A 230,686-nucleotide genomic window follows, 5' to 3' on the forward strand; every position below is an offset into this window, starting at 1 on the left:
GCAAAGAGTTCAACGTACACAGTTTTTGTTAAAAAAATTATTGGAGATTTATAACGGTTAATAAACTTTCATGAAAAAATAAGAGTGTTTTTTCATTAATTTCACGAATTTAATTGATGAATTATTTGTACATTTTTTTGCTAAATAATATTAAAGATATTACATGGTAATATAAGTGCATATGAGCGTTACTTGACTATTATAGTTTTATTAATATATATGATTCTTTATCGTTTTTATTTTGTAAGATACTATTTATTTGTTGAAATAAATATGTTACTAATAGTTATTAATTACAACTATAGGTTGGTTTATTCATATGTTGCAAAAAAATATTAACGATCTTTTAGTCTTTTTAAGCGTAGCAAAAGAACGCAGTTTTACCAAGGCAGCATCTAAATTGGGTGTGTCGCAATCTGCTTTAAGTCATACGATGCGTAACTTAGAGGGCCGTTTAGGAATTCGATTGTTAATGCGCACCACGCGTAGTGTTGCCCCAACAGAAGCGGGTGAGCTATTGTTGAAAAGTATTGCTCCTAGAGTAGATGAGATGGAGCAAGAACTGAGTCGCGTTATTGAATTTAAGCAGCAACCTGCTGGGACTATTCGGTTAACAGCGGATGAACATGCGGCCAATTTTATCTTATGGCCAAAATTACGGAATTTTTTGAGAGAGTACCCTGATATTAAACTCGAAATTGATGTGGATATTGCTTTGAAGGATATTGTATCAGAACAATATGATGCTGGGGTACGATTGGGAGAGTTAGTTCATAAGGATATGATTGCTTTGCCAATTAGTCCAGAAATCCGTATGGCTGTAGTTGCTTCTCCGAATTATTTAGAAAAGCGTTCTCTTCCAAAAAAACCTAAAGACTTATTAAAACATCAATGTATTAATCTACGTTTACCTACAGCAGGAAATTTATATGCATGGGAATTTGATGTTAATCAACGTGAAGTTAAAGTTCATGTTGAAGGGCAAGTTATTTGTAATACGTTAACGCAAATGTTACAGGCTGCATATGATGGGTTTGGTTTTGTATATGTGCCAGAAGATGAGGTTCGTATTGCGATACAACAGGGACGTTTGATAAGAGTTTTAGAGGAGTTCTGTCCGTCTATTCCTGGGTATTATTTATATTATCCTAATCGTCGTCAACATAGTTTTGCTTTTTCATTGTTTTTAAAGATTTTTCAACAACAAAATTAATTTAGTTTATGTTATAAATTTTATGCAAAAGTTAATACTTTGATATCGAATGGGTTTGTAATAATTTTACAACCTATAAATTCAAAATATTAACGATATTTTATGCTAAAGTTATTAAAATAATTTTAAGGATAATATATTTCCATTTGAAGGAGCATAAAATGTATGATCTTGCTATTGCACGGGCAATACATGTTTTATCTATTGTTATTTGGATAGGTGGAGTATGTATGGTCACGACAATTTTGTTACCTTCTTTTAAACGCTGTTTTCCAATCCAGGAAAGATTAAATTTATTCAATAAAATTGAAGATCGTTTTGCATGGCAAGCTAGATTTGTAGTCTTACTAGCAGGATTATCTGGTTTCTATATGGTATGGCGTTTGGCTGCATGGGACTGGTTTGCACATCTTTCTTTTTGGTGGATGCATGCCATGTTGTTCGTATGGTTAATTTTTATGGCGATGTTATTTTTGCTAGAGCCATTCTTTCTAGATAAAAAAATTCAAAAATTATCTAAAGAAAATCCAGAAAAAATATATAAATTAGTGCAAAAATTACATTGGTTCTTGTTAATTATGAGTTGTACTACCATTATTGGAGCCGTTATTGGTAGTCATAGTTATTTTTAGTGTATGCTACCGTTGATAATAGAAATAAAGGCTTATAAATGAGTGAAATTATTCAAAAATTATTGATGTTTATCAAAAATATGCCAAAAGCATGGTGAGAAGCATGGCATCATTATTTTTACTTCCAAGGAAGGACAAATAATGTGGATTTTTGGTCTTTTGCGATTATTAATAGTTTCATAGCTTTTATTTTATTTTTAATTAATGATGCTTTTGGATTAGTTTATCGTATTCAATACGAGAATTATTACCTTGAGTGTCATCTTTTATTTACGATTTATATTTTATTAAGTTTTATCCCATCTTTTTGTTTATGTATTAGACGCTTGCACGATCTTAATTTAAGAGGAATATGGTTTTGGGTTTGGTTGCTTTGTCTGCTTATTTCGCTGCCTTATATGTATATTAATTTTATTTGTCAGTGGATTTTATTGGTTATTGCAAGTTATCCAAGTGGCGACAAGAATAGATTTGGTGAGAAGCCACAAGGTGAATCTTCTATATAAATATCTATAATAATAGATTTATTTATAGATATTTATAGTTTTACCAAACAGGAATCGGAACACTATTTACCTTGAATAGGTTTCCTTGCCATTGAATGTCCCATTCTAATTTATCGGTACCTACGGAGCGTCCTGCAAATCTAGCCAAAATCAAGCCGGTTTTTAGTTTACTATTATGTGTAGCACTAGCAGCATCAATAAGCGTTTGCATATTTGTAATTTGTAACAGGCCGTTAGCAGAAGTAAGTGAAGCTTTATTATTAATAGTTACATTTCCGTTTGCAGAAATAGTAGTATGAGCGTTCTTTATATTTAGCGTATTAATTTTAATAGGTAATGTTGTATTGGAAGATGTAGTATCTGTATTTCCACTCGTTGCTGCTAAAATTAAAGGATAGACTTGTGGAGTTGTCGTGACATCAATTACTCCTTGTTCGGGAATTAAAGCAGTAGGTGTTTTTTGTTGAGCTGTTGTAGATAAGCCTGAAAAGCGAATAATAATATGAATATTACTACCTTGCCCACTAAGTTGCATGGTTAACAGTTTAGCTTTGTAAGAAGCTTTTCCGTTTTGGATATGCACATTATTCCATGTAAAATTAACATTATTTCCTTGTTGAAGACTATTGACTAAAGGGGTTAAGCTATCCGTATAATAACTTTTATTACATTGTTTCATTTGATGATTTAGAACGAGGTTTAAAATACCTGTCGATGTAATGTTAGAGACCCTTTTAAGCTGATCGCTTGATAATGTATTATTGGTTTTACTTGCAGTTAATTGTTGTGCCGTCATTTTGATAGCAGGATTATCAACTGCTTGAACTGTATAATTTGTTGCTGATGTGTTGTTGTTACTAATCTTGCTGCTACCTGTGGTCACGGTAGAGCAATATGATTGCCATAATTGTGATGCATGGGCAGTGTAGGGCGTTGTTGAAATAATTACAGAAAGTCCAAATAGAGTAAATAAAGTCGTTTTTTTGTACATGATGATTAATTTTATATAATAAATTATTGATACTATTTTTTAAAATATATAGAGATTTTCTGATATATCAAAGAAAGAATTGTATGTTCTCTTATATTTTACCTGATTTTATTGAAGGTTATCTTTTAAAATGTTTAAATTTGTCGATCCTTTTTTAGCATCATTAATCTCCACAGTTTTATTAGCTTCTTTCTTTCCTTGTTATGGAGACGGGGTCGCTTTCTTTAATCATTTAGCCATTGCGGCCATTGCGCTAATGTTTTTTTTGCAAGGTGCCAGACTATCTCGTCAAGCAATGGTGGAGGGGTTATTGCACTGGCGGTTACATCTTTTAATTTTCTTGTGCACATTTGCTTTATTTCCGATTCTTGGTCTAACACTTCGTTATTTTTTTCCGCATTTATTGATTCCTGGTTTATGGACAGGTGTCATTTTTTTGTGTTGTTTACCGTCTACAGTTCAATCTTCAATTGCATTTACTTCAATTGCAAAAGGAAATGTTCCAGCGGCTATTTGTTCTGCGACAGCTTCTAATCTAATGGGGGTTATTATTACGCCTTTATTGGCAGGATTTATTTTTAGCAGCCAAGGTCATATGAAGCTCGATGGTACGTTAGATATTGTTTATCAATTATTGCTACCTTTTATCGCAGGGCAATTATTACAACCTTGGATAGGAGAGTGGGCTATTCGAAATCGACGTTTATTATCATTTTCGGATCGAGGCTCTATTTTAGTCGTGGTTTATAGTGCGTTTAGTGAGGCGGTAAATATGCATTTATGGCAGAAGTTGAATATTGAACAATTATTGTATGTTGTTGGGATGGATGTTTGTTTATTATTGTTAGTGTTACTCATTACTGCCATTATTAGTAAAATATTAAAGTTTCATACAAAAGATCGGATTAGTATTATTTTTTGCGGATCTAAAAAATCTTTGGCTTCAGGTGTACCAATTGCAAATGTTCTTTTCCCATCCAATATGGTGGGAATTATTGTTTTACCATTAATGATTTTTCATCAAATTCAACTTTTTATTATTGCGATTATTGCGAGGTATTGCGCCAAATTAATGGATAAAAAAGAGGATGCAGAAAAAGAAATTTAAATTTATAAAAATTCTACTTGCCAAAGAGATATAAAATCGTATATACGTTTTCTTACAAAATGGAGGGGTGGCCGAGTGGTTGAAGGCAGCGGTCTTGAAAACCGCCGTGCGTTAATAGCGTACCGTGGGTTCGAATCCCACCCCCTCCGCCATTAAGATCAGTTGATATATTGATTTTATTATGTATTTCATCAAAAATTAAATCTTACCCATCATAAAACATATCGGATGTTTTAAATAGTATCAGTGTTTGTTGTTTTGATGTTTAACGCAATATAGAGTTTTGAGCATTTATTATAAAATATTTGATCTTTTGATAAAAAGAACTCTCAATATTTTTACTGTTTAAAATTGCTGATCAAGTGATTTTTATTTAAAATACGTTATTATTATATAGATCAAATCAACTGTTGAAGTTGGTAATAACCAGATTATCAGCAACAATGTGATTAGTGGCAGCGGTGGTGTGCAGTTTGTGAGGGAGATAGGTTTTAAACAGATTTATATTTTTTTTTAAATTTAATTTTTGTCTGCTTTATATTCTCTTTTCATCATGGCAGACAGAGTAGGGGCAGGATACTCACCTGTTAGGAGTTTATAGTTTCGTTCTTGTGGTGTTGCATTTTTCCAATCGACCTTGTCTTGTGCCATTTTTTAATATGGTTCTGATACACTAAAGTATGTGCTGGCAACGTTGGCCTAATCCACACTGTTACAATTTGTTAATTCTAATAATAAGATTGGCAAGAGAAATAATAATTTCATGTTAAAATCATTTTGTTTATATCGTTTTGTAGAAATTATTTGATGAGTCAATTAAGGTTAATTTAGTTCAAAAATATAGCAAAAAAATGATTTTCTAAAAATATCTTTTTAATTAGGATAATTAGGTAAAAAGTGTCTTTTAAATACTACATTCATCAAATCCAGGAAACAAGATGAAAGCTTGATAAGTTGTTATATTTTAGAGGATTTTAAACTGCTAGATATTATATAATAAAACTGTTTATATAATAGATTTATTATTTAAGCATAAACCTATTATACCCTTAATATTTATATCGTATAAATATTTTATAATGGAAATACTTTGGTTAAATGTTGTTTATATTCAGAAAGATAGTGTTCAATTTGAGGGTCTTTAATGACATCATTGACCATAAAGGTTGGTAAGTTGTTCATTCCTAAAAATTGTTGAGATTTATGGAATGCAAAATAAACACCATCGACACCTCTGCTATCAAAGAAATTACCAACTTCATTAAACGCTTCGGTTGGCGCATTCCATGTGACGGAGAGCATATAACGGCGGCCTTGTAATAATCCACCAGTGCCATATTGTTTTTTTGGATTGCTTCTGGTTCTGCCGTCGCTTTCATATAAAGATCCGTGACCAGCAGTATAAACTTCATCCATATATTTTTTAAGCTGCCAAGGCATCATCATCCACCAAGCAGGCATTTGATAAATAATTACATCTGCCCACAAAATTTTTTCAACTTCTTCTTGAGGAGTGTAACTATTTTTAATTTGTGTCTCTTGGACATTATATCCAGATTCAGTTAAATGTTTACATGCAAATTGATGGAGTGTTTCGTTTAATTGTCCGCCAGAGTGACCAAAATGAGTACCACCATTAATGAGTAAAATCTTTTTCATTATTAAATACCTTTGATAATTACAGGTTAATTTCGTAATCAAATAGGCTAGCACAGCTTTAGTATTGTTGTAAGTCTAGTCGAATAGATTGTGTAAATGGATGGAGTAGTTTCTTTAAAACTGTTTGATTGTTTTGCACAAATAGGTATGGTATTATTATTGTAATGGTTTTTTGTATATACTAAAAAAACCATTGAAGAATATATATAAAATATAATTATTGTTACTGTATATTTTATTTTAATAGCTAAAAAATCATTAATAAATTTAAGCATACGGCATAAAGTAAGGCGCATTAGCGTCTTTTTTTATGCCTTTTTTATGGAGCGTAAAATTGACTAATATTATAACTTTTTTTGTATCTTTTGCACAAAAATATGTAACGAAGCTGTTTGTTCCGTTGGCGATGTTTGTAATTGGACATCGCTTAGCGAGTAAAAATGCAAAAATTAAAGAGCAGCAACAAGACTTACAGAATAGCAATGCTGCCGTTGCATCATTAAAGAAAATGCAAGAAGCAGAAGCAAAAGCACCATCAGATAAAAGTTCTTTGTTACAAAGTCTCTCTAAAGGAGATTTTTAATGCGGAAGTTTGTTGGCATTGGATGTCTGATACTTTTATGTTCATGCACCAAGACACATTTTATTTCTCTTTGTCCAAAACCTGTTGAATATTCTAAAGAGTCACAACAAAAATTACAACAGGAACTCGTAAATGTTCCAGAGGATAGTCAGGTTATTCAATATCTTATTGATTATAAAAAACAGAGGGATATGTTGAATGCTTGTCATCAGGAGTAGAGTTTAAGAGCTGTTTACTCATTATGTAATGAAGGAGTTTTACGAGTATTTGATCAATATCAATAGCTATTCCGTAACGGAGTAGCTATAAAATAATATATTATAAATTACGTTTTATTTTGGTTGTACAACTTAATGATTAAATTCGTTACTCGCTATCGATTGCAATTGATCTTGATGTGTATGGTCTTGGTTATTTATGTTTTGACCATGCTTTATATTATTATTGGTGGTTTGAAAGATCATTTATTTAAAGCAGATTTAATTGTGGTTTTAGGAACCAAAGTTGAATTGGACGGCACGCCTAGTCAAGGACTTCAAGCGCGTTTAGATGAGGCTATTCATGTGTATCGACAAGGATTTTCCCCACGTATTTTAGTGAGTGGCGGTACAGGAAAAGAGGGCTATAGTGAACCTCGTGTCATGGCGGATTATCTGATTGCACATGGAATACCTCAGCAAGTTATTTCTGAGGATGAAGAGGGGTTTAATACCAGAGCAACAGCGCAGAATACATTACAGTATATGCGTGATCATCATCTAAAATCAGTGATTATTGTGACGCAATATTTCCATATTCCGCGTACGCGTTTAGCCTTTAAAGATGAGGGTATTCAAGACATTGGCCAAGCGTCTCCATTATATATGTCTTGGCGTGATTTTTTTTCTGTGCCTCGTGAGATGTTGGGTTATCCAGCTTATTTATTTCATCTTAAGTAATGTTTATTTATTTTATGGAACGGATAAATGTAATAACCCGATTAAAATAGAAACAGTTACAATCATTGATACGGTTGAAATGGCGAGAATAGAGGCAGCTTCTTCTTGATATTGTTTATAATGATTTCCGAGTAGAATAATCATAGGGCCAGAGGGCATGGCGCATAATAAAAGCCCTTCGTTAAAGATATTTGTGCCTGACTTTAATAAATAGCAGGAAGCAACAATAAAGAATATCGCTGGGAATGCAATATCTTTAATTGCAGCAAAAGTGATGCATTCTATTGTAAATTTAAAACGATTGACCGCTAATGTCATACCAGCGACAAAAATAGCTACTCCAGAAGTGGCTTTTCCGATGAGGAAGCAGGTATCGCTGATAAATTTAGGTAATTCAACGCCACATAATAACAGAATAATAGCGAGTAAAGGCGACCAAACATAGGGGCACTCGACGATGGCATGATAGATGGAATTACCAATCAGTTGATAAATTGGTTTTTGTTCTGTTCCATTCTTTTTTTCAAGATCAATTTCAATCATGATTGTTGCAAGCGGAACTAACGCCAGATTAATGACTAAAGCAATCATACTAATGGCAACATCGCTGCCATGTCCATATAAGGGATTCAGTAAGGCAGGGCCGTAGAAAGGGCCAGCAGAAAAGCTTCCTCCTAATCCAGCGATAGCAGATTGAACAATATTGCGCTTAAAAATAATTCTCGCGATAAAAAAGCAAATGAGATAAAGCGTGATGGTGCTGATCAGCAAGGCAATACATAATAATAATGCACCGTGCAACTGTGTTCTAGATACACTTAATGTTCCTGCAAATAAGACCGGAGGTAACGTTACATTTAAAACTAGCTTACTGATAACAGAAATGGCACTGGCATTATTTCTAAACATATTTCTTTTGGCTGATAAAAAACCAAAGACTAAAATCAATAAAATAGGGATAACGATCCCAAAAGACTGTAATATATTACCCATAAAGGAAGCTGCTTTTTATTTGTGAAGTTTTATACTGCGTAAAAGTAGTATCACTATCAAATAAAGAAAGAAAAGTAATTTTCTTGTTCATGTAATAGATTAAAAGTTTTTATTCGCACCGCATCCACCCAATAACGCGTTGCTGATGAGTATTTAATGGAGCGGTTTGTTGGATTAAAGACAGACTATATTGCCCTTTTGAGGTTGTTGTTAATTGATAGGGAAAGAAGCCGTCTCCTATAGAACATCGTAAAGAAACTGTTTTTGGTAAAGGTAAAGTGATATTCCCTTGATTGACTAAGGTTAATTTAATTGCGCCAGGATTATTAGGATCAGGGATTTCTTGAGTGATTATTTTTCCCTTTAAAAGGGTATGAGAAATTATTGCTTTCCATGTATCAAGGCTCCAATTGCGTTTATCATTGGTAATGGGTAGGCGAAACCAAATAATTCCTTTTAAATGAGATGGTGTATTTTCTTGTAAGGAATCAATCAAAGACCTGACTTTTTTAGGGTCGCTATAAAGTTCTTTGCCCAAATGTCCTGATTTAAAGTCATTTTCCCCTTCGATTGCATAAATATTTCCTGTGGGTGTGGTTTGTATTTTTAAACCGTAAGTGGGAAGGGCAACGTAAAAATTATGACGTGTTAAACGATTCATTTTCTGAATATATGCCAATGCATTTTGAGGGATAAATAATCCAGCTTGTGGATTATCGATGCTATGGACTTGTAAAACAGGATTAGGAATTTGTTCGGTCATTTGAGGAAAAATGGGAGAGCGCATCCAATCAGGGATCATCGTGATATTAAGTTTTATATCTTCTGGTAGTTTTGTTTTCAAAGATTGTAATAATTGAATATAGAGTTTTAATTTAGAAGTTGGCCAATCGAGATCCAGTTCTATATTGTGAATATGATAAGTTTTGTAGGCCGGAGATTGTACGATTAGTGATAGAATTTCATCCGCAGAAGGTAAAGGACGCAAACGATCAAAACGATAAACGGCCGTTAGTGGAAGGTTTGTTTGTTTTAAAAGATCAAATTGCACGGATGGGTAAATGACTTGCCCGTCAGGTTCATACTCACCTGCTAAAAAACGCCATCCAGTGATATACGGTATTGTTTGTTCAATAGCGGGTTTTAAGGTATCGACCCATTTTTTTTGCCAAATATAAACATCTTGACGCAAGATGCGATTAAGATGCGTTGTCTGTGTTAAACAAAAAACAGAAAAAATTACAACAAGTTGTAAAAATTTATATCCGTATTTTAATGTACAGTAACGCAATTCATGCCTTTTTGTTTTAGTTGACGACACGCTTGAATGGCAGCGATTTGGTTTACGCCTGTTAACCGTGCACGATATAAAGGAGAGCCATTTTTATTGACGACTTGAATGGATTGGCTAGCAGAAGATAAAATCCCACCAGAATTTTGTTGAGCTCGAGACGTTGCTTGTTGTGCCAGCCCCGCTGAAGAGTAAGCACCCACTTGAACACCCCAGTTTCCGCTGGTATTTGCACTAGGAACATAAGCCACTTGAACAACCTCAGGAGGAGCTTGACGTTGTACAGGATAAATTGGTGTCATCGGTTTATAACTTGTAGCAACGCTTGTTGTTTTGACACGTCGAGGAGGAGAGACTGTATTTTGAGCGACCATCGTGGTTGGAGTATAAGACTTGGGTCGATAATAAGCTTCTAGAGGTAGAGGTGTTTTACTATTAACGCGTCGAGATGAACTGCTGGCGTATTTAGCAAACGGACCACTCATTGGCACATCATTACCTAATTTAGGAGAAACAGCAGCTAAGTATTGTTTTGTTAATTTTGGTAAAGCAGCACCCCGGTTAATATGATTGCTGAGTGTTCCTGGTCCACCATGATAGGCAGCAACAAATCCTGGTGCACCAAATTGATTGTATAAAATACGAATATAAGCAGTGCCAGCCATAATATTATCATGCGGATTATAGGGATCTTTGCCTAGATTATAACGTTTAGCCATATCAAGATAAGTAGGCGTTTTTAACTGCATTAATCCTTTGGCGCCATGAGGTGAGGTAATGGGGCGTTTATTGTAATATTGATATCCACGAGATTCCTGTAACATCACCGCACGGATCCATTGGTCCGGGACGTTAAAGCGTTGCGAGGATTGATTAATATAAGGTCCCCAAGGGTCTGCAGCAGGCCCTGGTGGGCGCCAATTGGGGTGGCTGTCCATATAATTACTGTAACGAGAGGAGGTAACGAGAGCTCCTTTTTTGCTTTTATTGCCTCCGCCTCCGCAAGCTGTTAGGCATAGTAAAATTATCATTGGAGCAAAACGTAAAAAAGATAATAATGAATTATTTGTGGTGTTGGTATGGAATTTCATTATTATTTTTATCCTAGTTTACTAAACTTTTATATCGTTTATATCAGATGATTATTGTTTTGTTCAAAATATATTCGTGTATTTATAAAAACGATTATAATCAACGTGTTGTTATCTATTATTATTTAAAAAGCTTTTGTGCTATATAAAGCTTATATATTATGGTTGTGATAAAGGATATTAAATGGTCATTTTTGAAGGCGAAGAACTTCTGCTACATTATCACGAAGGAACCAGTGACTACATTTTAATCACTTTTGCATCTGCAGATCAAACAGATCAAGCACATCATCGTTATTTTTTACAACCTATTGCAGAAAAGTATCAGTTGTCTTGTCTCGGAATTACGACAAAAATTGATAATTTTTATCAGCATTCAGATATGCATCATATTATTCCATTATGTAATGAGATAACGCAAAATTATCAAAAAGTCATTATTATAGGACTTTCAATGGGGGCTTATGCTGCTTTGAAATTCTCTGCAGAGCTGCATGCGAATATTGTTTTTGCTATGGGAGCTCGATATACGTTGGATGCATCGGTTGCATCTGTTTGCGGGATTATGCAAAGGACAGTTGATCGATTAGATCCTTATTCTATTCAAGAAACGACGATTCATCCCCACGAGGTTTCTGGAAAACTATATATTGTTCATGATACTTATCAAGGGTTAGCTGGATATAATGATATTGATCATCAACATGTTTATCAGATTATAGAAAAATTACCGAATACCGTCTTGGTCCCTGTGCTATTTGCTCATCATTTAGTTGTGAATAGTTTAAAAGGATCCGAAGAATTTAAGTCTATTTTAGATATTTTGGTTACTGAAGATGATCCAAAGATTATCCGGCAAGTTGTTAAAATTCGTAGGCATCATATTTATAATATTTATAGTAAAATTGTATTATTAATAAATCGTTATCCACTATGGATATATAAATTATTAATTAGTAAAAAATTTTCATATATTAAAAATAACGATTTACTATTTGATGATTATGAAAAGAATTTAACGTTGATTTACCTTTTGAAAATAAAAGGACATCACAAAGAAAGTCGCAATTTATTACAAATATGTTTTTTAAGAATGTTATTAAACTGTAGCTTTTATGAAGCGGATCAAACCCATAAAGAGCATATGGTACCCCCTGATATTCATACTCAAAATTTACCATATTTAATTGCACATAATGGATTTATGCTTGTTTTTGATCAAATACAAAAAAAGATGATCGTAACTCGTCAATTTGTATCGAATATGAATGTTATTCCTGTAAGACTTTGTGAAGCGCAAGGATGCTTTAAATTGGTTTGTATATGGGAAGATATGTTATTTGAGCTCAAATATCGTGAAGAAATAATATATTTAGTCCCTTTACATGTTAAGGGGCAAGCAAAGGATATGATTGTTATAGAAAAGCAAGAGCATACAGCGATGATTTATACACTAGATCATCAGCTTTGTTTTTATGTAGAGTCTCTTGAAAATAATGGTTTTCATCAAACTCAATCAAATAAGCCAGAACAATTTGCTATCGTGTAGTGCGGCAGATGATTATCTTGTAACAATACAAGGAATTTGTTTATGTGTGAGTTCAGAACATGCTTGCGCGGCAGTGTTTTCGCTTACGCCTGTTAGTTTTACACGATATAATGTTTTATCACTTTTAGAAATCGTATCGATTTGTGTTTTTGCAGAAGAGAGCTGTGATGCTCCTTGACGTGCTTGACTTGCTGCACGATTTGCTAAAGCACTAGAAGAAAAAGCTCCGATTTGTACCCCATAATTTTTCCCACTAGCAGAGGAGGTTTGAGGGGTATAAGATGGTGCTGCTGGAGCTGAAATCACTTTTTTCTTTGTATGACGAGAGATAGTTGCACTTGCTGGTGTATATCCGGCATCTCCAGAAGTTGGTGAAAGGATAATAATAGGAGGTTCATTTGGATTGGATGAAGGGATTTCACGCTCGCTAGGTGCAATGGTGACAGGTTTAGAGGCATAATCATCTTTTTTACCGCCACATGCTGTGACACAGAGTAATAGTGCTAATGGTAATAAACGAATTAGAGATAATGGATAGGCAGTCAAAGATTTGTTGATAAAAACCATTATGATACTCTGTATGATAAAGAAATAAACATTCTCTATATATCGAAGAATATCAAGAGCTTCAAACTATATTTATAGTTCCTCTTAGAATATTATAGTAATGCCAGTTCTTCCAGCTCTTTACGTAGTTTCGGAGGGATTTCAAGAAGTTGATTTCCATTAATGCTTAAATCTTGGGGGGTATTTTCAGGTTTGAGATAACGCCACCCTTGAAAGGGGCGCATCGCAATAGATTGTGTACGAATAATTTCTGGCTCTAAAATGATTTGCGTACAAGGATTACCGTTTTCTCGTGTACTAGGAACAAAATCTGTGATGAGCTGCCGACAGCATAAAGATCCTTTGATGACACGATATAACGAGCCTCCGTTTAAAATCTCTTCGGTTTGTTTTGGAGGGAAACGGGTAAGGGTGTAAGGATATCCTTTATTTTCTTTTGCCAAGAGAAGATTGATTTGTTGTAACTCTTCAATATCCGTAATTCCAACGGCAACTTTCATCATATGAAGCATAAATAATCCTTTCTATATACTAAGATATATTATTTCAGGAGGGCTTCCAAGATGGCATTAAGTCGTAAACGACCTTGAGGCGTTGTTTTTAAGCAATGTTGATTCCAAGAAAGGAAATCTTCTTCGACTAAAGCCATGAGCATTGGCATATTAATAGCCTCACTAAAGTTGATCCCACATCGTTCTTCAAATACACGCGTTTGTATGCCTTCCGTTAAACGTAATCCCATTAAGAGCATTTCTTGTGCTTTATCAATGGACGTAAGGGCCTCTTTAACGGATAAAGCGTGGCCTTGGCTCTGAACGGTTTCTAACCATTTCATTGGGTTCTTATGACGCTCTGTTGCGTATAAAGTTTGGTCTAATGTTACGCGACCATGGGCTCCAGGGCCAATACCAATATAATCTTGATAGCGCCAATAGGTTAAGTTATGGCGACTTTCCGCACCAGGCTTGGCATAGTTCGAAACCTCATAGGCTTGTAAACCATATTGGTTAGTAATGTTTTCTGTGATGGTTAATAGTTCAGTGCTGAGTTGATCATTGGGGAGAGTGATCTTCCCTTGCTGATATTGCTTGGCAAAAATAGTGCCTGGCTCAATGGTTAATTGATATAATGATAAATGATCATTGGTAAGTGATAGTGCTTCTTGCAATTCACTTTCCCATTCTTTTGCTGTTTGCCCTTCACGAGCGTAAATCAGGTCAAATGAAACACGATCAAAGATTTGTTTTGCCAAAGTCAGTGCTTCAATGGCTTGAGATACAGAGTGCTCACGTCCTAAGGCTTTTAAAGCGGTGGGATTTAAGCTTTGAATGCCAAGAGATGCACGATTGGCTCCAGCACGGTAAAAATCTTTTAGTTTTTGATTTTCAACGCTGGTTGGATTTGCTTCTAAGGTGATTTCTATATTTTCAGCAACAGGTAATAAAGAGGTTGCTGTATCAATGAGTTTTTCAGCCGTAGAAGGCAACATTAAGGAGGGTGTTCCTCCACCAAAGAAGATAGAGGTTAGAGGAACTTTAGGGATTTCTGTTAAAGCGATGGTGAGTTCTTGAACTAACGCTTTGGCGTAAGATTCTTGTGGAATTTGTTGAGAAACATAACTGTTAAAATCGCAATAAGGGCATTTTGCAAGACAAAAAGGCCAATGAATATAAAGGCCAATGCCTCGTTGCTGATTTTCGATGTTTGTTTTCATCCTTATCAAATAGATACTCGCACGGCTAATTCAACCACACGATCCGCAGGAATACGCAAGAAATCGGTAACTGGGCTAGCATTTCTGTTCATGAACATAAATAGAGACATTCGCCATTTGCTCATTTGAGGAATGGCAGCAGCAACAATTTGTTCTCTGGTGGTAAAGTAAGATGCCTGTAAAGGATCAAAGAAATCAAGTTGAGGCTGTTGTTTTAGCAATTCTAAAACCTTTGGTAAATTAGGCATCTCCATAAATCCATATCGAACAATCACTTGAAAGATATTGGGGGCTAATTGTCGCATTGCAATACGATGTCCGTATTCTGCCTCTGGCTGTTTTAGGTTCTCAATCGTGACGAACAAGACGTGATCGTGCAAGACTTTATTATGTCTTAAATTATGAATTAAAGAATTTGGAATAGAAGAAGGATCTGGCGTCATAAAAATGGCTGTTCCAGAAACTCTGGTAATTTTAGATTGAGGTAAACGAGCCAAGAATGAAGCAATAGGCAATGCTCCTTTCGCACGTTTGGTAATGATGATATTACGTCCTTTGTTCCAAGAGGTCATCATGATGGTTAAGCCAATACCTAGTAATAAAGGTACCCATCCACCTTGAGGAATTTTTAACGCATTTGCGGTAAAGAAGGGAATATCAACACAGAAGAAGAGACCGAAAATAAAAGCAACTTTATAGACTGGCCATTTATATAATTTGCTAAACACAACACAAGATAAGATCGTCGTACAAATAAAGGTTCCAGTCACAGCAATACCATAGGCGGCAGCTAAAGCTTCAGAGGATCTAAAGCTGACGATTAATAATAATGCGCCTAGCATTAACGCATGGTTCACGTCAGGAATATAGATTTGCCCTTCTTCTTCAGCATTGGTATGTAGCACGCGAAGTCTTGGGAAATAGCCAAGTTGTGTTAATTGTCTTGCTAAAGAGAACCCACCAGAAATTCCAGCCTGACTTGCAATCACGGTAGCAAAGGTGGATAAAATAACGAGCGGAATATTGAGCCAATGCGGAGCTAGATAAAAGAATGGATTATTAACGGTTTCTGGATGGCTAAGAACCAGTGCACCTTGTCCCATATAGTTTAAGGTTAGGGATGGTAAAACAAAGAAAATCCATGCATATCGAATAGGATTGCGTCCGAAATGTCCCATATCAGCATAAAGGGCTTCTGCACCAGTAACAGCCAATACGACGGAGCCTAATGCTAAGAATGCCATCCATTCATGGTGAATAACAAAAGAAATAGCATAATGAGGGGATAGGGCGGCAAGAATAAACGGATGTTGGATAACTTGTAATAATCCTAAAACACCGATACTGCTGAACCATAAAAACATGACAGGACCAAAGACCTTACCAATTTTTTCTGTCCCTTTGCTTTGCATACTAAACAAAGCAACAAGAATAATTAAAGCCATTGGGACAATGAATTCTTGGATTCCTGGAATGGAAACTTCGAGCCCTTCAATAGCCGAGAGCACCGAAACTGCAGGGGTAATCATTCCATCGCCAAAGAAAAGGCAAGTTCCAGCAATTCCGACAATTCCTAATAAAACTTTACCGCTAGTTTTTTTTGTAACGCGTTGTGCCAAAGACATTAACGCCAGAATTCCGCCTTCGCCATTATGGTCAGCACGCATGACTAACGTTACATATTTAAGCGTTACCACCAGAATTAATGCCCAAAAGATTAAGCTGACAATTCCAAAAACTTCCCAACGTTGCAAATCGTTATGATGGTTAGAAACCACCATAATCGTAGAGCGAAATGCGTAAATTGGGCTTGTCCCGATATCTCCATACACAACCCCCAGAACCGTCATTAATATCGCCGCATTTAAGGGTCTGATTTTATGTTCTGGTTGATCTGTTCCGAATTCGGTAACTTCTTGGCTTTCTTCATCTAAAGAAGGTAAAACAGCAATTCCATTTTCTATATCTTCTGTTGGTTCGTCTTGTGTTTCTTCAGAAGAAGTAGAGGAAATGGGTTCTTTATTGTTAGAAGCGTCAGAAGACGATTCGTCTTTGTTATGAATATCTTCTTCGTTGGAAGAGTCAGTCATGTAGGGAAACTCCGCGTTCATTCATAATCTTAACAGATTATCTAAAAACAGCTGTAATTTAAAATACAAGACAAGAGACATATAGCTTTTTATAGTTTTTGAAAAGTTTTTTATGTATTGAATTTTTTATATTTTTACAGGGCGGTTGCCAAAAATCGCAGAGCCTACGCGAACGAGTGTAGCACCGCAGGCAATGGCCTCTTCAAAATCTGCGGACATTCCCATAGAAATTTCTGGTAACTGATAGGCATGAGCAAACGAGGCTAATCGTTGAAAATAAGGGGTGGGATTTTGATTAACAGGAGGGATTGCCATGACTCCTTGCACTTTTGATCCAAAGCGCTTTAAGCATAACTCAATAAAATTATTTGCCTCAGCTGGGAGAATACCAGCTTTTTGAGGTTCTTCCCCGATATTAATTTGAATGAATAACTTAGGGGAACGTCCTGTTTTGTTGATTGCTTTTTCTAATGGAGACAGAAGAGCTTCTCGATCAACGGTTTCTATCACATTGGCAATTTTAACTGCATCAATAATCTTGTTTGTTTGAATAGGGCCAATAATATGAAGCAGAATATTAGGATTTTGCTCAATCAGAGGGATAAATTTTTCTTTGGCTTCTTGTATTCGATTTTCGCCAAAGACAAACTGTTGTTGATTTAAAGCGGTTTGAACGGCTGTTATTGGATGGAATTTAGAGACTGCAACCAATTGAATATTTTTTTGATCACGACCACAACGTAGAGCTGCTTGCTCTATACGTTGTGTAATGATTTGTAAATTATGGTGTATATCAGAGCAGTTCATTGAATTGTTCAGTATAAAATGGAAATAACGTCCTATTATACTATGATGAATAGTGTGCTTTATCCATCATTTTTTTCCCATATATGTTCCCTTAACTGCGTAATTGTTGCTTTACGTGCTTCGAAACGCTTTCTTAGAAAACTATAAAAAAACCAGTCTTTTAGAAAAAATGGTGTATATTCATAAAGGTATTTTTCTAATTTATTCCATTTGACCTTGGTACGATCTTTACGACGTTCAGAGGGCATACACCAATGTTTAGAAGAATAATAAGTTTTTCCTACTTTTAATAAACGATGGACAACTTCGTGATCCATTAATACATATGGCCAGATATATTGATCAAACCCTCCGACATCTCTGAGACTTTCAGTGCGGAAAGTTTGTGCATATCCACCAGCATGGCATTGTTTGCTAAAGATTTTTGATTTTCTTAGGATTTTATGGCATCTTTTTTGGCTTTTATAGTCCTCAAAAGGTGCGTAAATATCACAAGCCATGACACCAACAACTTCTGGTTGGTGTTCAAAAACGTCATGACAAAACCAAAGATAATAAGGGGGATAATAGGTATCTGCATCGATTGTAGCGACGTAAGGGGTGGTAACAGTTTTTAATCCTGTTTCTAAGGCGTTGGTTTTCCCAGGTTTAGATTCATTTAAATAAATAACGTCTATTTCAGGATAAGCAGCTAAGGTCTTTTTAGCGATTTCTTCTGATTGATCTGTCGATGCGTTATTAATTAAAATTAACGTAAAATCTTTAAAATGTTGCGAGCAAATTGATTCCAAGGTGCCAGGAAGGAATTTTTCTTCGTTATAGTATGGAAGAAGGATTGACCATTTTTTCATTGTAAAAAGTAATGTTTCTTGTAGTAAGATGGGAAAATAAAAATACTATTATAAGGGAAATTATGGCATATTTAAGAGTTGTAGGATTGCAAATATGTATTTAAAGAGTAAAACCAGACAGAATCCCGTTAAGTAGTACATTGTAAAATCAAGTCAGAGATAATGAATAAAGAAAAAGACGATACACGTCAAATTGCTTTTGATGCAATTTGTCAAGTTTTAGAACGGAACCGCTCTTTAGATGCTGTTTTAGACCTTTTACTTTCCCGTCAGGCAGACGGTCGGGATAAGGCTGCGGCTTATCGGTTAATTATTTGTTGTTTACGACAAAAAGGAGTTCTAGAAGCGATTATAGAACCTTTATTGCGTAGGGCTCCGCCTCAACGTGTTTTATGTATTTTACTTTTGGGGGCTGCACAGCTTATTTTCTTGGACGTTCCAAGGCATGCTGCGATTAATACAACCGTTAACCTTACTCGTAAAAGTGGTTTTTCTGGTTTTACAGGGCTCGTTAATGCAGTGCTTAGAAAAATTGCAGATCAAGGGCCTGAATGTTTAGAAGGTTTAGATCAAGAACGTTCCAATTTACCTACTTGGTTATGGCAAGAATGGGAAAAAGCGGGATTTAACCCTAGAAAACTAGCTCAATGTCTTTCTTATGAGGTGCCGTTAGATTTGTCGGTAAAGTCTGGTGTAACAGCACCAGAAGGTGGTGAGTTCTTATGTGCAGAGAGTTACCGTTATCCTGTCGGAACAAAAGTCAATCTGTTGCCAGGGTTTGAAGAAGGGCAATTTTGGGTACAAGATGTAGCGGCATCTTTGCCTGCTTGGCTATTACGGGTTCAGAATGGAGAGAAAGTTGCTGACTTATGTGCTGCTCCAGGTGGAAAAACAGCGCAATTAGTTATGGCTGGCGGGCAGGTTGTTGCTGTTGAGAAAGATCAAAAGCGGACGAAACGCCTAAAAGAAAATTTAACACGTTTACAATTGCAAGCACAAATTGTGACTTCGGATGCTGCTCAGCTGCAGTATAAAAATGAGTTTGATGCAATTTTGCTTGATGCGCCTTGTTCTGCAACTGGAATTTTTAGGCGTCATCCTGATGTGCTGCATATTAAAAAACCAAAAGAGATTAGTGGTTTAGTTAAAGTACAACGTGAATTGATTCAAGCAGCATTAACGTATTTAAAACCAGGTGGACGGTTGATGTATAGTGTTTGTTCCTTACAAGCTGCTGAAGCTGAAGAACAAGCACGATATATTGCAACGTTGCCAGGTGTTGAGTTAAAACTTTTTACTGTAGACGAAATTCCTTTTTTACCAGAAGCAGTGACAAAAGAAGGTTGGATTAGAACGTTACCTTTTATGTGGTCAGATAAGGGCGGAATGGATGGTTTCTTTATGGCGAGATTTATTAAAAAATAGTTAAAATATGGTATAAAAACTCTATTTTTTTACAAAATGAGAAAAAAGACTATTTTTAGATGAATATAATATTTCTTTTTCTATAATTTAATGCCATCTATATTAAATATAGATGTGAAGTCATTTGATTTTGAAAAAATGGAGTAGATATGCCAGCATTAACCGTTCCTTTGATTGCCCCTAGTATTCTTTCTGCAGATGCTGCTCGTTTTGGTGAGGAAGTCAAGGCGATTGATGAACAAGGTGCAGATTGGGTTCATTTAGATGTTATGGATGGTCATTTTGTTCCTAACATGACGTTTGGCCCAGTAGTTGTCAAAGCATTGCGTCCATACAGCAAGTTATTTTTCGATGTTCATTTAATGATTGAACCTGTTGATCTTTTTATTGAACCTTTTGTTAAAGCTGGTGCAGATCAGATTTTATTTCATATTGAAGCTGGTCCTCATGCACATCGTACATTGCAAACAATCAAGTCTTTTGGAATTCAAGCTGGGATTGTGTTATGTCCAGCGACTCCAGCAGAAGCAATTTCTGAAGTGCTTGATATGGTTGACACTATTCTGATTATGACAGTTAACCCAGGCTTTGGTGGTCAAAAATTTCTTTCAAGCCAACTTCCTAAAATTCAGAAAATTCGTCAAATGGCAGACGCAACGGGACGAGATATCCGTGTGAGTGTTGATGGGGGAATTACTGAGGAAACAGCACCGTTAGTGATTAAAGCTGGTGCAGATGTTTTGGTTGCTGGAACTTCAGTTTACGGTCAAAAAGACTATCGTCAGGCGATGAATGCGTTGCGTGGAACAGATAAAAAGTAATTCATATCGTATTTCTGTGAATTAAAGAAAGGAGCTGGTTAGGATGGTGCGACAAAGCATGCTGAGAAAGATGCGGCTTTCTTTGGCGCGTTTGCCTGCGTTAGGTTATGCTAAACCTCCTGAAAAACCAGCATATTTTTTGCGTGATTTATGGAAAGGAAATTCTATTTATGGAATGCACCTTGTAAAAGGCGAGCTCATCTATAAAGATTATATTATTCCTTTACAACCTGGATCATGGGGAAAAGAGAATATTCCTGTTGATGGATTATGCAAAATTTACGACTTTTCCTGGCTACGTGACATGAGAGAGCTTGGAACAGATAATGCCAGATTATGTTCTCGCGCATTAATGGTCGATTGGATCAGTCGTCCCCCCACAGCACAACATAAAGTTGCTTATCGTGCTGATATTTTAGGCAAGCGATTAGTAAACTGGTTGGGGAATTATGATTTTTTTGCAGCTTCGGCAGATGGGGATTTTAAGCAACAATTTATGAATCGGTTGATGAAAGAGGGGCGATACCTTGCTGCTATGTTACCGCCTGCTGCATCAATTTACTATGCTTTTGCAACCCTTAAAGGGGTAATGGCAATTTCTTTGTGTTTGCCAGAGCAGTTCGATTTGATTCCTAAAGTTACGCGCTGTTTGAAGGCAGAACTAGCCAATCAGATTTTAGAAGATGGCGTTCATGTCGAGCGTAATATTGAAATTCAACTGATGGTCTTACAGGATTTAGTTGAAATTAAGTTGATGTATCAACTGATTCAGCAGCCTCCACCGAATGAGTTAATCAGTGCGTTGGACAATCTCAGCAGAGCATTACGTGCGCTGCGTCATGGTGATGGTGGGCTGGCCTTATTTAATGGTTCAAATGAATCTGATCCAGAAATGATTGATCGTGTTTTATTTCACGCGACACAAAAACGTGTTGCAATGACGAATATGACCAAAGGGGGATATGTTCGTTGTTATGCGAACCGGGCGACCTTATTGGTTGATAGTGGAACCCCTGCGGATATTGGTCGTAGAAGTAAGCACGCGGGATGTCTATCCTTGGAGTTTTCTGTTGGAAAACAAAGAGTTTTTGTGAATTGTGGTGCAGGGGAAACGAAACAGTGGCGTTCTATTCTGGGATGTACTGCTGCACACTCTGTTCTTGATTTGAATGGAACAGATTCAGCTGAATTTGTGCGTGGGCAGGTATCTTCGGATTTTGAAGCTGTTTCTAGGCATCATATGGAAGATGGTGCTCATTTATTAGAAATGGGTCATAATGGGTGGCTGAAACGATACGGCGTTATTTATCAGCGGAATATTTATTTATCTGGAAGTGGTCAGATTTTAAAAGGTGAAGAACGTATTGATGGGCCTCAATTATTTCCTTTTATGGTGAGATTTCATTTACATCCTTCTATTATTATTGAAGAAGAATTCATCGAATTTACCAAAGGGAAACCAGAACGTATTTATGCATTAATGGCAAATAATCCTCATGAGGGGCGTCAAATCTGGTGGTTTCGTTTTTCTGGGGCTCAGGCTAAAATTGAAGAAAGTGTCTATTTTGGTAAAGGTAGCCGTGTTGTTAGTAAGCAAATTGTTTTATACGCAACGATGCCAGAGGTAATAGTAAAAGAAGAGCTTTCTTCTTCAATTAAAGAAGAAAAGCTGTTACAAACAGAGACAGTTAAGGCCCATGCAGTCTTAACCCCACAAGAAGAGGAAAGTTTTGATTATGTGGCTATTTTTCATCATAAAGACAATGATCAAGGAAGTGGGGAGGAAGGCGATCCTGTTGTATATTCTGAAATTATGCCTGAAGCAACTTTGTCGGAAGCAACCGAAAAAGTAGAATCGTTAGAAGATAAACAAATATTATCTGAAAAAGCAGAAGAATCTCAATTAAAAGATGCTGTTTCACCACAAGTCGTTCGTTGGGCGTTACATCGTAAGTTATAAGCCATTATTATGAAAATCCTTGAAGTTACAAACGTCGATTTCTCTTTATATCAGTTTTTACTTCCTTTAATGCGTTCTTTGAAGGAGCAAAAGCATGAAGTTATTGGGGTTTGTGCTGAAGGCGAGTTGCTCAATAAAGTGCGTTTAGAGGGGTTTGAAATACGCACAGTGCCTTTTGTGCGTTCTTATGCGCCAGTTGGGCAAATCAAGGCTTTGTGGGCGATTTATAAAATTATTAAACAAGAAAAACCCGATATTGTTCACGCACATATGCCAATTAGTGGATTTTTAACAAGGATTGCTGCTTTTGTATGTAGAACACCAGTGATTGCTTATACATGTCATGGTTATTTATTTAATCAAGCAGGGCAAGGGGTTAAATCTTGGGTTCGGCGAGGTTTGTCGTTTATTTTAGAATGGATTGCAGGAAAGGTTACAAATCTTTATATGACAGTCTCTCGGGAAGAGGCTCAAGATGCAAAGCGATTAAAGATTCATTCTCAACCTGTTTATATTGGAAATGGCAGAGATCCATTAAAATTTGCTCCTGATTTAGAAGTTAGAGCTCAAATACGAAAAGACCTTAGTATTAACGACGATAAAACAGTCTTTTTAATCGTATCTCGATTAGTGCGGCATAAAGGATATCCAGAGTTACTTGCGGCTTTTATGGCTATTGCAGCACAAGATAAAAATGTTGAATTATGGATTGTTGGGGAAAGGTTGTCTTCTGATCATGGTCATGCTTTAGATCGTGCTTTTGATCAGGTTAAAGAAAAATTAGGTGATCAACTACGTATGTGGGGATATCGAGAAGATGTTGATCAATTAATGAAAGCAGCAGATATATTTGTGTTACCCAGTCATTTTGAAGGGTTGCCGATGTCGATTGTAGAAGCCATGTTATCAGGGATGCCTGTGATTAGTACTAATATCAGAGGTCCTAGAGAGCAAGTTGAACATCAAAAAACAGGATTGTTGGTCTCTGCAGGTTCAGTCAGAGAACTGACGAAGGCAATGGCTTGGATGGTTGGATATCCTGAAAAACGTAAAGAAATGGGGCAACTTGGTCGTCAACGTGGGTTAGAGAATTTTACAGAGCAGGCTCAGTTAAATAAAGCGATGAAAACATTATTAACGCATTAATTTATTTTATTGATGCTTTTGTAAGTCTTTGACTAGCCAAGAATGGATGATTAATAAAATATAAGCTTGCTCATCTTTGGTTAAAGGCTTTTTTTTAGCAATTTTATACCATTTTTCTAAACAGCCTCTGCAGCATGTGGCAGTGGCATGTTGAGCAATAAAGACTGGATGTCCTTTCCAAGGTGTTTGTTTTCCGTCGTTTTTTGGCTCTGCTGGCGCGAGACGTTGAGCAATAAAGTCTCCAGCATGGGACATAATCTTTTCTATACCTTGTTGATTAAAGTAAGAACGTTCCTTTGCTCCTAAGGTAAAGCGTGAGCGAAAGGAAGAGTGGCTAAGGCGGTTTAAAATCGTGTCAGGAGACGGAAAAGACATAAATTACCTTTAAGCTATAATGAAACTTAAATGAGATATATTGTTTTGATTTACTTTTTACAATGTTGTGTAATCCCCTGATAAACAGGTTCAGCACCTTGCTGTAAATAAGGTAAAATTTGATCACTTTTGTAAATATCAAAACGTGGCATATCTGATAATAGTTGCAAGCGTTTTATAATCGATGAAAAATTTAAATAAGCCGTTAATCCGTTGACAGGGATTGTTTTGTCCGCGATTACTTCCGATGGGTTTTTATCTAAAATGGAAAGATCAGCTTTCTTTTCTTGGATTAAAATTTTTGCTGTTGTGATATCTCCTAAGATGCACATATCCATCGTAACGCTGCTATCACTGGTATTTTGATAACATTTTTCTACAGCAGTGGCTAATCCTTGTACGCCATTTTGGCAGAATGCAGGTGCGAAACGTTTAATAGCGGTATCTATTGTAATTTTAGGAATTGCAACAGGCGCAGGAACAGCCCTAGCGGTTAAAGGAAACGCAAGTAAAGCAGAGAGAAAAATAGTTTTTTTTATCATTATTTTATATTTCAGCGATTATACAAGGCTAAAAGATTTTCTATAATAGTGGCAGGAAATCTTGAGGAATATCCATTAAAGGGGAGCTAACACTATCCATATTTGGTAATGTTTGTAAGAAATCATCTAATGTTCCATCTGCACGATTATTACGTAGGTTATTCAGGTGCCTCTTCATTACAAAGTCGGGAACTCGATGGGATCCACCAAAACCTGCTTTTGTGCTTTCTGCGCTCCAGTTGAATTGACGTGTCATTGATAGTCTTTGCATTAAATGCGTTTCATCCGCATATTTTAGGTGAAATAACCAAAAATGACTATCAATTGTTGAGGATGAATTTGTTGTATGAAAGCCAGGATTCCAATTATTTGCCACTGAGCTAATTAGTGCTTTACATGACCAGTTTGAGAGTATCCCTTTGGAGCGTTGTGGTAAAATTGGCTGTGTCCAATTAATAGTAGGAACATTGCCAGGATCAATCACATCGATGCCGATGCAACGGATAATTTGGGCTGTTTGATTTTTTAAGTAGTCTTGTAATATTATTTGAGGAGAGGGATGGCGAAAGATGATAAATTCATCTGTATCTGAAAAAATAACCCAATCGTAAGATTCTAGTAATTTTTGTTGCCACGCTTTGATCGCATTTAGTCGAGTAACTTCGTCATAGTTAGGGCGGGGGATAGCTATGCTCTTAATATCATTAATAGTAACGGGAAGATCATTAGTATGATCAAGGATAAATAAATTCTCACGTCCAACGAGTTTGCTGTAATGATTGATCCAAATCGGTAGCATCACATGCTCTTTGTAACATAAAGTAAAAGCAGCAATACGAGGCATTGGATCTTGTGTCATTGTATTCACTCTTTATTGTTAAATAATTGATTAGGGTTTATCAATTAAATTGGTTTGTTGTCCTAGTACAGAATGTTTACGACCATAGCAGTAATATCCTAAGAACCCAACAATAGCATAACTTAATAACAATATGATAGGGATAGGATTATTATGAAAGATAGAAGCAACCATATCGATTAATAAAGGAATAATCATTGCTAGGCAGCAAATAATTCCCAGTAATGGTGTAATTCCAATCCATATGCCTTTGATTTTAAAGCCGCCTAACGGCACTTTAAAAGGGCGAGGAAGGTCTGGATGTGCATTCCTTTGCCAGATAACAGTAAAGCAGACAATCCCAAAGGCTGTTGAGGTGCCTAAGCTGACCAAATCACTAACGATATCAATGGGTAAGAATGCGGTTGCAATGGAAACACATACACCTAAAATAAATGTACCACGCCAAGGGGTCTGATATTTTGGATGTAATTTGCAAAAGGCTGGTGGTAATAAGCCATCTTTAGCCATGATGAAGAAAATGCGAGTTTGACCATATAATAAAACCAGCATTACAGAGCATAGTCCAATAACGGCACTGATCTTCAGACTCCATGTTAAAAATGGCACGTTGATGTAGGTCGTTGCAATGGCCAATGGATCAGAAACATTTAATAGTTTATAGGGAACCACTCCAACTAAAACAAAAGCAACGCCAACGTAAATTAAAGTTGAAATGATTAAGGATGTAATAATTCCAAAAGGAATATCCTTTTGAGGGTTTTTAGCTTCTGATGCTGCGGTAGAAACGGCTTCAAAACCAATGTAGGCGAAAAAAATAGTTGAAGCGGCTCGGAAAATCCCCGTGATCCCAAAATTCATAGGGCCTGTCGATTCAGGAATAAAAGGCGTTAGATTAACGGGATTAATATAGAAAAAACCTATGCCTACAAATAAGAGAAGAATGCCAACTTTTAACGTAATAACGATGGCATTAATTGTCGTAGATTCAGAAACTCCAAAGAACAAAGCAACAGAGCCAATTAAAACAGAAATAGCCCCAATAAGATCAATAGAGTCAGTAACAATAATTCCTTTACTATAGCCTTCAGGAGCAGGCTGGAACATCGAATGATGTAAAAAATCAGGAATATTGATATGAAAGTTTTGTAATAAAGAGACGCTATAGCTAGAAAAACCAGACGCAACAGAAATCGCGGTGACGCCATATTCTAGTAAAAGTAACCATCCAACAGCCCATGCGAATTTTTCGCCTAGTGAAGTATATGCGTAACTGTAAGCAGAACCAGCAACAGGAATAGTGGAGGAAAGCTCGCCATAAGAAAAAGCCGTAAATAGGCAAGCAATAGCAGCAACGATAAAAGATAAAACCACGGACGGGCCAGCATAGTTCGCAGCCGCTGTCCCAGTCATCACAAAAATTCCAGCCCCAATCGTTGCGCCAACGCCAATGGTGGTTAGCTGCCAAGGCCCCAAACAACGGCGTAAGCCATGTGAGTTAGCCTCTTTTGTAATTTGTTCGAGAGATTTACGTTTTGAAAAAAGGGACATGCTTAAAATATTAAATCAGCGGGGAAAATTAAATCAAAAAATGATTTATTCGCAATATATATTAAGTGAATATAATCGCAAAGATATTGGATAATCTCTTTGCGATTAGACGTAGTATTGATAGTTTATTTAGCGTATTTTGCGGTGTTCTATAATTTCTTTGACATGCTCTTCAATGGCTTGACCAATTTTGTCAGCTTCATTGGCAAAAATATGGTTAGCTTTAGGGAAAACACGGTAATCAACAGAGATACCTTTTTGTGCGTTGAGCTTTTCAACAAGTTTATCAATTTCCCCAACAGGCACAATCGTATCTGCTTCACCAGCAACCATTAACCCGCCACATGGGCAAGGAGCTAAGAAGTTAAAGTCATAATGATTAGCTAATGGTGCAACGCTAATCCATCCTTGAATTTCTGGGCGACGCATTAAAAGCTGCATCCCAACGAAAGCACCAAAAGAATATCCGCTGATCCATAGTTCATTTGAATTGGTATTAGCCATTTGCAACCAATCCAAGGCAGCGGCTGCATCAGAGATTTCGCCAATCCCACCATCATATTCCCCTTGAGAGCGTCCGACGCCCCGAGAGTTATAACGTAATACGGAAAAGCCTAAATTTTGGAACGTTTGATACATCGTATAGGTAATACGATTATTCATTGTTCCCCCTTGTAAGGGATGGGGATGAAGAATTAACGCAAGAGGGGCGTTAGGTTCATGAGAATGATGATACCGCCCTTCAAGACGACCTGCAGGACCTGCAAACATTATCTCTGGCATATGATTATCCGTTAGTTTGACGAAAAATGATTCAATCGCTTGTTGAAAAAAATCACAGAGCTTCTCTCTATAAAACGATTTTATACAAAGGAAAAGCATTTTTCCAGAATTTTATGTGATCTCTATGATGAAATTACACAAAAATGAACTTATTTTGCAATTATATAACATATTATAAAAATATTTTCTTTTTATTAGGGTTCTGTTGATAAAATAGGTAAAATAAAAAATGTATATTCCCATTGAAATAATAAAGATTAGAAATGAATAAGCCTGTTTATTTAGATGCTAATGCCAGCGAGCCAGTTAGAGATTCTGTGATATCAGAAATGATGAAAGCTTTACAAGTGACGGGTAATCCTTCATCTGTGCATGCAATGGGAAGGCGATGCTATCATATGATCGAGGATGCACGTGAACTCATTGCTGATCATTTCGGAGGGGATGTTCAAAATTGCATTTTTACTTCGGGAGGAACAGAGGCCGATATTCTAGCGATTTATGGGCAAAAGCAAGGGCGATCTTTATGGGTTGGTGCGACCGAGCATCCTGCGATTAGTCAGATTGATCTTCCAAAAACAGTTTTGCCTGTTACTCAAGAAGGGATCATTGATTTAGAAATTCTTGAACAAAAACTAAAGCAAGAGGAAATGCCTCCTTTGGTTTGTTTAATGCTTGCCAATAGTGAAACTGGGGTTCTGCATCCGATTGAGCAAGCAGCTAAGTTATGCCATGAATATGGGGCTTTATTACATGTAGATGCAGTTCAAGCTGCAGGAAGAATGCCTATTCATTTGGGAAAGCTAGGTGCAGATAGTTTAGCGATTTCTGCTCATAAAATGGGAGGCCCTAAAGGTGTTGGGGCTTTATTACTAGCGGCTGGTAATATCAGAGGTGCAAAACCTTTAGATCCCGTTTTTGTAGGTGGTGGGCAAGAGCAAGGTCGTAGAGGTGGGACACAAGCTTTACCTGTTATCGTTGGAATGGCTGAAGCAGTTCGCGTTTCTTATTGGCAAGATCGGATACCTATTTTAGCAATGCGTAATACGATTGAAACCGAAGCAAAGAAAAAAGGTGCAATTATTTGTGGGGAAAGTGCTGAACGGTTGGATAATACATCTTGTATTGCTTTTGAAGGTGTTGCAGCACAAAAACAGTTGATGGCCTTGGATATGGCAGGCTTTTGTGTTTCTACAGGTTCGGCTTGCTCTTCAGGAAAAGTAGGCAAGTCCCCTGTGCTTAGTGCCATGGGATTAGAGCATTTGGCTGGATATAGCATTCGTGTTTCTTTGCCTTGGAATATTACGATACAAGAGGTTGATCGTTTTATAGAGGCTTATTGTCGTGTGATTCAATCTTAATGCTTAGAAAAGGGGAGTGAGTTGGATCAATTTATTTATTTAGATTATCAAGCAACGACACCATGCGATCCACGAGTCGTAGAAACGATGCTTCCTTATTTCACAGATTATTTCGCGAATGCGCATTCTGATCATTCTTTTGGACAGAGGGCCAATCAGGCTGTAGAAATAGCACGTGAGCAAGTGGCCTCTTTGTTAGGAGTTTTGGCCCAAGAGATTATTTTTACCTCTGGGGCTACAGAAGCAAATAATATAGCTATTCAAGGGGCTGTTAAATATCGATTGAAACAAAACCATACCGCTAGGCAAGTGATTACAGTTTGTACAGAACATAAATCTGTTTTAGAAGTTGTAAATGCTTTGGCAGAATGGGGTATTGATGTCGTTACACTGCCTGTTAATCGTGAAGGATTAGTTGATCATGAGGCGTTAAAAGAGGCATTACAAACCCCAACATTATTGGTAAGTATTATGGCTGCGAATAATGAAACCAGTATTATACAACCAGTGAATGAACTAGCTAAAATTGCTCATGAATATGGGGCGATATTTCATTGTGATATGGCTCAAATTATTGGAAAAATAGATCACCTATCATTGGAAAATATTGATTTAGCTTCTTTGTCAGGACATAAAATCTATGCTCCTAAAGGGGTTGGGGTATTATATGTGCGCCGAAAACCTCGTGTAAGGTTATCTCCTTTATTTTATGGGGGATATCAAGAAAGAGGGATTCGTTCGGGCACATTGCCGGTTCCGTTGATTGTTGGAATGGGAAAAGCATGCGAAATTATGTGCCAAGAAGGTAAAGAGGAAGCTCAATGCTTAATATATTATAAGAAGCTATTGATTGATGGGTTGAAGCATAATATTGTAAATATTAAAATTAATGGTTCTATCAAAAAATCTTTGCCAGGAAGTGTAAATTTACACTTTCCAGGAGTTCAAGCTCTTGATATTTTGAATAGAATTCCTCATTTATGCTTGTCAACAGGTTCTGCTTGCACGGTATCTTCTTTAATGCCATCTTATGTTTTATTGGCGATGGGACTTTCGAAAGAGGAAGCATTACAAAGTTTTCGGTTATCTTTTGGTCGCATGACGACACAAGCACAAGTGAGAGAAGTTATTGATGCTTTGTCTTGTGCTTATCATGATATTATGGCAGGAAGATAATCATTTTTATTGAAGGAAGTATAAAATGCCTCGTATGACTTTTATCGAACGTGATGGATCAAAACGTGAAGTTGACGCACCTGTAGGGTTGTCTGTTTTGGAAATCGCACACAAGAATGACATTGATTTAGAAGGCGCTTGTGAAGGTTCTTTGGCTTGTGCAACCTGTCATGTTGTTGTTGATGAATCATCATGGGATAAATTAAAACCTGCAGCTGAAGAAGAAGAAGACATGTTAGATATGGCTTTTGGTTTAGAAAAAACCTCTCGCCTTGGCTGTCAAATCATCATGACCGAAGAATTAGACGGTCTTATCGTTCGTTTACCAAGAATGTCTTAAATTAATGCGTATTATGGTTGCTATGTCTGGTGGCGTTGACAGTTCTGTCACGGCTGCCCTTTTAAAAGAACAAGGACATGATGTCTTTGGGGCTACATTACAGCTTTATGATGCTCGAGGTGTGGTAAAAAAAGGGTCTTGTTGTGCAGGGCAAGATATTCGTGACGCCCGCAGAGTGTCTGATCAATTAGGAATTCCTCATTATGTGATTGATGCAGAAGATCGCTTTCATCAAACGGTGATTGATCGTTTTGCACAATCTTATACTCGTGGGGAGACGCCTGTTCCTTGTATTGAGTGTAATCAAGGGGTTAAATTTACTGACCTTTTGAATATGGCTCGGGAACTAGGTGCAGACGCCATGGCAACCGGGCATTATGTGCGTCGGATAGAGGGCGCAAACGGGGCAGAGTTACATCGCCCCGTGGATATGAGCCGGGATCAATCTTGGTTTTTATTTGCGACGACATCAGAGCAATTAGAATTTTTACGGTTCCCTTTGGGAGACATGCCGAATAAAGATGTGGTGCGCCAAGAAGCTGAACGTTTTGGCCTAACGGTTGCTCAAAAATCAGACAGTCAAGATATTTGTTTCGTTACAGATAAATCTTACATTCAAATTGTAGAGAAATTATCTCCTGAAGGTCTAGAACACGGTGACATTGTTGATGAAACAGGTGCTGTGTTGGGACAACACGAGGGAATTGCCCATTATACTGTTGGACAAACTAAACGTCTTGGGAACCTTGCCATGCGTCAAGGGGACAAGCAAATGGTGTTGCGCATTGATTCTCAGACTAGACGTATTATTATTGGACCAAAGCAAGATGCTGGGCGTAAGCAGTTTTACTTGCGTGATTTAAATTGGTTAATGCCTATTCCAGAGCATGAAATGCGTTGTAATGTTCAAATTCGTGCGCGCGAGCATGAGCGTTCTGCAACCATTCGTATCTTGCCAGATCAACGCGTTCAGGTTGAATTAGATGAAGTGGCTAATCCTGCACCAGGCCAAGCATGTGTCTTTTATGAAGGATCGCGTGTGTTGGGTGGTGGATTTATTACATTGGCATAAAATCTTAGGGAAATGATAAGAAGGAAATATTTTTCTTTTCTTCTCTAAGTCGCTGTTGTATTACAGAAAATGTCCTGGAAATGCGTTCTGTGACTATAAATAATTAAACCTTTATTTATTGGATTATTCAATTGTTTTCGAGATCACCATTGTTAACCGTAAAGTCATCTTTTCGTTGTTTCATAGCTGTGTTTATCTTCCTTTGTTGCGTAATAGGGCTACAAGCAGCACATGCTACGGTGCGTATTGGTTGGACAAACCAAGTTGATTTAGCAAAAATTGCTCAGGTTAATGGGATTTATCGCAAAGCTTTAGGTGAAAGTATTGAATGGAAACAATATAACGATGATTTCCAAATTCTTCATGATTTAGCTGTTGAAAAGGTGGATATTGCTCCTGTTGGTTTAATTCCTTTTATTTCAGCCGTAACCTCAGGCCTTCAAGTGCGTATTATAGCAGTTAGTTCTCAATATAGTGCTGATAGTGCATTGGTTACTCGTGATCAGAGCAATATTGCTAATCCACAAGCTTTAATTGGAAAAAAAATTGCAGTTCCTTTTTTGACCTCCTCTCATTATAGTTTATTAAAAGCTCTACAACATTGGCAGCTTGATGATAAACAAGTGCAGCTAGTGAACTTGCCTTTTGACAAAATTGTGGCAGCTTGGAATAAGGGGGAGATTGATGGTGCTTATGTTGACGGGCTTACTTTATTAGATTTAAAGAAAAAAGGTCATGTTTTAGTTGACTCTCAACAATTGGCAGATTGGGGTAGCCCTACTTATACTTTCTGGGTTGTGATGGATCAGACTAGTGCGAAAAAACCTTTTATATTGGAGCCTTTTGTGAATGCTACATTGCAAATGACTAAAGGATTTAACCAACTTAAAGATAGTTTAACTGTTAATTCAAAAGATGTTATTGCTGTTTCTCAATTGTTGAAAATATCACCTGCAGATACACTGACCCTGTTAAAAGGTAAAAAATATTTAGAGCAAAAGGCGCAATCTATTCTTTTTACTCGTAATTTACCTAAATATTTAAATAATACAGCATTATTTTTGCGAAGTTCAAATTTAATTAATAATATTTTATCAGATTACTTGATTTATATTTTTCCTAATTTTGTTGATCAGGCTCAAGTTAAATAGGTTTGTTTTGAAAAAGGCATATATTGTGTGGCGATGAATAACACGTCAAAAATAATGACTGTTTTGCCCCCTAAAGAAGGTTTTTCCCCTAACTGTGTGGGGGCAGTAGGCTTGCTTGTTCATCGTTTAGCCCAGTCTGCAGATTTGATTGTAGGTAGAGCTTTAAATAGTTTGCCTTTTACGGGAGCACATTATTTAGAAGTTTCTAAAACTTGGTCTTCTGTTTTTATGAATAATAAATCTTATGGTTATGGAGTTGCTTGTTTAGTAAAAAAACACAATCCATGTTTAATAGAGATTCATAATCGTCCTGATCTAGCATTGTATATTGCTCAAAAATTTCCACAAATACCAGTCAGTTTAACATTGCATAACAATCCTTTATCGATGAGAGGATTGAAAACAAAAATAGAACGACAAAAGCTTTTACAAAAACTACATGTCGTTGCAGTTTCTCAGTGGGTAAAAGATCGTTTTTTATCTGATGATGTTGTTGGAGATGTTAAGGTTCTACCCAATCATATTGATTTGACCGAGGTTCCTGAATATGTTCCGATCAATCAACGAGAAAAGACCATTTTATTTGTTGGACGTGTTGTTGCGGATAAAGGAGCTGATATTTTTGTTTCTATTTGTCAGCAGTTATTAAAAGAAGATCCAACTTGGAAGATAGAAATGGTTGGGGCTGATCGTTTTGCCCCTAATAGTCCTCAAACCCCATTTATTCAAAAGCTACGTCATCAAATTAATCATGATCAGATTCAAATGACAGGCTATTTGCCTTATGACCAAGTGTTACAGAAAATGTCAAAAGCGTCGGCTGTTATTATGCCAAGTCGTTGGGAAGAACCTTTTGGAATGACGGCTTTAGAGGCTATGGCTTGTGGTACACCTTTATTAGTTTCTGCTGTTGGGGCATTGCCACAGGTGGTTGGAGAGGGGGCATTATTGATAGACCCCCAAAAACCAGAGGAAGCTTTTATTCTTTTATCTTCATTATTAAAAAATCATCAATTACAAAAAGAGTTGTCTGAAAAAGGAATAAGGCAAGCATCTTTATATAATGCAGAAGAAGCATTGTTAAAACTCGTAGCTTATCGAACGAAGATTTGCTCAGCTCTAAATATAAATGGCTATTCATAATGTGCCTCTTAAGGTAAGCTGCCAGTGACATAAGATCTGATATTGTCTTATTTAAAGTTATTCATGTCATTTTTCTCTGAAGTGGTACAATTTTTTATATGTATAAAAACAAAAAATTATCCAATTTTTTAGAATATACTTCAATTGGTGCAACGATTATTCTTCCTATTTTTCTTACACATTTTAGAGGAATAGCAGATGGTTTAATTGCTTATATAGCCGTTTGTTTTTTATTGTATTGTTTGATCAAAAAAGAGTGGGAGTGGACCAAGCAAGTTTGGGTTATGCTTGCTTTTGCTTGGTGGGGATGGTTAGTGATTTGTACAATCCCATTTGGATCATTTTTTGGGTATGATCCTAATGGCAATTTATTACAAGCGATCGGTACTATGCGCTTTTTACTCTTTGTTGTTTCTTTGCAGCAGTGGGTATTAAAAGAGAACAAATATCGTAAATGGTTGGCTTATGTTATTAGTGTTTGTGCCATATATATTTTGCTAAATATGCTTAGTCAGTTAATTATTGGCTATAATTTTTTGGGGATGCCACGTTTTTATGATGGAACATTAACTGGTCCTTATGAGCATCCTAGGGCTGCGGCACCTTTGTCACGAATTTTGCTCCCTGTAACACTGTCTGCTTGTGCTTATTTATTATATCGCTTTAAAGGGTGGACAGGACAGTTTTATACGTTACTTTGTTTACTTTTTACTGTGGCAATTATGATTTTGGCTGGGCAAAGAATGCCATTTGCTTTATTTGTATTTGGTCTAGGAGTGGCAACAGTTTGGTTAAAGCACCTTCGTATTTTGGCTTTGATTACAGCGGTAATTACGCCAGTTATTATTTTAATCACAGCATTTGTATCTCCTGAAAGTTTTAATCATTTAGTTACACATTTTGTTAATCAAATGGCTAACTTTTCATCAAGCCCTTACGGTTTGGTATATGTCAGAGCCTTAGTTATGGGAATTATGAATCCATGGGCCGGGTTGGGATATGATGCGTTTAAACATGCCTGTAGTAATTCAATTTATTTTCATGGCTGGCCTTTTTGGGATATAAATTCTGGTAATGGTGGTGGGGCTATTATTTGTTTAACCCATCCTCACAATCATTATTTACAAGCTTTTATTGATGCGGGTATTCCAGGATTATTATTATTTATTTCAGTTGTTGTAAGTGTGTTAGTTCAATTATCTAAAGGTTTAAATGTTATTGCGACGACTAGAAGTGAAGCTGTTCAAAAAGCATGGTGTGTTGGATTATTTGCAGCTGTTTTTATTCATGAGTGGCCATTTTCTTCGACGAGTAATTTTGTCAATATGCCATTAGGTGGCTGGTTCTTCTTGTTACTTGGAATGGGATTAGCATATAGTTGGGACTATCAATCAAAAATAAAAGAAAGTGAAAAAGAGCATGTCTGAAGTTAAAGATACGGTTCCCGTTACGGTATTAACAGGATATTTAGGCGCAGGGAAAACAACTTTGCTAAATCATATTTTAACGCAACAGCATGGGAAGAAATATGCTGTGATTGTGAATGAATATGGTGAATTAGGCATTGATAATGATCTTGTTGTGGATGCCGACGAAGAAATCTTTGAGATGAATAATGGCTGTGTTTGCTGCACTATTCGTGGTGACCTCGTTCGTATTCTAGGCACGTTGATGAAACGTCGGACAAAGTTTGATGGGATTATTGTAGAAACAACGGGGTTGGCTGATCCAGCACCTGTAGCGCAGACATTTTTTGTCGATGAAGATGTAAAACAAAAGACCAGATTAGATGCTGTGATTGCTGTGGTTGATGCTCAACATGTGATGCAAACTTTGGACGAAAGCAAAGAAGCAGTGAATCAAATTGCGTTTGCTGATGTAATTTTATTAAATAAAACCGATCTCGTGGATGCAGCGACATTAAAAACGGTTGAACAGCGTGTGAAAGCGATTAATCCATATGTTGCTTTGTATCACACACAAAAAGGACAAATTGCTTTAGATAAAATTTTAGATCGTGGTGGGTTTGATTTAAAGAAAGCATTGGAATTAGCTCCAGATTTCTTGGACAATCATCACGATCACGATCACGATCACGATCACGATCACGATCACGATCACGATCACAGGCATAAGCATGACCATGACCATGACCATGAAGCACATCATCATCATGGAGATGGGGTTACTAGTATTTCCTTGCTGGAAGATAAGCCTTTAGATTCAAAGAAATTTGATCTTTGGATTGGTTCTGTTTTACAGCAATTTGGTATTGAGTTATTACGTACAAAGGGAATTTTAAATTTCTCTGATTCTAAAGAGTGTTTTGCTTTTCAAGCGGTTCATATGATGGCTGATGGTGATTTTATTCGCCCTTGGAAAGAAAAAGAGAAAAGATGTTCTCGTTTAGTTTTTATTGGCCGTCATTTAGATGAGAAAAAACTAAGAGACGGATTTAAAAGCTGTATTGCGCGTTAAGAGACGATAGGAAAGTAAAGATATGCAAGCGCCACTTCAATTAATTGACAGCCGCGGAAAGTATAAGGAAGTTGAAGGTAATATTATTGGTTGTGTGACTTCAAAAGATGGCCAATATAGTGCTTTTGCGACTGCGGATGGAGATTTATGGCTTGTTGATCGTAAAAATTTGCAACAGCCAGAAACCTGGCAAATGCTTCAACCTCATGAGGGGGGTATTTTGTGTTTATCACAGGATATGACGCCTTCTGGCTTTATTACTGCGGGGGATGATAATCAGCTTTTACGGATTATTCCTGGGAAAGAGCCAGAGTTGCTTGCAAAAACCAAACGTTGGGCAGAGCATATGGTGACTTGGTTTGATCAATCTGGTAGTGCTTGTAAAGTTGCTTTTACGGTTGGTAAGCAAGTATTCCTTTATCAAGATCATTTTGATGAACCAGTATGTGTGCTTGAACATGAATCAACGGTTAGTGATTTAACATTCAGCAAAGATGGTAAAAAACTAGTCACTTCTTATTATAATGGTGCGGCTTTCTGGTCTGCAGCAGATAAAGTAGGAACAAAGATTAAGGACTTTACTTGGAAAGGTAGTCATCTTGTAGTCGCATTGCATCCAAAGGAAGAGGCTATTGTGACGTCGATGCAAGATCATGATTTACATGGTTGGCGTATTTCTGATGGCCACAACATGCGGATGAGTGGGTACCCTGTTAAAGTAAACTCTTTAAATTTTTCTAATGATGGTAAATGGCTGGCAACTAGTGGTGCTGAATCTGTGGTGATGTGGCCATTTTTTGATGGTGGCCCTATGGGTAAGCCACCTGTTGAATTACCTGGTATCCCAGGAGGTTATTGCACAATAGTACAATTCCATCCGGTTTATGGGGACTTACTAGCCGCTGGGTTTATCGATGGCAGTATTTTATTAATTAGCCCTGATGGAGAAAAGGTATTGCCGATTGTTTTAGGACAAGACAAAACATTTGGATCAATTACAGCGTTAAATTTTGATCCATCAGGAAGCGTATTATGTTTTGGTACAGAAAAAGGTGTGATTGGATTAATTGATTTAGCAGCATCAGAATAGCTTTCTCTGATGCTATTATTATGAACTAATGCTTATTATCGATTATGCTTTTGAATTTTATTCATGATACGGCCCAGCTCATAACGCTCATCACAGATTTGGAAAAGCTCTCTATTTGGAGCAGCTTTTCCGCGAAAAGAACCATGCCATAAGGTGACCAAAATTCCAGCTTGTTTTACCGCTTGAATAGCCGGAATAAGATCACCATCCCCAGTTGCGATAATTAAATGGTCGATTTGTTTGCTTAATGCGAGTTGCATCATGTCGACAACCATCAAAATATCGACACGTTTTTGATGAAAGCTCAAAGCGTTATTATCTTGATCTTCATAGCGAGATAGAGCCCCTAAACGCACTTCAAAACGAGGAAGAAATTTTAAAGCTTCGAAGAAATTCATTTTTCCTTCATATAGATTTTTCTCATCTTCTGGTGTGGAGAAATCTAAATTAGGTAAGCAGTTATAGTAAAAAGTTCTAAATAACAAATTATCCCCTGAAACTTCTTTAACGAGTTTATCATAGTTAATTTGTATATTCGGAAATTCTTGACGTGTAATATATTCAATATATCCAGCATCAAGAAGAATAGCACAACGAGAAGGAAACTGCATTTACTGGCCAACCACTATTATTTTTAATTTTACGACATAATATGCGAATTATATTAAAAAAATACCTTTTAATTTATATTAGTAATATATTTTTTCTTGAAAAGAAAAAATACTACTTTTTTATATTATTCAAGAGCGCTTTTTGATTTCATCTTCGGGTTCTACATGAATATTAATAGAAACTGAGCCGATTGATTTTTTTAAAGCCAATTCGATACGGTCACAGATATTATGGGCTGTATAGACGTTCATAACGCCTGGAACGACTAAATGGAAATCAATAAAGGTGATGGCTCCCACTTGACGGAAACGAACCATATGGAAATCAAGCGCTTCTGGTGCGTTTGTTTGAATGATTTCATAGATATGTTCAATGACTTGAGGTGAAGGTGCTTTATCCATTAATCCATTGAATGATTCGATAATGACATGGAAACCCATTCGAATGACATTAAGAGCAATTAAAAAGCCTAAAATTGAATCTAAAGGGGCCCATCGAATAATTGGAATTAAGGTAAAACCACAAATTAATCCAACAGTGGTCCAAACATCGGATAAAATATGCTCACCTCCAGCAATAAGGGCTGGAGAACAATATTTTTTACCAACTTTAATGAGAGTAATACACCAGATAAGGTTCACCACGCCTGCAGAGGCATTAAATAATATTCCTATAAAGGGTGCGGTAGGAAGTCTGGGATGATACCATCCTTCTATTGATTCATACATAATCAAAATGGCGGTTACTAATACGAGTAACCCTTCAATGGCTGCAGAAATATATTCAGCTTTTTGATGACCATAAGGATGTTGTTTATCTGCAGGGCGAGAAGCAAAGATTAATGCCACGCATCCTAAAATAGCTGCAGCGACATTAATTAATGTCTCAAGCATATCTGAATAGAATGCAATACTGTCAGTGGTATACCACGCGAGATATTTTAAGTACAACACAAGAATGCTGATAAAAATACTGCCAATACTAAACAGTATTTTTTTATCTTGAATAACTTTAAGAATCATAAAAGGCGTTTTCTATTCTTTGTAACTAGTAGTGATGATCGGACATCATACTGTTTCTGTGGATGCTAAAAGACACGATTTGGCTTCATTTAAAAGCTCAATTTGAATGGTTGTATGCCCAATTTTAAACTGATCTTTTAATTGTTGAGACGTCACCGTTAAGAAGTCATCAGAACGATGGTCAACATTGCTGACCAAATGAACTGTTAACGCTGTTTCGGTGGTGCTCATTGCCCATATATGTAAGTCATGTAAATCAACAATACTAGGTAATTCACGTAAATATTTTTCAACATCTTTACGTTTAATATTGGTTGGTACGCCATCTACAGCCAAGGTTACAGAATCTTTTAAGAGCGACCATGTGCCCATGATGATGACAACAGAGACAACAAGGCTGATGATTGGATCCAGTAAGTTAAAGTTGGTAAAGAGGATAATGCCCCCAGTAACAACGACCGCCAAAGAAAGGAGTGCATCATATGCCATGTGTAAGAAAGCGCCTTTGATATTAAGGTCTTCTTTGTGACCAGAGGCGAACATCATCGCGGTTATTCCATTCACGACAACACCGATGGCAGCAACAATGATGACGGTCCATCCAGCAACTGGGGCAGGATGGAAAATACGTTCAATGGCTTCTAAAATAATGCCACCAGTAACGATCAGAAGAATCACAGCATTGGTTAATGAGGCTAAAATAGAAGTTCGGCGATATCCATAAGTAAAATTGTCTGTAGGCTTTTTTTGTCCGAGAATAGCAGCAGCCCAAGCACAGGCTAAAGCTAAAATGTCGGAAAGATTATGTCCCGCATCAGCCAATAATGCCAAAGAATTCCCCCAAAATCCCCATGCTGCTTCAGCAATGACATAAATAATATTTAGAGTAATGCCAACAGCAAAGGCTGTACCAAAAGATTTTGGAACGTGGTGGTGATGTCCATGAGCATGTGAATGACCACCGCAATCATGATCGAGGTTGTGATCATGGTCGTGTTCATGATTATGTTCATGATTGTGATCATGATGGTGGTGTTGATGTTCAGACATCGTCAAGGGATCCTTAATGACAATTTAGTTTGGTTTATGCATGTATGAAAAAGAATATTTTAATTCATTTTTATATTTTGGATATTATATACTGTTTCCTTTTATAAATATAAATAGTTTTCTGTGGCATTGATAAGGTATATGTTGACAGGGTATAGCTTAGTTATCCTTTTCAATTTTAATAGTTATAAAATCGATGATCCGAATCACAGAATTAAAACTTCCTCTTGATCACAGTAATGCTGAATTAGAAGACGTATTAAAACAACGTCTTTTAACAGAGATTAAACAATATCACATTGTTCGGCGAGGTTATGATGCTCGTAAGCGTGGACATATTTTATTGGTTTATACGATTGATTGCGAAGTTTCTGATGATGAGGCTTGTTTAAGCGCTCATGCGGAAGATAAACATCTTCAAAAAGCGCCAGAGGTTAAATATCAATTTGTATTAAATCGAGTAGCTGGTGAAAATCTGGCCAGTCAATCAGGCTATCAGCGTCCTATTGTGATTGGTTCTGGGCCATGTGGATTTATGGCAGGGCTTTTGTTGGCTCAAATGGGATTGAGGCCATTGATTTTAGAGCGTGGTAAGGCCGTTCGTGAACGTACTGTGGATACATTTGCTTTTTGGAGAAAATCAGAATTTAATCCAGAGAGTAATGTGCAATATGGAGAAGGCGGAGCAGGCACTTTTTCTGATGGGAAGTTATATACGCAAATTAGTGATCCGCATCATTATGGAAATAAAGTGTTAACGGAGTTTGTAAAAGCGGGTGCTCCAGAAGAGATTTTATTTGTTTCAAAGCCTCATATTGGTACTTTTCGATTGGTAAGTATGGTAGAGCATATTCGTAACGGAATTGAAGCGAATGGTGGATCTTATCGGTTTAGTACTCGGGTTGAATCGATTTTGACGGATAAAGAGCGTCAAGTGGTTGGTGTGCGCCTCAGTGATGGTACAGAGATTGCTAGTCGTCATGTGATTTTGGCAACGGGTCATAGTGCTCGGGATATGATGGTTTCTTTATATAAAGATGGTGTGTCTATTCAAGCAAAACCATTTTCTGTGGGTGTGCGGATTGAACATCCTCAATCAATGATTGATAAAGTACGTTTTGGTCCTCAAGCAGGTCATGAGAAATTAGGTGCTGCGGATTATAAATTGGTGCACCATGCGGGGAATGATCGTGGTGTTTACTCTTTTTGTATGTGCCCTGGCGGAACAGTGATTGCTGCAGCTTCAGAAGAAGGTGGGGTGGTGACAAATGGGATGAGTCAATATTCTCGTGCTGAACGAAATGCTAACGCGGCGTTGGTAGTCAGTGTTGATCCACAAAAAGATTACCCTGATAATCCATTGGCTGGTATTGATTTTCAACGAGACTTAGAGCGGAAAGCTTTTATATTAGGCGGTTCAGATTATAAAGCGCCAGTGCAAAGAGTAGAAGATTTCTTGGCAGGACGTGCTACGAAAAGATTAGGTGATATAACGCCGTCTTATAAACCTGGGGTAACACCGAGTAATCTGATTGATATTTTACCTAATTTTGTTGTGGATGCGATTAAAGAAGCACTTCCATCCTTTAACCGTAAACTTTCAGGGTTTAGCTTTGCGGATGCAGTGATGACAGGGGTTGAAACGCGAACATCTTCTCCTATTCGTATTCCTAGAGAGCAGAACGGAAATAGTATTAATACGCCAGGTCTTTATCCCGCAGGTGAAGGTGCAGGTTACGCAGGTGGTATTATGTCAGCTGCAATTGATGGCATTAAAATGGCTGAGGCCGTGGCAAAAGATATAGGTAAATAGACCGCCACTCATGAAATAAAGAAAAGGAATATAATCGAATAAATTAATTTAAGAACGTGGAGCAAATAAGATAATACTTGCTCCAAGTAAGCAGATAATAGCACCTGTGATATCCCATTTGTCTGGTGGGGTATCTTCTACAGCCCATAGCCACACCAAAGAGCAAATAATATAAATTCCGCCATAGATTGCATAGGCTCGCCCTGCGATGTCGATATCGACTTTGGTTAAAATCCATGCGAAAAAGAGTAAAGAAATTGTGCCTGGTGCAATCCATAAGGGGGATTTTCCAAGGCGCACCCATGCCCAAAAGGAAAAGCATCCTGCAATTTCGGCAAAGGCAGCTAAGAGATAAAATAGCAGTGATGTCATCAATCTTTCCTTATGTATATTGTAATAATAAATTTAATAAACTGTTTCTATTTTATTAAATATGAATTTTTCTTAAATTATATATCATTTTGTTTGGGATAATATGAGAGTAAGATCTCTGATAGCCAATTAAATACTTTTATCACATGGGGTGAAGTCATTGTTCTTTGCGGTCTGTAAAGATACATAGGCCAGTTTTTTTTCTCAATCTCAGGGAAAAGTTCAATTAATGTGCCATTTTTTAAGTATTCAGAGCATAAATAGTCAGAGATCAATGCGCATGTTGAACCAGATAAAGCAGATGAAAGTTCACTATATTGATCATCCGTTATGAAAGTAATATTTTTAGGAAAAATATGAAGAACATTATTAATCGGCCATCCCCAAGGTCGTCCTGTATTATCATTGATTAAACTACTTGTAGGAAAACGCTCTTGTAAATCATTTAAGTTTTTTGGCGCTCCTAATTTTTGTAAAAGTATGGGAGAAATAACGAGTTTATCTTTGACATGACATATATGCTGCGTAATGATTAAAGGTTCTGGATTAAAACCAACTCGTAATCCAATATCTATTTGATTTTCAATGATATTAAGCTTTGTAGAATTCACACGCCACTCTATTTTTAATTTTGGATAATGAGCCGCTTTTAATAAAAGATCATATAATATTTTATCATTTTTAGGTAAAGAAAAAACAGAGATTCTGACAATACCTTTCAAATCGTTCTGTTCTTTTTTTTCAGATAAAAATAACATTTCTCCATCGAGTAAATATTGTTGTGCTTTTGGTAAAAAGTGCTCTCCGAACTCGGTAAGTTTCATATTGCGTGTGTTTCGCAGGAATAATAAAGCACCTAATTCCCTCTCTAGCTCTGCAATAATACGGGTAACAACTTGAGGTGAAACTGACATTATGATTGCGGTTTCACGAAATTGTAATGTTTCTGCTGCGATGCAAAAATACTTAAGTGCTATTAATTTATCCAATTTATTTATTCCATTTTTCAGAATTAATAATTCAATATTAATTCATTGTATAAGAATAATTAAATTAATAAACTAAAAATAATAAAGAGTTAGAACGGTAGAAATTAATTTCTATGTAATAGCATTGAATGATTTGGAGTTTATATGGCTGCCCATTTATTTCGTAGAAATTTTATACAAACAATTATTGCTTCTAGTGTCACTGCTATCGCAGGAAGCTCCATTATTAAGGCACAATCAACAAAGCAATTGCAAAAAGGAAATCAACAGATGTCTTTCACAGAAAAATGGGATAAAGTCTTTTCAAAAAGTAGTAAAGTTGATCATGAAAAAATCATGTTTAAAAATAGATATGGTATATCTCTAGTTGGTGATCTTTATATACCTAAAAATCGTAGTCATAAAAAATTCGCAGCCATTGTTGTAGGTGGACCTTTTGGTGCTGTTAAAGAGCAATCTTCGGGTCTTTATGCACAAACAATGGCTGAGCATGGATTTATTGCACTTGCTTTTGATCCATCATATACGGGTGAAAGTGGTGGAGAACCACGCAATATTGCTTCACCTGATATCAATACAGAAGATTTTATGGCCGCTGTAGATTATATTGGTTTACATGAACTGGTAGACCGTGAGCGTATTGGTCTTATTGGAATTTGTGGTTGGGGAGGAATGGCATTAAATGCTGTTGCAGCAGATAAACGTGTGAAAGCTGTTGTTACAAGCACTATGTATGATATGTGTCGAGTGATGTCAAAGGGATATAATGATCGTGTTAATCTTGAGGAAAGGAATCAGACATTAGAAAAATTAAGCCGGCAACGTTGGGTTGATGCTGAAAAAGATGTTCCTAGTTATCAGCCTGCTTACAATCAATTAACTGGTGGTGAAGAACAATTTTTAGTTGATTATCATGATTATTATATGACTGCTCGGGGATATCATTCTCGTTCTGTTAACTCGGGAAATTCATGGACAATTACAATGCCATTATCCTTTATGAATATGCCTATTTTAACATATATTTCTGAAATATCTCCACGGCCTATTCTCTTTATTCACGGGGAAAAAGCTCATTCTTTATATTTTAGTCAAACAGCTTATGAAAAAGCCGCAGAGCCAAAAGAGTTAATGATTGTGCCAGGAGCAAATCATACAGATTTATATGATAAAATGAATATTATTCCCTTTAGTAAAATAACAGAATTTTTTAATATACACCTGTTTGTATAGTATTATCTCGGTATTTTCTGTTTATCTTCGTCATTATGACTTTTCCTATTTTAGTCAATGAAGGGCAATGAACGTATTTTGTCAATCATATGATGGGTATTAATATTGTTTATGAAACGACTTTTTTTAGAAATAATTATAGGTGATTTTATGTTCATATGTTTTAAGATGTTATCTATAATAGATGATTAATTCGGTTATTGAGACCAATGCATAAATTTAAGCAGCTTGCCAATAATATTCAGTTTTTGATTGAGAGTGAGTCTTGGCCTGCGCATAAGAAATTGCCTTCTTTGCGAGAGCAAGCACAAAGTTCTGGCTACAGTGTGATGACTGTTTTAAATGCTTATCAAGAGCTTGAAGCAAAAGGATGGATTTATACCAAGCAAAAGTCTGGATATTATGTTTCTGAAGCAATATCACACGTTTCGAAAACGTCTAATAAGCTTGCTTTAAATACAAATATTGAAATTAATTCTCTTGTATTTGATCACTTAAAACACTTGCAAAAAGAGCATGTTATTCCTTTAGGGTCGGCTTTTCCATCAGCGTCTTTGTTATGTAATACGTATTTTATGAAGACGCTTTCTCGGCATGCAAAAATCCCGAATAGTGCTTTAAGCACTGATAGTATGCCACCAGGATATTTACAGTTACGTCAAGTCATTGCCAGTCGTTATAGTTTGAATGGAATATCAACCAATCCAGAGGATCTAGTGATTACTTCTGGTGCGTTAGATGCGTTGAATCTTGCTTTGCAGGCTTTGACAAAACCAGGCGATTTTATTTTACTTCAACAAACAATATTTTACGGTGCTTGGCAAGCTGCTGAACGGTTAGGGTTGAATGTTATTACAATTCCAGAGCATTATCAATATGGGTTTGATTTAGAGGCTTTTGAAAATGCTCTGAAAAATTATCCCATTAAGGCATGTTGGTTGATGTTAAATGTACATAACCCCATTGGGTTTACCGTGAGCAATGAAATCAAAAGTACAATTGCGACGTTATTACACAAATACGAAGTGTATTTAATTGAGGATGATGTTTATCAAGAGCTATTTTATGAAAAACAAAAACCGTTATCCGTTAAATATTTTGATAAAGGGAACTATGTTTTACATTGTTCTTCTTTTTCAAAAATATTAGGAGCAGGGATAAGGGTTGGATGGGTAAATTCAGGTAAGTTTTCTAACGTCATCCAACATTTGCAATTAATGAGCACAGTTTCAGCAAGTAATCTTATGCAACATGCGTTGGCTGATTTTATTTGTAGTCATCATTATGAAAAACATTTAAGGCAATTGCGGTTAAAGTTGCATAAGACGAAAACTACTTATTATAAATTGTTACAAGAGATACTTCCTAAAACCTGTGAGATTTATCATTATGCAACAGGATATTTCTTATGGATAAAGTTGCCTGAGGGAATGGATAGCACTCTTTTATATCAGCGTTTATTAGAAAAAAATATTGTTATTGCTCCTAGTATTTTGTTTCAACAAGATAATTTGCCACAAAATTACATCCGTTTGAATTGTTCTTTTGAATTACATGAAAAGGTAAGGAGAGCCTTACAGATAATGGTTGATATGATTCATGACCTTGTTGAGGGAAAGGTCGTATAAATACAACCAATAATTGCTTTAAACTTTAGCAAAGTAGTCTGCTAAACAACATTCCATGTAAGTTGCATTATCACCGTATGTTTTTAATTTTTTCTCTAGAGCTGTATCAGGGGAGATAACTGAAAACCCATATTTTTGCCAAAAAGGCACTGAGTTTTGAATGGAAATTAATGAAGCATGCTTGAATTGTTTTTGAGTGGCGGTAGTTGCAAATTGTTGAAAAAGTAATTTGCCTACTCCCATGCCTCTGGCATTAGGATGAATAGCCAGGTCATGTAAATATAAACAATTCGGATGTTGATCTAATGTCTGTGTATCACTGTGTAATTGCGGTGGATTTCCTAGGCTTGCAGGAATAGAGAGGAGATATCCTCTGATCCCTTGCGTATCTTTCGCAACGAAACATGTATCTGGACTAATGTTGATTTTGGACACCATTGCTTCCGGAGATTCAGGTTCAATTTCATGATAGCATAGATCTTGGATAGTTAAAATTGCTTCAAGCTCTTGAATAGTCGCAGGATAAATCTTCATTTTTTTCTATTTTTCATAAAATAAATGGTGTATAATTTGTGACATATATATCATTTTATATGACGAGAATAAAGCGTATCGTTTTAATATTTTGACATCAGCATGTTCTTTTGAAAACATTACACAGGTCAATAGAATATATTGCTTAGTCAAAAAGATTTATTATGACGATGTGATTTGATAAAATATAAAAATAAATATCGGTAAGTGAGGATTAAAAAAAGATGAAACGGTTTTTTGGTTTAGTATTTGTAATGGCTGGATGTTTAGCAGTAAATACAGCAATAGCAGATACGGATATTATTGTTTATCCAGCAAAACCGAAAACTGAAATAATTAAAAGACCTCAAGCGGACATTGCTAATTTACAAAAAGAAGCTGATGATGGAAATATTAAGGCTCAGTTTAATTTAGGCGTATTATACTTAGAGGGGAAAAAGATTCCTCAGAGTTATGATAAAGCCATTTATTATTTCGGAGAAGCGGCTAAACAAGGGGATGCACAAGCTCAATTTAATTTGGGGCTGATGTATTTTGAAGGTGTTGGGGTTGCCAGAGATTATAATCAAGCGATGAAATATTATAAAATGGCTGCCTATCAATATATGCCTAAAGCTGATTTTAATTTGGCTTATATGTATGACCAAGGTGTTGGGACTACTCAAGATCATCAACAAGCGATTGCATGGTATAAAAAAGCTGCTGATCAAAATGTCCCTGAAGCACAATATAATTTGGCGTTAATTTATTATAGAGGTCAGGGCGTTCCTGTTGATTTACATAAGGCCTTAGAATTATTTAAAGATGCGGCTCATAATGATCATGCAGATGCTGCTTATAATGCTGGATGTATGTATGAACAGGGTCTAGGAACATCTATTGATAAAGAAAAAGCAAAGTCTTATTTTAAGAAAGCTTGTGATCTTCATAATCAAGATGGATGTAAAGAATATAAAGATTTGTTATGAGGTTTATTTAATTATCAAGTAAAATTCCATGTAGTAAATTTAGTAAATAGCTCATCTAATTCATTTCCTGCATCGTAATTATTTTTGATGATTGATGTATATGGAATATTATATGAGTTGGGGTGAGGAAAAAGATCTTTAGAATCAGATATTTGCCTATTGATAGAATAATTTGTAGGTAATTTATTTTTAGAAATAATTAAGTCAGTGTTAATGGTTTTAAGCCAAGCTAAGCAAATTACTTTTGCACCAGCAGCTTCTAACAACAACTTTGCAGCATCAAAAGAATAACCTGCGGTTACAATATCATCAATTAATAATGTTGTTTTACCTTGATAGTGATAATTGTTTTTACACTCATTGCCATATAAACCTTTTTTAGGTTGATTATTTAACATTAGAGTATTTAAATGATTATATATACTCAATAATGCTTTATTGCCATTGTTTCTAGCATCTTGTGATTTTGTAGATTGTGTATGCCTTATTAAAGCATTGGGTAAGTAAGTAATTCTAAAGCATTTAGAAAAGATATCTAAGGCTTTATCCATTACTTCATTTCCAGATCCGACTTTATGCCCTGGGAAGGCAATAATATTTTTGATTTGTAAATATAAACCTGAAAAGTAAATTTTAGAGATTAATAACATTAACCAAAAATCAGGAAGAGCTTCATTTCCCAATTGTTTAGCAGTGCTTCTTGCTGATGCTGAATATTGTGCTAACTGAGGTTTTAAAGTTGAGAATGGGGATAATGTATATAAATTAATATGATCGTCTTGATAATGATACATGTCTTTTTTATTAGCTTGTATGCAGCAAATATCAATGAAGCGAGCTAAAGCTGGAGTATCTTCAAAATATAGACCATATTTAATATCTTTATTATTAAGAATCCAAGTAGCTTTTATAAAAAGCATTTTTGAGTTAATACAGGCTTTCCAGTCATTCTCGTTTGCTCCGATATAAATCACTTCGTTTGGCTGTAAATTTTCATTTTTTAATATAAAAGGAACCGCATCAGCTCTTGGTTTTTTAGGCATATTCGGATAATTTTTTGAATTATAATCTTGGATGTCTTGTTCTGTTTTAGATTTAAAATAATTGGCTAATGATTGATCTTTATTGTTATCTACATACCAATACGTATTACTATGTATAATTACCTTAATATTACGAGTTGATAAAAAATTAATAAATTTCATTAGTGGATTTGTATATTTGTTCTCTAGTTGTTTTTTATCCAATCTATCATCAAAAAAAACGTTTCTTACAGAAAATATTACAGCTTTTAATTTTGCCATGACTATTTCTCCAAATTAATTAGATTTTGAAAGACATTTGCGTAGGATAATTAGTTATTGTATCGTTATTTTGTATTTCTTTGATGAAAAGATTAATATCATTGGGAAATATATATTTTTTAGCTGAGTATCTTTTTTCGGCATCTTCATTCGCAAGGGCATGAGCTAAATAGTAATTTTGACAGATCGGGGTCTCTACACAAATAATTTTTTTATTCATTTCATAAGCAAATTTTACAGTATGAGCTGTTCCACTTTTTATTTTCCACTCTAAAGGAGTGATTACGTTAGCTAGAGCAGCTTGAATTCTATTTCTATGAATAAATGAATTTTGTGTAGGTTTACTGTTTGGAAAATATTCTGATATTATTGTGCCATCATTTTCAAGAATTCTTGTCCTTAAATAATGAGAATTTTCAGGATAATTTTGGAGTAACCCGTTTCCGAGGACTGCTATTGTTGGAATATGAAGATATAAAGATAAAGTATGGACAAGCTGATCAATACCTGCAGCTAGCCCACTGATTGTAACAAAAGGTTTATCTGTATTTGATATTCCGTATAATAATGTTTCTGTTAAAAACTTTCCAATATTAGTATATTCTCTTGACCCAACAAGTGCTAGTATAAACTGATTATGAAGATTTTCTATTTTACCTTGTACAAACAACCAAAATACAGGATTTTTCATATTTTTTGGAAAATTAGGGAAAGCGTTATCTGTATATAAAAGTAATTGGATATTTTTTGTTCTCAGAAATTGAATATATTCTTGACCTGTTTTTAATAAATTTTTTAAACAATCTTCCCATAAATTTCCAATCAAAAAATCACTATTTATGTGACGCCCTAATAATTTGTTGAGCTCGTCTATGTTATTAGTTTGTAGGATTGATTTTAAAGAATTTTCGTTTTTAATAAAATTGTAAAGAGTTTGATATCCAATACCTTTGATTTGTATTAAAGCTGCAAATATTTGGTATTCTATATCTTGAAAATTGTTATTTGTCATAAATTGATGACCAAAATAAGTTTTAAAATTAGCTTTTATTATACTGTAAAATATAAGGTAATAAAAGAAAAAAATATTATTTTACAATGAAATAAACATTTGTGTAATTTAGAGTTGTTAATATTAAATAGTAAAATAATTTTATAACGCTTATTCCTTTACCCTTATAGTATGGTATAGAATAAAAGTAATTTTTTAACCTATTAAAGAAAAACTATTTAAGTGATGGAGGTTGAATTGACCGACAAGAAACAAGACAGCGTTTTGGACAAGAAAATTGTCCAACGCGTTGCCAAACTTTCTTCTTTGGCAGTCAAAGAAGATGAATTGGCAACTTATGCTGCTGATATAGGTGGCATTATCAATTGGATGGAACAATTGAATGAAGTAGATATTACCAATGTTCAACCAATGGTTGGCACGGAAATCGCGCAGTTACGTTTACGCGAAGATGTTGTGACGGATGGGGAGTGTAAAGAAGATGTTCTTTCAAATGCTCCTGAACGTATTGCTGACTTTTATGCTGTTCCAAAGGTGGTTGAATAATGTTAACTGGAATGAAAATTACTGAGGCAGCCGATGGTTTGCGTCAAAAGAAATTTAGTGCTGAGGAACTGACCAAAGCACATTTGAATGCCATTGATAAACTCAATGCACGTTTAAATGCGTATATTACGGTGACTGCGGATGCTGCGATTAATCAGGCCAAAGAAGCAGACAAAAAGCTTGCTTCTGGTGATGCACCAGCATTAACGGGTATTCCTTTGGCAATCAAAGATTTGTTTTGTACCAAAGGTGTAAAAACTACGGCTGCTAGTCGTATTTTAGAGAACTTTGTTCCTCCATATGAAAGTACAGTAACATCGAACTTATTGCGTGATGGTGCTGTATTTTTAGGTAAAGTGAACCTTGATGAATTTGCGATGGGTTCTGGGAATTTAAATTCTGCATTTGGTGCGGTGGAAAATCCATGGAAACGTAAAGGTGAGGATACATTCCTTGTTCCTGGTGGTTCTTCTGGTGGTTCTGCTGCTGCGGTTGCTGCACAAATGGCAATGGGTGCAACAGGAACCGATACGGGTGGTTCTATTCGTCAACCTGCTGCTTATTGTGGGATTACAGGGATTAAGCCAACTTATGGTCGTTGCAGCCGTTGGGGCATTATTGCGTATGCAAGCTCTCTTGATCAAGCTGGCCCAATGGGGAAATCAGTTGAGGATTGTGCAATTATGTTGCAATCAATGGCTGGTTTTGATCCAAAAGACAGCACGTCAGTAGATAAAGAGGTGCCAGATTATCGTGCGGCTTGTAACCGCTCATTAAAAGGTATGAAAATTGGTATTCCAATGGAGTATCGTGCACCTGGTTTATCTCCAGAAATTGAAGCGGTTTGGCAGCAAGGAATTAACTGGCTTAAAGATGCTGGTTGTGAAATTGTTGATGTTTCTTTGCCTCATACGAAATATGGTTTGGCAACTTATTACATCATTGCACCTGCTGAGGCTTCTTCTAACTTAGCTCGTTATGACGGAGTTCGTTATGGACGTCGTATTGCTGGTGATAGTTTGGATGAACTTTACGCAAATACACGTGGCGCAGGGTTCGGAGATGAAGTTAAACGTCGTATTCTGATGGGCACTTATGTGCTTTCTGCGGGATATTATGATGCTTACTATTTGCGTGCTCAAAAAGTGCGTAAATTGATTTATCAAGATTTCATGAATGTTTTTGATAAAGTTGATGTGTTATTAACGCCAACTGCACCAACCGCAGCATTTGCTAAAGGTGAAAATCAAGAAGATCCAGTACAAATGTATTTAAACGATATTTTTACCGTTCCTGCAAGTATGGCTGGGGTTCCTGGTCTTGCGGTTCCTGCTGGATTAAGCAGTCAAGGATTGCCTTTGGGATTACAATTATTAGGTCGTCCGTTTGGTGAAGAAACTTTATTTGCGGTGGGTTCTGCGATGGAAAAAGCAGCAAACTTTACCCATAAACCAACTCTTCTTGCTGGAGGTTCCCTATGAGTTATGTGATTGAAGGTTCAACAGGCCCTTGGGAAGTGGTTATTGGATTAGAGGTCCACGCCCAAGTCATTAGCCAAGCTAAGTTATTTTCTGGAGCATCTGCGCATTTTGGTGCAGATCCAAACATGCATGTTAGTCTGGTTGACGCTGCGTTTCCAGGAATGTTGCCTGTATTAAACCGTGAATGTGTGGATCAAGCTATTCGCACAGGGCTTGGTTTGAATGCTAAAATTAATTTAATGAGTCGTTTTGACCGTAAGAACTATTTCTATGCGGATTTGCCTCAAGGATATCAAATTTCTCAATTTGAATTTCCAATTGTAGGTGAGGGTACCATTGAAATTGAGTTAGATGATGGTTCTGTTAAAAATATCGGCATTACCCGTTTGCATTTAGAACAAGATGCGGGGAAATCTATTCATGATTTGGCACCTAAAGAAACATGTGTGGATTTAAATCGTTCAGGTGTTGCGTTGATGGAAATTGTGAGTGAACCTGATATGCGTTCACCTGAAGAAGCTGGGGCTTACTTACGTAAAATCCGTGCAATTGTGCGTTATCTTGGCACTTGCGATGGCAATATGGAAGAGGGCTCTATGCGTGCTGACGTGAATGTGTCTGTGCGTAAAGCGGGTGAAGATTATCGTACGCGTTGTGAGTTAAAAAATATTAACTCTATTCGTTATGTCATGCAGGCGATTGAAATCGAGGCTAAACGTCACGTAGAGATCTATGAAAATGGCGGTGAAGTTGATCAAGAAACACGTTTATTTGACGTCGCTCGTGGGGAAACTCGTACGATGCGCAGCAAAGAAAACGCGCATGATTATCGTTATTTCCCAGATCCAGATTTGTTGCCTTTGATTGTTGAGCAATCTCATGTTGATCATTTAAAATCAACTTTGGCTGAATTGCCTGATGATAAACGTAATCGTTTTCAATCTGAATATGGATTGCCTCGTTACGATGCGAATGTTTTGGTTGCCGAGCAAGATATTGCGAACTTCTTTGAAAAAGTTGCAAAGGGTCGTGATGGTCGTATGGCATCTAACTGGGTTACAGGTGAGTTGTTTGCTGTTTTAAATAAAAAAGGCTTAACTATTCATGAAAGCCCTGTTAGTGCAGAAGCATTAGGTGGATTATTGGATTTGATTGCTGATAATACTATTAATGGTAAGATTGCTAAGGAAGTTCTTGAAGATATGGTTGAAACAGGAGACATGCCTGCGGATATCGTTGAACGTAAGGGTTTGAAGCAAGTTACGGATACGGGTGCGATTGAAAAGGTTATTGCAGAAATTCTGGTTGCTAACCCTGACAAAGTTGAACAATATAAATCTGGTAAAGATAAATTATTTGGGTTCTTTGTTGGGCAAGTCATGAAGGTTATGCAAGGAAAAGCCAATCCTGCGATCGTTAATGAATTGCTTAAAAAACAATTATCTTAAAAGAATCAAAAAATAAAATTGACAGCCTCTCAATAAACGACTAAAAACATTTCAGAGCAAACGCCGTGTTACTAAGCAACTCTTCTTGCGGAGGGGTGGCCGAGAGGCTGAAGGCGGCGGTTTGCTAAACCGTTGTACGATGAAAGTCGTACCGTGGGTTCGAATCCCATCCCCTCCGCCATAAATTATTTCATTTACAATTTATTTTATAGTTAAAACATTACCATTTTAATATTATTCTTGTACTTTAAATGCAGGGATGTATAGCGATGAATAGTGATGAGTTAAGCAAGTTATATGGCAAAATTTCAAGTGAAATTGATGGCTATATCCATGCTGGTGATATAGATAATTTAAAAAATATGGATCTGCTATGTGGTCGGTATATTGATCAATATCCATTGATTGCCTATGCATTTTGGTATTGTAAAGCTAACATCGCATCAGCACTCTTTCAACTAGGTAATTTGCAAGAAAAACCTCCAGAACCACAGAATATAGAACCTCAAGATAAACAAAAGAGTAATAAAACCAAGCAATCTTCTACAATTCAAGTTGATCCAAGTTGGAAGCCTCTTTTATATCAACGTCAAGCAATACAGCATGATAGCTTTCAAGCTTGCTCACGTGAATTTAAAGCAATGATTTTAACAAATACGGGCCGTGCGTTTGATAAAATTGGACGTTTTATTGAGGCAATAGAATGTTACGAACAGGCTATTCTTTGCGTTCCTACTTTTGCTATGGCCTTATATTATCGTGGTAGAAGTTTATTTAAATTAGCAAATTGGTTAGCTCTTAATCCTGAGATAAATTATAATAAAACACCTTTTAATTTTTTATATATTGAAGCAAAAAAGAGTTTTAACCGTGCTTTTCAAAAAGGAACAGTTTGGGAAACACATCCTGATAATATAGATACACTGCGTAAAGAATATTATGAATATATATTACCGCATATTCACCAAATAGGGACTTTAGAAGCAATTAAAAGTTATAAATTATGTTTTGTTTATTTTTTCAACAAATTAGTTGGAGGAGTTGTATATAAGTTAAATTTTATGGGTTTTTTAAAAGACTCAGCGGAGAAGGTTGCATATAAAAAATGGTCTCTGAAGGAGCATTTATATCTTGATCCTATTAATTTGGTGTCTGTATATGATATTGGCAGGACAGATTATCTATCTTTTCCTCCTTATTCTTACCGTCAAGGAGAAGAACAACCAGAGTTTTTTAATTGGTTTAGGTTATTAAAACAAGAATATATTGCTGCACGTTATTTATTATTTCAATCTATACAATTAAAAGATAAAGAACATTTTGCAGATGAAAATAGTGACTTATTCCCATCAAATGAAGCAGAATTAAAAAGATCTGACAATTCTGGGGAGATTCGTCAGAATGATTTCTCTTTTGGGCTAACGACATCTTTAATGAAGTCTTCTTTTAGTAAAGCCTATAGTATTTTTGATAAGATTGCTGAGTTTATTTTTGCTTTTTGGGAGTTAGAAGTAAAAAATAAAAAGGGAGAAGTTATTCGTAATCCTATGATTTCAATTGGGAGTATTTGGTATAATAACCTTGATAGTAAACAAGGTGTAAATATAAAATTAATTAATAAAGATAATTGGTTTTTAAAAGGATTATATCATTTATCTTACGATCTCGTTGGTAAAGAAATACCTAAAGCGTATATCCTTCCAGAATTTAAGAGGCTGCATGAAATACGTAATAAACTAGAACATTCTGGGGTAATGATTACCAAAGAGATAAATACAAGTTCTTCACAAAGATTAATGACAATTTCATTAGAAGAGTTTGTTGAACATAATTTGTCTTTGTTACGTTTAGTTAGAAATGCTTTGTTTTATTTAAGTCTCGCCGCGGGTCTAGATCAATGGAATTATGAAAATAGAATTAATAATACGTATCAAGAAAATGATTAAGAGTCAGGAAATTTAATGGATTATTCAAAATTTACATTTTTCTGGGAACATCAAGCAGATGCGGTGCATCCAGAATGTAGTCAATTTTATAAAAGTCCTTTTATAATTGATAGAATAGAGTTCAGTTGCACAGAGCAATGGATGCATTGGAAAAAAGCGATTACTTTTGGAGATCAGGAAACTGCACAAAGAATCTTAAAAACAAAGTCTCCTTTTGATCAAAAGAAATCAGGACGTGAAGTGGCTAATTTTAATGCTCAGATATGGAGTGCGATTGCAGTAGATATTGTTTTTAGGGGTAATATTGAAAAGTTCTCGCAAAATCCAGATCTTTTACAATTATTCTCTCAATCCAAAGGAACTTTGTTGGTAGAGACAGCACCTAAAGATTCGATTTGGGGAATTGGATTGGTTGCTTCTGATCCCAGAGCATTGCATAAAAATCAATGGCAAGGGCAAAATTTATTTGGGAATATCGTAACACGTGTCAGAGATATTCTGTGTGGTGTGGTATAAATTGATTTAAAGATTGAAGTTCAAGGCCTCTTATCATATTTAAAGAAGAAACAAGGCATTTGTGAAAGAGGAACGATCATGCTAGATGAAGATGATGAAAGAGAATATGGGCTTAAAGAAAAATACGAATATGAATTGCCTGGGGAGCCTTTAAATCCTTCTGGTGAGCCATTGGGTAAGGTATTATTTACTAATCCATCTGTTGTTCCTTCTGATATAAAGCCTTTGTCTGACAAAGAGTTTACAGGTTTAGGTTATTTAAAGTATTGGCTTCTTTCTTGTATTATAATGTTAATTTTTGGTTTAACGTTTGAGTTTGGAATTTTGGGAAAAGATGGAAAGGAAGGTCCTTTGTGCCAGTACCTTCCTCAGAATAAAATGTGTTATTATTTAGCAGGCGTAGCCCCAACAACATCAGGAAAACCTGCTCCATTTTCTGTAAAATAAATGATTACTCTTGTGCACTATCTTGTTTTTTGTTTGCTCTTTGTTGAGTCAAACGTTTAATGACAGGTACCATTAGTTCCGTGATTTCTTGATATGCTTTGGCAGCGACACTGTCAGGGTCTTGTGCAACAATAGGAACGCCTGTATCCGCACCACTACGAATAGCTGGAATTAATGGAATCTCGCCAAGGAAAGGGAAGCCTAGATTTTGGGCTTCATTCTTGGCACCATTTTCACCGAAAATATAGGTCTTCTCATCACAACATGGACAGGAGAAATATGCCATATTCTCAATAATACCTAAAATAGGCGTTTTTGATTTTTGGAACATTGCAATGCCTCGTCTGGCGTCCAGCAAAGCAACGTCTTGAGGAGTGGAAACAATAATTGCACCGTCTATTTGCACGGTTTGGGTTAAGGTTAATTGAACATCTCCGGTTCCAGGAGGAGTATCAATTAAAAGAACGTCGAGTTCTCCCCACTGAACATCCGATAATAGTTGCTTTACAGCCCCCATAACCATAGGGCCACGCCAAATCATGGCTTGCTCTTGTGGCACCAGCATTCCGATGGACATGGCTGAGATTCCCCAGGCCGTCATTGGCATCAGTTTATGGTTAACAACTTCGACTTGACCTTCTAGACCTAACATGTGGGGAACAGAAGGGCCATAAATATCGGCATCCATTAAACCAACTTTTAATCCTTGCTTTGCTAGGCTAACAGCAAGGTTAATCGCAGTCGAAGATTTACCTACGCCACCTTTTCCAGAAGCAACAGCAATAATGCAGCCAATGGATTGTAATGTTTCGATCGGGCCATTATTTGCATTGTTTGGTTTTGCAGGTGGATGTTTATGGGCTTGATTCCAAGGAGTCGATACATTCTTCTCTGAAGTTGCAGCAGCAGGTTGACGAGGAGGGAAAACTAACCGTTTACTGGAGGCCGTACCTGAATTTAAAAATACACGAGCTTGGGTAACATTTTCTAAATGTTGTAAATGATGTTCAATTTTGGCCCTCAAGGGTTCCGCAGCATCAGGAGGCACTGTAGAGACATTTAATGTTAAATGAACTTTTTGACCTTGAACGGTAATGCTTTCGATAATATTTGCATCTAACAAACGTATATCAGGCGACCAAGGAAGGGTAAAATCAGATAAAGTCTGTTTAATGGTTTGCTGATCAATTAAATTTGGGCTAGTCATAGATATACTTTCTAAAGATGACAATAGGAATAAAAGCGATCATAAAAGATCTTAGAGATAGTATATAACAATTTTTTAAAAGATTTTTATGATTATTTTCAAATTTCCTTTATAAGATGCAATAGAAAGACATTTTGATTATTCTATTGTAAAGGATTAGAACCCTGTCTACTAAACCTCAAAAACCAGGCAGAGATCATCGTGTGGATGCATTGCGGGGCTTGGCATTAGTGATGATGTATGTTGATCATATTCCAGAGGATCTGTTGAATCGCTTTACAATGCGAAATGCTGGATTTGCTGATGCTGCGGAAATTTTTGTATTATTGGCAGGGTATGCGTCTTGGCTAGCTTATGGAAGGAAAATTCCAAAAGATGGCTTATGGACTGTAACAAAAAGAGTTTGGCATCGTTGTTGGAAGATATATTTATTCCAAATGGGGCTGGTGCTAATTAGTTTACTTAGTATTTATCAATGGCGGCGTTTTTGGGTATTACCTGTTGATTTTCTTGAACCAGAATTAGCACATGGTTACAGTATTGCCAGAGAGAGTTGGCGGTTATTATCACTGGATGCCTTGCCCAGTAATTTAAATATTTTACCATTATATATTATTTTATTAGGTGGTTTTCCTTTGTTTTACTTACTAATAAAGCGCCGATGGTGGCTGGCTTTAGGGGTAAGTGCTTTAATCTGGCTTGGGGTTAATATTGATCCTTGGTTTAATTTTCCGAATTGGTTAGATCCAGATGGATGGTTTTTTAATCCTTTCGCATGGCAGTTTTTGTTTACAATTGGGATTTTTGGATCGATTGTTGCAGGAAAGCATGACGGGAATTTCCCTGCTATTCCATGGTTAAAGTGGGGGATGGGACTCTATTTACTCTTTTCTTTTTTTGAGGCATTTCCTTGGGAATATTGGGGATTACCTGATTTGCGATTGCTTCATGTGCCAGTGCCAGCAAAAGCGTATCTGTCTCCATTAAGATTGCTAGATGTGGTGGCTATTTTTTATTTGGTGCAGTCTTCTCCGTGGGCAAAGCGTTTTTCTGAAGGAAAAATTGGACAGTTTCTGGCTTTATATGGTCGTCACTCTTTAGAAGTGTTCTCTTTGAGCACCGTCTTTGACTTATGGGGACGGTTGATGTTTGCGAGTTGGGGAGAAATTTGGATTTTACAATTTGTGGTCAATTGTATAGGGGTTTCTATTTTATATTTCTTGGCGTTGCATTTAGACAAAAAGAAAAATAGAGCAAAAGAAAAGGCTAAATTAAAAGTGAGTCATTCTTAATTAAATAACTAAAATTAATAGAGTATTTCTAATTTAATTATGATTTGAATAGTTTACTTTTGAAAGATCTTGGTTATAATTTTTCAGCTCTAATATCTGCTATAAATATATCTTGCGTGGGCTTGTTACAATTTTTATAAATTAATCTGAACAGGGAATAATGCGAATGAAAATACGCAAAAGATCTTTCATGCACTCTTGTTGTTTATTATTAGTCGGAACAACATTTTTATTTCCTGTTTCAAAGGTTAAAGCAGAATCTTCTTTTTTTTCATTTCCATTTTTTACAAGAACACAACAAACGCATACACAATATCAACGTGTGCCAGATAGTTTTGCTGATTTAGCAGAAAAATTACTACCTACAGTTGTTAATATATCTTCTAGTAAAACAGTTAAGCCTGGGCAAACAACCGATGATGATGAAGATGATGATAATGGTGATGGAGGAGATGAAGATAATGCGAGTCAAGACCAAGATCCTAATTCTCCATTTGAGAAGTTTTTTCGTAATTATATGAATCGTCGTGGTATTCCTGATGATGGGAATAATCATTTGCAGGCCTTGGGATCAGGGTTTGTTGTTGATCCTGCGGGGTGGATTGTCACAAATTATCATGTGATTAAAGATGCAGATCAAATTACAGTTACATTACAAAATAATCATGTTCTCAAAGCAACCTTAAAAGGGTTTGATGAGAGAACTGATTTAGCATTGTTAAAAATCAATCCCAAGTCTCCTTTAACAGCCACAAGTTTTGGTAATAGTGATCAGTCCAGAGTGGGGGATTGGGTGTTGGCTATTGGTAATCCTTATGGGTTATCAGGCACAGTAACATCAGGAATTATCTCTTCTCGAGGGAGAGATATAGAGCAAGGCCCTTATGATGATTTTATTCAAACTGATGCCCCTATTAACAAAGGAAATTCCGGTGGACCTTTATTTAATATGAAAGGTGAGGTTATTGGTATTAATACAGCTATTTTCTCACCCTCTGGGGGGTCTATAGGGATTGCTTTTGCCATTCCGTCCAATGAAGCCAAGACTATTATTGATCAGTTAAAGCAATCAGGTCACGTAGCCAGAGGTTGGGTTGGTGTTCGCATTCAAGAAGTTAGTGAAACGATTGCGGATAGTTTAAATATTCAACCTTTTCAAGGTGCTTTAGTTGTACAAGTCGATCCTAACGGCCCTGCAGCAACAGCAGGGGTAAAAGCGGGGGATGTTATCCAGACTTTGAATGGGCAAGAGATTACTGCGCATACGATGCCTCGTCTTATTGCGCAAATGTCTGCGAATAGTAAAGCAACTCTTGGAATTTTAAGGCAAGGGAAGAAAATTGACTTGCCAATCTCAATTGCAAGTTTAGTTGATGATGGAGCTACACCCGTAGATACTCATCACGATAATTCTAATGAAAAATCTAAGGTTGTTTCTTTAAAAGATTTAGGCTTTTCTGTTAGTAATATGACGGATATTTTACGGCAGAAATATAATCTTTCTGAGAAACAGCAAGGCGTTGTGATTGTTGCAACAGAAGCTCGTAAAGGTAAGGGGGCAAGTGATTTGAAGGTGGGTGATGTTATTATTGGTACGAGTAAGAATAATATTGCTCAGGTGACAGATCTACAAAAAGGAATTGCGCTCTTTGAGCAAGAAGTAAAGAAAAAAGGACAGAAAAATCCAACGATACTGCTTTTAATTCAAAGTGGTGATACAATGCGTTGGATTGCAGTTCCTGTAAAAGACAAGAAAAAATAGAGGAAATGACAAACAATATAAATATGAGTTTTTATGCGGTATAATTTTAAAAAGCATGAAATCTATTCAGCTGTGCAACAAAGTTTACGTCTGTTGTTGTCTATAGCGTTGGCCAGTTTAATCGCTTATGTCAGTGGATTACATGAGCCTTATTGGGCATTAATTACCTCTGTTATCGTGACGCAAAGTCGTATTGTACAAACATTACAGACTAGTCGAGATCAAATCGTTGGTTCCTTGCTAGGTGGGGCTGCGGGGTTAATTGCAATTGTGATAGAGAAATACTCACAATTGCCCTCTTTGATTGTCTTTACGATTGTGATTATCCCAATGGTTGCCTTTGTTGCGTGGCGACCGTCGATGCGTTTGGGTGTGGTAACTCTTGCTGTCGTGTTTCTATTTCCATCTCCAGGAGGAATGTTTGAGCGTCCCTTTGATCGTATCTTTTCTATTTTGGTTGGAGTGATTGCTGCTCTGATCGCAAGTTATTTTATTTTACGTCCTCAAGCACGATGCAGTGCTTTTCTTCATGCCAGAGTAGCTTTTGATAAACTACATATTTTGCTGCACTCTGTGCTGACATCCCATATTATATGGGAAGAAGTTGAGTCCATGAATGACGAAGTGACCTCGGAATTAAGAGATTTAGCAAGTGAAATTGCTGAGGCGCGGAAAGAGCATCCTAACTATACGTTGGAACATTCAGATCCGACTTTAGTTAAGGTATATCCAATCTTACGACGTTTACAAAGTGATAGTATTTTTGTCGCAAGAGCAATGGATGAGTATCATCAAAAATTACCTGATGAAACAAGGCATGTTTTAAAAACGTCCTTAAATCAAGTTTTTGAAAGATTTATTGAGTTAAGTGATGAGCAAGCAGGGCATAGAGAACCGTTTTTTTGTTCAAAGCAAAAGGATAGTTTTGAAGAAATGATGATTGCTCCAATTTTATCAGAAGCTAAGAAAAATTGCCCACCAACCATACAATTTACATTGCAGGCGTTATGCCAAGATTTGGTTCGTGGGCACGATGTTTTTATGTATTCAAAAAAACTAAGAGCATCTTCTTAAAATTATTTATAGCGATTAACTTCTTCATCTGTGAGTTGTCTTGCTTCATCAACAAGCATGACGGGGATGCCTTCTTTAACAGGATAGGCCAATGCAGCTTCACAGCTGATAAGCTCGTTATTTTCACGATCGTAAATTAGAGGGCCTTTTGTTAATGGGCATACGAGGATTGAAAGTAAACGTTGATCAATAGGAGGAGAAGAGGATTGTTCTGTCATTTGAACCTTGCGATTTTAATTGTTTATAAAATGAGAAATATAGAGCAGAGAGTAAGTTCTGCTCTATATGAATATTAGGTTATGAGAAAAGTATACTAGATAAGTGTCTTCTAGCTTCTAGGGTTGATGGATCATCTAATCCCCATGCTTCGAATAGACGTAGTAGCTGTTTTTTTGCTGCTTCATCATTCCAACTACGATCTCGTTTGATAATTTCTAATAACTCGTTTGCGGCTTCTTGACGTTTTTCAGAAGCATTATAAGCGGTGGCGAGGTCATAACGTGCTTGATGATCATCTGGATTGGCAGCAACTTTATCAAGAAAAGATTGTAGCTCACTTTGTGCTTTTTTACCTTCTATTGCAAGATCAATGGCTGCTTTTGCCCCCGTAATTTCGCCATTTTCAAGAAGTTTCTCTGGAACTTGCTCGATAACTTCTTGGGCTGCTTCTGGGCCTGAATGTGCTAATAGCGCACGAATCATGCCACCCCAAGCTTCTGGTCTTTCTGGTTCCAGTTCAAGAGCTTGAGAATAAGCCCCCATTGCTTCTTCATATTGCTGATTTTCTAGGAACTCTTTGCCTTGCTCGATGAAATCTTCACTTGGCATTGCACTACCAGCAGCTTTTAAAACTTGATCAAGAAATTTTTGAATAGCACTTTCAGGTTGTACCCCTTGGAACAGATCAACAATTTGACCTTGCCAGAATGCAGCGACTACAGGGATTGATTGAATAGGCAAGCCAATTTGCATCAATTGTTGGGTTAACGCTTGGTTTTCATCAATATTAAGTTTCGCGAGTTTAACGCGCCCTTTAGCAGCGGTTACAACTTTTTCTAAGACTGGGGTTAATTGTTTGCAAGGGCTGCACCATTCTGCCCAAAAATCAACCAACACAGGAATATTATTGCTGCCATCTAATACTTCTTGCATGAAGTTATTTTGATTTACATCGACAATGATGCTTTGTGCTGAGGAAGAAGGGGAAACAGAACCATCTTCGGTCAATAGCTGTGCGTTAGAAGTCGTATTAAAAGGCGTTGTCATTGCTGTATTATATCCTGTATAAAAATGAGCAAAATAGGTTTAAAAGATACAAGGTTCTTGTTTAATAAACTTATGAACATCGTATTCAAAACATCAAATTTTGAAGAGTTAAGAAACATTATATCAATAAGGTCATGTAGAAACAAAAATAAAAATATTTTTTTTAAAATTTTATTATTTTTCTCTTGCAAGATTTTTTAGAATCTTTTAAAAGCATCTTACGCAATACAAAGCGGGCGTAGCTCAGGGGTAGAGCACAACCTTGCCAAGGTTGGGGTCGTGGGTTCGAATCCCATCGCCCGCTCCAGATTTTTAATCTGCAGCGATTTTATTTTTCCATTATAATTTAATCTGATATATTAATTTTGATATAGTTATAAGTTTTTTAATTTATATTTCATTTCATAAAGAGTTTTTACTTTTATGGAATAAAACTATTATTGCCTTTATGTGTTTAATAAAGTGAGCCTAGCATGTCTTATAGTAAATTGTTTGAACGAATGTGGTTAACTGTAGAAAAATGTGGAGGATCATACTTTAGGCCACGGATTATCAAGAGGGATGGTAAAGCGCGGCTAGAGTTAGAGGCTTTAGAAAAATTGATGGCCGTTCAAATAGAAAAACGTATTAATTTATTAAAGCAAGATACGACCAATACAAATATAGATATTAACGCTTTAGAACGCATTGTAAATCAAGACCTAAAGTCAATTGATCTCGAAGAGAAAATAAAAAAAGAGCCTTATTTAGAATATACTAAACATATTCATCATCATTTAACCGATAATATCATGCGAAAAGAGTTTCAAAAAGAAGTCAATTTTGCCAAAGCAATTGATATAGCTGCTGGTATTTTATCTCAGGATGAAAGTGAACCACCCAAAGAACAGGTGGAGCAAGATTGGCTGTGTCGTTTTAGAGAGGTTGCATCGAATACAACGACAGAAGAGATCCAACAATTATGGGGCAGAATCCTTGCTGGGGAAATAAAATCTCCAGGGAAACATTCATTAAGAACATTAGAATTTATTAAAAACCTATCTCAAAAAGAAGCCAAACAAATAGAAAAGCTTTTTAGCTTTGTTATAGATGATAATGCAATAATGAAAGGTTTGGAGTTTGGTAGTAGATATGGAAATGATGTATTAAATTCTAAATTATCATATGAACATCTTTATGATATGCAATCTTTAGGGGTAATTACTGGTGTTGGGTGGGTTTTAGGAGTGGAAGTTAAACCAACCTATGATAAAGAAGTAAAATATTATCGAATATGTTTTAAAACATGTAATTGTTTATGGGGCAGTTATATTTTTAAACATAATAATAGTGATGCACAGCTGACGTTTGATAGCTATAAATTAACAAAATTAGGAGAAGAGCTTTATGATTTATGTCATGTTGAAATAGATGGTGATTATTTAAATTATGTTGTGAAAGTAATGGAAGAACAAGGTTTCAAAAAAGTTCCTAAAATATAACTTTTTAATTATTATTTGCTTGCATACCGTTTCAAAATATCGTAAACAGTTTCTACGTTCAGAGCGGGCGTAGCTCAGGGGTAGAGCACAACCTTGCCAAGGTTGGGGTCGTGGGTTCGAATCCCATCGCCCGCTCCAATTTATGCTTTTTATGATAAAGCAATTTTCATATAAAATGTTATTTTACTTATATTGCTAAAGTTAATTACTCTTTCCTCTCTTTTGCTTGTTTCAGCATTTCATAAGAACGAGAGAAATTTTGTTGAAAATAGTCTATTTCTGTTTCTGCGAGTTTATTTTCAGCATAGGCACAACTGAGTAAATAATCTTTAATTTCTTCTGGTAATGGCAACTCTGTTGGGAACAGGTCTTGTGCGGTTAAAGAGGCAAGGGGTGCTTTTTGAATAAGTTTCGTTGCTCTGAATTTTAAAGGATATTCAATCCAATAATGATAGTCTCCGATTTGTGCAATGGCAGAGTGATTATCCAGCAAAGCATTAGTAATCATTGGGTTGGTTAAGTAATTTTGGAAATATAGGTTCATTAATGTGATTTTATCTTCTGCTTCTTGAAAATCTTTAAAAATATATAAAAAATCAGAAGGTTTTTTAATTAAAGAAACGCAGATATAATCAATAAAATAATCACAACAAATACTTTGAGGATTATTGTCGTTGACGGAACATCCTTTGACAGCATTGGATAAAATTGTTGAAATCTTCTCTTCGTCACACCAAAGTTGATCAATGAAATGACTATTTTGAAAAGCCGTATTGATATAATCTTGTGCGTTCAATGATTTTGTTTCCATGATCTTCATAGTCCTTGTGATGACGCTTTTAATAAATAAGAATTTCTTTATAAAATGATCAAAAATGAAAGGAAATCTTTTTTATCAAAAGAATGCTCTTTCTTTGCTTGGTTGTTCCTATATAACTAAAGATTATTGTTGAATAACGAGCAGTTTTAAAAATGAAAAAAATATATACGATTGCAATTTTAGGATTATTGGTTGCTATTCAGGCAAAGGCAGAAGGGACTTGCGTTCATGAAGTGCCCATGACGAGTGGTCATGGTGCGACTGTTACTGATACTGCACCAACGCCATTATCTAGCCAAGCAGATATAAAGAATTGTGATCGTGGATATGCGTGGGCTTTTTCGAATAAAACGAACGTGAATGTTTATTCTGCTGAATATTTAACCAGAGATCAGGTTCAAAGAGCCAAAGAAATGAGGCGGTATGGTAGTTTTGATAATCGAGATCCTTTGATTAAAGATTATCGTAATTCTGGCTATGATCGTGGACATATGACCCCCAGTGGCGATATGGGTGATTATGACTCTCAAGTAAAAACCTTTATTCCTCAAAATTTGGTGCCTCAGACAAAACAGCTTAATAGTGGTAAATGGAATTGGATTGAAAGCCAAGTGCGTCAAATGGCTATTCAATATGGGGCTGTTTATGTGGTAACAGGGCCTTATTTCCAAGGGAGAACGAAGAAGGTCGGGGAAGATCGTTTATGGGTGCCTTATGCGACTTGGAAAGCGGTTTATATTCCTGAATTAAAACAGTCGGGTGTTTATTTTTGTAGAAATATAAAAAGGCCGACTTGTTATATACAAACCGTGGCTTTCTTTACTGAGCATACGGGAATTGATCCTTTTCCAGCACTTGCATCATCAATTAAAGAAACTCAAGCGCCTCTGCCAAAAATGCTTGCCCATAAGAAGAAAAAGAAAAGAGCAACTAAACAGCAAATGGGTTATAATTGGTAAATGGTTATGCAGAGCGTAATGTTAAGGATTAACTATTTTATAAGATGTTATTGAGGCTATTGATTTTATGTCTTTTATTGGAATTTTAATCATTCAATTTTTTGCTTTACTGATCCCTGGGCCAGACTTTTTCTTAGTTTCTAGAACAGGCATTACAGGTAGGGTTGTTGATGTTTGTAAAGTCGTTGCAGGAATTTGTGCGGGGGCTTGTATTTGGATGGTTTTATCCATATTAGGCTTGCATATTTTGTTTCAAACCTATCCTCTATTAAATCAATTGGTTATGTTGGGTGGTGGTTGTTATTTGATGTATTTGGCTTATGGAATTGTTAAACGATCTAGCCAAGAAATAGGTTCTGTTGTCTACAAGGAAAAATATTATTTTTTCAAAGGGGTAATGTGTAATTTATCTAACCCTAAAGCCATTATTTATTTTGCGAGTATTTTTTCTGTTTTACCGTTGGGGTCAGATATAGGGCATATTGTTCTATTGATAGTTTCGCTTTTAATTGAAAGTTTTCTTTGCTTCGTGGGATTAGGCATTATCTTTTCTCATCCAGCGATTAAAAAAGGCTATCAGAAATATAATAAGAAAATAGATTTTATTTCCGCAATGATTTTTGTGTTTTTTGCACTTCTTTTATGGATAAAATTTATATTGTCTTTTGGTGGCTAACATATTTTCAGAAATGTGAGTTGTCATATTATATGTTGGATGATTAACTATAAATTTAGTTTTCTTTAAATAGGGTGGGTTCATGCTACAGGTTATTCAGTCTCCTTCTAAATATATTCAGGGTCCTAATGCATTACAAGAAATTGGGTATTATGGAAAATTATTAGCCGACTTTTATTTGGTTATTGCTGATCAAGTGGTTATGAATATTACACAAGAAACCATTGAAAAAAGTTTAAAAAAAGAAGATGTGCAAGGACATTTTGAACTTTTTAAAGGAGAATGCTCGAAAAAAGAAATTCTACGTTTGGGAGATATTTTAAAAGCCAATAACTGTCGTGGTGTGATTGGTGTTGGTGGTGGAAAAGCTTTAGATACAGCCAAAGCGGTGGCTTATTATAATAAAGTACCCGTATTAATCGTGCCAACGATTGCTTCTAATGATGCTCCGACCAGTGCCTTGTCTGTGATTTATACAGAAAAAGGGGAATTCGAAGAGTATTTAATGTATCCAACCAATCCAGATATTGTTTTTATGGATACAACAGTGGTTGCAAAAGCACCTGTTCGTTTGTTTGTTGCAGGGATGGGGGATGCATTATCGACGTATTTTGAAGGTCGAGCTTGTTTACGTGCCCATGCAAAAACAATGGCTGGTGGACAATCTACATTGGCCGCAATGGGATTGGCAAAACTTTGTTATGATACACTTCTAGAAGAAGGCTATAAAGCTAAGCTGGCGGTTGAAAATGGTGTGGCAACGTCTGCTGTTGAACGTATTATTGAGGCAAATACTTATTTGAGTGGTATTGGGTTTGAAAGCTCTGGACTGGCTGCTGCGCATGCCATTCATAATGGTCTCACCGTTTTAGAAGAATGTCATCATATGTATCATGGTGAAAAAGTAGCTTTTGGAACATTAGTACAATTAGTCTTAGAAAATGCTTCAGAAGAAGAATTAGAAACCGTATTAGACTTCTGTGATCGTGTTGGATTGCCGATTACATTAGCTCAAATTGGGGTCAAAGAGGGGGATGGATTTAAAGAAAAGAAAATTATGGAAGTTGCCAAAGCCAGTTGTGCAGAAGGTGAGACCATTCATAATATGCCGTTTAAAGTTACGCCAGAACAAGTTTATGCGGCGATTTTAACAGCAGATGCGTTGGGTAAGGCTTGGCGAGAATAGGTCATTACAATTTATTTATTATGAATGAATATAGGAATGCACAAATAAATATCATTTGTGCATTTTTTTAGAATTACAGAGTATATATACAAATATAATTTGTTATATTGATATCAAACAAATTACTTGGATTTTATGAATTTGTAATTTTATTTTTTTTTGTTGATTCCTGACAATTTTTAATCAGTTTACTCATGTTGGCCAGGAATTGTTTGCCTTTAACTTGATCTGTTCTAAGGATATGAGGTTTATTATCCGTATCCTTTAAAATAAATTCAGTATAGCCAGAATCATCAACTTGTCCTTTGTCAGGCCAAGTCAGTAAAGAGAACTGATATTGTCGACTAGAGCTCATTGTTACTGTAATAGAGCATATATGGTCAGAATTAACGCTATAGATACGTTTCCCATCGATGGTTACTTTGCTGGGCATTGTTTTTTGTATATTTTTAACAGCGCTTACATATAGCGCTGTATTATCTATAAGGGCGGTATTATCTACCGTTTGTGCAAATGCTTGGCAATTGACTAAGCCAGTTATTATGAGGACGCCAGATAATACTAATTTTTGCATTGATAATCTCTTCAAAAATTATAGTTGATGAGGGCTATAATAGGTTTAAGGATGTTTTTCTAAAGAAATTTGTCTTAGTGATGGAATTTGAGAAAAACTACAGTTTTTAGGATGATAATCCTGACAAGTATCTGTTTCTTGGGGATTACTTAATTCTTGGTTATTTTGAGTGATATCAAAAGATACTTTGCATAATTTATAAGTAATAATTAATTTTTTATTTTTAAGTGCAAAAGGATCAATATATCCAGCTATTTCAGCTGTGCACTCAGGTGATCTGAACGATATCATTCCATAAGCAGGGTAATAGGGCATATATAGCACGGTTGCATATTGATGAGGTGCTTTATGTTCATAGGTGATCATGTTTAGATAGGCTTGTTGTGTCGTATCTGTTTGCGCATTGCTCAATGATGGAAACGCAATGGCAGCACCAAGGATACAAGGAAGAAGGAATGGAAATAATTTCATCTGACTATACCTTGGTTTATTGAGGATAAATACGAGTTAACGGAGATAACGAAGAGAAGCTACAAAAGTCACCATGCCATGCTGTGCAAGCAGATGTTTCTTTGGTTATTTTTAGCTGGTTATTAGCTGTTTTCTGCAAAGTAACCTTGCATAGAGGATCTTCGGTAGAGGTAAATATAATCTCAGACTTATTTTTTGAATTTAGCACGGTATCTCCATATGAATTTGCCTGACATGTAGGAGAGTCATAAGTGATTAATGCTTTTCCAGGTCGATCTGTATAAAGGGCAATCACATAATTATTTTTTTCTTTATGAGCACTGTAGATAGAGATCTGAGGATCAGACAAAACAGGAGCTGTTGGTTTTTCTGTTTTTGTTGCTGTTTCTTTACTATGTTTGGAGGCGGTTGCATGATGTGTTTTTGCACAAACAGACTGGCTGCAACTTATGGCGAGTAAGGATAATACTCCCAAAGAAATTCTTTTTATCAATCGTCATCTCCAAATATGGATTTATGGATAAGAAACAAACGATTGCATTGTAAGGAATTCTTAGTATTGATATCAAGTTTTTTTTAACTGATTAAAAATCCCTAGGTTTTTATAGTTAATTTTAGAAATAAAATAACAAACCTAAGGATGTAATGACTAGTCTATAGAATGAGTAATATGCTTATTAATTAATATAATTTAGCAAATTCTTTTTGGATTTGGGCTGGTGTATTGATTTTATTTGCTAATAAAATTTGGAGGAGTAATCGTGATTTCTGAGGGTTTAGATCTTCTGAAACAACAAAATGATTTTCATCATCGTTAACTTCGACATTACGATTAACAAAGCCACTGCTAATTCTTGTAGAGCGAACAACAATAACACCTTTTTGTTGAGCTTCTTGTAATGCTTTTAAAGCCGCAGCAGAGGTGTTTCCATCACCAACACCGGCAAGGATAATACCTTTTGCACCTTTTTGAACCGCATCTTCGATAAGGTCACCATCCATTTGAACATGAGAGTAAATAATGTCTACTCTTGGAAAAGGTGCTTTAGAAGGTGCTATAAAAGCTGCTTGTGCTTTAGGTTGAGCAGGGATGTAAAAACGAACATGTTCATTATTAACCATACCAATAGGGCCAGCATTAGGCGCTTGGAATGCTTCTAGATTAGTGGTGTTCATTTTTTGTACAGAACGTGCCGCAAAAATCGTATCATTCATGACAACCATTACGGAGCGATCTTTTGCTAAAGGACTACCAGCGACTTTAACCGCATCAATTAAATTAGCGGTACCATCTGCACTAGCATACCCAGCAGGGCGCATGGCTCCGACTAAGACTACTGGTTTTTTGTGAGGTAATACTTCATTTAAAAAGAAAGCGGTTTCTTCCATTGTATCTGTGCCATGTGTAATCACAATACCAGAGATTTTTGGGTTTGCTTCTGCTTTTTGAATGCTATATGCCAAATCAAGTAAAACTTTATCTGACATGTCCTGAGAGCCAATTTGAGAAACGGCTTCAACTTCTATATTTGCATGATCTTTCAGTGCAGGTACTGAAGCAATTAGGGCTTCTCCACTTGTTTTTCCTGCATGATATCCCAAACTTTTATCATCTTGAGCTTGACCAGCAATGGTTCCGCCTGTGGTTAAAATTAAAACAGTTGGTTTCTCTTGAGTAGATTGTTGCATGGGCGTTGTATTTGATGCGGGTTGAGGTTTTTGAGCAAATGAAGACTGAGAAAGACAAGCTAGTCCTAAACAGGTTAGTCCAAAAATAAATTTATGAGTGGTTTTATTTATATTATGATGCATGGTATAAATCGATCATCTCTATTAATGAAGCATAATGAAAATATTATTTTAAATAATATTCTTTGTTTCTTTGTAATCTGTTTTTGTTTTGATTAAAATAGCATAGATTAACGAAGTTGTTTATTTTTAGAAAAATATAGAATTTTTAGTGATAGGCTTTGGGTGTTTTATGGTGTTTCAGTGGTTTAAAAGTAAAAATAAAAAAAATCAGCACATAATAAGTCTCAGCAACGATTGTTGATTCTTCCTGTATTTCAAACTGGGCACCAAATTGATTTTATTTATAAAGTAGAAAGCCACATAGTACAGTACGCTGCTGATTTAACACTTTTTTTGCAACCAGAGGAAGTTATTGAAAAAGTTAGCTATGAGAATAAAGATTCCTCTCTTTCTTTTAGTGATTTTGTCTATCAAAAAGCTAGTTTTATGATGGCAGTTAAAGGAGGGTGGGATAGTTGTAAATCTTCCATTTTATTTACAGTCGAAACAAATATAAAAAGAACTTATCAATTTACAGTTTTAGTGACAGTTATAAGTAATACTAAAAATAAAATAGATATTGAAAAGCAACAAAGAAAAAGTCGTTTATGGGCTTTTGATCAGAATCCAGATATTAGTGTTGCTCAACCTGATGGAAACACATGGATTGAAGGCGATATGATTTTAAATATTCATAATCGCTATTTATGGGAATATCGTCAGGTTGATAACCGTAAAATTTGGACTCCTTTATTTATTATGAATGGTGCGAATGAGCCTGTAAGCACGATATATAGTGATGCACAGAACCCAGGAGAGCGTTTGGTTTTAAGCCAAATCCACTCTGATCAAGGGAAAATCAAATCAAATGCCCAAGGTAGTTTATCGGTTAAAGGAGATATTACAACCGAGAATGTTTATACAAAAGCAATGGTAGCAGGCCATCCTTTAGGAGAAGGAATGTTATTTACTTCTCAAGGGATGATAGCAGGCCATAGCCTCTATGTGGGGTCTCCAGAAGTAAAACCTAAAAATATCTATATTGGCATGCCTGGGGTTGTTTCTTCCAAACTGATTTCTACGGATTATTTACAAATAGCCCCTTTGTCGATTAAGGAAATGCCTACTCAAGTAACAAAGGGGACTTTGGTTTTATGTTTTGATTATGCAGGTTATACAGATTTAGTTTTACTATATGCGACGAAGGATCACCCACAGTCAATTACAGATTGGAAGCCTTTATTTTCATCTGTGATGGTGCCTGCTGAGAAAAAAAATATAACATCTACACCACCACGCCCAACATCAAGACCAAATTTGTATCCAGTTTCATTTAATCCTAATATTAGTGCAGGGAAACCTGTATCAGGTAATATTGTTGAAATGAGGCCCTCTACTAGTTCATCTGATACTGTAGAGACTTCTTCTATAGAAAATTCCTCATCGATAGAAAAGAAACATTATGGAGTTGACACTTATACACGTTTATTGTTTGAAAGAGAGCAGATACCAGTCACAATAGATAAAAAAACACTATGGAAAGCATTGCAGATTGATGAATCTGCTCAGAAAATTACTGGGGATGGACAGCAATATTGCTCAATCGAGGATAATTGCTGGAAGGCACCTATCAGTGGGTTATTGCATATTCAAGGATATTTTATTTTTATGGAAGAGCAAGTGAAGCCATCAGAGCCGATCTCTTATCATGCTGGTGACGTATTATTATTAAATATTGCATGTAATCAAGAGCAAAAAGATGATATTTATCCTTTAACTCAATTAGAATTTCCGTTGGTCCCTTATATGAATGATGTGACGCATTGTATTTGTGCACACCAACAACTTCCTTTTACGATGACCTATCCAGTTAAGAAAGATGATAAGATTACAATTTCACTTGCCTATATGCATCAACAGTCTGCATATGGACAAGCAAAAGATTTGTTAATAAAAAAAGCTGTTATTACATGGTTTATATCTTAATCATTTTCTCTATGATTATCGTATTTTACCCTTTAATATTTTCGGAGTATGCTAAAAACGGAGAGGCTAAAACAACATCCATATTTCGTGTAAGATGTTCTAAAGTAATATCTATACCATATTCGTAATTGATTGCAGAAAGAGCCCCATAAAATTGAATATTATAACAATCAATAGGAAATTGTTCGAGTAAGGCTTTAGCCCCTTTGGGGGTAACGGAGTAACATGGAAGACCAGCAAACATTTTACATGCAATAAGATCAGGGGTAATAGATTGAGATAAATATACTTTCTTATCTATTTTATCTCCATAAGCCCCGATTTGATTGATTGCAACGAATTCCGTTTTTCCTACTTGAATTAGGTATGATATTAAAGATGATGGTAGGCCTTTTGCATTTTGTAAACGGATAGGCCAATCAATATTGTATCCCCATGCAATGATATCATGTTGATGATCACTGTTTGTAATTTTTTGACTTTCTTTTATAAAATCAGGATGAATGATAACATCATCTTCCATAATAGTGATGCCATGTTCGCTATCAGCAGCAATTTTCCATAATTCATAATGAGATTTTAAAATGCCTAAAGCGCGTGCTTTATAAAGGTTTTTTTCAGTGATTAGTCCATCCACGATTAATTGACGACGTGCTAAACGGATGCCTTCATAAGCAGGAAAAACATTGATATGTTCCTTAAGAAATGCATTATTAATTTTAAAATTTTCTAAACGTTCTGTTTGACGTGGTAAATTGATAAGATAAATAGGTAGCATAAAATCCTCATCAGATCGCATCTATAAGGTTAACATTTATATAATGCTTTCTTCATAGCTTATTTATAAACAAAAGTAAAAAATCTTTTTTATTGCAAACTGATATACAGGATTACTTATTTTTATTTTCCTCGGCATTGTGTAATAAGCCAGCTGACCATACGCGGTATGATAAATGAATATTTTTTGGAATATAAATAACAAGAGGTAGTTTACTATTATAATCTATAAAGGGCAGGTTAGTTTGAATAGCAATTGCTTTGTTTTCGATTTTTTGGGGGATACAGGCCATTCGTGTAGAGGCAGGTTCATTGATTTTGCTAAGTACGTAATATTCATATCCCCATCCAGTGAGTGGTTTTGTGTCCATTTCCCCACTAATCATAACGCGATTACAATCGGTTTTTATTGTTTTTTCAGGAATTAATTCAACACGATAGAGTTCTTCATTTTGTAACATTGGAAGTTGAATAACGACTTGTTTATAACCTTTTTCTGGTTTTGGCCAAATAGCCATAGGATCTTTTTTTTCAGCAGCCTGTCCTGTATGTGAATAAAGAGTAAAGGATAGGCATGTGAGTAATAATAGACAGTTTTTATAAACTGTAGATTTTTTGAAAAATATCATTTTATTTCCTTGAAAATAAGAGTGTAAAGAAATAGTTTAGAGAAGAGCTAGAGCAAGGCTACATATAATTCGAAAGAGGTTATAAAAGGTAAATAAGTATCTAGTATAATAAAGGATAGTTATTTCCTTGGATTAAATCGTTAGATAGGGATAAGTGATGAAACTTTATATTTATGAACATTGTCCTTTTTGTGTTGTCACGAAAATGATTTTTGTTTTAAAGAACTATCCGGTTGAAATTGCTTATCTTTTATATGACGATGTGCAAACACCAATGCAAATGGTCGGACGTAAATTATTACCTATTTTAGAGTATAAGCCAAATGTTTTTATGCCAGAAAGCATAGATATTATTCGTTATATTGATCAAAATATCGGCCAGCCTAGAGTGATATTACCTGAGGTTGATTTTATTGAGGAATGGGTTAAAGGGGTGCAACGATTTATTTATCGTTTGGCTTATCCGCGTTGGATTAGGGCACCTTTTCCAGAGTTCGCATCTGAAGAGTCTCAGAAATATTTTCACAAAACAAAGGATCCTTCTGGTCGAGGATTTATGTCAGATCTAGCTGACCCAGCGCTTTTACAAAGAGCTCAAAGGGTAATTGATAGTTTAGAAGATATTTTGTTAGATTATCCATTAATTGACCATGATAGAGAGCTTTCTATCAGTGATTTTTCTTTATTTGCACAATTACATTCTTTATCGATTATTAAAGGCTTATATTATGGTCCTGTTGTTAATCAATGGAGACAGCATGCGTCAGAGCTTTGCTTTATTCCATTAAGTGATGAATTCGCAAATTGATATTTTTAAATTAGTGATTTAAGTTTATAGTTTGTTACGTAGCTAAAAGAGGGGAAAATTCCCCTACTTTTAAAAAATAATTATATAAAATCTTTAGTTGCTTTTGGGAACATCTCTGAAATACTGCTGAGTTGATGAAGTTTTTTTGCGACATTCAGTGCTGTAGAGGCGCGAGACGGTGTTGGTGACGTCGGGATAGTATCGGCGGCTCCAAGCTCATTAAAGTTATTATCAATATTATGAATAAGAGCAACACGGTCTTGCGGATCAAGGTCTACAGCAAAAGCAGAAAAAAGTTGTTCAGTCATAACGATCCTATATATAAAATTCATCTCACTTTTTGTAAAAAATGATTATTCCTTGGAAAGAACTCGATGATTTACGACTTCTCCAATAATAACAAGTACAGGGCTTTTTAAACTCGCTTGTTTTACTAACTCGGATAAATTTTCTAAGGTGCCTGTAATAACTTTTTGTTCTGGTAAAGTGCCTTTTTCAATTGCAGCGGCAGGCCATGTTAAAGGGAGACCTCTGTTTACCAACTCTTGGCATAGTTGGTTAAGCGTACTAAGCCCCATATAAATGACTAATGTTTGTTGAGGATTTGCCATACTTTGCCAAGGTAAATCTAATTTACCTTCATGTTGTGTATGCCCTGTAAGAATGAGACAAGATTGGGCGCAATCTCTGTGGGTTAAAGGAATACCACTATAGGTTGCACAACCATTAGCCGCCGATATTCCTGGGATTATTTTAAATGGGATACCAGCTTCTACTAATGCTTCTGCTTCTTCTCCCCCACGACCAAAGATAAATGGATCGCCACCTTTTAATCTTAAAACGCGCTTGCCGTTTCGAGCATGTTTAATAAGTAATTGATTAATTTCATTTTGAGGAAGCGTATGCTTCTTTTTTTGCTTACCCACATAAATTAATAAAGCATCACGACGAATGCGTTTTAGACTATCACTTGAGAGGAGATGATCATATAAAATAACATCAGCGTTTTGCAGGCATTGTATAGCTTTAAGCGTGAGAAGGTCTGGATCACCAGGGCCTGCACCAACTAGCCATACTTCTCCTTGGGTGATATTATTTTGTTCTACTAGATCTTGCAGGTATTTGAATGCATTTTCCTCTTGATGTTGCTCAATGAAAGAAGTTCCTCGTCCATCTAAAAAACGTTCCCATAATCTTTGCCGTTGATCTGTAACAGGTAAGTGTTTTTTTATCCAATGGCGATGTTTTCCCATAAAACGTGCAAGTTGGCCTGTCGTTTGATTGATAATGGGTTCTATTGTTTCACGGATGCGTCTACTAAGTACTGGGGCTGTACCACCTGTTGAAATTGCGATTTGTACAGGATTTCTATCAATAATAGCTGGAGTAATAAAACTTGAGTGTAGAGGGTTATCTACGGCACATACAGGAATATTACATTCCTGAGCCCATTGTGAGATTTGCGTATTATAATCATGATCATCTGTTGCCGCAAAAATAAGGCGAGCACCATGGATATGATTTTTAAATTGCTCTTGGTTTGTAATTTGGCCATAAAATTTTACTAGACCTTGTTGCTCTAAATCTTGAATGTCTTGACACAAATCTTGTGCAAAAATTTCTATTTGAGCATGTTTATCTAGTAATAAACGGATTTTTCTAGCTGCGATTTGTCCTCCGCCGACGATAATCAAGCGAGAGCCATCAATGCGTAGCGTGATAGGAAAATAAGAAAAAGAGGCAGAGGAGGCTTCCATAATATGACTATATTACCTGATAAAAACGTAAAGAGAATAGGGCGATTAATTTTAAATGTTCATATCTTAAATTCCATTTGATTAAAAGAGAACTTGTTTTTTTGGTTATTTACAAAATATATTTCATTGATCATTTTTAATGATATCAAGATGTGTTTTGTATGATTTTATATATGAAACTGTTATTTTTTTATAACGCTCAGCAAGTTTCTTTGTGGTTTTTGTTTTTTATGATACATCCCCCCTTGTGATGAGATAGGTTCTTTTGTAAAGTCAACCCAGGTTTAGTCTAAAATACTAACGTTTAATAAGGTCAGGATATTCGCCAATGAGATCCTTTATGCAGGTTTGTTGTGTATTTATAAAAAGTGATGATACGTGTATTGCCCTTATTTGCCAGCGCTTCTAAGAAAATAAAGAATTTATTTCATGATTTTTTTAGAAAAAACTCTTATTTTATATAAAAAGCTTTAAATATGACTCCACGTAATCGATCGCTGCTTAATACGGTTGCTTTCTTAGCTGTTTTGTTTGGCGTAATTATTTATACCATTATGCATGTGCGTGAGGATTTGATCGGCTCAACACATTCATCTGCTTTGGCCTTTGTATTGTTAGGCTTGGCGTTAATCATTGCATTGGGGTTTGAATTTGTAAATGGTTTTCACGATACAGCAAACGCTGTGGCAACTGTCATTTATAGTAACTCCTTGCCGCCGACTTTTGCGGTGATTTGGTCAGGAATTTGGAATTTTATTGGCGTCTTACTATCTAGTGGTGCTGTTGCTTATACGATTATTTCTTTATTACCGATTGAACTTGTTTTAAAAGTAGGTAGTGAAGCAGGCTTTTCAATGATTTTTGCCCTGTTACTCGCTGCGGTTATTTGGAATTTGCTGACATGGTTTTTTGGTATTCCTAACTCTTCTTCTCATACATTAATTGGTTCGATCCTTGGGGTTGGCTTAATGAATCAGCTCCTTATGGGGGATGGGGTTTCTAGTGGTGTTGATTGGGGACAAGCATTACAGGTTTTTAAAGCGCTTATTTTTAGTCCACTGGCAGGGTTCGCGATTGCATTTTTGGGTATGCAATTATTAAGATTTTTACTTCCTATCCCTACGCTTTATCAAGCACCTAAAGAAGGAAAAGCGCCTCCTTGGCCGATGCGTGTATTATTGATTTTAACTTGTACAGGAGTTAGCTTTAGTCACGGTTCTAATGACGGACAAAAAGGAATGGGATTGATCATGTTAATTTTGATCGGAACCGTTCCTACAGCTTATGCTTTAAATAGTGCAGTCTCTTCAAGGCAAGTAGAGAATTTTACCCATAAAGCAATGGTGGTTGATAATATTTTAGCTGAGTATGGTCCTGTGATGCCACTGTCTTTATCTGAAAGCCATGAGGTTCTTACTCATACCATTCAGAAAAATCATTTACTTCATGAAACAGTTCCTGCCATGCGGGCAATGTTAAGAATTATTAAAGAAGATGTTGGGAATAAGGCTACTTTTAAAGATATTCCTATTGAAAATCAGACAAATCTTAGAAATAATTTATATTTGTTAGATCAAAACCTTGTTCACTTTACGCACTTACAAACGAATTTACCTAAAGATCAAGAAACGATTATTACTGATTTTGAAAATGATATTGTGAGTTCTATTCAATTTATTCCTCCTTGGGTAAAAGTGGTTGTTGCGATTGCGTTAGGTCTTGGCACAATGGTTGGATGGAAACGTATTGTGGTAACGGTTGGTAAAAAAATTGGCAAACAAGAAATGAGCTATGGGCAAGGTGCTGTAGCCGAGACTGTTGCGATGACGATGATTCAAATGGGAAATCAATTTCATATGCCTATTAGTACTACCCATGTTGTAACGTCTGCAATTGCTGGAACCTCAGTTGGGCGAGGAAACGGAATTCAATGGAGCACTGTTAGAAATATGGCAATGGCTTGGATCTTGACTTTACCAGTTTCTATTATGTTATCTGGTTGTCTTTTTTGGTTATTTTTAAAGGTCTTTTAAATTAAGGTTTTTTATTGATAGTCGTTTTTAATGTAAAGCAGACCTGGTCACCAAGTTTGCTTTATTTTTATGATATTAAACTATTTAAAATATAAAATTACTTTATTGTTTAGATAAACGAAGATGTAGGTCTTCAATATATTTTTTCATAGTGATAAGTTTATTCTCTGTAGATGCATTTAGAAAATGTATTAATCCTAGTTTCTGGGTTCCACTTGGTATTGTGGTGCTTTCTTGAGGAATGCGATATAGACGGATCCAATTTGACATCATTTCAATTTCTACTTTTTGAAATTTAAACAAAATATAATTTGTGAAGCGTTGATCATAAAATTCATCTTTATAACCTTGTTTCTTCATAAAACCATAGGCAGATTGAATAATCATTTCAAAAAATGGCAATGTCATTTTAACATTATTAAAGAACATCGCTCCAGATGAAAAGCCTCGATCGGTTGGTTGGAAAGGGATATGATCTTCCTGCATTAATCGCCAACCGTACCAATATCCTCCTGACTGTGGGGAGCCTTCTCCAAGAGGTCCTTCTTTGCAAGTATGTATAAAAGGGCTGTTAATATGTTGAATGAACAGCTCGTCTAATGGTGCATTGCAGATAATATCTGTATCTAAATATAGTAACGGTTGAGCTTGTTGTAATATGGACTGATTAATGTGATATCGTGCCATATACCAGTCAAATTTTTCTAGTACAGGTAGAGTAATAAGATGTAGTTTGTCTCCTAACTCTAAAGGTGCAAGGATTGTTTCTAATATTTTTTTTGTATCTTCTGCGGTTAAAATTGCGATATCATATTGCCATTTGCCAAACTCAATCAGAGATTGAATCGATGTATATACACATTCAAAAATTGCCTGTGAGCCAAACGCACAAAAATAAATAATTGGCTTGTATTTCTTGAAGACTACTACTTGCCATGAGTTATGGATAAGTTGGAATTCTTTGATCTCTTGAATGTTTGTAGATGGGCAAGCTTTTGTTACTTCTTGGTCGTTGAGGGTAATATTACCTAAATTCCATATACCATCTTCACTTCGTTGAGGTTGAATAAGGGTGTTATTGCCCAAGGAAACCCATTGTGAAGAAAGAAGATAGTCAAACCATTCTTGTGTATTTTGCATCATATATACTCTATTGAAAGCGATCTAAAGAGCATCAAAAAATGATACTCTTTAGAATAGTAAAATTACGGAGTATTTGGACCTTTGATAATTTGAGCAAGGTCTTTTGGACGAATGTAAGTTTGGAATGCTTTTTGAATCTCAGCAGCAGTGGCTTTGTAATAACTTTCTGCTGCGATATGAGAGCTATTTAAAGGCAATCCTAGGCTTGTATAGGTTAAATAACGATCTGCAATGCCATTCACACTTGCTTCCTGTAAAGGAATACTGCGTAATAGAGACGCTTTTGCTAATTGTAATTCATCCTCTGTAATTGGAGTAGTTTGCATAGCGGTTAGGTCTTTTAATGCAGCTTTACGTGCCAAAGAAACTTTGTCAGGATCTGCACCAAACGTAATGCTGTAAGCACCTCTGGTTTGAGACCAATCAAAGTCACTATTAACATTATATACATAGCCTGTTTTGACGCGCAAATCTTTATAGAAACGTCCAGCAAATCCACCACTTAAAACTTCGTTTCCTAGGTTTAATAAGTAATGATCTGGCTGGTGAACATTCATATTAATGCTTTCAACCAAAGCAACACTATTTTGAACAGCACTCTTGTCTGGAACATGCACATAAGAGCTCTTGCTATTTGGACGTTTAGGCATGTTTAGATCAGGTTTAGGTCCTTCAGCTTTCCATTGTCCGAAATATTTTTCAATGGTTGCTTTTGCTTGTGCTGGAGTAATATTCCCAGCCACAACAATGGTTGTCAGATCAGGTCTAAAGGATTTTTTATAAAAATCATTTAAATCTTGAACAGTCAGTTTCATGACCTGTTGAGGATTGGCTTGACGTAAGCTTGGGTCATTGGGTGGGTTAATGGCTTTGCTGATGGCTCTGCTGAAATGATAGCCAGGTGATTGATAAAGTCCAACCAAAGATTGAGAGGTTTGTTGTTTAACAATATCAAAGAATTTTTGATCAAAAGCAGGGTTTAACTCATTATCAGCCAAGAGTTGCACGCCACGGTCAAAATCAGGAGCTAAGACAGATAAAGAGAAATCACTACCTGCACTAACATCAGCAGCAATATCATCAACTGCTTTTCTGAAAGCTAAGCGGTCCAATGTTTTGGTACCATATTTGAACATATCATCGGTAATATCTGCAATACCTTCTTTGCCTTTACCTTCTTGTAAGCTAGGGTTTTGGCGAATCTGACCAAAAATACTAATGGTATTGCTGACGTGAATTGGTTGGACAATTAAGCGAATACCATTGCTTAACGTCATATCTGTAGGTTGTGCGCTTTCTTTGGGAACATTGAGTTTTTTAAGTGCAGATTCTGCCCATTCAGGTAGTTTTACAGGTTTATCTGGAACGGAAGCAAAAGACTCTGCGCCACCATATCCTTTATTAGAGATTGGTTTTCCTGAGTTTTCTGGAGTTAAAATAGCAGTAATAGCTTCATCAGGATTTAAGATTTGTTTTGCAAGTTCATTGACTTGCTCTGGAGTTACTGCTTGGTATGCAGCAGCCATTTCGTTCGGATCATTTAATCCTTGGAAAGCGAGTGCTGTTGACCAAGAGCTTGCTAACCCTGTGATACTATTGGCTGAAAAGGCTAGGCTTGCGATTTCTTTACGTTTTGCAGCTTCGACGAGTTCAGGAGAAACACCATGCTCGTGAATGTTTTGAATGATTTGTTTGACTTCATTTAAAACAGGTTTGTAATCTTGGCCTTTTGGAAAGGCTGCGATTGCAACGCCAAAACCAACATCTCCTTTTGGTACATATTCAAAGTCAGCCATTAATGCTTTACCTTGAGGCACTAATCCATACAAAGCCCCACGTTGACTGGAGATGACATCGCTTAAGATATCTGCAACTGCGAAATTTTTAGATCTTTCACCAGGCATGCGCCATGCAATGGTAACAAGGCTGGTTGGGAAATCTGTTGGGTAAGTTAAGGTTTGTGCTTTGATGGGTTTGAGCGTGAACGGTTTGGATTTTGGAATGTCTTTGCGAGGAATAGAGCCAAAATCTTTTTCAACCTGAGCAATTGCTTTATTTGGATCAACGTCACCAGAGATGACTAAAATTGCATTGTTAGGCGCATAATATGTTTCATAAAATTTCCGTAATATTGCAACAGTGGTTTTATCAAAAGATGGACGAGTTCCCAAAGCATCATGTTCATAAGGTGTTCCGTCAAACATGATTTTTTGAAGTTCTGATACATATTTATAAATAGGGCTGGAGAGATCTCTTGAAACTTCTTGTTCAATTGCTCCGCGTTCTTTTTCCCAATCAGCAGCATTTAAGCTGAGGCCACCCATTCGTAATGCTTCGATTTTTAACATAATATTTAAATCTTCAGCAGGGGCAGTATAGTAATATTGAGTTACATTTTCGGTTGTAAAGGCATTATAGCTGCCTCCTAATTGTGCACCTAAAACAGCTAGTTGATCTTTGTCTAATCCTGTGCTGCCACGGAACATCATATGTTCCAATGCATGTGCTGTTCCTGGAAAACCTGCAGGTGCTTGGTTAGAGCCTACGAGATAACTGATTTGAGCAGTGATGACAGGTGCCAAAGGGTCTTTGACAACAATAACGCGTAATCCATTTTGGAGCGTTTTCCGAACAACGTCTTGTTTAATTAATACAGAAGATTCTGCTTTTGCTGGAGACTTTGTAGGTAAGGTAATGGGATCGGTTGTTATTTTTTGTGCAAAAGCATGTTGGGAAAAGAAAGCTGCCCCCATTAATGGGGTTGATGTCAGTAAAGCAAGAGACAGAGTTGCTTTGCTCAATGAGATTTTCATCGTTACTATATGTCCTGTTTTTATGAAAAATATCTTTCAAACAGGTTAGTAGAAAAAATAGATTTAGTAAAATTTATATCATTGATTGGATGATAAAGTGATTGTTAGCGAAGGATATAAAGGGGGATGCTAAAATTGAAAGTTTTGAAAATAAATTGTGTAATCTATTAAAAAAGGCAAAGATAGAATTCTACCTTTGCCTTTTTTAATAGATTATTGAGCAGAATCGTCTGAGTTTAAAGTGATGTAACGTTCAATGGTGATACGTTTAATCAAGTCAAATTGTGTTTCGATAAAGTCGATATGTTCTTCTTCAGATGCAAGAATAGATAAGAATAAATCACGGCTAACGAAATCATGAATAGATTCACAATGTGCGATTGCTTCACGAAGATCTTTACAAGCTTTTTGTTCCATAACAAGATCAGAATTCAACATTTCTTCTACGTTTTCACCGATTTGAACAGTGTTTAAACGTTGCATGTTTGGAAGACCATCAAGCATCAAGATACGTTCAATAATGGTATCAGCATGTCTCATTTCTTCGATAGATTCTTGATATTCTTTTTTACCAAGTTTTGTAATACCCCAATGGTTTAGGATACGAGAATGAAGAAAATATTGATTAATAGCTGTTAATTCATTGGTTAATTGAATGTTTAAATATTCGATAACTTTTTTATCTTTAATCATGTGATTTCTCTTTATAGGTTATATTTTATAATTATTTTGTTTCTTGAGGATAACTTTTATCCTTCTTGCTAACCCTATCACTTTTATTCTTATAAGTAAAAACTATTAAATGAAATTAAATGTGATTTTTTTCATTTTTTTTATAAATACCTCTAGACATTCGTGTTGAGAATGGTTATTAATATCATTATTAACAACTTTGTTGTCTTGGAGCATTTGGGCTATGTATATTTGTTCATGTCGAGCTTTAACGGATAGGGATGTTGGTAACGCAATTCAGGGCGGTGCAGATCGTCCTAGTGCGGTCTATGAATCTTGTGGATGTAAGCCTGATTGTGGTCGGTGTGTTAAGCGTATCGTAAGTATGCTTAAAGAGCATAATAAGGATGCTATCCCAGCCTAAGATTTATATTATTTTGTTTCTTGAACTTATTGAGCTCGTTTATTTTGAACGAGCTTTTTTTTTTGTTTTAATCACGAAAAATTGAAAAATATTTTTACCTTGTTGAGCGTTTCTATTATGGATAGACTAAGTTCAAAAAGGAATTAAAGAGTAATTATGTCTCAAAATAAAAATGGTATCTTCGTGCAAATAGATTATTGGTTGTTGGATAATGTTTTCCAACCTATTACGAATCGTTTGCCTGGTGAAAAAAGTAATTTACGTCTTGGTATGAATCTGATGCTGGGATCTGTTATTTTCTCTTTTGCATTTTTACTGATGCCTTTATTCTTCTTTGATATAGGTTTTTTCTCATCAACCTATAACTTACTATCTTGTGTGATGGTCATTTGTTTTTACATGTATGTGCATCGAAATCAAAGCTTGGTTAGAGAGGGATTTGTTAATCCTTTGCGTTATTTCCTTTCTGGGATCAGGATTATTTCCATTCCGTTTACATTATACGGAATTTACGTGTGGATGACATCGGTGGGTATGATGGGACGATTTACGATGTTATACAGTATCAGTAATGTGTTATCAGTATGTGGGTTATATTTTATTTCTTGTAATGTTAATCCACCTAAGAAAAAAGAAGAGCAAAAAATTGTTTTTGCTGAAAATCCTTTTTCTTAAAGATGATGATTGTCCTGTTTTAATAATCAGGACAAATTATATATTAATGCTTAGCTTTCTCATATTCGGCAATACGTTGTTCAGCCAGCTCTCGCCAAGGCACATCTTTGGGGGCAGCGTCTAAGGCTTTGCGGAATAAAGTAACACTATCTGTTGAAACATTGCCGTCAATTTGAGTTTGTATTTCTGCTATTTGTGCAGCAAGGCTAGGGTCAAACTGTTGGTTAAGTGCTTCTTTCCAAGCTTGCACTGCTGCGGGTAAATTCCCACGAGAAGCCTCAATTTTTCCTAACAGTAAATATCCTTCTATTCTTTTTGGATCGGTCATGGATAGAGTGGTTAATTTTGCCTTTAATTGTGTAATATAAGGCGCAACTTTTTGACTCATTTCCTCTTGTTCTGCTAATCTTGGTGTTAAAGGTGCAGCAGGTAAGGAGGGAAGACCGTTCATTAAGTATAATCCCATTGCAGCCAAGGGAATACAAAATAACCCTAAACTTGTAACGATAATACTTGCTTTTGGTAATGACGTCGTAGAGGTTGCAAACGAAGGGGGGATTTGATCCGTTTTTAATAAGCGTCTTTGTATTTCTAGCTGTGCTTGGTCATATTCAGATTTTAGAATAAATCCATGCTCTAAATCATTATTCAACTCTTTTAATTGAGACTGATACACACGCAAAGCAGATTGCTGCGCATTGGTCATGGCTGGTGTTCTGCATAACGTAACCCAACAAGGAATTAGGCAAAGTAGACTAAAAAGAATAATAACAGTCCATAACATTGCTTTTTAATCTTTCATCAATTCATTAAGGCGTTTTTGTTCTTCTTTGCTCAGCGCAGCAGTAACAGTGTTTTTTCTTTTTCTTAACGTTACAAAGGCGACCATTAAGCCAATGCTTAATGCCAATATAGGCATAAACCATAGCAAAGCTGTGGTGATAGTGAAGGGAGGATTGAGACGAATAAAATTCCCATAATGATCCACCATCCATTGCATGACTTGTTGATCTGTATCGCCTGCTGCAATGCGTTGTCTGACGACTTTGCGTAAATCTTTGGCAAGGTCGGCACTGCTATCCTCGATGCTTTCATTTTGGCAAACTAAACAGCGTAACTGTGATCCTAGGTTTTCTGCACGTTTTTCTTGTTGAGGATTTGCGAGCATTTCATCAGGACTATCAATGCCAAATGCAATAATCGGAGCCGATAGACTGATACAAAAAATAAATAAAATTGCTATAAAACGCATTAGGATGCTTTCTTTATTGCACAAAGGATAGAAGCGTTTTGGTAGAAGTGGCTGTTAAAGGCTTTGGATAGTGCCATTTAATAATCCCACCAGGCATAATAAGGAAGCTTTCTGGCACTCCAGAAAGTCCCCAGTCAATGCCAACGCTGCCATCTGGATCTTGACCAATTCGTCGATAAGGATTGCTATTTCGTTGTAGAAAACCTGCCACGGCATCAGGTTTGTCTTTATAGGCAATGCCCCAAATTGCAATATGACTGGATAATTGTTGCAGAACGCCCATTTCTGTTAGGCAAGGAATACACCAAGAGGCAAAAAAATTAATTAAAACAGGCTTGGTTTGTTGTTGTAATTCTTGTTGATTAAATCCTGTTGATGGCGGTTGATCAGCTAATGTAAAGGAAGGGATAGGTTTATTTAAAATTGGTGTGTTGATTTCTCTTGGATCAAAATTGCCTTTGCGTAATCTAGATAACATGGCTAAAAATCCTCCACCAGCGACCGCAGCTGTGGCAAAAGGAAGGGACCATAATAAACGACGGCGAGTAATATCTTGCATCTTTAAATGTCCTTTGCTTTTTTTCTGTGGGCAGGGGAGCCAACTCTGAACCGTCGATCAGTTAACGTGATAAATCCACCAATAGTCATAATTAATCCACCAATCCAAATCCAAGGAGCAAGGGGATTATAATGTAACCGTAAAACGAATAATGGCGTTGCTTGCGTACTATTTTTACTGTCGCCTAGGACAGCATATAAATCAGAGACAAAGTTTGTATGAATAGCAACATCCGTGACGACTTGTTGTTGTCGTTGGAAATAATGACGCGCAGGAACCATCCATGTGATTGGCTGTCCATCTTTTGAAACTTTAATGACAGCTTCCGTAGCAATATAATTCGGCCCTTGTCGATCGGTGATATTGGTTAAGGTCCAATCATATCCAGCTAAATGAATAGTGGTATTGATTGGAACTTCAACAATTTTTTGTTGGCTAGCTGCCATCCCAACAATCCCTAGGACGGTAATGGCAACTCCGATATGCGCAATGTAAGTTGCATAGAAAGATCGAGGTAATCCAGCCATACGGTTGATTGTATTGCCGAGAGAGGTTTTGAACAGTGCAATATGTTTAATAAAGTCTGAACATGCACTTAGGATAATCCATACGCAAAGTCCTGTTGCGAGCGATGGGAGGATTTGATGCAGATATATAAACGCAATAATGATACAAGGGATAGAGATTAGTGCTGCAACGCTAAGGGTTTTAGCTGTTTGTTTGAGATTACCTTTTTTAAATGCAATGACAGGGCCAATCGCCATGGCTAAGAATAAAACAAGTGCAATGGGGATCAGTGCATTATCGAAAAATGGTTTGCCTACAGATAAAGTTTGGCCATTAATCAGTTGAATAAACGGTGGGTAAAGCGTTCCTGTTAAGACGACTGCTGCCATTGTGCATAATAGAATATTATTGAGGACGATAGAGCCCTCACGGGAAAAGAATGTAAATATTCCGGTTTGCGTTAATGTAGGAGCTCGCCATGCAAAAAGAAGTAATGCACCACCGCTGATCACGGCAAGTAATAAGAGAATAAAAACACCTCTGGCTGGATCAGATGCAAAAGCATGGACAGAATTTAAAATACCAGAACGGACTAAGAACGTACCACTTAAGGATAGAGAGAATGTTCCAATGGCAAGGAGAATTGTCCAGACTTTAAGAGCTTCTCTTTTTTCCACGACCAATGCAGAATGAAGTAAGGCTGTTCCTGTTAACCAAGGCAATAAAGAAGCATTTTCGACGGGATCCCAAAACCAATAGCCTCCCCAACCAAGAACGTAATAAGACCACCAAGAGCCTAATGCAATCCCACAGGTAAGTAATGCCCATGCTAAAACAGTCCAAGGCCTTACCCAACGTCCCCATGCCGCATCGACTTTACCTTCTAGTAACGCAGCAACTGCAAAGGCAAAAGGCACTGAAAATCCAACATAGCCCATATATAAAATAGGAGGATGAAACGCTAATCCAGGATCTTGTAATAAAGGGTTCATTCCTTGCCCATCTAGAGGGGCAGGCCATACACGTAAGAAAGGATTGGATGTTGTTAAACAAAATAGCTCAAATCCAGCGGCACTTCCGCCCATAATCGCAATAACTTTGGCGCGTAAGGAAAGGGGAAGATGTTCACTATAAGCAGAAACAATTGCTCCAAAGAATGCGAGGATAAACGCCCAAAGTAAAATAGATCCTTCGTGATTTCCCCAGACGCCAGTAATTTTATAAAGCAAAGGTTTATCAGCGGCACTATTTTGTAGGATATTTTGAACGGAGAAATCATCTGTAATCGCAGCTGTAATCAGGCAAGCAAAAGCAAGTGCCAACGCGAAGAATTGTCCCCAAGCCAAAGGAGATGCCAAAGCCATAAGACGATTATTTTTTACTTTGCTACCCATCAAAGGAATAATAAATTGAGCCCCTGCAAGGCAGCAAGCTAAAGCCAAAGTAAAATGACCAAATTCTGGGCTAAGTATTTTTGAGATCACAGCATTTGTCCAGAGTAGATTGCGAATATAAATGAAAACAGATTAAATCTTTACCTTCTCTAACAAAAGCTATTGTAAAAAGAAATAACGAAAATCAAAGAGAAGGTTTAAAAGGTTTTGGTATTAGCCAGTTACTCATAATAAAATACAAGCAACATATTAATATTATTGTTTAGGTTTAACCATATGATCCCAAGTATCTGCATCAGGTGGGGGGCCAAATTTAGGATCCCATTTGCCACTTTTTTGTAATGCTTCGGCGACTTCTTTGGGCATATAGGTTTCATCATGTTTAGCCAAGACTTCATTGGCAGTAAAAATATTATTTTGATCTAAGCTGCCAATGGCAATAACGCTTTGTCCCTCACGGAAAAGGTCAGGTAAAATACCTGTATAATGAACTTCAATCGCAGCTTGTCCGTCGGTTACTTTGAATTCTGCTGTGGGGGTTTGATCGTGATGAGAATAATGTAAAGAATTTGCAACAACCATTCCACCTAATCTAATGGTTGTTCCTTTTGCAGTGGGATGATTGATCAATTGAGAAGGTGCTTTGAAATAAACCAAATTATTCGAAAAAGCAGATAGAATTAAAGTAATGGCCAGAGCAAAGCAGATCATTGCTCCTAAAACAATCCATAATCTTTTTGTTTTACGTTTCATGAGCGTTTATTATTTTGAATTTGAGCAAGTTTCTTTTGAACAGTTTTTAATTTTGTCCATGAATGCACAGATAATCCACCAATAGCAATAATGGTAATTCCATAAGCAGCAGCAAGATAAGGTAAATGGGTCATGTGTTCAATGGCCTATTCATTTAATAAAAGATGGCGCACTTGGCGTTCAAGAATAGCAGCACGTAATTGAATACAAACCAAAGCAATAAATCCCAAAGCAAACCCTATAAAGCAAAAAATAAGGGGCCACATCATGGAAAGGCTCATTGCTGGAGCATGTGTTATACTAAACGTGCTTGGCTGATGTAAAGTATGCCACCAATTAACACTAAATTTGATAATAGGTAAATCAAAAACACCAACTAATGCCAAAATGGCTGCTGCTTTATAGCCTTTTTGTTGATCATCAAAGGCATGAAGCAGTGTAATATGTCCTAAATATAAAAAGAACAAAACGAGGACTGAGGTCAGTCGGGCATCCCATACCCACCATGTGCCCCACATGGGTTTTCCCCATAAAGAGCCTGTAATGAGGCAAAGCGCGGTGATAACCGCACCAATAGGGCCAATGGCTTCGGCAGCTAAATCAGCTAAAGGATGTTTCCAAATTAAAGAGCATAGCGCACAAAGTGCTAATCCAAAATAACCACCACTTGCTAAAATTGCCATAGGAACATGAATATACATAATTCTGACGCTGTCGCCTTGTTGCCAATCAGCAGGGGAAAAGAATAGTCCCCACACAATGCCAATAGATACAAACAAGATACCAAAGGCAATGACCCAAGGTTGTATTTTACTTTCGAAGCGTAAAAATGTTCCAGGGTTGGCAAAGCGATGAATATTAAAGCCAGATTGTTTTGCAGAAGGTGGCACAGATGTTTTTGTCATTTAGGAATGTTTTATAAAAAAGGAACTAATTATATACTATTACAATTGAACGATTTTTTTTTCAATTTTTAAAGTAGAAAGATTTGTTTTAGTATGCATAATTGAAGCTTATTAATTGATTATTATAAGGAAAATAAAATGTTATTTGCGATTATGTGTACAGACAAACCAGATTGTTTAGAGTTGAGAACTGCGGTAAGACCAGAACATTTAGCATATTTAAAAACATACGAACAATATATAAAAATTGTTGGACCGTTATTAGGCGGCAATGAAAAAAGTTGTGGCTCTTTGATTATTGTTGAAGTGGAGGATCGTGCTGCTGCTGCAGGATTTGCAGAAAGTGATCCATATGCAAAAGCAGGATTATTTGAAAGCGTCGTGATTAGACCTTTTAAAATGGTTGGGTTTGAAGGGAAAATATTAGGACTATAATCACCAATATAGATAAATCTATGAAAAGATACAATAATTCGATATAAGAAATTATTCTATTTTATAAAACATTAGTTTGGGTAAAGAGTAAAATGAAGCTTCAATATTTAAATCAGACTGATTTACCTATAGATTATATGGATGATGACTATTCAGTAGGAAGATTATCTAGAATTGATTATGATCCTGTAACGGATACCTATACTGCACAGTCTGATTTTGGAGCTGATGGTAAACCTGTGGCTATATATACTTTTCAGTTTACAGGGTTGTATAATTCTGATGGTAAACCAGACATTATATTCAAAAAAACACCGATTGATTTAACGGGAATTAGCAATGTTAAGTCTATTCGTCGTGACCCTAAAGGAGATGGGTTTTGGGTAACCACAGAAGAGGCTATGTCTGGAATTTATCATTCTCATACAGATGGTAGTGTTTCTAAGTTAAGCGCAATTCTCAGTAATATTGAAATAAATTCTCAACCTGACAAGAGTTTAAAAAGAGCAACTTGTGTTCTAGATGGATCGCATTATGTTGCATTAGAAAGAAATTTAACAACGGATGCAGCGGGTTATACACGGATTACCAAGTTTGATAGCGATGGAATTCTAGTTGCACAATATGCGTATTATACAGATCGTCCATCAACAATCGATGTGACAAGTAATGGTATCGCAGAAATTGTAGCAATTAATGAGCATCAATTGTTAGTAATGGAAAGAGGATATAATAATACTCCAGATGCTTCAACTGGAAAGTCTGTCAACCGTGTTCGGATTTATGAAATTGATTTGGACGGTGCACAGAATGTAGTGGATATTCCCAATTTAACTTCTGCTAATACGCAACTTGTCTCTAAAAATCTTGTTTTTAATTCAATGGATCCGTCAATTAGTGATGTTTTGGGCACAACAGCAAATCGATTTGATAATATTGAAGGAATGACGTTCGGGCCAGCTTTGTCAGATGACAGATCTTCTTTGGTGCTTGTATTGAATGATAACTACAGTGCAAATCAAAACAAAACACAGTTTGTCAGTTTTGCTCTTAAGTCTCAATATGACTCATTGCAGAAACTTGAATATGTTAATCAGGTTGGTGTGGCTACAGATTATGTGTTTACCGATCCTACTAGTGGGCTAAGCTATCAAATAGGTGGGCTATCAGGCATTGATTATGATCCAAAAACAGATACATATATTGTTGAATCGGATCATCAACCAAGTTCAGCGGCAAATTCTCCCAGTGCTTCTGTGATGTTTCGTATTAAATTAACAGGTCTAACAGATACGAATTCTAAACCAACAGTTCAGTTTTTAAGTGCTAAGTCATTATTGAATGAAAATGGACAACCCGTTTCTGATGTAGAATCTATTCGTTTTGATCCCAAGGGGGATGGATATTGGTATACAACAGAGGAAAAGCCAGCAGGAATTTATCATTATCATAGTAATGGAACGGTGAGTCGGTTGGCGGTTCCAGATAATATAGCGACACGTGCACAGAATAATTTAAGTTTGGAAGGATCTACTTTTTCACCAAATGGTTCCTATTTTGTGTCTATGGAGCGTAATTTAACAGGCGATTTAACTGGAGTTTCCAGAATTACGAAATATGATGCGCATGGAAATATTGTTGCACAATATGCGTATTATACAGACCGACCTTCTACGATTGATGCAACTAGTAATGGTATTTCTGAAATCTTGGCTTTAGATGATAATACTCTTTTGGTAATGGAACGCGGAGATAATAGTAAGCAAGTAGGCGTTACTCAAGGTGCATCTAGAAATCGTGTACGTATTTATAAAGTCAGTTTAATCGGTGCGCAAAACGTAATGGATGTTACGAATATTACTGCGGATAACACAACAACATTAACAAAAATGGAAGTGTTTAATTCTCAAGATCCATCTATTGTTGATAAGTTAAATACTAATCAAACAAAGATTGATAATATAGAAGGGATGACTTTGGGGCCTAAATTAGCTGATGGGCGTCAATCCTTAATTTTAGTTTCAGACGATAATTTTAATCCGGGTCAGTATAAAACACAATTTCTAAGTCTTGCTTTGGATGATGGTGATGCATGTTTCTTGGCAGGCACGTTTATTCGTGCAGAAAATGGACTGGTAAGGGTTGAAGACATTGTGCCTGGAGATCTTGTATATAGTGTAGGACATAATAATACGTGGCAATTACGTCAAGTGATTTGGGTCGGTAAACAAACTACAACGGTTGCTGCATATAAGCATGATGATTTAGCAGGATATCCTATTTGCATTCGTAAAAATGCGATTGATGAGGGGGTTCCTTTTGCTGATTTATATGTGACAGCCGAACATTGTATGTTTTTTGATGATTATTTTGTGCCTATTCGCATGTTAGTGAATGGAAAGACAATTTTTTATGATCATTCTTTTACGACTTATGACTATTATCATATAGAGCTAGAGAAACACAGTGTGATTGTAGCGAATGGAGCTTTATCAGAAAGCTATTTAGATACCGGAAATAGGCATTATTTTACGAGTAAATCACTTGATACTTTTTCATCTACTCGTGTTAAAAGCTGGGAAAGAGATGCTGCTGCAATGTTGATTACAAAACGTGGTGGAGTGGAAGCTATTTTTTATGCATTAGATCAACGAGCAGATAGAATGTCTATTGAGTTAATCGAGCAAAAAAAAGTAAGAACAAACAATCCTGATGTATACTTAATAACGGATAAAGGCTGTAAATTATTCCCTGTAAGAGTGACGGATACAGAAGTTTTATTCGAATTACCTTCTGATCTTAAGAATGTACGTTTGATATCTAGGACTTATCGTCCATGTGATGTTTGGGGAGCGCATTATGATAATCGTTATGTTCATGGTGTATTGGTCGGAGATATAGTGATGCATCAAGAGCATCAGAAATATATACTAGATATGCATTTATCAGGAAAAGAGTTATCTGGCTGGTTACCGCAATCTCACTCTCGTGCCAGGTGGACCTCTGGGAATGCTTTAATTCCATTAAAGTCAGTGGAAGATAATCGGAATATCTTATTATCTATTCAGATTGTTGAGACAGGCTCTTATGTTGTGAATGAGTAAATAAGGCGTTCAGAAAGAATTTTTTATTTAAAAGGGGGTCTTTTTATTTCTTTTAAAATGTTTGTGTATCTTCTGCCCAAGGGATTAGTTTTTTTGTGCTGAAGGTAACTGTTCCCCATAAGCATATTGTCATGATTGATAAAAGAAATAAAGCTGCAAACATAAGGTCTGTTTGAAAACGGCTATTGGCATTTTGCATTAAAAATCCTAATCCAGAAGACGCTCCAACCCATTCCCCAATTACTGCACCAATAGGGGCAATTGCTGCTGCAATACGTAATCCTGAAGCAAAAGCGGGTAAGGCCGCAGGGATACGGATGAATAAGAGTTGCCTTAGAGGGGAGGCATTCATTGTTTTGCCAAGTTCTATCCATCCTAGTGGGGTACGATTTAATCCGTCAAAAAAAGCCGAAGTGACAGGAAAAAAAATCATAATCATTGCCATGACTATTTTTGAATTCATTCCAAAGCCAAACCATAAAACGAGTAAGGGGGCGAGTGCAAATGTTGGAATAGATTGACTGATTAAAATAATGGGCATTAACCATTGTCGAACGAATGGAATAAGGCTCATGAGTAAAGCAAGCGCCATTCCTAAAGCACATCCTAAAATAAGACCTAAAATAGTTTCATTAAACGTTATAAAGGCAGCGTTCCAAAGTAAAGCTTGGTTATCTTTAAAAGCAATAAAAACAGATATTGGTGAAGGCAGTAAATATGGTGGAATACCAAAGAATTGGTATATTCCTTGCCATATTAATAATAAGCTGATGATTAAGATAGGAATACGAAAATAAAGTGGGATAGAGGTCATTGTAGAATATTTTTTTCAATTAGCAGATTTAATAAATGTGCTTGAGCTTGTTGTAAATTGAGGGCTTCTGGATGACGGGGAATGGTTCCTTCAATAGGTGGGATATCATAAATTTGCACGGGATTTCCAGCTAAGACTTGAATATTTTCTCCTAATCGACACGCTTCAAAAGGGTCATGAGTAATCAGAATGACGGTTTTTCCTTTTAAAAGATCAGCTGTATATTCTTGCATTTTACTGCGTGTCACACTATCCAAAGCCGAAAAAGGCTCATCCATTAAAATAACAGGCCGGTTTTCATATAAAGTTCTCGCAAGAGCAGCACGTTGGCGCATGCCTCCTGAAAGTTGAAAAGGGAACTGATTGGCAGCCCCGTCCAATCCAACTTGTTTTAAAATATGTAAAGCGCGAGTTTTTTCTTTTTTCTCTTTACGGAGTTTACTGCCAATCATGACATTTTGTAAAATCGTTGTCCAAGGCATTAATAGGTCTTGTTGAGCCATATAGCTAATTTGAGAAGAAAGTGCTTCAGAATGATCAGATGTAATCTCGCCCTGAGTAATCGGTAGAAGCCCTGCGATCATTTTAAGGAGGCTGCTTTTGCCAACACCGCTAGTGCCTAATAGAATATTAAACATGCCACCTGTAAAAGAAGTGTTTAGTTCTGAAAAAACCGGTTTGTTTTTATAATCTAATCTTAGATTACTGATGTAAATTGTAGGGGCGGTGGACATTACAAAAACTCCTTATTCAAACAAGTAGATGTAGCGAAAGGGCGCGTAACGCGTGGAGGAAACGCTAATTTTCCATCCATGCCTCGCTGTAAAGATAGGTTGGGGTTATAAAATGGATCTTGATGATCTATTGATTGCCATTGGGCACGAATAGAAAGAATTTCTTGTCGTTCTTTGCCTGCACGCTTTCCTGTATAATGATTCCCTAGCGAAAGAGACTCATAATGGATCAGTTCGGCTTGTTGACATTGGATAACATGATAATTCGCTTTTCTTAGCCTTAAACAGAAATCAATATCATTGTAAGAGATTTCATAATTTTCATCAAATCCTTGTATTAGTGTATACGCACTGCGTCTGATTAACATGCAGGCTCCAGTAACAGCAGAAACATCATGATCATAGGTTAAACCGATACGGTTTGAGCGTTGGAAACGCCCAGCGTGCTCACATAGGTTGGCAGCCCCCATAATGATGCCGGCATGTTGTATTTGTCCATTTGGATAATATAACTTTGCCCCGACAGCACCCACTTTGGGATCTTGCATATGTCCCATTATATTTATAAGCCATTGGGGATTTTTAGGAGTAATATCATCATTAACAATGGCGACGAATTCGTGATGCGTATGATGAATACCGAAATTACAGCTTTGAGAAAAGTTAAAAGTTTCTGTTTTTAACCAAATTACTCGTAAGTTTTTATAGCTTAAAAGAGGTCGCAGATAGCAGCGTTGTCGATGGGTAAGAGATGATGGTTGAGAAATCACTAAAATGACTTCAAAATGAGGGTAATCTGTTTGAGTTAAAATACTACGAATAGATTTTTGAATTGTTTTAGAAGAAATGGTCGTAGGAATTACTAAGCTCACAGGAGCATTGTTGGAGTGTAAATTTATCTTTAAAGGGAAATGATTGCTTTGCACATTTCCTGTCCATTGTCGAGCAGATAGATCATTTTGAACGATCTCTTGCATATCTTGAAGTGCCTGCTTTCCAGGAGCAATCTGACGATGACTTAGGATATAAGGGATATGATGAATTGGATATTGTTGTTTCCAAATAAATAAAGCCAGTGCTAAACGATGAGCATAGGCTGATTGATAACTTTTGGGGTGTTCTTGTTGATAGGCGTCAAAAATATCTTTACGAAATAACCAAATATCTTGAGTAAGTAAACCAGAGAGTAAGGTCATATAACTGATATTGGGTTTAAAGTGAGGAGTAGCTCTTTGATGATGTTGATTCAGCATATCTGAATCGGCGTAAAGTGCTGCAGGATATTGATGGCGTGCTGCTTGATCCGCGAAAATAGCGAACGCATGAGCTGGCAGGATTTCTCCATTTTGTAAAATAGCAATGTAGGCGTGTTTAGCACTTTTTGGAGTAGGCCATTGTTGATCCAACGCACTATCTGTCTCAGGATAATGGTTGTCAGGAGGAGTATAGCAAAGAGAATGAATGACAGGCCATTGCTCATAAAATTTACTTTGGTAAAGTGCTTTTTTTTCTTTCTCTTCCCAACAGTCATATAATTGGCACCAATCCTGATAAGAGAGATTCGTTTCAGATTTTGTATAACTCTGATTAAGTGCTGTGCGTAGTCTCTTTTTAAGATGTTTTGGTGACCCTAAAAGTGTTTTGAACAGTGGAGCTGGGTGCAGTGTTGTTAATAGTCCAGCAGCTAATAATCGAGATATAGGAATAATCTTGATTGATATCTTGCTTGTATCAAGAATGATATTTTGAATCGATGTGATACTGATTTTATCGCTCTTTGGGGGAATATAAAGAATTCCTATTCGCCAAGATGAAGGCAAGAAAACGTAATGCTGTAAATATTGTGTTTCTTCCCATTCTTGGCTGTCATCATGATGAATAGAGAGCAAGTAAGGAAGCTTCTTTTTTTCTTTTGTCTTTGTTCTACACAAAATAATACACCATTGATTTTGGTGTATTTCTTTTAATGGTTGTTCAACAGGGTAAGAAACTAGATACGGCATAATTATTCTTTATAAGCAGATATAAAAATATTTGTCTCTATTAGTGACTATTTTCCTTAAAATTTCAAAAGAATTTTTACAAATTAAATAAACTATAAAAATATGTAATATACTTAATTGAAAAATTATTATATCATAATATTTTGTAAATATACTATTTCACTATAAAAAATGTATTAATAATTATTTACACTGTATTTTATAAAATTGGCCGAATAATTGTATTTTGAACAGGTAGATCATAATAAATGAGACAGGATTATTATGGATATAAAAGCATTTTTGCTTTTATTTTGATAGGAACAGCAGTAACAGGTTTATCCGATTCTGTTCGTGCTGCAACTCCTCAAACTAATATTGTTCATAGTACAGTGAATGGAATGGGACCGCCATCTTCTATGGATGGCCTGCAAACCGTGGATACTGGTCAGGGGTGGTACGCTTGTGAAGAAGGCGTAAAAGCTTGTTCTTTATGGAATACAGTGAAAGTTGTGAATATTGATCCTTATCAAGATATTAAATATCAAATAGGGAAACTAGCGGTTACTTTTCCCAAAGGGCGTCCAACATTTTCTTTGAATGATGAGCTGGTGATTTCTCTTGGAGGGATGTTTCAATATGACGTTGGTGCTTTTGTTGGCACTAATGCGAGAGACAGAGGCCCGTCAATGGATAGTATTCGCAGTCATTTAAGGCGTGGCCGTTTTATTGTTAGTGCAAAATATAAAGGGTTTGTTGTTACGGTAACGCCTGATTTAGGAACATCAGGTGTACAAAATGATTCTTTGTTTGAAGCATCTTTGCGTTATCAAGGGTTCCGTCATACATCGATTGACATTGGATTATTACAACCACGTGTAACAATGGAGGATTCTGAAGGCTCTAATTTAATGGAGTTTGTAGAGCGTCCAATGGTGGTTGATTTGGTGCGTAATATTGCTGCTGCAAATGCACGTTTGTCTTTTGGAGGAAGTCATTGGGAGAAACGATATATCGTTGCTGCCTATGTAACAGGGCCTCGCTATGGGCCTTTTCAAAACTTTCAGCGTAATCAGGTTGGGGGCGTGTTTCGTTTAGCAGGCCGTCCGGTGATTACCAAAGATATAGATTTACATGTTGGCGTTTCGGGTTCTATGGCTTTTCATGGGGATAATCGTAAATACTCGATGAATACAGGGCAAGAAGCACAAATTTGGTTACAACGTCCTTATGTTAAAACAAGCTCTATTGATGGGGTTGATAGTATCTGGAGTATTGGACCACAGGTTGCTTTTCGTTATAAGCGCGTTTTATTTATGTCGGAATATTATTCTATTCACATGCATAGATCTGCTGTGAATGGTGAAAATGCACCGAATTTAAATTTCCCAGGATGGTATGTCAGTGCAAATTATACGTTGTTTGGACAGCCTAGAATTTATGAGGCGCAAAGAGGTGTGTTTATTACCCCAATCGGACCAACCTTGAATCCAGCAGCGGGATATTGGGGGGCTTTAGAATGGTCTTCACGATGGAGTGTCATGGATTTAAATAGCCATAAGACAAGATATAGCGATTCAGGAAAATTACTTGGTGTTCATGGTGGACAGCAAACCGTATGGTCAACGGGTTTTAACTGGTATCCGTCTTCACAAGTGAAAGTGATGCTGGATTACAATCATATCCAAGCATCATCAGCGTTAAAAAGTGATTATAATCCAAGAGGTAGAAGCAGTAATTTGATTATTTCACGGTTACAGTATAACTTTTAGGTTTATTTTAATATTAGTATAAAATTATTAATTTCATAACGCAGATGAGAATTAGTTTGCATTGTTGTTCATAATTTGAGTATACCCTTCGCATAAAGTTATTATTTAATAATAATCAAGCAAAGGTTCATAAGAGATGAAAAAAAATAATAGATCATGGCGTTTAAATAGTCATGTAATTTTGTTTTATCTCTTGGGATTGGGTGCTGTATTACCCTTAGAGGATATAGCTGAAGCAAAAGAGCAACAAGAGGCAAAGTCTGTTGTGACACAGGATGTGTTTGGTCCACAGTTGTCTGTTGGTGAGTACGCAACTAATTTTGGGCAGGGATGGTATATTTGCCCAACTAGTCAGGCCTCTTGTAATATGTGGAATGCTTACAAAGTAGTCAATGTAGATCCATATAAAAATATTCAATATCAACTAGGCTCTTTGAATCTGACATTTCCCAAAGGGCGCCCGACCTTAACATCATCGAATGGTCGTTTTTCTTTATCTCTTGGGATGTTAATGCATTACGATATGGGTGGTTTCCTTGGCCCTGATAAAAGATATGGTCAGGATGTATCAGGAAGTCGTGATTTTTTAAGGCGTGGTCGATTTATGGTGGCAGCGCGTTATGATGATTTTATCCTGACGGTTAGTCCTGATGCCGGAGAATTTTTTAATGATACGTATCATTTATTTGAAGCGAGTTTAAAATATGTGGGCTTTAAAAATACAGTTTTAAATGTTGGATTATTACAACCGCCCTCTTCGATGGAGGATACAGAAAGTTCTAATGGATATGAGTTAATAGAGCGCCCTATGGTGAGTGATATTGTGCGTAATATTTCAGGTGGAGAGCCAAGGCTTGCGCTAGGGGGAACTCATTGGGGAAAGAAATATTATATTAGTGCGCATGTTACTGGAGAGCGCTTATTAACGACCATTAAAAATTTCCAAAAAAATCAGGTGGGTGGGACGTTAAGAACTGCAATACACCCAGTGGCGACACCAGATTATGACTTGCATTTGGGAATGTCTGCTTCATTTGCTTTTCATGGGAATAACCGTAAATATGCGATTGCAACGGGACCAGAATCACAAATTTGGTTAAGCAAAAATTATATTCGCACAGGAACGATTGATGGTGTAGATAGTGTTTGGTCGATTGGACCTGAGGTTGCCTTACGTTGGAAAAGATTGGTTGTTCAGTCTGAGTATTATCGTGTAAATTTACAGCGTGTTGCTGATGAAATAACGCATAGACCGAATTTACACTTCCCTGGATGGTATATCAGCACAAGCTATACCATATTTGGTCAACCGCGCTCTTACGATCAAAAAAATACAGTTTTTAATGCACCAACAGGATCTTTATTTAACCCTGCAGCAGGAGAGTGGGGAGCTCTGGAATGGGTCGCTAGATGGAGTGTGATGGATTTAAATAGCCATATTCATAGTTATTCTCCTAATGGTCAGCTCTTAGGTTCTTATGGTGGAAAGCAAACGGCTTGGTTGACTGGGTTGAATTGGTCTCCGTCATCGCATATGCGTATTATGTTAAATTATAATCATATTTATGCATCAAGATCTTATGGAAATAGTTATAATTTAAATGGGCGTAGTAGTAACTTGATTGTTTCAAGGTTACAATTTACGTTTTAAATTAATCCTAATTGCTCGGTATGCTTATCTTGTTGCATTTGGACAGCATGTTCTAAATCAATAGAAATAATTTGGCTGACACCACGCTCTTGCATCGTAACTCCGAATAAACGGTTCATGTGGCTCATCGTTAATTGATGATGGGTCACGACTAAAAAGCGTGTGCCAGCTTGTTCTGTCATGTCAGATAATAACGCACAGAAACGCTCGACATTCGGATCATCCAAAGGTGCGTCGACCTCATCCAATATACAAATAGGCACAGGGTTACAACGGCTGACTGCAAAGACGAGAGAGAGGGCGGTTAGTGCTTGCTCTCCGCCTGATAATAATGAAAGGGTGGAGAGTTTTTTTCCAGGAGGTTGAGCATAAATCTCTAGGCCTGATTGTAAAGGATCCTCGTGAGCCAATAGCTTTAAATAAGCACTACCACCATTAAACATACGCGTAAATAAGTCTTGGAAATGTTGATTAACTTCATGAAAAATCGCATGAAGCTTTTCTTTTCCTTGCTGATTAAGTTTTTGAATAGATTCCCGTAATTGTTGGATCGCAGACATTAGTTCAGTATATTCTTTTTCAATACTGTCTAGTTGCCCTTGTTTTTCTTCACGTTCGATTTCAGCACGTAAATTAACTGCGCCTAAAGCCTCACGTTCAGCAGAATTTTCAGCAATAATTACTTTGAGCTTTCTTTCAGAGGCATCACTAATATCTAGGTCAGACTGCTGTTGTGCATGTTCCTGAATGGCGGGCTCGATATTATTTTTTAATTGCTCTAGTAACGCCTCTGCTTGCTCTTGCTTTGCTTGTGCTTTTAGTAGATTTTCTCTTGCTTTACTTGCATTTTGTTCAGCTTGTTGTAACTGCTTTTGTGCTTCAGTTCGGCTTTGTTCTAGTTGAATGAGTTGCTGTTGTGCGGCTTGATACAATTCACCCGCTGTAGCCTCAGCTTCTTGTAAGTTCTTTAATTGTTGTTCAAGGATGGGGAACTCTTGATTAAAGCGGTTATATTCAGATTGTAACTGTGTGATTTTATCTAAAGAAGTCTTTTCTTCTTCTTGGGTTTGAGATAGACGTGCTTGCCAATCTTTTGATTGATTTTCTAAAGCTTCTTTTTGTTTGGTGAGATTATTTTTTTCATTTATTAATAAATGATAGGAAAGACGGGCTTGCTCCTCTTGTTCCTTGCAGTTTTTATATGCTTCTTGAGCAGTAGACAGTTTGCTTTTAGCGGTTTCTAATTCAGGGCGTGCAGCGTAAATTTCTTCAGCATTTTTAAATGCTTGTTGTTTAGTTTCTAAAAGTTTCTCTGAATCATCACAACGTGGTTTTAAGGTTTCAATACGACTATGCTGCTGAATATATTTTTCTTTAATGGTTTGATGATCTTGTCGAGCAACAGCTAAGGTTTGTTCAGCCGTTTGTTGTTCTTTTTGTAAAGAAAATAATTGCTGCTCAAGTTCTTGCACTTTCTTTTGTTCAGCTTCTTTAGTTGCTAAGGCTTGTTGAGGATTTTCTAGCTGTTCGTGTTGAGCTTGATCATGTTTTAACGTTTGTTCAAGTAGTTCTAACTCTGTTTTAAGTTGAGATAATTTTTCTTGTAACGTCTCAATACGAATATGATTTTGTTGATCTTCGCTAAGGCGTTTTTGTTGTTGATCTTTCAGGTTAGACAGTTGATTTTCAATGGTTTGCAACTGTTGTTGTGCTTGTTGAGATGCCTCTTTACAGCGTTGAGTGTCCTCTTTGCTTTGTTGAACAATGCTATAATCTGGTTTTGGGAGTTCGGCTTCTTTTTGTGCTTGCTCTAATAAATTTTGTTTATCATTGAACTCTTTTTGTGCTTGTGAATATGCAGGTTGTAGTGCATCAAACTGCGTTTGAGCTGCCTGCGCACGGTTTTTAAGAGATAAGAATTCTTGTTGTATTTTTTGGAATTCTTGTTCGGTTGTTTTATAGAGTGCTTGCTTTTCTATAAGCTGTGTTTTGAGATTTTGTTGTTGCTCTTGTAGTTGTTGGTGCTTGGTTTGTAGAGAAGGATAGTGGGCTTGTAGCTCTGTTAGAGCGTCCTCAGTTTGTTTGAGATTTTCTCTTTGTAATAAACGTTGAGCTGCTTTGCTTTGTAAGCCAGCTTTTTGATGATAACCATCCCAACGCCATACGTCTCCTTCTTTGGTAATCAAGCTTTGTCCAAAAGATAGGTTTTGAAAATATTCTTGACCTTCCTGAACCGTTTCAACAAGACCAATATGGTCAAAGGCACGTTGTAACGCAGGAGGAGGGGTGATAATTTCGGATAGCTTACGAACAGAGCTCGGGAAAATAGAATGACTTGTTGGTAAAGCAGTCCAACCTGTTTGAGTTTCTAAACTAACAGGGCTTTCCAGTGTTTCGTCAAATAACGCAGCGACAGCGACGATTAATTCAGGTGGAATAGTGATACTATCCAAAACAGCAGGTAAAGATGGTGTTTGTTTCTCATCTTGGTCGTGGGATAGAGCCAGAGCCAATCCATCTCGTTTTGCTTGTAATTTTTGTTGATCAGCTTCGTGTTGGTAAAGATTTTTTTGTGCTTGTTCAGTAGCTTCTTGAGCTTGTTGATGTTCTGTGGTTAAATTTTGAATTGTTTCTTGTAAATTTTTAACCAGCTCTGATTGAACATTAAATTCAGCTTGTTTCTCTTGTAAAATCTGTTCATCAATACGTGCTGTTTTTGCTTTTTCTATTTGCTCAGCCAGAAGGTTTGAATTCTTTTGAGCTTGTTGAAATGCTTGTTGCGTTGCATTTAGATTTTTTCGACGATTTTCAAAGATTTGCGTTGCTTGTTGATAGGCAGATTCTGTTTCAAGATGCTTTTTGATAGCATCTTGATGGTGGGTATTTGTCGTTTGTGTATGCTCTTTAACTTCTAAGAACGTTTTTTGTAACGTTGTCAGTTCAGTTGTAAATTGTTCTTTTTGTGTTTCTGTTAAAGACTGGTTTTGTAACGTCTGTAATTGTGTTTCTAAATTGCTTTGAGTAGCAAGAATTTGTTGTTTTTTCTGAGTTAGTTGCTGAATTTTCTGAGTTAGTTGTGTATAGGCTTGCTCAACTTGTTGTGCATGATGTTGCGCATTACTGGCTTGCAGCTTGGCATCGTTAAGAAGCGTTTCGCTTTGTTGTTTTTGTTCTTGTATCGTTTGTAAATGCTGTTGTGCGTTTGTTTGAGCATCAGCAAACGTGTTGATTTCTTCTTCTTTTGGAAGTTTTTCTAAACAAAGTTGATATTCTTCAGTAATTTTTTGATGGTCTATCTCTGTATTTTGCAGTGCTTGTTTTGCTTGTTCATATTGCTGAGTAATTGCTTGATGTTGCTTCTGTTGTTCTTCAAGTATTTTTTCTTCTTGTTGAATTTCTGTATTTAAGCTCAGCAATTGTTTTTCAAACTCATTAATTTTTTCTTGTAGAGTTTGTGATTTATTTGGGTATTCTAACAGATTTTGTTCTGTATTTTTCAGATTTTCATGAACTTGATTTAAATCAGTTTGTGTTTTTTCAACGCGAGCACTGGCAGAATTATGTTGTTCAGTAGCTTCTTGAATACGTGCTTGCAGCTGTTGTAATTGTTCTGAGATTTTATTTTTTTGCTCTTGCAGAGATCGTGTTTCATGACGTTGATGATCCCATTGCGTGCGTGTTTGAACTTCTTGTTGTCTCAGTTGAGGTAGTTTTTCTTCGAGACTTTTGAATTGTTTTTGCTGTTCTGTATGTTTTAACTCAGTATCAGATTGTGCTTGTTGAGCTTGTAATTGTTTTTGTTCAAACAAATGCAAGCTACGAATTGCTCGTTGGAAATATAAAGATTGTAGATGTGTTTCAGCTTCACGGAGCTCTGTTGAAAGGCGTCTGTAAATAGTTGCTTGTGAAGATTGCTCGTTTAAAGATTCAATCAGCGCAGTCAGTTGCTGTTGTAAATCATCTAAGCGTGCCAGATTTTCTTCTGTTGCTTTGAGTTTTAATTCTGCTTCTCTGCGTCGACTATAAAGTCCAGCAATTCCTGCGGCTTCTTCTAAAACTTGTCGTCTTTCTTCAGGGGAGGCTGCAATTAATTGTGCGATACGGTTTTGACTAATAATCGCTGAAGATCTTGGCCCAGAGCCTAAGTCGGCAAAAAAAGTTTGTACATCTCGAGCACGTTGCACTTTGTTATTCATGCGGTATTGGCTACCAGAACCACGTTCTAATTGCCGAGAGATTTGCAGCTGATCTTGTTGTTGAAAGGGGGCTGGGGCAATATTCTCTGTGCCTTCGAGGGTTAAGGCAACCTCGGCAATATTTCGTGCTGCTCGACGCACTGTTCCTGCAAAAATTACATCATCCATTTCTCCGCCACGCAAAGATCGAGCAGAACTTTCCCCCATAACCCAACGAATGGCTTCGACAATATTGGATTTGCCACAGCCATTAGGGCCAATAATCCCTGTTAACCCTGGTAAGATCTCTAATGTAATAGGATCCGAAAAACTTTTGAATCCAGCGATTTTAAGATGTGTAAAGCGGACTGTCATACAGGGATATAAGGACTATGTAATTAAGGGGTTGCAGGGCGACTTAAAGCACTTGTAACTTGTTTCCCAAAATCTTCAATAGTTAATTCACCAACAACAGGTTGGTTATTGAAAATAAAGGTTGGTGTACTGTCGATTTTATATTTATCTTCAGCTTGTTTGATTTCAGCCAAGATGGCATCCCGTAAAGCAGAATCGTTTACCACTTGATCAAATGTTGCAGCATTCATGCCTGCAAGTGTTGCATATTTTTGAAGTTCTTTAGCTGGGTCTGCACCTTCTTTAAATGCCCATTGGTCAAGATTGTCCAAGAGTGCGAACACAAAAGGTTTATATTGGTCGACAGGTAAACTGCGTGCAACAATAGCTGCCATTAATGCAATTTTATCTAAAGGGAAATCTCTGAAAATATAGTAAACTTTTCCAGTATTAATATATTGTTTTTCAACCTCTGGAAAAACAGTTTGTGCAAAACGTCCACAATGTGCGCAAGTTAAAGAGAACCATTCTTGAACATGGACTTTGGCATTTGGATTGCCCAATGCGCGTGGCGCCATGAAATTAGGCGAAATTTGAGCTGCTCTAGCTTGTAAGTTAGAGGCAAATAGAGTCACTGCAGGGATTGCAGTGCCTAGAAAAAAACGACGTGTAATTGGCATAGTCTATTCCAAAAAAGATAAAATAAATATGAAGATATTCTGTTCAATTTTAATATAAAAACTGACATTTCTTCTTGCATTTTACCATAAATGCCATAGAGCATCATAAAAAAAATTAATTTTTACTATAAAATATTATTTTTATAAGAAGACTTTAGAAAATATATAGCTTAACCGCCTCGGAAAATGAAGAAAACAGCACCAACAATGCATAGTCCGGCCCAGATATAGTCTAGTTTAAATGATTGATGCATAAAAAAGATACTAAAGGGAATAAAGACCATTAAGGTAATGGCCTCTTGCATAATTTTTAATTCACCTAACGAAAGTTTTGTATATCCAATACGATTAGCAGGAACTTGAATCATATATTCTCCCAAAGCAATGCACCAGCTGATCAACGCAGCAATATACCAAGGTTTGTTTTCCAGTGTTTTTAAATGTCCATACCAAGCATAGGTCATAAAAAGATTAGACAAGACCAGCATAGACGCAGTCGTTAACCAAACAGGCATTTGATTTCCTTATAATAAGATGAGTTTAAAATATTTTGAGGATAGGTTGTGTTAAGAAAAAAAATATATGCTAATATCTGCAAATTGTTTTTGTTTTATAATATAAAACTATCACAAATACTCAAGATTACAGCTTAATTTATATTTTTTTAAATATGGTCCAATAGTAAAAAAAACGTGATATATTGCTTGTCATCATATTTTATCATAGGAGATTTTCAATGATTATTCTTAGTGGAGATGCTTTAATCGATTTTATTCCAGATAAAACTGAAGACGGGGCAGATTGCTATTGCCCAGCTCCAGGTGGATCATGTGCAAATATTGCTGTTGCTATTGGTCGTTTAGGGGGGAATGTTGGTTTTATGGGTGGAATTTCTACTGACTTCTTGGGTGAGAAGTTAATGCATTTCCTTGAAACTTCTAATGTGAATACAAAATATGTTGCAAGAGGCCCACAACAAACAACCCTTGCTTTCGTGGAGTTGGGGGAAGAAGAGCCTGCATATGCATTTTATGATGAAAATACAGTCTCACGTCTTTGGGTGCGTTCACAATCTCCTGGATTTACCGATGATGTTAAGTTAATTCATATTGGTTCTACGACTTTGATTGAGCCTCCTGTTTCTGAAGCCTGTGAACAAATGTTCAGAATCGAAAGAGGCAAACGAATTCTTTCTATTGATCCAAATTGTCGTCCTGGAAATACATTACATCCAGCTGTTTATCGTGCTCGTATGGCTCGTCTAATTGCGATGGCTGATGTGATTAAGCTTTCTAAATCTGACTTAGAGTTTTTGATGCCAGATACTTCTTTTGATGAAGCGGCTGAGATGTGGATTTCACAAGGAACCTCTATTGTGATTATTACTCGTGGCAGTCAAGGAGTTCTTTGTTATTTGCCAGGTCATAAAGTCATTACTGTTAAACCAGATTATATCGATGATGTTGTGGATTCGATCGGTGCTGGGGATACGTTTATGGCTGGAACACTGACCTATTTACAAAAAGAGGGGTTGTTAACCCTTGAAACGATTAAAACTATTACGCCAGAACAAATTACAAAAGCGTTAGAATATGCTTCTGTGGCTGCAGCAATGATCTGTCAACGTCGTGGTGCAAACCCACCATGGGAAAAAGAAGTTGCAGAACGTATTGCATCTAAAAAATAAATAGATGATTGATAAAGAGATAAGGTTTAAATAAAATTTTATCTCTTTTTTTATAAAGCTTTTTAAGAAGATATTTCTTCATTTTTTGTTTCTGCAGAAGCAGGAACAACCCAGTCATTGGGGATATGCATTCTTAAACGGCGAATATGTCTAGGATCAGCATCAAGGACTCTAAATACTAAGCCACTAGAATGTGTTAGAACTTCACCTTTCGTTGGAACGTGCTCTGCTAATCGGAAAACCAGTCCACCAATGGTATCAATATCAGAATTGCGTTCTTCCTCAGTTAAGAAAGAGCCAATACGTTTTTCGAGATCTTCTAAATCCATTCTGGCATCTAGATCTAACGTATTTTTATCACGTTCGACAATCATTTCAACATCAGGATCATCGTGTTCATCTGCAATGTCACCAACAATAGTCTCGACAAGATCCTCAATGGTGACTAATCCATCAATACTGCCATATTCATCAATGACTAAGCCTAGGTGAGTACGGTGCAATCGCATTTGTAGCAATAGATCTAGGATAGGGATCTGAGGAGCAATAAACAGAGGTTGTCTAAGAATATTAGTAATGTTAAATTCTTCGGGGTTTCCTGTATAAGCCAATAAGTCTTTAACGTGTAACATCCCAGTAATATTATCGAGTTCATTATGATAGACAGGCACACGAGAATGATTTTCGTGTCTCATAACTTCTAAGACTTTATCGAGTGTAATCGTATCTTCTATAGCAAAGATATCGGCCCTGGGGACCATCACATCATCAGCAGTTTTTCCACGTAACCGTAGAATATTAGAGATGAGTAGTCTTTCTTGAGGGCTTAATTCTTGTGTACTCGTATGTTGTGTTGATTGGTCATGTGCGTTTTCTTCGTCAACCAAATTTACAATTGATTGACGAAGTGTATGATGTTTATCCTTGTTTACCCATCGAGAAAGAACTGACTTTAATCCTGCTTGTTTTTGAGCAGGGGCAGGTTGTGTATGCTCAGGTGGAGGAGGAGGGGGATTGGGTGTAAGAGGAGTATGAGTCATGACTATAAACTCCGTAACGGATAAAGTTTCCAAGGATTAGGGATGTTGAGTTTTTGTAGTAAGAGGGCTTCTTTCATTTCCATTTCTTTAGCGTCATTAACGTAGATATGATCATATCCTTGTAAATGTAGCAAACCATGGATCATTAAATGTGCTAAATGATGCATAAAAGGTCTTTTATTTTGTGATGCTTCTTTTTGAATTGTTTGTAATGCAAAAATAATATCGCCACCAACCATTCCACCATCAGGTAATTCAAAGGTCAGTACATTCGTTGGCTTGTTTTTTCCTCTAAATTGTCCATTTAATTTTTTTATAGCAAGGTCATTAGAAAAACATAAATTTGTTTCTTCGGTAATCGGAAGAACTTGATGAATACGATAGATAAGCGGCAATAGTTTCGGCATAAATCGACACCATTGTCGTTCTTGTACAATCAGTTTTTCGTTTAGGCTTTGACGAGTTTGATATATAGGTTGCATGAGCATTTAAAAGATTAGGATTTATGAATGGTGGGACGCTGTTGGACGTTAGCATCACGTTTATCATATGCTCTGACAATGCGACTGACTAACGGGTGCCTAACAACATCTTGCGCTTGAAAGCGCATAATTTCAATCCCTGGAATGCCTTCAAGCGTTTCTACGGCGTCTTTTAATCCAGATTTGATATTAGAAGGTAAATCAATTTGACTAACATCCCCAGTAATGACCATTCTGGAGCCAGGCCCCAAGCGTGTTAAGAACATTTTCATTTGTGCCGTAGTCGTATTTTGTGCTTCGTCTAAAATTACATAAGCATGTTCTAGTGTACGTCCTCGCATAAAAGCGAGAGGGGCGACTTCAATTTCACCGTTCGTTAAACGCTTGATGACTTGATCCCCAGGCATCATTGCGTGTAACGCATCATATAAAGGACGTAGATAAGGATCGATTTTTTCTTTCATATCACCCGGTAAGAACCCTAAGCGTTCACCTGCTTCGACGGCTGGGCGAGATAAAATAATACGATCTACTTGACCTGAAAGTAACATTGAAACAGCTTGTGCAACGGCAAGGAAAGTTTTTCCTGTTCCTGCTGGGCCAATTCCAAAAACCATTTCATGTTTGAATAAAAGTTTTAAATATTCAGCTTGCCCCGCAGTGCGCGCAGAAATTGTCCCTCTGCGTGTGGTAATTGTTGGCGCATTACTGGGGATAGGATCATGAGCATCGTCAGAATTGAGAAGTTGATCTTGAGTAAAAGAGCTGGTGGCTAAAAGTCCATCTTGTGTCATACGAATGATTGTATTTACGACACTCGAATTAATATCTTTTTGTTGATAGATATGATTATAAAGGTTGCTTAAAACAGCTTTGCTGAGCTCAACCTGTTGAAGGCCACCTTCAATGACAACATAATTCCCTCTACAGCCTAATTTAACTTGTAGTTCTTTTTCAAGTTGTGCCAAATAACGATCATGTTCACCAATTAAATGGGCAAGTACAATGTTATCACTAAATTGCAATGTTGATTTCAGAGTAGATGGATCTAATAACTCTTCTGATACGATAAAAGGGAGGTTATCGGTTTGTTTACTCAATGGGATGTGCTTTCTTTAACAAGAGAACCAGATAAAGAGAAAGTCATACATTCATCAATTTCAACCATATGTTCTTGACCAATTAAACTCTCATCTCCTTGGGCGTGAACGGCTTGAAGGTAAGGTGACTTTCCTCCGATTTGTCCTTCTTTACGTCCTTTATGTGTAAAAAGAACAGGAATTTTGCGTCCAATCATTTCGTGGTTAAATTGGGTTAGTTGATCTTTTAAGACAGCTTGTAATTCTTGCAAACGAGCATCTTTTTCAGGTTCTGCGACTTGATTGGCAGAAATTGCAGCAGAAGTTCCTGGGCGAGGAGAATATTTAAAAGAAAAAGCTTGTGCAAATGTAATATCATGAACCAGTTTCATGGTTGCTTTGAAATCTTCGATACTTTCACCTGGATGGCCAATGATAAAGTCAGAGGACAACGCAATGTCAGGTCTAGCTTTTTTTAATTTATCAATAATTTCATAATATTCTTTGACGGTGTGCCCACGGTTCATTGCTTTTAAAACACGATCTGACCCAGATTGAACAGGTAAATGTAGGAAAGGCATCAGGGTAGGTAAATCACGGTGTGCTGCAATAAGAGCGTCACTCATATCGTTGGGATGAGACGTTGTATAACGAATACGACTAAGGCCTGGGATTGTTGATAGTTTTTCTGCTAATTTCACTAGATCCCAAATGTTTCCATCGGGTCCTTGGCCATGATAAGCATTGACGTTTTGTCCGAGTAAAGAAATATCTTTAACGCCAAGTTCGCATAAACGCGTTGCTTCATCAATAATCGCTTGAACTGGACGGCTTTCTTCTGCACCACGCGTATAAGGAACGACACAGAAAGAGCAAAACTTATCGCAACCTTCTTGAATTGTTAAGAATGCAGTATGACCTTGGGCTTTTTCTGGGGCAGGTAGAAAGTCAAATTTACTTTCTGTTGGAAAATCTGTTTCAATGACGTTACCAGACTTGCGCGCTGCTTCTAAAATCATTTTAGGAAGACGATGATACGTTTGAGGGCCTAAGACAACGTCTACATAAGGAGCACGTTGGACAATAATTTTTCCTTCGGCTTGAGCAACACATCCAGCCACTGCAATTAATGTGGGTTGGCCTTGTTTTTCACGATATTCTTTGATTTGTCTTAAACGTCCCAGTTCAGAAAATACTTTTTCTGTCGCTTTGTCACGAATATGGCACGTATTTAAGATCAAAACATCGGCTTTTTCAGCTTCATCTGTCACTTTATAACCCAAAGGACGGAGTAAATCGACCATACGGTTACTGTCATACACATTCATTTGGCATCCCCATGTAATTACATGTAGGTAGCGTTGTGTCGTTTGTGTAGAGTGAGTTATATTAGAAAAACTGGTATCAGCCATTCGGTAAGCAGCCTATTATAAATAAAAAAAGATAGCGAGGATCTTTTAAGAAGAAAAAATGAACCAAGCTATCTTTGTATAAAAATAAAGGGGTTGATACAAGTATTTTATAGATGTTTTACACTTAAATTAGAGGAAAAAATATCCCCCTCAAAGCGAATAACTCCTTGTAAACTCTTTGATAGCGTTTCAAAGTGGCTTCTAAAGCGAAGAGCTAAATCTTCTGCCTGTTTGTGATAATCTTGCGGATTAGTCCAGCAATTCACAGGATTTAAAAGCTCTGTCGGGATTCCAGCGACAGCGCTAGGGATTTGTAACCCGAAATATTTTTCTGTTTCGAAAGTAACTTTATTCAAGGAATGATTTAAAGCCATATGCAATAATTGACGCGTATGAGGTAAAGAGAAACGTTTTCCAATACCATAAGGACCACCGCTCCACCCTGTATTAATTAACCAACATTGGACTTTAGGGTTTTCTTCTAGGCGTTTCATTAAAAGAGCACCATAGACATCAGGAGATCTTGGTAAAAAAGGTGCGCCGAAACATGGGCTAAAGGTTGCTTTAGGTTCTTTGCTTAATCCACTTTCTGTGCCAGCGATACGCGCTGTATACCCCATTAAGAAATGGAAAATAGCTTGCGCGGTGGTGAGCTTTGAAATCGGAGGTAAAACACCAAAAGCATCTGCTGTTAGCATAATGATATTCAGCGGTTGCCCACCTTTTCCTGAAGTTGATGCATTTGGAATAAAATCAACAGGATAACAAGAGCGGGTATTTTCTGTGAGAGAGTTATTATAAAAATCAGGAGAGCCATCATCATTTAAAATAACGTTTTCTAATACAGATCCAAATCGTAAAGAAGCGTCCCAAATTTCTGGTTCTGTTTTTCTACTCAGGTTAATGACTTTTGCATAACATCCACCTTCGATGTTAAAAACCCCTGTCTTTGACCAACCATGTTCATCATCGCCAATTAAAATACGTTCTGGGTTAGAAGATAATGTGGTTTTCCCTGTTCCTGAAAGGCCAAAGAAAATTGCTACATCACCTTCTTTACCAATATTTGCAGAGCAATGCATTGGCAAGATATTTTCAGCAGGAAGTTGCCAGTTCATTGCGGAGAAAATAGATTTTTTGATTTCTCCAGCATATTGAGTCCCACAAATAACAATTAAACGTTCTTTAAAAGAAGTGGTAATGGCGGTGGGCCCATGCGTGCCACATCGTTCTGCATTTAAATATAGATGAGGCGCGTGTAAAATGGTGAAAGGACGTTTGCTATTTTGTTGAATTGCCCCTTTGTCATTTTCATCCAAGTCTTCTGGCCTGATAAACATATTTCTAGCAAAAAGAGCATGCCAAGCACTGGTCGTAATGAGGCGGATAGGAGTGCAGTAATTGACATCGCGTCCAGCATAGAGATCTTGAATATAAAGAGGTTGCCCTTGGAGGTATCCGCTGGCTTCGGATAATAGTTGAGTGAAATGTGCAGGAGAGAGCTTATGGTTGATATCTCCCCATTGAATATGGTCGTGAACCTCAGTTTCATCAACAATAAATTTGTCTTCTGCAGCGCGTCCCGTAAAGCGGCCTGTTTTAACAACAAAAGCACCGTCTTTTGATAAAGAACCTTCTTGGTTTTGAATGGCATGTTCCACCAATGCAGGACGAGACAGATTGATATATAATGTTGGTGCTTTGATAATTCCTGTTCCTTGAAGGAAACTGGAAATAGCATTATCGATCTGTTCGAGATGACCATGTGTATAGGAAAGGCTAAGCGATGCTCCTGTAACATAAGGTTTAATTACATTATGTGGCAAAGGGGAGGAGTATGTCATATTTCAAAACCTTAGAGTTTATAAATAATTAGATTCCTTTTAAGTTAATAAAAAGAATCTATAAAAATTATCATAAAAATACTTTCATGAGTGAACTGTTAGTTTTTATATTGTTTTATTGATTTCTTCATCAGATTTTCCTTGCCGTAAACAAGCAGTTCCTGTTGTAATGATATCCCATGATTTTTGAGCAAGTTGTTTTCTATTTTTAAACTCATTTGGATCTAGTGGCTCATGAAAAATAATAGAAGCTCTCATATCAGACCATTTACAAAAATCCCATAAATGTGGGGCCAGTTCCATGTCTCCATACCAAGAGTAGACTGGGCGTCGTAGGCGATTAACTGGTAGCATCCCTAAACGATCATATACAATAGATATGGGTTGAATAAGGGGGATTTCATAAGAAATATTTTTGCTTATTGGTTTGGCAAGAACAAAAAAAGATGACAAGAATGGTGCAAGATGTGACCCTTCGGTAGAAGTTCCTTCTGGAAATAGGATAAGATTTCCGCCATCCTCTAACCTTTTTTCCATCGTCTGTTGTTCTTTAACTGTAGATTGACGCTGTCTGCTTACAAAAAGTACACGCCCTAAACGGCATAAAGTACTGATAATAGGCCAAGATCCAATTTCTTCTTTCGCAACAAAAGCACCAGGAGCTAAACCTCCAATAGTAGCAATATCTAACCAAGAAGTATGATTTGCAATATAAATAATAGGACGTTTTTTAGTGTTCTTTGTTAATTGTTTGTGTTGTTCTTCGATTTTTCCAAAAATACGTAGATCAATACCTAATAAGCGACAAATTGTTCGCCAATAAAAGCGTGCGAAGTTAATTTTTGGAGAACCAGGCAGTTTAATAAGCAGACTTTGTAGAGGGATAGATAAAACGGTAAACGTTAGGATAATTATAATTTTTCTAGTTGCTCTGATTCGTTGGTATAGGTTGGACACACCTGATAAAAAATGAGGGTAAGCAATAGGAAGGTGATGGATATCAAAATGTAGGAAATTACTTTTAATATTGGAAGAGCGCAAAGAAAGATTGTTCACTTGTGGAGATGAAGGTTTAAAAAAAATATTATGTAATTTTTCTTTTAAAAAATGTTTATATTTCAAGGTATTACAACTGTTTATTGCTAAGGTTTTTAAGAGGTTATGTCGGTAATTTTCTAGCATTCTATAAGAAGTTAAATGGAACTACAAGAAGCCGTTTTTTACTATGATATGAAAATGTTGTATATGTGCCACAATAATTTTGATCAGGATATATTTTGTTATAGGGCATCTTTTCTTCATAATTATATGTTTTTAAATACTTTGACATAGAGCTCAGGCTCTTTTAATAGCTAAAAGAGATCATCTTTGTGATATCGCTTTGAAAGCATAATCATACATATTACGTCAAATATGTATGAATAAAATGATTGATATAGAGGAATAAGCTTTTGTTGTTCATTGAACTGCAATCTAAATATAATAAATTATTTAAACAGATAAAATTACCTAAGGTTGTTTCTCATTTATGTTGGGGTGTCACAGCTGGAATGATTTCATCTATTTATACGGTGATGGCAGCAGATCCTCAGACTTACCGAGTAGAAATCCGCCCCACGGGTAATGCAGATATTGATGCAACCTTGTCCGATGTTTCAAATCTTGTGTCCTTAAAAAAAACAAAAGCTGTTGGTGCTTTTGCTTTGTCTGGGCGTATAAAGAGTGATTATGATCGTTTACAAAGTGCAATGGATAGTTTCGGATATTATAATGCAAAGATACAAATGCAAGTAGGGGCCTCTCAAGCTTTATCTGATTCTAATTCAAAAGATACAAAGAAAAAGAAAAAAAAAGATACAACACAATCTGATATTCATCATGTAACGAATTTAACGAATACAATGGATGGGGATAATCCAGATCTTCCAAATTTTATTGGTAAAATTCCAGGAAAAGAAGATGCTGTCATTGTAATCCGTGTGGATAAAGGGGATCAATATCATTTGGGAAAGGTTGAGGTGGTCGATAATAATAAACCACAAGTTCCCGCTGGATCTATTATGAAATCCACTGCATCAAAGTCTATGCCTAAAGTTATTTCTACTCCTGTTACTTTAACTGCGGATCAAGAAAAAGCATTTGCTTTAAAATCTGGACAGCCTGCTATTTCTGCAGATGTTGTTGCCGCAAAAGGGCGTTTATTAACATCATTACAAGAAGATGGGCATGCTTTGGCAAAAGTCAGTGATCCTGTGGCTTATCTACGTCCAGATACAAAAACGATAGATGTCGTTTATAATGTTGATCCAGGCCCAGTGGTGGATCTTGGTAATATTGAGTTTAAAGGGTTAAAAAAGGTTCACGAAGATTTTGTTCGGAAGCGTTTACTATTGCATGATGGGCAACTTTATCAACCTTCTAAAATTGAATCTGCTCGACAGGATTTATCCTCTTTAGGTGTATTTTCAAGTATTGATGCAACCGCAGCCAGCAAAGTGGATGCAAATGGTCGTTTACCTCTAATTTTGACTTTTAAAGAAGCAAAACGTCATTCGATTAGTTTTGAGGCAGGTTATTCTACAGATTTAGGTGGACGTGCAGGGGTGCGTTGGTCGCATCGTAATTTATTTGGAAATGCCGAGAAGTTAAATATTGCTGCCCTTGCGACAGGTGTAGGGGGAACTGCACAAAAAGGCTTGGGGTATGATGTTTATGCTGACTTTACCAAGCCAGATTATTTGCGTAGAGATCAAGATTTTAACGCTCGTGTTGAGGCGGTAAAACAAAAATTATATTCATATAATCAAACGGCTTTACTAGTTAAAGGCGGGCTGAATCGTAAAATAAATAAACGTTGGAAAGCATCTGTTTATTTAGGGGCAATGCAAGAGCGGATTATTCAACAACATATGAAAAATGATTATACCATGATCAATATTCCATTGGCAGTCAGTTATGATAGTACTGATTTGGCTAGCCCAATGATGTCGCCTACTCATGGAATGAAAGGCAATGTTTCTTTAACACCGACTGAATCTTTTGGTGATGGAGCTATTTTCTTTGCAATTTTAGAAGGGAGTGCTTCTACCTATTTTGATCTTGCAAAGATTGGATTGACGAAGCCTGGTGATAGTATTTTTGCGTTCAGAGGCACGGTTGGCACTATTCAAGGGGCTTCCAGAATGAATATGCCTCCAGATCAACGGATGTATGCTGGGGGGACTTCAACGGTTAGAGGATATCGTTTCCAAGGTGTTGGTCCTCAGTTTAGAGGTACGAAGTATGCCGTTGGTGGTAAAGCAATGGATGCAGGAACCATTGAGTTTAGACAAAAAATAACGGAATCTTTTGGTGCACAAACCTTTATGGATGCAGGACAGGTCAGCGAAAAAAGTATGCCTTTTGAAGGAGATTTAAGGGTTGGTGTAGGTGCTGGTGTGAAATATTATACACCGTTAGGCCCTATTCGCTTTGACGTTGCTTTACCAGTTAATCGTCCACCTAGAGGGGATAAGTTTGAAGTATATATTAGTTTAGGTGAGACTTTTTAATTATGTTAGTTGAACAAGAAACAGCTATAAAATCACAAAAATGGCGTCAAAAGCATCCTTCATGGTGGTGTTTGATTATTGGGTTGGTCGCTTTTTTTATCATGTTCATTATATTGATGGGTGGTTTATTTGCTTTTGTGAATACATCCATTGGTAAAAACTATATTGTGGCTCAAATTAAAGCACACACTCATGATCACATTGAAATTCAGGGATTAACAGGATTTTTTCCTAGTCATCTTAAAATTGCAGAGATCCAATTTAAAAATGATGATGTTGGTGTTTGGTTGGACATTAAGCAAGTGCAACTGAACTGGTCGCCTTTGGCTTTATTAAATGGTAATCTCACGATTCAATCATTGATTGCCAAAGAAGTGAATTTTGAAGCACTTCCACCTAAAAAGGTGCAAGAGCAAGGAAATGTATCTAAAAGCGAACGTCGGTTGGTAAATATGCCTTTAACAGTGGATATTCAGCATTTACAAATTGATCAACTATTCATTTCAGACAAGGTTGCTAAAAGTAATATTTATATTGCCGTTGATGGACAGATAAAAATTCGTAATCTCTCTCAAATGATGGATCTGGATACATTAAAAGCTGCTTTTATGACCAAGCCTAAATTCCGTTTATTTGGACCCGATAAGCCTGCTGACTTTCAGTTTGGTGGAAAAATTAGTGGCAGTATGGAACGTAAAGATGGTGGTGACTATAGTGCCTCTCTCGTTCCTTTACATTTTTCTGTTATATTGCCTCAGACTGACCAGAATAGTGATAAAATACATATTTATCTTGGCCTAGGAGACAAACTCTAATGCAACCCGTAGACCAACAAACAAGTGAACAATCAAAAACACCGAAGAAAAAATGGCGACAACGCCATCGTGTCTTATGGGTTCTTGGATGGTTGTTTGGGGGTATTATTGGTTTAGTCATTGCGGCTGTGGCTGGCTTGATGATTTTTGTGAATACGCAAAAAGGACAAGATTATCTGGCCAAGCAAATTGGAAGCTTAACAGATCATACTGTAGAGGTCAGTGGGTTGTCTGGCTCATTCCCTAATCATTTGAGGGTTGCAAAAATAGAATTAAAAGATCCTAAAAATGGTGTTTGGTTGTCTTTAACACAGACAGAGCTTGATTGCTCTTTATTGGCATTATTGACCAAAGAAATCCATGTTGATCGATTATATGCCAAAGAAATTAATGTTTATGATTTGCCATCCTCTAGTGAAGAGGAAACATCAGATAGTAGCTCAAGTTCTCTTCCAGATATTGTAGTTGCTGCGAATATTAATGATATTCAAGTTGATAAGTTGTTTGTGTCTCATAAAGTGGCTCCTCTTGATCTGTCTGTTGGGATCAAAGGGAAAGTTGCAATTGCAAATGTGTTAAAGGTTGCAGGCGTAGAATCTTTACAGGATCTATCGAATATTCACTTATCTGTACATTTATGGGAACTTAATCAAGCCACTGACTTGCAATTGCTTGCGAATATTGGTGAGCAGAAAATTGATCAGGCTTCTTTGAAAATTAATGTAAAGAGGCAATCTGATGGTTTGGTAGAACGTTTATTAGAAACAGATCAACTGACACCATTATCGCTTAATGTTGGGTTACAAGGGCCTTTTGATCAATTAAAAACACAAGTGGATTTATCCGCAACGCAAACTAATTTAAATGTTAAAGGTGATGTGGATCTTATTCATTCTAAAATGAATATTTCTTTATCTGGACAATCTCCGGCAATGAAGATTAGTCCGACGATTGGTTGGGGAGGATGGAATTTAGATGCAAAGTTACATGGTTCCTTTCAAGCACCAGCAGGTTCAGGAAAATTTGAGTTAACAGACTTGGTTGCTAATGATGCGATGGTTAATAAATTAATCCTGCGGTTTAAAGGACAAGATCTAGCATCAATAGGGGATGACAAGGCAAAGTTTAATCCTTGGGTTCATTTAAATTTGACTGCTGATGGATTACGTATTCCTGGAAGTCAGCCAAGATTATTAGCAGGAAGTCCATTATCTTTAGATGTGGTTTATCATCCAACCGAAAAAGATGAGCCTGTTGATTTGCAACTTGATCATGAATTAGTCAAAGTCATTGGGCGTGTTTATGTCAAACCTTCTTTGCATGGCAGCTTGGATCTATCTGCTCCACAATTGGCTCCATTGGCAAAGGCTGGAAATGTTGATTTAAAAGGTTCTGCTGTTTTAAATATGGCGTTCTCGCTTCCAGAAGATCCTAAAAAACCAATTCATATTGATTTGGATGGGCCATTAAAAATTACTGGAGGTCTTCCTATCGCTGTGCAAATGGTAGGGCAAGAAGGGCATATTGGATTACACGCCCAAGTAATTCAAGGAAAAGAGCAAAAAGTAACATTGCAATCTTTGTCCTTTAATGGCAAGCAAGTTGGCTTGAATGCTCAGGGTTCTTTAATCGGGGAACAAGTTAAAGGTTTATTGAATGTAGAAGTCAAAGACTTATCTGCAGCAGCCCCGATGGTCAAAGGGAAAGCAAATGCACAAGTTAATCTTGATGGTTCATTACAAGATCTTGCGGCACAATTGAAACTCACAACGACGCTTAGCACAACAGCAAAAAGTGGTTACGCGTTGCGTCCTAGCCAGTTAGAATTGATTGCGAATGCTCAGCACTTACCGGCAAAGCCTGAAGCAGTCGTTGCTTTGACGGGAAGTTTAGATCAAACGCCTGTGAATATAAAATTACAAGCAGGATTAGCTCAAAATCAAAAAGATTATTATTTAAAACTGGAACAAATGGAGTGGCGTGGTTTAAAGGCCGTGGCAGATGTTCAGTTACCTGAAAAAACGATGTTACCTGTGGGGACGATAAAGTTAGATGTTGCGCGACTATCTGATTTTGGTCGTTTAGTGAACCAAAAAATTGATGGGAATATTCATTTAGATATTCATACGTTATCTGCGAACACTCCTAAAGTTGTCATTAATTTAAATAGTCAGATTAGTGTGCCTCAGGCAAAAATTGGTAAATTAACATTGGTGGGGTCTATCGATAATCCTATTGAAAAACCCAATATGGATTTGAAATTGCAAGCTAGCCAGTTACAAGTTCCAAATATCGTTACGGGTAATGCGAATGTGATGGTAAATGGTGGTTTAGACAATCTTAAGGTGGCTGTTAATGGCAATTTCCCGTCTTTGTTGGATGCCAAAGGAAATATTGATACGGCTTTAACGTTAAATCTATCAAAGCAACAAGTTGCGCTTCAGAAATTTACGGCGTTGGTAAAGGGAGAAAATATTCGTTTACTTTCTCCTGTTCAAGCTGAATTTGGTGAGAAAATGGGCGTTAATCGATTAAGAATGTCGGTTGCTCCAACAGGTGCTTCCGCTGCGACAATTGATATCGCTGGAACAGTTAAGCCAAAACTCGCTTTAACAGCCTCTATTCAAAATATTACCCCGGCTTTAGCCAAACCTTTTGCCCCTGATTTACAGGCTAAAGGGGTGATTAATGTGCAAGCAAAGTTACAAGGAACGATTGAGAAACCTCTGGGAAATATTCAGGTTGCTGCTCATAATATGCAGTTAATGACAGGGCCAGCGGCTTCGTTGCCTCCTGCTCAATTAGATGCACAAGCGAATTTAAATGGAAATACGGCAAAGCTAGATACAAAGTTACAAGTAGGCAAAAAGGTTAATGTGAGTGTTACAGGCACCGCACCGCTACAACCTAAAGGTAATTTAGCTTTACAATTAAATGGCGATATTGATTTGTCTGTTGCAAATGCGATTGTTGGAGCATCGGCACAGCAGGTCAAAGGGCTAGTGAATATGGCGATGCAGGTGAATGGTAATATGATGTCGCCTGTTATTACTGGGCATGTTAATTTAACAGATGGTAGTTTCAGAGATTATGCTCAAGGTGTCAGCATTAGAAATATGCAAGCATCGATTATAGGACAAAAAGATGCAATTATTTTGCAGTCTTTTTCTGCAAAAGCAGGAGATGGCATGATGAATGCAAATGGTCAAGTCGGTGTGTTTCAACCAGGGATGCCTGTGAATATTCATTTTGGAATGAAAAATGCTCGACCATTAGTCAGTGATATGCTGACAGCAATTTTAGATGGCGATATTAATATCAAAGGAATGGCGAAAAGCCGTATTGATGTTGATGGCGTTGTAAAGATTATACATGCTGAGATTAATATTCCGCATTCGATGGCACGCTCAATCGTTCCTTTAAAAGTTATTCGTCCAGGAGAGAAGATAGAAACAACGGAAACAAGTAGCTCAGGGCCTGAAATTGCTTTGAATTTAACTATTAAATCCGCTGGTCAAATTTTGGTACGTGGATTTGGATTATTTACGGATATGGCAGGTTCTTTGCATATTGGAGGAACCGCAAATGCCCCACAAATTGGTGGAGGGTTTGAAATGCAAAATGGTCATATTGATATGGCAGGTATTTCTCTTGAGTTTACTAAAGGGATTATTGGTTTTAAAGGAAGTAATGTCGATCATAAAATTGATCCATCTTTAGATTTTGAAGTTAAAAAATCTGTGGAAGGGAACACGGTTGGTCTAGCAATTACTGGATATGCCAGTTCACCAAAGATTGCTTTAACATCTTCCCCACCGTTATCTCAAGATCGTGTTTTGGCAATGTTATTATTTGGAGTTGATTCTCAGAGTCTTTCTACAACTCAAATGGCAGAAATTGGTGTTGCATTAGCGACATTAGGTGGCGAAGGTAGTGGATTTGATCCTATGGGAACCGTTCGTAAAACATTAGGGTTAGATCGTTTGTCTGTTGGTGGTGGTAGCAGTGACGGTAAAGGTTCTAGTACGGGTACAAGTGTTTCTGCAGGTAAGTATGTGATGAAAGGGGTTTATCTTGGAGCTAAACAATCGACAGGAACGGCGGGAACGCAGGCCGAAGTACAAGTAGACATTACCAAGCGTCTCAAAGCAACGGCAACTGTCGGGACAGGTCAAGACAGAACAGGTTTTGTGACGCCGGATAATGATCCTGGTAGTAGTATTGGACTATTATATAAGTTTGATTACTAACTTTTACATTCTTCGTGTTTATTAGCCATTTTTTGTAAAAGAGAAGTGGTTTCTTTTACGACATCACTCCATATTCTTGGATGTGTTTGACGTACAATTCTTATCTTTGGGTACCAAGGACTATATTTTTTATTAGAAATCCAACGCCAACAATTATCATAACGATCTAATAGTATTGCTTTTGCACCTAATCCTCCTGCTAAATGAATAACAGAAGTATCAACAGAAATAACAAGATCTAAATTCTTAATAATTCCAGCAGTATCATCCATATCTTTAACATCAGTCATTGGATTAAAGATAGAAACATCTTCTGGAAGATCATGAATCTCATCAGTATGATCTCCCATTTGTAGACTAATAAAAGTAGCGTTTTTGACAGATCGTAATAACGGAATGAGTTTTTGTAAAGGAATAGAACGTTTATTATCTGTCATCATAGCATTAACGTCGCCAGGATGTGGTGATCCCCCCCAGACGAGGCCTACTTTGAACTTTTTCGTTTGTGGAAGGATTTCTTTCCAGTAAGCGACTTTTTTACGATCTGCACTTAAGTAGGAAGTAAATTTCTCTTGATTTGGATCTATGCTTAATGCCCTTGGTAAACTGATGAAAGGACAATGCCAGTCAAAAGGAGGAGGATCTTCACCACCAACTTTAACTTTTGGTTTACCTTTAATGCGTTCACACAATCCTTTCATGGTTTCTGCAATCCACAATTCTACGATTGCTCCACGTCTAATTAATTCAGGAACAAAACGAATATACATTAATGTATCTCCAAGCCCTTCTTCTTGAGTAAGAAGAATTCGTTTGCCTGTGATGTCCATAGTATCCGTTAAGGTGGGAATCAGTTTATCTTTTGGTAAAGTAGAATGATTAGGGGTAGCAAGACGCCAATCATGCTCAATCCATCCTTGGTGATAACATTCTGCTTTGAGTAAACAAATTGAATAATTTACGCGTAATGCAGCCCATGACGGTTGAAGCATAATCGCCTTGCGAGAATACATTAAAGCTTGATTTGTATCATTTATTGCATTGTAATAACATGAAAGATTGGCGAGAACTGTAATATTATTCTCGTTACGTTTTTCTAACTCTTGATATAGTTTGATTGCAGATGAATATTTTCCTGCTTCAAAAAAAATTGTTGCAAGAATATTTAATAAGCGATCTTTGTTTTTTGAAAATTCTAAACATTTTTTTATATATAAAATTGCTTTTGCAGGATGTTTTGTGTGTTGTAAAACATCAGCATAAGCAATGTGCAGCAATTCATTTTTAGGCTGATGAAGAAAAGCTTTTTCAAAGACACGAAAAATAAAAGAATATAAATTATAACTACCTAAATAAGCTTCTAACTCGCTACAAATATGCCGTTGGGGATTATCTTTTAATTGTTGTGCTATGCAAAGGTGATAAGCAGCTTCTTTGGGGTAATTACAACCTGCATAAGCAATACCAATTAACGTCATAATGCTTTGACTAAGTTTATAATTTTTATAAGGAAGCAACATATTTAATGATTTTTCAAATTCCCCTTGATGTAATAGTAAATTTGCTTCTTTGATTAAAGTATCATCAGGGAATGTTGAAAAATTTTTCATTGCAGATCTATTAGTAAAAAATGAAACTTGAAATATAAATTTTATTTATCAAAATTTATAGGATTATTCCAGTTTTTTAATTTACTAGTTTTACCAATGCCAGGATTAAAGACATTGCAAGGATCTAGTTCTTGATAGAATTCTTTTAAAGAATTTTTGGCGTGATATAAGTGTCCAACATTATGTTCTGCAGGGTATTCAGCACCTCTTTGATCTAGAATTTTTAGCATATCGTCTTCTAACGTAAAGATATCATGTCCTTTATAAATGATGTAATCTTGATGGAAAACATGGCAGAAAAAATGACCATAATAAAGTTTATGCATACATTTTTCTTCTATTTCAGAGGGAAGCGTTTCTGTCCAATTTTTATCATTCCGACGCAAAGCAATATCAAGAGCCAGGATATTTTCTACTGTTTTATGATGAATAGCACGATAACGTACCGCAGCGCCTGCAACTGCAAAACGATGTAAGAATGCTTTTTTCCCTTCATCTGCAGTGCATTCAAAGAAATTTCCATCTGAATGTGTTTTAAAGAAATTATTGAGATAATCTCTGATTTGTTTAATTTCGTCTTTACCCACTTTTAAAAGTAAATGATGTTCATATGTTTTCGCATAATGATTCATACGAGCAGGTAAGTGTTGAGGAAATAAAGAGCTGGCAAATTGCATCACTTTGTCACTGAGATGCAAAGGTAAAAAACTTAATTTTTTTGTAAAATAATCAAAGCGATTTTTAAGTTTAAACAGTAGGGGAATATAGTCCGTTCCCAAATAGTTGATAAATAAGAACGTATCTTTTCCGTAAATAGCAGCAATATCATATGCTTTTTTATGAATATATTCTCCGGAAATAGGTACAATATGTTTAGAAAGTAAATCATAGCGGATTTGTGTTAATTCATCAGGATTATTAGTGCCAATATAAAATACTTGTGTTTCTTTCTCTTGAGGAAATGTATCTAAGCGCACTGCAAAAATAGCTAACTTTCCAGCGCATCCAGAAGCTTCATGTAAATGTGTAGGATCAGCATTATAACGTGCAGGAGTAGGGGAGTCGACTTGGCATACATGTTCTCTGTAATGATGGTCAGAGCAGTGCTTGTCGGTTTTTTGCAAATTGTTACTATTAAACTGATTATTTTCTAAACGTGTCAGGATTTCTTCTGGGGTGTTCCCTAAATCAATTCCTAAATGATTGATGAGCTCTAAATCGCCGTTTTTGGTATATTGAGCGTATAAAGCCATTTCAGTATAGGCAGGACCGCGTTGAACTAAAGCGCCTCCAGAGTTATTGCAAATACCGCCGAGCACGGATGCCCCAATACAAGAAGAGCCAATCACAGAATGAGGCTCACGATGGTAAGGTTTTAGTTTTTTTTCCAACTCGTTTAAAGTGGAACCAGGTAAGCACACTACTTGTTCTGCATTATTGAGAAGAAAGATTTTCTTCATATTCATTGTGCTAATTAAAACAATGTCACGATCATAATCATTGCCATCAGGGGTTGATCCACCTGTTAAGCCTGTATTCGCTGCTTGCATAATCATAATAGCGTTGGCTTGCACACACGCTTTTAAAATTTGCCATTGCTCTAATAATGTATGAGGTTGCACAACAGCAATAGCTTTCCCTGATCCATACCGGAAGCCATTACAAAATAAACCCATTTGACTTGGATTTGTAATGATACTCCGTTGACCAACGATAGTTGTTAATTGAGCGATCAGTTGTTGTTGAGTGTTAGATAATGCTACAGATTGTTTGTTTTTAAAAAACATGACGAATACAGCCTTATTATATTTATTTTTAATGACTATAATAAGTGGCTATCGTTCTTTATACAAGGGAAGAAACAGTAAAAAAAAGAGGACTAAAGAGTCCTCTGTGATGGATTAATAAATAATTGAATATATTAAGCAGATTTCATCACTTCTGTGAGTTCACTTAAAACAGTTGCGGGGTCTTTAGATTCTAACACAGCAACTTCTGCAACAAATCGTTCTTGAGCAGCTTCGAAAAGTTTTCTTTCGCTGAAACTACCATCTAAACTGTCAACATTGCGTCGAAGATCACGGAGAACTTCTGCAATTTGGATCAGGTCACCAGAGTTGATTTTTTCTTGATAAATCACAGCTCTTCTGGCCCACATACCTTTATTGTTTTGTGGTTTACCTTTGATTGTTGACATTGCTTTACTAACAATTTCTCTAGAAGCAATTTTACGTAATCCAGCTTTTTTAGCTTTTGATAACGGGATACGTAAGGTCATTTGATTATCAGGAAATGAAATTTGTATCATTTCTAGCTTTGTGCCAGCGATTTCTTCGACACCGATACGATCAACACGTCCAACGCCATGGGCAGCATAGACGATTGCATCGCCTTCTTGGAAGGGGAAAGTATCTTTGTTGTCTACTTCTTGAGCAGCTGTTTTTGCAATAGCAGCGCGTGCCATCTCATCTGTGACACCGCCTTTTGGAGAGGATCGGAATATATTCATTTAAACAGATCTATCATATTTTTAACAAATTGTCATCATAATTGTTTATAATGAAAAATACAAGAAATCATATTTTATAATGGTATAAAGATTACCATTGAATACCATTAACGGGTGTAATTGGAGCTCCAGTTGGGTCGCCGATTTGTTCTAATAAATCAATTTCTAAGCTGCGTGTCATGGTTAACATCGGTAAAGCATGAGGACTGTCATCAAACGGATTTTGTAGATCGCTACCAATTTTATATAAAGCCATAAAAAGGAAACCAACCAAAGCAGAGCCTAGGGGGGTAAACCACTCCAGTGTTTGCACCATAGAAAATGGTAAGATGACGCAAGTAATTTCAGTTAAATAATAAGGAAGTGTTGAGAATTGAATAGATAGGGGGGTGTTTTTAATTCTCTCTAATGCACCTTGAGCATTGGCGATATCGGATAAAATGCGATCAATTTGAGCATGAATGGCACCATCAATATGCTTTTTTTCAACCTCTTGGCTAACCATTAATCCAATTTGGAATAATACGCCATTCGGTTGGTTTCTTAACCCTTTGATATATTCTTGGATATGGATAGGTAAAACACGTTTGACATTGCTGTTCAGCAAAGCATCTTTCCCACGTAAATGATAAGATAATACGTAAGCATATCCTGCAATTGCACGAGTAAGGTCAGGGTGTCCTTTAAGGATTGTTGTGCATTGTCTTGAAAAAGAACGGCAGTTATTCGTAATTAATCCCCAATGAGATCTTGCTTCCCACCAACGGTTATAGGCTGTATTATTTCTAAAATTCATAAATAATACCAGAACCGAACCGATCATTGCCGTTGGCAAAGCAGATTGGTCAAACCAGCCTATATGGAAATATTTATAGCAAATAACAACCAACATATCCCATATGAAAAGGATAGATAGAGGTTTAAAACTATCTTTAAGAATAAAGTGAAGACCACGTCTGGCATTAACAATCATTAATGAATGTCTCTATATAGTTGTTATTTTTATTAAAAACTCAGAATAGGCTAACAGTTTATAGGCAAAAATGTCAATTTTAAGTTGTTAGATTTTATTTGTAAAAATCTAACATTACTTTACATGACGTCATCTAAACCTTTTTCGCTTGCTCTGACGCGTTGGCTTTCTGTGCGTAACTGTCCACAAGCTGCCAGAATATCTCTGCCACGAGGTGTACGGATCGGAGATGAATATCCAGCTTGCATGATAATATCAGCAAATTTTTGAACTTGTTCGCCTTTAGAAGGCTTATAATCACTGCCAGGCCAAGGGTTGAACGGAATAAGGTTAACTTTAGCATGAATTCCTTTAAGAAGACGTACAAGCTCACGCGCATCAGCTTCACTATCATTAATACCGCGTAGCATAATATATTCAAAAGTAATACGACGAGAATTGCTGGCTGCTGGATAACGACGACAAGCAGCTAAAACATCTTTAATTGGATATTTACGATTAAGAGGAACGATTTCATTGCGTAAATCATCTCTGACGGCATGTAAGGAAATAGCGAGATTAACAGCTAAGTCATGTCCACATTGATCCATCATGGGAACAACGCCAGAGGTTGATAAAGTGATACGGCGTCTTGAGATGCCAATTCCCTCATCATCCATTGCAATACGCATAGCTTTCGCAATATTTTCGTAATTATATAAAGGCTCCCCCATCCCCATTAAAACAATAGTGGATAAAAGGCGAGGTCTGTCTGCAGTTGGAGTCGGCCATTCTCCGTAACTATCACGGGCAGCCATAAATTGACTGATAATTTCAGAAGAACCAAGATTTCTGACTAGGTTTTGTGTGCCTGTATGACAAAAACGACAAGATAGAGTGCATCCCACTTGTGAGGAAATACAAACTGCACCACGATCTGCGCGACGGTCTGGGATATAAACGGTTTCGGCTTCTTGCCCGTCTCTGAATTGAAACAAGAATTTACGTGTTTCATCTTTGGATGTTTGTTCAGTAACCACTTTAGGACGACTAATAACACATCTATCGATTAATTTGGCACGTAAAGGCTTGCCAATAGAGGTCATTTCGTTGAAGTCTGTGGCCCCTTTATGGTATATCCAATGCCATAATTGCTTCGTACGAAAGCGTTGCTCCCCCATATCGACCAAGAGTTGCTCTAACTCTGCGCGGGATAGACCAACAAGTTCTGTTCTACCATCAGGTAGCACCGCAGAGGGTGGAGAAAATTGTGCAGATTTTGCCAAAATTCTCTTTTTTTCTTCTTCGGTTAAATCAGCAGGGGAAGCATTGGATAAAGTATCAGTAGCCGTCATAAAAATGGGTAATCCCAGAGTAAGAGAAAAGATTAAGAAAGATTAAGAACGAAGATAAGAACCGTTAATATCAATATAGCCTTTGGTAAGGTTACAGCTCCATATGGTTGCTTTACCATTTCCAAGATTAAGGTCAACTTTAATTTTAATGGTTTCTTCTTTCATATGTTTTTCAACGGTTGCATGGTCGTAGTTGTCTAGAACCCCGCCTTCATGAGCAACCCATACGTCGCCAATTGCAACTGATAAAGTGTCTCTGTTCGCAGGTTCTCCAGCTTTTCCAACAGCCATAACGATACGTCCCCAGTTGGCATCTTCACCTGTAATTGCTGTTTTTACCAACGGAGAGTTTCCAATAGACATTCCGATTTTAAACGCTGATTCGTCACTCATTGCACCTGCAACGGTAATTTCTATCAATTTACTAACACCTTCACCATCTTTGATCACTAGTAATGCAAGCTCTTTAAGTACGTTTTCTAGAGCAGTTGCAAAATCATTTAAACGAGGATCATTAACGTCTGTAATTTCAGGTGTGTTGGCAATGCCAGTCGCGAACAAAAGTAATGTATCAGAAGTAGATGTATCCGAATCAACTGTAATAGCATTAAAGGTCGTTTTAACTTTTTTAGATAATAATGTTTGTAATACAGAAGTAGGAAGTTTTGCATCTGTGGTAACAAAAGATAACATGGTTGCCATGTCAGGGGCAATCATGCCGCTGCCTTTTGCAATTCCTTGGATGGTCACGGTTTCTGTGCCAATCTTTGTTTTTAAAGAATAACCTTTGGCAAAAGTATCAGTTGTTAAAATGGCTTGTGCGGTTTCAGCCCATTGATTTTCATCAAGTTGTTGATGAAGCTTTGGCATAATATCAATGATCTTTTGGTAAGGAAGTTGCTCGCCAATTACGCCAGTGGAAGATACAAAAATTTCCTCAGCAGCACAGCCAATTACTTTTGCTGCGGCTTCGGCAGAGCGTTGAACAGCTTCAAACCCAGCTTTTCCTGTGAAAACGTTGGCAATGCCAGCATTCACTAATAATCCTCTGGCTTTACCATTTTTTAAAATAGTGCGACACCAATCAATCGGAGCACCAGGACATTTATTTTGCGTAAAGACACCAGCAACGGTTGTCGAGGGCGCAAATTCCATTAATGTTAAATCTAAACGTCCAGAATATCGCAATCCAGCCTCTACAGAAGCCAAGCGTACCCCAGGAACCGCAGGAAGAGAAGGGAGTGAAACCGCAAGGGGAGAGGTTGGATATTTACTCATAATCAAAATTACCTTTATTAAATAATTGGTCAAAAATTAAGGATATAATCGTATATTGAAGCAAAAATATAAATATCTATAATGATATTTCTTAGAATATTATCAATAGTGTTTGATAAGATAAAAGATTAATATTCTATAATGTGAACGTTTTTCAAGCTTTCTTCGTATAAATTATACACAGTTTCTTTGGTAATTTGTTCTTTTATAATGGGCTCTACAGATTCTAAAGAAGGAATAGGGTGATTGCGTTCATCAATTTTTTGAAAAATGACCCATCCATAGGCTGTTTCTATAGGCTGTTGAGTGTATTCATTGTTTTTAAGTTGTGAGATAGCTTGAATAATAGGCTGATTCAGTTCGTTTATGGTTAACCAGCCAATATCCCCTTTATTTTTTTCTCTATTTTGTAAATCTATTGAATAAATACGTGCAACTTCAGGAAAAGACTGTCCACTGTGAAGTTTTTGCAAAACAATTTGTGCTATTTCAGGTGTTTGAACAATGATTTGACGTAAATGTATCTCTTCGATCGGAGGTTGGTTTAAATAATGTTCATTATAATAGTGTTGAATGGCTTGAGGTGTTAAAAAAGGTTTTAACTTTTCGGATAGATAAGCCTGCGTCAGCTTCTGTTGAGTAAGGTCTTTAATTGCTGCATTTATATTTTTCTGAATAGCCGGTTGTTTATCAAGCCCATCTTTTTGAATAGCAATCATTAACGCATGATCAACAATAAGCTGTTTTGTTAATTGAGGGTATAATATCTCTTTAGGAAGAGAGCGTAGTTCCTGAGGTAAATTAGAGGCTAATTTTTCTACATCTTGGATGGTAATAATATCATTATTCACGCGAGCAAGGATTTGCTTTGGATTATTTGTTATTTCTTCTGATTTTACAGGAGGTTTTATTGGTTGTGTCGTGTTTGAAAATGTGGAAGGGAGGCTGTCTTTATTAGATAAAGAAAATGAAGTCGTAGCCATCCCTTTAGGTAAAAGAATGATTGCTTGACTAATAGTTATTATAAATATGTAAGAAATACATTTTTTAATTCTAAAAGACGCAATCATTATAGTATTGTATCAACTCTTACTTCGTTGGTGCTGGCATTGGAGCTTGTGTAGGAGCTGAAGGAGGTTGAATTGTATATTGTTTGATTACAGCATCATTTTTCATGATTTTGCTTTGTTTGATTGTATCATCAATTACTGCTCTAACATTTTGTTGGATCAATTTTTGACGAATAGCAGGTGTTACTTGTTCTAAAGTAGGAACAGGAGCTGTTTTATATGCTAACACTTGGATAACATGGTAACCAAATGGGCTTTTAACAGGAGTTGTGCTGGTTGTATCTGCTTTCATAGCAAAAGCTGCTTTTGAGAAATCAGGAACGAGTTCATCAGCTTTAACCCAACCTAAATCACCGCCATTTTGACTTGCGGTTGCTTTATCAATAGAGTTTGCTTTAGCAAGATCAGCAAATTTTTTGCCGGCTTTTAATTCTTTAATGATTTTTTCAGCTTCAGCTTGAGTTTTTACCAAGATATGACGAATATGAGCTTCTTTTACAGGAGGTTTATTCGCATAATTTTCATCATAGAATTTTTTAATTGCTTCAGGAGTTACTTTTGGTTCAACTTGAGCTTTTAAATAAGCGTCTTGAATAATGCTTGCTTTTGCAAGTTTTAATTGTTGTTGAACGTCAGGGTTGTTTTCTAAATTTGCTTTTTCAGCCATTTGTTGAACAGCTTTTTGATCAACCATTTGATCAACCATCATTGGCAACAAAACGCCTGTTGGGATTTGGCTTAATTGAGGTGGTAATAATTTACGGGCATCTAGAACATCACCAATGGTAATATTTTGACCATTTACAGTTGCTAATACTGTGCTTTTATCAGCTGTTTCTAAAGAGTTTGTGGCTGCTGGAGCAGCAGTAGTAACCGCTGGTTGTTTTGCAGGTTCAGCAGCCATTACAGATGCGCTGAAAAGACTAGATGTAATAAGCAGTCCAGCTGCAAAACGAAATGTGTTTTTAGAAATCGACATTTAGAAATACCTTAAAGGTTGGTTAAAGTTTATCTTACAAAAAATATTCTTAGTGACAATTATACCATACAAAAAAAAGATTGTCTGTAGATAAGTTATCAATATTTTAACAAAAGCTAAAAAAATGAACTTTATTTAACAGTATATATATAAGTATTTTTATGATATGTTATTACAGTTTTTAAAATACAATTATTGTTTACTTAGTTCTGCCTGAATTTGGTTAAGTTTAAATGAGATTACTGACGGACCTTGTGCTGACAGGCAGAGTTACGGGGTCGTTGTTTGGAAAATATTGATGTTTGCAAAATTTGCTCGTGCCGTTTTTGGTACATCTAATGAGCGTTCATTAAAAGCCTATCAACGGCGGGTGCCTAAAATTAATAGCCTAGAGCCTGAAATGCAGGCTTTGGATGATGCTGCTCTTGCACATAAAACTGTTGAATTTCGTCAGCGTTTGGCTGATGGTGAAGAGCTTGATGCGTTATTACCAGAAGCTTTTGCTGTAGTCAGGGAAGCTTCAAAACGTGTATTAGGGATGCGCCATTTTGATGTTCAGTTAATTGGTGGGATGGTACTTCACGACGGTAAAGTCGCAGAAATGCGGACTGGTGAAGGTAAAACACTCGTTGCAACATTGGCTGTTTATTTGAATGCATTGCCTGCGAAAGGGGTGCATGTTGTTACGGTAAACGATTACTTAGCATCTCGTGATGCTGAAGAAATGGGGCGTTTATATAATTTCCTTGGGTTGACTGTTGGTACTATTGTTGCTGATTTAAATGATGATGAGCGCAAAGCTTCTTATCAGTCTGATATTACTTATGGTACAAATAACGAGTTCGGTTTCGATTATTTGCGCGATAATATGAAATACAGCTTTGATGAAATGGTTCAACGCGATTTTTTCTATGCTATTGTTGATGAAGTTGATTCTATTTTAATTGATGAAGCAAGAACACCGTTGATTATTTCTGGTGTAGCAGATGATAGTTCAGATTTATATCGTTCTGTTGATGAAGTGATTAAGGTCATTGTCAAAGACCCTGAAAATTACGAAAAAGACGAAAAATTTAAGACGGTTATTCCTACTGAAATAGGAACAGAGCGTATCGAAGCTGCATTACGTGAACATGGTGTTCTTCATGATGGTGGTCTTTATGACATTCATAATGTCGCTTTAGTTCATCATATGCAACAGGCTTTAAGAGCAAATACATTATTTGCTAAAGATGTAGATTATATTGTTCGTAATGATAAAATTATTTTGATTGATGAATTTACAGGGCGTATGATGGATGGTCGTCGTTATTCTGATGGATTGCATCAAGCTTTGGAAGCTAAAGAGCATGTGACGATTCAGCAGGAAAATCAAACGCTTGCATCGATTACATTTCAAAACTATTTTCGTTTATATCCTAAACTCTCAGGGATGACGGGAACAGCGATGACAGAAGTGGATGAGTTCGCCGAAATTTATAAGTTAGATGTTGTTTCTATTCCAACGAATTTAAAAGTTCAACGTCAAGACGAACATGATGAAATTTATCTAACAGCGAATGAAAAGTATGAAGCTGTTAGTAAGTTAATTGAAGAAATTCATGCGAAGAAACAACCTATTTTGGTTGGAACAACGTCCATTGAAAAAAGTGAAATTCTTTCTGATCTTTTAACTAAAAAGAAAATCCCTCATAATGTGCTAAATGCGCGCTTTCATGAAAAAGAAGCTCAAATTGTTGCGCAAGCTGGTGGTTCTGGGGCAATTACGATTGCTACGAATATGGCTGGTCGTGGTACGGATATCAAGTTGGGTGGTAATGTTGAAATGCTTATTCAACAACAGCTTGCTGATATTGAAGAGGAAGAGGAGCGCAAAGAAAAAGAACAAGCTTTGCGTGATCATTCAAAAGCCGATCATGAGCATGTTAAAAAGAATGGCGGTTTGTATGTTATTGGTACAGAACGTCATGAAAGTCGTCGTATTGATAATCAGTTGCGTGGTCGTTCAGGACGTCAAGGTGATCCAGGAAATTCAAGATTCTTTTTGTCTTTAGAAGATGACTTGATGCGTATTTTTGGTTCTGAACGTATGGGCGGAATGTTGCAAAAAATGGGCCTCAAGGAAGGGGAAGCAATTGTCCATCCTTGGATTAATAAAGCTCTTGAAAAAGCACAGAAAAAAGTTGAAGAACGTAACTTTGATATGCGTAAAAACACATTAAAATATGATGATGTGATTAATGATCAGCGTAAAGAGGTTTATTCTCAACGTCGTGAATATATGTCTTTGGAGGATGTTTCTGAGGTCATTACAACGATGCGTAATGATTTAATTGATTCTTTGATTGTCAGTTATTTGCCAGAAAAATCTTTTGCAGAACAATGGCAAACAGAAGAGTTGACTGCAGAAGTTAAGCGTTTATTGAGCTTAGATTTGCCAATTAAAGAATGGTCAGAAGAACAAACGATTAGCATTGACGAAGTTGAAAAACGGATTAAAGATGCGGCTGAAAATGCTCATGCAGTCAAGGCAGCTAATTATGGTGCTTCTATTATGCGTTATGTTGAAAAACAAATTTTGTTAACAACATTGGATGGCGTTTGGAAAGAGCATCTTTTACGTCTTGATCAAATGCGTCAAGGAATTGGCTTGCGTGCTTATGGACAAAAAGACCCTCTGAATGAGTATAAAAAAGAGGCATATAATTTGTTCCATTATATGTTGGATGAGCTTGGTGAACGGGTTATTTCTACCTTATGTCGAGTAGAAATTAATGTTAGAACCGATGATGAAATGCCTGTTGAGCATTCTGATGAAGAACCATCTTGGGAGCAGTTAGAAAAAGAGCATTCTTTGGAACATCACGACGGTGAAGATGTTGCTATTCCAGAGGAATGGCAAAATATTTCTCGTAATGCGTTGTGTCCTTGTGGCTCTGGTAAGAAATATAAGCACTGTCACGGCAGTTTAGTTTAAGTTTAGTTTGTTTTAAGATAGAAAGAATTAAGAGAAAAATTTATGGCAGGACATTCCAAGTTTAAAAACATCATGCATCGTAAAGGTGCCCAAGATGCACGTAGAGCAAGAGATTTTGCCAAGATTATTCGTGAAATTACCGTAGCAGCAAAAACAGGTATGCCTGATCCTGCGTCTAATCCACGTTTACGTGCTGCTGTTGCAGCTGCTAGAGCGGTTAATATGCCAAAAGATAACGTTGATCGTGCGATTAAAAAGGCTGCAGGCAGTGGTGAAGGTGATAACTTTCATGAGGTTCGTTATGAAGGTTATGGAACTGCAGGTGTTGCAATCATCGTTGAGGCATTAACGGATAATCGTAATCGTACAGCCTCAGATGTTCGTGCTGCTTTTAATAAATATGGTGGTTCCTTGGGGGAAATGAATTCTGTTTCCTTTATGTTTGAACGTTTAGGTGTGATTACGTATCCAGAGTCTGTTGCTGAGTATGATGCGATGTTTGAAGCTGCGATTGAAGCAGAAGCTGAAAACGTAGAGGTTGCAGAAGGGTATTATGAAATTACTTGCCCAATGGAAAATTTCTTTGCAGTTCGTGATGCTTTAGAGGCTAAATTTAAAGAGCCAGAAAGTGCTAAAATTGAATGGCGTCCAAGCAATACTGTAACTTTAACCGAGGATAATGCACAAACATTGTTAAAACTGATTGATACATTAGAAGATCATGATGATGTGCAAAATGTTTTTGCTAATTTTGATCTTCCTGATGATGTAGCAGAACGTTTATCGGTTTAAGATTCGTGGTTAGAATCCTAGGGATTGACCCTGGTTTGCGTTTTACAGGCTGGGGAGTTATTGACGCTCAAGGAAACCGTCTTTCTTATGTTGCCAGTGGAATATTGGCAACGGATAGTAAGACGGCAGTTCCAGAGCGTCTTTGTGTATTGGCTGATGGATTGGAAAAGCTTATAGAGCAATATGCTCCTGATGAAGCAGCTGTTGAAGAGACCTACGTTAATCAAAACGGAACTGCGACGCTAAAGTTAGGTTATGCCAGAGGAGTTGCTTTGTTAATTCCTGCGAAAGCAAGCCTATCAGTGCTTGAATACGGTGCGAAGACCGTCAAAAGGGCTGTTGTTGGTACGGGTGCTGCAACGAAAGATCAAGTGACAATGATGGTAAAACGTATTTTGCCTAGTGCAATTATTCAAAAAGCAGATGCTGCAGATGCGTTAGCTATAGCAATATGTCATGCACATCATCGTACTAGTCAAAATACGATTGCATTAGGAAAGGTCATGGCATGATTGGACAATTAACAGGATTATTAATTGAACAAAATGAAGCCGATCGTTGTATAATTGATGTAAATGGCGTGGGCTATGTCGTTTTTACATCTAATCGTACCTTGGCTCGTTTACCCAGACCTCCTGAAGTTGCTAGAGTTTTAATTGAAACGATTGTGCGAGAGGATGCAATTTTACTATATGGCTTTGCAGAATCTTATGAACGGGATTGGTTTCGCTTATTAACAACAGTTCAAGGGGTAGGGGTGCGTATGGCTTTGTCGATATTATCGACATTATCGCCAGATGAAATTAGCACGGCTATTATGACTGCTGATAAAGCAACGTTAACCCGAGCTCCTGGTGTTGGGGCAAGATTAGCTGTTCGTATTCTTACGGAGTTAAGTGGTAAAGTTGCTTCTTTATCGGATTCTATCGCCACGGTTGTCGTGCCTGAAGGTAAAGATAAAGGATCCCGCCCTCAAACTGCACAAACATTATCTGATGCGTTGCTTGCTTTAGAGGGGTTAGGGTTTCGTCGTGTTGAATCTCAACCTGTTGTAGCCAAAGTGATTAAGCGTTTGACCGATGAAGGCAAAGGATCAGAATTGGATTTGGTTATTCGTGAATCCTTAAGAGAGTTAGCACGATGAGCTCTGTTGAAAACAGACCGTTTGATGCGTCTAAACGCCCAGAAGATACATTTGAAGTCGCGTTGCGTCCTCAGTCTTTATCTGAGTTTACAGGACAAAAAACGTCTAGAGAGAATTTGTCTATTTTTATTCAGGCTGCTCGTAAACGTGAAGAAGCGTTAGATCATGTTTTATTACATGGCCCTCCAGGGTTAGGAAAAACGACTCTTGCTCAAATTGTTTCTAAAGAGTTAGGGGTGGGGTTTCGGGCGACTTCAGGGCCAGTTATTCAGCGTGCTGGCGATTTGGCTGCAATTTTAACGAATCTACAGCCCAGAGATGTGTTGTTTATTGATGAAATTCATCGTTTACATCCTTCTATTGAGGAAATTCTCTATCCTGCAATGGAGGATTTTCAGCTTGATTTGATTATTGGTGAAGGGCCAGCAGCACGTTCCGTTAGGATTGATTTGCCTCCCTTTACGTTGGTTGCAGCAACAACACGTTCTGGATTGTTAGCGACACCTTTAAGAGATCGTTTTGGTATTCCGTTACGACTGATTTTTTATACACCGGACGAGTTGAAATTAATTGTTGCTCGAGGGGCTAGAAAGCTTGGTTTTGAGCTCACTGATGATGGCGCTGAAGAAATTGCGCGTCGTTCGCGTGGGACGCCACGTATTGCGGGTCGTTTATTAAGGCGAGTTCGTGACTTTGCATTGGTAACCCATAAAGAAGGGCAGGCAGTCGATAGCAAGCTTGCTGATGCGGCTTTATCGCGTTTAGAAGTGGATCAAATAGGGTTGGATGCAATGGATCGGCGCTATTTAATGCGAATTGCTGAATATCATCATGGTGGTCCTGTTGGGGTAGAGACGTTAGCAGCAGCATTGGCAGAATCAAGAGATACGTTGGAAGATGTTATCGAACCGTATTTAATTCAAGAAGGTTTGGTTTTAAGAACGAGTCGAGGGCGTGTATTAGGAGAAAGAGGATGGAAACATTTAAATTTGTTGCCTCCAGCTTCTATTTCTGCGCAATTTGATTTATTAAATGATACGACTGAAGAAGGAGAGTAAAATGGAAATCGCAGCACAAGCGGGTGACGAAATCTTAACAAAAGCACGGTTGATGACTAAGGAAGAAATCCAAAATTATCAATTTAGAATCTGTTATGAAGATACTGACGCGGGTGGTGTTGTTTACCACGCTAAATATCTAGGAATTGCAGAGCGTGCCAGAACAGAATGTATCCGTCAATTAGGTGGAACTGTTGCTGAACTTTACAAAGAATACGGACAAATCTTAGTTGTTCGTCAAATGGAAATTCAATATCGTAAACCTCTTTTTTTGGATGATATTGCAAATGTAAAAACCAGCTTAATTACAGCTTTAGGGGCTAGTTGTTGGTTATCTCAAGTGTTCTCTCGTGATGGAGAGATTGTGACAGAGATTAAACTGCAATTGGTTTGTCTAAAGAAAAGTGATTACACACCATCTCCGTTCCCATCTCATTGGCAAAAAATCTTTGATGCGCTCACAGAGGGCAATTCTTAAAAGAAAACGTTAAGTATGATAAAAACGTGATTGTTTTTGTTTGAAAAAGTAGATAACACTGATTGTGTAGAAAAATAGAATCTAGCCTCATTAGTATCGTTTATTAAATACTAATGAGATTCATAGTGCAGGAGGCATTTTTGGATCCATCGATTAATGCAGCAAATTTGGCTGCACCAGCAGCAGACTTATCCCCATGGTCTCTGTTTCTTCATGCAGCCCTTGTTGTAAAGCTGGTTATGATTGGTTTGGTTATAGCCAGTATTTGGGTATGGGCTGTTATCTTTGATAAGATTGTTACTATTCGCAAAGTAAGACGTCAGGCAGATGAGTTTGAAGATCTATTTTGGTCAGGTGGTAGTCTTGATGATCTTTATGATCAGTATGGTGTAAAACCTAATCATCCAATGGCAGCTGTTTTTAGCGCAGGAATGGGTGAATGGCGTAGATCAGCTAGAATTTCTGGCGCTGATATGAGTAGTGAAGGCGTAAAACAACGTATTGATCGTGCGATGTCTATTACCATTACTCGTGAAATGGAACGTTTGGAACGCTGGTTGACTTTGTTGGCAACTGTTGGGCCTGTTGCTCCTTTCGTTGGGTTGTTTGGTACCGTATGGGGGATTATGCATGCGTTTGCTTCTATTGCACAATCTAATAACACCAGTCTTGCTGTTGTTGCTCCTGGGATTTCAGAAGCTTTATTCGCGACTGCGCTTGGTTTGTTAACAGCGATTCCAGCTGTTGTTGCTTACAACTTTTTTAGTAATAAGTTGAATTTATTTGCTGAACGTCTTGAGGGGTTTGCAACAGAATTTTCTGCCATCCTTTCTCGTCAATCTGAAGCATCTATTTCTTCTACTAAATCTGACGTAGTAAATAATCAGGAATAAAGTAATGGGATTTTCTGTTCAAGGTGGATCTGGCAGAGGAAGACGAGGTCGTCGTCCTCAAGCAGATATTAACGTAACCCCTATGGTTGACGTTATGTTGGTGCTATTGATTATTTTTATGGTTGCAGCACCGATGATGACCAGTGGTATTAACGTGGATTTGCCTAAAACAGATGCAAAGCCTGTTAATTCAGATACGAAACCAATTACAGTAACGGTTAAAGCAGATGGTTCTGTTTATTTGGGTGATAATGCGGTTGATATGAGTCAGCTTGTTGATCAGCTGCGTGCTGTTTCACAAAATGATCCAGAGCATCGTATCTTTGTAAAAGGGGATCAGCATATTAATTACGGCCGTGTGATGGAAATTATGGGGCGTATTACTGCTGGTGGGTTTACTCACGTTGCATTGCTTGCACAAATGCCATCTGGAACGGGATCTGCTGGTGGGCAACAACCTGCACCGTTGCCACCTGCTGCGCCTTCTCATACTCCTTAAATCAAGGGATTCTTGTCGATGCTGGGTATGTATCGTTCTGAACGTAAACTTTTTGGTTGTTCTTTTGTAGCATCTATCGGAACGCATTTCAGTGTCGTGGTGCTGATGTTTTTATTGTCTATTGCTTTTACTTCTTCACCACCGCCTAAGCCTCCTGAAGAGCAACCTGTTGAGGTTGAATTTGAGAGTGATAATAGTGGTCAAGAGGTTCCTGCAAAAGCAGAACAAGATTCTCCCAATCCAAATGCACCCGCTGAAGAAAAATTGGATGCGCCGCCAGCGCCAACAAAGCCGATTAATGCACCGATAGAAGAAACACCACCGCCACCGCCACCGCCACCGCCTCAGCCATTGCCACCTCCTCCAGAGGCGGTATCTAAGGTTGATGCCGTACAGCCTGTGCAAGAGCAAGCGATGGATAGTCCAGCCGAATCTGCTGTGACATTACCTCCTGTTGTGGCACCATTATCTTCGTCTTCACAGTCTAATGCACCATCACCGCCGACACCGTCGCCAGTGCCAAATGCGTTGCCAACAGAGCAAACATTTTCAAAGATTACACAGCCAGAAAAAGCAAAAGAAACTGTTGCTGATTCTCACTCTTTAGAAGCAACGTTGAATGGGTATCGTGCGGATCAAAAACAAACACATCCGCCAAGATCAGCTGCAAATCCACGTCAAGGTGGAGCACCCAATGGTGGTGGAGCTAGAAACGGAGATATTACAAAAGGCTTAACAGCTGGACAGCAAGGTAAAATTGCTTCTTCTGTGCGTCGTTGTTATACGCAAGATACTGCAGCGAAAAATTATGCAACGAATGTAGCACATATGGAAGTTACTGTTGATGATACTGGAACAGCTCGAATAGTAAAATTTGATGCTGCTACACAGGCAAAAATGAACAGTGATCCTGCTTATCGTGCATTTGCGGAACGTTCTAGGGATGCTGTGTTAAGTCCAACATGTTCTAAGCTTCCTATTCCAAGTAATTTGTTAGGACAGAGAAATACAATTAAGTTTGTTTTCCGTCCTTAAAATTGAAGGCGTTTTGTCAAAAAAGAAATGTAAACATTATGGTGTTATATTTCTCTTTTGTGTCTTTGATAGCGGATACTTTAAGAAATATAATTAAAGAAAATTCTGAGACTAATTTTGGTTATCCGCCAAGGATAGAAACAAAAATAAATAAGGTTACAAGGTTCACATGGAAGTTACTGTGGATGTGACAGGTAATATAAAAACGATTAAAATCGACCTTGCAGCCTTAGATTAAAGTGAATAAAGATCAGGCATATCGTAAATTTGTAGAGTCTTCTAAATAGATGCTATTAAATCCGACTTGTTTAAAAAGGTATATACCGATTAAGATGTTAGGAAAGACAAATACGATTCGGTTTGTATTTACTCCTTAAATATGTCGTAATTAAATAATAATTTTTGATTCATTATAAAGAAAAAAGGAAAGTAACATTATGCGTTCGATTATTTCGGATCAAGATGCAGATATTTTACGTGATACATTGATGCCACGGCGTACGATGTTATACGGATGTGCTGCGGTGGGGGGCATTATGGCTACCCCTTTATCTTCTGCTTTTGCACAAACTGCAAGTAATGCTAATGCCCCTGGTGCAGCTGAAATTACCGTTGATCGGGCTCGTAATGAACCTATTCCTATCGTTATTCCAAGTTTTGGTTCTGGTAATGGTGCAACCATTACCCAAGTAGTCACGGATGATTTAAGTAATACTGGTTTGTTTAGAGTGATTAGCTCGACTTCATCATCTGCAACTCCTGATTTTGCATCCTATAAAGCAATGGGGGCTCATGCTGTTGTTACTGGGAATGTTTCTGGTGGGCGCGTTGAGTTTCGTTTATGGAATACATTAACAGGGCAACAAATCCAAGGGACTGCTTACTCTTTTTCTGGTAGTTCGGAAGTTCGTCGTGTTGCTCATATGATTTCAGATGTGATTTATGAACGTATGTTAGGTGAAAAAGGGTATTTCAATACGCGTATTGCTTATGTTTCCCAAACAGGGCGTCGTTCTAATCCAACAAAACGTTTGGCTGTGATGGACTATGATGGTGCGAATAGTCGTTTGTTAACCAGTGGGAAGTGGCTTGTTTTGACACCACGTTTTAGTCCAGTTAGCAATCAAATTGCATTTATGTCGTATGTGAACGATCGTCCACGAGTTTATTTGTTTAATCTACAAACCGGTCAGCAAAGAATTCTCGGTGATTTCTCCGGGATTTCTTTTGCACCTCGTTTCTCTCCTGATGGACGTTCAGTTGTGATGTCTGTAACGCGAGGTGCTGGTTCTGATATTTATGTTGTTGATCTCGCTTCTGGTTCAAAAAGACAACTGACAAGCTCTGGCGCGATTGATACCAGTCCTTGTTACAGTCCAGATGGATCGAAGATTGTATTTTCTTCTGATCGTGGTGGTAAACAGCAGCTTTATATTATGAGTGCAAGTGGTGGTGGTGCACATCGTATTTCTTATGGAAGTGGAAGTTATGCTAGCCCAGTATGGTCACCTCGCGGAGATGTGATTGCATTTGTGCGTATTAGTGGTGGATTCTCTATGGGAGTTATGGCACCAGATGGAACAGGTGAACGTATTCTAACGCAAGGATTTACAGTGGAAAGTCCTACGTTCTGTCCAAATGGGCGAGTATTGGCGTTCTGTAATCAGTCAGCTGCAGGTGCAGGTGGGGCTGGGTTCTCTTCATCTGTTCGTACGATTGATGTCACAGGATTTAATGAACGTGCAATTCATACTTCGACGATGGCTTCTGGACCATCTTGGTCTTCTAGCAACACTTAAAAAATAAATAATCATTTATTTATAAAAAGAATAAGCAAAATGAAAAGTTTTTGCTAAAGTAAATAGAACCTCAGCTTGAATTTCAGGCTGAAGCGTCCAAAAGAGTAAAACGTTATTTTTACTCTTTTAAATTTATTTAATATTTGTTTTTGCGATCATTTATCATTCAGATAATTTGAAAGCTATTTTGTAGGAATACAGATGATGAAATTAAAGCTTCTTGGTGCTTTTGGCGCTGCTTTGATGCTTGCTGCTTGTGGTCATAGTGATGATAAAGGGGCATCAACAGGAAATGGTGCAGCTCAACAAAGTGTGAGTGGTGTGGTTCCTGGTAGTCAAGCAGACTTGGTTGCTAATGTTGGTGATCGCGTTTTCTTCCCATTTAACTCAAATAATTTAACAGACGATGCACGTGCAACGTTAAACCGTCAAGCAGAATGGTTGAAACGTTATCCAAACGTACAAGTTATGGTTGCTGGTAACTGCGATGATCGCGGAACTGAAGAATATAACATTGCTTTGGGTTCACGTCGTGCAAATGCTGCTCGTGATTACTTAGTATCTTTGGGTGTATCTCCTGATCGTATTACCACAATTTCTTATGGTAAAGATCGCCCAATTGCAGAAGGTGATAGCGAAGATGCATACGCACAAAACCGTAATGCAACCACTTCTGTTCGCTAAGATATATTGATTAATCAATATTGATAAAAAGCCGATGAAACTTACTATACGTTTCATCGGCTTTTTGTTATCAATAAAATAAAATTTTGTTCGATCGATAATTTATAGAATATTAATGATAAATTCATCCTATAAAAATATCTTAAAGGGTACTATAAATGCTATTTTTTGAAACTCATTTAAAACAATCTGAATCTTTGTCATATAAAAAGTTATTTAAAGGCGCATTATTGGGGGTATTTTTGCTTTCAAGCGGGATGATGAGTAGTGCTTTTGCACAAGATGTATCCAGCCGTGACGTTATTTCATTGCAAAATCAAATTGAAGCGCTCAAATCGCAAGTAACTCAATTACAACAAACACAATCTGTGTCAGGAAGCTCTGATCGTCGTTCTAGTAAAAGTGATAGTAAAGGGAATGTAGATCCAAGTGGGTTATTACCTGAACTCTTAACCCGAGTAAATAATTTAGAAGATCAGCAACGTATTATGCGTGGACAGTTAGATGATTTAACCAATCAAGTCCAAACAAAAATTGATCTTTTGAATAAAAAAATTGATGATGCAAATTTTGCTGCTGGGGGTAATGGTGGTGGATCAACTGCTGGCGCAGCAGCAGTTACAGCAGCACCTGCAGCGGCTGCAACATCTGCATCAAACACACCTAAAGCGGCAAGCGCTGGTAACTCTTTACAAGATGGACAGCAAGCTTTGTTGAGTAAAAATTACTCAGAGGCAGAATCTATTGCTCGTAATATTATTGGTACGCCACAAGGTAAGAAATCTGTTCCGGCTCATTTCTTATTGGCACAGTCTTTGGCAGGTCAACAACGTTATAAAGATGCTTCCCTTGGTTATTTTGATATTTATAAGAAATTCCCAGATTCTACACGCGCGCCAGAGGCTTTATTAGGCGTCAGTATTACATTATTGAAAAACGGTGATAGTGCAGCCTCATGTCAAGCTTTAACACTTTTGAAAAGTAAATATCCAAACGCTTCTAGTCGTATTAAAGGTGCGGCTGCGAGTCTAAATAAAAAAGCGAAATGCTCTTAATTTTGAATAATGACTAATCAAGAGTTAACTCCTCTTACTCAAGAGGAGTTTAATCAATATATAGAGCCATTAGGGCCATGGGGTGATGATAGCGAGGATATGCCTCCTGTTGCGATTGCGGTTTCAGGTGGAGCAGATAGTCTATGTCTGGCTTTATTAGCTTCGAGATGGCGTAAAAATATCATTGCTTTTATTGTGGATCATCAATTGCGTAATTCCTCTAGGCAAGAAGCAATGATTACACAAGAGCGTTTGTCTAGTTTATTTATTCCTTCTGAAATTTTAACCTTAACAGATTTAGAGGTAGGTCCAGCTTTAGAGGAAAGAGCCAGAATCGCACGTTATACAGCATTGGTTCATGCCTGTTATGCTAGAGGGTGTATTGATTTATTATTAGGGCATCATGCAGGCGACCAAGCTGAAACAATTTTGATGCGTATTCGTGCAGGAAGTGCCTCAGATGGTCTGTCTGGTATGGCTGCCATTATGGATTTACCAACTATTCGTTTAGTTAGACCCTTGCTTCATGTATATCCGCAACGATTACGTGCAACTTTGAGAGAAGAAAAGCTTGTTTGGGTAGAGGATCCTTCTAATCAAGATATGCGTATTCAAAGGAATCGCCTTCGTGAAGAGTTATCTAGTAGTTGGAAAACTTCTGGTACCGTGGCTGTTTTATTAAAACGCTCTCAGGAAGAGGGCCTTGCTCGAATGAAAAGAGATCAAGAGCAGGCAGATATATTGGCCAAAGACGTAGTGGTAAGACCTGAAGGATTTGCGTTATTATCATCTAACGTGATTGAAGCACGTGCTTTAGGTGCTCTTATTCGTACAATTTCTGGGTCTGTTTATGCGCCTTTATATCAATCGTTGGAACGATTAGGACGTAGATTACGTTCAATGACTATTGGTGGTGTTAAAATACAGCCTGCAGGGCGATTAGGTGATGGATGGTTACTTTTTCGTGAAGAAGCAGCAATGCAAGAAAGAATAAGTGTCTTTCCTGATTGTGTATGGGATCAGCGTTTTAGAGTCGTTATTCCGCAAGGGAAAATGAAAGAGGGCATAGAGGTTGGCGCTGTAGGAGAAGCTTATAATTTTTTTGCTAGTCGTCGAACTTTTCCTTCAGCATTGTTAAAAGTATTGCCCGCATTGTGGGAGAATAATAAGTTGATTGCTGTACCTCATTTAGGGATTTTTTTACAAGACTCAGTCAAAGAATGGCGTATTATTTTTCAACCTAAACAACCAATGACACAAAGCTATCTTTTTTTAGGTGTATAAAAGGCTAATTCCGTTTAATATGCTAAAGAAAATCACTTTTAATACTAGGAAAAAAATCGTTTAGTCCTTATGTTAAATAGATAATAGTAAATAATAAACAAAATATATTAATTTTGTTTAAAGGATATATAAAACAAGACGTGTTTGTTTTGAACATGGAAATATAAAGAAGAATGAACAAAAAGAATTTTGGCCGTAATTTAAGCTTATGGATTGTTGTGATCGTTATGGTCATGTTGGCTGCTGGTTTTTTTCCGTCCAGACACAGGACAATCCACTGGAGAACAAATTAATTATTCTCAATTTATTGGGAATATTGATGCAGGAAAAGTAAAATCTGTTGTTATTCAAGATCGTAATCTTAGTGGAAAAGATACAGATGGTAAGTCTTTTACAACGTATTTGCCTCCATATACGAACGATTTACTTGAAAAATTAAGTAGCAAGAACGTATCGATTGAAGCTAAACCTTTGGATAATCAGCCTAATTTATTTTGGCGCTTGATTATTAATTTACTTCCTACCTTATTAATTATTGGGCTATTTATTTTGTTAATGCGCAATATGCAAGGTGCTGGTGGTAAAGCAATGGGTTTTGGAAAATCCAAAGCTAAAATGCTGACTGAAAAGCAGGGACGTGTTACTTTTGCTGATGTTGCTGGTATTGATGAAGCCAAAGCTGAGCTCGAAGAAATTGTTGAATTTTTGAAAGATTCTCAAAAATTTCAACGTTTGGGTGGTAAAATTCCAAAAGGGGTTTTATTAGTTGGCCCTCCTGGAACAGGTAAAACATTATTGGCTCGTGCCATTGCTGGTGAAGCAAATGTTCCGTTCTTTACGATTTCAGGTTCAGACTTCGTTGAAATGTTTGTGGGTGTTGGTGCCTCTCGTGTTCGTGATATGTTCGAACAAGGGAAAAAATCAGCGCCATGTATTATTTTCATTGATGAAATTGATGCTGTTGGTCGTCACCGTGGCGTTGGTATGGGCGGTGGAAATGATGAACGTGAACAAACATTGAACCAAATGTTGGTTGAGATGGATGGGTTTGATAGCAATGAAAGTGTTATTTTGATTGCTGCAACTAATCGTCCAGATGTTCTTGATCCAGCTTTATTGCGTCCAGGGCGTTTTGATCGTCAAGTTGTTGTGCCTAACCCTGATGTTTCAGGGCGTGAAAAGATTTTACGTGTGCATATGCGTAAAGTGCCTTTGGCTTCTGATGTCGATCCAAAAGTAATCGCAAGAGGAACGCCTGGATTTTCTGGTGCAGATCTTGCAAATCTTGTAAATGAAGCTGCGTTGTTAGCTGCACGTTTAAACCGCCGTACAGTGTCTATGCTTGAATTTGAAAATGCTAAAGACAAAGTGATGATGGGTGCAGAGCGTCGTTCATTAGTAATGAGTGATGATGAAAAGAAAAATACAGCGTATCATGAAGCTGGACATGCGCTTTGTGCACTTTTAACACCTGGCTGTGATCCAATTCATAAAGCAACGATTATTCCTCGTGGTCGTGCGTTAGGAATGGTAATGAGTTTGCCAGAAGGGGATCGTTATTCTGAGACTAAATTGAGATGTAAAGCGCGTTTAGTGCTTGCTATGGGCGGACGTTGTGGTGAAGAGTTAGCTTTTGGTGCTGATCATGTTACCAGCGGTGCGTCTGGTGATATTAAAATGGCTACTAGCCTTGCCCGTAATATGGTTAAAGAATGGGGAATGAGTGATAATCTTGGTATGATTAACTATGATGATAGTGATCAAGGTTATACTATGGGGCCAAGTAATACGGTCTCTGGTCAAACTATTCGTGAGATTGAAACCGAAGTTAAACAACTCATTGATGAAGCTTATGAACGTGCAATGAAATTGCTGACGGAACATCGAGAAGAATGGGAAAGGTTAGCTAAAGGGTTATTGGAGTATGAAACGTTAAGTGCGGATGAAATCCAACAGGTCTTACGTGGTGAAAAAATCGAACGAAGTTTGGTTGATGATACAACTAAACATCTTCGCTCTTCTGTTCCAGAAGTAGCACCTAAAGAAACCGAAACAGAAAATAAACAAGTAGAAGATGAGCAAACAGAATCATCTATAAGCTTGGATAAATCAGATGATAAAACTGAACCAACGGCATAATTTATTGGTAAAGTAGTTTTAATATTTAAAGTGAAAGAAGTAATTCTTTCACTTTTTTTGTATCTAGCCTTGGCTAAAAACAAATCTTTTTATAGTTTACAGAGATGACACAAAATAAGTTATTTTTAGAACCATTGGCTTTTTTGTATGATGATATTGCCACGCAGGCGATACAAGAAAAAAAAGCATATCCTTTTTTAGGCCAACAGAGGCTAGCTTTTTCAATGGTAAGGCAAGTGAATGATTGTCTTCATAATTCTATTATACCAGTGAATGGATGTCCTAAAATATGGCATTCAAAGATACAGCAACTGTCTTTACCGTTACCAATGGCGGGTTTGCCTGATGGCCCATTAGTAATGGGAATTTTAAATGTGACTCCAGATAGCTTCAGTGATGGGGGAAAACATTATAATTGTTCTGATGCCGTTCGTGCTGGTCATCAGATGGTGAAAGATGGTGCTGCAATTATTGATATCGGTGGGGAAAGCACACGGCCGGGATCTCAAGCAATTGCTGCGCAAGAAGAATGTGGGCGCATTTTGCCTGTTATCCAACAATTAAGAGGTTGTGGGGCTTTAATTTCTGTTGATACTCGTCATGCCTATACAATGCGTTATGCGTTGGAGGCTGGTGCAGATATTATCAATGATATTTCAGCATTAGAAGATCCAGAAAGCGCACAAGTGATCGCTCAGGCACAATGTCCTGTTATTTTAATGCATATGCGTGGAACGCCTCAAACCATGGTGGAATATGCAAGTTATGATCATATTGTCTTAGATGTTTTATCAGAACTAAGCAAAAAAATAGAAATAGCTGAACATGCAGGTATTTGTCGTGATCAAATTATTATTGATCCAGGGATTGGATTTGCAAAAAATCAGCAGCATAATTTACTCTTAATAAAACATTTGTCAGTTTTTTCTAGTTTAGGATGTCGTTTATTATTGGCGGTATCAAGAAAACGTTTTATTAGAGAGATTATGAATAATATGCATTGTGATCATTATGATTGGGGAACAGTTGTATCTTCTTTGCCATTTATGCTGTTTGGTAATGGTATTATTCGTGTTCATAATGTGCCAGCAATGGTGCAGTCGATTAAAGTATGGCAGGCTTTACATTAAAAATAGAGTAACTGTTTAAATCATATAACCTTGGAAAGACAGATGAGTAATCAAAGAGTTTTTTTTGGAACTGATGGAATTCGTGGAACAGCAAATACTAACCCTATGACGGTTGAGGTCGCTCAGAAACTAGGGCAGGCCGTGGGTTTGTTGTTTAAGAATGAAGGTGACAAAAGGCGACATCAGGTTCTTATCGGTAAAGATACACGTCTTTCATGTTATATGATCGAAAGTGCTTTGATTGCAGGTTTTTTATCTGCAGGAATGGATGTGATTGTGGTTGGACCTATGCCAACGCCGGCAATTGCAATGTTAACACGTTCATTAAGGGCAGACCTGGGTGTGATGATTTCTGCATCTCATAATCCTTATTATGATAATGGGATTAAAATCTTTGATCGTGAAGGGTTTAAACTTTCTGATGCACAAGAGATAGAAATTGAGACGTTACTTCAATCTGATTTGTCGCATCGTCTAGCAAAGCCAGAACAAATTGGGCGTGCAGTTCGTTTAGATGATGCCGCTGGACGTTATATCGAACATGCAAAAGCTTCTTTTCCAAGGCAATATCGTTTAAATAGATTAAAAATTGTTATTGATTGTGCTAATGGTGCTGCTTATAAAGTTGCTCCGACCGCTTTATGGGAGCTTGGTGCAGAGGTTATTTCTCTAGGATGCACTCCTAATGGGTTTAATATTAATGATAAATGTGGTTCAACGCATCCACAAGCACTCAGTCAAGCCGTGATTGATCATCAAGCTGATATTGGTATTGCGCTTGATGGTGATGCAGATCGTATGTTACTTGTTGATGAAACTGGCAAAGTTATAGATGGTGATCAGATTCTTGCGGTTATTGCCTCTTCTTGGGCTCAAAAAGGCTATTTGCCAAATAAACATGTGGTGGCGACAGTAATGTCTAACATGGGATTAGAACGTTTTCTAAACTCTCAAAATATTGATTTATTAAGAACGCGTGTAGGTGATCGCTATGTTGTTGAAAAAATGAGAGAGCTTGGATGCATGATTGGTGGTGAGCAATCTGGCCATATGGTTTTATCTAATTTTTCTACGACAGGAGATGGGGTTATTGCAGCTTTGCAAGTATTGGCCGTGTTAGTAGAAAAGCAAGAAAAAGCGAGCGTAGTTTGTAATATGTTTGATCCATTTCCTCAAGAGTTAAGAAATATTAGATTCCAAGGAAAAGATCCTTTAACACATGAAAGTGTTAAAAAAGCACTTCAGGATGTTGAGGAACAATTGGGAAAAGATGGACGTATCGTATTAAGAAAAAGTGGTACAGAGCCTTTAATTCGCGTGATGGCTGAGGCAAAAGAATATACCACTGTAGATCATGTTTTAACTCATTTATGTAAAGTTATTCAAGACGTGCCTAAAGGTTAACGGTGCTTATCTTTATGTTTTAGTAATAAATAAGAAATAATATCATCAATCAGCTGGTTGCTTTGAACAAAGAAACTGGCTGGTGCAGATAAAAGCTGTTGAGCAGGCTGCACATAAGGGTCGTTCGTTAAATCCAAAGAAGCATTATTAATCATCCCTTGTAAGAGGTAAGGGGTCATATGGGGATGGAATTGAACCCCAATAACGTTGTTATTTATTTGGAATGCTTGGTTGGGAGAAATAGGGCTTGAAGCAAGACAAATAGCATTTTCTGGTAATTCAAATTCATCAATATGCCAAAATAGACTTGTAAAATTCTCTGGAAAATGAAAATGCTTTTTAGTCTGCCCTTCTTCAGTTTTCATAGGAAACCAACCTATTGCTTTATTAGTAGCTTGTGAAACTTTACTACCATAAATACTAGCAATTAATTGAGCCCCAAAGCATATACCTAGTGTTGGAATATTATTATCAATTGCTTGTTTAATAAGTTCTTTTTCTGCTTTTAGCCAAGGGTAAGTTTCTTCATCATAGACACTCATTGGGCCGCCTAAAACGATGAGCAAGCTTGCAGATAGAATGTTAGGAAGAGGCGTATCCTCTTTATAAACAAAACAGATATCTGTAGCAAAACCTTGTTCGTGTAACCAAGATAGGATATATCCAGGTCCTTCGTAAATAGCATGCTGTAAAATAATTGCTCTCATTTTTGGTTGTTCCCAATAGAAAAATTAAGTAGCTTTTAATAACGTATAATCATATAATTATGGCTTAATATAGGCTTGTTAGTAATTTATAACTTATTGCTTAATTGTAATATATTTTTTTATCAATCTAAAATTAAAAAAACCCTCATTAAAATATGAATGAGGGTTCCGTAGTAGTTTAATGACAGCTATCTATAGAATTATAGAGTTGCTTCGCCTTTATGCCAGCTACATGGGCATAGACCACCATCTTGTAACGCATCAAGAATACGAATAAATTCATCTGGGTTACGACCAACAGATAGATCGTTAGCACTTACATGACGGATAATGCCTTTTGGATCAACAATAAATGTTGCACGTAAATTAACACCAGCAGCATAATGTAAAATGCCTAATGCTGAAGAAAGTTCACGTTTATTATCAGCTAACATAGGAATGTTAAGATTCTTCAATTGTGCGTTGTGTAAACGCCAGTTCAAATGAACGAATGCAGAATCAATAGAAAGACCATAAACAGCTGTATTACGTTCAGCAAATTGTTTTTCTAGATCGCTGAAAGCAACAATTTCTGTTGGGCAAATAAATGTAAAATCCATTGGCCAGAAAAAGAATAATTTCCATTTGCCGCTATCATCTTTGTTAGAGATGGTTTGGAATTTACCTTCTGCGCCTTGTTCTAAGCCTGCTTGACCAGCAGCAACAGCATCTAAACTGAATGATGGGAATTGATCACCAACTGTTAACATAATTACCTCCAAATAAAAAAATAAAAATAAGATACATAGGTTATATCTTATACTCTATTTCTATTTATGGGATTTTATGATTAAATATTCAAATGAATTCTTTAATAATAAGTGATCGAAAAAATCGATGGATATCCTTCCTTCTCCACAACAGCTCCGTTATTTGATTGCTCTTTCTGAACAAAGACACTTTGGAAGAGCTGCGAATGTGTGTTCTGTTACGCAATCAACGTTGTCTGCTGGAATATTAAATTTAGAGCGTCAATTTAATGTTTCAATTTTAGATAGAACCGCAGGAAAAAGGGTTGTTTTTACCCCTATAGGCGAAGAAGTTATCTCACAAGCCAAAGGTGCTTTACAAGGCTTAGAATCCGTTCGAGATATTATTAATTTTGCTCAAGAGCCGTTCTCAACATCATTGAAATTAGGGATCATTCCTACGATTGCGCCTTATATTTTACCTTCGATTATTCATAATATTAATGAAAATTATCCAAAATTAACTCTTAGTATTCACGAAGATTTGACCGAAAGCTTAATGGAAAAACTAGCCATTGGTTTTTTAGATTTGTTGATTATTGCGATGCCTTGTGATTGTAGTGGAGTTGAAACCTATGCGTTATTTAAAGATGATTTTTCTTTAATTTTACCTAAAAATCATCCTCTAACAGAATTAAATCAGATTCCTTTGGATAAAATTAACATCAAAGAAGTAATTTCTCTGCAAGATGGGCACTGTTTAAGGGATCAAACATTAGATATGTGTCGGCAGTGGCAGAGCTTTAAAACGGTAACAGATGCTCAAAATGATTTTACAGCGTCTTCTTTGAAAACAGTTGTAAATATGGTTGGGATGGGGCTGGGTGTTGCTTTTATTCCAGAAATGGCCATAGAGAGTGAAGTAGGGAATCGTTATGATATTGTTGTAAGACCGTTGGAGGGGAATCCGACTTGTCGTACGATTGGTTTAGCGTGGCGTAGAAACTCTTTGAGATCTAGCGAATTTAAACAGTTAGAAAAAGTCTTTCAAAATGTAAAAAATTCGCCTTAGGATTTGACTTTTTCTTATTTTTCTTTATATATGAGCTAACTTTCGAATTTATTGCCTTGGGTGGAATGGAAATTATGAAAATTAGAAACAGCTTACGTTCGGCTAAACTTCGTGATAAGGACTGCCGTATCGTTCGTCGTCATGGAAGAGTATACGTTATTAATAAGAAAAACCCACGTATGAAAGCACGTCAAGGTTAGTCTTATTAAGCTAAACGTCTCATCTTTGATTGATGAAAATGGATTTTAAAAAGGTTTCTATTTTTAAAATAGAAACCTTTTTTGCATTTACAATACTAAGTTTAATATATTTTATTAGAATAGAGATTCAAAAGATTTTGTTAGAAGGATCTGCTAATGAATATTTTTATTCTTTTATTTAATGATTTTCGTAAGTTAGATGTCTTTGGCGAGATTCCTGAATTTACACTACATTATTGTTCATTAACTGGAGGTATTATTCATAGTTCTCATCAGGTGCCTGTGATGACAACTATGCTGCCTTCTGTGTTACCTGATAGCTCTGTTTTATTTATTCCATGGGGAATGGGAACACGGCTATTAGTTAATGATAAAGTCTTTATTCGTTTATTAACGCAGACTATCCCTCAGGCTTCTTATTGCTTAACAGTTTGTACAGGATCAGCACTTATTGCAAAAACAGGATTGCTTGATGGTAAAAAAGCTACATCTAATAAGAAGGCTTGGTCGTGGGTTACTTCTATTAATAGTGAAGTGGATTGGCAACATTGTGCGCGTTGGTGTGTAGAGGATGGTTTGTATACATCTTCTGGAGTGTCTGCGGGTATTGATATGGCACTAGGATTCGTTGCTGATTTATACGGAAAAGAGCGAGCGATATTGATCGCTAATCTCATGGAATATGTATGGAATGACGACTATGATCATGATCCATTTTGTAAATCATAATCATAGGTAAAAGAGAAATTATTTCTGAGGTTGTGTTACAGCTTTTGGTTTTACCATTAAGTCAGATCTAATCATTTCTACATGATCAGGACTGAGATCTTTAACTTGAGTATCAGGAATGCCTTTTGCGAGTAAATAAATACGTGTAGAAGGGATACCTTGATTGATTAGTACTGCACGAATAGCTAAACCACGATTTAATGCAACACGACGAGGCGTTGATAAGTCGTCAGCATTCCCATGACTATATGCATTTAAATATACTGTCGCATTAGGATGTTGCTTTAGCATATTCGCATAATCCATAATGGCCTTCATCATAGATTCGTTTAAATCAGTTCCATTATCATCAAAAATAAGCAAGGTATGTAACTTAGTTGCGCGAACTTCCCCTTTAGCCTCGTTAACTACTTTTGGCATTGGAGGCGGTGCAGGGGGGTGTAATGGTACGACTAGATTAGCATCTTTAAATACAGGTACAGGAGGAGGGGCTGGAGGAATCGTAGGTAATACTACGGGCTTTGCCGCAGCAGGTTGAGGTTTAGCATCTGGTGTAGCTACTTTTTTCTTTTGAGATTGTGTTCTTCTCTTTTTTTCAGGCTGTTTACTCGTTTTCTTTATTTCCTTGCTCTTTGTTTTATGTGCATCGCCTAAACTATTCAGTGCAGATTGGTTAACACTGACTTGTGCCATGGCAGCAACAGAAGAGGAAAGAGTAACGAAAACAGAGCAAGCTGCTGTTAAAAAAAGTTGATTTCTTTTTTTGATAAGTGAAAAAGGAGATAAAGAAAAAAACATTATACAGACTCACAATCAACTTTCTTTGGAATAGAAGAATTTACTTTAGAATATCGTATTTTACGATTTTTTTGGTGTATTTTCTAAAACGATTTCTCTGATTTTAGAGAATAACCCAGCATTGGCAGCAACAGTATCAACAGACATACCAATATCATTTAATGGATCACCTTGTAAGTCAGATACATGTCCACCAGCTTCTCTCACTAAGATAATACCAGCGGCAACATCCCAAGGTTTTAAGCCCATTTCCCAAAAACCTTCATAACGTCCAGCAGCAACCCATGCTAGGTCTAATGCAGCAGAACCGAAGCGTCTTAAGCCAGCAATATGCGGCATTAAAGATTGCACGGTATTGACAAAACTTTGTCGTTTTTGTGCGCTTGAAACTGCAAAAGGAATACCTGTGGCAAAAACAGCTTGATACATGTCACGTCTTGCAGAAACACGTAGGCGACGTTCATTTAAAAATGCGCCAATGCCTTTTTCAGCCCAGAACATTTCATTTGCAACTGGATTATATACTAAACCAGATACGATTTCGACTTCACCACTTTCATGACGTTTTTGCAAAGCAATAGAAATCGCCCAATGTGGAATGCCGTGTAAGAAATTTGTTGTTCCATCTAATGGATCAACAATCCAACGCCAACTCCAATTTTCGCTTCCAGAATGTCCGCTTTCTTCCATTAAAAATGCGTAACCAGGACGCGCTTTTTCTAGCTCGGCACGGATTGTTGCTTCAGCTCTGAAATCAGCCTGAGAAACAAAATCACCTGGCCCTTTGACACTGACTTGAAGCATTTCTACTTCGTTAAAATCTCGCAATAAACCACGCGCTGCTTTTTGTGCGGCGTTTTGCATTACCATCATATGCGGGGAAAGTCGAATAGCCATTAGGAATTCCTGAAATTGTAAAAGAGCTTTATTGAGCAGAGTTGTTCACCAATAAAGGGAACAAAGATGCCTGTCATTTTAATAATAAACAGACATCTTTATAAAAGACATATCGTTATTAAAAAAACTATATCTTAATATAAATTAAGATTTTGCTCTTTCAACATAACTACCATCTTCAGTTTTAACAACAATTCTTTCTCCAGCTGCTACAAATGGAGGAACCATTGTTTTTACACCATTAGACAACATTGCTGGTTTATAAGAAGAACTTGCTGTTTGTCCTTTAACAACGGGTTCAGCTTCTACAACTTCCAACGTGACTTGTGCAGGGAGTTCAACAGAAATAGGATCACCTTCAACTAATCTTACGATTAATTTCATGTTATCTTGTAAGAATGCTAATTGATCACCAAAAATTTCTCTATTGAGTAAGAATTGATCAAAAGTTTCAGGATCCATTAGAACGATGTTTTCACCATCTTCGTAAGAATATGTGAATTCTTTATCTTCGGTCATTAAGCGTTCTACGCTATCAGCAGTACGCCAACGTTCGTTGGTTTTATTTCCTGTTTTGAGGTCACGCATTTCCACTTGGATAAAAGCACCGCCTTTACCTGGAGTGATAATTTGTTGTTTAAGGACAGACCAGCGACGACCTTCATGTTCAATCACTTGGCCTGCACGTATTTGGTTTGCCTGTTGTTTCATTGGTTTTCTCTACAAAATAAACGGATAAAGTGAAGATTTATAGTCTTCTTCTTTGAAAAAGGCAAGTAATTCACTGCCTTATTCTTTTAAATTTGACGTATTTTGTGGTTGGGGTCAAGCACAGAGTGAGGCGTTTGTGGATTAAAATAATCTGGGCCAAGAGGGACTTTGCCATGCCCTCCAGGAATGTCCAACACATAAGTCGGCCAAGCAAGGCCAGTAACACGTCCACGTAACGCGCTTAATAGTTGACGTCCTTTATCAATAGGCACATAAAATCGAGCTGTACCAGGAGCTTTATCAAGTTGATGTAAATAGTAGGGTTTAATACGCCACTCGACAAAGTGACGGAGTAAAGATTCTAGAGTTTCAACATCATCATTAATGTTTTTTAATAAGACTGACTGACTTAATAAAGGAATACCTGCTTTAACAAGCGTTTTAATAGCTTGATACGCTGCTGAGGTAAATTCTTTGGGATGATTGGCATGAACAACAACCCATAGGGCTTTATCACTTTCTAGACTATCGATGAATTCTGCTGTCATTTTACTGGGAGCAGAGAAGGGAACGCGTGTATGAATGCGAATTGTTGTGACGTGAGAAATTTGATTTAAGGTTTCTATAATATGCTTCATACGACGAGGAGAAAGAATAAAAGGATCGCCACCAGATAAAATGACTTCTTGGATTTGGGGGTGATTTTCAATCCATTGTAGCGCATTTTCTAATTGTTGATCGCTTAATAATCCATTATCTGGACCGACTTGTTCTCTGCGAAAGCAAAAGCGGCAATAAACAGGGCAAATGAGTAAAGGTTTTAATAAAACGCGATCTTCATAACGATGCACAATTCCAGGAATAGGAGAGAGAGCCTCATCAGCGATAGGATCGTTTAGTTCATCTGGATGGGTAATGGCCTCTTCTGGATGAGGGATATATTGCAATCCAATGGGGTCATCAGTTGTTTGAATTAAGTTAACCATTTCTGGAGAAATAGCGATGGCATAGGTTTGAGATAACTTGTCGAGAGAGAGAACCTCTTGTTCTGTAATGAAGTTATGTTTTAAAAGTTCATGAACAGTGCGGAGGGTTTTATTGGACATACGAGGACAAGACTTTTAATTCATTTGAGGTAAGCAAGATTCAATTTTGTAAAAACAAAAAAATCGCATATTTAATAGAAATATGTAAAGTAAATTAAGAGAAATACAAGGACTCTTTTGTGAATAGATTAGATCGCTCCTCTCTTTTTGATCGTTTACCTTTGTTAAGGCGACGACAATTAATAATTAAGGCAATTAGAAGTTTTTTTGATGCTAGAGATTATTTAGAAGTAGAGACCTCTTATTTAGTGCCCTCTCCAGGTGAGGAGGTTCATTTAGAGCCATTTTTGTCCATATATGAAACCCCTTGGGGTGAGAAACAAAATTTATTTTTACATACTAGTCCTGAATTTGCGATGAAAAGGATTGTGGCAGAGCTACATCAGCCCGTTTACCAGTTGGCTCGGGTGTGGCGGAATAAAGAAGGTGGGCCGACGCATTCTCCTGAATTTACAATGCTAGAATGGTATCATCCTCATTGTTCTTTGGTAGAATTAATGGATGAGACAGAGCAGCTTTGTAAAGTCTTGTTTCCTCAACAAATTAATTATAAAAATCAACAAATTCGTTTTGATCTTCCTTTTGAATGTTTGACGATTCAACAAGCATTTCAACGCTATGTTGGGGTTGATATTTTGTCTGTGCCTGAGAATGCTCAGTATTTGGCTGATGCAGCAGGATGTAAATTGCGAGACAGTGAAACGTGGGAGGATTTGTTTTTTCGATTATTACTTGAGAAGATTGAGCCTAATATTGGCAAAGAACGTCCTACTTTTTTAACGCATTGGCCAGTTAAACAAGCAGCTTTGGCTAAAATTGATTCAGCAGATCCTCGCGTTGCATTACGTTTTGAGTTGTATGCTGGCGGATTAGAGCTGGCGAATGCCTTTGAAGAGTTGACAGATCCTATAGAGCAACGACAACGCTTTATGAATGATCGACAGCAGCGTGAAAATCTATATCCAAATGCTCCTCGATGGGAAATGGACGAGGCTTTTTTGAAGGCTTTATCAATGATGCCCCCTTGTTCAGGAATTGCGGTGGGTGTAGATCGCTTGGTCATGTTAGCAACAGGTGCAAAAAATATTCAGGATATCTTATGGATATAAGACAGAAGATATTTACAAATATCTTGAGAAAAACATATATAGAGAGCTTGTCGAAATGTTCGAGAAAAGATAAACCTAGAATACAAAAGAATGATTTAAGTCATTTCAACCGTTCTTTAAGGGAATAAATTAAGGCCATGTCAAAGTCTATAACAAAAAATCTTGTTGTTATGTTTAATAAAAACAAAACCATCATGGGTGGATTATTTGGAATGGCAGGGCTACTTGCTTTGGCTGGATGTGGTGGTGTTCCCGAACATGAACGTGAGTGTCAGTGGCAAGGAACGCCCTCATGGTATTGTCGTCATACGGCAAAAGCAGATTCTTATTTTGTTAGAGGAAATACACAATCTTACTTTATTCCAGCTTATACTGGACCAAAAGATTTTCCTGTTCCTGATATGCCTGTCTATGCAGATGAAACACTTGATCAAACGTTACGCGCTTCTGTTGTCTTAGGTGACTATAAAGAAGCATTAAGTAAAACCGGATTATTAGCATTGGTTGAACGTCAAGGCCCGTATACTTTGTTTGCTGTGCCAAACTATCCTATGGAGCATCCAAATTTTACTGTTGATGGATCTCTGATGGATGCACAGAATGAAACTCTTTTAAAACAATTAATGGCTTATACCGTTGTTTTAGGAGACTATCCACCTGCTAAATTAAGATCATTAATTGCTAAAAATGGTGGTTCTGTTGGGTTAACCACTTTTTATAATGAAAAGTTAATTGTTACGATTGATCCTCAAACGGGTGAATTAGTAACGAAGAATAAGATTGGACAGGTTAATAAAATTTGGATCAATGGTATTCCACAAGCCAATGGCACATTATATGTCAGTCAAGGTTTGTTGAATTTCGTAAAATAATTATCTTCGGTTATTTTCTGTGAATAAGCAAAAATATTCACAGAAAATATTAAGAGTTATTTTTCATTTTCAGTTTCTTGGATCGCTTTAAGTATGCTCTTAACACCTTGTGTAGGGCCCCCAGTGTGATTCCAGACTGCTCCACTAACAGATAAAAAATCGGTGCCAGCTTTGACAAGAGGCTTGCAGTTTTCTGCCGTAATACCACCTGTTGCGACGACAGGAATTTCCATCATTTCAAACCACCAGCTTAATAGATCAACGGGTGCTCTGATATTTGTATCTTTAGATGGAAAAAAAGGACCGAAAGTAATGTAGTCCGCACCCTTTTCTCCTGCTTTCATTGCTATATCTCTGCTATCATAACATGAAACACCTAATTGTAAATCATCACCTAATTGGGCTCTTACAAGTTCAATCGGAGTGTCTGCCATGTCGATGTGAGCACCATCACAACCGCACTCCTTTGCTAAATCTGGACGATCATTTAAAATAAAGGCAATATCATGATCTTGGACAACAGGTCGTAATATGTCGATTGCCTTTCGGATTTCATCATCAGATACATCTTTTAATCTTAATTGAACAGCCGCAACAGGGCCTGCATCTAAAGCTTTAATGAGTAAAGGTTTAAATTTAAATGGATCTAAAGAGGGAGGGGTTAATAAGTAAAGTTCACACGGATTCATAGGTAATCTCTATAAGTTGATGACGTTAGCATAGTATGTCTGTTGATCCTGTATAAATAAAAGAAAAAGACATCAATAGAAAGATATATTCTTTTTCTTATTAAGGATAACTCTAAAAGTTGTCATTGTTTTATCACTGTGATGATATTTATCGCTGTATAAACCCTCTATTATGTAATTAGCTGTTTTTTCTTCACTAAAAGTATGATTTATAACCTTAATATTCTATTACAAATTATGAAAATGATAAAATGTGGGTTATCTTTAGTAAGTATATTATAGTAGGCGCTGCAAATACTTTGCTGACTATGCTTGTGATTTTCGCTTTGATGCATAGTGGCGTCAATATGTATGTATCTAATGCATTGGGTTACGTTGTTGGTATTGTTTTTAGTTTTATTTTAAACTCACTTTTTACATTTTCAGCAAAGTTAAGTTTTGAAAAGCTTATTAAGTTTTTGATTGTGTGTTTAATTTCTTACCTTATTAATCTAATAGCAATTAAAGCTTTTTTCTTATTATTTCCTAATCGAATATATCTTGCTCAGTATAACATGCATCTTGAAGTATATATTGCACAGTTGTGCGGTATGGGATTCTATACAGTTACCGGCTTTGTTTTGAATAAATTATGGGTCATGAAATGAATAATCAAATAGCGAATGATACAAGTCTAAAAATGAGGGATGCTATTCCTTCTTTGACAATTGTCGTGCCATGCTATAACGAAGCAGAAGCGTTTATATATTGCGTCGATGCATTGAAAAATATTTTAATTGACTTAATTTCAAAGCAGAAAATCCAAGAAAGCAGCCATATCTTATTTGTAGATGACGGTAGCAAAGACAATACTTGGTCGCAGATCAAGCAAGCTGCAGGACAATCCTCTTACGTTCAAGGCTTGAAATTATCTCGTAATCGAGGACATCAAACGGCTTTGATTGCGGGGTTATCAGCAGTTGAGACTGATGTGTGTATAAGTATTGATGCAGATTTGCAGGATGATACGAAATGTATTGAGCAAATGATCGATAAATATATACAAGGTAATGATATCGTTTATGGTGTGCGTAACGATCGTTCTACTGATAGTTTTTTTAAACGAAATACAGCAAATATTTTTTATGGTTCTATGTCAGCGATGGGAGTAAACCAAGTTGAAAACCATGCGGATTATCGTCTGTTAAGTAAAAGAGCTTTAGCTGCTTTGTTAGAATTTAAAGAACAAAATCTATATATTCGCGGGTTAATACCGTTACTTGGTTTTCATAGTGATAAAGTGTTTTATACCCGAGAAGAGCGTATTGCAGGCGAATCAAAATATCCACTAAAGAAGATGTTGGCCTTGGCAATTGAGGGAGTAACATCATTAACAGTAACTCCTTTACGGTTGATTTGCGGAATGGGTTTTTTAACCTGTTTTTTATCTTTTTTAGCAATTATTTATATCTTGATTGCTAAATTCTCTGGGCATGCGGTCGAGGGGTGGACATCTGTCATTATCTCTATTTTCTTTTTAAGTGGTGTTCAATTATTATCGTTAGGTGTAATCGGCGAGTACATTGGGAAAATTTATATGGAAACTAAACAGCGGCCTAAATTTTTTATTGATGAAAAAACTAATGATTAATATTTATTTTGTTTTTATAAAGCAATAAAATAAGTGTGGTTATAGGAATGTTAGAGTTAGTCGATGAAACAGAGTTTTTTTTCTTTTTACAAAGTTATACTAATATTACTGGTAATATTATTTGTTATTGGTCATACAGTTTATTTTGTTACTTCAGAACATAATATATATTATTGGGATTATGATGGATATTGGCGTTTTTGGGAGGATATGTCTGTACGTATTGCTCATCAACCGTATAAAGCTTTTAAATTTATATTAGGATCTATTAATTGTAATGATTACAATGTGTTGCCAGTTGTAATTCCAACAGTGTTTAGTTTGTTGCCGTTGTCTTCAAGGCTTTCTTATATATTATCTATATCCACTTTTTATTATATACCTGTAATATTACTATTCTCGTATATATTTTGTAACTTTATAATTAAAGATCAAAGATCAATTGGTAACTGGACGATAGCAACAATATTACCAGCAACGTTTGTTGCGTTTTGGGTTCCAACTTTAGCAGGTTATCCTGATATTTGTGGATTAGTCTTTATATTATTAGCTGTATTATACCAATTTAAATTTGATATTGGTGATAAAGTTCAAATAAAAAAGATGATAGTATTAGGCATTCTTTTATGGAGTCCGTTTTTATTACGTCGTTGGTATGCTTATACAGTGGTTTCTTTGTATTTTTCATTGCCTATATTAAATTATTTACTTTTTTTTGATAAAACACGTATGTGGCCTAAGCTTAGAACGATTTGTATTGCTTTTTTTATATCAGGTATAACAAGTTGTATATTTGCATTTATTTTTCAACATGAACTTGTTCATAGAATTATGAATACAAATTATTCAGATATTTATGCCGCCTATCAAAGTGGTATGTCGCAATCTATTGCATCTTTATTTAATAGTTGTGGTTATTATATTTTACCATTTTTTCTTTTTGGAATAGTGGTTGCTTTATTAACCAAAAATAATAAGCAAAAAGTATTTATCATTTTTTGCTTATTTAATTTAATATTTACATTCTTTTTATTTACGAGAACTCAAAGTCCTGGTGAACAGCATAATTTGCCATTCGCATTATGGATATTATTTATTGCATGTTATGCTGTTACTTGGTTAAACAGTCGTCTATCTAGACCTATTTTTTCTACAATATTTATAATTTGTATGATTTGTGCGCTTGGATACGTGGATCAGAAGAGTTTATTTGATAGAAATTCTTATACAGAGTTACAAGCAGCTTTCCTTCCTTCTAAACATTTGCCATTAAGAGTGGATAATTATTCTAATTATCTCCAGTTAACAAAAGATATAGAGCAGTTGGCAGGAAATAGTAAAACAATTACTATTTTAAGTTCAAATCATGTTTTGAATGATGAGATGATAAATACTATTTCTGGTCAAAAGTTAAGTAATCATATTATATTTGCGTCACAAGTTGATTTAAGAGATAAATTTAGAATTAATCCTTTTTTGTCAGATTATATTATTGTTGTGGATCCTCCTCAAACACATCTTGGTGAGCAAAATCAACGAGTGATAACAATCCCAGTAAATAATTTATTACAAAAAATTAATATTGGTAAAGCCTATGAAAAAATTGGTCATTCTTATCAATTAGATGGGAACGCAACAGCTTGGATTTATAAAAAAGATAGATCATTTACACACGATGAAATCTTTGATTTTCTAAATCAATATTATCAATATTATCCTCAATGGAAGTCCATATATAACCAGGGGTTATATACTTCTTTTTTAACAGCACATATTACAAAAGGAGATGTGTATGGGGGGGGTAATATTGATGAACTTACTGGAGATATTTTTACACATCCAGGAGATAATACACCAACAATTATTGAATGGGTATTAAAGGATGTTCCTAAGTTGAAAATTCAATCAACAAATAATGAATGTAATCAACAGGATACAATCAAGATTTTAATTTTAGCAGATGGCCTTGCATCAAAAGAAGTTAGTATTCCTCATGGAGGTGACGTTGTAGTAGATATGATGCCTTGGCAAAATATTTTATCTAAAATGGTGATTGAAAAGAATAAAAGTTCTGGTTGTGATGCGTTAACGATTTCAGCAGTTAAATAGACTTGAGAATAAAAAAGGGAGTATAAAACTCCCTTTTTTATTGAATAATTTTTGAATATTAGGATTGCTGATTAAAAATATTGGTTACTTTTTCTAATATTGCTAAAGCTTCTTCGCGTTTACGTTGAAAAATATTTCTGCCAATAATGGCACCACTTGCGCCGCCGTCATTTAGATTTTGGAATGTTTGGAATAAATTTTCTTCATCTGTTGGTTCACCTCCAGAGAAAAGAACCAGTCGGCGTCCGGCAAATGCTGCTTGCATGATATGTTGTGTACGCTTGACGAGTGTTGAAATGTCAATTTCTTGCTCTTCGTAAACTTTTTTAGCAGCACCTAAACATAAATGATCTGAAGGTGGTTTGACTTTGATAATGTGAGCACCTAATTGTGCTGCAATATGAGCTCCATAAGCACATACATCTACAGCAGTTTCATCGACTTTTTCTAAGAATGGGCCTCCACGAGGATAACTCCAAACAATAGAAATTAAACCAGCCTCTTTTGCTTCGCGGATGATATCTTGTAAAATATTGATCTGCTCATAACAGTGATCACTGCCCGGATAAATGGTATATCCAATACCGATGCATCCCAAGCGAACGGCTTCTTTAACAGATCCTGTAATAGCTTGATTCTTTATATCATTGAGGCTGTTCGCATTATTAAGTTTTAGGATAGTGGGGATTTGGTCTCCATAAGTAAAAGCACCACATTCTAAGGCTCCTAAAGGTGCGGCATAAGCGCTTAGACCGGCATCAATGGCTAATTTATAATGATAATGTGGGTCATATGCTTCTGGGTTTGCAGCAAAAGATCTTGCTGGACCATGTTCCACCCCTTGATCTACCGGTAAAATGAGTAATTTTCCTGTACCAGCAAGCTTTCCTTGCATTAAAAGACGAGCAAGATTATTTTTTGTAGCAGCATTATCGGCTTCATAATTTTCAAGAATTTGTTTTACTTGAGGGGTGATTTTCATGCTTTAATTACCTGCTATTCAAGTTTTAAATATGTAGAATCTTATTATGAATTATATAATAAGGCTACTCATATTAAAGTGAATTTTGTTATTTAGATAGAGTATTTTTTTTGAAATTTAAGTCTAATAAGTTAAAAGAGTTTGGTTTGATATCCATGATTGTTACGTTTATGGATGTTGCACGATTTTGCAGGTTTTTAAATTGTGCTGATGTATTATCAAATAAAATGTATTTTTGTCCGGCACGAAGGGCAGCCATTGCAAAACCTGCGTGATCATAGCAATCCAAGATATCAGTAATGACGTATTGAGATAGAATAGGGGAAGTTTGATGAATGAAAGATAACCACCAACGTACTCCCATGTATGATATAGCATTTTGTGGAGAAAGAAGGTAAAGAGAAGGAGTGTTTTTTTGTGTTTTTTTTATAATAAAACTTGTCTTTTTAGCGATCTCTGCAATAAAGTAAACGTGTGCAAGATGATTGACAACAAAACAAGGAATTCGTTCGTTCATTAAGTAATGGGTTAATGTTGTTGTGAATGATTTTTGGGGTAAAAAAGTATAAGGGTTTTCTATCATTATTACGATTTATGAGATGCTGTGTATATTGTAATTAACGGATTTTATGATTAATTTTAGATAAAGAACCTTTTAAGAATAGTAAAGTTATTTATTGGCTACGATACACAGAGGGGCAAAAAGACCGTGGTGCAATCAGACGTAATGGATACAAAAAAGTCAGATGAAGATGTGAATAGATTGTCTTCTGTGGCGCTCTCTTCAGAGCAACGTTTAGATGAAGCCCTTACTTTTATTGAAGATTTTCTTATCGAACAAAATAATCATGTTGCTGTACAACAGAATCTATCGAATAAAGAAGTTGTTCTTGCGAATTTAGATATATTAATCTCACGTATACAAGATATATTACAACAAGTAGATACGCTAGAAAAGTAAAGAAACGGGTATTAGAGAATAATCAATGGCGCAAGTAACGATTACAATTAATGGCTTTGGGTATACTGTCGGATGTAATGATGGACAAGAGGCCCATTTGCAAGCAATGGCAAAAGTGGTTGAGGAACATATTGATCTTATTCGCCAAATCGGTGGGCAAAGTGGTGAAGGTAGATTACTTGCTCTGGGTGGATTGTTGCTTGCTGACAAATTGCATGATATGGAAGTCTATATTGCTAGTTTAGAAAAACAGTTGGATAAGCAAAAGCTGAAGCAGCTACAGCAAGAAAATCAAGATCTCAAGAAAAAAATAGATAGCTTTGCAGAACGTGTAGAATCTATTGCAGGGAAGCTTAATTTATCATAAAATAAATGAATGGGGCTGCCTGGTTTGTTAGGTAATTTATACTCCCGGGCCGATAATCACTTCCAAGGGAACTGGCGCTGTCGTGACCGTGGTCTCGTTATACTGGTACCCACCTGTATTGACAGGTCTGGAAGAGTTAATAGACCGACGGCTAAGGCGGCTTCATTTAATTGAATAAATGACTGATATTTTACAACAAAAACGTCAATTAAGAGATCAGCTTAAAGCAATAAGAAAAGATTCTGATCTATTTCATAGTCAACATACTTCTTTTTTAATCGAAAATATATATCGGTTTGTTTGCACTTCATGCAACTCCAAGGCAGTTATTGCTTGTTTTTGGCCTTTGGAAGGTGAAGCAGATTTAAGACCATTAATGCATCGGTTATATCAAGATGGATATCAGATTGCATTACCAAAGACACCTCTTAGAGGAAATCCACTAACTTTTTATGCTTGGTCTCCGACTGCTTCGATGCAAGAAGGGCGGTATAAAACGATTTATCCAGATACAGAAATTGTTAGGCCTGATTTGATTTTAGTTCCATTAATGGCATTTGATCGTGATGGAAATCGATTGGGGTATGGTGGGGGATATTATGATCGTACACTACAACATTTTCCAAGTGCAAAGGCTGCTGGGATTGCTTTTTCTTATCAAGAGGTAACGAGAGTTCCAACAGAAAAATTTGACTTTTCTTTGCCTGCTATTATTACAGAATTAGAGATTATTTATATAAAGGGTTAATTGTGCGTATTGTTTTTTTAGGGGATATCGTTGGTCGCAGTGGTAGAGAAGTTGTTATTCAAGAGTTACCAGCATTAAGAAATAAATTATCTATTGATGCGGTCGTTGTGAATGCGGAAAATGCTAGTCATGGTTTTGGCTTGTCCCCGGCAATTGCAGAGGATTTGTTTAAAGCTGGTGTTGATGTGATTACTTTAGGTAACCATAGCTGGGATCGTAAAGATTTAATTCCTTATATTCGTAATACGCCTAAAATTATTCGCCCGCTTAATTACCCTCCACAAACCCCTGGGGCTGGTCATTATATTTTTATGTTGCCGAATAATAAAAAGCTTCTCGTGATTAACGCATTAGGTCGTTTATTTATGGAACCGATGGATGATCCTTTCAGAATGATTGATGAGCTTTTATCTAAATATCGTTTCGGTATTGATGTTCATGCGATTTTAATTGATATTCATGCTGAAGCTACGAGTGAGAAGGCGGCTGTAGCTCATTATTTTGATGGACGAGTTTCAATGGTAGTTGGCACGCATACGCATATTCCTACAGCTGATTATCGTATTTTGCCTTCTGGAACGGCTTTTCAAACGGATGCTGGAATGTGTGGGGATTATAATAGTGTGATTGGGATGCAAAAAGAGGCAGCGATTTATCGTTTTGTCACGAAAATGCCAGGGATGCGTTTAAGTCCAGCTGAGGGATCTGCGACCTTATGTGGATTACTTGTAGAAACAGATGATAAGACAGGAAAAGCCTTAAGAGTATCGCCTATTCGCTTAAAAGGTGATTTAGATCCAATTTTACCACAGTGGAAGTAGAGATGGGTTCTAATCAGCATATTATTTAAGTATGCTGATCTGTTTCAAAATTAACGTCGTAATAAAAGATAATTAATAGTTAAATTTAATTCGAAGTGATCAGGAAGGTCTGGAGGAATGTTTGGTAATCGTGCATTTCTAAACATTCCTGTAATAGCAGCATCTAAAGCATCGGATCCCGAAGAATTTGTAAGGGTAACGGATAATACATAACCATTTCTGTTTAAGGAAACCTTTACAGAAGGACTTCCGTCTTCTCCTCTTTGAGCTGCTTCAATAGGGTAGTACATATGTTTATAAACCCAAGTAGAAATAGCTTCAGCATAATCATCACTAACCCCTTTAATATTAATTTTTGCTGCATATGGGACATTAATTTTACCATTTTTAACTAATGGGCCTGTTGACATATCAATGCTTGAGCGAGACCCTTGAGGTAATCTATTTCTTGCTGCTCTACGTCTTGATTTGTTTGGATTTTCACTAAAATCAAGTGTTTGCATATTTGCAAAAGGATTATTCGATTGTTCAGGTGTCGGTTGTTGTCTATGCTGTTGTTGGCGTCGAGGTGGCGTATAACGATAGGTGTATTGATGGTCTCTTGTTGCTTGCTTTTGTTGTTGAGGAATAGGAATGGGGATACCATCCGTATCTTGAGGTAGCTCTTCTGTTTGAGGTTCTGGCGCAGAGACATCTTGTTCAGGTGTTGGCGGAGGCGTTACTTCAGGTACAGCAGCAGGTTGCGGAGGAGGAGAAGATTGTCCGTCTTCAGCGGTAACGCCATCTCCTGTTAGTCCACTTGATCCTGTAGGGCTTGGTGCAAAAACAACATCGACAGGTTGACCTTGGCTACTATTTCCATCCATAGGAGGGGCGGGAAATACCATAGTGCCTAAATAGATTCCTAAGCAGATAAGGCCATGAGCAATCAGTGATCCGGCTAAATAAAAGACAAGCGATTTTTGTTCGGGCTCATTTCTATAATGTAAAAGAGAGTGTTTTGCATGCAACGTAGGAAGAGATGGTGCTAATGGTGGAGGTTCTTTTTGTATTTTTGTTAGCGCTGAACTCTCCGAATAAGCTTCTTTGCGTAACAAAGGAAAGCCTGCAAGCTTTATTGCTGTAGCTTTGGTTTTTTTTACAAATTCTGGGCGTTGTGAAGAGATAGGTGTATGATGAATAGACTCATTAGGAACCACAGATCCAACTGAATGATCACGGGACGACGCGCTGAGTTTCTTTTGGTTTAAGGGTCTGTCCGTGTTGGTCATTCGCTTGTTTATCTTCGCCTGCTTTTGGTTTTAATAAGGGTTCTTTGATATCACGTCGTAAAGTAAAAAAAAATATGTAGAAATAAAACAAAATGATATTTTTGATATTTGTATTTTCTTTACTAAAACACAATAGTATTTTTTTAAAAAGGGATAGTTTTATGTCTGATTGGCAACAAAAGATACAAGAAGCAACAGATTTCCTATCAAACATAGATCCAGATCTTGCTTTGGTTATTCAAAAAGAAAAAAACTGTCGCTTACAAGTCAAACAAAAGCAAGAACCTTATTTTGCATTGCTTGAAGCAATAGCAGGTCAGCAACTTCATGCTAAGGCAGTGACAGCCATTTTAAATCGCTTAAAAGCTTTGAACAATGGAGCATTGCCAAGTACCGATAAATTATTAACTTACACCGATGAAGCGTTACGTTCTTGTGGATTTTCTTTTCGTAAAATTGCAACAATGCAGAAGTTAGCAATGGCAACGCAGGAGGGAAATGTGCCTTCTTATGAGCAAGCTCAAAATATGTCTGACGAAGCATTAATAGAATTATTAACGCAACTTCCTGGCATAGGAGTTTGGACGGTTGAAATGTTCCTTATTTTTACTTTGGGGCGCTTAGATATTATGCCTGTTCATGATTTTGGTATTCGAGAAGGTTGGAAAATTTGTAAGAAACTATCCGAACAACCTAAACCGAAAGAACTCAAAGAAAAAACATTATCTTGGAGTCCTTATCGATCTGTAGGTGCTTGGTTTTTATGGAGAGCTGTGGATCAGAATAAACCAAAAGAAAAACAGAATCCATTCACGTTATAAATGAGATAAATCGAGAATGATTTTTCCGTTATGTTCTCCGGATTCCATCAGTTCATGGGCCTGACGAACCTCTTCAAAAGGAAAAATCTTATAAATAGAAGGAGATATTTTGCGTTGGGCAAGTAAAGGCCAGACATGTTGCTGGAGTTCTTTAGCGATATGCCCTTTGAAATCTGTAGAGCGAGGGCGTAATGTGCTGCCACACACTGTGACTCTTTTAGTCACAATTTTTGCTAGATTAACATCATTAGCTTTGATACCGCCTTGAAAAGAAATAATGACTAATCGGCCATCTTCGCTTAAAGAATCAATATTCTTATTCAAATAAGCAGCAGCCATAATATCAAGAATAATATTAACCCCTTGTTGATGAGTTAATTCTTGAATTCGTTGGACAAAATCTTCGTCATGATAATTAATGAAGTCAGTAGCACCGAGTTTTTTACAAAACTCACCTTTTTCTTGGCTTCCTACGGTCGTGTAAATGGTGGCTCCAAAATTTTTAGCAATTTGAATAGCTGCGGTTCCTATGCCGCCGCTTCCACCATGGATTAGAACTGTTTCACCAGCTTTAAGCTTGCCTATTTCAAATAAATTTGTCCATACGGTGAAAAAAGTCTCTGGTAAAGCTGCTGCTTCATATGCAGTAAAACCTTCTGGCCAAAGAAGACATTGTGTAACAGGAACTGCACAATATTGCGCATATCCTCCACCATTGGTTAATGCACAGATAGAATCACCAACTTTAAAAGGTGAAGAAGAAGGTGCAGAAACCACTTCACCGGCAATTTCTAAGCCTAATAATGGGCTGGTATTGGGAGGCGGTGGGTATAATCCTTTGCGTTGCATAAGATCTGGACTATTAACACCTGCTGCTTGTACACGCACCAAGACCTCATCATCATGACATGTTGGGATAGGGAGGGTTGTTAGGGATAACTCTTCTGGGCCACCAGGTTGATTAACAATAATGGCTTTCATTTGTTGTGCTGTCATGAGATTTTACCTTAAATTAAAGTATCTTTTTAAATCTAATATCCTTTTCAAAGAATATAAAATATATAATGTTTAGAAATATAATTTAATTCTATGATTGCTTTGATGTAATTTTCTATTTTCAGGTAACGACAATGCTTTTTGCAACTCCTTATGAATTGATACAACAACTTCCCAGGGGATATAGATTATTAGGTATTGATCCAGGTAAAAAGCAAATAGGCTTGGCTTTATCAGATGTGTCTTTGATGTTGGCATCACCGTATGAAACGGTAAAAAGAGGGAAAGTATCCGCTTTTGCGCAATATTTGCAGCAAATTGCACAAAAAGAACAGCTTGGAGGGTTAATTTGTGGCTTGCCTCTTTCTTTGGATGGTCAGTTTGGTCCTGCTGCACAAGCTGCAAAAGATTGGATCGGAGCAGTATCTCAGGCAAGTGGTTTTCCAGCTTGTTTATGGGATGAGCGTTTATCAAGTAGCGCAGTTAATCGTTTTTTGATTGAGGAGGCCGATCTTAGCCGCAAAAAACGTAATGAAGTTGTTGATAAAATGGCTGCTAGTTATATGTTACAAGCAGCTCTTGATGTGGCTAAAAACCAGTAAAAGTATTTTTGGTTGCTGAAGTCGCCCCTAAAGCATTTAAATAAGAAACATAAATGTTAATTTTTTGCTCTGCGTTTGTTTTGGTTGCTTTAGGAATTGGTTTTGTCTGATCAAATTGTCCTTTAAGCTGTGTAACGGCTTGATAAGCGTCTTGCTTATATTGAGCCAAACGTTTAAAGGATGCTGGATCAGGAGCTCCGTAGTTACCGTGTAAATAGCGTTCATTCAAAGCAACAGCATTATTATATTCATCCTGAACATGATCTATTTTCATAATTCGTTTTTGTTCTGTACAGCTAGCTAGTAAAATGCAGCTGGTAACCAATGAGGCAAAAAAACTGTGTTTAATGTTCAAGTAAGATATTTTCATAATTATGCAATGTAATCAGTTAAAATTATAATCAATTGCGTTTAGTTTATAGGAAGGGTTACAGTCTGACAATTAAAAAGCAAGGCGATATTGGTTATCAAAGATTGTAAATATTAACTATTAGAGCTGATTAAAAGCTTTACGGAATTCTTCTTCTGGTAAATCAATGCCAATAAATACAAATTCTGAAAATGGAGTTTCGTCTTTCGACCATACTTGCCCGAATTCACTATTATAAAGTTGATTTACGCCTTGTAGTAATAAGCGCTCTGGATTGTCTTTGATATAAATGATGGCTTTGTAGCGTAAAAGCTGTTTTTTAAAATTATGAAGAATTTTTTCAAATAGTAAAGATAATGCGTTGATATCAAAAGGCTCCGATCGTTTGATAACGAAAGAGTTAACCTGTGTATCTAAGGGATTGGTAGAAACTTCTTGGCAAAGAAAAGACGATTTTGCAGATAAAGCAAAACCATCCAATTGATCTAATAGTTTTAAATCGATCTTTCCATTGATGATAGGATGTATTTCTGCTCGCTGATTCATACAGGTCAACTGTTGAGTAAACTCTTGGGCATCGTTTTCTAATAAATCTGTTTTGCTAACTAAAATTAAATCTGCGAACCCGATTTGAGCTTGCGTGACATGAAAATGCTTGAATTGATAAGGTGCATTCAATGCGTCAACAAGTGTAATAACGCCACGTAATTGAAAGGTTTCGGTAATTATATCATTTATTAAGAAGCTTTTAATGATAGGACCAGGATCAGCCATTCCTGTACATTCGATAATCAGTTGAGTAAATTCAATTTCTTGGTGGGTTAATTGTCTAGAAAGTTCTGATAAAGTGGCTTCTAGCTCACCATGGCTACTACAGCAAATACATCCATTTTGTAAGGTCGTGATGTGAAGGGGAGTATCTTGTGATAAAATCGTTGTATCTAAGGCAGTATTACCAAACTCATTTTCAATAACAGCTATTTTATGTGTTGTTTGATGATGCAGGATATAGTTTAGAAAAGTCGTTTTTCCCGCACCCAAGAAGCCAGAAATGATAAAAACGGGAATGGGAGTCATCACAAAATAAATTCCTTTTATATGAATAAAAGTCGTTTTATCATAAATAGAACGCGAAGCATAATGATATGCCTCGCGTTCTATTTAAATCATCTTAACAGAAAATTAAATAAGAATTATCTTATAAGTTTTCTTGATGGAAAGTATTTTGCCATTTTTCTTCGAATTGTTTTACTGCAATTCCAACTGCTGGATCAGCAATAAATAGATCGAAAATATCAACAGGTAAGGTAATACCTTTACATCCAATCAACATACATTCAAGAGCTTGTCTTGGGCTTTTAAAGCTTGCAGCAACAAGTTCTTTTTCAGGAGCATGTGTTGATAATAAAGCTTGAAGTTCAGAAACAACTTCTGGACCATTTCCGCCTTGTGCGTCGATGCGGCTTACATATGGAGATACATATTTAGCACCAGCTAACACACCTAATAAACCTTGTGCTGCACCATAAACAGAGGTTGCCAATGTAGGGATGTTTTGTGCGGTTAATTCTTTAATAACTTGTAAACCACTTGGGGTAACAGGCACTTTTACAACTAGATTATCTACGCGTTCACGTAATTTGTGAGCATCGTCAATCATGCCTTCAACTGTAGGAGCAATAACTTGAGCGAAAAGAGTTCCTTTTCCACCCATTGCATCTCTAATTGCAGGTAAAAGGTCAAATAATGGCACGCCACCAGCTGCAACGATTGCAGGGTTGGTTGTTACGCCCCAAACAGGGAACATACCAGAGATTCTTTTGATTGCTTTAACGTCAGAGGTATCTAAAAGTATTTTCATAGTCTCATAAGCCTTTTATTGGAAGTAAAAGAAATTAAAATGGTAATCTTATGTATTCTGATTAATAAACAAATAAAAATTGAACTATATAAGTAAAATTAAAGTAATTTATTCATTACATAAATTGCAAAATCAATAAATATTGAGTTATTTATTAATAATGATGATTAGAATATTTAATTTCAAAAGAGCATAAAGAGTTTTAGTAGCTAGTATTATTTTATGCTTATTAATCTAATCCAAAAAAAGTGTTTTGTTAAGCCAGAATCACAAAAAAAATCAATTTTTTGTGATGGCTTAACATTTTTGTATCAAAATCAAGTGTTAGACAGAGTAGTACATTTCAAATTCAACTGGGTGAGGGGTATGTTCGAATCGATATACTTCTTCCCATTTGATTTTTGCATAGCTTTCGATTTGATCTTTTGTGAACACGTCGCCAGCTAATAAGAAATCATGATCAGCAGCTAATGCGTCTAATGCTTCACGCAAAGAACCACAAACTGTTGGGATTTCTTTAAGTTCTTCTGGAGGAAGATCATATAGATCTTTATCCATTGCATCACCAGGATGGATTTTATTTTTAATACCATCAATACCAGCCATTAACATTGCAGCGAATGCAAGATATGGATTTGCTGTTGGATCTGGGAAGCGGATTTCAACACGTTTTCCTTTTGGACTTGTCACATATGGAATACGACAAGAAGCAGAACGGTTACGAGCTGAGTATGCTAATAGTACAGGTGCTTCAAAACCAGGGATCAAACGTTTGTAAGAGTTGGTTGATGGGTTTGTAAAAGCATTTAGAGCTTTTGCATGTTTAATGATCCCACCAATGTAATATAATGCTTGATCTGAAAGGTCTGCATAACCATTACCAGCAAAGTTAGGTTTGTTATCTTTCCAAATAGATTGGTGAACATGCATTCCTGTGCCGTTATCGCCATAGATTGGTTTTGGCATGAATGTTGCTGTTTTTCCATAAGAATGTGCAACATTGTGAACGCAATATTTATAGATTTGCATAAAGTCAGCAGAACGAACTAATGTAGAGAATTCAATGCCGAGCTCATGTTGAGATTGTGCAACTTCGTGATGTTGTTTTTCAATAGGAAGACCCATTTCACCCATTGTTGTCAACATTTCTGCACGAAGATCATTTTCGCTATCTACTGGAGGAACAGGGAAATATCCACCTTTTAAGCCTGGGCGATGTCCCATATTGCCTTCTGGATAATCTTTTAAGTTTGAACCAGGGCCTTCGATGCTGTCTAGTTGATGAATAGCAAAGTTAGGGCCTGTACCAAATTTAACGTTATCGAAGATGAAGAATTCAGCCTCTGGGCCGAAATAAGCGGTATCACCGATGCCTGTTGATTTTAGATATTGTTCAGCCAGTTTAGCTGTAGAACGTGGATCGCGATTATAAGCAACACCGGTTGCAGGATCGATAATATCACAAATTAAAATCAATTGAGGTTTTGCTGTGAAAGGATCCATGACTGCACTGGTTGGATCAGGCATTAAAATCATGTCGCTTTCGTTAATAGCTTTCCATCCTTTGATAGAAGAACCATCAAACATAACACCATCTTCAAAAATTTCAGATTTGATTGTAGTTACATATTGAGTTGTATGGTGCCATTTACCACAAGGGTCAGTAAAACGGAAATCCACAAATTCAACTGAATTTTCTTGGATCATATCCATTACTTTTGCAATAGCTTCTTCTTTAGGTGTATTCGGAGACATTGAGTTGTTAGACATTGTTAGTTCTTCCTGTGTCTTTTGACTTGAGAATATGAAAACTATAAGTAGCGATCATGTTAGAGCTTGTATGAATAATACGAATTATAATGCTTCGGTACCACTTTCGCCTGTGCGGATACGAATGGCATTTTCAACAGGCATGACGAAAATTTTTCCATCACCAATACGTCCTGTTCGTGCAGTATGCATGATAATGTCAACAGCACGTTCTACCAAATCTTCACTACAAACAAGCTCAATTTTTACTTTTGGTAGGAAATCAACAACATATTCAGCCCCACGGTATAATTCCGTATGACCTTTTTGTCGTCCAAATCCTTTAACCTCGGTAACGGTGATGCCTTGTAAACCAATTTCTTGCAAAGCTTCTTTCACTTCATCAAGTTTAAAAGGTTTAATAATAGCTTCAATTTTTTTTATCATTATCGTTCTCTTAAAATAAAATGAAACAAATCACACTTCGCTTTGTTATTTAAGTAGTGCTTATAGCCTTTGCGGATGACATTAAAGAGCATTTTATGAGACATTGTCTAGTAAAAATATTTTTAGATAATAAGGAAAAGTGCTTAAAAAATAAGCACTCTTTGTTTAAAAAAACATCATGCGAATATAGCTTGTGCAAAATGCTCAAAAGATTAGCTTTTTTAATAATTGGATTTGAAGTAGATGCATTATTTTTCATCAAAAACTAATTGATTTTTTTTAGAATCCTTATATTAAAATTGCTGTTTTTTACTTTTCTTTGCAATAATCATTTTTCTTTTCGGTATAAAAATCAACCAAAACATTATTTTTATTGAAATAAAGCGTGTAGTTGTCACTCTTAATGGTTTTGATTGTTAATTTTTTGTCAGAATGTATATCGTAAATGGATTGACAGATTTCGGTAAAATTATTGGCTGGATAATATGGTAAAACATTTGATATTTTCATAGCAGCCAGCCAATCAAAATCTTGTTCTCCATATAGATAAAGGAAGAATGGAATTTTTGTTGTTAATCGTTTGTTGCTTGCTGCCAAAGGAATAGGGTTTAGAGCGATTATTTTAAGTTCTGGAGAGTGCGAGCTGTGTCCTATATCATAATTGATGTTATTCATGAGTGCTTGAAAAGAAACATCTTGGTCTTTTAAAAAAACACCATAGCTGTAACTTGTTGAAAAGCAAAAAACTGAAAAAACAATATAAAATCCATAGTAAATACGTTTAGATAAAAGAGAAATGAAATAGAAGGATATTACCCACAAAAAAGAAATACCAATTAAAACTCGTAAGTTATCAATTTCAAATGTTAGTAAAATGCTTGGACCTTCTGCAGCAAGTAAGATCGCAATGTAAGTAATAGGTATTATCACTAAGCTACATACTATATTTTTTACTGTTATTTTTTTGTTTTTATATTGCTTAAAATGATATGCAGCTAATGACAATATAGTTGTTATTGCAGCAATATAAATAATATAATGGATGTTTAAGAATAATATTTTTATATAAAAAACTGTTTGTAAAAGGTTGGCTTTTATATTGGATAAGCTAATTATAAATCGAGTGTTAAATCCACTAAATATATAAGGATATATTAAGGTAAATAGTAAGCATAGCAGCGTATAGATACCAATACAGACTGTTGCTTTTGTATAAATTTTACTTTGATTATCAAAACCGTGTTCTAAATAATGTTTACATAGAATGAATAATAAGCAATTTACATATATGCCTAATGTTGTTTGATACGAAAACAGAATTATTAAAGCGCAAACTATAGAAAATAAAGCATAATATCTAGTTTTCAAAATAAAAGTTGCAGAAATAACAGCACAACAAGTGGATATTGTCATTGGTAAACTATCATATCCAAAGCTCATATTTTGTAGATAAAAAGGATTTAAGAAAATTAAAGAAACAATAGAAAAAGAAAAAAAGTTAATTTTTTTGAATAGAGCAATGGCAACGTATACAATTGTACATGCAATACAAATAACAGATAATATTTGAGTTAATGGTGCAATGAGAACGCCATCTGTGAACGAAAGAAAATCGAGCACAATTTTACTAACGATACGTCCTTCTTGGATAAAACCAAACATCATAATTAAAGAACGTATATAATCATCTCTGTATTTTAAGTTTAAAGAGATAATAGGATAATAATAAAAAAAGAAAAATAGAAAAATAAACAAAAGGCTTATTCTATTTTTAACAAAAAACTGTTTCATTCACTTGCTCTTACTCGCATAAATTCATTGTGATGAGATATACACGATTTAACTTGATAGTTAAATCTCTTAAGTTTTCATTATTCTTATGAATATTAAAAGTTATTCGATATGTTGAATTGTGCATATCAATTATAATTTAGTTGTAAAATAAGCACAAATTTTACAGTAATTTTATATATATTTGTTTTTAATAGACAGGACTCAATAGGGAGAGTTAACATAACGTCACTTAAAAGGTTTTATGTTATTTTAGATAATGTAGAGGCGAGCTTAAAAGAAAATTAACATTATTAAAAGTAAATCATTTCTACCTTTTTTTAATATTAAAAATTAGCTTATTTAAGGGAGATTGAACCATGATTGAAAAAGGTTTTTCTAATCCAACTCCGCGTATCCTCCGTTTAAAAGAGGATCTTTTGAATGCTAAACCAGAGATTGAGTCAGAACGTGCTGTTCTAGTTACTGAATCTTATAAAGAAACAGAAAATTTACCTCCTGTTTTACGTAGAGCAAAGGCTCTTGAAAAAATCCTAACCCATTTACCAGTGACTATTCGCGATCATGAGTTAATTGTGGGGTCTGCTACGAAACATATTCGTTCAGCTTCTATTTTTCCTGAATATTCATTTAACTGGGTCGAAAAAGAATTCGATACCATGGAACATCGTGCTGCAGATCCTTTTGTTGTTCCTAAAGATGTTGCTAAAGACTTACATGAAGCTTTTCAATATTGGCCAGGTAAAACAGTTAGTGACCTTGGTAATGCCTATATGTCTTCAGAAGCCAAACAATGTATTGGCGCAGGTGTTTTTACGGTTGGTAACTATTTAAATGGTGGTGTGGGTCATATCACTGTTGATTATGCTAAAGTATTAAAAGTTGGTTTTCGTGGCATTCTTGATGAAGCTTATACGGCTTTAGAACAACAAGATAAAAATGCGCCTGACTATGCAAAAAGAAAACAATTCTATAACGCAATTATTGTTGTTTATTCTTCTGCTATTCAATATGCACAACGTTATGCAGAATATGCTCAAAAGCTTGCTCAAAGTGAAAAAGACGCAACGCGTAAAGAAGAGTTATTGCAAATTGCTAAAAACTGTAGCCGTGTTCCAGAATATGGTGCAACGACTTTTTATGAAGCATGTCAATCTTTTTGGTTTGTTCAGTTGTTGATTCAAATTGAAGGTAGTGGGCATTCTATTTCTCCAGGTCGTTTTGACCAATATATGCATCCATATTTGATTGCAGATAAAACAGCTTCCAAAGAGTTTGCGCAAGAGTTAATTGATTGTATTTGGTTGAAACTAAACGATATTAATAAATGTCGTGATGAATTGTCAGCTCAAGCATTTGCTGGTTATGCAATGTTCCAAAACTTGATTGTTGGTGGTCAAACCGAAGATGGTGTTGATGCAACAAATGAAGTGTCTTATATGTGTATGGAAGCAACCGCACATGTTGCATTGCCTCAGCCTTCATTCTCTATTCGTGTATGGCAGGGAACCCCTGATGAGTTCTTATTCAGATCTTGCGAAGTTATTCGTTTAGGTCTTGGTTTGCCGGCAATGTATAATGATGAAGTGATTATTCCTGCGATGCAAAATCGTGGGGTTACTTTGGCAGATGCACGTAACTATGATGTTATTGGCTGTGTTGAACCTTCTATTCCTCATAAAACTGAAGGCCAACATGATGCTGCGTTCTTTAACGTTGCAAAAATTTTAGAAATCACTCTGAATAATGGGCGTTTAAATGATAAACAATTTGGCCCACAAACAGGTGAAATCGAAAGTTTTAAAAGTACTGCTGAGTTATTAGTCGCATTTGAAAAACAACTTGAATATTTTGTTCGATTATTGATCGAAGCTTGTAACTGTGCAGATATGGCGCATGGTGAACGTGCTCCATTACCATTCTTGTCAGCTTTGGTTGATGATTGTATTGGCAGAGGAAAAACAGTTCAAGAAGGTGGAGCAATTTATAACTTCACGGGGCCTCAAGCTTTCGGTGTTTCTGATTCTGCTGACTCTCTTTATGCAATTCAAAAACAAGTCTTTGAAGATAAAAAAATCACCATGAAGCAACTTAAAGCTGCTTTGGATGCAAACTTTGATAGACCTGTAGAGTTAAAAGATATTGCTGAAGGTGTGATTAAAGATCAAAAAATCCATCAACAAGGTTTGATCGATACAAAAATTCATACAGATCATGAAAGTATTCGTCGCTTGCTTGATAGCACCCCATCTTATGGGAATGACATTGACGAAGTGGATATGATTGCACGTAAATGTGCGCAATTATACTGCCTTGAAATTGAAAAATATAAAAATCCTCGTGGTGGGCAATTCCAAGCTGGTATTTATCCTGTTTCTGCCAATGTTATGTTCGGTCGTTATGTCGGTGCGCTTCCTGATGGTCGTATTGCACAAACACCTTTGGCTGATGGGGTTTCACCTCGTCAAGGTAAAGATGTGAATGGTCCAACAGCGGCGGCAAACTCTGTATCAAAATTAGATCATTTCTTAGCTTCTAATGGTACGTTGTATAATCAAAAATTCTTACCATCTTCATTGGCTGGAGATAATGGGTTAAAGAATTTTTCCAGTATGGTTCGAAGCTATTTCGATAAAAAAGGAATGCATATCCAATTTAACGTGATTAATCGTGATACATTAATTGCTGCACAGAAACATCCTGAACAACATAAAGATTTAGTGGTTCGTGTTGCAGGATATAGTGCACAATTCGTCACTTTGGCGAAGGATGTTCAGGACGATATTATTAGCCGAACAGAGCAACATTTTTAACCTCTTTTATTAAGAAAATGCCAAAGGGGATCGGTCATGCAACCCGCTAATTATGATACACAGGGTACCATATTTAATATCCAGCGATTTTCTGTTCATGATGGTAATGGTATTCGAACAATCCCCTTTTTTAAAGGATGTCCTTTATCTTGTAAGTGGTGTAGCAATCCAGAATCGCGTGATCCTAAGCCACAGCTTTTATTTATTAAGCAAAACTGTAATGAGTGTGGTGACTGTATAGAGGTTTGTGAGCAAAAAGCGTTATCGTTTGATAATCCAAATTTTATCGATAGAGATAAATGCACGACTTGTGGAAAATGTGCTGAGGTTTGTTTGCCTAAAGCATTAGAAATGAAAGGCTGTAAAACAACTGTTGGAGAGGTGATGAAAGAGTTGCAAAAAGATGCAACGATTTATCGACGTTCCGATGGTGGGATTACCTTGTCGGGTGGAGAGCCTTTGTTACAACCTGAATTTGCTTTGGAGTTGCTAAAGGCTTGTAAAGAAAAAGGTTGGCATACCGCTATGGAAACAACGGGTGCAGCATCTAAAAAGACGATTGAAATGGTAATGCCCTTTGTGGATTTAGCCTTAACGGATATTAAGGCAATGGATCCTGGTGTGCATCTTGTTGCTACGGGTGTTTCAAATAAAGTTATTTTAGAAAATCTCATTTTAATTTCTGAAATTACTAAAACAGAAGTCAGACTACCTTTAATTCCTGACGTTAATTCAGATAAACAAAGCGTTAAAGCCGTTTGTGAATTTGTAAAGAAGATGCATAATGTCGATACAATTCACTTGCTTCCTTATCATACTTATGGGGAAGGGAAGTATGACTTGTTAGGGATGGAATATACAATGCCTAAAGATGCTAAAATGACAACAGAGGACATTGAAGCATTACAGGCAATGGTTCAAGATATGGGCTATCACTGCCATATCGGAGGATAAGTTTTTAACTATATTCTGAGTTAAAAATCTTTTTAATTTGTTTAACAATAGCTAATCTTAATGCAAAAGAGCTTAGCATAATGATAAATAAATATTCAGTCGTAACCATGATGTTTCCTTTCAAAATCATTCAAGTTTAGGATCTGTTTGTAAAATTTCGGCTGTTGCTTTTTGAAGAATAGCTTCAATCCGTTTTAGTTCGGCTTCTGAGGCATTTTGTTTTTGTCGCAACGCTGTTTTTAAAGAACGACGAGCTTCATAAAGTTTATAAGATTCTTTAGATCTCATTGGATTGTCTGAGAAAATTTCACGAACTTCACTCATATGTTTGCCAATGCTGCCTAATCGATCCCATAATGAAGCAGCTTGTGCTTTGGATTGCTCTAAAAACTGTTTGCCTTCTTCAGAGATATGATATTGCTTACGATTGCCTTGTTTTTCGACAGAAACTTTGTCGGTTTCATTTAAAAAAGTCAGGGCAGGGTAAATAACACCAGGGCTTGGGGTATACATCCCATTGGAATGTTCCTCGAAAAATTTGATGAGTTCATAACCATGTGCTGGTTGTGTTTCAAGTTGTTTTAAAATTAACAATTGAAGCTCATCAGAGGATAATTTTCGGCCTCTAGTTAATAAATGATGATCACCACCTGATAAAAAATCGTGTCTTCTTCTTTGATGATGACGCTCATGACGTTCATGCATCTCTTCATCATGATGAGAGCGTTGACCATGATGATGTCCACGATGAGAATGTTGATCGTCATGATGAAAACGACGTCTGTGATGAGGATCGTGTGAGGTAGAGGATTCATCGTGATTAGAATGACGATGAGATTTTTGATGTTTAAAAAAGTTTTTCATATTGTAAAATATATCTTTCGTTATAATATGGTAAATAGAAAACGCTATCGAAGCGCTTTTTTATCTTCAAGTAAGCGGAGTTGCTGACCTGTATAATTTTTGGACACATCGATTTGTATTCTTTGTTGACGATGAGTGTTTGTTAATTGAGAAGGGCGATGAAAACGGTCAAGATCGCTGTGATCGCAATGATAACCATTTGGATGCTTATTAGCATTTATGAATATCGTGTTCATGAATCTTTTATATCTTAAGATATATTTTACGTCAAATATATTTTTTAGGAAAAAGTAAAATTTTAATTAAAAATAGAGCGATACACGATCTTTTTTGAGATGTTAGTCATTATATGTATATGATTTAACTATCTAAAATACTCATTTAGAGTTGTAATCAATCAATTTAAATTAAATTTATTTGTATATCGCATAATGATTTAATTCTTTTATGGAAAGGGTTAAATCCTGGTTGTTGGTGAGTCTCTTAATGGCTAAATCAATAAATTTACGAACTTTTAAAGGTTGTTTATTTTTACTTCCATAATAAATATATGCATGCATATGATCAGCGATATGGTTGATAAATAATGGAATTAGTTTTCTGTCTCTTATTAGGTGCGTTACTGAGATAGAAGAAAGCTGAGAGATGACTTTACCATCAAGTGCAGCTTGGATTTCTATATCCGTATAACGGATATAGTTATGGTGATAATGCCAATAGCTTCAAAGTGCCTTCTTATATTCTTGGAGATGTTGAGTTGCATTATGATCTAAAAAATAGTTTTCCAGAAATTAATAGTACGTTGTTACAGTTAAATATTAATAACGTTGCGGATAATAAATATACAGTTGCTTGTGCATCGAATATGAGTTGTTTTTATGGAACACGTCGGGTTGTTATGGGACAAGTCAGAGCACGTTGGTAAGTATTAAAGAAATAAGAGAATGTTGTGAAAAAATTATTTATAAAATCAGCGTGTATACTTTCTGCATTGCTTTGTTATACGGCAATACAAACTGTTAAGGCACAACCTGTTGCCCCGAAAGAGTCATCTCCTTTAACAATATTAAAAGCATTAAATCCATCGACTGTAACGTTAAAAGATAGTGCGAGTTTTGATATCAAAGATCAAAAGAGCAACCAGACTTATCGTATTTTTATTTCCATTCCTGATGCACCTCCACCAGCTTCTGGATATCCTGTTGTTTTTGTGATGGATGGAAATGCATTATTTAATACGACACGAGATGCATTGCGTGCTTATGAAAAAAGAGTGGATTTAACGAAGAAAATACATCCTGTTATTGTGGGGATAGGTTATCTTCCGTCTGATAATATGGCGCAGTTACGCACTTATGACCTAACACCGCCTCAAAATACAAAAATTCCAATGAAGTATAAAACAGGTGGGGCAGAGGCTTTTGCCTCTTTTATTCAAGATCAATTAAAACCTTTAATTACACGTTATGTGCCGATTGATCAGCAGCATCAAGCATTAATGGGGCATTCTTTTGGTGGATTATTTACAGTTTATAATTTTGTTTACCATCCCAATGAGTATCAAGTTTATGTAGCTGCCAGCCCATCTTTATGGCTTGATCCAGTATTAATTTCTAATCGGATAAATTATTTAGAGCAGCAAAAGGTGACATTTGCCAAAAATCCTAAAACGATTTTATTAACGGTGGGATCGTATGAACAAAATATTGCGCCTTATTGGCAAAATAATCCTAATCTAGAAAAGATCAAACATCACTTGGCAGCAAAACATCAGGTGGATCATATTCATCAGGCTTGTAAAGGGTTAAAACAGGTTTCTGATGTTGTAGTTGATTGTGTTGATTTTGATGGGGAAGACCATAGCAGTGTTGTTCCAGCAGCGATTGGCCGTGGTGTTGCTGTGATTATGCGTGCATTTGCACAATAACAAAAGATAGTCCTATAGATATCTATCATTTTAACAATAGAGATCTATAGGATTAAAACGCTTACTTTCTACAATCTTCTAGAGATTGTTTTTGTTTTCCGTCTTGATCGAAATTATCAGCGGAAAGCCATTTTTGTAGAGCTTTGTTGACGTCAGGCCATTCTTTGTCAATGATAGAAAACCAATCAGTATCTCTATTATGACCTTTGGTGACGATGGCTTGTCTAAACCTTCCTTCATATTGAAAGCCTAATCGTAAAGCTGAACGACGAGAAGGTTCATTACAAGCGTTACATTTCCATTCATATCGACGATAGCCAAGCGTTTCAAAGGCATAGTTCATTAGTAACCATTGAGCTTCGGTTGCAATAATGGTTTTTGCTAATAAAGGGGAGTAATGAACATGTCCTACTTCCATCACACCATTATTTGCATCAATTCGCATTAAAGCGATCGAGCCAACGGGTTGATTGGTTTTAGTGTCAATAACGGCGTAATTAATAGGATCATTGACGGTTAAAACGCTTTGAATCCACTCTTTATGCTCTTCAACGGTTTTATCTGGCCCTCTTAACATCCATGTCCAATGTCCATCATCAGGAAATAGTTGATAAGCATTGAATAAAGCCTCAGCATGATTCAAGGTTAAGGGTTCCAAACGACAAAGGCGACCTTGTAAGGTAATACGTTGAGGGTGAGGTCTTGGTTCCCAATTCGGTAATGGTTCACCAACAGGTTGGTTGAGTTCGTTAAAATATTCCATAATCAATTCCTTCAATATTTTTATTCTAAATAATGTTTTTTCTCTAAAATTGGTTTTAAAAATTTCCCTGTATAACTTGCTTTGACTTTAGCGATATCTTCTGGGGTGCCAGTGGCGACGATTTGACCGCCACCATTTCCACCTTCAGGCCCAAGATCAATGACCCAGTCCGCAGTTTTGATGACCTCTAAGTTATGTTCAATGACAATGATCGTATTGCCTTGCTCGACCAAAGCATGAAGCACTTCTAGTAGTTTTCTTACGTCTTCGGTATGCAGTCCCGTTGTGGGCTCATCTAAAATATACAAAGTTCGTCCTGTGGCGCGACGGGTGAGCTCTTTGGAAAGTTTTATCCGTTGGGCTTCTCCTCCTGACAGAGTGGTGGCTTGTTGCCCAAGGTGGATATAGCCAAGGCCAACTTGTTTTAGGATATTGAGACGATCATAAATGCGAGGGGCTGCTTCAAATAACGGAACCGCTTCATCAACAGATAAATTTAAAATATCTGCAATAGAGTGGCCTTTGAATTTAATGTCTAATGTTTCTCGATTATATCTCGCACCCTTACAAGCATCACAAGTCACAAACATGTCAGGCAAGAAATGCATTTCAATTTTAATAACGCCATCGCCTTGGCACGCCTCGCATCGTCCGCCTTTGACGTTAAAGGAAAAACGTCCTGGCTTATATCCTCTGGCACGACTTTCGGGTAATTCAGCAAACCATTCACGAATAGGGGTAAATAAGTCTGTATAAGTTGCAGGATTAGATCTTGGCGTGCGACCAATAGGGGATTGATCAATATCAATAATTTTATCGAGATGCTCCAGCCCTTTGATATTTTTATAAGGGGAAGGAACCATATTCGATTTCATAAGTTGTCGAGATAGAGCTTTGTATAAAGTATCAATAATAAGCGTTGATTTTCCACCACCAGAAACACCTGTTACAGCAATAAAGGTGCCTAATGGAAAATCAACACTAACATCTTTGAGGTTGTTCCCCGTTGCACCAGAAAGTGTTAATAGTTGTTTTTTGTTAAACTTGCGGCGTTTTCTAGGAACTGGAATATATTTTCGACCACTTAAGTAATCTCCCGTAAGGCTTTTGGGGTTTGCTTCAACTTCTGTAGGAGTTCCAATCGCAACCACATTACCGCCTAAAATTCCAGCACCAGGCCCCATATCGATTAAATAATCAGAAGCCTTGATGGTATCTTCGTCATGTTCAACAACAATAAGCGTGTTACCAAGACCTTTAAGGCGTTCCAAAGTGCCTAATAAGCGTTCATTATCACGTTGATGTAGTCCAATTGAAGGTTCATCAAGCACATAAAGAACACCCGTTAAGCCAGATCCAATTTGGCTGGCCAAGCGAATACGTTGGCTTTCTCCGCCTGATAAGGTTGCTGAACCACGAGAAAGCGTTAAATAGTCTAAACCTACATCATTTAAGAAATGTAAGCGTTCTATGATTTCTCGTAAAATTCGATGCGCAATTTCTGCTTTTTGTGGCGTGAGGGTTGATTCAATACTGGAAAACCAATCAAGAGCTTGCTGAATAGGGAGTTCTGAAATTTCAGCAATATTCTTTTGATCGATTTTAACGCATAAAGCTTCTGGTTTTAATCGTGCGCCATGACAAGTATGGCAAGGATAATCTGCACGATATTTATTGAGTTCTTCTTTTACAGAATAGCTGTCGGTGGCGTTATATCGTTTTTCAAGGTTACGAATGACGCCTTCAAAAGGGTGATTGAGCGTATAGGACTGTTTTTCATCATGATATGTAATAGGAATTTCTTCAGTGGAGCCATGTAGAATAATTTCTTGAACGGCTTCTGGAATTTTCTCCCAAGGTGTATCGAGATCAAATTTAAAGTGCTTTGCAATACTTTCCAAGGCTTGTTGGTAATACGGAAGAGAGCTATTGCTCCACGGCAAAATAGCACCTTTTTTAAGGGATATAGAGGTGTTTGGAATAATAAGTTGTGGATCAAAGAAGCTCTCTGTGCCAATACCATCACAGGCAGGGCATGCACCTTGTGGGGCATTAAAAGAGAATAAGCGTGGCTCGATTTCTTCGAGGGTAAAACCACTTTCAGGGCAAGAGTAACGCGCAGAGAAACTCAAGGTTAGAGGTTGCTTTTCTTCACCCTCGCGCAAAACCTCTTCAACGCTAGCTAATCCATCGGATAAAGAAAGAGCAATTTCAAAACTATCCGCTAATCGTCCTTCAATATCGGTTTTAATAACAACACGATCTACAATAACTTCAATAGTATGTTTAATTTTTCGGTTTAGATTAGGAACATCGCCAATATCGTATAAAGTTCCGTCTACTTTAACACGCGTAAAGCCTTTGCGCTGTAATTCAGCCAGTTCCTTTTTATATTCTCCTTTACGAGCTCGAACAACAGGGGCCAGCAACATTAACCGTGTTTTTTCAGGTAACTCCATAACACGATCAACCATCTGGCTGACGGTTTGTGCTTCAATAGGTAATCCTGTGGCAGGAGAATAAGGTGTTCCAGCTCTTGCCCAAAGCAAGCGCATATAATCATGAATTTCGGTAATGGTTCCGACGGTGGATCTTGGGTTTTTAGAGGTTGTTTTTTGTTCAATTGAAATTGCAGGAGATAAGCCTTCAATCGATTCAACATCAGGTTTTCCCATAAGTTCCAAAAATTGACGTGCATAGGCTGAAAGGCTTTCAACGTAGCGACGTTGTCCTTCGGCATAAATTGTATCAAATGCCAGAGAGGATTTGCCTGAACCTGATAATCCCGTAATCACCGTTAATTGGTGTTTAGGAATATTCACGTCAATATTTTTTAAATTATGAACTTTTGCACCTCTGACAATTAATGTTGTAAGAGGTGAGGGAGAGGTTTTATTCATGATGACTTTGTTTTAAGTTAAAGATAGGATGATCTTAATATAACTTAAAATAAAAATCATGTTTTGTTTTGAGTAAATTTAGGCTTTGTTATTTTTTGATGGCTACGATTTCCATACCCATGCCGTATCTTTCGCTAACACCATAACGAACAGGGATAAAACCACATTCATTTAATAAACTATATAATCTTGATCTGGAAAAATTATGGTAGTGTTCCATTTCACTCCAATAATAGTTAATGTTTTGAGCATCACGCACTTTCCAAATAATTGTTTCAGAATTTGGTAAAGAAAGAAATAATACGCCTTTATCTTTTAGTAGTGCATGACATTTTTGTAAGATTTCTTTGGGGTAAGGAATGTGTTCTAAAACATCAGCCATACTAATCACAGAAAGAGGATCATCAGTATCAACATCAAGTAAATTTACTTTATAAGCATCAACACCATATGATTTGAGTTGTTTTACATTGTCTTCACGTAAGTCAATACCAATAGGTTTAAAGCCATATTCATAAGCCGTAAATAGTAATGAACCATTTCCAAATCCTACATCTAACCATGCACCGTGATTTTGATATGGGAGTACTTTATCAATCATTCTTGCTGATACAAGTCGTTGTTGTTCAATTTGGTATCCAACTTGTTGTTCTGGATTAGTGCCTTTGAACAAAATCTCAAGAGCTTCATCTGTATAGTATCCTTCTCTAAAGACATGCTTACAAGAGTCACAAGATAGCCAGATCATTTGTGTTGATAATGGAGCAAGCCATCTTTTGTGATGTTGGCAGTTTTCATTGCGGATAGTTTGAAGTTTCGTGCTGTTACAAAGGGGGCAGTGTGTATATTTGGTAAGATCTTGCATGTCTTGATAATACTTAATAAGTTGATTGACAGTTCGTAGTAGTTATGATGCTAGTGATTATTACAAATTCTCATGATTATTACAAAATAAAAAATAATTAAAATTAGTTATATATCTTTTAATAAAATTATTAAAACTTTTGAAGTCGTATGAAAAACAGTATAAAGAAGAATAAGTGATTTTATTAGATCTTGCAAAATAAGGTAATAAAGAAGATGGCTGGTAGTGTTAATAAAGTGATTTTGGTTGGTAACTTGGGTAAAGATCCTGATGTCCGTACTACTCAGATGGGAACTAAAGTTGTTAATTTAACATTGGCAACCAGTGATACATGGAATGACCGTCAAACGGGTGAACGTAAAGAAAATACAGAGTGGCATCGTGTGGTTATTTTTAATGAGCGTTTAGCTGATGTCGCCGAAAAATATTTGCGTAAAGGCCGTAAGGTTTTTATTGAGGGGCAATTGAAAACACGGAAATGGACCGATCAACAAGGGATGGAACGTTATACAACAGAAGTTGTGGTCGATCGTTTCCGTGGAGAGTTAGTGTTGCTAGATAGCAATCGTAGTGGTGGTGATGATATGGGGTATGGCGATGATTATGGGGCGTCTGCACCGATGGCACCAGCATCACGCCCCGCAATGTCTGCTCCATCTGCACCTAGTAAAAGTGCTGGCGGTGGCTGGGATTCTTCTATGCCAGGACATAATGATTTAGACGACGAAATTCCATTCTAAATGTATTAATGGTTGGGTTTAATGTTTGGTTAAAGCCTTTTTATTTTGATAAAAAAATTATATATTGAAGAGCGTATTATTATGGTAAATTTATTTTTGGTATAACGTCAGGTAAAGTATAATAATATGTTCTTTGTATGTCTTTTCCTTTCCTTTTTTGTGGTTGTAGCTTTGCTTTTTAAGCATGGCAGAAGTAGGTATAAAGGGTTAGTAACGCTTACAATTTTTATGATTATGGCTGGGATGACGTGTTGGGCTTATCATGATGTTAACTTCCAAGTGGGGTATTTCTCAGTTACATATAAAAGTAGTGCTTTTAATGCGGTAGTTAACCAACCTATAGTTTGGACTATAGGAATGTCTCTTCTTATTTTATCTGTTCCTTGCACTTTATTTTGTATGCTCAGTAAGCCTAAAAAAATTGAAGAAATTGATAAATTATTAGAAGATCAAGATGATATAGATTAGGATAGTTAAAATGATTTTAGGACATATTCATACGCAACTTCCTTTTGCATTGCCTGAGGTTTTACAAAAAAGTTTAGACTTTCTTAGTCATTTAGATTTGCAGATTTTATCACCTGGTAAAATTGAGATTGATGGCGATAAAGTTTTTGCGGAGGTTGTTGATACAACGACGCATTTAAAGGAAGAGTCTAAACCAGAAAGTCATCAGAAATACATTGATATTCACTATTTGGTTTCAGGAAAAGAATATATTGGTACGGTTATTGATACAAAAGATAACCCTATTTATAAGGCTTTTGCTCCAGGAAAAGACATTCAGTTTTATGAATATGTAAAGCATGAGACATTTGTTGAATTGTTTCCAGGGAGTTATGTAATCTTATTTCCTCAAGATATCCATAGACCTTGTTGCTGCCTTACAGAGCCTGTTTCTATTCGTAAAATTATTGTAAAAATTGCAGTTAGTGAAATCTAGATTGTCCAGAGACTAACTATTAGTCTCTGGTAAGTATTTATTTATTTACTATCAGAACTAATATTATCATTATTTATTGTATGATGTGTTGCTCTTGCGCGAGGATGGACAAAATAATGTCCGACAGGCGCATTGTGGCTTTTGATATGAACCAAGGTTGCATTGATGGTTTTTCCTTCTTTTTTATGGAATGCATAAATAATAAAAGGAATAGCAACAACAATGATAAAGCTTATTGTTAATAGCGTTAAGTATGAGTGTACACTTGTTTCTGCTACAGAGCTAGGTGGAATAAAGGAAACAATAAAAGCAATCATAGAGGTTATAAAACCAACTGTAGCTACGATAATTTTAGTTACATTTCCACCTGGAATATTAAATACACGTTTTTTCTCAGATTGTTTGCGCACTAATTGAATGTATCCAAGGAAAAGTAAGAAATAACCACATAGATAAATCAATACGGTTAATGTCAAAGCAATTAAGAAAGACATATTATTACCACCACTGGTATTGGTGAAAATAATTAAAGCAACAGTGGTAATTAATAATTGTGAAATCACTAATGCAACAGGCACGTCGTGTTTGTTTACTTTATTAAAAGCATGGGGCAATATGCCTTTTTGTGCCGTCACATACATTCCTCTTGATGGGCCCACAATCCAAGATGCAATTTCAGCCAATACACCGAGCATTAATAAGGCAGCAATAATACGAACAAACCACTCAAAACTTGCACCGTAATGGGTAACCAAGACTTTAAATGTTTGGACAACACCAGCAGAGAGATTAATTTCATCATGAGGAATAACCGCAGCAACCGATAGCCCTCCAATGGAACTTAAACAAATAGCTGCAATCATTAACAAGAAAATTGCCATTGGATAATCACGACCTGGATTTTTCATTTCGTTCACGTGTGTCGCAGATGCTTCAACACCCATATAGCTTAGAATAAAAGCCACAAAGACCACTAAAGTCCCAATTTTGCTAAAGTCAGGGAAAAATGTAGATGCATTCATTTGAATGGCTAGTGGCGCACCGCTCATTAAATATCCGATCGCAAGACAAACAAGTACGATGGCTGGGAATAAAATACCAGCAAAAAATCCAGCTTTTGCAATACGTGCTGTATATTTCGTGCCATTAAATTGTGTTAGAGCCAAGCCCCATAAAATGATTAATCCAGCAATTGTTTTAAGAATTGGATCAGTATTTAACTCTGGCCATTTTAAAATATAGGAAAGGGCACCAAGAACAAAGTAGAGCATTGGAATAAAACCAATGGCAATTTGTAAATATGCAAAAGAAATTGCTGCAAATCCCCATCGTTCCCCAAGGGTATTAGAGACCCAAGCAAAAATGCCACCTTCGTCCCATCCTTCTACAGTGGCCATTTCAGCGGCACATAACCCAACAGGAATGAACCATAAGATTCCACCTAAGAGTAAAAAGAATATTAGGCTAAATCCAGAAGTTGCAAAAGTTGGATATTCGTAGACGGCCATTACCATGGATGCGGTAATGGCAAAGAAACCTAACATTGAGAGTTGTTTTGCAGGAGCATTTGTTTTGACATCAGACATAACAGTTCCTAAACAGACAATATATAGAGTGTTGATGTCTATATATTGTCGTGAGAGATTTCAAAAATGTCGAAATACTAGCCGTGATTAAATCCACTAGCTTCTTTTGCTGTTAATGGATTGCTTATGGGATGTTTTTTGAAATAATCCAATGCACGTTTAATATCGCCGATGAGGAGTTCAGCTAAATCACGACTGACTCCGTGACGTACTAAAATGCGTTGAATGACGAGGTCTTGGCGGTTTGCAGGCATAGAATAAGCAGGAACTTGCCAACCACGACTGCGTAATCTATCTGCTAGGTCAAATAGAGTATACCCATCGCCTTGTCCTTCCTTGAGTTTCCAAGCAAGAGCAGGAATTCCTTTGTCGCTGCTGCCATCAAATAGGATTTCAAATGGGCCAATTTCAGCAATAGATTTAGCAAGATATTGTGCGGTTTCATAACAATGATTATGAATTTTTGCATAGCCTTCTTTGCCAAGGCGTAGGAAATTATAATATTGAGCAATAATTTGACCGCCAGGACGAGAGAAATTTAAAGCAAAGGTAGGCATGTTGCCACCTAGATAATTGACATTAAAAATTAACTCTTCTGGTAAATCAGTTGCTTCACGCCAAATAACCCAGCCAGAACCCAGAGGTGCTAGTCCGAATTTATGTCCAGATGCATTGATAGATTTAACGCGAGGAAGCTTAAAATCCCATTCAATGTCAGGGGCACAGAAGGGGGCTAAGAAGCCACCACTTGCACCATCAACATGGATCGGAATATCTAAACCTGTTTCTTTTTGTAATTTGTCTAAAGCATCACTGACAGCTTTTACAGGTTCATATTGGCAAGTAAAAGTAACACCTAGTGTAGGGATAACCCCAATTGTATTTTCATCAACCCTTTTAAGAACTTCTTCTGGGTTCATGATTAAACGATCGCCTTCGAGTGGGATCTCACGGATTTCAACGTCAAAATAACGAGCAAATTTATGCCAACAAATTTGAACTGGGCCACATACAAAATTTGGTTTATCAGCAGTTTTACCCGCAGCTAAACGTTTTTTACGCCATTGCCATTTTAATGCTAAACCACCCAACATTGCGGCTTCAGATGAACCGATGGTTGAGCATCCTAATGTTGTTGTAGGAGAAGGAGAATTCCATAAATCTGCCAACATATGTACGCATCGAGCTTCAATTTCGGCAGTTTGAGGATATTCGTCTTTATCAATCATGTTTTTATCAATGGATAGATCCATTAAATCACGAATTTCATCATCTACCCATGTTTGGCAAAAGGTTGCTAAATTTTGACGAGAATTCCCATCCAACATTAACTCATCACGAATAGCATTGAAAATATTATTTGGATTTTGCTCATTCGTTGGAAATTTAGTTTTTGGTAATGAAGATGAGAGCTCAATAGAGGCATAGACGTCATCTAATGCATTAGGTTTGGTTGTTTTATCTGTCATTGAATGTATCCTTTTTAAAAGTATTTATAAAATATTCACTATCTATTAACTTTTAATTAATTAATGATTTCATACATTATGAATAGTTTTAGTATATGACTTTTTATTCAAATTTAAATATTTAAATAAATTTATTGATAAATATTTGGTATGTTTTGTTATTAAATTAATTATTATGATTGGTTATTCATAAATAATAATTTAGATGTTTATTTGTTTTTAAAATAAAATGATATAAATCATATTAGAGTTTATATATTTTGAATAGACCGATCAAATAGACGGAGACTTTATCGTTTACTCTTTATAATTGTGAAGTCTTACTTGTCTTTTTTCGATAAAAAAATTATAGTTAAAAGCTATTGATGATCGTTTTTATATAGAGTGTTTGTCTCGTTTAATGGCTTTTTGTTTACATTGATTTTAGTGAACAGTTTAAGTGGCTTATATTCGTATTTAAATATTTTATTATAAAATCTTGATCTATTTTAAAATTTTGATTTGTAATAATTGCAATTAAATACTGGATCTACCTTGACCGATTTGCCAGAAAATACTCTTCCTCCGTTGACTGATATTGTTCCCGTAACCGTAGAAGAGGAAATGCAAACCTCCTACTTGGCTTATGCCATGTCAGTTATTGTCAGTCGTGCTTTGCCAGATGTGCGTGATGGATTAAAACCTGTTCATCGTCGTATTTTATATTCTATGTTTGAAAGCGGTCTAACTGCTGACAAGCCGTATCGTAAGTCTGCACGTGCGGTTGGGGATGTGATGAGTAAATATCACCCTCATGGTGACTCATCTATTTACGATGCAATGGTGCGTATGGCGCAACATTGGTCAATGCGCGTGCGCTTGGTCGATGGGCAAGGGAACTTTGGATCTGTTGATGGTGATTCTCCTGCTGCGATGCGTTATACCGAAGCACGTTTGGGAAAGCCAGCAACCTTTTTGTTGGAAGATATTAATCAAGATACGGTTGATTTTCAGGCAAACTATGACGAGACTGAAGAAGAGCCTGTTATCCTTCCCGCAACTTATCCTAATTTATTGATTAACGGTGCATCTGGGATTGCTGTTGGGATGGCAACAAATATTCCAACACATAACCCTACTGAAATTATTGATGCGACGTTGGCACTGATTGAAAATCCAGAGATGGATTTACCAGAATTGATGCAAATTGTAACGGGGCCTGACTTTCCTACTGGTGGGATTATCTTAGGTCGCTCTGGTATTCGTAGTGCTTATGCTACGGGTAGAGGTTCAGTCTTAATTCGTGGTCGTGCGAATATTGAAGAAATTCGAAAAGATCGCCAAGCAATTATTATTACAGAAATTCCTTATCAAGTTAATAAAGCAACCTTACAAGAAAAAATTGCTGAGCTCGTTCGTGCTAAGCAAATTGAAGGTGTGTCTGACATTCGCGACGAGAGCGATCGTTCAGGAATGCGAATTGTTATTGAGATTAAACGTGATGCAACACCAGATGTTGTTTTAAATCAACTTTATCGCTTTACGCAGCTACAAACGTCATTTGGCGTGAATATGTTAGCGCTAAATAATGGTAAGCCTCAGCTCTTAGGATTGAAAGATGCGTTAACAGCATTTATTACGTTCCGTGAAGAAGTAATTTTACGTCGTGCAAGATATGAGTTGAATAAAGCAAGAGACCGCGCTCATTTATTGCTTGGCTTAATGTTAGCAGTAGCTAATATTGATGAAGTGATCGCGTTAATTCGTTCTGCACCGGATTCAGCCACAGCACGTGAACAGTTAATGCAACGCTCTTGGCCAGCAGCTGATATTCAGTCTTATTTAGATTTAATTCAAGATGATGGTAATATTCTTGAAGATGGACGTGTTTATCTGAGCGAAACACAAGTCCGCGGTATTTTAGAACTGCGTTTACAACGCTTAACAGGTCTAGAACGTGAAAAAATCCAAAGCGAATTAATTGAAGTTTCAAAGCGTATTGAAGAATTATTAGAAATTATTGCTAGCCATATTCGTCGTATGGAAATTATGCGTGATGAGTTATTGCGTGTTCGTGGAGAAATTGGATGCCCACGTGCGACTGAGATTGTGGATTATGAAGGCGATCAAACTGATGAAAGTTTGATTGAGCCAGGTCAAATGGTCGTTACGATTACCAGAGATGGCTTTATTAAACGTACGTCTTTGGAAACCTTTAGATCTCAAAATAGAGGTGGTCGTGGACGTAAAGGTGCAGGTAGAAGAGGGGACGATATTATTACACGTTCCTTTAATGCCCATACGCACCAATGGGTTATTTTCTTCTCTTCAGGTGGTAAAGCATATCGTGCAAAAGTTTGGCATTTACCAGAAGCCAGTGCAACTTCTAAAGGTCGTGCTTTGGTGAACTTGTTGCCTGATTTAGGTGGGGATGAAATTACAGCCGTATTGCCGTTGCCTCAAGACGAGGAAATGTGGTCAAACCTTCACCTTGTCTTTGCGACTTCTAAAGGTGGTGTTAGACGTAACCGTTTAAGTGATTTTGGTAATATTCGTTCATCAGGTTTAATTGCAATGAAATTAGATGAAGATGAACGTCTAATCGGAGTTGCGACTTGTCGTGAGGGGCAGGATATCTTCCTTGCTTCCAAGAAAGGGCGTGCGGTTCGTTTCCAAATTACAGATGATACCGTCAGAGTCTTTGCTGGTCGTGCAAGTACGGGTGTAAGAGGTATCCGTTTGGCAGAAGGGGATGAGGTAATGTCTCTTTGTGTCCTAAATCACGTTGATGCGTCGGTTGCTGAAAGATCTACTTATATACGTTATAGTAATGCAAAGCGTCGGGCAGAAAATGCAGATCCTGAAAATGTTTCAGAAGAAATTGAAGAATCTTTTGAAGCGGAAGAAGAGGACACTGGCGCAAGTGCAGAATTAACAACTGAACGTTTAAGTGAATTGCAACAATCTGAAGAAATCCTACTAACTGTTACGAATGCTGGTTTTGGTAAGCGTTCTACGGCTTATGAATATCGTGTCAGTGGTCGTGGAGGTTTAGGGTTGTCAAATATGAACCTTGCTGGCAGAAATGGTAATGAGATTGTTGCGACATTTGCGGTTCTTGATAATACAGACGTGATGTTGGTGACGGATAAAGGGCGCTTAATTCGAGTTCCTGTTAATCAAGTTCGTATTACTTCTAGAACCAGTATGGGTGTAACTTTATTCCGTATTGATGAAGGCGAGACAGTCAGTAGTGTTTTTCCTGTGATTGATGATTCTGAAGGTGATGAAGATTCTGATGAAATTATTGATCAAGAAGGTGGCGAGGTTGAAGCTACAGAATGATCAATAAAAAGGAAGTCAAGCGAGTAGGATTTTATCCTGGTACATTTGATCCAATTACAAATGGGCATTTGGATATTATTAAACGTGCAATTGATTTGGTCGATGAGTTGATTATTGGCGTTGCATTGAATGAAAAAAAACGTCCATTATGGTCTTTGGAAGAGCGTGTTGCGTGTATTCATGAAGCATTAGCTGAAGAGTTAGGAGAATCCTATCGTTATTTAGAGCATGAAGATTGTTCTATTAAAGTAGTTGGATTTAATAATTTGTTAGTAGATTCTGTAAAAGAGTATGATGCGAGTGTGATTATTCGAGGTCTGCGTCAAGCAACTGATTTTAATATCGAATTTCAAATGTGTTTGATTAACCAACGTTTGGCTCCTGATATTGAGACTATTTTTTTAGTCGCAACGGAGCAGAATCGGAGTATTGCTTCGAGTGTTGTTAAAGAGGTTGCGCAATTAGGGGGGGATATTTCTTCTTTTGTGCCTAAGGCAACATTAAGAAAATTTTGTAAATTAAGTTAACTTTTTATTAAAAAAGAGTAAAAAAATGAGTGAAAAAAATAATACTATCTTGAAAATGGAATTAAAGAATGGAATCGTAAAAATTAAACTACGTCCAGATTTGGCTCCATTAGCCGCAGAACGTTTGGAAACGTTAGCTGCGCAAGGATTTTATGATGATACCCCTTTCCATCGTGTAATCGAAGGATTTATGGCTCAAGGTGGAGATCCTAGTGGTACAGGAATGCAAGGTAGTGATTTACCAGACCTTAAAGGTGAATTCACACGTGACGAATCATTTCATAGAGGAATGATTGGTATGGCACGTACGATGGATCCTAATAGTGCCAATAGTCAGTTCTTCATTATGTTTGATGATGCTCCCCATCTAGATGGTCAATATACAATTGCAGGGCAAGTCATTGAAGGTATGGAATTTGTTGATCAAATTAAACGTGGTGCAGGTGCAAATGGCATGGTGAATAGCCCTGATAAAATTATTAAAATGTCAGTGATAAAAGAATAATTTTTATAAAAAATGAAAATAGTGGTTGACTTCTTTTTAAATAACCACTATTTCAATGTTCATCGCCTGATACAAGCGATAAAAAAGAAGAGCCGGTAGCTCAGTTGGTAGAGCATTCGACTTTTAATCGAATGGTCGAGGGTTCGAATCCCTCCCGGCTCACCAAGACACATAAGTCTTGAACAGTTTTGATACTTACGTAGTATATACTACTCTGAGTATATGGTAAAGATATTATTAATATCTTATTAATTGTATTTCATTTTATTATTGTAATAATTTCTGTTATTTATAAAAATATAAAGTGATTGATCGATTCTGTTATCAATACTTTGTAATCAGATTAATTAAAAAATTATTTCGATTCAAAATTATATTGGTAATATAATTATTTAAAAAAGCCCAATTGAATATTTATTGTTCAAACTTATATCAAAAGAAATAGAATATATTTTTATTTTAAGTTTAAGAGCGTTTTAAGAGGCTTTGTTTAGGTAACAGATATTCAATCACAATATTGCGATATAGAAAATGCTATGTTAGGCTATGCAAAGTTATTAACGCTGCTCTCTGATTAATGTTTTTATAATGCGTTTATAAAATAACTGCTTTGATTTTCTCATTATATAAAATCGTTATAAAACATTAAAATTTTTAAAGACAATTTAGAGTGTAAATATATACTCATAGGAGACTTTTTGTGGAATATACAGTCGGCCAATATCTTGCTACTCGTTTGGCACAACTTGGTTTAAATCACGTTTTTGCTGTTGCTGGTGATTATAACTTAACATTACTCGATGAAATGGCAAAAGCGAAGGATTTAGAGCAAGTTTATTGTTGTAATGAATTGAATTGTGGTTTTGCGGGTGAAGGGTATGCTCGTGCTCGTATTATGGGTGCCTCAGTGGTAACATTTAGTGTTGGTGCATTTAGTGCATTTAATGCTGTGGGTGGTGCATTTGCTGAGAACTTACCTTTATTGTTAATTTCTGGTGCTCCTAATAATAATGACTATGGTAGTGGTCATATTTTGCATCATACGATGGGTTATTCTGATTATCGCTATCAAATGGAGATGGCAAAGAAAATTACATGTGAGGCCGTTTCTGTTGCACATGCAGACGAAGCACCTTGCTTGATTGATCATGCTATTCGCTCTGCTATACGTAATCGTAAGCCGGCTTATATCGAAATTTCTTGTAACGTTGCGAATCAACCTTGTACAGAACCTGGTCCGATTAGTAGCATTACGAATAGTCTTATTAGTGATGACGAAAGTTTGAAAGCTGCAGCGAAAGCTTGTGTGGAAGCTTTAGAAAAAGCAAAAAATCCAGTTGTTATTATTGGTGGTAAAATTCGTTCTGCAGGTTGTGCGGTTTCAAAACAAGTTGCAGAACTAACTAAAAAATTAGGCTGTGCTGTTGCAACCATGGCGCAAGCTAAAGGTCTTTCTCCTGAAGAAGAAGCTGAATATGTAGGCACATTCTGGGGGGATATTAGTTCGCCTGGTGTTGAAGATTTAGTTCGTGATTCTGATTGCCGTATTTATATTGGGGCTGTATTTAACGATTATTCAACGGTTGGTTGGACATGTAAGCTTGTAAGTGACAATGATATTCTAATTTCTTCGCATCACACACGCGTTGGTAAAAAAGAATTTAGTGGTGTTTATTTAAAAGATTTTATCCCAGTACTAGCTTCTAGTGTTAAAAAGAATACAACCTCTTTAGAGCAGTTTAAAGCTAAAAAGCTTCCTGCAAAAGAAACGCCTGTCGCAGATGGCAATGCAGCATTAACAACTGTTGAGCTTTGCCGTCAAATCCAAGGCGCTATTAATAAAGACACAACATTGTTCTTGGAAACAGGTGATTCATGGTTCCATGGGATGCACTTTAATCTTCCGAATGGTGCGCGCGTAGAATCTGAAATGCAATGGGGACATATTGGTTGGTCTATACCTTCTATGTTTGGATATGCAGTTTCAGAACCAAATCGTCGCAATATTATTATGGTTGGGGATGGTTCATTCCAATTGACGGCTCAAGAAGTTTGTCAGATGATTCGTCGTAATATGCCTGTAATTATTATTTTGATTAATAATAGTGGGTATACGATTGAAGTAAAAATCCATGATGGTCCATATAATCGTATTAAAAATTGGGATTATGCCGGATTGATTGATGTATTTAATGCTGAGGATGGTAAAGGTCTTGGTTTAAAAGCGAAAAATGGTGCAGAGCTTGAAAAAGCAATGAAAACTGCATTAGCTCATAAAGACGGCCCAACATTGATTGAGGTTGATATTGATGCTCAAGACTGTTCTCCTGACTTAGTTGTATGGGGTAAAAAAGTAGCTAAAGCAAATGGTAGAGCTCCTCGTAAAGCATAAGAATTTATTACTTTTATAGTGATGATATTAAAAAAGCCCCTTTTATTATTTAAATAAAAGGGGCTTTTAGTATGTATTAAAAGAAAGGGGTTAGTCTTTGCCTACAATCTCTTCATAAGGTTTATTTAAATAAATTGGTAACACTTCTTCTGGCGTACCGTCCATTTTTAAGAAGCCTTGATCTAACCATAAAACACGATTACACCATTTGGCGATAATTTCAGCTGAGTGTGTAGAGATGACTAAAATTTGTGAGTTTTGGGCTATATGCTCAATACGTTTTGTCGCTTTCAAAATAAATCCAGCATCGCCGGTTAAGAACCATTCATCCATCATTAAAATTTGTGGGTCAATAGCGGTTGTAAGACCAAATCCGAGTCTTAGTTGCATACCAGAACTATAAGTCCTAACAGGTAGGTCTAAATAAGTGCCAAGCTCGGAAAAGTCTTCAACATTTTTTTCAATTTCTTTTGTTTGTTGCTTAGAGTAGCCGTTGATAGAACATTTGAGTTGAACATTTTCTCGACCAGTTAGGTTGAAATTCATACCAACAGTTGGGTCTAGAAGTGTACTAATATTTCCTTCTATACGAATATGTCCTGTAATTGGTTCATATATTCCTGCCATTGTTCGCAGTAGCGTTGTTTTTCCAGCACCATTTTGGCCGACCAGACCAACTCTGTCGCCTTGTTTCAAAGTGAAGTTAATGTCACGTAAACTTTGAACAAGGATTTTTTTGTGTTGGTCTTGCTTTAGTCGACCAGATACAAATAAATGAGCCATTTTACGTAAGCTACGTGTGTTCTCATGATATAAAGGAAATGAAATAGAAAGATTTTTTACAGTAATACTGGGCATGGTGAATTACATCCAGTAAGGAATACGAAAACGGGTTTTACTAAAAATGAATAAAGCTATAATCCATAAAATAAGGCTATATCCAATGGCGGCAATCCATATAGAGGAAGTCAGTGGCTCTCCAAGAATAGGAGCTCTAACAATTTCAAATAATGGATAAAAAGGATTTAATAAAATATAATCCTTATTAAAATTTAAAGAGCTTGCTTTCCAAATAATTGGGGTAATAAAGAAGAAAGCTTGTGTAAAGGCCGATACGATTGGGGGAATATCTTTGAAACGCGTTCCTAAAACACCAAATAAAATACCTATCGCTAGACTATCCATAATCCATAACAGTGCAGATGGTAATAGGAGGTATAATGTATAGGGTACAATTTTAAAGACTGAAAAAACAACGATGATGACTAATAAGTTATGTAAAAGAATAAGAATATTACAAAATACAGTGCGCCATACATAGATACTAAATGGAATACGTTGTGATAAAATTAAGGGGCTGGCATTGGTAAAAATAGTGCAACTATCGTTAATCATGCCGCTCATATAGGTCCAAAGCACAACAGAAATGGCCACATAAGTATAGTAATGTTTTAAATCAAGATGTAATAAAAAAGCATAAAGCACACCGATTGTGGTAATTTTTACACCCATAATAATAGTGATCCATAATGGTCCTAGTATGGAGCCACGATAACGTAGTTTAACGTCTAGCCATCCTAACTTCCAACCAAGACTGATTTGTAGGATACCTTGCAGTAAGTCGACTAAAGCGAGTTTTATATTTTGGGTTAGGCTGACAGAACGTAAGTCAATAACGGGTTCTTTGGCGATTGTTGGATTATGATCCGACATCATCATGTCCTTGGATGAATAGAGTAAAGAACGGAATGAGTAATTATGTTAGTTTTACTGTATAATGTTTAAATGAGAAAGAGGTAAAAGTTTTTTCGTTTTTGATTGAGTATAAAATATATGAATAATAATTAAAAATATCTTCACTATTGAATATATATAGTTCTATTTTAAATGTATAGTGTATAAAATTTTTATTTTATTTTATTATAAATAATAATATTTTTTTATTATTGTTTATTAATAAATTATATACTTTATTTTTTTAAATCTCTTCTGTTCTCGAAAATATTATCTGGTCTAATATAGGTCAATTTTTAATTGTAGAGTATATTCATAAGATCATAAGAGATTCTGCTTAGCAATATTAACGTGCGGTAAAATGAAAAATATATCTACAAATGAAGTTAAAGATGCTGTTTTAATTGGTGCTGGTATTGTCAGTGCTACATTAGGTGCATTATTAAAAGAATTTAATCCTGACATTAAAATGACCATTTTAGAAGTGCGTAGTTCAGGAGCAGAAGAAAGCTCCAGTGCGTGGAATAACGCAGGAACGGGTCATGCTGGGTTATGTGAATTGAATTATACGCCTTTTATTCCAGGCCAAGAAGTTAATTTAAAAAAAGCTATTTTTACAAATGCTCAATTTGAAGTGTCTAGATCATTTTGGAGTCATCTTGTACAAAATGGTGCTTTTCAAACGCCAAGAGATTTTATTAATCCAGTTCCTCATTGCAGTTTTGTGCAAGGAGAGGCCAATGTTGCGTTTTTAAAAGAGCGTTATGAAAAATTACGTCAACATCCTGGTTTTGCTAAGATGTCTTTTTCTGATGATACTCAACAAATTAAAGATTGGGCTCCTTTGGTTGCAAATGGACGACCTGCTGGGGAAAAGATGGCTTTAACCAGGGTAGAGGGTGGTACTGACGTTAGCTTCGGTGCATTAACGAAGAAGTTACTTAATCATTTAGATGCGCAACAAAATATTGATGTTGGTTATTGTGAAAGAGTTGAAGACATCAAACGCGTTCATGATGTTTGGGAAGTTAAAAGTAAAAATATTATTACAGGTGCAGAAAGTTTAATTCGTACGCGTTTTGTATTTATTGGTGCAGGTGGTGCTGCTTTATTATTATTACAAAAATCAGGTATCCCAGAAGGGCGATGTATTGGTGGTTTTCCAGTCAGTGGTCAATGGTTACGCTGTGATAATCCTGAAATTGTTGAACAACATCACGCCAAAGTATATGGATTATCAACGGAAGGGTTGCCGACTGTTGTTGCTCCGCATTTAGATACGCGAATTATTGATGGTAAAAAATCAATTTTATTTGGGCCATATGCTGGGTTTACGACAAAGTTTTTAAAGAAAGGATCTTATTTTGATACGCTTTCTTCGGTGCGCTTAGATAATATTGAACCTATGGTGTCTGTCGGTATTCATAATCTTGATTTTATTCGTTATTTGATTAATCAAAGTACACAGACAATGGAAAAAAGAATGGCTGCGTTGCATCGTTTTTATCCTTTGGCAAGAGAAGGGGATTGGAAGCGTCAAATTGCAGGCCAGCGTGTACAGATTATTAAAAGAGACCAGTATGGTCGTTCTATTTTACAAATGGGCACAGAAGTGATTTCATCGAGTGATAAATCTTTGGCTGCGTTGTTGGGAGCATCTCCTGGAGCGTCAGTTTCAGTTTCTGTGATGTTAAAATTAATTGAGAATTGTTTTCCAGAGCAAGTCAAAGGGGCATGGGCTGATAAAATTAAGAAAATTTTTCCTGCACGTGAAGAGGAGTTGCAAAAAGATGCTGCTCTTTATAATAAAGTGCATGACTTGGCGACAAGTGTTCTACAATTATCTTAGAATTTTCTGTTAATTGTTTAAATAAAAACCCACCATAAGGTGGGTTTTTATTGGTTATGATTAATCTAAATCTTTTAAGAAATGGTAGTAGTTATGCTGGCCTTGTTGAATACCACTTTTCATTTTTGTGATAATGGTTGTTGTGATTCTTTGGCGCCATACATTACAGGCAAACATACCAAACACGCCAACAAATACACCAATAGCAACAGGTAGCATACTATTTAACGCCATTTGTCCCATCATCCAACTACTAATAGCTCCCAGTACAAACTGGATTGTTCCTAATAAAGCAGAGGCGCTTCCGACGCGTCTACCATGCAGGATGAATGCAAAAATCGTACAGTTTGGGAAAACAAATCCTAAACATCCCATGATAATGACAATGGGGGCACAATGTAAAAAGATGCCTAAGTTATTTAATGGAATAGGAGATACGCAAATAATGATAAACGCAATACTTGTTATGAAAGCAACGGTTGCTGCAATATTGAGCATTGTATAAGGTTTGATTTTATGAACTAACAGTCCATTAATTTGGTTACATCCAGCAATAACAAAAGAGTTAATTCCAAACCATGCAGCAAGACCTAGTTTTGAAAATCCCATAGATTTACTCAGCACTTCTGGTGTCCCGCTGAGATAAGCAAAGATCATAAAAAGTCCAAAGCCAGTAATGAGCGTGTTTGAAATAAAGATCGGTTCACGAACAATACGAACGTAACGCCATAGGATGGAACTTATTGTGGAATAGATACGATATCTTGGGAGTAAAGTATCTGGAAGAGCAAAAAATACGATAAAACTACCGATAACGCCATATACTCCCATAATCCAGAATAAAATACGCCAAGGAAATTGTGCAACAATCAAACCGCCAAGGGTAGGAGCAACAATCGGTACGATACAACTAACTAAAGCAAGTTGTGCCATAATTTTGATGCCAGCAGAACCAGAAGAAATATCCCGAACCATTGCGCGTGGAATTACCATGCCAGCCGAACCTCCAAAAGAAGAAAGGAGGCGGAAAAAGCAAAAAAGGTAAAAGTCAGAAGAAATAGCACATCCGATAGAACCAATAGTAAAAGTGATGATTCCAATTAGTAGAGGATATCTGCGTCCGAAACGATCAGAAATAGGACCAATAGAGAATTGTCCCAACGCCAAACCAATAAACCATACGGTTAAGGTCATTTGAGCAGCGCCATTACCATAACCTGCTAAATCTTTATTGATTTGTGGAAATGCAGGCAGATACATATCTGTTGCCAAAGGCCCAATAGCCGTCAGCAAACCAAGTATAATAATAACCCACATGGATAGCTTTTCATTAAAGCTACTTCCTGTAGAGGGTGCAGCAGTAGATATATCGTTCAAGATTTAAGTTCCGCAAAACAATAGAATTTTATAAATTAATTTATTCAGTGTTGTAACACTCGTATTAGATCATATTTGAGCTAATAAATAAGCTGTTTATGTAAAACAACGTATTAACCAACAAAGTCGATTTGATTATGCTTCACAAAGTGTTTACCATTTTTTAACTTAATTTGATTGAGAACGCAAAGACTTATTTAATAAAACAGAATGAAATTTTATATTCATTGATCAATTTATTATTTATGTCACAGGGGAAAGTGGTAATAATATAATTAATTATAACTTCTTAGGAATAGTTATTTTTTGGATATATTAAAGTCTATGTAAGTTGATTCATTTTAAATTCTATTTTAAGAGACCGCCATGTTTTCTATTTTAAAATCCGATCTTGTTAATCCATTTGAACCATTGGGGGAAACTTTAAAACAGGCTTTAGATGATAATGTTCATCAATCTTTGATTGAGAGACAGTCCAATAATTCTAAAACAAAAATATTTTTTGATCCTGATCAACAAGTGATTGCAAATGTGATTGCAGATGAAGATTGTGTGTTTTGTGGTGCTCCTTGGGTAGATAGTTTGATTCAAAAAGTAAGTGAAGAGGGTTTTATTCAGTGGCATGTTGTTGAAGGAACCATGATTTTAGCTGGCAGTAAAGTTTGCACGCTTCATGGTAAAGCAAAAGATATTCTTCCTAATGAAAAAATTATTTTAAATTTTTTATGTTTATTATCTTCTATTGCTACGGATACACGTGCATATGTTGATTTGATATCTGATACCAGTACAGCATTATATTACGATTATGTGGATATTCCAGGACTTGCGTTAGTGCAAGATTACGCCGTTCGTGTTGGCGGAGGACATGGATACTCAACGTTGGGTCATGATGATATCTTACTTCTTAATCATCATCTTAGAATGATTGGAGGGGTATCAGCAGCAATAGAAAAAGCATTTCGTTTATATCCTGCTGATTTTGTAAAAATTGAAGTTGCCTCTTTGTCTGAGTTAGAAGAGGCAATACAAATGGGTGTTAAACAAGTAAGATTAAAAGACTTTTCACTTGAAAAAATTGAAAAAGCGTTGGAGTTGACGCAAGGTAAAGTGTTATTAGAGGTGTGTGGTAGTGTATATTTGAAAAATATTAGTCAAATTGCACAAATGGGTATTTCTCGGATTATTGCGGACGATTGTGATAAAAATAAGCATCGAGTAAAATATTCTCTATGGTATGAAAATACTTAATTTTAATAGAGAAAAATAAGCTAGGTCTTGTTTGTTTTTTTTGTTCTGTTATCCTACTATTCATTCATATCAATAAGGATAAATATTATGAAATTAAAATTTTTAAATAAAGCGACATTATTTATGGCTGCTGCTGGAGCAGTGATGTTACTATCAAGCGCTAGTGCAATGGCAAAAGGTGAGATTTATAATAGTACAGGTGTAGTCGTTGGTCATATTGATGAAAACGGCAATATTTATGATAACAAAACAGGCTTTAAAGGTCGTTTACAAAAAGACGGTTCTGTTTATGGTCAAGATAATAAGCTTGTCGGTCGTGTAGATACGAATGGTGCTATTTTTGATAAAACTAATGTACAAGTGGGCCAGTATGATGCCACGAATGGTAACATCTATAACGCGCGTCGTGAGGTTATTGGACATCTTCAAAAAGACGGCAATGTTTACACAGCAGACGCTACCTTGATTGGTAAAGTGGATCCAGGTAACGTCATTGGTGCAATCATGTTACTTAAACACGATTGATTTTAATCATTTAATGATGTTGTTTAGCTTATTTACTCAATATAAATGTTGCTGTGGGTAAGCTAAAGCTACAATCATTTTGTAATTTTAAATTTTCTTTGACATGGTTTGGAGCAGTTTGTTGTAATTCAATAATTGCTTGAATAGATACTTCTGCAGGTTTTGTTCTATTAACCCAGCTAGAAAATTCGAGTTTTAAATCACGCTGTGTGATGGATATTAATTTTAATCCATAAATAGAAAAAAGCGTTGTATATTCTGTCAAATTATAATTCCGGACGTGAGAATGATCACGTAACAGTTCTATAGTTTGTAAAAAGCTATCAGTAGCTTTATCTAAAGGCGCAATAGTGTCAATGAGAACTGCGGTGCCTGTTGGTTTCAATATACGATGAATTTCGTTAATGCCTTGTGCTAAATCATGCCAATGATGGCTGCTAAAGCGACTAATTACCCAATCAAATTGCTCATCTAAAAAAGGTAATATTTCAGCAGGAGCTTTTTGCGTCGTGATGTTTTGTAAAGACTTTTCTTGTGCAGTTTTTTGAACAGCTTCCAACATGGTTGGGCTAATATCACAAGCCACGACGTTTTTGACTAATGGGGCGGCTGTATAGCTGACATGTCCACCACCACATCCTAAATCAAGTAAAGAAGCAGAAGATTGGTTTTGTAAAAGGGATTTGATTTGTTCTAGATCTGGGCCTGAAGCATGAACTTGGCTGCTAACATATTTATCTGCGCGTGGGTTATAAGTTTGGGCAACATAGTCTTGAGGTTTGTTGGACATAATGACAGAACTTTATTTATAATTTTAAACGATTTAATAAGGTATGGATCATATGTAAGTAATAATCACCAAATAAGATATAATGTACAATTGCTGGGAAAAGTTGATAGACAGGCGTGCGTTCTTGCCATCCTGATTCTAGTAAAGAATAGCTTTTATAAAAAGTATCAGGTGAACTACCAAAAATATTTAACATGGCAATATCAACCTCGTTATGCCCGAAATAACAAGCTGGATCAATAAGGTAAGGACGGTTAATATGGGTAATAATATTTCCAGACCATAGGTCCCCATGTAATAAAGAGATTTTAGGATTTCTAGGAATATAGTGATCTAAATTTTTAATGAGCTTTTCAATTTGTAAAGCAGTATCTTTAGGAAGTTTATAAAGATAATAGGCTAATCGGTTTTGTCCCCAGAACTCTACCCAATCATGACTTGGTGTATTAATTATAGGAACTTTTCCAAATGCATAATTAATTTTCCATCCATAGGTATCATTGTCAACTTGATGTAATTTTGTAAGTGTTAATGCAAGATTTTGCCATGCTTCTTTGGACAGGCAGTTTGTTTCTTGAATTGCTTCCATAATTAAAATGTCAGGATTAGAAAAAAAAACTTTTGGAACATCAATATGATGTTCTGCTAAAAATTTTAACATACTTCCTTCTATTTCTGGTGCAAAACGATTTTTAATGACGTAACTTTCACCACTAGAGGTGGTAATTAGCACTGCTTCGGATAAATCACCTTGTGTTAAAGGTTGAGCTTTTTCTATTTTGGTTGCTAATTGTTCTTCAGCAATTTGAACTAACGAACGTGTTTTCATAATTTTTTCTCGAAATAATCAGCAAGATAGGTGGCACCTAAAGTAATTTGTTTCCATGTGCTTTCAAAATCAGATAGATCTCCATAATAAGGATCTGCCACAGCTTGTCCTTTATATTCTTTTGTATAGTCTAAGAACAAAGAGATTTTATTCTCATATTGAGAGGGCGCTATTTTTTTTAAATGAGTGATGTTTCTATGATCCATACCAATCAAATGAGTAAAATTTAAAAAATCATCAGGTTGGACTTGTCGTCCTACATAATGATGAATATCAATGCCATGACGTGCAACTTCTCTAATTGTTCTTGGGTCTGGGGGATCATTAACATGCCAAGGGCCAAGTCCAGCGGAATCAACATGAATATTTAATTTTCTTTTGCTAACCTCAATATTAAAAGCAGCCTCAGCCATGGGAGAGCGACAAATATTTCCTAGGCAAACAAACAGGACAGAAAAGGAAGGGGGCATTTTTTTATCCAAATGGTAGTCTAAAGATATCCTTTAAAATGTATGCATTATTATTGGATAAGTAAATTAAAATTTAAGTTTATGCTTAAAGGCAAAGAGGTCAGGGATTGAATGAATTGTTTTGGTGTGAGATATTCAATTGCTTTTTAGCAACCAATTATAAATAGTAGAGATTGATTTTTGTACATTTATACTTTTGTTACAGAGCTGATTTTTATTAATAAATATACATTTTAGTCATTGAAAATATAAAATATGTCTGCAAAGTTACAAGGGATTTTTCTCGTTTTATTAGGGACAATTAGTTATGGTTTACCTGCTTCTTTAATTAAAATATCTAAAGATAGTGGGCTAAACGAAGCAAATATTTTGTTTTTTCAATTCTTTTTTGGTTGTATTGTTTTGGGGGGTATTTATTTCCTAACTAGTCAAAAAAAGAAGCTCAACGAAGTTACTTTAACATCATCTATAAAAAAACGGCTTGTTTGTGCTGGAACGGCATTGGCGTTAACAAATTCTTTTTACTTTACATCTTTAGAGTATGTTTCAGTTGCAGTGGCAGCTGTGATGTTGATGCAGTCTGTGTGGGTTACGTCTATTTTAGATTTTATTTTTAAAAGAATTATTCCTAATCGGATGCAGATTATTTGTATTGTTATGGTGTTATTAGGCACAGTTCTGACAACAAATGTGCTGAATACAGAAGTTGTGATTTCTCCTTTAGGACTATTTTTAAGTTTTATGTCGGGTGTTTGTTATTCTGTGACAATCATGGTAACGAATAGTTTAGCCCCAACTGCATCTCCATTCGGTCGTGCTTTTTATGTTTCTTTAGGTGCTTTTATTGTTATTTGCGTGATATGGGGCTGGGCAGTTAAATTATCTATTATATTGATCTCCTTACAATGGGGCGTGCTCATTGCATTATTTTCAATTATTTTGCCGTTATTATTTTTTTCCACAGGAATGCCCAAGATCACTGCAGGAATAGGGGGTATTTTGTCGGCTTTAGAATTGCCAGCCTCCATTATCTTTGCTTATTTATTGCTAAATGAAGATATTACAATTGTTCAATTTTTAGGTGTTATGTTGATTTTGATCGCGATAAGTAGCGTTCATTTAATTCAAAAACAGTCTTAGTTATTTTGTGTTTAAAAGCTCTTTATCATAAATAATATTTCGTATTATTCATCTAGGTTTAAGTAAGTAGTATAGCGTTGTTACAGCGTGAAATCATTAATACATTGAAATTGAATGGGATTATCGATATAAAGATCTTTATTATTACTATAAAAGATCTTATTTGATTTATTAGCTCTGGGGGTTTTTTGTGCCTATTGGTGAAATTGTCGATCCAACCAAGGATTCAGTAAACCGCTTATGGCGCTTATTTCTGCGAATTGGTGTCCCTATTTTAGGCGTAATTCTGGTTGTTGTCGTTGTCGTTGGGGTGACTTTACATTCTTATCGTAATACAAAAGCAGGTATTTTAAAATTAACTCATATTATTTTAAAAACTGAGCAATCTCGTGTTTCTCAAGAAGTGTTAACATATCTCAGCCCCGCAACGACGAGTAGTAAACTGGTTGTTGATATGTTGGGACATATTCCATCAGAGTATGGGACAGGAATGTTTTATACTTATGCAATGAGTAGTTTGCGTCAAACAAAACAGTTACAATCTTTTTATTTGGCTGATGAAAAAGGTAATTTTACGATGATTGAACGCGTCGTAGATAAGCCAAATGAGGTTCGGATTGTTACTTTAAAGCCAGATCAGAATGGGGGGCAATTCCAGGAGGATCTTTCAACGTTCGATGGTAAAAAACTTGGTACAAAAATGAAACCTGCCAATGCTTATGATCCTCGTTTACGTTCTTGGTATGAACAAGCGATGCAAACAGGGAAATTAACTTGGTCTCCTCCTTCATTAATGCCTTCTAAAAAAGGACTGATTATTACAGCGTCTATTCCTTATAAGGATAGAGATGGTAAAAAAGGTGTTTTTGCAGTTAGTATTTCGTTACAGCAATTAACGACCTTTTTAAGTTCTTTGAATATTAGTAAGCATGCTCAAGCTATTATTGTAGATCGACAAAAAAACATTATTGCTTCACCGGAGTTGTTATTACAGTTTGGTGATAATGAGTGGACACCAGAAACTAATAAAATTGATCCAAATTTTAGTCCTGTAGTGGCTAGAGCGTATGATCAGTTTTTGGTTAATGGTATTGGTATTCGTTCGTTTAAAGTAGATAAGGCAACATTAGAAGAAAAAAGAAACAAAAAAGGTATTCCGCTTTCACAGGAAAGTGATGTCGGAACATATATCAGTATTACGTCACAGCTTCCTGAATATGTACAAAGGTGGGTTGTTTTAATTGTAATTCCAGAAAGTGATTTTTCTAGTTTTGCGGTGACAGGTGGGAAACAAAATCTATTATTTTCTTTATTGTTAGTAGCGCTGGCGGCGGCAATGGCTGGGGTTTTGATTTACCAAGGTCATAGAATGGATCATTTAGGGCAGCGCTTTAAGTATCTTAAAAATATTGCAGAGCGCGAAAATAACGCAATTGAAATGATTGCCTCCAAGCCAGAAGTCTTTGATCCTAATAATGAGGCTTTATCATTAACAGAAGGTTTCTGTAGCCTTGTTTCTGCTGAAAGAGTAAGTATTTGGCATATTTCGGATGATCAAAAAACATTAATTTGTAATGATCTTTACGATAAAAAAGATGGAAATCACGCTGAAGGTGCTCAGTATTCCATTCAAGAAATACCAGATTTCTTTAAAGCTATTACTGAAAATGAAATTCTTGAAATTGATGACGCTGTTAATGATTCTCGTATTGCTCAGTTTTACAGATTGTTTATGCGTTCTTCAGAAACGAAGTCTGCGTTGATTACGCCAGTCCTTGGTAGGGATGGGACAATTGGGGCTGTTATTATTGAGGATACTCCATATTTACATAATATTCGTCATATTAGTAAGATTTTTGCAGGTTTAGTAGCAATGCGTTTTGTGGCTGCAGCGGTGCAGTTTAGTGCAGATAATCATATTGTGTCTTCAGATGAACAACATCCTGTTACGGCTACTACTCATTTAACTGAAAATATTCAAGATAATTTATCAACATTAACAAGAGAGCAAAAAGCAGCATTCTTAGTTAAGCCAGGTTCTACAAGATATAATGATGTTCAATTTGATGCTTTAGATCAGGATGAACAACAGGGAATCTATCCTAGTGTTGCAGTTATGAATATTGCGTTTAGTGGTTATTTAACTTCTGATATTGCTATGACAGCAAAATTGGTTACTCCCATTAAAGATTTAGTGATTGTTTTACAAGACATAGCTAAGAAATATGGTTTGTTTTACGTGAAGATAATGGGTGGTCATTTGGTTGCTGTTGCTGGTTGTACAAAAGAGCCTGATGTAACAGCACCTATTCGTTTAGCTCATGCTGCTTTGGATATGAGAGCTGCATGTTTAGAAATGATTTCTGGTATAGGAACAGAATCTAATTTTGGCATAGGAATAGATGTTGGGCCAGCGATTGGGTCTTGGTTTGGTAAAGATCCTAAAGTCTTTAATTTGTGGGGGCCAACGATAGGCATGTCGGCATTAATGGCGAATATGGCCACGGATGGAGGTGCTGTTCAAGTGACACAAAGTGCTTATAATGATCTTAAAAATGACTTTTTATTTAGACCAAGAGGAACATTTTTTATTCCAAAAGTAGGGATTTCACATACATTTATTCTTGCTGGTAGACGATGAAGCATTTAGGTGATCTTAAAGGAAAATCCTTAGAAAAAAATGATACAAAAGATCATATAGAGGTCATGCTATCTAATCTTAACAAAGATGGTATCGATGATCTTGATCAATATATCGAAGATATTCGCAGTCGTGAAATTCAAGAGGGACAACGTCTATCAACGCAATTAAAAGAAGTGCAAGGTAGTCGTTTTTCTTGGTTATTAAAAATTTGGATCGTTATTTTTTGGTATTTGCGTCCTTTACTATATGTTATGGGTGAAAAAACCCGTAGTTATTTACATTTTTTATTGGGTGTTCTAGCTGCATCATGGGGAGTGCTCATTGAAAGCGTGTCTCCTGTAACATGGCGACGCACTGTCAAGTATGAGTTTCAAAGAACTTTAGGGCAAGTTATTTGTGGTGGTTTCTTTAGTACTTTTTTTACCGCTACATTGGCAGGATTAGCTGTTGTTTCTCAAGCTATTTTTTGGTTAGGGGCAGCAGGTTTAACTAAAATGACAGGATCGATATTAATTACGATTTTAGTCAGAGAAGTAGCCCCTATTTTAGTCGGGATGATCTTATTAGGACGAAATGGTATTTTAACGGTTGCTGAATGTAGTTTATTGGCAATGAATGGGCAGTTAAAAGCATTGTCTACGATGGGGATTGATCCGTTTATTACGATTGTTTTACCTAGAGCATGGGCTTTTACGATTGGTAGTTTTACATTAGGAATGATTTTTGGAACGACTTCCTTATTTATGGGGTATGTTGTTACCTATGCTATGGGTACAATGCAGGATTCAATTTGGGTCTTTTATAGTAATATTTTGTCAGCAATGTCTGTATCTGATTATATTTTAGTCCCTTTAAAATTTCTAGTGATGGGATATGTTGTTGGCGTGGGTTCGTGTATTACCGGAATGAATGTAAAAATAGGTGATGAGCCGTCTACTTTGTTACCTAAGGGATTTACGCGTGGAATAATGCTCATCATGGTTGTTAATATTTTATTTACGTTGGATTTTTAGAGATGGCAAATAAAGTATTACTAGACATATCTGAGGCAAAACCTTCGTTCGATGAAAATCACTTACCTCCTGTTGCCTTTAATCTACAAGTGAAGCCTGGAGATTGTGTAATTATAGAAGCGCGAGATTTAGAGGCAGCAACAGCTTTTGCGAATTTATGCAGTGGAATGGTTTCTTTAAGAGAAGGGGCGGTGTTGTTTAAAGGGCTTGATTGGTTCGCTTTGAAAGAGCCACGTTTATCTGCTTTACGTGGTTGTATTGGGCGTGTTTTTCAAAAAGGTGGCTGGTTAGATATGTATTCTGTTGCTGTAAATATTTTATCGCCTTCGTTGCATCACACTATGATTGATGAAGATAAATTAATAGATCAAGCTTTATCTTTATGCCATAAATTTGGGCTCCCTGGCTTACCAATGGATACCCCGAGAGAAGCTACGACAATTGATTTGGCACGTGCTGCGTGTGTTCGTGCTTTGATGAATACTCCAGATTTGTTGCTATTAGAATATCCAGCAGAAGGATATTCTGCTGACTTAATGTCTCCTTTGCTAGAGATGTTAAATTTTGCACAAAATAGAGGGGTGGGTATTATTTGTTTTACTCGTCAACTTGATTTGTGGAATGATTATAAAGAGCGTGTAACGCATTGGATGCGTTTACAGGAAAAAGGTTTAACCTCAGTACGGCTGGTATCAAATGTTTAATAATAAACGATATACAAAAACGCGGCAGTTATTTCAGTTAAGATATGCCAATGAATGGACAGGTGGTCTTGTACTTTTGTGCATCTTGGGATTTATCGGGGCCGTTATTGAGGCTGGGGTATTAAGAGATTGGATGACACCTGCGGCAGAATTGAATATTATTTTGCCTCAATCTGGGGTGGATAATTTGTCGGTTGGTGATAATGTCGAAGTATTCGGAATTAGTGCTGGGACGATTAAAAAGATTAATGTTAACTCGGATGGTGGATTGTCTGCCGTGGCTTCTATCGATCCCCAATTAACAACCTTTATTCGTAGGGATAGCCAAGCAACGATTAAAAGACAGTTTGCTGTGGCAGGTGCTGCGTATGTTTCTATTACGCGTGGATATAGTACAAAATTGAATTGGCGATATGCTGTGTTAGTGGCTAAAACAGAGCCTAATCCAGCAGATCAAATTTCTCAGATGGTTTTGCAAATTCATGAGCGCATTGTGCCAACAATGGATAGCGCCAAGAATATGATGGCTTCTTTGGAAATGATTGTTGAAGGTATTCAACAAGGGAAAGGGTCTATTGGTCAATTAGTGAATAATGATGAGCTTATTCGTCGTGCTGAAAATATGGTTCAAACATTGAATAATATTATTGAGCAATTACAACCTATTGAAGATAGTATTAATCAAGTCGTTAAACATTCAGATACGATGGTTGTTAATTTTGGTAAAGTTTCTAAAAATATTGCTCAAGCTTCACCCAATTTAGTTCCTATTACGAAAAATTTAGTTCCAATTAGTAAAAATGTGAAAAATACAACAGAGCAGCTTCCTGCAATGATGATTCAATTACAATCTACGGTTGCAGATCTACAAAAATTGATTGTTCAAGTTAAAGGTTTATGGTTGCTTGGTGGTAATGGAAATCAAAAACGTCAATCAAAACGTTTACCAGCACGTGAGGTTGGACCATGAGATCTTTATATAAAAATTGTAGCGTATTAATTTCTCTTTTATTGGGTGTAGCTGCCTGTGGAGGTGGTCAACAACCTGATCCTGTTCGAGATGATCCATTTAATCGAACAATGGATGTTGCGGATGAAGCTGTTTTTTATGACCGTTTACAGCAAGCTGAAATTAGTTATAAGAAATCATTCGATTATGCGATTACGAGCGATGATGCGTTGAATATTGATGATGCGGGTTATAATTTAGCAATTATTCAACTTGCGTTAAATGATGTTCAATCAGCCTCTAAGACTGTCGATCAAACGAATAAAGAGTTGCAGATTAGAGGGCAGCAAAACAGCCCACAATTGGATTTAGTTCAAGCTGCGATTTTATATCGAATGAATCGTTATAGTGAGGCTGCTCAAGCCGCTCAAAGTGCTGAAAAAAGCACGCATGAGGATATTCAGGAAAGAGCATATTTTTTATCTGCATTGATTGCGAATGATCAAGGGAATATCGAGGGTATTCGTCAATCTTCTCAAAAATTAGACCAGCTTTTATCTCAAGGAAAAGATAAAGTTGATGATAGTTGGAAAGCTGATCAACAAGAGTTGCATGCATTGTTAGCATATAAACAAGGACAATATGTTCAAGCAATGACCGATGCAACTGCAGCACAAGATCTTCGTCGTCAGCAGGTTGAATATCGTGCGATGGTCAGAACTTTAGCTTTGCAAGGACAGATTTCTGAAGGAACAAAGAATTACGTTGCTGCAGCTCAGTATTATGTCAGGGCAGGCAAGAGCGCATTGCTTTTAAAAGACTATACTGAGGCTAAGAAATATTTAGATCGTGCAGCATCGTTGCATGCTGATTCAACAACGTATCAGTTGGCTTCTGATGCTTTGCTTGATTTAAATAAACAAACCAAGAAAACATCAGAATAATGAAGATATAGATCGTAGTGATACTAGTTATTATTGCGATCTTTAATTAAAAAAGTAGCGATGGTTAAATATAACCATGCAAAAATCAAAGTGCTGCCACCGATTGGGGCAATTGGAAGAACAGGAGAGTGAAGTCCTGTCATAGCCGTATAAAAAACGGCTCCACAAAAGCACCATAGTCCTAGGTTAAAAGCAAATCCTATAATATTTAAATGTACAGAGGGCTGCCATATTTTTTGTAAAATAGAAATGGCAATAAGTGCTAAGCTGTGAATAAATAAAATAGTATCAGCGATGCGTGCCATGTCTCTGCCACTACCGATAAAATAACTATCGGGAAGGTGAGAGGTAAAAGAGGATAAAATGACTGCGGCCATTCCGTAAAATGCACCTGTTGCTAGCCATAGGCGGGTAGAGAAAAAAGAGGTTTTTGAAGTCATATCAGAATAACCAGGATAATTGTGATGAGATTATCGTTGTAAAAAGAAATTACAGAATAGTCAAGTTAATGAGAATAATTATTATTCTAAATAAAGTGAGCTTGTATAGTATAGATGATTTTTTTTGTAAGAATATGAAAGATCATGATAATATTTTTTTTCATTAAATAAAAACATAGGATCATTATTATTATGTCAAAAATGATTTTAAAAGATACACGGACAATATATGCAGGGCATTCAACGTTAGAAATGGCCCAAATGGAGCAATATTATGATGATGGCCAAACTGTTTCATTGCAAAGGGAAATATTAAAGGCTCGAGATAGTATTGTGGTATTACTATATCGTCAGGATACTAAAAAGCTGGTGTTAACCTCTCAATGGCGTGCGCCAATTGTGTTCAAAGGGGATGAACGTCCTGTTATTGAAGCGTGTGCTGGTAATATAGATCAAGAAGATTTTGATAATCACCCACAAGATGAGCTGGCTGCGGCAAAAGTAGCCGTGGCAAGAGAAGTCGAAGAAGAAACAGGATGGCATATTGCAAAGTTGGACTATTTGTATGCTTTGTATAGTTGTCCAGGCATATCCACCGAAAAACTTTATTATTTTATTGCGAGTGTTGATGAGCAAATTCAACAAGGTGGTGGATTGCGTTCAGAAGGTGAGGATATTGCTGTCTTAGAAATGTCTTTGCAAGAGGCCGTTGATAAAGTTCAATCTGGAGAGATTATGGATTTAAAAACGATTGTTCTTATTCAATATTTACAGTTACATCGTGCTGATTATTTGGGTTAAAACAGAATTGGCTGTACCTAAAAAGCAATGAAATTAAATAGTAATAAAGGCTAATTTGCAATTTAATTCTTTTCGTGTATGGTGGTTGTTCGAGAATATAATCATCTATCTATAGAAGGATTAATATTTAAAAATGATAATAGTAACAGAGGGTTATCTATATTTATCTGCTCCTTTGTTTTGCGATGAAGGTTGTTAGTATTATCTATTGTTCTGAGATTAAGTGTATCTCAAATTATTCAACTCATAGTTATTTAAGGGTTTAAACGTGGTATTTCGTCGAGATCTTTTACGTTCCGCTGCAGGTGTTTCACTGGCCAGTATGGTGGGGGAAGCAACAGGTTCTTTGTTCCCTCAAGCAATGGCTGCTGACAGCACGTCTAATGATGATAAAGGGCAGCCTTTTGACCAAACAACGGTAAGGCAACTCGCCCGTGATATGGCAAAAACGGCTTATAAAGCTCCAAATGATCATTTGCCAGCTGCAATTGATAAGCTCGATTTTGATGGTTTTCGTAGTATAGAGTTTAAACCAGAAAGTGCTTTATGGCACGGTAGTAACTTAAATTTTGAAGTGCAGTTTTTTCCAAGAGGTTTTTTATATCGACCCAAGCTCGATATTTATGAGGTGGTTGATGGTGTGTCTACACCAGTGCCTTATAATCCTGATATGTTTAATTATCAAAATCCTAAATTGCGTGTTGATGATGATCTAGGGTTTTCTGGCTTTAAGTTAATGACATGTTTGAATCAAAAAGGCGTAATGGAAGAATTTACAGTCTTTTTGGGGGCTTCATATTTCCGTGCGGTTGCTAAAGGGCAGCAATATGGATTATCAGCTCGTGGTTTTGCAAAAGGTACTGCGGATCCTCAAGGTGAAGAATTTCCATTATTCAGAGCATTTTGGATTGTAAGGCCCAAGTCTGGTATTGAGTCATTAGTGATTTACGCATTATTAGATAGCCCATCTTTGTCTGGTGCATTTAGGTTTACAATTCGTCCAGGCGATACAACAACTTTTGATGTTGAGAGTTATTTTTATCCACGTAAAACGATTGCGAATGGTGGTGTTGCGCCATTAACAGGAATGTTTTACTTTGATGCGAATAATCGTAATCATGTGGATGATTGGCGTCCAGCAGCACATGATAGTGAAGGTCTGTTAATGTGGACAGGCACGGGGGATCAAATTTGGCGTCCTTTAAATAACCCTGTTGATTTACAATATTCAGTTTTTATGGATACAGCGCCGAAAGGGTTTGGATTGATGCAGCGTAAGCGTGCTTTTTCTCAATATGAGGATTTAGCCTTGCATTATGAATTGCGTCCATCTTTATGGGTTGAGCCTGTAGGTGAATGGCCTTCAGGAAGTGTTAACTTGGTTGAAATTCCAACTCCAAGTGAAGTGAATGATAATATTGTTGCATTTTGGCGTCCTAAACAACCTTTAAAAGAAGGTGGAGAATACTCCTTTACCTATCGTTTATATTGGGGATGGGATAATCCGTGGCCAAGTGATTTAGCCAGAATTGCTGCAACTCGCGTTGGAGCGGTCGTCGATAAACCTGACGTTCGTTTCTTCTGTGTTGATTTCTTTGATGGACCATTGAATCATTATCCGACTAATAAACAGTTAACATTGAATGTTTCTAGTTCTGCTGGCAAAGTAAGTAATGTGGTTGTAGAGCCTAATCCTGTAACACATGGATGGAGAACAACGTTTGAATTTGCACCTGATGGTGCCAAATCATCGGAATTAAAATGTGTATTGATGGACGGGGATCAGCCTATTTCTGAACAATGGATGTATCGTTGGACAGCATAACTCTTATGTTGTTGAAATAGTAAAAGCCTAGATATTTATGTATCTAGGCTTTTTTTATATGATAGTCAGTTATTTTGTTAACCAAGCTTTTGCAATATTTCGTGCATATTCAAAATTAGAACAATACGTTAATTGCCCTTTGGTTTTGCGCAGTCCAGCACGCTGTAGCGCGACAATCATTTCAGTTGAGGCTCCCACAAAAATTAATGATTGATTATTTTTAAAGAGTTGTCTTTGAATAGATTGTAATCCTGATATTGTGGTTCCATCGATACTAATGACGTCATGCATATCAAAAATAAAAATTTTCTTATGTAGATTGTCATATGATTTTAAGGAAGCAATTGTTTTTTCTGCAACCCCAAAAAATAATGGGCCATTAATATCAAAAACAACAACATCATCCGTAACTTCATCCAGCTCTGGATGATCTTCAACAAGGGATGTTTTTGAAGCGTGTGTCATACTGCGGATAAATAAAACAGCAGATAAAGCAACACCAACAGCCACAGCGACAACCATATCAAAGACAATCGTTAATCCAAAGCAAATGAGTAGAATGCTGACATCACTACGTGGAGAGGTTTTGATGGTTTTGATACAATGTTTGGCTTCACTCATATTCCAAGCAACGATAAATAATAATGCTCCTAAGGAGGCCATAGGGACATATCCTAGTAAGGATGCGAATAAAACAACGGCGAGCAATACAAAAATGGCATGAATTATCGCAGCAATAGGAGATCTTGCACCACTACGAATGCTGGTTGCTGTTCTTGCGATTGCAGCCGTTGCGGTAATGCCACCAAATAAAGGGGCAATAATATTACCAATACCTTGTCCGATTAATTCTGCATTAGGGTTGTGTTTTGTATCTGTCAGTTCATCAGAAATTACAGCGCATAGCAAAGATTCAATTGCTCCTAAAGTTGCAATTGCAAATGCAGGACCTACAAGTGAATGAATGAGTTTAAAGGTAATCTCTAGCGGTTGTCCATCAGGTCCAGGGAGCGCCCATGGCATGACTAATGACGGTGGAATAGGGGGAATACCATTTCCAGTTTCACCATTTGCACTCCATGTAAAGGTCGAGGCTATGGTTTTAATATCAGCACCTTGAACGCCTTTATTAATCAAATAAGCAACAACACCTCCGACAATGAGCCCTACAAGAGGTGCGGGAAGAGGAATTTTAAATTTTGGCCATAAGATTAAGAGTATTAGCGTAAATAAACCGACACCCATTTCATACGGGTTTATGGTTCCAAGGGATGAGAAAATAATTCCGAGATTTTCAATAAAATCATCTCCTAGTTTTGCGGTTTGTAATCCCAGAAAGTCAGGGATTTGTAGAATAGCAATAATAATAGCAATTCCAGCAGTAAATCCTAAGACAACAGGATAAGGAACAAAACGAATAAGTTGTCCCATTTTGCTGACCCCCATGAGGAGTAAGATAAGTCCAGCCATCATGGTCGCAAGTAATAGCCCACCAATTCCATAATCTTTGACGATAGGAAATAAAATAACAACAAAGGCTGCCGTTGGGCCTGAAATATTAAATCTGGAACCACCTGTTAGGGCAATTAAAGCACCCGCAATAATGGCTGTGTATAAACCATGTTCAGGGGGAACGCCTGTGGCGATTGCTAGAGCCATTGATAAAGGAACAGCAACTGTTCCAATGGTTAAGCCTGCTAAGGCATCATTTTTAAAATCAGAAAAATGATATCCTTGACGGAATGTATCAATCATCCCTGTGGCAATAGGAGGTAGCTTAAAAAGACTTTTTTTACTTTGCATATAAATCCTCGTCATGGGTGCGTCATAGATGATTAGTTTCAAGAAGAGCGACAAAAACCAGACTTCGTCTTGTGCTAAAAAGTAGCAATAATTGTTTTGTTTTCAAAGGTAATTATTGCTTTCATTATGTAAAAACTGTTTGAATTTATAAAATAATAAATTTTCTTTATATTGTATTCTTCTTCGTTTATAATTATCAGCTGTTAATTTATTAATTATAGGAGAGAAGAATTACTTATGACTGAACCCCATAATGTTTCCGGTCATAGACAGGATGACAAAGTAAATACTGATAGTTTTCATAAACCTGAACATACTGATCAAGATATTTTTACCGCTTTGCCTCCTGATACTCCTATAGAAATGCCCGTGCAGGATTTGTATACCAAACCTAATGTGTATGGCAGATCCAAAAAGCTTTTGACCCAAGCGCCTACTATTTTATTAAGACGTTTGTTCGTGTTTATTGTTTCAATGGCTTTAACGGCTTATGCTTCTTATGAAATGAACTTGGTATTTAACAGTTTTGGAATGACTGCTTTAGGTCTGATCATTCTTGTTATTTTTACGATTTTGTTTTTCTGGATTGCGTTTTCTTTTGCTTCCTCTTTAGGTGGGTTTATTGAACAGCTTAGACAAAAGGGTGGGTTATCATTAGGGATTGATCCTAAAGATCCTTTGCCCTCTTTGGGAAAGAAAACAGCGGTTTTAATGCCGACGTATAATGAAGATCCTCATCGTGTTTTGGCGGGTTTAAAAGCGATTTATGATAGTATTCAAGCAACAGGTCAAGGAAAGCATTTCGATTTCTTTATTTTATCTGACACGACTAATCCTGATGTGTGGGTAGAAGAGGAAGCCGCGTTTTTACGTCTTCGTGAACAAACAGGGGATCATGAACATATTTTCTATCGCCGTCGCTTTAAGAACACAGATCGTAAAGCTGGTAATTTAGGGGAATGGATCCGTCGGTTTGGTGGTGGATACGATCACATGTTAACGCTAGATGCGGACAGCCTGATGGAAGGTGATACGATTGTTCGTATTTGTGCAGCAATGGAAGCCCATCAAGGGGTTGGTCTGATTCAAACATTACCTGTTATTGTAAATGGAACGACATTGTTTGCTCGTTTGCAACAATTTGCAGGACGTGTATATGGCCCAACGATTGCATATGGGATTGCTTGGTGGCATGGGTCTGAAAGTAACTATTGGGGGCATAATGCAGTTATTCGTATTAAGGCTTTTGCTGAGCAAGCAGGGATGCCGCATTTAGGTGCAATACGTAAGCCTTTTGGTGGCATGATTATGAGTCATGACTTTGTTGAAGCTGCGTTGATGCGTCGTGGACGTTGGGCAATTCATATGGTGCCTGCATTGCATGGATCATACGAGGAGAGTCCTCCATCTTTGACGGATATAGCGGTTAGAGATCGTCGTTGGTGTCAAGGTAATTTACAACATGCGATGGTTATTCCAACGAAAGGCCTTAGTTGGATTAGTCGTATCCATATGTTGACGGGAATTGGCGCTTATGTCATGTCTCCATTATGGTTGCTCTCTTTGTTGGTGGGGATTATGGTGTCCTTACAGGCACTGCTTGTAAAACCAGAATATTTCACAGGCACTGATCGTGTGTTATTCCCAAATTGGCCACAAGTTGATCCTGTATTGGCGAAGTATGTGTTTATTTTAACTATGCTTGTTTTATTAGCGCCTAAATTATTAGCATGGATTGCAATGTTCTTTAATCCAGAGTTGCGTAAAGGATGTGGAGGGGTGATGAAAGCACTTTCCTCTATTTTTCTTGAAACAATTATTGGTGGCTTAATTGCTCCGATTGCGATGTTAATCCAAACTATGGCTGTGATTTCTATTTTGTTGGGGTATGATTCAGGTTGGAATGCACAACGCAGAGATGTTGGATATATCCCTTTCAAAGATGTTGTTCGTGATTATTGGCGTCATACGGCTTTTGGTATTTTAATGGGTGTTGGTGCCTGGGAAGTATCTTCGGCATTATTTTTCTGGATGACACCGGTGCTTTTAGGGCTGTTATTAGCCATTCCGTTAGTATGGATTACGTCTAGCCAGCGTTTTGGTGCTTTTTGTATGAAAATTGGTTTATTGATTATTCCGGAAGAAACCGCACGTCCTGATATTTTGCGTCGTGATCGCATAGAGAAGCGCAGAGTTATGGATATGGAAGTGCAAGATGCATTCTCAACGTTGGTTCATAATCCAAAGTTAATTGCTTTACATGCGTCCTTTTTACCTCCAGAACGTCAAAAAGGTGATGCAATTAATCCTGATTTTTTAGTTGGGATGGTTAAATTAGATGAGGCGGATAATCAAGATCAAGCAATGCAAATATTAACTCATAATGAGAAATCAGCTTTATTAACCAGTCGTAAAGCGCTTGAGAAATTTTTATCGTTACCTAAATAATCTTTTTTTGCTGAAAAATAGTTTGTCATATGATTGATTGGCAAACTATTTTTATAAAGAATAAATGGTGCTTTTGCTTTGTTTACTTTTCGACGTAAGTGTTTTTTTTTCTAGAGCACGTATTTTATCTACGAGCTCACTAGCGGATCGTTGGTTTGGTTGACCAACTTTAGTTAATAAAACAAATTCGATATTTTTGGGTTTTTGAGAATATCTCTGTGAACTGACTCGATATCGCTTATAAGCCTTGGCAAAAATTTTTACCTCACCAATATTACAGTTTTCTTGAATCATATCTTGTAAATCAATAAAACCGTCTGTGCTGTAACTTGTGGCAATCCAACGTGTCGGTAAAGTTTGTAATAGTTTTTGGTAAGCTTGAGTTGCTTGCTTTCTTACCGTGTAAGCACTTTTGCGCTCTTTTCGCCAATCCTTGCGAATGGCGGATTTTTCTTGAGGCGTAATTTGAGGTGAGATCTCAGGTTTATCCCATAAGGTGATGCTGTTTAAAACATGATAGTTCGCACCATAAGGATGTTGATTATATGGAGGATCTAGATAGGCAATGCTATATTCTGGCAAATTCATATGGCGTAACTGCTCTGCCAATGATTGCGCATCCATACGAAAAATCAGATTTTTTTGGTGATTATTATAAAACTGAATGGGGGCTAAGATCAGATCCGCTGCAATACGGTAAAGAGCAGTTTGTGTTTGTCCTCCCCATCCTTTATGAAAGCCTTTGAAAACACCGCTCGTATTGGCATGGTAACAGGCAGAATAAAGTAAAGGTGCGAGTAAGCACGCTTTTTGAATGGCAGTTAATTGTCCTTTTACGTCCCAATCTTCGATTTGATGACGAATAGCATCAATGCGCATACCGTTTTTATGCATGTAAAACATGCGCTCTGTATTCGTATCGTAATTTATATCATCTTGTGGGCATAAATGTTGTGTTACCCAGTCTTCTATGGGAGGGAGATCATTAAGCTGTTGGATGATCTCGTTATAAGAATAACGATCAAAATAAGTGGGAGGCTCTAAGGCTTGTATAGACGCAATATTTAAAGCTTCACTATAATATTCCCAATCATTACAAAAGACTTGATATCCCATATTTTTGGCTAGACGACTGACAACGCCTGTACCTGCAAAACAATCAACAAATAGACCATCTGAGGCGTTAAATTCATCTTGGGTAGCAATGAGAGACTGCTGGATTAAATCCAGTAATTTACGTTTGTTGCCAATATAAGGAATTAGCTGATTAAATAAAAAATCTTTGGTTTGATAGGAACTATGTTCAGTTTTATTCCATTTCATCACAGTATACTTTATGATTATGGTATGTAAAATATGAACATTAATCCAATTTTGCAAAACCTATAGTAATAAGGATATTATAAAATCAGCCAGTAAAAGATCAAGTATTATTCATTCACGAAATCTGATCTGTGATAGCCTTGCATAAATAAAACAGATTCTAGTGATGAGTGTTGAATGACATTAACGACTTGCTCTGCAACAATAGGTTTGGGATAATATCCTATTCCTAGTCCAGCATGCGTTAACATTGGGAGATCATTGGCACCGTCACCAATGGTTACGGTTTCTTGGGGATTGATTTTTAACTCTTCAGTTAAACGCTTTAGATGAAATAATTTTGCTTCTTTGCCAAGAATGGGAGGGATCACCGTGCCATCAAGTTTGTTATTAGAAATGCTTAAACGGTTTGCATGGTTTTCATCAAAGCCACAGGCATTGGCAACATTTTGTGTAAAGAAAGTGAATCCACCAGAGATTAAGGCCGTATAAGCTTTATATTTTTTCATCGTGGCGACGAGGGTTTTTGCACCTTTATTGAGTTGCGTATGTTGCCAGGTTTTTTCTAATAAATTAGCAGAGACACCTTTTAACAATGCGATACGTTCATTTAATGCGTCTGCAAACACTAACTCCCCGTTCATGGCGCGTTTGGTGATGGCTGCAATTTGTTCACCAATACCAACTTCACTGGCAAGATCATCGAGCGTTTCGCTTTGCACAATAGTGCTGTCCATATCGGCGATTAACAGTTTTTTCTTGCGAAACTCACTATGAGTTACGAAGACATCAACAGGTTTATTGGATAATGTTTGTTTAATTTTCTGGGTAATATGGATTGTTTGTTCGTGATCTTTATGTTCAGGTAATGGAATATCTAAAGCTTCTTGTTCTGATAGCCATTGTAAGTTTTGAGTTGGTAAGATTGATGAGATAAGATCGATAATCGATTGATCCAATAAAGTAGGGGGTGTTACAAGCGTTAGTATAGAAGGCATTGGATCATCCATTTCATTGTTATAAGATACTGAACAAAAGTAAAAAACAACCAAAAGAGAATATCTATGAAAGTCTCTTTATTACACACCATATTTATTATAAGTAAGTGATGAATGACGCAATAAGTAAAAAGCTTATTTTGTGTAAAATAGTAATTTAAAGAAAAAGAGTTGTGTTGCATGAATAGTTCTTTGGGCAAGTCCGATCTTCAAAATAAAGCGTTGCCGTGGGCAGTGATTGTTGCAGGGCCAACTTGTTCAGGAAAGTCTTATTTATCTTTAAAAATAGCTGAGGCATTGCAGGGAACGATTATTAATGCAGATGCAATGCAGTGTTATCGAGATTTACGTATTATCACGACGCGTCCTTCTGAAGAAGATGAAGCTTGTGTGCCTCATCGTTTATATGGGGTATTACCTTGGGATCAAACAGGTAATGCTGGCTGGTGGAGAGAGCAAGCAATAGCAGAAATGCAACAAGTCTGGGATCAACAACGTTTGCCGATCTTATGTGGTGGGACGGGAATGTATTTTCATTCTTTGGTGCATGGCATTGCAATGATTCCAGAACCTAGTGCAGGAGCAAGAGAAGAAGCTCGACGTTTGATTGACACTGAAGGTGCTCCTTTTTTACATGAGTCATTGTTAAAGGTTGACCCTCAAACTGCAGAAAAATTAAACCCTACAGATTCTCAACGTGTTGCTAGGGCGTGGGAAGTCTGGCGTTCAACGGGGAAAGGGTTGAAATATTGGCAACAAGAAGCACATATACCAGGAGTTAATTGTCGTTTTCTGGTTATTCGCCTTGCGCCAGAGCGTGCGTTATTAAAAGAAGCGGTGGCACAACGTTTTATGGCAATGGTAGATGAGGGTGCAGTTGAAGAAGTTGAAGCGTTTTTAAATGCTAGTCCGCCTGTGCAAGCCCCTTTACGTAGAGCGCTTGGTGTACCAGAATTTGCTGCGTATTTATCAAATGAAATTACGATATCAGAGGCTATCGAGCAGGCTGTTCGGAATACTCAACGTTATATTAAACGTCAAGAAACTTGGTTTTCCAATAGAGTGCTGGCAGCACCTGAACAGGTTTGTACTTTTAATTCAAGAATTGATAGTAAATTGAAATTTTCAGAAAGTTTTATTGAAAAATCTATGCTATTTATTAATTCTTTTATTGACGTTTGATAAAATATTGACTAGGCTACTAGGACGTTTAAGAATACTACGCTGTTTTTAAAAAAATCAATTATAAATTAAGTTTAGTAAAACTAAGGATTAACCAAAATGACGAATGCAGAGCATAAGAAAGCAAGTCCTGATCAGTCAGGACAAACAGTTCATACAATGACTGGTGCTGAGGTTCTGCTACAAGTGCTCGTGGATATGGGTGTCGATGTCATTTTTGGATATCCTGGTGGGGCTGTTTTGCCTATTTATGATGCTTTATTCCAACAAGAAAATATTCGTCATATTTTAACACGTCACGAACAGGCTGCGGTTCATGCTGCCGAAGCTTATGCGCGTTCTACGGGTAAAGTAGGGGTGGCATTGGTTACCAGTGGGCCTGGTGCAACAAATACCGTAACAGGTTTAGTTGATGCATTAATGGATTCTATTCCTATTGTTTGTATTTCTGGGCAAGTTTTCAGTAGTTTAATTGGCAATGATGCTTTCCAAGAAGCAGACACTGTTGGGATTACACGCGCGGCAACCAAATTTAATTATTTAGTTAAAGATAAAGAAAAGCTTGCTGATAAAATTAGAGAAGCTTTTTATATTGCTGGGTCAGGTAGACCGGGGCCTGTTTTGATTGATATTCCAAAAGATATTATGATGAGTAAGGTTCCTTATTCTCAGAAAACTGTAACAGTGCATCCTTCTTATCAGCCAGTTACTGAACCAGCTCTTGCTGCGATTAAAGATGCTGTTCACGCGATGAAAAATGCTAAACGCCCAATTTTTTATACAGGCGGTGGGATTATTAATTCTGGCCCTCATGCTTCCGAAGGGCTAAGAAAGCTCGTTAAAATGACAGGCTTTCCTTGCACTTCGACTTTGATGGGACTTGGAGCATATCCTGGATCAGATAAGCAATTTCTTGGCATGTTAGGAATGCACGGAACTTATGAAGCAAATCTAGCAACACATGGTTGTGATGTTTTGATTGCTTTAGGATCTCGTTTTGATGATCGTGTAACAGGCAGTGTTAAAGATTTTGCTCCTAATTCAATTAAAATCCATGCAGATATTGATCCTTCTCAAATTAATAAAATTGTCTTAGTTGATATTCCTATTATTGGGGATGTATCTCGCACAATTGATTTAATGATTGAAGAGTGGGGAAAAGATAAAACTTCTGTTGATAAAGTAGCATTAGAAGAATGGTGGAACCAAATTGAGAAATGGCGTGCGGTAGATTGTTTGAAATATCAACAAGATACAGCAGCAGGCGAAGTGATTAAACCACAACATGCTATTCGTCGTTTACATGATTTGATCGCAGCTAGAGGAAAAGAAGCTTATATTTCAACGGAAGTTGGGCAACATCAAATGTGGACTGCGCAACATTTCTCTTTTGAAACACCTAATCACTTTATGACTTCTGGTGGTCTTGGCACAATGGGTTACGGGTTACCAGCAGCAGTTGGTATTCAGGTTGCTCATCCAGATGCATTGGTAATTGATATTGCTGGTGAAGCATCTACGATGATGAATGTTCAAGAGCTTGCGACTATTAAGCAATATCGTTTGCCAGTCAAAGTCTTTATCTTGAATAATCGTTATATGGGGATGGTTCGTCAGTGGCAAGAATTGGTTCATGGTGGGCGATATTCTGAAAGTTATAGTGACAGTTTGCCTGATTTTGTAAAACTTGCAGAAAGTTTTGGAATTAAAGGGATGCGTGCCAGAACGATTGATGAGTTAGATACTATGATTACAGCGATGCTGGACGAGCCAGGCCCTGTTGTTATGGAAATCCAAGTTGAAAAAGAGGAAAATTGTTTTCCAATGATTCCAGCAGGTGCCCCTCATAATCAGATTTTATTAGGGCCTGTAAAAGAAAAAAGTAAGACTGCATCTTAAAGTGTTGTTGTGTAAACTTAGTCATCGGGAATAAAATAATGGATTATATTGATAAAAAAACATTACAACGTAGTGCACAGCAAGAAAAAGATGAATTTATAAATGCTATTTTTTCATTGATTGTTGAAAATGAAAGTGGCGTTTTATCAAGAGTTATCGGATTATTCGCAGGGCGAGGCTATAATATCGAGAGCCTAACGGTTGCTCCTGTGGATGATGATGGGCGTAAATCCAGAATTAATATTTTAACTTCTGGAACGCCGATGGTTATTAATCAAATTAAAGAACAATTGAATAAGCAAGTACCTGTTTATCAAGTTGTGAACTTATGCCAACAAGGGCCTTATGTTGCCAGAGAGTTGGCTTTGATTAAAGTGGTTTCAAAGGGTTTAGAACGTGCAGAGGCATTAAATCTAGCAGGTGCTTTTAGAGCGCAAGTTGTTGATGCAAGTGTAGATTCTTTAGTATTTGAGTTGACTGGTAAAACACAAAAGATTAATGCTTTTGTTGATTTATTACGTCCTTTGGGGTTAGTCGAACTGTCCCGTACAGGGATTGCTGCCATTGGACGTGGCTGTCAGACAATTTAATTTTATAGATTGAAAAACAAGGAAGAAATAGAATGCGTGTTTATTATGATCGCGACGCTGATGTTAATTTGATTAAAGGTAAAAAAGTTGCGGTACTAGGGTATGGCAGCCAAGGGCATGCTCATGCAAATAACATGAAAGATAGCGGCGTTAAAGAAGTTGCTATTGGTTTACGTCCAGGTTCAAGCAGCGCAAAAAAAGCTGAAGCTGCTGGTTTAAAAGTTATGAGTGTTGCTGAAGCTTCTGCTTGGGCTGATGTCGTGATGATTTTAACGCCTGATGAATCACAAGGCGAACTATATAACACAGAAGTTCTTCCAAACTTAAAACAAGGTGCAGCAATTGCTTTTGCTCACGGTTTGAATGTACACTTCAAATTAATTGAACCACGTGCTGATCTTGACGTATTTATGATTGCACCAAAAGGTCCTGGTCATACAGTGCGTTCTGAATATCAGCGTGGTGGTGGGGTTCCTTGTTTGGTTGCTGTGCACCAAAACCCATCTGGTAATGCTTTGGAAATCGCATTATCTTATGCTTCTGCTATTGGTGGTGGACGTGCAGGTGTGATCGAAACAACATTCCGTGAAGAGTGTGAAACAGATCTTTTCGGTGAACAAGCTGTTCTTTGTGGTGGTGTTGTTGACCTTATCCGTAATGGTTTTGAAACATTGGTTGAAGCTGGATATGCTCCAGAAATGGCATATTTTGAATGTTTGCATGAAATGAAATTGATCGTAGATTTGATCTATGAAGGTGGTTTCGAAAACATGAACTATTCAATTTCAAACACCGCTGAATTTGGTGAATATGTTTCTGGCCCACGTGTTATTAACAGTGAATCTCGTGAAGCTATGCGTGCAGTTCTAAAAGACATTCAAGACGGAACTTTTGTTAATAAATTCATGACCGACCATAAAGTTGGTCAAGTAAGCTTAAAAGCACGTCGTAACTTGTTAAATGAACATCAAATTGAAAAAACAGGTTCTAAACTACGTGAAATGATGCCATGGATTGCTAAAAACCGTTTGGTT

The 230,686-nt window shown here is 36.6% G+C and carries 208 protein-coding genes, 5 tRNA genes, 1 other RNA gene and 2 pseudogenes (2 of these 216 running past the window's edge); 115 read left to right on the top strand and 101 right to left on the bottom strand.

The annotated features are described in order from the left end of the window. The 4 genes and pseudogenes from mfd to CIN_RS01925 form a co-directional block, all read left to right on the top strand. A protein-coding gene (gene mfd, locus CIN_RS01910; RefSeq protein WP_008853368.1) for a transcription-repair coupling factor crosses the window boundary here: on the top strand, positions 1–61 show its final stretch. 3,413 nt of this gene lie to the left of the window's left edge; 61 of the gene's 3,474 nt are visible here — the last part of the coding sequence; the start codon falls outside the window, past its left edge; it ends in the stop codon at positions 59–61. Positions 62–319: 258 nt separating this feature from the next. After that, complete coding sequence (locus CIN_RS01915) at positions 320–1,213, top strand: LysR family transcriptional regulator (RefSeq protein WP_008853369.1); 894 nt, start codon at positions 320–322, stop codon at positions 1,211–1,213. A gap of 161 nt (positions 1,214–1,374) precedes the next feature. Then, positions 1,375–1,845 (top strand): membrane protein, encoded by a 471-nt coding sequence (locus tag CIN_RS01920; protein WP_008853370.1) that lies wholly within the window; start codon positions 1,375–1,377, stop codon positions 1,843–1,845. 125 nt (positions 1,846–1,970) lie between these two features. After that, positions 1,971–2,351 (top strand): annotated as a pseudogene (locus tag CIN_RS01925) (DUF805 domain-containing protein); the annotation flags it as partial. Between the two features lie 40 nt (positions 2,352–2,391). On the opposite strand, the gene CIN_RS01930 reads toward CIN_RS01925, so the two are convergent. Then, complete coding sequence (locus tag CIN_RS01930) at positions 2,392–3,342, bottom strand: hypothetical protein (protein WP_008853371.1); 951 nt, start codon at positions 3,340–3,342, stop codon at positions 2,392–2,394. Positions 3,343–3,472: 130 nt separating this feature from the next. Between CIN_RS01930 and CIN_RS01935 the strand changes: the two genes are divergently transcribed. Together CIN_RS01935 and CIN_RS01940 are read left to right on the top strand one after the other, a co-directional pair. Beyond that, on the top strand, positions 3,473–4,450 hold the full coding sequence (locus tag CIN_RS01935) for a bile acid:sodium symporter family protein (RefSeq protein WP_008853372.1): 978 nt from the start codon (positions 3,473–3,475) through the stop codon (positions 4,448–4,450). Between the two features lie 61 nt (positions 4,451–4,511). Continuing rightward, positions 4,512–4,602 (top strand) — tRNA-Ser (locus tag CIN_RS01940). A gap of 367 nt (positions 4,603–4,969) precedes the next feature. Here the strand turns inward: CIN_RS01940 and CIN_RS12135 are convergent. After that, positions 4,970–5,101: a hypothetical protein gene (locus tag CIN_RS12135; protein WP_008853373.1), complete on the bottom strand. Its 132-nt coding sequence runs from the start codon at positions 5,099–5,101 to the stop codon at positions 4,970–4,972. Positions 5,102–5,524: 423 nt separating this feature from the next. Further along, positions 5,525–6,109, bottom strand: a complete 585-nt coding sequence (locus CIN_RS01945; RefSeq protein ID WP_008853374.1) for an NAD(P)H-dependent oxidoreductase — start codon at positions 6,107–6,109, stop codon at positions 5,525–5,527. Positions 6,110–6,443: 334 nt separating this feature from the next. On the opposite strand from CIN_RS01945, the gene CIN_RS01950 reads away from it, so the two are divergent. The 3 genes from CIN_RS01950 to CIN_RS01960 all read left to right on the top strand — a co-directional run bounded on the left by CIN_RS01950 (position 6,444) and on the right by CIN_RS01960 (position 7,630). Continuing rightward, positions 6,444–6,692, top strand: coding sequence for a hypothetical protein (locus CIN_RS01950; RefSeq protein WP_139016915.1), 249 nt, complete (start codon positions 6,444–6,446; stop codon positions 6,690–6,692). After that, positions 6,692–6,910 carry a hypothetical protein gene (locus CIN_RS01955; protein ID WP_040363688.1) on the top strand — a complete coding sequence of 73 codons (219 nt, stop codon included), beginning with the start codon at positions 6,692–6,694 and terminating at the stop codon, positions 6,908–6,910. Before CIN_RS01950 ends, CIN_RS01955 begins: the two co-directional genes overlap by 1 nt. Positions 6,911–7,045: 135 nt before the next feature. Further along, entirely contained in the window at positions 7,046–7,630 is a 585-nt protein-coding gene (locus CIN_RS01960) for a YdcF family protein (RefSeq protein ID WP_211475700.1), read from the top strand. A 12-nt stretch (positions 7,631–7,642) separates the two neighbouring features. Here the strand turns inward: CIN_RS01960 and CIN_RS01965 are convergent, their stop codons facing one another. From CIN_RS01965 to CIN_RS01975, 3 genes are all read right to left on the bottom strand, one after another. Next, positions 7,643–8,623, bottom strand: a complete 981-nt coding sequence (locus CIN_RS01965; protein ID WP_008853377.1) for an AEC family transporter — start codon at positions 8,621–8,623, stop codon at positions 7,643–7,645. 109 nt (positions 8,624–8,732) lie between these two features. Continuing rightward, the gene (locus CIN_RS01970; RefSeq protein WP_040363689.1) at positions 8,733–9,914 is read right to left on the bottom strand and encodes a DUF3142 domain-containing protein; all 1,182 of its coding nucleotides are present in this window, start codon (positions 9,912–9,914) and stop codon (positions 8,733–8,735) included. After that, complete coding sequence (locus CIN_RS01975) at positions 9,896–11,005, bottom strand: lytic transglycosylase domain-containing protein (protein ID WP_040363690.1); 1,110 nt, start codon at positions 11,003–11,005, stop codon at positions 9,896–9,898. Before CIN_RS01975 ends, CIN_RS01970 begins: the two co-directional genes overlap by 19 nt. 184 nt (positions 11,006–11,189) lie before the next feature. Between CIN_RS01975 and CIN_RS01980 the strand changes: the two genes are divergently transcribed. Then, positions 11,190–12,554 carry a hypothetical protein gene (locus CIN_RS01980; RefSeq protein ID WP_008853380.1) on the top strand — a complete coding sequence of 455 codons (1,365 nt, stop codon included), beginning with the start codon at positions 11,190–11,192 and terminating at the stop codon, positions 12,552–12,554. 12 nt (positions 12,555–12,566) lie between these two features. Here CIN_RS01980 and CIN_RS01985 read toward each other — a convergent pair whose 3' ends face one another. The 6 genes from CIN_RS01985 to CIN_RS02010 all read right to left on the bottom strand — a co-directional run bounded on the left by CIN_RS01985 (position 12,567) and on the right by CIN_RS02010 (position 18,583). Continuing rightward, positions 12,567–13,121: an SPOR domain-containing protein gene (locus CIN_RS01985; RefSeq protein WP_008853381.1), complete on the bottom strand. Its 555-nt coding sequence runs from the start codon at positions 13,119–13,121 to the stop codon at positions 12,567–12,569. A 92-nt stretch (positions 13,122–13,213) separates the two neighbouring features. Further along, a complete protein-coding gene (locus CIN_RS01990) occupies positions 13,214–13,633 on the bottom strand; it encodes a DUF1489 family protein (RefSeq protein WP_040363691.1) in 420 nt (139 codons plus the stop codon). Between the two features lie 29 nt (positions 13,634–13,662). After that, entirely contained in the window at positions 13,663–14,835 is a 1,173-nt protein-coding gene (gene hemW, locus CIN_RS01995; protein WP_008853383.1) for a radical SAM family heme chaperone HemW, read from the bottom strand. Positions 14,836–14,840: 5 nt separating this feature from the next. Further along, a complete protein-coding gene (locus CIN_RS02000) occupies positions 14,841–16,847 on the bottom strand; it encodes a potassium transporter Kup (RefSeq protein WP_040363852.1) in 2,007 nt (668 codons plus the stop codon). Between the two features lie 204 nt (positions 16,848–17,051). Continuing rightward, a complete protein-coding gene (locus CIN_RS02005) occupies positions 17,052–17,732 on the bottom strand; it encodes a YggS family pyridoxal phosphate-dependent enzyme (RefSeq protein ID WP_008853385.1) in 681 nt (226 codons plus the stop codon). A gap of 59 nt (positions 17,733–17,791) precedes the next feature. Then, a complete protein-coding gene (locus tag CIN_RS02010; RefSeq protein WP_008853386.1) occupies positions 17,792–18,583 on the bottom strand; it encodes a glycosyltransferase family 2 protein in 792 nt (263 codons plus the stop codon). A 162-nt stretch (positions 18,584–18,745) separates the two neighbouring features. On the opposite strand from CIN_RS02010, the gene CIN_RS02015 reads away from it, so the two are divergent. The 4 genes from CIN_RS02015 to CIN_RS02030 all read left to right on the top strand — a co-directional run bounded on the left by CIN_RS02015 (position 18,746) and on the right by CIN_RS02030 (position 23,935). Beyond that, positions 18,746–20,008 carry an RsmB/NOP family class I SAM-dependent RNA methyltransferase gene (locus tag CIN_RS02015; RefSeq protein ID WP_008853387.1) on the top strand — a complete coding sequence of 421 codons (1,263 nt, stop codon included), beginning with the start codon at positions 18,746–18,748 and terminating at the stop codon, positions 20,006–20,008. A 149-nt stretch (positions 20,009–20,157) separates the two neighbouring features. After that, a complete protein-coding gene (gene rpe / locus CIN_RS02020; protein ID WP_008853388.1) occupies positions 20,158–20,829 on the top strand; it encodes a ribulose-phosphate 3-epimerase in 672 nt (223 codons plus the stop codon). A 58-nt stretch (positions 20,830–20,887) separates the two neighbouring features. Next, positions 20,888–22,789 carry a heparinase II/III family protein gene (locus CIN_RS02025; protein ID WP_170314019.1) on the top strand — a complete coding sequence of 634 codons (1,902 nt, stop codon included), beginning with the start codon at positions 20,888–20,890 and terminating at the stop codon, positions 22,787–22,789. Positions 22,790–22,798: 9 nt separating this feature from the next. After that, positions 22,799–23,935 (top strand): glycosyltransferase family 4 protein, encoded by a 1,137-nt coding sequence (locus CIN_RS02030; RefSeq protein WP_008853390.1) that lies wholly within the window; start codon positions 22,799–22,801, stop codon positions 23,933–23,935. Between the two features lie 6 nt (positions 23,936–23,941). Here the strand turns inward: CIN_RS02030 and CIN_RS02035 are convergent, their stop codons facing one another. The 5 genes from CIN_RS02035 to CIN_RS02055 all read right to left on the bottom strand — a co-directional run bounded on the left by CIN_RS02035 (position 23,942) and on the right by CIN_RS02055 (position 28,045). Beyond that, the gene (locus tag CIN_RS02035) at positions 23,942–24,310 is read right to left on the bottom strand and encodes a DUF4186 domain-containing protein (RefSeq protein WP_040363693.1); all 369 of its coding nucleotides are present in this window, start codon (positions 24,308–24,310) and stop codon (positions 23,942–23,944) included. A gap of 50 nt (positions 24,311–24,360) precedes the next feature. Beyond that, positions 24,361–24,852 carry a hypothetical protein gene (locus tag CIN_RS02040; protein ID WP_008853392.1) on the bottom strand — a complete coding sequence of 164 codons (492 nt, stop codon included), beginning with the start codon at positions 24,850–24,852 and terminating at the stop codon, positions 24,361–24,363. 40 nt (positions 24,853–24,892) lie between these two features. After that, complete coding sequence (locus tag CIN_RS02045) at positions 24,893–25,711, bottom strand: glycosyltransferase family 2 protein (RefSeq protein ID WP_008853393.1); 819 nt, start codon at positions 25,709–25,711, stop codon at positions 24,893–24,895. A 30-nt stretch (positions 25,712–25,741) separates the two neighbouring features. Continuing rightward, positions 25,742–27,262 (bottom strand): APC family permease, encoded by a 1,521-nt coding sequence (locus CIN_RS02050; RefSeq protein ID WP_008853394.1) that lies wholly within the window; start codon positions 27,260–27,262, stop codon positions 25,742–25,744. Positions 27,263–27,391: 129 nt separating this feature from the next. Next, a complete protein-coding gene (locus tag CIN_RS02055) occupies positions 27,392–28,045 on the bottom strand; it encodes an alpha/beta hydrolase (RefSeq protein WP_040363694.1) in 654 nt (217 codons plus the stop codon). Positions 28,046–28,308: 263 nt separating this feature from the next. On the opposite strand from CIN_RS02055, the gene CIN_RS02060 reads away from it, so the two are divergent. The 9 genes from CIN_RS02060 to CIN_RS02100 all read left to right on the top strand — a co-directional run bounded on the left by CIN_RS02060 (position 28,309) and on the right by CIN_RS02100 (position 37,856). After that, positions 28,309–29,406, top strand: coding sequence for a cysteine desulfurase family protein (locus CIN_RS02060; protein ID WP_008853396.1), 1,098 nt, complete (start codon positions 28,309–28,311; stop codon positions 29,404–29,406). 21 nt (positions 29,407–29,427) lie between these two features. After that, positions 29,428–30,582, top strand: coding sequence for a cysteine desulfurase family protein (locus tag CIN_RS02065; protein ID WP_008853397.1), 1,155 nt, complete (start codon positions 29,428–29,430; stop codon positions 30,580–30,582). Between the two features lie 25 nt (positions 30,583–30,607). Continuing rightward, complete coding sequence (locus CIN_RS02070; protein WP_008853398.1) at positions 30,608–30,922, top strand: ferredoxin family 2Fe-2S iron-sulfur cluster binding protein; 315 nt, start codon at positions 30,608–30,610, stop codon at positions 30,920–30,922. Positions 30,923–30,926: 4 nt separating this feature from the next. Next, positions 30,927–31,994: a tRNA 2-thiouridine(34) synthase MnmA gene (gene mnmA / locus CIN_RS02075; RefSeq protein ID WP_008853399.1), complete on the top strand. Its 1,068-nt coding sequence runs from the start codon at positions 30,927–30,929 to the stop codon at positions 31,992–31,994. A gap of 131 nt (positions 31,995–32,125) precedes the next feature. Continuing rightward, a complete protein-coding gene (locus tag CIN_RS02080) occupies positions 32,126–33,145 on the top strand; it encodes a taurine ABC transporter substrate-binding protein (protein ID WP_170314020.1) in 1,020 nt (339 codons plus the stop codon). Positions 33,146–33,178: 33 nt separating this feature from the next. Continuing rightward, positions 33,179–34,288, top strand: a complete 1,110-nt coding sequence (locus CIN_RS02085; protein ID WP_040363855.1) for a glycosyltransferase family 4 protein — start codon at positions 33,179–33,181, stop codon at positions 34,286–34,288. Positions 34,289–34,386: 98 nt separating this feature from the next. Beyond that, positions 34,387–35,715 (top strand): O-antigen ligase family protein, encoded by a 1,329-nt coding sequence (locus tag CIN_RS02090; protein WP_008853402.1) that lies wholly within the window; start codon positions 34,387–34,389, stop codon positions 35,713–35,715. Further along, positions 35,708–36,766, top strand: coding sequence for a CobW family GTP-binding protein (locus CIN_RS02095; RefSeq protein WP_008853403.1), 1,059 nt, complete (start codon positions 35,708–35,710; stop codon positions 36,764–36,766). The genes CIN_RS02090 and CIN_RS02095 overlap by 8 nt, the downstream gene beginning before the upstream one ends. Positions 36,767–36,788: 22 nt before the next feature. After that, entirely contained in the window at positions 36,789–37,856 is a 1,068-nt protein-coding gene (locus CIN_RS02100; RefSeq protein WP_008853404.1) for a WD40 repeat domain-containing protein, read from the top strand. A gap of 35 nt (positions 37,857–37,891) precedes the next feature. Here CIN_RS02100 and CIN_RS02105 read toward each other — a convergent pair whose 3' ends face one another. The 3 genes from CIN_RS02105 to CIN_RS02115 all read right to left on the bottom strand — a co-directional run bounded on the left by CIN_RS02105 (position 37,892) and on the right by CIN_RS02115 (position 40,540). After that, positions 37,892–38,467, bottom strand: a complete 576-nt coding sequence (locus CIN_RS02105; protein WP_008853405.1) for an NYN domain-containing protein — start codon at positions 38,465–38,467, stop codon at positions 37,892–37,894. Positions 38,468–38,596: 129 nt separating this feature from the next. After that, the gene (locus tag CIN_RS02110; protein WP_040363695.1) at positions 38,597–39,490 is read right to left on the bottom strand and encodes a cation diffusion facilitator family transporter; all 894 of its coding nucleotides are present in this window, start codon (positions 39,488–39,490) and stop codon (positions 38,597–38,599) included. Between the two features lie 45 nt (positions 39,491–39,535). Beyond that, the gene (locus CIN_RS02115; protein ID WP_040363696.1) at positions 39,536–40,540 is read right to left on the bottom strand and encodes a cation diffusion facilitator family transporter; all 1,005 of its coding nucleotides are present in this window, start codon (positions 40,538–40,540) and stop codon (positions 39,536–39,538) included. Positions 40,541–40,736: 196 nt separating this feature from the next. Between CIN_RS02115 and CIN_RS02120 the strand changes: the two genes are divergently transcribed. Continuing rightward, positions 40,737–42,353, top strand: a complete 1,617-nt coding sequence (locus CIN_RS02120) for an NAD(P)/FAD-dependent oxidoreductase (RefSeq protein WP_008853409.1) — start codon at positions 40,737–40,739, stop codon at positions 42,351–42,353. A gap of 48 nt (positions 42,354–42,401) precedes the next feature. Here the strand turns inward: CIN_RS02120 and CIN_RS02125 are convergent, their stop codons facing one another. Together CIN_RS02125 and CIN_RS02130 are read right to left on the bottom strand one after the other, a co-directional pair. Next, on the bottom strand, positions 42,402–42,725 hold the full coding sequence (locus CIN_RS02125; RefSeq protein WP_040363697.1) for a YnfA family protein: 324 nt from the start codon (positions 42,723–42,725) through the stop codon (positions 42,402–42,404). A 77-nt stretch (positions 42,726–42,802) separates the two neighbouring features. Further along, the gene (locus CIN_RS02130; protein ID WP_008853411.1) at positions 42,803–43,714 is read right to left on the bottom strand and encodes a LysR family transcriptional regulator; all 912 of its coding nucleotides are present in this window, start codon (positions 43,712–43,714) and stop codon (positions 42,803–42,805) included. A 144-nt stretch (positions 43,715–43,858) separates the two neighbouring features. Here CIN_RS02130 and CIN_RS02135 point away from each other — a divergent pair, with 144 nt between their 5' ends. Both CIN_RS02135 and CIN_RS02140 read left to right on the top strand, forming a co-directional pair. Then, positions 43,859–44,947 (top strand): alpha/beta hydrolase, encoded by a 1,089-nt coding sequence (locus CIN_RS02135; protein ID WP_008853412.1) that lies wholly within the window; start codon positions 43,859–43,861, stop codon positions 44,945–44,947. 209 nt (positions 44,948–45,156) lie between these two features. Further along, positions 45,157–46,575: an aminotransferase-like domain-containing protein gene (locus CIN_RS02140; RefSeq protein ID WP_008853413.1), complete on the top strand. Its 1,419-nt coding sequence runs from the start codon at positions 45,157–45,159 to the stop codon at positions 46,573–46,575. A gap of 18 nt (positions 46,576–46,593) precedes the next feature. Here the strand turns inward: CIN_RS02140 and CIN_RS02145 are convergent, their stop codons facing one another. Next, a complete protein-coding gene (locus CIN_RS02145; protein ID WP_008853414.1) occupies positions 46,594–47,109 on the bottom strand; it encodes a GNAT family N-acetyltransferase in 516 nt (171 codons plus the stop codon). 224 nt (positions 47,110–47,333) lie between these two features. Between CIN_RS02145 and CIN_RS02150 the strand changes: the two genes are divergently transcribed. After that, the gene (locus tag CIN_RS02150) at positions 47,334–48,077 is read left to right on the top strand and encodes a tetratricopeptide repeat protein (RefSeq protein ID WP_050798310.1); all 744 of its coding nucleotides are present in this window, start codon (positions 47,334–47,336) and stop codon (positions 48,075–48,077) included. A gap of 14 nt (positions 48,078–48,091) precedes the next feature. On the opposite strand, the gene CIN_RS02155 is transcribed toward CIN_RS02150, so the two are convergent. Next, positions 48,092–49,381, bottom strand: coding sequence for a hypothetical protein (locus CIN_RS02155; RefSeq protein WP_008853416.1), 1,290 nt, complete (start codon positions 49,379–49,381; stop codon positions 48,092–48,094). 19 nt (positions 49,382–49,400) lie between these two features. Further along, positions 49,401–50,393, bottom strand: coding sequence for a DNA processing protein DprA (locus CIN_RS02160; RefSeq protein WP_008853417.1), 993 nt, complete (start codon positions 50,391–50,393; stop codon positions 49,401–49,403). 225 nt (positions 50,394–50,618) lie between these two features. On the opposite strand from CIN_RS02160, the gene gatC reads away from it, so the two are divergent. From gatC to CIN_RS02195, 7 genes are all read left to right on the top strand, one after another. Then, on the top strand, positions 50,619–50,939 hold the full coding sequence (gene gatC, locus CIN_RS02165) for an Asp-tRNA(Asn)/Glu-tRNA(Gln) amidotransferase subunit GatC (protein ID WP_008853418.1): 321 nt from the start codon (positions 50,619–50,621) through the stop codon (positions 50,937–50,939). Next, positions 50,939–52,420, top strand: a complete 1,482-nt coding sequence (gatA, locus tag CIN_RS02170) for an Asp-tRNA(Asn)/Glu-tRNA(Gln) amidotransferase subunit GatA (RefSeq protein WP_008853419.1) — start codon at positions 50,939–50,941, stop codon at positions 52,418–52,420. Before gatC ends, gatA begins: the two co-directional genes overlap by 1 nt. Beyond that, a complete protein-coding gene (gene gatB, locus CIN_RS02175; protein ID WP_008853420.1) occupies positions 52,417–53,868 on the top strand; it encodes an Asp-tRNA(Asn)/Glu-tRNA(Gln) amidotransferase subunit GatB in 1,452 nt (483 codons plus the stop codon). The genes gatA and gatB overlap by 4 nt, the downstream gene beginning before the upstream one ends. A gap of 89 nt (positions 53,869–53,957) precedes the next feature. Next, positions 53,958–54,049, top strand: a tRNA-Ser gene (locus tag CIN_RS02180). Positions 54,050–54,137: 88 nt separating this feature from the next. Beyond that, positions 54,138–55,814 (top strand): LA2681 family HEPN domain-containing protein, encoded by a 1,677-nt coding sequence (locus tag CIN_RS02185; protein ID WP_040363698.1) that lies wholly within the window; start codon positions 54,138–54,140, stop codon positions 55,812–55,814. Positions 55,815–55,829: 15 nt separating this feature from the next. After that, positions 55,830–56,330 carry an NADAR family protein gene (locus tag CIN_RS02190; protein ID WP_008853422.1) on the top strand — a complete coding sequence of 167 codons (501 nt, stop codon included), beginning with the start codon at positions 55,830–55,832 and terminating at the stop codon, positions 56,328–56,330. Between the two features lie 78 nt (positions 56,331–56,408). Further along, the gene (locus CIN_RS02195; protein WP_008853423.1) at positions 56,409–56,777 is read left to right on the top strand and encodes a hypothetical protein; all 369 of its coding nucleotides are present in this window, start codon (positions 56,409–56,411) and stop codon (positions 56,775–56,777) included. Positions 56,778–56,781: 4 nt separating this feature from the next. Here CIN_RS02195 and CIN_RS02200 read toward each other — a convergent pair whose 3' ends face one another. Further along, a complete protein-coding gene (locus CIN_RS02200) occupies positions 56,782–57,984 on the bottom strand; it encodes an Mrp/NBP35 family ATP-binding protein (protein WP_008853424.1) in 1,203 nt (400 codons plus the stop codon). Positions 57,985–58,187: 203 nt separating this feature from the next. Between CIN_RS02200 and CIN_RS02205 the strand changes: the two genes are divergently transcribed. From CIN_RS02205 to CIN_RS02215, 3 genes are all read left to right on the top strand, one after another. Beyond that, a complete protein-coding gene (locus CIN_RS02205; protein WP_008853425.1) occupies positions 58,188–59,276 on the top strand; it encodes an OpgC family protein in 1,089 nt (362 codons plus the stop codon). Between the two features lie 166 nt (positions 59,277–59,442). Continuing rightward, positions 59,443–61,038 carry a Do family serine endopeptidase gene (locus CIN_RS02210; RefSeq protein ID WP_170314021.1) on the top strand — a complete coding sequence of 532 codons (1,596 nt, stop codon included), beginning with the start codon at positions 59,443–59,445 and terminating at the stop codon, positions 61,036–61,038. A gap of 33 nt (positions 61,039–61,071) precedes the next feature. Further along, entirely contained in the window at positions 61,072–62,112 is a 1,041-nt protein-coding gene (locus CIN_RS02215; RefSeq protein WP_050798312.1) for an FUSC family protein, read from the top strand. 2 nt (positions 62,113–62,114) lie between these two features. Here the strand turns inward: CIN_RS02215 and CIN_RS02220 are convergent, their stop codons facing one another. Beyond that, positions 62,115–62,330: a Trm112 family protein gene (locus CIN_RS02220; protein WP_008853428.1), complete on the bottom strand. Its 216-nt coding sequence runs from the start codon at positions 62,328–62,330 to the stop codon at positions 62,115–62,117. 79 nt (positions 62,331–62,409) lie between these two features. Continuing rightward, positions 62,410–63,378, bottom strand: a complete 969-nt coding sequence (locus CIN_RS02225; protein ID WP_008853429.1) for a thioredoxin family protein — start codon at positions 63,376–63,378, stop codon at positions 62,410–62,412. A 232-nt stretch (positions 63,379–63,610) separates the two neighbouring features. Between CIN_RS02225 and CIN_RS02235 the strand changes: the two genes are divergently transcribed. The 3 genes from CIN_RS02235 to CIN_RS02245 all read left to right on the top strand — a co-directional run bounded on the left by CIN_RS02235 (position 63,611) and on the right by CIN_RS02245 (position 64,997). Next, positions 63,611–63,685 (top strand) — tRNA-Gly (locus CIN_RS02235). Between the two features lie 166 nt (positions 63,686–63,851). After that, complete coding sequence (locus tag CIN_RS02240) at positions 63,852–64,859, top strand: DUF2806 domain-containing protein (protein WP_050798313.1); 1,008 nt, start codon at positions 63,852–63,854, stop codon at positions 64,857–64,859. Positions 64,860–64,922: 63 nt separating this feature from the next. Beyond that, positions 64,923–64,997 (top strand) — tRNA-Gly (locus tag CIN_RS02245). 67 nt (positions 64,998–65,064) lie between these two features. Here the strand turns inward: CIN_RS02245 and CIN_RS02250 are convergent. Continuing rightward, positions 65,065–65,670 (bottom strand): hypothetical protein, encoded by a 606-nt coding sequence (locus CIN_RS02250; protein ID WP_008853431.1) that lies wholly within the window; start codon positions 65,668–65,670, stop codon positions 65,065–65,067. Positions 65,671–65,831: 161 nt separating this feature from the next. Between CIN_RS02250 and CIN_RS02255 the strand changes: the two genes are divergently transcribed. The 3 genes from CIN_RS02255 to CIN_RS02265 all read left to right on the top strand — a co-directional run bounded on the left by CIN_RS02255 (position 65,832) and on the right by CIN_RS02265 (position 68,500). After that, positions 65,832–66,638 carry a DNA/RNA non-specific endonuclease gene (locus tag CIN_RS02255; protein ID WP_008853432.1) on the top strand — a complete coding sequence of 269 codons (807 nt, stop codon included), beginning with the start codon at positions 65,832–65,834 and terminating at the stop codon, positions 66,636–66,638. Between the two features lie 67 nt (positions 66,639–66,705). Further along, entirely contained in the window at positions 66,706–67,314 is a 609-nt protein-coding gene (locus tag CIN_RS02260) for a LysE family transporter (RefSeq protein WP_040363701.1), read from the top strand. 82 nt (positions 67,315–67,396) lie between these two features. Beyond that, a complete protein-coding gene (locus CIN_RS02265) occupies positions 67,397–68,500 on the top strand; it encodes a glycerol dehydrogenase (protein WP_008853435.1) in 1,104 nt (367 codons plus the stop codon). Positions 68,501–68,633: 133 nt separating this feature from the next. On the opposite strand, the gene CIN_RS02270 is transcribed toward CIN_RS02265, so the two are convergent. The 4 genes from CIN_RS02270 to CIN_RS02285 all read right to left on the bottom strand — a co-directional run bounded on the left by CIN_RS02270 (position 68,634) and on the right by CIN_RS02285 (position 71,357). Further along, positions 68,634–69,074: a hypothetical protein gene (locus CIN_RS02270; RefSeq protein ID WP_040363702.1), complete on the bottom strand. Its 441-nt coding sequence runs from the start codon at positions 69,072–69,074 to the stop codon at positions 68,634–68,636. Positions 69,075–69,119: 45 nt separating this feature from the next. Then, complete coding sequence (locus tag CIN_RS02275) at positions 69,120–69,545, bottom strand: hypothetical protein (RefSeq protein WP_008853437.1); 426 nt, start codon at positions 69,543–69,545, stop codon at positions 69,120–69,122. A gap of 16 nt (positions 69,546–69,561) precedes the next feature. Continuing rightward, a complete protein-coding gene (locus tag CIN_RS02280; RefSeq protein WP_139016916.1) occupies positions 69,562–70,038 on the bottom strand; it encodes a hypothetical protein in 477 nt (158 codons plus the stop codon). Positions 70,039–70,226: 188 nt separating this feature from the next. Further along, positions 70,227–71,357 (bottom strand): asparaginase, encoded by a 1,131-nt coding sequence (locus CIN_RS02285; RefSeq protein ID WP_139016917.1) that lies wholly within the window; start codon positions 71,355–71,357, stop codon positions 70,227–70,229. Positions 71,358–71,594: 237 nt separating this feature from the next. On the opposite strand from CIN_RS02285, the gene CIN_RS02290 reads away from it, so the two are divergent. Then, positions 71,595–73,322, top strand: coding sequence for a hypothetical protein (locus CIN_RS02290; RefSeq protein WP_040363703.1), 1,728 nt, complete (start codon positions 71,595–71,597; stop codon positions 73,320–73,322). A 25-nt stretch (positions 73,323–73,347) separates the two neighbouring features. On the opposite strand, the gene CIN_RS02295 is transcribed toward CIN_RS02290, so the two are convergent. Then, on the bottom strand, positions 73,348–74,121 hold the full coding sequence (locus CIN_RS02295; RefSeq protein WP_008853441.1) for a glycosyltransferase family 25 protein: 774 nt from the start codon (positions 74,119–74,121) through the stop codon (positions 73,348–73,350). 91 nt (positions 74,122–74,212) lie between these two features. Further along, positions 74,213–74,728, bottom strand: a complete 516-nt coding sequence (gene eco / locus CIN_RS02300) for a serine protease inhibitor ecotin (protein WP_008853442.1) — start codon at positions 74,726–74,728, stop codon at positions 74,213–74,215. 157 nt (positions 74,729–74,885) lie between these two features. Here eco and grxB point away from each other — a divergent pair, with 157 nt between their 5' ends. After that, entirely contained in the window at positions 74,886–75,536 is a 651-nt protein-coding gene (gene grxB / locus CIN_RS02305; RefSeq protein ID WP_008853443.1) for a glutaredoxin 2, read from the top strand. An 80-nt stretch (positions 75,537–75,616) separates the two neighbouring features. Here the strand turns inward: grxB and CIN_RS02310 are convergent, their stop codons facing one another. Beyond that, complete coding sequence (locus CIN_RS02310; RefSeq protein ID WP_008853444.1) at positions 75,617–75,844, bottom strand: hypothetical protein; 228 nt, start codon at positions 75,842–75,844, stop codon at positions 75,617–75,619. Between the two features lie 45 nt (positions 75,845–75,889). Further along, positions 75,890–77,293: a siroheme synthase CysG gene (gene cysG, locus CIN_RS02315; RefSeq protein WP_008853445.1), complete on the bottom strand. Its 1,404-nt coding sequence runs from the start codon at positions 77,291–77,293 to the stop codon at positions 75,890–75,892. 476 nt (positions 77,294–77,769) lie between these two features. Here cysG and CIN_RS02320 point away from each other — a divergent pair, with 476 nt between their 5' ends. Beyond that, complete coding sequence (locus tag CIN_RS02320) at positions 77,770–79,326, top strand: inorganic phosphate transporter (protein WP_008853446.1); 1,557 nt, start codon at positions 77,770–77,772, stop codon at positions 79,324–79,326. Positions 79,327–79,428: 102 nt separating this feature from the next. Here the strand turns inward: CIN_RS02320 and CIN_RS02325 are convergent, their stop codons facing one another. From CIN_RS02325 to bfr, 3 genes are all read right to left on the bottom strand, one after another. Next, the gene (locus CIN_RS02325; RefSeq protein WP_008853447.1) at positions 79,429–80,469 is read right to left on the bottom strand and encodes a glycosyltransferase; all 1,041 of its coding nucleotides are present in this window, start codon (positions 80,467–80,469) and stop codon (positions 79,429–79,431) included. A 62-nt stretch (positions 80,470–80,531) separates the two neighbouring features. Beyond that, on the bottom strand, positions 80,532–83,282 hold the full coding sequence (locus CIN_RS02330) for a M16 family metallopeptidase (RefSeq protein WP_008853448.1): 2,751 nt from the start codon (positions 83,280–83,282) through the stop codon (positions 80,532–80,534). 213 nt (positions 83,283–83,495) lie between these two features. Further along, positions 83,496–83,975, bottom strand: a complete 480-nt coding sequence (gene bfr, locus CIN_RS02335; RefSeq protein WP_008853449.1) for a bacterioferritin — start codon at positions 83,973–83,975, stop codon at positions 83,496–83,498. Between the two features lie 223 nt (positions 83,976–84,198). Between bfr and CIN_RS02340 the strand changes: the two genes are divergently transcribed. Together CIN_RS02340 and CIN_RS02345 are read left to right on the top strand one after the other, a co-directional pair. After that, a complete protein-coding gene (locus tag CIN_RS02340) occupies positions 84,199–84,378 on the top strand; it encodes a (2Fe-2S)-binding protein (RefSeq protein WP_008853450.1) in 180 nt (59 codons plus the stop codon). Positions 84,379–84,534: 156 nt separating this feature from the next. Continuing rightward, positions 84,535–85,053, top strand: coding sequence for a hypothetical protein (locus tag CIN_RS02345; RefSeq protein WP_008853451.1), 519 nt, complete (start codon positions 84,535–84,537; stop codon positions 85,051–85,053). Positions 85,054–85,096: 43 nt separating this feature from the next. On the opposite strand, the gene ccmI is transcribed toward CIN_RS02345, so the two are convergent. From ccmI to CIN_RS02375, 7 genes are all read right to left on the bottom strand, one after another. Next, positions 85,097–85,837 (bottom strand): c-type cytochrome biogenesis protein CcmI, encoded by a 741-nt coding sequence (gene ccmI, locus CIN_RS02350; protein ID WP_040363705.1) that lies wholly within the window; start codon positions 85,835–85,837, stop codon positions 85,097–85,099. A gap of 6 nt (positions 85,838–85,843) precedes the next feature. Next, positions 85,844–86,305 carry a cytochrome c-type biogenesis protein gene (locus tag CIN_RS02355; RefSeq protein ID WP_008853453.1) on the bottom strand — a complete coding sequence of 154 codons (462 nt, stop codon included), beginning with the start codon at positions 86,303–86,305 and terminating at the stop codon, positions 85,844–85,846. Positions 86,306–86,318: 13 nt separating this feature from the next. Next, positions 86,319–86,864, bottom strand: coding sequence for a redoxin family protein (locus tag CIN_RS02360; RefSeq protein ID WP_008853454.1), 546 nt, complete (start codon positions 86,862–86,864; stop codon positions 86,319–86,321). Positions 86,865–86,866: 2 nt separating this feature from the next. After that, positions 86,867–88,843: a heme lyase CcmF/NrfE family subunit gene (locus tag CIN_RS02365; RefSeq protein ID WP_040363868.1), complete on the bottom strand. Its 1,977-nt coding sequence runs from the start codon at positions 88,841–88,843 to the stop codon at positions 86,867–86,869. 177 nt (positions 88,844–89,020) lie between these two features. After that, on the bottom strand, positions 89,021–89,518 hold the full coding sequence (gene ccmE / locus CIN_RS02370) for a cytochrome c maturation protein CcmE (RefSeq protein ID WP_008853456.1): 498 nt from the start codon (positions 89,516–89,518) through the stop codon (positions 89,021–89,023). Next, positions 89,515–89,652: a heme exporter protein CcmD gene (gene ccmD / locus CIN_RS11645; protein WP_008853457.1), complete on the bottom strand. Its 138-nt coding sequence runs from the start codon at positions 89,650–89,652 to the stop codon at positions 89,515–89,517. The genes ccmE and ccmD overlap by 4 nt, the downstream gene beginning before the upstream one ends. 12 nt (positions 89,653–89,664) lie before the next feature. After that, positions 89,665–90,423 carry a heme ABC transporter permease gene (locus CIN_RS02375; RefSeq protein ID WP_008853458.1) on the bottom strand — a complete coding sequence of 253 codons (759 nt, stop codon included), beginning with the start codon at positions 90,421–90,423 and terminating at the stop codon, positions 89,665–89,667. A 138-nt stretch (positions 90,424–90,561) separates the two neighbouring features. Between CIN_RS02375 and CIN_RS02380 the strand changes: the two genes are divergently transcribed. Together CIN_RS02380 and CIN_RS11300 are read left to right on the top strand one after the other, a co-directional pair. Then, positions 90,562–90,858, top strand: a complete 297-nt coding sequence (locus tag CIN_RS02380) for a YciI family protein (protein ID WP_008853459.1) — start codon at positions 90,562–90,564, stop codon at positions 90,856–90,858. Between the two features lie 92 nt (positions 90,859–90,950). Next, positions 90,951–93,962, top strand: a complete 3,012-nt coding sequence (locus CIN_RS11300; RefSeq protein WP_008853460.1) for an esterase-like activity of phytase family protein — start codon at positions 90,951–90,953, stop codon at positions 93,960–93,962. Between the two features lie 52 nt (positions 93,963–94,014). On the opposite strand, the gene CIN_RS02390 is transcribed toward CIN_RS11300, so the two are convergent. The 3 genes from CIN_RS02390 to CIN_RS02400 are packed head-to-tail and all read right to left on the bottom strand — an operon-like array spanning position 94,015 to position 97,513. Then, on the bottom strand, positions 94,015–94,776 hold the full coding sequence (locus CIN_RS02390) for an ABC transporter permease (RefSeq protein ID WP_008853461.1): 762 nt from the start codon (positions 94,774–94,776) through the stop codon (positions 94,015–94,017). Beyond that, positions 94,773–95,510 (bottom strand): ABC transporter ATP-binding protein, encoded by a 738-nt coding sequence (locus CIN_RS02395; RefSeq protein WP_040363706.1) that lies wholly within the window; start codon positions 95,508–95,510, stop codon positions 94,773–94,775. Before CIN_RS02395 ends, CIN_RS02390 begins: the two co-directional genes overlap by 4 nt. Further along, positions 95,510–97,513, bottom strand: a complete 2,004-nt coding sequence (locus CIN_RS02400) for a glycosyltransferase family 2 protein (protein WP_008853463.1) — start codon at positions 97,511–97,513, stop codon at positions 95,510–95,512. Before CIN_RS02400 ends, CIN_RS02395 begins: the two co-directional genes overlap by 1 nt. Positions 97,514–97,761: 248 nt before the next feature. On the opposite strand from CIN_RS02400, the gene CIN_RS02405 reads away from it, so the two are divergent. Both CIN_RS02405 and CIN_RS02410 read left to right on the top strand, forming a co-directional pair. Beyond that, a complete protein-coding gene (locus CIN_RS02405) occupies positions 97,762–99,264 on the top strand; it encodes an OprO/OprP family phosphate-selective porin (RefSeq protein ID WP_008853464.1) in 1,503 nt (500 codons plus the stop codon). A 136-nt stretch (positions 99,265–99,400) separates the two neighbouring features. After that, positions 99,401–100,915 carry an OprO/OprP family phosphate-selective porin gene (locus tag CIN_RS02410; RefSeq protein ID WP_008853465.1) on the top strand — a complete coding sequence of 505 codons (1,515 nt, stop codon included), beginning with the start codon at positions 99,401–99,403 and terminating at the stop codon, positions 100,913–100,915. On the opposite strand, the gene CIN_RS02415 is transcribed toward CIN_RS02410, so the two are convergent. The 3 genes from CIN_RS02415 to CIN_RS02425 all read right to left on the bottom strand — a co-directional run bounded on the left by CIN_RS02415 (position 100,912) and on the right by CIN_RS02425 (position 106,639). Beyond that, positions 100,912–105,465, bottom strand: coding sequence for an AAA family ATPase (locus tag CIN_RS02415; RefSeq protein WP_008853466.1), 4,554 nt, complete (start codon positions 105,463–105,465; stop codon positions 100,912–100,914). The genes CIN_RS02410 and CIN_RS02415 overlap by 4 nt on opposite strands. Before the next feature lie 23 nt (positions 105,466–105,488). Then, the gene (locus CIN_RS02420; RefSeq protein ID WP_008853467.1) at positions 105,489–106,124 is read right to left on the bottom strand and encodes a thioredoxin domain-containing protein; all 636 of its coding nucleotides are present in this window, start codon (positions 106,122–106,124) and stop codon (positions 105,489–105,491) included. 170 nt (positions 106,125–106,294) lie between these two features. Beyond that, complete coding sequence (locus CIN_RS02425; RefSeq protein ID WP_008853468.1) at positions 106,295–106,639, bottom strand: DMT family protein; 345 nt, start codon at positions 106,637–106,639, stop codon at positions 106,295–106,297. A 221-nt stretch (positions 106,640–106,860) separates the two neighbouring features. Between CIN_RS02425 and CIN_RS02430 the strand changes: the two genes are divergently transcribed. Next, the gene (locus CIN_RS02430; protein WP_008853469.1) at positions 106,861–107,811 is read left to right on the top strand and encodes a carbohydrate kinase family protein; all 951 of its coding nucleotides are present in this window, start codon (positions 106,861–106,863) and stop codon (positions 107,809–107,811) included. A gap of 62 nt (positions 107,812–107,873) precedes the next feature. Here CIN_RS02430 and CIN_RS02435 read toward each other — a convergent pair whose 3' ends face one another. The 6 genes from CIN_RS02435 to CIN_RS02460 all read right to left on the bottom strand — a co-directional run bounded on the left by CIN_RS02435 (position 107,874) and on the right by CIN_RS02460 (position 114,790). Next, positions 107,874–108,851: a hemolysin family protein gene (locus tag CIN_RS02435; protein ID WP_008853470.1), complete on the bottom strand. Its 978-nt coding sequence runs from the start codon at positions 108,849–108,851 to the stop codon at positions 107,874–107,876. 2 nt (positions 108,852–108,853) lie between these two features. Continuing rightward, positions 108,854–109,258, bottom strand: coding sequence for an rRNA maturation RNase YbeY (ybeY, locus tag CIN_RS02440; RefSeq protein ID WP_050798314.1), 405 nt, complete (start codon positions 109,256–109,258; stop codon positions 108,854–108,856). 89 nt (positions 109,259–109,347) lie between these two features. Beyond that, positions 109,348–110,403: a PhoH family protein gene (locus CIN_RS02445; RefSeq protein ID WP_170314033.1), complete on the bottom strand. Its 1,056-nt coding sequence runs from the start codon at positions 110,401–110,403 to the stop codon at positions 109,348–109,350. Between the two features lie 26 nt (positions 110,404–110,429). Beyond that, on the bottom strand, positions 110,430–111,824 hold the full coding sequence (miaB, locus tag CIN_RS02450) for a tRNA (N6-isopentenyl adenosine(37)-C2)-methylthiotransferase MiaB (RefSeq protein WP_050798315.1): 1,395 nt from the start codon (positions 111,822–111,824) through the stop codon (positions 110,430–110,432). A gap of 107 nt (positions 111,825–111,931) precedes the next feature. Beyond that, positions 111,932–113,668, bottom strand: a complete 1,737-nt coding sequence (pckA, locus tag CIN_RS02455) for a phosphoenolpyruvate carboxykinase (ATP) (protein WP_083813307.1) — start codon at positions 113,666–113,668, stop codon at positions 111,932–111,934. Positions 113,669–113,773: 105 nt separating this feature from the next. Next, positions 113,774–114,790, bottom strand: a complete 1,017-nt coding sequence (locus tag CIN_RS02460) for a lysophospholipid acyltransferase family protein (protein ID WP_050798316.1) — start codon at positions 114,788–114,790, stop codon at positions 113,774–113,776. A gap of 332 nt (positions 114,791–115,122) precedes the next feature. Between CIN_RS02460 and CIN_RS02465 the strand changes: the two genes are divergently transcribed. From CIN_RS02465 to CIN_RS02475, 3 genes are read left to right on the top strand one after another with little or no spacing between them, the layout of a single operon-like run. Next, on the top strand, positions 115,123–117,219 hold the full coding sequence (locus tag CIN_RS02465) for an autotransporter assembly complex protein TamA (protein WP_245527806.1): 2,097 nt from the start codon (positions 115,123–115,125) through the stop codon (positions 117,217–117,219). Positions 117,220–117,221: 2 nt separating this feature from the next. Further along, on the top strand, positions 117,222–118,034 hold the full coding sequence (locus CIN_RS02470; protein WP_008853477.1) for an AsmA family protein: 813 nt from the start codon (positions 117,222–117,224) through the stop codon (positions 118,032–118,034). Then, positions 118,034–122,284 carry a translocation/assembly module TamB domain-containing protein gene (locus CIN_RS02475; RefSeq protein ID WP_008853478.1) on the top strand — a complete coding sequence of 1,417 codons (4,251 nt, stop codon included), beginning with the start codon at positions 118,034–118,036 and terminating at the stop codon, positions 122,282–122,284. Before CIN_RS02470 ends, CIN_RS02475 begins: the two co-directional genes overlap by 1 nt. Here the strand turns inward: CIN_RS02475 and CIN_RS02480 are convergent. The 8 genes from CIN_RS02480 to CIN_RS02515 form a co-directional block, all read right to left on the bottom strand. After that, the gene (locus CIN_RS02480; RefSeq protein ID WP_008853479.1) at positions 122,281–123,894 is read right to left on the bottom strand and encodes a tetratricopeptide repeat-containing glycosyltransferase family protein; all 1,614 of its coding nucleotides are present in this window, start codon (positions 123,892–123,894) and stop codon (positions 122,281–122,283) included. The genes CIN_RS02475 and CIN_RS02480 overlap by 4 nt on opposite strands. 41 nt (positions 123,895–123,935) lie before the next feature. Further along, positions 123,936–125,681, bottom strand: a complete 1,746-nt coding sequence (dld, locus tag CIN_RS02485) for a D-lactate dehydrogenase (protein ID WP_008853480.1) — start codon at positions 125,679–125,681, stop codon at positions 123,936–123,938. 134 nt (positions 125,682–125,815) lie between these two features. Then, the gene (locus CIN_RS02490; RefSeq protein WP_040363709.1) at positions 125,816–126,403 is read right to left on the bottom strand and encodes a CarD family transcriptional regulator; all 588 of its coding nucleotides are present in this window, start codon (positions 126,401–126,403) and stop codon (positions 125,816–125,818) included. 91 nt (positions 126,404–126,494) lie between these two features. Next, positions 126,495–127,376, bottom strand: coding sequence for a bestrophin family protein (locus tag CIN_RS02495; RefSeq protein WP_040363710.1), 882 nt, complete (start codon positions 127,374–127,376; stop codon positions 126,495–126,497). Positions 127,377–127,495: 119 nt separating this feature from the next. After that, the gene (rlmN, locus tag CIN_RS02500; RefSeq protein WP_008853483.1) at positions 127,496–128,710 is read right to left on the bottom strand and encodes a 23S rRNA (adenine(2503)-C(2))-methyltransferase RlmN; all 1,215 of its coding nucleotides are present in this window, start codon (positions 128,708–128,710) and stop codon (positions 127,496–127,498) included. 42 nt (positions 128,711–128,752) lie between these two features. Continuing rightward, positions 128,753–129,988 (bottom strand): bifunctional glutamate N-acetyltransferase/amino-acid acetyltransferase ArgJ, encoded by a 1,236-nt coding sequence (gene argJ, locus CIN_RS02505; RefSeq protein WP_008853484.1) that lies wholly within the window; start codon positions 129,986–129,988, stop codon positions 128,753–128,755. Between the two features lie 128 nt (positions 129,989–130,116). Further along, complete coding sequence (locus CIN_RS02510) at positions 130,117–130,971, bottom strand: peptidylprolyl isomerase (protein ID WP_008853485.1); 855 nt, start codon at positions 130,969–130,971, stop codon at positions 130,117–130,119. Positions 130,972–131,077: 106 nt separating this feature from the next. Then, complete coding sequence (locus tag CIN_RS02515; protein ID WP_040363712.1) at positions 131,078–132,037, bottom strand: peptidylprolyl isomerase; 960 nt, start codon at positions 132,035–132,037, stop codon at positions 131,078–131,080. A 298-nt stretch (positions 132,038–132,335) separates the two neighbouring features. Between CIN_RS02515 and secA the strand changes: the two genes are divergently transcribed. From secA to glmM, 16 genes and pseudogenes are all read left to right on the top strand, one after another. Further along, positions 132,336–135,014 carry a preprotein translocase subunit SecA gene (gene secA / locus CIN_RS02520; RefSeq protein ID WP_008853487.1) on the top strand — a complete coding sequence of 893 codons (2,679 nt, stop codon included), beginning with the start codon at positions 132,336–132,338 and terminating at the stop codon, positions 135,012–135,014. A 42-nt stretch (positions 135,015–135,056) separates the two neighbouring features. Continuing rightward, positions 135,057–135,806 (top strand): YebC/PmpR family DNA-binding transcriptional regulator, encoded by a 750-nt coding sequence (locus tag CIN_RS02525; RefSeq protein WP_040363713.1) that lies wholly within the window; start codon positions 135,057–135,059, stop codon positions 135,804–135,806. 5 nt (positions 135,807–135,811) lie between these two features. Further along, the gene (gene ruvC / locus CIN_RS02530) at positions 135,812–136,318 is read left to right on the top strand and encodes a crossover junction endodeoxyribonuclease RuvC (RefSeq protein WP_008853489.1); all 507 of its coding nucleotides are present in this window, start codon (positions 135,812–135,814) and stop codon (positions 136,316–136,318) included. Then, a complete protein-coding gene (ruvA, locus tag CIN_RS02535; protein WP_008853490.1) occupies positions 136,315–136,950 on the top strand; it encodes a Holliday junction branch migration protein RuvA in 636 nt (211 codons plus the stop codon). The genes ruvC and ruvA overlap by 4 nt, the downstream gene beginning before the upstream one ends. Next, the gene (gene ruvB / locus CIN_RS02540; RefSeq protein WP_008853491.1) at positions 136,947–138,008 is read left to right on the top strand and encodes a Holliday junction branch migration DNA helicase RuvB; all 1,062 of its coding nucleotides are present in this window, start codon (positions 136,947–136,949) and stop codon (positions 138,006–138,008) included. The genes ruvA and ruvB overlap by 4 nt, the downstream gene beginning before the upstream one ends. A 1-nt stretch (position 138,009) precedes the next feature. After that, the gene (locus tag CIN_RS02545; protein WP_008853492.1) at positions 138,010–138,486 is read left to right on the top strand and encodes a YbgC/FadM family acyl-CoA thioesterase; all 477 of its coding nucleotides are present in this window, start codon (positions 138,010–138,012) and stop codon (positions 138,484–138,486) included. Between the two features lie 113 nt (positions 138,487–138,599). Then, positions 138,600–139,379, top strand: a complete 780-nt coding sequence (tolQ, locus tag CIN_RS02550; RefSeq protein ID WP_170314022.1) for a protein TolQ — start codon at positions 138,600–138,602, stop codon at positions 139,377–139,379. Between the two features lie 4 nt (positions 139,380–139,383). Further along, positions 139,384–139,878 (top strand): protein TolR, encoded by a 495-nt coding sequence (gene tolR, locus CIN_RS02555; protein ID WP_008853494.1) that lies wholly within the window; start codon positions 139,384–139,386, stop codon positions 139,876–139,878. 18 nt (positions 139,879–139,896) lie between these two features. After that, complete coding sequence (locus CIN_RS02560) at positions 139,897–140,913, top strand: hypothetical protein (RefSeq protein ID WP_040363714.1); 1,017 nt, start codon at positions 139,897–139,899, stop codon at positions 140,911–140,913. A 437-nt stretch (positions 140,914–141,350) separates the two neighbouring features. Continuing rightward, entirely contained in the window at positions 141,351–142,712 is a 1,362-nt protein-coding gene (tolB, locus tag CIN_RS02565; protein ID WP_008853496.1) for a Tol-Pal system beta propeller repeat protein TolB, read from the top strand. 204 nt (positions 142,713–142,916) lie between these two features. Further along, on the top strand, positions 142,917–143,396 hold the full coding sequence (pal, locus tag CIN_RS02570; RefSeq protein ID WP_040363715.1) for a peptidoglycan-associated lipoprotein Pal: 480 nt from the start codon (positions 142,917–142,919) through the stop codon (positions 143,394–143,396). Positions 143,397–143,554: 158 nt separating this feature from the next. Beyond that, positions 143,555–144,451, top strand: coding sequence for a tol-pal system YbgF family protein (locus tag CIN_RS02575; RefSeq protein ID WP_008853498.1), 897 nt, complete (start codon positions 143,555–143,557; stop codon positions 144,449–144,451). Between the two features lie 9 nt (positions 144,452–144,460). Further along, a complete protein-coding gene (gene tilS, locus CIN_RS02580; protein WP_008853499.1) occupies positions 144,461–145,735 on the top strand; it encodes a tRNA lysidine(34) synthetase TilS in 1,275 nt (424 codons plus the stop codon). Between the two features lie 173 nt (positions 145,736–145,908). After that, positions 145,909–147,874, top strand: a pseudogene (ftsH, locus tag CIN_RS02585) (ATP-dependent zinc metalloprotease FtsH). Between the two features lie 104 nt (positions 147,875–147,978). Continuing rightward, positions 147,979–149,004 (top strand): dihydropteroate synthase, encoded by a 1,026-nt coding sequence (folP, locus tag CIN_RS02590; protein WP_008853501.1) that lies wholly within the window; start codon positions 147,979–147,981, stop codon positions 149,002–149,004. A gap of 42 nt (positions 149,005–149,046) precedes the next feature. Further along, on the top strand, positions 149,047–150,408 hold the full coding sequence (glmM, locus tag CIN_RS02595; protein WP_008853502.1) for a phosphoglucosamine mutase: 1,362 nt from the start codon (positions 149,047–149,049) through the stop codon (positions 150,406–150,408). Here glmM and CIN_RS02600 read toward each other — a convergent pair. Next, positions 150,405–151,115, bottom strand: a complete 711-nt coding sequence (locus CIN_RS02600) for a type 1 glutamine amidotransferase (RefSeq protein WP_008853503.1) — start codon at positions 151,113–151,115, stop codon at positions 150,405–150,407. The two genes, glmM and CIN_RS02600, sit on opposite strands and share 4 nt — an antisense overlap. 200 nt (positions 151,116–151,315) lie before the next feature. Beyond that, complete coding sequence (locus tag CIN_RS02605) at positions 151,316–151,864, bottom strand: peroxiredoxin (RefSeq protein WP_008853504.1); 549 nt, start codon at positions 151,862–151,864, stop codon at positions 151,316–151,318. 127 nt (positions 151,865–151,991) lie between these two features. On the opposite strand from CIN_RS02605, the gene CIN_RS02610 reads away from it, so the two are divergent. The 3 genes from CIN_RS02610 to CIN_RS02615 all read left to right on the top strand — a co-directional run bounded on the left by CIN_RS02610 (position 151,992) and on the right by CIN_RS02615 (position 153,844). Then, the gene (locus CIN_RS02610) at positions 151,992–152,915 is read left to right on the top strand and encodes a hydrogen peroxide-inducible genes activator (RefSeq protein ID WP_008853505.1); all 924 of its coding nucleotides are present in this window, start codon (positions 151,992–151,994) and stop codon (positions 152,913–152,915) included. Positions 152,916–152,989: 74 nt separating this feature from the next. Next, on the top strand, positions 152,990–153,115 hold the full coding sequence (gene ykgO / locus CIN_RS11650) for a type B 50S ribosomal protein L36 (RefSeq protein WP_034336436.1): 126 nt from the start codon (positions 152,990–152,992) through the stop codon (positions 153,113–153,115). 156 nt (positions 153,116–153,271) lie between these two features. Further along, positions 153,272–153,844 carry a DJ-1/PfpI family protein gene (locus CIN_RS02615; RefSeq protein ID WP_008853506.1) on the top strand — a complete coding sequence of 191 codons (573 nt, stop codon included), beginning with the start codon at positions 153,272–153,274 and terminating at the stop codon, positions 153,842–153,844. An 18-nt stretch (positions 153,845–153,862) separates the two neighbouring features. Here the strand turns inward: CIN_RS02615 and CIN_RS02620 are convergent, their stop codons facing one another. The 4 genes from CIN_RS02620 to CIN_RS02635 form a co-directional block, all read right to left on the bottom strand. Continuing rightward, positions 153,863–154,642, bottom strand: coding sequence for an OmpA family protein (locus CIN_RS02620; RefSeq protein ID WP_008853507.1), 780 nt, complete (start codon positions 154,640–154,642; stop codon positions 153,863–153,865). A 60-nt stretch (positions 154,643–154,702) separates the two neighbouring features. Further along, positions 154,703–155,515: an inositol monophosphatase family protein gene (locus CIN_RS02625; RefSeq protein WP_008853508.1), complete on the bottom strand. Its 813-nt coding sequence runs from the start codon at positions 155,513–155,515 to the stop codon at positions 154,703–154,705. Between the two features lie 168 nt (positions 155,516–155,683). Next, the gene (efp, locus tag CIN_RS02630) at positions 155,684–156,250 is read right to left on the bottom strand and encodes an elongation factor P (RefSeq protein WP_008853509.1); all 567 of its coding nucleotides are present in this window, start codon (positions 156,248–156,250) and stop codon (positions 155,684–155,686) included. Positions 156,251–156,336: 86 nt separating this feature from the next. Beyond that, positions 156,337–157,356 (bottom strand): lysine-2,3-aminomutase-like protein, encoded by a 1,020-nt coding sequence (locus CIN_RS02635; protein ID WP_008853510.1) that lies wholly within the window; start codon positions 157,354–157,356, stop codon positions 156,337–156,339. 119 nt (positions 157,357–157,475) lie between these two features. On the opposite strand from CIN_RS02635, the gene epmA reads away from it, so the two are divergent. Together epmA and CIN_RS11305 are read left to right on the top strand one after the other, a co-directional pair. Further along, the gene (epmA, locus tag CIN_RS02640) at positions 157,476–158,465 is read left to right on the top strand and encodes an EF-P lysine aminoacylase EpmA (RefSeq protein WP_040363716.1); all 990 of its coding nucleotides are present in this window, start codon (positions 157,476–157,478) and stop codon (positions 158,463–158,465) included. Positions 158,466–158,602: 137 nt separating this feature from the next. Continuing rightward, positions 158,603–159,337: a fasciclin domain-containing protein gene (locus CIN_RS11305; protein WP_050798317.1), complete on the top strand. Its 735-nt coding sequence runs from the start codon at positions 158,603–158,605 to the stop codon at positions 159,335–159,337. A 56-nt stretch (positions 159,338–159,393) separates the two neighbouring features. On the opposite strand, the gene CIN_RS02650 is transcribed toward CIN_RS11305, so the two are convergent. After that, positions 159,394–160,026 (bottom strand): thiamine phosphate synthase, encoded by a 633-nt coding sequence (locus CIN_RS02650; RefSeq protein ID WP_008853513.1) that lies wholly within the window; start codon positions 160,024–160,026, stop codon positions 159,394–159,396. A gap of 251 nt (positions 160,027–160,277) precedes the next feature. Between CIN_RS02650 and CIN_RS02655 the strand changes: the two genes are divergently transcribed. The 3 genes from CIN_RS02655 to CIN_RS02665 all read left to right on the top strand — a co-directional run bounded on the left by CIN_RS02655 (position 160,278) and on the right by CIN_RS02665 (position 163,765). After that, positions 160,278–160,673 (top strand): GtrA family protein, encoded by a 396-nt coding sequence (locus tag CIN_RS02655; protein WP_040363717.1) that lies wholly within the window; start codon positions 160,278–160,280, stop codon positions 160,671–160,673. Then, complete coding sequence (locus tag CIN_RS02660) at positions 160,670–161,656, top strand: glycosyltransferase family 2 protein (RefSeq protein ID WP_245527808.1); 987 nt, start codon at positions 160,670–160,672, stop codon at positions 161,654–161,656. The genes CIN_RS02655 and CIN_RS02660 overlap by 4 nt, the downstream gene beginning before the upstream one ends. 63 nt (positions 161,657–161,719) lie before the next feature. Beyond that, positions 161,720–163,765 (top strand): hypothetical protein, encoded by a 2,046-nt coding sequence (locus tag CIN_RS02665; RefSeq protein WP_008853515.1) that lies wholly within the window; start codon positions 161,720–161,722, stop codon positions 163,763–163,765. A gap of 58 nt (positions 163,766–163,823) precedes the next feature. Here the strand turns inward: CIN_RS02665 and CIN_RS02670 are convergent, their stop codons facing one another. After that, positions 163,824–164,747: a class I fructose-bisphosphate aldolase gene (locus CIN_RS02670; protein ID WP_008853516.1), complete on the bottom strand. Its 924-nt coding sequence runs from the start codon at positions 164,745–164,747 to the stop codon at positions 163,824–163,826. 88 nt (positions 164,748–164,835) lie between these two features. Beyond that, positions 164,836–165,330, bottom strand: a complete 495-nt coding sequence (locus tag CIN_RS02675) for a hypothetical protein (protein ID WP_040363718.1) — start codon at positions 165,328–165,330, stop codon at positions 164,836–164,838. A 126-nt stretch (positions 165,331–165,456) separates the two neighbouring features. On the opposite strand from CIN_RS02675, the gene CIN_RS02680 reads away from it, so the two are divergent. From CIN_RS02680 to CIN_RS02695, 5 genes are all read left to right on the top strand, one after another. Then, positions 165,457–165,708, top strand: a complete 252-nt coding sequence (locus tag CIN_RS02680) for a hypothetical protein (protein ID WP_040363719.1) — start codon at positions 165,457–165,459, stop codon at positions 165,706–165,708. A gap of 25 nt (positions 165,709–165,733) precedes the next feature. Continuing rightward, positions 165,734–166,075, top strand: coding sequence for a cell division protein ZapA (locus CIN_RS02685; RefSeq protein ID WP_008853519.1), 342 nt, complete (start codon positions 165,734–165,736; stop codon positions 166,073–166,075). Between the two features lie 9 nt (positions 166,076–166,084). Further along, positions 166,085–166,242: non-coding RNA, 6S RNA (ssrS, locus tag CIN_RS11655), on the top strand. A gap of 11 nt (positions 166,243–166,253) precedes the next feature. Beyond that, a complete protein-coding gene (locus CIN_RS02690; protein WP_008853520.1) occupies positions 166,254–166,823 on the top strand; it encodes a 5-formyltetrahydrofolate cyclo-ligase in 570 nt (189 codons plus the stop codon). Positions 166,824–166,825: 2 nt separating this feature from the next. Then, entirely contained in the window at positions 166,826–167,644 is an 819-nt protein-coding gene (locus CIN_RS02695; RefSeq protein WP_008853521.1) for a TIGR00282 family metallophosphoesterase, read from the top strand. A 50-nt stretch (positions 167,645–167,694) separates the two neighbouring features. Here CIN_RS02695 and CIN_RS02700 read toward each other — a convergent pair whose 3' ends face one another. Then, entirely contained in the window at positions 167,695–168,915 is a 1,221-nt protein-coding gene (locus CIN_RS02700; protein WP_050798318.1) for an energy transducer TonB, read from the bottom strand. A 161-nt stretch (positions 168,916–169,076) separates the two neighbouring features. On the opposite strand from CIN_RS02700, the gene CIN_RS02705 reads away from it, so the two are divergent. Further along, positions 169,077–169,736, top strand: coding sequence for a DNA-3-methyladenine glycosylase family protein (locus tag CIN_RS02705; RefSeq protein ID WP_008853523.1), 660 nt, complete (start codon positions 169,077–169,079; stop codon positions 169,734–169,736). Here CIN_RS02705 and CIN_RS02710 read toward each other — a convergent pair. Continuing rightward, entirely contained in the window at positions 169,731–170,732 is a 1,002-nt protein-coding gene (locus tag CIN_RS02710; protein ID WP_008853524.1) for an NAD(P)H-quinone oxidoreductase, read from the bottom strand. The two genes, CIN_RS02705 and CIN_RS02710, sit on opposite strands and share 6 nt — an antisense overlap. A gap of 134 nt (positions 170,733–170,866) precedes the next feature. Between CIN_RS02710 and ruvX the strand changes: the two genes are divergently transcribed. Then, positions 170,867–171,334: a Holliday junction resolvase RuvX gene (gene ruvX / locus CIN_RS02715; RefSeq protein ID WP_008853525.1), complete on the top strand. Its 468-nt coding sequence runs from the start codon at positions 170,867–170,869 to the stop codon at positions 171,332–171,334. On the opposite strand, the gene CIN_RS02720 is transcribed toward ruvX, so the two are convergent. The 6 genes from CIN_RS02720 to CIN_RS02745 form a co-directional block, all read right to left on the bottom strand. Next, entirely contained in the window at positions 171,321–171,689 is a 369-nt protein-coding gene (locus tag CIN_RS02720; RefSeq protein WP_139016918.1) for a hypothetical protein, read from the bottom strand. The genes ruvX and CIN_RS02720 overlap by 14 nt on opposite strands. 135 nt (positions 171,690–171,824) lie before the next feature. Continuing rightward, on the bottom strand, positions 171,825–172,781 hold the full coding sequence (locus tag CIN_RS02725) for a GTP-binding protein (protein WP_008853527.1): 957 nt from the start codon (positions 172,779–172,781) through the stop codon (positions 171,825–171,827). A 121-nt stretch (positions 172,782–172,902) separates the two neighbouring features. Next, positions 172,903–173,565, bottom strand: a complete 663-nt coding sequence (locus tag CIN_RS02730; RefSeq protein ID WP_008853528.1) for a fructose-6-phosphate aldolase — start codon at positions 173,563–173,565, stop codon at positions 172,903–172,905. 324 nt (positions 173,566–173,889) lie between these two features. Continuing rightward, positions 173,890–175,320 carry a type I glutamate--ammonia ligase gene (gene glnA / locus CIN_RS02735; RefSeq protein ID WP_008853529.1) on the bottom strand — a complete coding sequence of 477 codons (1,431 nt, stop codon included), beginning with the start codon at positions 175,318–175,320 and terminating at the stop codon, positions 173,890–173,892. A 99-nt stretch (positions 175,321–175,419) separates the two neighbouring features. Then, positions 175,420–175,758, bottom strand: a complete 339-nt coding sequence (locus CIN_RS02740; RefSeq protein ID WP_040363887.1) for a P-II family nitrogen regulator — start codon at positions 175,756–175,758, stop codon at positions 175,420–175,422. A gap of 312 nt (positions 175,759–176,070) precedes the next feature. Continuing rightward, positions 176,071–177,552: a glucosyltransferase domain-containing protein gene (locus CIN_RS02745; RefSeq protein ID WP_008853531.1), complete on the bottom strand. Its 1,482-nt coding sequence runs from the start codon at positions 177,550–177,552 to the stop codon at positions 176,071–176,073. A 359-nt stretch (positions 177,553–177,911) separates the two neighbouring features. On the opposite strand from CIN_RS02745, the gene CIN_RS02750 reads away from it, so the two are divergent. Together CIN_RS02750 and CIN_RS02755 are read left to right on the top strand one after the other, a co-directional pair. Continuing rightward, a complete protein-coding gene (locus CIN_RS02750) occupies positions 177,912–180,365 on the top strand; it encodes a glycyl radical protein (RefSeq protein WP_008853532.1) in 2,454 nt (817 codons plus the stop codon). A 36-nt stretch (positions 180,366–180,401) separates the two neighbouring features. After that, entirely contained in the window at positions 180,402–181,319 is a 918-nt protein-coding gene (locus CIN_RS02755) for a glycyl-radical enzyme activating protein (RefSeq protein WP_008853533.1), read from the top strand. 126 nt (positions 181,320–181,445) lie between these two features. Here the strand turns inward: CIN_RS02755 and CIN_RS02760 are convergent, their stop codons facing one another. Further along, positions 181,446–182,183, bottom strand: coding sequence for a PadR family transcriptional regulator (locus CIN_RS02760; protein WP_008853535.1), 738 nt, complete (start codon positions 182,181–182,183; stop codon positions 181,446–181,448). Between the two features lie 44 nt (positions 182,184–182,227). Further along, positions 182,228–182,419: a hypothetical protein gene (locus CIN_RS02765; protein WP_040363720.1), complete on the bottom strand. Its 192-nt coding sequence runs from the start codon at positions 182,417–182,419 to the stop codon at positions 182,228–182,230. A 425-nt stretch (positions 182,420–182,844) separates the two neighbouring features. Here CIN_RS02765 and CIN_RS02770 point away from each other — a divergent pair, with 425 nt between their 5' ends. Both CIN_RS02770 and CIN_RS11310 read left to right on the top strand, forming a co-directional pair. Continuing rightward, positions 182,845–183,108, top strand: coding sequence for a TonB-dependent receptor (locus CIN_RS02770; RefSeq protein ID WP_040363721.1), 264 nt, complete (start codon positions 182,845–182,847; stop codon positions 183,106–183,108). 24 nt (positions 183,109–183,132) lie between these two features. Further along, positions 183,133–184,110 carry an alpha/beta hydrolase gene (locus tag CIN_RS11310; RefSeq protein WP_050798319.1) on the top strand — a complete coding sequence of 326 codons (978 nt, stop codon included), beginning with the start codon at positions 183,133–183,135 and terminating at the stop codon, positions 184,108–184,110. Positions 184,111–184,171: 61 nt separating this feature from the next. On the opposite strand, the gene CIN_RS02780 is transcribed toward CIN_RS11310, so the two are convergent. From CIN_RS02780 to CIN_RS02790, 3 genes are all read right to left on the bottom strand, one after another. Continuing rightward, positions 184,172–184,873, bottom strand: a complete 702-nt coding sequence (locus CIN_RS02780) for a GNAT family N-acetyltransferase (protein WP_008853539.1) — start codon at positions 184,871–184,873, stop codon at positions 184,172–184,174. 20 nt (positions 184,874–184,893) lie between these two features. Next, a complete protein-coding gene (gene uvrA / locus CIN_RS02785) occupies positions 184,894–187,773 on the bottom strand; it encodes an excinuclease ABC subunit UvrA (protein ID WP_008853540.1) in 2,880 nt (959 codons plus the stop codon). Positions 187,774–187,861: 88 nt separating this feature from the next. Next, positions 187,862–188,638, bottom strand: coding sequence for a class I SAM-dependent methyltransferase (locus CIN_RS02790; RefSeq protein ID WP_211475701.1), 777 nt, complete (start codon positions 188,636–188,638; stop codon positions 187,862–187,864). A 215-nt stretch (positions 188,639–188,853) separates the two neighbouring features. Between CIN_RS02790 and ssb the strand changes: the two genes are divergently transcribed. From ssb to CIN_RS02805, 3 genes are all read left to right on the top strand, one after another. Further along, complete coding sequence (gene ssb / locus CIN_RS02795) at positions 188,854–189,378, top strand: single-stranded DNA-binding protein (RefSeq protein ID WP_008853542.1); 525 nt, start codon at positions 188,854–188,856, stop codon at positions 189,376–189,378. Between the two features lie 126 nt (positions 189,379–189,504). Beyond that, positions 189,505–189,846 (top strand): hypothetical protein, encoded by a 342-nt coding sequence (locus CIN_RS02800; protein ID WP_040363722.1) that lies wholly within the window; start codon positions 189,505–189,507, stop codon positions 189,844–189,846. A 10-nt stretch (positions 189,847–189,856) separates the two neighbouring features. Then, the gene (locus tag CIN_RS02805; RefSeq protein WP_008853544.1) at positions 189,857–190,321 is read left to right on the top strand and encodes a YhcH/YjgK/YiaL family protein; all 465 of its coding nucleotides are present in this window, start codon (positions 189,857–189,859) and stop codon (positions 190,319–190,321) included. Positions 190,322–190,362: 41 nt separating this feature from the next. Here CIN_RS02805 and gadC read toward each other — a convergent pair whose 3' ends face one another. Then, on the bottom strand, positions 190,363–191,907 hold the full coding sequence (gene gadC, locus CIN_RS02810) for a glutamate:gamma-aminobutyrate antiporter (RefSeq protein ID WP_008853545.1): 1,545 nt from the start codon (positions 191,905–191,907) through the stop codon (positions 190,363–190,365). A gap of 77 nt (positions 191,908–191,984) precedes the next feature. Further along, entirely contained in the window at positions 191,985–193,376 is a 1,392-nt protein-coding gene (locus tag CIN_RS02815; RefSeq protein WP_008853546.1) for a glutamate decarboxylase, read from the bottom strand. A 534-nt stretch (positions 193,377–193,910) separates the two neighbouring features. Here CIN_RS02815 and gyrA point away from each other — a divergent pair. The 5 genes from gyrA (at position 193,911) to CIN_RS02840 (ending at position 200,124) form a co-directional block, all read left to right on the top strand. After that, complete coding sequence (gene gyrA, locus CIN_RS02820) at positions 193,911–196,700, top strand: DNA gyrase subunit A (protein WP_008853547.1); 2,790 nt, start codon at positions 193,911–193,913, stop codon at positions 196,698–196,700. Further along, the gene (coaD, locus tag CIN_RS02825) at positions 196,697–197,227 is read left to right on the top strand and encodes a pantetheine-phosphate adenylyltransferase (protein ID WP_008853548.1); all 531 of its coding nucleotides are present in this window, start codon (positions 196,697–196,699) and stop codon (positions 197,225–197,227) included. Before gyrA ends, coaD begins: the two co-directional genes overlap by 4 nt. Positions 197,228–197,252: 25 nt before the next feature. After that, positions 197,253–197,732, top strand: a complete 480-nt coding sequence (locus CIN_RS02830) for a peptidylprolyl isomerase (protein ID WP_040363723.1) — start codon at positions 197,253–197,255, stop codon at positions 197,730–197,732. Between the two features lie 89 nt (positions 197,733–197,821). Beyond that, positions 197,822–197,897: transfer RNA gene (locus CIN_RS02835), tRNA-Lys, on the top strand. A 535-nt stretch (positions 197,898–198,432) separates the two neighbouring features. Next, on the top strand, positions 198,433–200,124 hold the full coding sequence (locus CIN_RS02840; RefSeq protein ID WP_008853550.1) for an alpha-keto acid decarboxylase family protein: 1,692 nt from the start codon (positions 198,433–198,435) through the stop codon (positions 200,122–200,124). 90 nt (positions 200,125–200,214) lie between these two features. Here the strand turns inward: CIN_RS02840 and CIN_RS02845 are convergent, their stop codons facing one another. Beyond that, positions 200,215–200,982, bottom strand: coding sequence for an ABC transporter ATP-binding protein (locus tag CIN_RS02845; protein ID WP_008853551.1), 768 nt, complete (start codon positions 200,980–200,982; stop codon positions 200,215–200,217). A 6-nt stretch (positions 200,983–200,988) separates the two neighbouring features. After that, on the bottom strand, positions 200,989–201,837 hold the full coding sequence (locus tag CIN_RS02850; RefSeq protein WP_040363724.1) for an ABC transporter permease: 849 nt from the start codon (positions 201,835–201,837) through the stop codon (positions 200,989–200,991). Between the two features lie 382 nt (positions 201,838–202,219). Here CIN_RS02850 and mqo point away from each other — a divergent pair, with 382 nt between their 5' ends. Next, the gene (gene mqo / locus CIN_RS02855; RefSeq protein ID WP_008853553.1) at positions 202,220–203,707 is read left to right on the top strand and encodes a malate dehydrogenase (quinone); all 1,488 of its coding nucleotides are present in this window, start codon (positions 202,220–202,222) and stop codon (positions 203,705–203,707) included. Positions 203,708–203,767: 60 nt separating this feature from the next. Here mqo and CIN_RS02860 read toward each other — a convergent pair whose 3' ends face one another. Then, entirely contained in the window at positions 203,768–205,084 is a 1,317-nt protein-coding gene (locus tag CIN_RS02860) for a multidrug effflux MFS transporter (RefSeq protein WP_139016919.1), read from the bottom strand. A gap of 366 nt (positions 205,085–205,450) precedes the next feature. On the opposite strand from CIN_RS02860, the gene CIN_RS02865 reads away from it, so the two are divergent. Further along, the gene (locus tag CIN_RS02865; RefSeq protein WP_008853555.1) at positions 205,451–206,335 is read left to right on the top strand and encodes a nicotinate-nucleotide diphosphorylase; all 885 of its coding nucleotides are present in this window, start codon (positions 205,451–205,453) and stop codon (positions 206,333–206,335) included. An 87-nt stretch (positions 206,336–206,422) separates the two neighbouring features. Continuing rightward, a complete protein-coding gene (locus tag CIN_RS02870; RefSeq protein WP_008853556.1) occupies positions 206,423–206,860 on the top strand; it encodes a 5-fold beta-flower protein in 438 nt (145 codons plus the stop codon). A 28-nt stretch (positions 206,861–206,888) separates the two neighbouring features. On the opposite strand, the gene CIN_RS02875 is transcribed toward CIN_RS02870, so the two are convergent. From CIN_RS02875 to CIN_RS02885, 3 genes are read right to left on the bottom strand one after another with little or no spacing between them, the layout of a single operon-like run. Further along, entirely contained in the window at positions 206,889–207,650 is a 762-nt protein-coding gene (locus tag CIN_RS02875; protein WP_008853557.1) for a class I SAM-dependent methyltransferase, read from the bottom strand. Between the two features lie 16 nt (positions 207,651–207,666). Continuing rightward, positions 207,667–208,479, bottom strand: a complete 813-nt coding sequence (locus tag CIN_RS02880; protein WP_008853558.1) for a fructosamine kinase family protein — start codon at positions 208,477–208,479, stop codon at positions 207,667–207,669. Beyond that, entirely contained in the window at positions 208,476–208,949 is a 474-nt protein-coding gene (locus tag CIN_RS02885) for a low molecular weight protein-tyrosine-phosphatase (RefSeq protein WP_040363725.1), read from the bottom strand. Before CIN_RS02885 ends, CIN_RS02880 begins: the two co-directional genes overlap by 4 nt. 255 nt (positions 208,950–209,204) lie before the next feature. Between CIN_RS02885 and CIN_RS02890 the strand changes: the two genes are divergently transcribed. The 6 genes from CIN_RS02890 to CIN_RS02915 all read left to right on the top strand — a co-directional run bounded on the left by CIN_RS02890 (position 209,205) and on the right by CIN_RS02915 (position 216,343). After that, positions 209,205–210,089: an EamA family transporter gene (locus CIN_RS02890; RefSeq protein ID WP_008853560.1), complete on the top strand. Its 885-nt coding sequence runs from the start codon at positions 209,205–209,207 to the stop codon at positions 210,087–210,089. 190 nt (positions 210,090–210,279) lie between these two features. Beyond that, entirely contained in the window at positions 210,280–212,730 is a 2,451-nt protein-coding gene (locus CIN_RS02895) for a cache domain-containing protein (protein ID WP_008853561.1), read from the top strand. Further along, entirely contained in the window at positions 212,727–213,746 is a 1,020-nt protein-coding gene (locus tag CIN_RS02900; protein WP_008853562.1) for an MlaE family ABC transporter permease, read from the top strand. Before CIN_RS02895 ends, CIN_RS02900 begins: the two co-directional genes overlap by 4 nt. Positions 213,747–213,748: 2 nt before the next feature. Further along, complete coding sequence (locus CIN_RS02905) at positions 213,749–214,450, top strand: P-loop NTPase family protein (RefSeq protein WP_008853563.1); 702 nt, start codon at positions 213,749–213,751, stop codon at positions 214,448–214,450. Further along, positions 214,443–215,420, top strand: a complete 978-nt coding sequence (locus CIN_RS02910) for an MlaD family protein (protein ID WP_040363726.1) — start codon at positions 214,443–214,445, stop codon at positions 215,418–215,420. The genes CIN_RS02905 and CIN_RS02910 overlap by 8 nt, the downstream gene beginning before the upstream one ends. Next, entirely contained in the window at positions 215,417–216,343 is a 927-nt protein-coding gene (locus CIN_RS02915; protein ID WP_008853565.1) for a hypothetical protein, read from the top strand. Before CIN_RS02910 ends, CIN_RS02915 begins: the two co-directional genes overlap by 4 nt. Positions 216,344–216,366: 23 nt before the next feature. Here CIN_RS02915 and CIN_RS02920 read toward each other — a convergent pair whose 3' ends face one another. Beyond that, positions 216,367–216,783 (bottom strand): DUF423 domain-containing protein, encoded by a 417-nt coding sequence (locus tag CIN_RS02920; RefSeq protein WP_008853566.1) that lies wholly within the window; start codon positions 216,781–216,783, stop codon positions 216,367–216,369. 192 nt (positions 216,784–216,975) lie between these two features. On the opposite strand from CIN_RS02920, the gene CIN_RS02925 reads away from it, so the two are divergent. Beyond that, on the top strand, positions 216,976–217,584 hold the full coding sequence (locus CIN_RS02925) for an NUDIX domain-containing protein (RefSeq protein WP_008853567.1): 609 nt from the start codon (positions 216,976–216,978) through the stop codon (positions 217,582–217,584). Between the two features lie 322 nt (positions 217,585–217,906). Beyond that, positions 217,907–219,409, top strand: coding sequence for a glucan biosynthesis protein (locus tag CIN_RS02930; protein WP_050798343.1), 1,503 nt, complete (start codon positions 217,907–217,909; stop codon positions 219,407–219,409). Between the two features lie 69 nt (positions 219,410–219,478). Here CIN_RS02930 and dauA read toward each other — a convergent pair whose 3' ends face one another. Next, positions 219,479–221,212 carry a C4-dicarboxylic acid transporter DauA gene (dauA, locus tag CIN_RS02935; RefSeq protein WP_008853569.1) on the bottom strand — a complete coding sequence of 578 codons (1,734 nt, stop codon included), beginning with the start codon at positions 221,210–221,212 and terminating at the stop codon, positions 219,479–219,481. Between the two features lie 237 nt (positions 221,213–221,449). On the opposite strand from dauA, the gene mdoH reads away from it, so the two are divergent. Further along, a complete protein-coding gene (gene mdoH / locus CIN_RS02940; RefSeq protein ID WP_008853570.1) occupies positions 221,450–223,660 on the top strand; it encodes a glucans biosynthesis glucosyltransferase MdoH in 2,211 nt (736 codons plus the stop codon). A 51-nt stretch (positions 223,661–223,711) separates the two neighbouring features. Here mdoH and CIN_RS02945 read toward each other — a convergent pair whose 3' ends face one another. Both CIN_RS02945 and serB read right to left on the bottom strand, forming a co-directional pair. Continuing rightward, on the bottom strand, positions 223,712–224,983 hold the full coding sequence (locus CIN_RS02945; protein WP_008853571.1) for a DNA adenine methylase: 1,272 nt from the start codon (positions 224,981–224,983) through the stop codon (positions 223,712–223,714). 107 nt (positions 224,984–225,090) lie between these two features. Next, positions 225,091–225,981 carry a phosphoserine phosphatase SerB gene (gene serB / locus CIN_RS02950; RefSeq protein WP_040363727.1) on the bottom strand — a complete coding sequence of 297 codons (891 nt, stop codon included), beginning with the start codon at positions 225,979–225,981 and terminating at the stop codon, positions 225,091–225,093. A 180-nt stretch (positions 225,982–226,161) separates the two neighbouring features. Here serB and miaA point away from each other — a divergent pair, with 180 nt between their 5' ends. The 4 genes from miaA to ilvC form a co-directional block, all read left to right on the top strand. Then, on the top strand, positions 226,162–227,163 hold the full coding sequence (gene miaA / locus CIN_RS02955; protein ID WP_008853573.1) for a tRNA (adenosine(37)-N6)-dimethylallyltransferase MiaA: 1,002 nt from the start codon (positions 226,162–226,164) through the stop codon (positions 227,161–227,163). A gap of 99 nt (positions 227,164–227,262) precedes the next feature. Then, a complete protein-coding gene (gene ilvB / locus CIN_RS02960) occupies positions 227,263–229,062 on the top strand; it encodes a biosynthetic-type acetolactate synthase large subunit (RefSeq protein WP_008853574.1) in 1,800 nt (599 codons plus the stop codon). Between the two features lie 38 nt (positions 229,063–229,100). After that, positions 229,101–229,652 carry an acetolactate synthase small subunit gene (gene ilvN / locus CIN_RS02965; protein ID WP_008853575.1) on the top strand — a complete coding sequence of 184 codons (552 nt, stop codon included), beginning with the start codon at positions 229,101–229,103 and terminating at the stop codon, positions 229,650–229,652. A gap of 32 nt (positions 229,653–229,684) precedes the next feature. Beyond that, a protein-coding gene (gene ilvC, locus CIN_RS02970) for a ketol-acid reductoisomerase (RefSeq protein WP_008853576.1) crosses the window boundary here: on the top strand, positions 229,685–230,686 show its 5' portion. Its footprint extends 18 nt past the window's final position; 1,002 of the gene's 1,020 nt are visible here — the first part of the coding sequence; its start codon is at positions 229,685–229,687; the stop codon falls past the right edge of the window.

It is taken from the genome of Commensalibacter intestini A911, assembly GCF_000231445.1.
GTDB lineage: Bacteria > Pseudomonadota > Alphaproteobacteria > Acetobacterales > Acetobacteraceae > Commensalibacter > Commensalibacter intestini.

Excerpts from the sequence above, each read along its gene's own strand:
- CIN_RS02155 (WP_008853416.1), bottom strand. The coding sequence starts at position 49,381 with ATGGCAAAATTAAAAGCTGTAATATTTTCTGTAAGAAACGTTTTTTTT.
- CIN_RS02865 (WP_008853555.1), top strand. The coding sequence starts at position 205,451 with ATGTTTTCTATTTTAAAATCCGATCTTGTTAATCCATTTGAACCATTG.
- CIN_RS02845 (WP_008853551.1), bottom strand. The coding sequence starts at position 200,982 with ATGCCCAGTATTACTGTAAAAAATCTTTCTATTTCATTTCCTTTATAT.
- CIN_RS01975 (WP_040363690.1), bottom strand. The coding sequence starts at position 11,005 with ATGAAATTCCATACCAACACCACAAATAATTCATTATTATCTTTTTTA.
- tolB (WP_008853496.1), top strand. The coding sequence starts at position 141,351 with ATGCGTTCGATTATTTCGGATCAAGATGCAGATATTTTACGTGATACA.
- CIN_RS02150 (WP_050798310.1), top strand. The coding sequence starts at position 47,334 with ATGAAACGGTTTTTTGGTTTAGTATTTGTAATGGCTGGATGTTTAGCA.
- ybeY (WP_050798314.1), bottom strand. The coding sequence starts at position 109,258 with ATGCCGAAACTATTGCCGCTTATCTATCGTATTCATCAAGTTCTTCCG.
- CIN_RS02135 (WP_008853412.1), top strand. The coding sequence starts at position 43,859 with ATGGCTGCCCATTTATTTCGTAGAAATTTTATACAAACAATTATTGCT.
- rpe (WP_008853388.1), top strand. The coding sequence starts at position 20,158 with ATGCCAGCATTAACCGTTCCTTTGATTGCCCCTAGTATTCTTTCTGCA.
- ruvA (WP_008853490.1), top strand. The coding sequence starts at position 136,315 with ATGATTGGACAATTAACAGGATTATTAATTGAACAAAATGAAGCCGAT.
- ssb (WP_008853542.1), top strand. The coding sequence starts at position 188,854 with ATGGCTGGTAGTGTTAATAAAGTGATTTTGGTTGGTAACTTGGGTAAA.
- CIN_RS02145 (WP_008853414.1), bottom strand. The coding sequence starts at position 47,109 with ATGAAGATTTATCCTGCGACTATTCAAGAGCTTGAAGCAATTTTAACT.
- ilvN (WP_008853575.1), top strand. The coding sequence starts at position 229,101 with ATGGATTATATTGATAAAAAAACATTACAACGTAGTGCACAGCAAGAA.
- CIN_RS02295 (WP_008853441.1), bottom strand. The coding sequence starts at position 74,121 with ATGCGATCTGATGAGGATTTTATGCTACCTATTTATCTTATCAATTTA.
- CIN_RS02900 (WP_008853562.1), top strand. The coding sequence starts at position 212,727 with ATGAAGCATTTAGGTGATCTTAAAGGAAAATCCTTAGAAAAAAATGAT.
- ccmD (WP_008853457.1), bottom strand. The coding sequence starts at position 89,652 with ATGACCCATTTACCTTATCTTGCTGCTGCTTATGGAATTACCATTATT.
- CIN_RS02890 (WP_008853560.1), top strand. The coding sequence starts at position 209,205 with ATGTCTGCAAAGTTACAAGGGATTTTTCTCGTTTTATTAGGGACAATT.
- CIN_RS02270 (WP_040363702.1), bottom strand. The coding sequence starts at position 69,074 with ATGCAAAAATTAGTATTATCTGGCGTCCTCATAATAACTGGCTTAGTC.
- CIN_RS02320 (WP_008853446.1), top strand. The coding sequence starts at position 77,770 with ATGACTCCACGTAATCGATCGCTGCTTAATACGGTTGCTTTCTTAGCT.
- CIN_RS01955 (WP_040363688.1), top strand. The coding sequence starts at position 6,692 with ATGCGGAAGTTTGTTGGCATTGGATGTCTGATACTTTTATGTTCATGC.
- secA (WP_008853487.1), top strand. The coding sequence starts at position 132,336 with ATGTTTGCAAAATTTGCTCGTGCCGTTTTTGGTACATCTAATGAGCGT.
- CIN_RS02390 (WP_008853461.1), bottom strand. The coding sequence starts at position 94,776 with ATGACCTCTATCCCACTTTATTTTCGTATTCCTATCTTAATCATCAGC.
- CIN_RS02600 (WP_008853503.1), bottom strand. The coding sequence starts at position 151,115 with ATGAGAGCAATTATTTTACAGCATGCTATTTACGAAGGACCTGGATAT.
- CIN_RS02090 (WP_008853402.1), top strand. The coding sequence starts at position 34,387 with ATGTATAAAAACAAAAAATTATCCAATTTTTTAGAATATACTTCAATT.
- CIN_RS02190 (WP_008853422.1), top strand. The coding sequence starts at position 55,830 with ATGGATTATTCAAAATTTACATTTTTCTGGGAACATCAAGCAGATGCG.
- CIN_RS02870 (WP_008853556.1), top strand. The coding sequence starts at position 206,423 with ATGAAATTAAAATTTTTAAATAAAGCGACATTATTTATGGCTGCTGCT.
- dauA (WP_008853569.1), bottom strand. The coding sequence starts at position 221,212 with ATGCAAAGTAAAAAAAGTCTTTTTAAGCTACCTCCTATTGCCACAGGG.
- CIN_RS11305 (WP_050798317.1), top strand. The coding sequence starts at position 158,603 with ATGTCAAAGTCTATAACAAAAAATCTTGTTGTTATGTTTAATAAAAAC.
- CIN_RS02510 (WP_008853485.1), bottom strand. The coding sequence starts at position 130,971 with ATGGCTACGACTTCATTTTCTTTATCTAATAAAGACAGCCTCCCTTCC.
- CIN_RS02635 (WP_008853510.1), bottom strand. The coding sequence starts at position 157,356 with ATGTCCAATAAAACCCTCCGCACTGTTCATGAACTTTTAAAACATAAC.
- tolQ (WP_170314022.1), top strand. The coding sequence starts at position 138,600 with ATGAGATTCATAGTGCAGGAGGCATTTTTGGATCCATCGATTAATGCA.
- CIN_RS01930 (WP_008853371.1), bottom strand. The coding sequence starts at position 3,342 with ATGTACAAAAAAACGACTTTATTTACTCTATTTGGACTTTCTGTAATT.
- CIN_RS02185 (WP_040363698.1), top strand. The coding sequence starts at position 54,138 with ATGAATAGTGATGAGTTAAGCAAGTTATATGGCAAAATTTCAAGTGAA.
- CIN_RS02480 (WP_008853479.1), bottom strand. The coding sequence starts at position 123,894 with ATGAAAAATTTTTCAACATTCCCTGATGATACTTTAATCAAAGAAGCA.
- CIN_RS02110 (WP_040363695.1), bottom strand. The coding sequence starts at position 39,490 with ATGATTCTTAAAGTTATTCAAGATAAAAAAATACTGTTTAGTATTGGC.
- miaA (WP_008853573.1), top strand. The coding sequence starts at position 226,162 with ATGAATAGTTCTTTGGGCAAGTCCGATCTTCAAAATAAAGCGTTGCCG.
- CIN_RS02875 (WP_008853557.1), bottom strand. The coding sequence starts at position 207,650 with ATGTCCAACAAACCTCAAGACTATGTTGCCCAAACTTATAACCCACGC.
- CIN_RS02760 (WP_008853535.1), bottom strand. The coding sequence starts at position 182,183 with ATGAAAAACTTTTTTAAACATCAAAAATCTCATCGTCATTCTAATCAC.
- CIN_RS02915 (WP_008853565.1), top strand. The coding sequence starts at position 215,417 with ATGAGATCTTTATATAAAAATTGTAGCGTATTAATTTCTCTTTTATTG.
- ykgO (WP_034336436.1), top strand. The coding sequence starts at position 152,990 with ATGAAAATTAGAAACAGCTTACGTTCGGCTAAACTTCGTGATAAGGAC.
- CIN_RS02685 (WP_008853519.1), top strand. The coding sequence starts at position 165,734 with ATGGCGCAAGTAACGATTACAATTAATGGCTTTGGGTATACTGTCGGA.
- ruvX (WP_008853525.1), top strand. The coding sequence starts at position 170,867 with ATGCTTTTTGCAACTCCTTATGAATTGATACAACAACTTCCCAGGGGA.
- glnA (WP_008853529.1), bottom strand. The coding sequence starts at position 175,320 with ATGTCTCCGAATACACCTAAAGAAGAAGCTATTGCAAAAGTAATGGAT.
- mdoH (WP_008853570.1), top strand. The coding sequence starts at position 221,450 with ATGACTGAACCCCATAATGTTTCCGGTCATAGACAGGATGACAAAGTA.
- ilvB (WP_008853574.1), top strand. The coding sequence starts at position 227,263 with ATGACGAATGCAGAGCATAAGAAAGCAAGTCCTGATCAGTCAGGACAA.
- folP (WP_008853501.1), top strand. The coding sequence starts at position 147,979 with ATGACACAAAATAAGTTATTTTTAGAACCATTGGCTTTTTTGTATGAT.
- CIN_RS02815 (WP_008853546.1), bottom strand. The coding sequence starts at position 193,376 with ATGACAGATAAAACAACCAAACCTAATGCATTAGATGACGTCTATGCC.
- CIN_RS02830 (WP_040363723.1), top strand. The coding sequence starts at position 197,253 with ATGAGTGAAAAAAATAATACTATCTTGAAAATGGAATTAAAGAATGGA.
- CIN_RS02125 (WP_040363697.1), bottom strand. The coding sequence starts at position 42,725 with ATGACATCACTGCTATTTTATCTCTTAGCTGCCTTTGCCGAAATTGCA.
- mnmA (WP_008853399.1), top strand. The coding sequence starts at position 30,927 with ATGCGTATTATGGTTGCTATGTCTGGTGGCGTTGACAGTTCTGTCACG.
- CIN_RS02405 (WP_008853464.1), top strand. The coding sequence starts at position 97,762 with ATGAGACAGGATTATTATGGATATAAAAGCATTTTTGCTTTTATTTTG.
- CIN_RS02310 (WP_008853444.1), bottom strand. The coding sequence starts at position 75,844 with ATGACTGAACAACTTTTTTCTGCTTTTGCTGTAGACCTTGATCCGCAA.
- CIN_RS02885 (WP_040363725.1), bottom strand. The coding sequence starts at position 208,949 with ATGCCCCCTTCCTTTTCTGTCCTGTTTGTTTGCCTAGGAAATATTTGT.
- CIN_RS02620 (WP_008853507.1), bottom strand. The coding sequence starts at position 154,642 with ATGTTTTTTTCTTTATCTCCTTTTTCACTTATCAAAAAAAGAAATCAA.
- serB (WP_040363727.1), bottom strand. The coding sequence starts at position 225,981 with ATGCCTTCTATACTAACGCTTGTAACACCCCCTACTTTATTGGATCAA.
- CIN_RS02665 (WP_008853515.1), top strand. The coding sequence starts at position 161,720 with ATGAAACAGAGTTTTTTTTCTTTTTACAAAGTTATACTAATATTACTG.
- CIN_RS02470 (WP_008853477.1), top strand. The coding sequence starts at position 117,222 with ATGTTAGTTGAACAAGAAACAGCTATAAAATCACAAAAATGGCGTCAA.
- CIN_RS02765 (WP_040363720.1), bottom strand. The coding sequence starts at position 182,419 with ATGAACACGATATTCATAAATGCTAATAAGCATCCAAATGGTTATCAT.
- ccmE (WP_008853456.1), bottom strand. The coding sequence starts at position 89,518 with ATGAAACGTAAAACAAAAAGATTATGGATTGTTTTAGGAGCAATGATC.
- CIN_RS02675 (WP_040363718.1), bottom strand. The coding sequence starts at position 165,330 with ATGATAGAAAACCCTTATACTTTTTTACCCCAAAAATCATTCACAACA.
- miaB (WP_050798315.1), bottom strand. The coding sequence starts at position 111,824 with ATGGCTGATACCAGTTTTTCTAATATAACTCACTCTACACAAACGACA.
- ruvB (WP_008853491.1), top strand. The coding sequence starts at position 136,947 with ATGAGCTCTGTTGAAAACAGACCGTTTGATGCGTCTAAACGCCCAGAA.
- CIN_RS02425 (WP_008853468.1), bottom strand. The coding sequence starts at position 106,639 with ATGCCTGTTTGGTTAACGACTGCGTCTATGCTGGTCTTGTCTAATCTT.
- CIN_RS02375 (WP_008853458.1), bottom strand. The coding sequence starts at position 90,423 with ATGACAAAAACATCTGTGCCACCTTCTGCAAAACAATCTGGCTTTAAT.
- CIN_RS02625 (WP_008853508.1), bottom strand. The coding sequence starts at position 155,515 with ATGATGGTAATGCAAAACGCCGCACAAAAAGCAGCGCGTGGTTTATTG.
- CIN_RS02030 (WP_008853390.1), top strand. The coding sequence starts at position 22,799 with ATGAAAATCCTTGAAGTTACAAACGTCGATTTCTCTTTATATCAGTTT.
- efp (WP_008853509.1), bottom strand. The coding sequence starts at position 156,250 with ATGAAACAACAGGCAAACCAAATACGTGCAGGCCAAGTGATTGAACAT.
- CIN_RS02330 (WP_008853448.1), bottom strand. The coding sequence starts at position 83,282 with ATGAAAATCTCATTGAGCAAAGCAACTCTGTCTCTTGCTTTACTGACA.
- eco (WP_008853442.1), bottom strand. The coding sequence starts at position 74,728 with ATGATATTTTTCAAAAAATCTACAGTTTATAAAAACTGTCTATTATTA.
- CIN_RS02360 (WP_008853454.1), bottom strand. The coding sequence starts at position 86,864 with ATGCAAGATATTACTCGCCGTCGTTTATTATGGTCCCTTCCTTTTGCC.
- CIN_RS02730 (WP_008853528.1), bottom strand. The coding sequence starts at position 173,565 with ATGAAAATACTTTTAGATACCTCTGACGTTAAAGCAATCAAAAGAATC.
- CIN_RS02905 (WP_008853563.1), top strand. The coding sequence starts at position 213,749 with ATGGCAAATAAAGTATTACTAGACATATCTGAGGCAAAACCTTCGTTC.
- CIN_RS02420 (WP_008853467.1), bottom strand. The coding sequence starts at position 106,124 with ATGCCAATTACACGTCGTTTTTTTCTAGGCACTGCAATCCCTGCAGTG.
- CIN_RS02200 (WP_008853424.1), bottom strand. The coding sequence starts at position 57,984 with ATGACTAGCCCAAATTTAATTGATCAGCAAACCATTAAACAGACTTTA.
- CIN_RS02345 (WP_008853451.1), top strand. The coding sequence starts at position 84,535 with ATGTCTCAAAATAAAAATGGTATCTTCGTGCAAATAGATTATTGGTTG.
- CIN_RS02255 (WP_008853432.1), top strand. The coding sequence starts at position 65,832 with ATGAAAAAAATATATACGATTGCAATTTTAGGATTATTGGTTGCTATT.
- CIN_RS02495 (WP_040363710.1), bottom strand. The coding sequence starts at position 127,376 with ATGATTGTTAATGCCAGACGTGGTCTTCACTTTATTCTTAAAGATAGT.
- CIN_RS02045 (WP_008853393.1), bottom strand. The coding sequence starts at position 25,711 with ATGACACAAGATCCAATGCCTCGTATTGCTGCTTTTACTTTATGTTAC.
- CIN_RS02660 (WP_245527808.1), top strand. The coding sequence starts at position 160,670 with ATGAATAATCAAATAGCGAATGATACAAGTCTAAAAATGAGGGATGCT.
- glmM (WP_008853502.1), top strand. The coding sequence starts at position 149,047 with ATGAGTAATCAAAGAGTTTTTTTTGGAACTGATGGAATTCGTGGAACA.
- CIN_RS02805 (WP_008853544.1), top strand. The coding sequence starts at position 189,857 with ATGATTTTAGGACATATTCATACGCAACTTCCTTTTGCATTGCCTGAG.
- CIN_RS01960 (WP_211475700.1), top strand. The coding sequence starts at position 7,046 with ATGATTAAATTCGTTACTCGCTATCGATTGCAATTGATCTTGATGTGT.
- CIN_RS02925 (WP_008853567.1), top strand. The coding sequence starts at position 216,976 with ATGTCAAAAATGATTTTAAAAGATACACGGACAATATATGCAGGGCAT.
- CIN_RS02575 (WP_008853498.1), top strand. The coding sequence starts at position 143,555 with ATGCTATTTTTTGAAACTCATTTAAAACAATCTGAATCTTTGTCATAT.
- CIN_RS02655 (WP_040363717.1), top strand. The coding sequence starts at position 160,278 with ATGTGGGTTATCTTTAGTAAGTATATTATAGTAGGCGCTGCAAATACT.
- hemW (WP_008853383.1), bottom strand. The coding sequence starts at position 14,835 with ATGAAAACAAACATCGAAAATCAGCAACGAGGCATTGGCCTTTATATT.
- CIN_RS11300 (WP_008853460.1), top strand. The coding sequence starts at position 90,951 with ATGAAGCTTCAATATTTAAATCAGACTGATTTACCTATAGATTATATG.
- CIN_RS02930 (WP_050798343.1), top strand. The coding sequence starts at position 217,907 with ATGGTGGGGGAAGCAACAGGTTCTTTGTTCCCTCAAGCAATGGCTGCT.
- CIN_RS02015 (WP_008853387.1), top strand. The coding sequence starts at position 18,746 with ATGAATAAAGAAAAAGACGATACACGTCAAATTGCTTTTGATGCAATT.
- CIN_RS02790 (WP_211475701.1), bottom strand. The coding sequence starts at position 188,638 with ATGCAAGATCTTACCAAATATACACACTGCCCCCTTTGTAACAGCACG.
- uvrA (WP_008853540.1), bottom strand. The coding sequence starts at position 187,773 with ATGAATAAAACCTCTCCCTCACCTCTTACAACATTAATTGTCAGAGGT.
- argJ (WP_008853484.1), bottom strand. The coding sequence starts at position 129,988 with ATGAGTAAATATCCAACCTCTCCCCTTGCGGTTTCACTCCCTTCTCTT.
- CIN_RS02780 (WP_008853539.1), bottom strand. The coding sequence starts at position 184,873 with ATGGAATATTTTAACGAACTCAACCAACCTGTTGGTGAACCATTACCG.
- ccmI (WP_040363705.1), bottom strand. The coding sequence starts at position 85,837 with ATGTTATGGACTGTTATTATTCTTTTTAGTCTACTTTGCCTAATTCCT.
- CIN_RS02920 (WP_008853566.1), bottom strand. The coding sequence starts at position 216,783 with ATGACTTCAAAAACCTCTTTTTTCTCTACCCGCCTATGGCTAGCAACA.
- CIN_RS02120 (WP_008853409.1), top strand. The coding sequence starts at position 40,737 with ATGATCCGAATCACAGAATTAAAACTTCCTCTTGATCACAGTAATGCT.
- CIN_RS02100 (WP_008853404.1), top strand. The coding sequence starts at position 36,789 with ATGCAAGCGCCACTTCAATTAATTGACAGCCGCGGAAAGTATAAGGAA.
- CIN_RS02650 (WP_008853513.1), bottom strand. The coding sequence starts at position 160,026 with ATGAATCCGTGTGAACTTTACTTATTAACCCCTCCCTCTTTAGATCCA.
- CIN_RS02850 (WP_040363724.1), bottom strand. The coding sequence starts at position 201,837 with ATGTCGGATCATAATCCAACAATCGCCAAAGAACCCGTTATTGACTTA.
- CIN_RS02220 (WP_008853428.1), bottom strand. The coding sequence starts at position 62,330 with ATGACAGAACAATCCTCTTCTCCTCCTATTGATCAACGTTTACTTTCA.
- CIN_RS02260 (WP_040363701.1), top strand. The coding sequence starts at position 66,706 with ATGTCTTTTATTGGAATTTTAATCATTCAATTTTTTGCTTTACTGATC.
- mqo (WP_008853553.1), top strand. The coding sequence starts at position 202,220 with ATGAAAAATATATCTACAAATGAAGTTAAAGATGCTGTTTTAATTGGT.
- pal (WP_040363715.1), top strand. The coding sequence starts at position 142,917 with ATGAAATTAAAGCTTCTTGGTGCTTTTGGCGCTGCTTTGATGCTTGCT.
- CIN_RS02395 (WP_040363706.1), bottom strand. The coding sequence starts at position 95,510 with ATGTCCACCGCCCCTACAATTTACATCAGTAATCTAAGATTAGATTAT.
- CIN_RS02060 (WP_008853396.1), top strand. The coding sequence starts at position 28,309 with ATGAATAAGCCTGTTTATTTAGATGCTAATGCCAGCGAGCCAGTTAGA.
- CIN_RS02010 (WP_008853386.1), bottom strand. The coding sequence starts at position 18,583 with ATGAAAAAATGGTCAATCCTTCTTCCATACTATAACGAAGAAAAATTC.
- CIN_RS02095 (WP_008853403.1), top strand. The coding sequence starts at position 35,708 with ATGTCTGAAGTTAAAGATACGGTTCCCGTTACGGTATTAACAGGATAT.
- CIN_RS01985 (WP_008853381.1), bottom strand. The coding sequence starts at position 13,121 with ATGGTTTTTATCAACAAATCTTTGACTGCCTATCCATTATCTCTAATT.
- CIN_RS02690 (WP_008853520.1), top strand. The coding sequence starts at position 166,254 with ATGACTGATATTTTACAACAAAAACGTCAATTAAGAGATCAGCTTAAA.
- CIN_RS02880 (WP_008853558.1), bottom strand. The coding sequence starts at position 208,479 with ATGAAAACACGTTCGTTAGTTCAAATTGCTGAAGAACAATTAGCAACC.
- CIN_RS01965 (WP_008853377.1), bottom strand. The coding sequence starts at position 8,623 with ATGGGTAATATATTACAGTCTTTTGGGATCGTTATCCCTATTTTATTG.
- CIN_RS02415 (WP_008853466.1), bottom strand. The coding sequence starts at position 105,465 with ATGACAGTCCGCTTTACACATCTTAAAATCGCTGGATTCAAAAGTTTT.
- CIN_RS12135 (WP_008853373.1), bottom strand. The coding sequence starts at position 5,101 with ATGGCACAAGACAAGGTCGATTGGAAAAATGCAACACCACAAGAACGA.
- CIN_RS02250 (WP_008853431.1), bottom strand. The coding sequence starts at position 65,670 with ATGGAAACAAAATCATTGAACGCACAAGATTATATCAATACGGCTTTT.
- CIN_RS02195 (WP_008853423.1), top strand. The coding sequence starts at position 56,409 with ATGCTAGATGAAGATGATGAAAGAGAATATGGGCTTAAAGAAAAATAC.
- CIN_RS02225 (WP_008853429.1), bottom strand. The coding sequence starts at position 63,378 with ATGACAACGCCTTTTAATACGACTTCTAACGCACAGCTATTGACCGAA.
- CIN_RS02210 (WP_170314021.1), top strand. The coding sequence starts at position 59,443 with ATGAAAATACGCAAAAGATCTTTCATGCACTCTTGTTGTTTATTATTA.
- grxB (WP_008853443.1), top strand. The coding sequence starts at position 74,886 with ATGAAACTTTATATTTATGAACATTGTCCTTTTTGTGTTGTCACGAAA.
- CIN_RS01935 (WP_008853372.1), top strand. The coding sequence starts at position 3,473 with ATGTTTAAATTTGTCGATCCTTTTTTAGCATCATTAATCTCCACAGTT.
- CIN_RS02055 (WP_040363694.1), bottom strand. The coding sequence starts at position 28,045 with ATGCCAGAGATAATGTTTGCAGGTCCTGCAGGTCGTCTTGAAGGGCGG.
- tilS (WP_008853499.1), top strand. The coding sequence starts at position 144,461 with ATGACTAATCAAGAGTTAACTCCTCTTACTCAAGAGGAGTTTAATCAA.
- CIN_RS02605 (WP_008853504.1), bottom strand. The coding sequence starts at position 151,864 with ATGTTAACAGTTGGTGATCAATTCCCATCATTCAGTTTAGATGCTGTT.
- CIN_RS02265 (WP_008853435.1), top strand. The coding sequence starts at position 67,397 with ATGCTACAGGTTATTCAGTCTCCTTCTAAATATATTCAGGGTCCTAAT.
- CIN_RS02910 (WP_040363726.1), top strand. The coding sequence starts at position 214,443 with ATGTTTAATAATAAACGATATACAAAAACGCGGCAGTTATTTCAGTTA.
- CIN_RS02275 (WP_008853437.1), bottom strand. The coding sequence starts at position 69,545 with ATGAAATTATTTCCATTCCTTCTTCCTTGTATCCTTGGTGCTGCCATT.
- CIN_RS02400 (WP_008853463.1), bottom strand. The coding sequence starts at position 97,513 with ATGCCGTATCTAGTTTCTTACCCTGTTGAACAACCATTAAAAGAAATA.
- CIN_RS02710 (WP_008853524.1), bottom strand. The coding sequence starts at position 170,732 with ATGACAGCACAACAAATGAAAGCCATTATTGTTAATCAACCTGGTGGC.
- CIN_RS02705 (WP_008853523.1), top strand. The coding sequence starts at position 169,077 with ATGTCTGATTGGCAACAAAAGATACAAGAAGCAACAGATTTCCTATCA.
- CIN_RS01915 (WP_008853369.1), top strand. The coding sequence starts at position 320 with ATGTTGCAAAAAAATATTAACGATCTTTTAGTCTTTTTAAGCGTAGCA.
- CIN_RS02545 (WP_008853492.1), top strand. The coding sequence starts at position 138,010 with ATGGAAATCGCAGCACAAGCGGGTGACGAAATCTTAACAAAAGCACGG.
- CIN_RS02285 (WP_139016917.1), bottom strand. The coding sequence starts at position 71,357 with ATGCATCATAATATAAATAAAACCACTCATAAATTTATTTTTGGACTA.
- CIN_RS02085 (WP_040363855.1), top strand. The coding sequence starts at position 33,179 with ATGAATAACACGTCAAAAATAATGACTGTTTTGCCCCCTAAAGAAGGT.
- gatC (WP_008853418.1), top strand. The coding sequence starts at position 50,619 with ATGGAGGTTGAATTGACCGACAAGAAACAAGACAGCGTTTTGGACAAG.
- CIN_RS02355 (WP_008853453.1), bottom strand. The coding sequence starts at position 86,305 with ATGCGTTTTATAGCAATTTTATTTATTTTTTGTATCAGTCTATCGGCT.
- CIN_RS02610 (WP_008853505.1), top strand. The coding sequence starts at position 151,992 with ATGGATATCCTTCCTTCTCCACAACAGCTCCGTTATTTGATTGCTCTT.
- cysG (WP_008853445.1), bottom strand. The coding sequence starts at position 77,293 with ATGGAAGCCTCCTCTGCCTCTTTTTCTTATTTTCCTATCACGCTACGC.
- CIN_RS02115 (WP_040363696.1), bottom strand. The coding sequence starts at position 40,540 with ATGTCTGAACATCAACACCACCATCATGATCACAATCATGAACATAAT.
- CIN_RS02025 (WP_170314019.1), top strand. The coding sequence starts at position 20,888 with ATGCTGAGAAAGATGCGGCTTTCTTTGGCGCGTTTGCCTGCGTTAGGT.
- CIN_RS02410 (WP_008853465.1), top strand. The coding sequence starts at position 99,401 with ATGAAAAAAAATAATAGATCATGGCGTTTAAATAGTCATGTAATTTTG.
- CIN_RS02340 (WP_008853450.1), top strand. The coding sequence starts at position 84,199 with ATGTATATTTGTTCATGTCGAGCTTTAACGGATAGGGATGTTGGTAAC.
- CIN_RS02490 (WP_040363709.1), bottom strand. The coding sequence starts at position 126,403 with ATGAATATATTCCGATCCTCTCCAAAAGGCGGTGTCACAGATGAGATG.
- CIN_RS02140 (WP_008853413.1), top strand. The coding sequence starts at position 45,157 with ATGCATAAATTTAAGCAGCTTGCCAATAATATTCAGTTTTTGATTGAG.
- CIN_RS02050 (WP_008853394.1), bottom strand. The coding sequence starts at position 27,262 with ATGTCCCTTTTTTCAAAACGTAAATCTCTCGAACAAATTACAAAAGAG.
- gadC (WP_008853545.1), bottom strand. The coding sequence starts at position 191,907 with ATGTCTGATGTCAAAACAAATGCTCCTGCAAAACAACTCTCAATGTTA.
- CIN_RS02670 (WP_008853516.1), bottom strand. The coding sequence starts at position 164,747 with ATGAAAATCACCCCTCAAGTAAAACAAATTCTTGAAAATTATGAAGCC.
- CIN_RS02035 (WP_040363693.1), bottom strand. The coding sequence starts at position 24,310 with ATGTCTTTTCCGTCTCCTGACACGATTTTAAACCGCCTTAGCCACTCT.
- CIN_RS02105 (WP_008853405.1), bottom strand. The coding sequence starts at position 38,467 with ATGCAGTTTCCTTCTCGTTGTGCTATTCTTCTTGATGCTGGATATATT.
- gatA (WP_008853419.1), top strand. The coding sequence starts at position 50,939 with ATGTTAACTGGAATGAAAATTACTGAGGCAGCCGATGGTTTGCGTCAA.
- CIN_RS01920 (WP_008853370.1), top strand. The coding sequence starts at position 1,375 with ATGTATGATCTTGCTATTGCACGGGCAATACATGTTTTATCTATTGTT.
- CIN_RS01990 (WP_040363691.1), bottom strand. The coding sequence starts at position 13,633 with ATGCTTCATATGATGAAAGTTGCCGTTGGAATTACGGATATTGAAGAG.
- CIN_RS02800 (WP_040363722.1), top strand. The coding sequence starts at position 189,505 with ATGTTCTTTGTATGTCTTTTCCTTTCCTTTTTTGTGGTTGTAGCTTTG.
- CIN_RS02380 (WP_008853459.1), top strand. The coding sequence starts at position 90,562 with ATGTTATTTGCGATTATGTGTACAGACAAACCAGATTGTTTAGAGTTG.
- CIN_RS02755 (WP_008853533.1), top strand. The coding sequence starts at position 180,402 with ATGCAACCCGCTAATTATGATACACAGGGTACCATATTTAATATCCAG.
- CIN_RS02430 (WP_008853469.1), top strand. The coding sequence starts at position 106,861 with ATGATTATTCTTAGTGGAGATGCTTTAATCGATTTTATTCCAGATAAA.
- coaD (WP_008853548.1), top strand. The coding sequence starts at position 196,697 with ATGATCAATAAAAAGGAAGTCAAGCGAGTAGGATTTTATCCTGGTACA.
- CIN_RS02615 (WP_008853506.1), top strand. The coding sequence starts at position 153,272 with ATGAATATTTTTATTCTTTTATTTAATGATTTTCGTAAGTTAGATGTC.
- CIN_RS02325 (WP_008853447.1), bottom strand. The coding sequence starts at position 80,469 with ATGATGCAAAATACACAAGAATGGTTTGACTATCTTCTTTCTTCACAA.
- tolR (WP_008853494.1), top strand. The coding sequence starts at position 139,384 with ATGGGATTTTCTGTTCAAGGTGGATCTGGCAGAGGAAGACGAGGTCGT.
- CIN_RS02745 (WP_008853531.1), bottom strand. The coding sequence starts at position 177,552 with ATGAAACAGTTTTTTGTTAAAAATAGAATAAGCCTTTTGTTTATTTTT.
- pckA (WP_083813307.1), bottom strand. The coding sequence starts at position 113,668 with ATGACATACTCCTCCCCTTTGCCACATAATGTAATTAAACCTTATGTT.
- CIN_RS02435 (WP_008853470.1), bottom strand. The coding sequence starts at position 108,851 with ATGACTCATACTCCTCTTACACCCAATCCCCCTCCTCCTCCACCTGAG.
- CIN_RS02725 (WP_008853527.1), bottom strand. The coding sequence starts at position 172,781 with ATGACTCCCATTCCCGTTTTTATCATTTCTGGCTTCTTGGGTGCGGGA.
- gatB (WP_008853420.1), top strand. The coding sequence starts at position 52,417 with ATGAGTTATGTGATTGAAGGTTCAACAGGCCCTTGGGAAGTGGTTATT.
- CIN_RS02560 (WP_040363714.1), top strand. The coding sequence starts at position 139,897 with ATGCTGGGTATGTATCGTTCTGAACGTAAACTTTTTGGTTGTTCTTTT.
- CIN_RS01945 (WP_008853374.1), bottom strand. The coding sequence starts at position 6,109 with ATGAAAAAGATTTTACTCATTAATGGTGGTACTCATTTTGGTCACTCT.
- dld (WP_008853480.1), bottom strand. The coding sequence starts at position 125,681 with ATGTTTTTTAAAAACAAACAATCTGTAGCATTATCTAACACTCAACAA.
- CIN_RS02040 (WP_008853392.1), bottom strand. The coding sequence starts at position 24,852 with ATGATAAAAAAAACTATTTTTCTCTCTGCTTTACTTGCGTTTCCTTTA.
- CIN_RS02005 (WP_008853385.1), bottom strand. The coding sequence starts at position 17,732 with ATGAACTGCTCTGATATACACCATAATTTACAAATCATTACACAACGT.
- CIN_RS02215 (WP_050798312.1), top strand. The coding sequence starts at position 61,072 with ATGCGGTATAATTTTAAAAAGCATGAAATCTATTCAGCTGTGCAACAA.
- CIN_RS02515 (WP_040363712.1), bottom strand. The coding sequence starts at position 132,037 with ATGTCGATTTCTAAAAACACATTTCGTTTTGCAGCTGGACTGCTTATT.
- CIN_RS02070 (WP_008853398.1), top strand. The coding sequence starts at position 30,608 with ATGCCTCGTATGACTTTTATCGAACGTGATGGATCAAAACGTGAAGTT.
- CIN_RS02750 (WP_008853532.1), top strand. The coding sequence starts at position 177,912 with ATGATTGAAAAAGGTTTTTCTAATCCAACTCCGCGTATCCTCCGTTTA.
- CIN_RS02700 (WP_050798318.1), bottom strand. The coding sequence starts at position 168,915 with ATGACCAACACGGACAGACCCTTAAACCAAAAGAAACTCAGCGCGTCG.
- CIN_RS02475 (WP_008853478.1), top strand. The coding sequence starts at position 118,034 with ATGCAACCCGTAGACCAACAAACAAGTGAACAATCAAAAACACCGAAG.
- bfr (WP_008853449.1), bottom strand. The coding sequence starts at position 83,975 with ATGATTAAAGATAAAAAAGTTATCGAATATTTAAACATTCAATTAACC.
- CIN_RS02240 (WP_050798313.1), top strand. The coding sequence starts at position 63,852 with ATGTCTTATAGTAAATTGTTTGAACGAATGTGGTTAACTGTAGAAAAA.
- CIN_RS02525 (WP_040363713.1), top strand. The coding sequence starts at position 135,057 with ATGGCAGGACATTCCAAGTTTAAAAACATCATGCATCGTAAAGGTGCC.
- CIN_RS02945 (WP_008853571.1), bottom strand. The coding sequence starts at position 224,983 with ATGAAATGGAATAAAACTGAACATAGTTCCTATCAAACCAAAGATTTT.
- CIN_RS01980 (WP_008853380.1), top strand. The coding sequence starts at position 11,190 with ATGGTCATTTTTGAAGGCGAAGAACTTCTGCTACATTATCACGAAGGA.
- CIN_RS02160 (WP_008853417.1), bottom strand. The coding sequence starts at position 50,393 with ATGACAAATAACAATTTTCAAGATATAGAATACCAAATATTTGCAGCT.
- rlmN (WP_008853483.1), bottom strand. The coding sequence starts at position 128,710 with ATGACGGCTACTGATACTTTATCCAATGCTTCCCCTGCTGATTTAACC.